At 68.3% G+C, this 229,679-nt stretch carries 195 protein-coding genes, 8 tRNA genes, 3 rRNA genes and 5 pseudogenes (1 of these 211 cut by a window edge); 95 read left to right on the top strand and 116 right to left on the bottom strand.

Annotated elements, in window-relative coordinates; translation table 11 throughout:
* Positions 1–162 carry the 5' portion of a sulfurtransferase TusA family protein gene (locus KI388_RS14510; RefSeq protein ID WP_215087281.1) on the bottom strand. Its footprint begins 84 nt before the window's first position, so only the first 162 of its 246 coding nucleotides appear in the window; it begins with the start codon at positions 160–162; the stop codon falls past the left edge of the window.
* A 238-nt stretch (positions 163–400) separates the two neighbouring features.
* Here KI388_RS14510 and KI388_RS14505 point away from each other — a divergent pair, with 238 nt between their 5' ends.
* The 4 genes from KI388_RS14505 to KI388_RS14490 are packed head-to-tail and all read left to right on the top strand — an operon-like array spanning position 401 to position 3,807.
* Positions 401–1,594, top strand: coding sequence for an MBL fold metallo-hydrolase (locus KI388_RS14505; protein WP_215087280.1), 1,194 nt, complete (start codon positions 401–403; stop codon positions 1,592–1,594).
* An 8-nt stretch (positions 1,595–1,602) separates the two neighbouring features.
* The gene (locus KI388_RS14500; RefSeq protein ID WP_215087279.1) at positions 1,603–2,160 is read left to right on the top strand and encodes a YeeE/YedE family protein; all 558 of its coding nucleotides are present in this window, start codon (positions 1,603–1,605) and stop codon (positions 2,158–2,160) included.
* Positions 2,161–2,619 (top strand): DUF6691 family protein, encoded by a 459-nt coding sequence (locus KI388_RS14495; protein ID WP_215087278.1) that lies wholly within the window; start codon positions 2,161–2,163, stop codon positions 2,617–2,619.
* Between the two features lie 12 nt (positions 2,620–2,631).
* Positions 2,632–3,807, top strand: a complete 1,176-nt coding sequence (locus KI388_RS14490) for an inorganic phosphate transporter (RefSeq protein WP_215087277.1) — start codon at positions 2,632–2,634, stop codon at positions 3,805–3,807.
* Positions 3,808–4,479: 672 nt separating this feature from the next.
* Here the strand turns inward: KI388_RS14490 and KI388_RS14485 are convergent.
* The gene (locus tag KI388_RS14485; protein WP_215087276.1) at positions 4,480–5,325 is read right to left on the bottom strand and encodes a universal stress protein; all 846 of its coding nucleotides are present in this window, start codon (positions 5,323–5,325) and stop codon (positions 4,480–4,482) included.
* Positions 5,326–5,615: 290 nt separating this feature from the next.
* On the opposite strand from KI388_RS14485, the gene KI388_RS14480 reads away from it, so the two are divergent.
* Both KI388_RS14480 and KI388_RS14475 read left to right on the top strand, forming a co-directional pair.
* Positions 5,616–5,780, top strand: coding sequence for a hypothetical protein (locus KI388_RS14480; protein ID WP_215087275.1), 165 nt, complete (start codon positions 5,616–5,618; stop codon positions 5,778–5,780).
* The gene (locus tag KI388_RS14475) at positions 5,770–6,828 is read left to right on the top strand and encodes a sulfite exporter TauE/SafE family protein (protein ID WP_215087274.1); all 1,059 of its coding nucleotides are present in this window, start codon (positions 5,770–5,772) and stop codon (positions 6,826–6,828) included. The genes KI388_RS14480 and KI388_RS14475 overlap by 11 nt, the downstream gene beginning before the upstream one ends.
* Positions 6,829–6,980: 152 nt before the next feature.
* Here the strand turns inward: KI388_RS14475 and KI388_RS14470 are convergent, their stop codons facing one another.
* Entirely contained in the window at positions 6,981–8,591 is a 1,611-nt protein-coding gene (locus tag KI388_RS14470; RefSeq protein ID WP_215087273.1) for an iron ABC transporter permease, read from the bottom strand.
* A gap of 149 nt (positions 8,592–8,740) precedes the next feature.
* Between KI388_RS14470 and KI388_RS14465 the strand changes: the two genes are divergently transcribed.
* The 3 genes from KI388_RS14465 to KI388_RS14455 all read left to right on the top strand — a co-directional run bounded on the left by KI388_RS14465 (position 8,741) and on the right by KI388_RS14455 (position 11,831).
* Complete coding sequence (locus KI388_RS14465) at positions 8,741–9,307, top strand: gluconate 2-dehydrogenase subunit 3 family protein (RefSeq protein ID WP_215087272.1); 567 nt, start codon at positions 8,741–8,743, stop codon at positions 9,305–9,307.
* Positions 9,304–10,959: a GMC family oxidoreductase gene (locus KI388_RS14460; protein ID WP_215087271.1), complete on the top strand. Its 1,656-nt coding sequence runs from the start codon at positions 9,304–9,306 to the stop codon at positions 10,957–10,959. The genes KI388_RS14465 and KI388_RS14460 overlap by 4 nt, the downstream gene beginning before the upstream one ends.
* 218 nt (positions 10,960–11,177) lie before the next feature.
* The gene (locus tag KI388_RS14455; RefSeq protein WP_251133268.1) at positions 11,178–11,831 is read left to right on the top strand and encodes a dolichyl-phosphate hexose transferase; all 654 of its coding nucleotides are present in this window, start codon (positions 11,178–11,180) and stop codon (positions 11,829–11,831) included.
* Positions 11,832–12,318: 487 nt separating this feature from the next.
* Here KI388_RS14455 and KI388_RS14450 read toward each other — a convergent pair whose 3' ends face one another.
* From KI388_RS14450 to KI388_RS14435, 4 genes are read right to left on the bottom strand one after another with little or no spacing between them, the layout of a single operon-like run.
* Positions 12,319–14,544: a glycosyltransferase family 39 protein gene (locus KI388_RS14450; RefSeq protein WP_251133166.1), complete on the bottom strand. Its 2,226-nt coding sequence runs from the start codon at positions 14,542–14,544 to the stop codon at positions 12,319–12,321.
* A gap of 43 nt (positions 14,545–14,587) precedes the next feature.
* Positions 14,588–15,715 (bottom strand): extracellular solute-binding protein, encoded by a 1,128-nt coding sequence (locus tag KI388_RS14445; protein WP_215087268.1) that lies wholly within the window; start codon positions 15,713–15,715, stop codon positions 14,588–14,590.
* 39 nt (positions 15,716–15,754) lie between these two features.
* Positions 15,755–16,990 (bottom strand): alpha-1 4-glucan-protein synthase, encoded by a 1,236-nt coding sequence (locus tag KI388_RS14440; protein ID WP_215087267.1) that lies wholly within the window; start codon positions 16,988–16,990, stop codon positions 15,755–15,757.
* Between the two features lie 30 nt (positions 16,991–17,020).
* A complete protein-coding gene (locus KI388_RS14435) occupies positions 17,021–18,154 on the bottom strand; it encodes a lysylphosphatidylglycerol synthase transmembrane domain-containing protein (RefSeq protein WP_215087266.1) in 1,134 nt (377 codons plus the stop codon).
* 110 nt (positions 18,155–18,264) lie between these two features.
* Here KI388_RS14435 and KI388_RS14430 point away from each other — a divergent pair, with 110 nt between their 5' ends.
* Positions 18,265–18,567, top strand: coding sequence for a hypothetical protein (locus KI388_RS14430; protein WP_215087265.1), 303 nt, complete (start codon positions 18,265–18,267; stop codon positions 18,565–18,567).
* Between the two features lie 74 nt (positions 18,568–18,641).
* The gene (locus KI388_RS14425) at positions 18,642–19,202 is read left to right on the top strand and encodes a rhomboid family intramembrane serine protease (protein WP_215087264.1); all 561 of its coding nucleotides are present in this window, start codon (positions 18,642–18,644) and stop codon (positions 19,200–19,202) included.
* Positions 19,203–19,297: 95 nt separating this feature from the next.
* On the opposite strand, the gene rpsJ is transcribed toward KI388_RS14425, so the two are convergent.
* From rpsJ to KI388_RS14400, 5 genes are all read right to left on the bottom strand, one after another.
* Positions 19,298–19,606 (bottom strand): 30S ribosomal protein S10, encoded by a 309-nt coding sequence (rpsJ, locus tag KI388_RS14420; protein WP_004048854.1) that lies wholly within the window; start codon positions 19,604–19,606, stop codon positions 19,298–19,300.
* Between the two features lie 3 nt (positions 19,607–19,609).
* Positions 19,610–20,875 carry a translation elongation factor EF-1 subunit alpha gene (gene tuf, locus KI388_RS14415; protein ID WP_215087263.1) on the bottom strand — a complete coding sequence of 422 codons (1,266 nt, stop codon included), beginning with the start codon at positions 20,873–20,875 and terminating at the stop codon, positions 19,610–19,612.
* Between the two features lie 185 nt (positions 20,876–21,060).
* A complete protein-coding gene (locus KI388_RS14410) occupies positions 21,061–22,047 on the bottom strand; it encodes a homoserine dehydrogenase (protein ID WP_215087262.1) in 987 nt (328 codons plus the stop codon).
* Positions 22,044–22,634 carry an amino acid-binding protein gene (locus KI388_RS14405; protein ID WP_215087261.1) on the bottom strand — a complete coding sequence of 197 codons (591 nt, stop codon included), beginning with the start codon at positions 22,632–22,634 and terminating at the stop codon, positions 22,044–22,046. The genes KI388_RS14410 and KI388_RS14405 overlap by 4 nt, the downstream gene beginning before the upstream one ends.
* A gap of 304 nt (positions 22,635–22,938) precedes the next feature.
* Positions 22,939–25,128 carry an elongation factor EF-2 gene (locus KI388_RS14400; RefSeq protein ID WP_215087260.1) on the bottom strand — a complete coding sequence of 730 codons (2,190 nt, stop codon included), beginning with the start codon at positions 25,126–25,128 and terminating at the stop codon, positions 22,939–22,941.
* 231 nt (positions 25,129–25,359) lie between these two features.
* Between KI388_RS14400 and eda the strand changes: the two genes are divergently transcribed.
* On the top strand, positions 25,360–26,004 hold the full coding sequence (gene eda, locus KI388_RS14395; RefSeq protein ID WP_215087259.1) for a bifunctional 4-hydroxy-2-oxoglutarate aldolase/2-dehydro-3-deoxy-phosphogluconate aldolase: 645 nt from the start codon (positions 25,360–25,362) through the stop codon (positions 26,002–26,004).
* Between the two features lie 254 nt (positions 26,005–26,258).
* Here the strand turns inward: eda and polC are convergent, their stop codons facing one another.
* The 8 genes from polC to arsD all read right to left on the bottom strand — a co-directional run bounded on the left by polC (position 26,259) and on the right by arsD (position 36,105).
* Positions 26,259–31,373, bottom strand: coding sequence for a DNA polymerase II large subunit (gene polC / locus KI388_RS14390; RefSeq protein ID WP_215087258.1), 5,115 nt, complete (start codon positions 31,371–31,373; stop codon positions 26,259–26,261).
* A 40-nt stretch (positions 31,374–31,413) separates the two neighbouring features.
* Entirely contained in the window at positions 31,414–31,833 is a 420-nt protein-coding gene (locus tag KI388_RS14385) for a PPC domain-containing DNA-binding protein (RefSeq protein ID WP_215087257.1), read from the bottom strand.
* A 233-nt stretch (positions 31,834–32,066) separates the two neighbouring features.
* Positions 32,067–32,456: a NifU family protein gene (locus tag KI388_RS14380; protein ID WP_215087256.1), complete on the bottom strand. Its 390-nt coding sequence runs from the start codon at positions 32,454–32,456 to the stop codon at positions 32,067–32,069.
* A gap of 79 nt (positions 32,457–32,535) precedes the next feature.
* Positions 32,536–32,865, bottom strand: a complete 330-nt coding sequence (locus KI388_RS14375; RefSeq protein WP_215087255.1) for a DUF5783 family protein — start codon at positions 32,863–32,865, stop codon at positions 32,536–32,538.
* 341 nt (positions 32,866–33,206) lie between these two features.
* Positions 33,207–33,428: a halo-CC-star protein HcsS gene (gene hcsS / locus KI388_RS14370; RefSeq protein ID WP_215087254.1), complete on the bottom strand. Its 222-nt coding sequence runs from the start codon at positions 33,426–33,428 to the stop codon at positions 33,207–33,209.
* Positions 33,419–33,835 (bottom strand): halo-CC-star protein HcsL, encoded by a 417-nt coding sequence (gene hcsL / locus KI388_RS14365; RefSeq protein ID WP_215087253.1) that lies wholly within the window; start codon positions 33,833–33,835, stop codon positions 33,419–33,421. Before hcsL ends, hcsS begins: the two co-directional genes overlap by 10 nt.
* On the bottom strand, positions 33,832–35,772 hold the full coding sequence (arsA, locus tag KI388_RS14360; RefSeq protein ID WP_215087252.1) for an arsenical pump-driving ATPase: 1,941 nt from the start codon (positions 35,770–35,772) through the stop codon (positions 33,832–33,834). The genes hcsL and arsA overlap by 4 nt, the downstream gene beginning before the upstream one ends.
* A 3-nt stretch (positions 35,773–35,775) precedes the next feature.
* Entirely contained in the window at positions 35,776–36,105 is a 330-nt protein-coding gene (arsD, locus tag KI388_RS14355) for an arsenite efflux transporter metallochaperone ArsD (protein ID WP_215087251.1), read from the bottom strand.
* Positions 36,106–36,422: 317 nt separating this feature from the next.
* Between arsD and KI388_RS14350 the strand changes: the two genes are divergently transcribed.
* On the top strand, positions 36,423–36,818 hold the full coding sequence (locus KI388_RS14350) for a metalloregulator ArsR/SmtB family transcription factor (protein WP_215087250.1): 396 nt from the start codon (positions 36,423–36,425) through the stop codon (positions 36,816–36,818).
* Positions 36,819–37,046: 228 nt separating this feature from the next.
* Here the strand turns inward: KI388_RS14350 and katG are convergent, their stop codons facing one another.
* The 9 genes from katG to rnz form a co-directional block, all read right to left on the bottom strand.
* Entirely contained in the window at positions 37,047–39,209 is a 2,163-nt protein-coding gene (katG, locus tag KI388_RS14345; RefSeq protein WP_215087249.1) for a catalase/peroxidase HPI, read from the bottom strand.
* A gap of 295 nt (positions 39,210–39,504) precedes the next feature.
* Positions 39,505–40,932: a dihydrolipoyl dehydrogenase gene (gene lpdA / locus KI388_RS14340; protein WP_215087248.1), complete on the bottom strand. Its 1,428-nt coding sequence runs from the start codon at positions 40,930–40,932 to the stop codon at positions 39,505–39,507.
* Positions 40,932–42,620, bottom strand: coding sequence for a dihydrolipoamide acetyltransferase family protein (locus KI388_RS14335; protein WP_215087247.1), 1,689 nt, complete (start codon positions 42,618–42,620; stop codon positions 40,932–40,934). The genes lpdA and KI388_RS14335 overlap by 1 nt, the downstream gene beginning before the upstream one ends.
* Before the next feature lie 87 nt (positions 42,621–42,707).
* Positions 42,708–43,694: an alpha-ketoacid dehydrogenase subunit beta gene (locus KI388_RS14330; RefSeq protein ID WP_215087246.1), complete on the bottom strand. Its 987-nt coding sequence runs from the start codon at positions 43,692–43,694 to the stop codon at positions 42,708–42,710.
* Entirely contained in the window at positions 43,695–44,798 is a 1,104-nt protein-coding gene (pdhA, locus tag KI388_RS14325; RefSeq protein WP_215088801.1) for a pyruvate dehydrogenase (acetyl-transferring) E1 component subunit alpha, read from the bottom strand.
* A 317-nt stretch (positions 44,799–45,115) separates the two neighbouring features.
* Positions 45,116–45,520, bottom strand: coding sequence for a CopG family transcriptional regulator (locus tag KI388_RS14320; protein WP_215087245.1), 405 nt, complete (start codon positions 45,518–45,520; stop codon positions 45,116–45,118).
* Positions 45,521–45,683: 163 nt separating this feature from the next.
* Positions 45,684–46,352, bottom strand: coding sequence for a DNA-binding protein (locus tag KI388_RS14315; protein WP_215087244.1), 669 nt, complete (start codon positions 46,350–46,352; stop codon positions 45,684–45,686).
* Position 46,353: 1 nt separating this feature from the next.
* Positions 46,354–47,280, bottom strand: coding sequence for a replication factor A (locus tag KI388_RS14310; RefSeq protein ID WP_215087243.1), 927 nt, complete (start codon positions 47,278–47,280; stop codon positions 46,354–46,356).
* Positions 47,281–48,233: 953 nt separating this feature from the next.
* The gene (gene rnz, locus KI388_RS14305) at positions 48,234–49,163 is read right to left on the bottom strand and encodes a ribonuclease Z (RefSeq protein ID WP_215087242.1); all 930 of its coding nucleotides are present in this window, start codon (positions 49,161–49,163) and stop codon (positions 48,234–48,236) included.
* A gap of 140 nt (positions 49,164–49,303) precedes the next feature.
* Here rnz and KI388_RS14300 point away from each other — a divergent pair, with 140 nt between their 5' ends.
* Together KI388_RS14300 and KI388_RS14295 are read left to right on the top strand one after the other, a co-directional pair.
* A complete protein-coding gene (locus tag KI388_RS14300) occupies positions 49,304–49,582 on the top strand; it encodes a hypothetical protein (protein ID WP_215087241.1) in 279 nt (92 codons plus the stop codon).
* A gap of 227 nt (positions 49,583–49,809) precedes the next feature.
* Positions 49,810–51,762 carry an ABC transporter ATP-binding protein gene (locus KI388_RS14295; protein WP_215087240.1) on the top strand — a complete coding sequence of 651 codons (1,953 nt, stop codon included), beginning with the start codon at positions 49,810–49,812 and terminating at the stop codon, positions 51,760–51,762.
* A gap of 63 nt (positions 51,763–51,825) precedes the next feature.
* On the opposite strand, the gene KI388_RS14290 is transcribed toward KI388_RS14295, so the two are convergent.
* Positions 51,826–52,134, bottom strand: a complete 309-nt coding sequence (locus KI388_RS14290) for a DUF5789 family protein (protein WP_251133165.1) — start codon at positions 52,132–52,134, stop codon at positions 51,826–51,828.
* 94 nt (positions 52,135–52,228) lie between these two features.
* Here KI388_RS14290 and KI388_RS14285 point away from each other — a divergent pair, with 94 nt between their 5' ends.
* The gene (locus tag KI388_RS14285; protein ID WP_215087238.1) at positions 52,229–53,047 is read left to right on the top strand and encodes a creatininase family protein; all 819 of its coding nucleotides are present in this window, start codon (positions 52,229–52,231) and stop codon (positions 53,045–53,047) included.
* Between the two features lie 18 nt (positions 53,048–53,065).
* Here KI388_RS14285 and KI388_RS14280 read toward each other — a convergent pair whose 3' ends face one another.
* Complete coding sequence (locus tag KI388_RS14280; protein WP_215087237.1) at positions 53,066–53,470, bottom strand: DUF5790 family protein; 405 nt, start codon at positions 53,468–53,470, stop codon at positions 53,066–53,068.
* Between the two features lie 207 nt (positions 53,471–53,677).
* On the opposite strand from KI388_RS14280, the gene KI388_RS14275 reads away from it, so the two are divergent.
* Entirely contained in the window at positions 53,678–54,142 is a 465-nt protein-coding gene (locus KI388_RS14275) for a hypothetical protein (RefSeq protein ID WP_215087236.1), read from the top strand.
* 54 nt (positions 54,143–54,196) lie between these two features.
* Here KI388_RS14275 and KI388_RS14270 read toward each other — a convergent pair whose 3' ends face one another.
* From KI388_RS14270 to KI388_RS14250, 5 genes are all read right to left on the bottom strand, one after another.
* Positions 54,197–54,352: a hypothetical protein gene (locus tag KI388_RS14270; protein WP_251133164.1), complete on the bottom strand. Its 156-nt coding sequence runs from the start codon at positions 54,350–54,352 to the stop codon at positions 54,197–54,199.
* 110 nt (positions 54,353–54,462) lie between these two features.
* Complete coding sequence (locus tag KI388_RS14265; RefSeq protein ID WP_215087235.1) at positions 54,463–55,713, bottom strand: RNA-guided endonuclease TnpB family protein; 1,251 nt, start codon at positions 55,711–55,713, stop codon at positions 54,463–54,465.
* Between the two features lie 191 nt (positions 55,714–55,904).
* Positions 55,905–56,711, bottom strand: a complete 807-nt coding sequence (locus tag KI388_RS14260) for an aldo/keto reductase (RefSeq protein ID WP_215087234.1) — start codon at positions 56,709–56,711, stop codon at positions 55,905–55,907.
* A 69-nt stretch (positions 56,712–56,780) separates the two neighbouring features.
* A complete protein-coding gene (locus tag KI388_RS14255; RefSeq protein ID WP_215087233.1) occupies positions 56,781–57,842 on the bottom strand; it encodes an Lrp/AsnC family transcriptional regulator in 1,062 nt (353 codons plus the stop codon).
* A gap of 146 nt (positions 57,843–57,988) precedes the next feature.
* A complete protein-coding gene (locus KI388_RS14250; RefSeq protein WP_199712321.1) occupies positions 57,989–58,147 on the bottom strand; it encodes a hypothetical protein in 159 nt (52 codons plus the stop codon).
* A 302-nt stretch (positions 58,148–58,449) separates the two neighbouring features.
* On the opposite strand from KI388_RS14250, the gene KI388_RS14245 reads away from it, so the two are divergent.
* Positions 58,450–59,550 (top strand): anthranilate phosphoribosyltransferase, encoded by a 1,101-nt coding sequence (locus KI388_RS14245; RefSeq protein ID WP_215087232.1) that lies wholly within the window; start codon positions 58,450–58,452, stop codon positions 59,548–59,550.
* Positions 59,551–60,095: 545 nt separating this feature from the next.
* Here KI388_RS14245 and KI388_RS14240 read toward each other — a convergent pair.
* The 3 genes from KI388_RS14240 to KI388_RS14230 form a co-directional block, all read right to left on the bottom strand.
* Positions 60,096–60,935, bottom strand: a complete 840-nt coding sequence (locus KI388_RS14240; protein ID WP_215087231.1) for an NAD+ synthase — start codon at positions 60,933–60,935, stop codon at positions 60,096–60,098.
* A 108-nt stretch (positions 60,936–61,043) separates the two neighbouring features.
* Complete coding sequence (locus KI388_RS14235; RefSeq protein ID WP_215087230.1) at positions 61,044–61,691, bottom strand: NUDIX hydrolase; 648 nt, start codon at positions 61,689–61,691, stop codon at positions 61,044–61,046.
* A complete protein-coding gene (locus KI388_RS14230; protein ID WP_215087229.1) occupies positions 61,688–62,071 on the bottom strand; it encodes a hypothetical protein in 384 nt (127 codons plus the stop codon). The genes KI388_RS14235 and KI388_RS14230 overlap by 4 nt, the downstream gene beginning before the upstream one ends.
* Positions 62,072–62,197: 126 nt before the next feature.
* Here KI388_RS14230 and KI388_RS14225 point away from each other — a divergent pair, with 126 nt between their 5' ends.
* The 3 genes from KI388_RS14225 to KI388_RS14215 all read left to right on the top strand — a co-directional run bounded on the left by KI388_RS14225 (position 62,198) and on the right by KI388_RS14215 (position 65,091).
* Positions 62,198–63,154, top strand: coding sequence for a DUF5787 family protein (locus KI388_RS14225; protein ID WP_215087228.1), 957 nt, complete (start codon positions 62,198–62,200; stop codon positions 63,152–63,154).
* Positions 63,155–63,188: 34 nt separating this feature from the next.
* Positions 63,189–63,599, top strand: coding sequence for a CBS domain-containing protein (locus KI388_RS14220; RefSeq protein WP_215087227.1), 411 nt, complete (start codon positions 63,189–63,191; stop codon positions 63,597–63,599).
* A 127-nt stretch (positions 63,600–63,726) separates the two neighbouring features.
* The gene (locus KI388_RS14215) at positions 63,727–65,091 is read left to right on the top strand and encodes an LLM class flavin-dependent oxidoreductase (protein ID WP_215087226.1); all 1,365 of its coding nucleotides are present in this window, start codon (positions 63,727–63,729) and stop codon (positions 65,089–65,091) included.
* A gap of 374 nt (positions 65,092–65,465) precedes the next feature.
* Here KI388_RS14215 and KI388_RS14210 read toward each other — a convergent pair whose 3' ends face one another.
* Positions 65,466–65,939, bottom strand: coding sequence for a deoxyuridine 5'-triphosphate nucleotidohydrolase (locus KI388_RS14210; protein WP_215087225.1), 474 nt, complete (start codon positions 65,937–65,939; stop codon positions 65,466–65,468).
* Positions 65,940–66,215: 276 nt separating this feature from the next.
* On the opposite strand from KI388_RS14210, the gene KI388_RS14205 reads away from it, so the two are divergent.
* Entirely contained in the window at positions 66,216–68,201 is a 1,986-nt protein-coding gene (locus KI388_RS14205) for an aconitate hydratase (protein WP_215087224.1), read from the top strand.
* A gap of 665 nt (positions 68,202–68,866) precedes the next feature.
* Here the strand turns inward: KI388_RS14205 and KI388_RS14200 are convergent.
* From KI388_RS14200 to KI388_RS14165, 8 genes are all read right to left on the bottom strand, one after another.
* Complete coding sequence (locus KI388_RS14200; protein ID WP_215087223.1) at positions 68,867–69,520, bottom strand: 30S ribosomal protein S7; 654 nt, start codon at positions 69,518–69,520, stop codon at positions 68,867–68,869.
* Entirely contained in the window at positions 69,517–69,945 is a 429-nt protein-coding gene (locus KI388_RS14195; RefSeq protein WP_004599087.1) for a 30S ribosomal protein S12, read from the bottom strand. Before KI388_RS14195 ends, KI388_RS14200 begins: the two co-directional genes overlap by 4 nt.
* A 209-nt stretch (positions 69,946–70,154) precedes the next feature.
* A complete protein-coding gene (locus tag KI388_RS14190) occupies positions 70,155–70,574 on the bottom strand; it encodes a NusA-like transcription termination signal-binding factor (protein WP_215087222.1) in 420 nt (139 codons plus the stop codon).
* Positions 70,574–71,788 (bottom strand): DNA-directed RNA polymerase subunit A'', encoded by a 1,215-nt coding sequence (gene rpoA2, locus KI388_RS14185; RefSeq protein ID WP_215087221.1) that lies wholly within the window; start codon positions 71,786–71,788, stop codon positions 70,574–70,576. Before rpoA2 ends, KI388_RS14190 begins: the two co-directional genes overlap by 1 nt.
* Positions 71,781–74,708, bottom strand: a complete 2,928-nt coding sequence (locus KI388_RS14180) for a DNA-directed RNA polymerase subunit A' (protein WP_215087220.1) — start codon at positions 74,706–74,708, stop codon at positions 71,781–71,783. The genes rpoA2 and KI388_RS14180 overlap by 8 nt, the downstream gene beginning before the upstream one ends.
* 6 nt (positions 74,709–74,714) lie before the next feature.
* Positions 74,715–76,544, bottom strand: a complete 1,830-nt coding sequence (gene rpoB / locus KI388_RS14175) for a DNA-directed RNA polymerase subunit B (RefSeq protein ID WP_006629284.1) — start codon at positions 76,542–76,544, stop codon at positions 74,715–74,717.
* Position 76,545: 1 nt separating this feature from the next.
* Entirely contained in the window at positions 76,546–78,111 is a 1,566-nt protein-coding gene (locus KI388_RS14170) for a DNA-directed RNA polymerase subunit B'' (protein WP_008444332.1), read from the bottom strand.
* Positions 78,108–78,338 (bottom strand): DNA-directed RNA polymerase subunit H, encoded by a 231-nt coding sequence (locus KI388_RS14165; protein ID WP_215087219.1) that lies wholly within the window; start codon positions 78,336–78,338, stop codon positions 78,108–78,110. Before KI388_RS14165 ends, KI388_RS14170 begins: the two co-directional genes overlap by 4 nt.
* A 276-nt stretch (positions 78,339–78,614) precedes the next feature.
* Between KI388_RS14165 and KI388_RS14160 the strand changes: the two genes are divergently transcribed.
* From KI388_RS14160 to KI388_RS14150, 3 genes are all read left to right on the top strand, one after another.
* Positions 78,615–78,687: transfer RNA gene (locus KI388_RS14160), tRNA-Asp, on the top strand.
* A gap of 29 nt (positions 78,688–78,716) precedes the next feature.
* Positions 78,717–78,789 (top strand) — tRNA-Asp (locus KI388_RS14155).
* 630 nt (positions 78,790–79,419) lie between these two features.
* Positions 79,420–80,700 carry an RNA-guided endonuclease TnpB family protein gene (locus KI388_RS14150; RefSeq protein WP_215087218.1) on the top strand — a complete coding sequence of 427 codons (1,281 nt, stop codon included), beginning with the start codon at positions 79,420–79,422 and terminating at the stop codon, positions 80,698–80,700.
* Positions 80,701–80,766: 66 nt separating this feature from the next.
* Here the strand turns inward: KI388_RS14150 and KI388_RS14145 are convergent, their stop codons facing one another.
* From KI388_RS14145 to KI388_RS14135, 3 genes are all read right to left on the bottom strand, one after another.
* A complete protein-coding gene (locus KI388_RS14145; RefSeq protein ID WP_215087217.1) occupies positions 80,767–81,771 on the bottom strand; it encodes a histone deacetylase in 1,005 nt (334 codons plus the stop codon).
* The gene (locus KI388_RS14140) at positions 81,772–82,203 is read right to left on the bottom strand and encodes a histone (RefSeq protein WP_215087216.1); all 432 of its coding nucleotides are present in this window, start codon (positions 82,201–82,203) and stop codon (positions 81,772–81,774) included.
* Positions 82,204–82,301: 98 nt separating this feature from the next.
* A complete protein-coding gene (locus KI388_RS14135; protein WP_215087215.1) occupies positions 82,302–83,798 on the bottom strand; it encodes a single-stranded DNA binding protein in 1,497 nt (498 codons plus the stop codon).
* A 247-nt stretch (positions 83,799–84,045) separates the two neighbouring features.
* Here KI388_RS14135 and KI388_RS14130 point away from each other — a divergent pair.
* A tRNA-Arg gene (locus KI388_RS14130) sits at positions 84,046–84,118 on the top strand.
* An 835-nt stretch (positions 84,119–84,953) separates the two neighbouring features.
* Here the strand turns inward: KI388_RS14130 and KI388_RS14125 are convergent.
* On the bottom strand, positions 84,954–86,789 hold the full coding sequence (locus KI388_RS14125; protein ID WP_215088799.1) for a cation:proton antiporter: 1,836 nt from the start codon (positions 86,787–86,789) through the stop codon (positions 84,954–84,956).
* Positions 86,790–87,248: 459 nt separating this feature from the next.
* On the opposite strand from KI388_RS14125, the gene KI388_RS14120 reads away from it, so the two are divergent.
* Positions 87,249–87,566 (top strand): hypothetical protein, encoded by a 318-nt coding sequence (locus tag KI388_RS14120; RefSeq protein WP_215088811.1) that lies wholly within the window; start codon positions 87,249–87,251, stop codon positions 87,564–87,566.
* 61 nt (positions 87,567–87,627) lie between these two features.
* Positions 87,628–88,293 (top strand): DUF309 domain-containing protein, encoded by a 666-nt coding sequence (locus tag KI388_RS14115; RefSeq protein ID WP_215087214.1) that lies wholly within the window; start codon positions 87,628–87,630, stop codon positions 88,291–88,293.
* A gap of 31 nt (positions 88,294–88,324) precedes the next feature.
* Here KI388_RS14115 and azf read toward each other — a convergent pair whose 3' ends face one another.
* From azf to mutS, 3 genes are all read right to left on the bottom strand, one after another.
* A complete protein-coding gene (gene azf / locus KI388_RS14110) occupies positions 88,325–89,239 on the bottom strand; it encodes an NAD-dependent glucose-6-phosphate dehydrogenase Azf (RefSeq protein ID WP_215087213.1) in 915 nt (304 codons plus the stop codon).
* Between the two features lie 121 nt (positions 89,240–89,360).
* Positions 89,361–89,711 (bottom strand): cell division protein SepF, encoded by a 351-nt coding sequence (sepF, locus tag KI388_RS14105; protein WP_215087212.1) that lies wholly within the window; start codon positions 89,709–89,711, stop codon positions 89,361–89,363.
* A 47-nt stretch (positions 89,712–89,758) separates the two neighbouring features.
* Positions 89,759–92,548, bottom strand: a complete 2,790-nt coding sequence (mutS, locus tag KI388_RS14100; protein ID WP_215087211.1) for a DNA mismatch repair protein MutS — start codon at positions 92,546–92,548, stop codon at positions 89,759–89,761.
* Between the two features lie 411 nt (positions 92,549–92,959).
* On the opposite strand from mutS, the gene KI388_RS14095 reads away from it, so the two are divergent.
* Positions 92,960–93,607, top strand: a complete 648-nt coding sequence (locus tag KI388_RS14095; protein WP_215087210.1) for a hypothetical protein — start codon at positions 92,960–92,962, stop codon at positions 93,605–93,607.
* Between the two features lie 252 nt (positions 93,608–93,859).
* Positions 93,860–94,657: a ZIP family metal transporter gene (locus KI388_RS14090; RefSeq protein WP_215087209.1), complete on the top strand. Its 798-nt coding sequence runs from the start codon at positions 93,860–93,862 to the stop codon at positions 94,655–94,657.
* 405 nt (positions 94,658–95,062) lie between these two features.
* Here the strand turns inward: KI388_RS14090 and thiD are convergent, their stop codons facing one another.
* Positions 95,063–95,911: a bifunctional hydroxymethylpyrimidine kinase/phosphomethylpyrimidine kinase gene (thiD, locus tag KI388_RS14085; RefSeq protein ID WP_215087208.1), complete on the bottom strand. Its 849-nt coding sequence runs from the start codon at positions 95,909–95,911 to the stop codon at positions 95,063–95,065.
* 129 nt (positions 95,912–96,040) lie between these two features.
* On the opposite strand from thiD, the gene KI388_RS14080 reads away from it, so the two are divergent.
* A complete protein-coding gene (locus KI388_RS14080) occupies positions 96,041–96,700 on the top strand; it encodes a DsbA family oxidoreductase (RefSeq protein WP_215087207.1) in 660 nt (219 codons plus the stop codon).
* 38 nt (positions 96,701–96,738) lie between these two features.
* On the opposite strand, the gene KI388_RS14075 is transcribed toward KI388_RS14080, so the two are convergent.
* From KI388_RS14075 to KI388_RS14060, 4 genes are all read right to left on the bottom strand, one after another.
* On the bottom strand, positions 96,739–97,605 hold the full coding sequence (locus tag KI388_RS14075) for a phosphatase PAP2 family protein (protein WP_215087206.1): 867 nt from the start codon (positions 97,603–97,605) through the stop codon (positions 96,739–96,741).
* A complete protein-coding gene (locus KI388_RS14070; protein ID WP_215087205.1) occupies positions 97,602–99,629 on the bottom strand; it encodes an ABC transporter substrate-binding protein in 2,028 nt (675 codons plus the stop codon). The genes KI388_RS14075 and KI388_RS14070 overlap by 4 nt, the downstream gene beginning before the upstream one ends.
* Positions 99,630–99,717: 88 nt before the next feature.
* On the bottom strand, positions 99,718–100,908 hold the full coding sequence (locus KI388_RS14065) for a hypothetical protein (RefSeq protein WP_215087204.1): 1,191 nt from the start codon (positions 100,906–100,908) through the stop codon (positions 99,718–99,720).
* A gap of 83 nt (positions 100,909–100,991) precedes the next feature.
* The gene (locus KI388_RS14060; protein ID WP_215087203.1) at positions 100,992–101,294 is read right to left on the bottom strand and encodes a hypothetical protein; all 303 of its coding nucleotides are present in this window, start codon (positions 101,292–101,294) and stop codon (positions 100,992–100,994) included.
* 146 nt (positions 101,295–101,440) lie between these two features.
* On the opposite strand from KI388_RS14060, the gene KI388_RS14055 reads away from it, so the two are divergent.
* Both KI388_RS14055 and KI388_RS14050 read left to right on the top strand, forming a co-directional pair.
* Positions 101,441–101,872 carry an HIT family protein gene (locus KI388_RS14055; RefSeq protein WP_215087202.1) on the top strand — a complete coding sequence of 144 codons (432 nt, stop codon included), beginning with the start codon at positions 101,441–101,443 and terminating at the stop codon, positions 101,870–101,872.
* Positions 101,873–101,948: 76 nt separating this feature from the next.
* The gene (locus tag KI388_RS14050) at positions 101,949–102,791 is read left to right on the top strand and encodes a ParA family protein (protein WP_215087201.1); all 843 of its coding nucleotides are present in this window, start codon (positions 101,949–101,951) and stop codon (positions 102,789–102,791) included.
* A 12-nt stretch (positions 102,792–102,803) separates the two neighbouring features.
* Here KI388_RS14050 and KI388_RS14045 read toward each other — a convergent pair whose 3' ends face one another.
* Positions 102,804–103,325: a hypothetical protein gene (locus KI388_RS14045; protein WP_215087200.1), complete on the bottom strand. Its 522-nt coding sequence runs from the start codon at positions 103,323–103,325 to the stop codon at positions 102,804–102,806.
* Between the two features lie 163 nt (positions 103,326–103,488).
* Between KI388_RS14045 and KI388_RS14040 the strand changes: the two genes are divergently transcribed.
* Positions 103,489–104,475: a transcription initiation factor IIB family protein gene (locus KI388_RS14040; protein WP_215087199.1), complete on the top strand. Its 987-nt coding sequence runs from the start codon at positions 103,489–103,491 to the stop codon at positions 104,473–104,475.
* Positions 104,476–104,744: 269 nt separating this feature from the next.
* Here the strand turns inward: KI388_RS14040 and KI388_RS14035 are convergent, their stop codons facing one another.
* Positions 104,745–105,593 (bottom strand): DUF6293 family protein, encoded by an 849-nt coding sequence (locus KI388_RS14035; RefSeq protein WP_215087198.1) that lies wholly within the window; start codon positions 105,591–105,593, stop codon positions 104,745–104,747.
* A gap of 118 nt (positions 105,594–105,711) precedes the next feature.
* Here KI388_RS14035 and KI388_RS14030 point away from each other — a divergent pair, with 118 nt between their 5' ends.
* Positions 105,712–107,340 (top strand): GTP-binding protein, encoded by a 1,629-nt coding sequence (locus KI388_RS14030; protein ID WP_215087197.1) that lies wholly within the window; start codon positions 105,712–105,714, stop codon positions 107,338–107,340.
* A 4-nt stretch (positions 107,341–107,344) separates the two neighbouring features.
* Here KI388_RS14030 and KI388_RS14025 read toward each other — a convergent pair whose 3' ends face one another.
* The 8 genes and pseudogenes from KI388_RS14025 to KI388_RS13990 form a co-directional block, all read right to left on the bottom strand.
* Positions 107,345–107,893 carry a hypothetical protein gene (locus KI388_RS14025; protein ID WP_215087196.1) on the bottom strand — a complete coding sequence of 183 codons (549 nt, stop codon included), beginning with the start codon at positions 107,891–107,893 and terminating at the stop codon, positions 107,345–107,347.
* A gap of 50 nt (positions 107,894–107,943) precedes the next feature.
* Entirely contained in the window at positions 107,944–108,351 is a 408-nt protein-coding gene (locus KI388_RS14020) for a hypothetical protein (RefSeq protein ID WP_215087195.1), read from the bottom strand.
* 6 nt (positions 108,352–108,357) lie between these two features.
* Positions 108,358–109,718, bottom strand: a pseudogene (locus KI388_RS14015) (ABC transporter ATP-binding protein).
* The gene (locus tag KI388_RS14010; RefSeq protein WP_215087194.1) at positions 109,715–111,088 is read right to left on the bottom strand and encodes an oligopeptide/dipeptide ABC transporter ATP-binding protein; all 1,374 of its coding nucleotides are present in this window, start codon (positions 111,086–111,088) and stop codon (positions 109,715–109,717) included. Before KI388_RS14010 ends, KI388_RS14015 begins: the two are co-directional and overlap by 4 nt.
* A complete protein-coding gene (locus KI388_RS14005) occupies positions 111,088–112,827 on the bottom strand; it encodes an ABC transporter permease (RefSeq protein ID WP_215087193.1) in 1,740 nt (579 codons plus the stop codon). The genes KI388_RS14010 and KI388_RS14005 overlap by 1 nt, the downstream gene beginning before the upstream one ends.
* Positions 112,824–113,894: an ABC transporter permease gene (locus KI388_RS14000; protein ID WP_215087192.1), complete on the bottom strand. Its 1,071-nt coding sequence runs from the start codon at positions 113,892–113,894 to the stop codon at positions 112,824–112,826. The genes KI388_RS14005 and KI388_RS14000 overlap by 4 nt, the downstream gene beginning before the upstream one ends.
* A gap of 106 nt (positions 113,895–114,000) precedes the next feature.
* Complete coding sequence (locus tag KI388_RS13995; RefSeq protein WP_215087191.1) at positions 114,001–115,878, bottom strand: ABC transporter substrate-binding protein; 1,878 nt, start codon at positions 115,876–115,878, stop codon at positions 114,001–114,003.
* 120 nt (positions 115,879–115,998) lie between these two features.
* On the bottom strand, positions 115,999–116,343 hold the full coding sequence (locus tag KI388_RS13990) for a dihydroneopterin aldolase family protein (protein WP_215087190.1): 345 nt from the start codon (positions 116,341–116,343) through the stop codon (positions 115,999–116,001).
* Positions 116,344–116,434: 91 nt separating this feature from the next.
* On the opposite strand from KI388_RS13990, the gene KI388_RS13985 reads away from it, so the two are divergent.
* The 10 genes from KI388_RS13985 (at position 116,435) to KI388_RS13940 (ending at position 126,070) form a co-directional block, all read left to right on the top strand.
* A complete protein-coding gene (locus KI388_RS13985) occupies positions 116,435–117,754 on the top strand; it encodes an amidohydrolase (protein WP_215087189.1) in 1,320 nt (439 codons plus the stop codon).
* Positions 117,755–118,590: 836 nt separating this feature from the next.
* Entirely contained in the window at positions 118,591–119,907 is a 1,317-nt protein-coding gene (locus KI388_RS13980; protein WP_215087188.1) for a DNA primase, read from the top strand.
* Positions 119,908–120,027: 120 nt separating this feature from the next.
* Positions 120,028–121,317 carry an adenosylhomocysteinase gene (locus KI388_RS13975; protein ID WP_215087187.1) on the top strand — a complete coding sequence of 430 codons (1,290 nt, stop codon included), beginning with the start codon at positions 120,028–120,030 and terminating at the stop codon, positions 121,315–121,317.
* Between the two features lie 57 nt (positions 121,318–121,374).
* A complete protein-coding gene (locus KI388_RS13970; protein WP_215087186.1) occupies positions 121,375–121,611 on the top strand; it encodes an antitoxin VapB family protein in 237 nt (78 codons plus the stop codon).
* Between the two features lies 1 nt (position 121,612).
* A complete protein-coding gene (locus tag KI388_RS13965; RefSeq protein ID WP_215087185.1) occupies positions 121,613–122,002 on the top strand; it encodes a type II toxin-antitoxin system VapC family toxin in 390 nt (129 codons plus the stop codon).
* Between the two features lie 146 nt (positions 122,003–122,148).
* Complete coding sequence (locus tag KI388_RS13960; protein WP_215087184.1) at positions 122,149–122,298, top strand: hypothetical protein; 150 nt, start codon at positions 122,149–122,151, stop codon at positions 122,296–122,298.
* Positions 122,299–122,352: 54 nt separating this feature from the next.
* The gene (gene nucS / locus KI388_RS13955; RefSeq protein ID WP_215087183.1) at positions 122,353–123,102 is read left to right on the top strand and encodes an endonuclease NucS; all 750 of its coding nucleotides are present in this window, start codon (positions 122,353–122,355) and stop codon (positions 123,100–123,102) included.
* A 128-nt stretch (positions 123,103–123,230) separates the two neighbouring features.
* A complete protein-coding gene (locus KI388_RS13950) occupies positions 123,231–123,761 on the top strand; it encodes a 50S ribosomal protein L16 (protein ID WP_215087182.1) in 531 nt (176 codons plus the stop codon).
* Between the two features lie 129 nt (positions 123,762–123,890).
* The gene (locus KI388_RS13945; RefSeq protein ID WP_215087181.1) at positions 123,891–125,945 is read left to right on the top strand and encodes a DEAD/DEAH box helicase; all 2,055 of its coding nucleotides are present in this window, start codon (positions 123,891–123,893) and stop codon (positions 125,943–125,945) included.
* 54 nt (positions 125,946–125,999) lie between these two features.
* Positions 126,000–126,070 (top strand) — tRNA-Pro (locus KI388_RS13940).
* A gap of 165 nt (positions 126,071–126,235) precedes the next feature.
* Here the strand turns inward: KI388_RS13940 and KI388_RS13935 are convergent.
* The 5 genes from KI388_RS13935 to KI388_RS13915 all read right to left on the bottom strand — a co-directional run bounded on the left by KI388_RS13935 (position 126,236) and on the right by KI388_RS13915 (position 131,951).
* Entirely contained in the window at positions 126,236–126,664 is a 429-nt protein-coding gene (locus KI388_RS13935; RefSeq protein WP_215087180.1) for a hypothetical protein, read from the bottom strand.
* The gene (locus KI388_RS13930) at positions 126,665–127,888 is read right to left on the bottom strand and encodes a hypothetical protein (RefSeq protein ID WP_215087179.1); all 1,224 of its coding nucleotides are present in this window, start codon (positions 127,886–127,888) and stop codon (positions 126,665–126,667) included. It abuts the gene before it with no gap.
* Between the two features lie 51 nt (positions 127,889–127,939).
* Entirely contained in the window at positions 127,940–129,775 is a 1,836-nt protein-coding gene (dcm, locus tag KI388_RS13925; RefSeq protein WP_215087178.1) for a DNA cytosine methyltransferase, read from the bottom strand.
* Positions 129,776–130,024: 249 nt separating this feature from the next.
* Complete coding sequence (locus tag KI388_RS13920; protein ID WP_215087177.1) at positions 130,025–131,206, bottom strand: DNA cytosine methyltransferase; 1,182 nt, start codon at positions 131,204–131,206, stop codon at positions 130,025–130,027.
* A 130-nt stretch (positions 131,207–131,336) separates the two neighbouring features.
* Entirely contained in the window at positions 131,337–131,951 is a 615-nt protein-coding gene (locus KI388_RS13915; RefSeq protein ID WP_215087176.1) for a carbonic anhydrase, read from the bottom strand.
* 207 nt (positions 131,952–132,158) lie between these two features.
* On the opposite strand from KI388_RS13915, the gene KI388_RS13910 reads away from it, so the two are divergent.
* Positions 132,159–132,232, top strand: a tRNA-Phe gene (locus tag KI388_RS13910).
* 429 nt (positions 132,233–132,661) lie between these two features.
* On the opposite strand, the gene KI388_RS13905 is transcribed toward KI388_RS13910, so the two are convergent.
* Together KI388_RS13905 and KI388_RS13900 are read right to left on the bottom strand one after the other, a co-directional pair.
* The gene (locus tag KI388_RS13905) at positions 132,662–132,955 is read right to left on the bottom strand and encodes a zinc-ribbon domain-containing protein (protein WP_215087175.1); all 294 of its coding nucleotides are present in this window, start codon (positions 132,953–132,955) and stop codon (positions 132,662–132,664) included.
* An 86-nt stretch (positions 132,956–133,041) separates the two neighbouring features.
* Positions 133,042–133,212, bottom strand: coding sequence for a hypothetical protein (locus KI388_RS13900; RefSeq protein WP_215087174.1), 171 nt, complete (start codon positions 133,210–133,212; stop codon positions 133,042–133,044).
* 60 nt (positions 133,213–133,272) lie between these two features.
* Between KI388_RS13900 and KI388_RS13895 the strand changes: the two are divergent.
* Together KI388_RS13895 and KI388_RS13890 are read left to right on the top strand one after the other, a co-directional pair.
* A pseudogene (locus KI388_RS13895) lies at positions 133,273–133,935 on the top strand (HAD family hydrolase); the annotation flags it as partial.
* Positions 133,930–134,997 carry a phosphotransferase gene (locus tag KI388_RS13890; protein ID WP_251133267.1) on the top strand — a complete coding sequence of 356 codons (1,068 nt, stop codon included), beginning with the start codon at positions 133,930–133,932 and terminating at the stop codon, positions 134,995–134,997. The pseudogene KI388_RS13895 and the gene KI388_RS13890, both read left to right, overlap by 6 nt.
* A gap of 38 nt (positions 134,998–135,035) precedes the next feature.
* Here the strand turns inward: KI388_RS13890 and KI388_RS13885 are convergent, their stop codons facing one another.
* Positions 135,036–135,626: a hypothetical protein gene (locus tag KI388_RS13885; RefSeq protein WP_215087173.1), complete on the bottom strand. Its 591-nt coding sequence runs from the start codon at positions 135,624–135,626 to the stop codon at positions 135,036–135,038.
* A 198-nt stretch (positions 135,627–135,824) separates the two neighbouring features.
* On the opposite strand from KI388_RS13885, the gene KI388_RS13880 reads away from it, so the two are divergent.
* Positions 135,825–136,019: a cold-shock protein gene (locus KI388_RS13880; protein WP_004599158.1), complete on the top strand. Its 195-nt coding sequence runs from the start codon at positions 135,825–135,827 to the stop codon at positions 136,017–136,019.
* Positions 136,020–136,243: 224 nt separating this feature from the next.
* Here the strand turns inward: KI388_RS13880 and KI388_RS13875 are convergent, their stop codons facing one another.
* A complete protein-coding gene (locus KI388_RS13875) occupies positions 136,244–136,558 on the bottom strand; it encodes a 2Fe-2S iron-sulfur cluster-binding protein (RefSeq protein ID WP_215087172.1) in 315 nt (104 codons plus the stop codon).
* A 202-nt stretch (positions 136,559–136,760) separates the two neighbouring features.
* Here KI388_RS13875 and KI388_RS13870 point away from each other — a divergent pair, with 202 nt between their 5' ends.
* The 4 genes from KI388_RS13870 (at position 136,761) to KI388_RS13855 (ending at position 140,196) form a co-directional block, all read left to right on the top strand.
* Complete coding sequence (locus tag KI388_RS13870) at positions 136,761–137,951, top strand: hypothetical protein (protein ID WP_215087171.1); 1,191 nt, start codon at positions 136,761–136,763, stop codon at positions 137,949–137,951.
* A gap of 137 nt (positions 137,952–138,088) precedes the next feature.
* Positions 138,089–138,472, top strand: a complete 384-nt coding sequence (locus KI388_RS13865; RefSeq protein ID WP_215087170.1) for a DUF5611 family protein — start codon at positions 138,089–138,091, stop codon at positions 138,470–138,472.
* Between the two features lie 197 nt (positions 138,473–138,669).
* On the top strand, positions 138,670–139,128 hold the full coding sequence (locus KI388_RS13860) for a universal stress protein (RefSeq protein WP_215087169.1): 459 nt from the start codon (positions 138,670–138,672) through the stop codon (positions 139,126–139,128).
* 90 nt (positions 139,129–139,218) lie between these two features.
* Positions 139,219–140,196 carry an ROK family protein gene (locus KI388_RS13855; protein ID WP_215087168.1) on the top strand — a complete coding sequence of 326 codons (978 nt, stop codon included), beginning with the start codon at positions 139,219–139,221 and terminating at the stop codon, positions 140,194–140,196.
* A 28-nt stretch (positions 140,197–140,224) separates the two neighbouring features.
* Here the strand turns inward: KI388_RS13855 and KI388_RS13850 are convergent, their stop codons facing one another.
* Complete coding sequence (locus tag KI388_RS13850) at positions 140,225–141,235, bottom strand: PrsW family intramembrane metalloprotease (protein ID WP_215087167.1); 1,011 nt, start codon at positions 141,233–141,235, stop codon at positions 140,225–140,227.
* Between the two features lie 127 nt (positions 141,236–141,362).
* Here KI388_RS13850 and KI388_RS13845 point away from each other — a divergent pair, with 127 nt between their 5' ends.
* The 4 genes from KI388_RS13845 (at position 141,363) to KI388_RS13830 (ending at position 148,227) form a co-directional block, all read left to right on the top strand.
* Positions 141,363–141,752: a hypothetical protein gene (locus KI388_RS13845; RefSeq protein ID WP_215087166.1), complete on the top strand. Its 390-nt coding sequence runs from the start codon at positions 141,363–141,365 to the stop codon at positions 141,750–141,752.
* Positions 141,753–143,240, top strand: a complete 1,488-nt coding sequence (locus tag KI388_RS13840; protein WP_215087165.1) for a DUF402 domain-containing protein — start codon at positions 141,753–141,755, stop codon at positions 143,238–143,240.
* A 114-nt stretch (positions 143,241–143,354) separates the two neighbouring features.
* A complete protein-coding gene (locus tag KI388_RS13835; protein ID WP_215087164.1) occupies positions 143,355–144,149 on the top strand; it encodes an aldolase/citrate lyase family protein in 795 nt (264 codons plus the stop codon).
* Between the two features lie 271 nt (positions 144,150–144,420).
* Entirely contained in the window at positions 144,421–148,227 is a 3,807-nt protein-coding gene (locus tag KI388_RS13830) for a glycoside hydrolase family 97 catalytic domain-containing protein (protein ID WP_215088797.1), read from the top strand.
* Between the two features lie 42 nt (positions 148,228–148,269).
* Here the strand turns inward: KI388_RS13830 and KI388_RS13825 are convergent, their stop codons facing one another.
* From KI388_RS13825 to KI388_RS13815, 3 genes are all read right to left on the bottom strand, one after another.
* Positions 148,270–148,605, bottom strand: a complete 336-nt coding sequence (locus KI388_RS13825; RefSeq protein WP_215087163.1) for a NifU family protein — start codon at positions 148,603–148,605, stop codon at positions 148,270–148,272.
* A 159-nt stretch (positions 148,606–148,764) separates the two neighbouring features.
* Entirely contained in the window at positions 148,765–149,103 is a 339-nt protein-coding gene (locus KI388_RS13820; protein ID WP_215087162.1) for a hypothetical protein, read from the bottom strand.
* Between the two features lie 69 nt (positions 149,104–149,172).
* Complete coding sequence (locus KI388_RS13815; protein WP_215087161.1) at positions 149,173–149,775, bottom strand: 2Fe-2S iron-sulfur cluster-binding protein; 603 nt, start codon at positions 149,773–149,775, stop codon at positions 149,173–149,175.
* A gap of 134 nt (positions 149,776–149,909) precedes the next feature.
* Between KI388_RS13815 and KI388_RS13810 the strand changes: the two genes are divergently transcribed.
* Positions 149,910–150,392 (top strand): RNA-binding protein, encoded by a 483-nt coding sequence (locus tag KI388_RS13810; RefSeq protein ID WP_215087160.1) that lies wholly within the window; start codon positions 149,910–149,912, stop codon positions 150,390–150,392.
* A gap of 680 nt (positions 150,393–151,072) precedes the next feature.
* Positions 151,073–151,984 carry an endonuclease/exonuclease/phosphatase family protein gene (locus tag KI388_RS13805; protein ID WP_215087159.1) on the top strand — a complete coding sequence of 304 codons (912 nt, stop codon included), beginning with the start codon at positions 151,073–151,075 and terminating at the stop codon, positions 151,982–151,984.
* A 21-nt stretch (positions 151,985–152,005) separates the two neighbouring features.
* Here KI388_RS13805 and KI388_RS13800 read toward each other — a convergent pair whose 3' ends face one another.
* Entirely contained in the window at positions 152,006–152,752 is a 747-nt protein-coding gene (locus KI388_RS13800; protein ID WP_215087158.1) for a DUF1028 domain-containing protein, read from the bottom strand.
* Positions 152,753–153,228: 476 nt separating this feature from the next.
* Here KI388_RS13800 and KI388_RS13795 point away from each other — a divergent pair, with 476 nt between their 5' ends.
* From KI388_RS13795 to KI388_RS13775, 5 genes are all read left to right on the top strand, one after another.
* The gene (locus tag KI388_RS13795) at positions 153,229–155,304 is read left to right on the top strand and encodes a serine protein kinase PrkA (RefSeq protein ID WP_215087157.1); all 2,076 of its coding nucleotides are present in this window, start codon (positions 153,229–153,231) and stop codon (positions 155,302–155,304) included.
* A 1-nt stretch (position 155,305) separates the two neighbouring features.
* Positions 155,306–157,726, top strand: a complete 2,421-nt coding sequence (locus KI388_RS13790) for a kinase anchor protein (protein WP_215087156.1) — start codon at positions 155,306–155,308, stop codon at positions 157,724–157,726.
* The gene (locus tag KI388_RS13785) at positions 157,717–159,096 is read left to right on the top strand and encodes a DUF444 family protein (RefSeq protein WP_215087155.1); all 1,380 of its coding nucleotides are present in this window, start codon (positions 157,717–157,719) and stop codon (positions 159,094–159,096) included. Before KI388_RS13790 ends, KI388_RS13785 begins: the two co-directional genes overlap by 10 nt.
* Positions 159,093–161,150: a SpoVR family protein gene (locus KI388_RS13780; protein WP_215087154.1), complete on the top strand. Its 2,058-nt coding sequence runs from the start codon at positions 159,093–159,095 to the stop codon at positions 161,148–161,150. The genes KI388_RS13785 and KI388_RS13780 overlap by 4 nt, the downstream gene beginning before the upstream one ends.
* An 82-nt stretch (positions 161,151–161,232) precedes the next feature.
* A complete protein-coding gene (locus KI388_RS13775; RefSeq protein WP_215087153.1) occupies positions 161,233–161,940 on the top strand; it encodes a hypothetical protein in 708 nt (235 codons plus the stop codon).
* 37 nt (positions 161,941–161,977) lie between these two features.
* On the opposite strand, the gene KI388_RS13770 is transcribed toward KI388_RS13775, so the two are convergent.
* The 7 genes from KI388_RS13770 to KI388_RS15455 all read right to left on the bottom strand — a co-directional run bounded on the left by KI388_RS13770 (position 161,978) and on the right by KI388_RS15455 (position 175,402).
* Positions 161,978–162,742: a phospholipase gene (locus tag KI388_RS13770; RefSeq protein WP_215087152.1), complete on the bottom strand. Its 765-nt coding sequence runs from the start codon at positions 162,740–162,742 to the stop codon at positions 161,978–161,980.
* Position 162,743: 1 nt separating this feature from the next.
* On the bottom strand, positions 162,744–163,358 hold the full coding sequence (locus KI388_RS13765) for a VOC family protein (protein ID WP_215087151.1): 615 nt from the start codon (positions 163,356–163,358) through the stop codon (positions 162,744–162,746).
* Positions 163,359–163,426: 68 nt separating this feature from the next.
* Positions 163,427–164,821 carry an HD domain-containing protein gene (locus KI388_RS13760; RefSeq protein ID WP_215087150.1) on the bottom strand — a complete coding sequence of 465 codons (1,395 nt, stop codon included), beginning with the start codon at positions 164,819–164,821 and terminating at the stop codon, positions 163,427–163,429.
* Positions 164,822–165,062: 241 nt separating this feature from the next.
* Positions 165,063–165,887, bottom strand: coding sequence for a hypothetical protein (locus KI388_RS13755; protein WP_215088796.1), 825 nt, complete (start codon positions 165,885–165,887; stop codon positions 165,063–165,065).
* Positions 165,888–167,158: 1,271 nt separating this feature from the next.
* Positions 167,159–171,661 carry a GLUG motif-containing protein gene (locus KI388_RS13750; RefSeq protein WP_215087149.1) on the bottom strand — a complete coding sequence of 1,501 codons (4,503 nt, stop codon included), beginning with the start codon at positions 171,659–171,661 and terminating at the stop codon, positions 167,159–167,161.
* Between the two features lie 212 nt (positions 171,662–171,873).
* Positions 171,874–174,459, bottom strand: a complete 2,586-nt coding sequence (locus KI388_RS13745; protein WP_215087148.1) for a histidine kinase N-terminal 7TM domain-containing protein — start codon at positions 174,457–174,459, stop codon at positions 171,874–171,876.
* Positions 174,460–175,147: 688 nt separating this feature from the next.
* The gene (locus KI388_RS15455) at positions 175,148–175,402 is read right to left on the bottom strand and encodes a hypothetical protein (protein WP_251133163.1); all 255 of its coding nucleotides are present in this window, start codon (positions 175,400–175,402) and stop codon (positions 175,148–175,150) included.
* A gap of 168 nt (positions 175,403–175,570) precedes the next feature.
* Between KI388_RS15455 and KI388_RS15450 the strand changes: the two genes are divergently transcribed.
* Complete coding sequence (locus KI388_RS15450) at positions 175,571–175,969, top strand: hypothetical protein (protein WP_251133162.1); 399 nt, start codon at positions 175,571–175,573, stop codon at positions 175,967–175,969.
* A gap of 40 nt (positions 175,970–176,009) precedes the next feature.
* Here the strand turns inward: KI388_RS15450 and KI388_RS13730 are convergent, their stop codons facing one another.
* Positions 176,010–176,207, bottom strand: coding sequence for a hypothetical protein (locus KI388_RS13730; protein WP_215087146.1), 198 nt, complete (start codon positions 176,205–176,207; stop codon positions 176,010–176,012).
* A 362-nt stretch (positions 176,208–176,569) separates the two neighbouring features.
* Between KI388_RS13730 and KI388_RS13725 the strand changes: the two genes are divergently transcribed.
* Positions 176,570–176,746, top strand: a complete 177-nt coding sequence (locus KI388_RS13725; RefSeq protein ID WP_215087145.1) for a hypothetical protein — start codon at positions 176,570–176,572, stop codon at positions 176,744–176,746.
* Positions 176,747–176,917: 171 nt separating this feature from the next.
* Here the strand turns inward: KI388_RS13725 and KI388_RS13720 are convergent.
* The 6 genes from KI388_RS13720 to KI388_RS13695 form a co-directional block, all read right to left on the bottom strand.
* Positions 176,918–176,993, bottom strand: a tRNA-Cys gene (locus KI388_RS13720).
* 133 nt (positions 176,994–177,126) lie between these two features.
* Positions 177,127–177,248, bottom strand: a 5S ribosomal RNA gene (gene rrf / locus KI388_RS13715).
* A 132-nt stretch (positions 177,249–177,380) separates the two neighbouring features.
* Positions 177,381–180,295: ribosomal RNA gene (locus tag KI388_RS13710) — 23S ribosomal RNA — on the bottom strand.
* A 271-nt stretch (positions 180,296–180,566) separates the two neighbouring features.
* A tRNA-Ala gene (locus KI388_RS13705) sits at positions 180,567–180,638 on the bottom strand.
* A 162-nt stretch (positions 180,639–180,800) separates the two neighbouring features.
* A 16S ribosomal RNA gene (locus tag KI388_RS13700) occupies positions 180,801–182,269 on the bottom strand.
* Together the 16S, 23S and 5S rRNA genes with 2 tRNA genes alongside form the textbook arrangement of a ribosomal RNA operon.
* Before the next feature lie 517 nt (positions 182,270–182,786).
* A complete protein-coding gene (locus tag KI388_RS13695) occupies positions 182,787–183,116 on the bottom strand; it encodes a non-histone chromosomal MC1 family protein (protein ID WP_215087144.1) in 330 nt (109 codons plus the stop codon).
* Positions 183,117–183,459: 343 nt separating this feature from the next.
* Between KI388_RS13695 and KI388_RS13690 the strand changes: the two genes are divergently transcribed.
* Together KI388_RS13690 and KI388_RS13685 are read left to right on the top strand one after the other, a co-directional pair.
* Positions 183,460–183,663, top strand: a complete 204-nt coding sequence (locus tag KI388_RS13690; protein ID WP_215087143.1) for a hypothetical protein — start codon at positions 183,460–183,462, stop codon at positions 183,661–183,663.
* 96 nt (positions 183,664–183,759) lie between these two features.
* On the top strand, positions 183,760–184,815 hold the full coding sequence (locus KI388_RS13685) for a quinone-dependent dihydroorotate dehydrogenase (protein ID WP_215087142.1): 1,056 nt from the start codon (positions 183,760–183,762) through the stop codon (positions 184,813–184,815).
* 36 nt (positions 184,816–184,851) lie between these two features.
* On the opposite strand, the gene KI388_RS13680 is transcribed toward KI388_RS13685, so the two are convergent.
* A complete protein-coding gene (locus tag KI388_RS13680; protein ID WP_215087141.1) occupies positions 184,852–187,536 on the bottom strand; it encodes a valine--tRNA ligase in 2,685 nt (894 codons plus the stop codon).
* A gap of 82 nt (positions 187,537–187,618) precedes the next feature.
* The gene (locus KI388_RS13675; protein WP_215087140.1) at positions 187,619–187,873 is read right to left on the bottom strand and encodes a hypothetical protein; all 255 of its coding nucleotides are present in this window, start codon (positions 187,871–187,873) and stop codon (positions 187,619–187,621) included.
* A 556-nt stretch (positions 187,874–188,429) separates the two neighbouring features.
* On the opposite strand from KI388_RS13675, the gene KI388_RS13670 reads away from it, so the two are divergent.
* Entirely contained in the window at positions 188,430–188,672 is a 243-nt protein-coding gene (locus KI388_RS13670; RefSeq protein ID WP_215087139.1) for a ferredoxin, read from the top strand.
* A 385-nt stretch (positions 188,673–189,057) separates the two neighbouring features.
* On the opposite strand, the gene hemB is transcribed toward KI388_RS13670, so the two are convergent.
* From hemB to KI388_RS13655, 3 genes are all read right to left on the bottom strand, one after another.
* Positions 189,058–190,038, bottom strand: a complete 981-nt coding sequence (gene hemB / locus KI388_RS13665) for a porphobilinogen synthase (RefSeq protein WP_215087138.1) — start codon at positions 190,036–190,038, stop codon at positions 189,058–189,060.
* 82 nt (positions 190,039–190,120) lie between these two features.
* Positions 190,121–190,285, bottom strand: coding sequence for a DUF6757 family protein (locus tag KI388_RS13660; protein ID WP_199233636.1), 165 nt, complete (start codon positions 190,283–190,285; stop codon positions 190,121–190,123).
* A 25-nt stretch (positions 190,286–190,310) separates the two neighbouring features.
* Positions 190,311–191,201, bottom strand: coding sequence for a PHP domain-containing protein (locus tag KI388_RS13655; protein ID WP_215087137.1), 891 nt, complete (start codon positions 191,199–191,201; stop codon positions 190,311–190,313).
* Between the two features lie 157 nt (positions 191,202–191,358).
* On the opposite strand from KI388_RS13655, the gene KI388_RS13650 reads away from it, so the two are divergent.
* Positions 191,359–191,643: a DUF2795 domain-containing protein gene (locus KI388_RS13650; RefSeq protein ID WP_215087136.1), complete on the top strand. Its 285-nt coding sequence runs from the start codon at positions 191,359–191,361 to the stop codon at positions 191,641–191,643.
* An 81-nt stretch (positions 191,644–191,724) separates the two neighbouring features.
* On the opposite strand, the gene KI388_RS13645 is transcribed toward KI388_RS13650, so the two are convergent.
* The gene (locus KI388_RS13645; protein ID WP_215087135.1) at positions 191,725–192,774 is read right to left on the bottom strand and encodes a DUF5784 family protein; all 1,050 of its coding nucleotides are present in this window, start codon (positions 192,772–192,774) and stop codon (positions 191,725–191,727) included.
* 124 nt (positions 192,775–192,898) lie between these two features.
* On the opposite strand from KI388_RS13645, the gene KI388_RS13640 reads away from it, so the two are divergent.
* Positions 192,899–193,066: a DUF5786 family protein gene (locus KI388_RS13640; RefSeq protein WP_004599209.1), complete on the top strand. Its 168-nt coding sequence runs from the start codon at positions 192,899–192,901 to the stop codon at positions 193,064–193,066.
* 76 nt (positions 193,067–193,142) lie between these two features.
* On the opposite strand, the gene KI388_RS13635 is transcribed toward KI388_RS13640, so the two are convergent.
* A complete protein-coding gene (locus tag KI388_RS13635; protein WP_215087134.1) occupies positions 193,143–193,823 on the bottom strand; it encodes a hypothetical protein in 681 nt (226 codons plus the stop codon).
* Complete coding sequence (locus KI388_RS13630; RefSeq protein ID WP_215087133.1) at positions 193,820–194,764, bottom strand: NAD(P)H-binding protein; 945 nt, start codon at positions 194,762–194,764, stop codon at positions 193,820–193,822. Before KI388_RS13630 ends, KI388_RS13635 begins: the two co-directional genes overlap by 4 nt.
* 136 nt (positions 194,765–194,900) lie before the next feature.
* Between KI388_RS13630 and KI388_RS13625 the strand changes: the two genes are divergently transcribed.
* The 4 genes from KI388_RS13625 (at position 194,901) to KI388_RS13610 (ending at position 197,656) form a co-directional block, all read left to right on the top strand.
* A complete protein-coding gene (locus KI388_RS13625) occupies positions 194,901–195,815 on the top strand; it encodes an MBL fold metallo-hydrolase (RefSeq protein WP_215087132.1) in 915 nt (304 codons plus the stop codon).
* Between the two features lie 97 nt (positions 195,816–195,912).
* On the top strand, positions 195,913–196,518 hold the full coding sequence (locus tag KI388_RS13620; RefSeq protein WP_215087131.1) for a hypothetical protein: 606 nt from the start codon (positions 195,913–195,915) through the stop codon (positions 196,516–196,518).
* The gene (locus tag KI388_RS13615; RefSeq protein WP_215087130.1) at positions 196,515–197,027 is read left to right on the top strand and encodes a hypothetical protein; all 513 of its coding nucleotides are present in this window, start codon (positions 196,515–196,517) and stop codon (positions 197,025–197,027) included. The genes KI388_RS13620 and KI388_RS13615 overlap by 4 nt, the downstream gene beginning before the upstream one ends.
* Positions 197,024–197,656, top strand: coding sequence for a YigZ family protein (locus KI388_RS13610; RefSeq protein ID WP_215087129.1), 633 nt, complete (start codon positions 197,024–197,026; stop codon positions 197,654–197,656). Before KI388_RS13615 ends, KI388_RS13610 begins: the two co-directional genes overlap by 4 nt.
* Before the next feature lie 18 nt (positions 197,657–197,674).
* Here KI388_RS13610 and KI388_RS13605 read toward each other — a convergent pair whose 3' ends face one another.
* Positions 197,675–199,342, bottom strand: coding sequence for a DNA-directed DNA polymerase II small subunit (locus tag KI388_RS13605; RefSeq protein WP_215087128.1), 1,668 nt, complete (start codon positions 199,340–199,342; stop codon positions 197,675–197,677).
* A gap of 146 nt (positions 199,343–199,488) precedes the next feature.
* On the opposite strand from KI388_RS13605, the gene KI388_RS13600 reads away from it, so the two are divergent.
* Positions 199,489–200,658: a S26 family signal peptidase gene (locus KI388_RS13600; protein WP_215087127.1), complete on the top strand. Its 1,170-nt coding sequence runs from the start codon at positions 199,489–199,491 to the stop codon at positions 200,656–200,658.
* Between the two features lie 21 nt (positions 200,659–200,679).
* Here the strand turns inward: KI388_RS13600 and KI388_RS13595 are convergent, their stop codons facing one another.
* On the bottom strand, positions 200,680–202,530 hold the full coding sequence (locus KI388_RS13595; protein ID WP_215087126.1) for an orc1/cdc6 family replication initiation protein: 1,851 nt from the start codon (positions 202,528–202,530) through the stop codon (positions 200,680–200,682).
* A 1,211-nt stretch (positions 202,531–203,741) separates the two neighbouring features.
* Here KI388_RS13595 and KI388_RS13590 point away from each other — a divergent pair.
* The 3 genes and pseudogenes from KI388_RS13590 to KI388_RS13580 all read left to right on the top strand — a co-directional run bounded on the left by KI388_RS13590 (position 203,742) and on the right by KI388_RS13580 (position 206,746).
* On the top strand, positions 203,742–205,181 hold the full coding sequence (locus KI388_RS13590) for a CaiB/BaiF CoA-transferase family protein (RefSeq protein ID WP_215087125.1): 1,440 nt from the start codon (positions 203,742–203,744) through the stop codon (positions 205,179–205,181).
* Positions 205,171–206,354, top strand: a pseudogene (locus tag KI388_RS13585) (thiolase family protein). Before KI388_RS13590 ends, KI388_RS13585 begins: the two are co-directional and overlap by 11 nt.
* Complete coding sequence (locus KI388_RS13580; protein ID WP_215087124.1) at positions 206,351–206,746, top strand: hypothetical protein; 396 nt, start codon at positions 206,351–206,353, stop codon at positions 206,744–206,746. The pseudogene KI388_RS13585 and the gene KI388_RS13580 overlap by 4 nt, the downstream one beginning before the upstream one ends.
* A gap of 54 nt (positions 206,747–206,800) precedes the next feature.
* On the opposite strand, the gene KI388_RS13575 is transcribed toward KI388_RS13580, so the two are convergent.
* Positions 206,801–207,502, bottom strand: a complete 702-nt coding sequence (locus KI388_RS13575) for a TetR/AcrR family transcriptional regulator (protein WP_215087123.1) — start codon at positions 207,500–207,502, stop codon at positions 206,801–206,803.
* 112 nt (positions 207,503–207,614) lie between these two features.
* Here KI388_RS13575 and KI388_RS15610 point away from each other — a divergent pair.
* Positions 207,615–208,969 (top strand): annotated as a pseudogene (locus KI388_RS15610) (amidohydrolase family protein).
* A 117-nt stretch (positions 208,970–209,086) separates the two neighbouring features.
* Positions 209,087–210,025 (top strand): fumarylacetoacetate hydrolase family protein, encoded by a 939-nt coding sequence (locus KI388_RS13565; RefSeq protein WP_215087122.1) that lies wholly within the window; start codon positions 209,087–209,089, stop codon positions 210,023–210,025.
* A gap of 555 nt (positions 210,026–210,580) precedes the next feature.
* Here the strand turns inward: KI388_RS13565 and KI388_RS13560 are convergent.
* Positions 210,581–211,584 (bottom strand): annotated as a pseudogene (locus tag KI388_RS13560) (TatD family hydrolase).
* Between the two features lie 79 nt (positions 211,585–211,663).
* On the opposite strand from KI388_RS13560, the gene KI388_RS13555 reads away from it, so the two are divergent.
* The 6 genes from KI388_RS13555 to KI388_RS13530 all read left to right on the top strand — a co-directional run bounded on the left by KI388_RS13555 (position 211,664) and on the right by KI388_RS13530 (position 216,606).
* The gene (locus KI388_RS13555) at positions 211,664–212,725 is read left to right on the top strand and encodes a sialidase family protein (protein ID WP_215087121.1); all 1,062 of its coding nucleotides are present in this window, start codon (positions 211,664–211,666) and stop codon (positions 212,723–212,725) included.
* Positions 212,726–213,214: a DoxX family membrane protein gene (locus tag KI388_RS13550; protein WP_215087120.1), complete on the top strand. Its 489-nt coding sequence runs from the start codon at positions 212,726–212,728 to the stop codon at positions 213,212–213,214.
* 202 nt (positions 213,215–213,416) lie between these two features.
* The gene (locus tag KI388_RS13545) at positions 213,417–214,058 is read left to right on the top strand and encodes an Era-like GTP-binding protein (RefSeq protein ID WP_048077596.1); all 642 of its coding nucleotides are present in this window, start codon (positions 213,417–213,419) and stop codon (positions 214,056–214,058) included.
* Positions 214,058–214,471: a DUF2073 domain-containing protein gene (locus KI388_RS13540; protein WP_004599232.1), complete on the top strand. Its 414-nt coding sequence runs from the start codon at positions 214,058–214,060 to the stop codon at positions 214,469–214,471. Before KI388_RS13545 ends, KI388_RS13540 begins: the two co-directional genes overlap by 1 nt.
* Positions 214,472–215,092 (top strand): Zn-ribbon containing protein, encoded by a 621-nt coding sequence (locus tag KI388_RS13535; protein WP_215087119.1) that lies wholly within the window; start codon positions 214,472–214,474, stop codon positions 215,090–215,092.
* Positions 215,093–215,424: 332 nt separating this feature from the next.
* Positions 215,425–216,606, top strand: coding sequence for an aspartate kinase (locus tag KI388_RS13530; protein WP_215087118.1), 1,182 nt, complete (start codon positions 215,425–215,427; stop codon positions 216,604–216,606).
* 793 nt (positions 216,607–217,399) lie between these two features.
* Here KI388_RS13530 and KI388_RS13525 read toward each other — a convergent pair.
* Positions 217,400–217,840, bottom strand: coding sequence for a hypothetical protein (locus tag KI388_RS13525; RefSeq protein ID WP_215087117.1), 441 nt, complete (start codon positions 217,838–217,840; stop codon positions 217,400–217,402).
* A gap of 178 nt (positions 217,841–218,018) precedes the next feature.
* Here KI388_RS13525 and KI388_RS13520 point away from each other — a divergent pair, with 178 nt between their 5' ends.
* Positions 218,019–218,885: a hypothetical protein gene (locus KI388_RS13520; protein WP_215087116.1), complete on the top strand. Its 867-nt coding sequence runs from the start codon at positions 218,019–218,021 to the stop codon at positions 218,883–218,885.
* Positions 218,886–218,912: 27 nt separating this feature from the next.
* Here the strand turns inward: KI388_RS13520 and KI388_RS13515 are convergent, their stop codons facing one another.
* Positions 218,913–219,491, bottom strand: coding sequence for a hypothetical protein (locus KI388_RS13515; protein WP_215087115.1), 579 nt, complete (start codon positions 219,489–219,491; stop codon positions 218,913–218,915).
* Between the two features lie 251 nt (positions 219,492–219,742).
* Here KI388_RS13515 and KI388_RS13510 point away from each other — a divergent pair, with 251 nt between their 5' ends.
* Together KI388_RS13510 and KI388_RS13505 are read left to right on the top strand one after the other, a co-directional pair.
* On the top strand, positions 219,743–220,315 hold the full coding sequence (locus KI388_RS13510; RefSeq protein ID WP_215087114.1) for a magnesium transporter: 573 nt from the start codon (positions 219,743–219,745) through the stop codon (positions 220,313–220,315).
* Positions 220,312–220,887: a magnesium transporter gene (locus KI388_RS13505; RefSeq protein ID WP_215087113.1), complete on the top strand. Its 576-nt coding sequence runs from the start codon at positions 220,312–220,314 to the stop codon at positions 220,885–220,887. The genes KI388_RS13510 and KI388_RS13505 overlap by 4 nt, the downstream gene beginning before the upstream one ends.
* A 32-nt stretch (positions 220,888–220,919) precedes the next feature.
* Here the strand turns inward: KI388_RS13505 and KI388_RS13500 are convergent, their stop codons facing one another.
* Complete coding sequence (locus KI388_RS13500; protein WP_215087112.1) at positions 220,920–221,363, bottom strand: DUF2391 family protein; 444 nt, start codon at positions 221,361–221,363, stop codon at positions 220,920–220,922.
* Positions 221,364–221,484: 121 nt separating this feature from the next.
* Between KI388_RS13500 and KI388_RS13495 the strand changes: the two genes are divergently transcribed.
* Complete coding sequence (locus KI388_RS13495) at positions 221,485–222,162, top strand: class I SAM-dependent methyltransferase (protein ID WP_215087111.1); 678 nt, start codon at positions 221,485–221,487, stop codon at positions 222,160–222,162.
* Positions 222,163–222,319: 157 nt separating this feature from the next.
* Here KI388_RS13495 and KI388_RS13490 read toward each other — a convergent pair whose 3' ends face one another.
* Positions 222,320–222,505: a hypothetical protein gene (locus KI388_RS13490; RefSeq protein WP_215087110.1), complete on the bottom strand. Its 186-nt coding sequence runs from the start codon at positions 222,503–222,505 to the stop codon at positions 222,320–222,322.
* A 573-nt stretch (positions 222,506–223,078) separates the two neighbouring features.
* On the opposite strand from KI388_RS13490, the gene KI388_RS13485 reads away from it, so the two are divergent.
* Complete coding sequence (locus tag KI388_RS13485) at positions 223,079–225,532, top strand: ATP-dependent DNA helicase (protein WP_215087109.1); 2,454 nt, start codon at positions 223,079–223,081, stop codon at positions 225,530–225,532.
* Positions 225,529–226,122: a KEOPS complex subunit Cgi121 gene (cgi121, locus tag KI388_RS13480; protein WP_215087108.1), complete on the top strand. Its 594-nt coding sequence runs from the start codon at positions 225,529–225,531 to the stop codon at positions 226,120–226,122. Before KI388_RS13485 ends, cgi121 begins: the two co-directional genes overlap by 4 nt.
* A 77-nt stretch (positions 226,123–226,199) precedes the next feature.
* On the opposite strand, the gene KI388_RS13475 is transcribed toward cgi121, so the two are convergent.
* A tRNA-Gln gene (locus KI388_RS13475) sits at positions 226,200–226,272 on the bottom strand.
* Between the two features lie 187 nt (positions 226,273–226,459).
* On the opposite strand from KI388_RS13475, the gene KI388_RS13470 reads away from it, so the two are divergent.
* Positions 226,460–227,059: an IMP cyclohydrolase gene (locus KI388_RS13470; RefSeq protein WP_215087107.1), complete on the top strand. Its 600-nt coding sequence runs from the start codon at positions 226,460–226,462 to the stop codon at positions 227,057–227,059.
* A 91-nt stretch (positions 227,060–227,150) separates the two neighbouring features.
* Positions 227,151–229,271: a S9 family peptidase gene (locus KI388_RS13465; protein ID WP_215087106.1), complete on the top strand. Its 2,121-nt coding sequence runs from the start codon at positions 227,151–227,153 to the stop codon at positions 229,269–229,271.
* Positions 229,272–229,293: 22 nt separating this feature from the next.
* On the opposite strand, the gene KI388_RS13460 is transcribed toward KI388_RS13465, so the two are convergent.
* A complete protein-coding gene (locus tag KI388_RS13460; protein ID WP_215087105.1) occupies positions 229,294–229,668 on the bottom strand; it encodes a helix-turn-helix domain-containing protein in 375 nt (124 codons plus the stop codon).
* Positions 229,669–229,679 lie beyond the last annotated feature (11 nt).

Here is a 229,679-nt window from a genome sequence, read left to right as displayed (position 1 = left end):
CCAGCCGTCGATGTCGCTCATGCTTCCGGGGTCGGTCGCCAGCACTTCGAGGACCTGCCCTTCCGCCAGGTCGTCGATCGCACCCTTCGTCTTCACGACCGGCATGGGACACGATGCGCCTTTCACGTCGAGCGTCTCCGCGATGTCGTATTCGGCACTCATATTGGATCTGCTCCGTTGACTCGTATTGGAGCTATCACACAATATTCCCGCGACGGTTAAAAGAATGTTGATTCTTGGGCCGGCTGTGAATAGCTGTTTTCGCGCAAAACCTCTAAAATCGGGTTCTACACGTATTTAGGCTATTAAACGCTCCTTTTCCGCCATCTTGTATTGTACAAATATTGAATTACTATCCGAACCCTTTTCTACACGCGACCGATACGATGGGGTGTACAACATGGACGCCGACGAGTTTCCGACGCCGGACGTCGAAGTGGAATCGACCGCGCCGAACGAACTGAAAGACCGGATCGACGCGGGCGAGGACGTGACGCTCCTCGACGCGCGCATGACGTCCGACTACGAGGAGTGGCGCATCGACGGCGAGAACGTCACGTCGATCAACGTCCCGTACTTCGAGTTCCTCGAAGACGAAATCGACGACGACGTCCTCGACCGGGTCCCCGACGACCGCGAGGTGACCGTCCTCTGCGCGAAGGGCGGCGCCAGCGAGTACGTCGCTGGCACGCTCGCGGAGCGCGGCTACGACGTCGACCACCTCGAAGACGGGATGAACGGCTGGGCGAGGGTCTACGAGGCCGTCGAGGTCGAGCGCTACGACGGCGCCGGCACGCTCCTCCAGTACCAGCGCCCCTCCTCGGGCTGTCTCGGCTACCTCCTCTACGACGACGGCGAGGCCGCTATCATCGACCCGCTTCGGGCGTTCACCGACCGCTACCTCGACGACGCCGCCGACCTCGGCGTCGAACTGAACTACGCCATCGACACCCACGTTCACGCCGACCACATCTCGGGCGTGCGCGACCTCGACGCGGCGGGCGTCGAGGGCGTCGTCCCCGCGGCCGCCGTCGACCGCGGCGTCACCTACGCCGACGAGCTGACCACGGCGGAGGACGGCGACGCCTTCGAGGTCGGCAACGCGGCGATCGAGACCGTCCACACGCCCGGCCACACGACCGGGATGACCTCCTACCTCGTCGACGGGAGCCTCCTCGCGACCGGCGACGGGCTGTTCGTCGAGAGCGTCGCCCGGCCCGACCTCGAAGAGGGCGACGAGGGCGCGCCCGACGCCGCGCGCACCCTGTACGAGTCGCTCCAAGAGCGCGTCCTCTCGCTGCCCGACGACACGCTCGTCGGCGGCGCGCACTTCAGCGACGCGGCCGTCGCGGCCGACGACGGCACCTACACGGCGCCGATCGGCGAACTCGTCGCGGAGATGGACGCGCTCACGATGGACGAGGACGGCTTCGTCGACCTGATCCTCTCGGACATGCCCCCGCGGCCGGCCAACTACGAGGACATCATCGCGACGAACCTCGGGCAGAACGCCGTCGGCGACGAGGAGGCGTTCACCTTAGAGCTCGGGCCGAACAACTGCGCCGCGAGCCAGGAGTCGCTCGCGGATGACTGACGACGCAAATGGTCGCTGACCCGGTGCTGTTTCAGGCGGCCGCCGACCTCTTCCCCAACGGGATCGGTCGCTACGCCGTCGGCGGGCTGCTCGTCGGCCTCGGAACCGTCGTTATCTACGTCGGGACCGGTATCCCAGCCGGAGCGAGCACGTTCCTCGAGTCGACGCTGTCGTACGTCTCCGGTCAGTCGCGGTTCGGGCGGTACGTCGGCTCGCGGGACTGGCGGCTCGTGTTCACGGCCGGGATCATCCTGGGCGGGCTCGCGTTCGCCGCGACGTTCCAGTCCGGCGTAGTCACCAGCTCGCTGTACGAGCCCGGGACGACCGGTCAGCTCTACGAGGTCGCCGGCGTGACGCTGTGGACGACGGACGTCCAGCCGTGGCGGCTGTTCCTCGGCGGCATCCTGGTCGGCATCGGGACCCGCGTCGGGAAGGGGTGTACGTCCGGGCACGGCGTCTGCGGCGTCGGCTCGGCGTCGAAGACGTCGCTGGTCGGCGTCGCGACGTTCCTGACCGTGGCGATCGGGACCGCACAGGTCGTCGCCGCGCTGGGGGTGAGCCCGTAGATGGCGGACCGTCATCCCCTGTTCAAGCCGCTGGTGTTCGTCGGCGGGCTGATCTTCGGGTTCGGGCTCGGCTTCAGCCACATGGCGCGGCCGGAGGTCGTGGTGAACTTCCTGCTGTTCGAGGACCTCGGCCTCCCGTTCGTGATGTTCGGGGCCGCGATCGTCTCCGGCGTCGCGTTCGCGCTGCTGCCCCGGATCCGCGACACCGCGCCCCTCACGGGCGACCCCTACGAGCGGCGGCTGAAGCCGTTCGACCGGAACGTCCTCGTCGGCGGCGCCGTCTTCGGCGTCGGCTGGGGGCTCTCCGGGATCTGCCCGGGCGCGGCGTACGCCAGCCTCGGGGTCGGTAACGTCACCATCCTCTGGGCGCTCGGCGGCATGTTCGTCGGGGCGTACGCGCAGGGCTACTGGCGGAGCCGGAGCGGGACCCGCGACGCCGCCGCGGCGGGCGCGGACTGACACACCCGCTCGATGGACCCCGCTCTCATCGCCCTCTTCGTCGGCGCGGCGCTCGCCAGCCTGTTCATGGCGTGGGTGATCGGCGCCGGGTCGAGCGGCGCGACGCCGTTCGCCCCCGCGGTCGGCGCGAACGCCATCGGGACGATGCGCGCCGCCCTCCTCGTCGGCGTCTTCGGCTTCGTCGGCGCCGTGACGCAGGGCGGCAACGTCTCGGAGGCCGTCGGCAGCGGCCTCGTCGGCGGGATCAGCCTGCCGGTCGCCGGCGTCATCCTCGTGCTCGTCCTCGGCGCCGGGCTGATGGCGGTCGGCATCACGACGGGGATCCCGATCGCGACCGCGTTCACCGTGACCGGCGCCGTCATCGGCGTCGGGCTCGCGCTCGGCGGGACGCCGGTCTGGGCGAAGTACCAGCAGATCGCCGCCGTCTGGGTTCTGACCCCGTTCGTCGGCGGCGGCGTCGCGTTCGGGATCGCCAGCGTCCTCCCGCGGTCCGACGCGCCGGAGCGGTGCTGTGTTCCGGCGCTTGCCGGCCTCGTGGGCGCCGTCCTCGCGAACGTCAGGTTCAGCTTCCTCGGCGCGGGGAGCGCGCCGGGCACCGTCCGCGGCCTCGCACAGCGGACCCTCTCGGTCGACGGCCTCGCGTCGGCGGCCGCGATCACCGGCCTCGCCGCGCTGGCGGTCGCGGCCGTCGTCCGGTGGGACGTGAGCCGCGACGAAGCGGGCGGGCTGCGGCGCGTGCTGCTGGCGCTCGGGTCGCTCGTCGCCTTCTCCGCGGGCGGGAGTCAGGTCGGACTGGCCGTCGGGCCCCTGCTCCCGCTGCTCGACGAGGTGGGAATGGTCTCGACGACGGCCGTCCTCGTGGGCGGCGGACTGGGGATGCTGGTCGGCTCGTGGACCGGCGCGCCCCGGATGATCAAGTCGCTCGCGCAGGACTACTCCTCGCTGGGGCCGCGGCGCTCCATCTCGGCGCTCGTCCCCTCGTTTTTGATCGCGCAACTGGCCGTCCTGCTCGGCGTGCCGGTCTCGTTCAACGAGATCGTCGTGAGCGCGATCATCGGGAGCGGCGCCGCGGTGGGCGGGCGAGACGCGGTGGACGCCCGGAAGATCCTCGTGACGGTGGGCGCGTGGGTGGGCTCGTTCGCCCTCTCGTTCGCGCTCGCGTACGCCGCCGCGATGCTCCTATTATAGGAGAGTCACGCCGCGGCGTCAGTTTCTTATAAATGTCAGAAGCGGTGGCGCGTGCCGATGAGCGCCCGAAGGGCACGAATCGCACGCGCGAGGTTGTCGGGCTTCGCCCGACTGCCAGAGGCGCGTCGCGCCTCGCTGTCACCGGACGAGTCCGGTTTCAAGCGAGAGCTTCGCTCTCGCCCTGTCGCCGGCGGCGAAGCCGCCGGCTGCCAGAGAATCTTCGATTCTCGCTGGAGTCGGCCGCCCGGAGCGAAGCGGAGGGCGGCCGACGAGGCTGGGGAGGCGTGAGGTGCGGTCGCTGTGCGGAGCGGGGCGGGACTCAAAGGGGCAGTCGCGAGGGCGCCGTAGGCGTTCACGAGAGCGGAGCTCTCGTGAGCCAATCAGAACGCTCCGCGTTCTGATGACGACGCAAGCACTGGAAGGAGCGAACGGAGTGAGCGACTGAAGCGCGCAGCGAGCGTACGGCGCCCTCGCGGCTGGGGCTTTGGAGGTGTTCGCTGCCGGTCGAGCGCCACTCACGTATAGCCGAGCGGCTGGGGCTTTGGAGGTGCTCCCCGTCGATTCTCCGGCGTCCATTTATAAACAAGCGGAAGGAGCTACTGAAGTAGCCGCCACGGCGGCGATCGCGTCACCGCGGCGCGAGGATCTACTCAGCAAGACACCTGGTTTCGGTTACACCGCGCGAGGCGGCGGGACGAGGAAGACGTTCCCGGTCGCCCGCGCGACGATCTCCTCGGAGACGCTGCCCAAGAGGAGCCGCCGGATGCGGCTCCGTCCCTTCGACCCGACGAGGACCGTCGACGGCGTGACCTCGGCCTCGGCGGCGAGGATCTCCTCGGCGGGGTCGCCGCGGCGGACCTCGGTCCGCGTCTCGATCCCCCACTCCTCCAGCGTGCGCGCCCGCTCGGCCAGCCGCTCCGCCGGGCCGACGCCGTCGTCGGCTCCCCCGTCTTTCGGTGACCGGACGTGGACGAGCGTCGCCTCCTCGGTCGCGCGACGGAGGTACGAGAAGGCGTCGAACGCCCGGTCGGCGTGCTCGGAGAAGTCCGTCGCGAAGAGGACGTGCCGGAAGAGGTGTTCGCGGAGGACGCCGGGGTCGTCGGCCGCCCGCTCGACGCGGTTGACTAAAAGGGGGACGACGGTGGTCCGGGCGAGGTTGCGGGCGGTCGAGCCGACGACCCGGTTCTCCAGCGGACTCTGTCCGCGCGAACCCACGATCGTCAGGTCGGCGTGAACGGTCTCCGCGATGCCGTTGAGGCGGCGGTACGGGGTCCCGCGAACGACGTGCGTCTCGACGTCGAACCCCGCGGCCTCGATCACCGCGCGGTACCTGTCGAGTCCGCGCTGCCGGCGCGCCTCGAAGTCGACGCCGGGGGTCCCGGTGTGGACGTTCGCCGGGACGACCGTGACGAGGTGGACCGTTCGGACGCCGATACGGCCCAAGCAGTCGAGGCAGGTCTCGTTCTCTATCGTCGCCTCGCTGGCGGCCGACAGGTCGGTCGCGCACAGGGCCCTCATGGCGACACTTACGGTGAGCGACGACAACACGGTTGCGCTCGGCGCGGGCGCTGTTCGCCGCGGAGAGGTCGCGTCGGACGCCGTCGGGCGACCGCGACGCTCACCGACGGTCTGTGGGCACCCTGCGAGTGAGAACTTCGCCGTAAGTTATCAGTACTCCGGCCGAGGTTACCGGAATATAGTATTGTACAGCCAGCCCAAAACCGTTATAGGCACGAGGCAGGTAGGAGAGAGTGAACAGAAATGTGCCAGAAGCGAATTTCCGCGTACGGAGGTCGGAGGGAGAGTCGATGGCGGGACTAGAGATCCCCGGCTGGGACCCGGAGACGGCCCTCCTTATCGGTGCGATCCTCCTCGAAGCGTTCGTGCTGTACGTGGGCTACGGCGGCCTCGAACGGCTCGTCGGCCCCTATCTCATGAGACTCATCGTCGGGGGTGACGCGAGTGCTCAGTAGCCTTCTCAGCGGCCTCGGCTTCCTGGGAACGAGCCCCGAGATGCTCGCGCTGTTCGCCGGGTTCGGCCTCGTCGTCGGGGTCCTGTTCGGGTTCTTCGGCATGGGCGGGTCGTTCCTCGTCACCCCCGCGCTCCTGATGTTGGACTACCCCGCGCCCGTCGCGGTCGGGAGCGGGATGGCGTTCGTCTTCGGGACGGCCGTCATCGCGACGCTGAAACACCACGACCTCGGGCAGGTCGACTACAAGCTCGGCGTGATCATGATCACGGGGACGACGATCGGCATCGAGGTCGGCCGCGCCAGCGTCTACTACCTCGAGTCGATGGGGCTCGCCGGCGGCGTCATCAGCGTCGCCTACGTCGTCCTGCTCGGCGGCGTCGGGGCGATGGTCACCCGCGACGCGCTGAAAGGCGACGGCGGCGGCGGGATCGACCACGAGGCGGCCGATAAGGACCTCGACGAGTACGAGATACCCGAGATCGCGAAGACGATCCAGCGGACGGTTCGGATCCCGCCGATGGTGACGCTCCGCGGCGACGTCCGCGTCTCCGCGTGGGTCATCACGGCCGTCGCCTTCGCGACCGGCGTCCTGTCCGGGTTCCTCGGCGTCGGCGGCGGCTTCATCCGGATGCCCGCGATGATCTACGCGATCGGCGTCCCGGTGCCCGTCGCGGTCGGGACGGACCTCTTCGAGATCGTCTTCTCCGGCGGACTCGGGAGCTACCTCTACGGTCAGGGCGGCGGCGTGAACCTCGGCATCGTCGTCCCGCTCCTGTTCGGGAGCGCCCTCGGCGCGCGCGTCGGCTCCGCGGCGACCGCCGTCGTCGACGCCGACGACATCAAGGTGTACTTCGGCGGAATGTTACTGATCGGCGCCGTCGCCGTCGGCATCGGCGAGGTCGGCTCCTACCTCGGGAACCCGACGCTGGAACTGATCGGACTGGTGCTCGTCATCGGGGCGGCGGTCGTCGTCGCGTTCGCGGTCCTGTACACGACGGTCACCTCGCTCCGCGTGACGCGGCAACGGCAGACGTCCGCCGCGGACTGACCCGCGTTCCGCCGTCGGTCCCGCGATCGCGATCTCGTGTGCGCCGTTCAGAACAGTTGACAGCCGAGAGTGGTCAGTCTGCCGCGGGCCGCCGACGCAGCGCGGTGGGGTGGCAGCGCGGGGTGGCGGCGCGGTGCCGCCGTCTCCGACCCTCACAGCCCCTCTTGCCCGCCCTCCTGCGCGAGGAGGACGACCATCGAGAGCCCGGAGATGAAAAGGAGGATGAGCGTCGGCACCACGGCGTACTGGTACAGGGCCGACTCCTGCGCGCGCCAGATCTGGGTGACGATCGTCTCGAACCCGGAGGGACGGAGGATCAGCGTGACGGGCAGTTCCTTCATCGTCGTGAGGAACACCAGCGCGGCGCCCGCGACGATACCGGAGCGCGTGAGCGGGAGCGTCACGCGCTTGAACGTCCCCATCGAGGACTCCCCGAGCGTCCGACCCGCCTCCACGAGCCGCGGGTCCACCTGAAGGATCGAGGTCCGGCTCGACCCGACCGCCTGCGGGAGGAACCGCACGACGTACGCGAACACAAGGAGGGGCAGCGTCTGGTAGAGCCACGGCGCGTAGCCGGAGCCGAAGTAGACGAGCGCCAAGGCGAGCACGATGCCGGGCACCGCGAAGCCGACGTACGTCGAGCGCTCGAACAGCGTCGCGAGCCGGGAGTCGTGGTTGGCCGCGAAGTACGCGATGGGGATGGCCGCCAGCGCGGCGACGAGCGCCGCGGCCGCGGAGACGGAGACGGAGTTGAGCACCTGAACGGGCTCGAAGGCCATCGAGGGCCGGCGGCCCGACTCCGACCGGACCAGCCACAGCCCGAGGATCCACAGCGGCACGAGCAGCGCGACGGCGGAGACGCCGGCGGGCAAAAGCGTCGCCGGCCACCGCAGCCGCCCCAGCGACACCCGGTCGTCGGTGCGGCCCGCGTCGTCGCCGTGCGAGGAGGCGTCCGAGCGGACGAGCCACTCCAAGGCGAGCACGAACAGGACGACGACGAGCAGCTGCAAGGAGAGCAGCGCCGCGTAGTCGCTCCCGAAGGAGTTGTACTCGACGTAGATCTGGCGGGTGAACACCGACAGCCGCATGATCGAGGGGGTCCCGAAGTCCGAGACCGCGTACAGCGCCGCGAGCAGCGAGCCGGCGGCGACGGCGGGTCGGATCGCGGGCAGCGTCACCCGGCGGAACGACGCCAGCCGCCCGTGGTTCAGCGTCCGCGCCGCCTCCAGCAGGGTGGTGTCGAACGACAGCAGCGCGGCCCGCGTCGTCAGGTAGACGTACGGGTACGTGTACAGCGTGATAACGAGTATCGACCCGGAGAGGCCGTATATCTCCGGGACCCGCTCGATCCCGAGGGGCGCGAGGACCTCGTGGAACTCGCCCTGCGGCCCGAACGCGGAGACGAACGAGAAGGCGCCGACGTAGCTCGGGACGACAAGCGGAAGCGCGGCCGCGACCGCCCAGAACCGACGGAAGGGGAGGTCCGTCCGGGCGGTGAGGTACGCGAGGGGGACGCCGATCGCGATCGACAGCGTCGTGACGCCGATCATCAACAGCAGGCTGTTGAGGACCGTCTCCGCGGTGCGGACGCTGAGCGTGAGGTCCGCGGCGCGCACGGGGTCGACGGTGACCGCCTCGATCAGGAGCCACGCGAGCGGGAAGACGAGCGTCGCCGCGATGGCGGCGCAAAGCAGCGTCAGCCCCAGCGGTAGTCGGTCCTCCCCGTCGGTCAGCCGGTCGCGGATCCGGGTTATCGGGCTCATGGTCCGGGAAGCGGTCGCTCGGTCGGAAGGTGGACGCAACCGCCGTTAGGGGTTCCGATCCGGTCGCGGCGGCGCGTCGTCGCCGCTCTCCCGTGCGCCCCCGACCGCGCTCCGACGGATATATTAGTTTAGGGTTGCCTAAAAAACGCATGGAACTGACGCGGCGCGACGCGGCGGCGGCGCTGGCCGCGCTCGGCGCGAGCGGCGGGGTCGCGCTCGGCGCGCGGTTCGCCGCGGACCGCGGCCGCGAGGGCGACGAGGAACTCGGGGCGGACGGGACCGCGGACGAGCCGTCGACCGGCGACGAGACGGTCCGCGAGACCCTGACCGCCGTCGCGTCGGTCGTCTACCCGTCCGACGTCACGGGCGTCGACGAGTTCGTCGAGGGGTTCCTCGCGGGACGGCTCGACGGCTCGGCGCACGCGACCGGGCTCCGCGAGGCGGTCGCGGAGCTGAACCACCTCGCGAACTCGTGGCACGGCGCGCCCGTCGTCGACCTCGACCCCGCCGACCGTGACCGGCTCCTCCGGGAGGTCGGCGCCGACGAGGCCGACGAGGACCCCGACGGGACGACCGCCGAGCGGGTCCGCTACTACGTCGTCAACGAACTGCTGCTGGCGCTGTACGCCTCCCCGACCGGCGGGGAGTTGGTGGGTATCGAGAACCCGCAGGGGCACCCGGGCGGCGCCGAGAGCTATCGGCGGGGGCCGCGATGAGCGGCGCCGAGAGCGTAGGCGACGGGCGCTCGGCCGCCGGCGACGGGACGCGCGGCGTCGACCGGACGCCGGTCCCCGACGTCGACGTCTGCGTCGTCGGCGCGGGTCCCGCGGGGGCGCTCGTCGCGGACCGGCTTGCCGGCGACCGCGACGTGGTGGTCCTCGACGCCGGGCCGCGGTTCGACCCCGCCGACCGGCTCGCCAGGCAGGAGCGGGCGATCCGGCCCGCCTACGACCGCCCGGACGTCTGGGACGTGGGCGGCGCGCGCGACGCCCACGAGAACGCCGGCGACCGCTCGTACCCCCTCAACCACGCCCGCGTGAAGGGCGTCGGCGGGTCGACGCTGCACTGGCAGGGGATGGTGATGCGGCTCCACGAGGACGACTTCGACTCCGCGAGCGAGCGCGGCGTCGGCGCCGACTGGCCCGTCGGCTACGCGGACCTCCGGCCCTACTACGCCGAGGCCGAGCGCGAGTTGGGCGTCGCCGGCGCCTCGGACAACCCCTACGCGCCGCCCCGCGAGGAGCCGCACCCGATGCCGGCGTTCGAGCCCTCCTACAGCGACTCGCTTTTCGCGGAGGCCTGCGAGTCGCTGGGGATCGACATGCACTCGGTGCCGAACGCGCGCAACTCCGAGCCGTACGACGACCGGTCGCCCTGCGTCGGCTACGGGACCTGCCAGCCCGTCTGCCCGAGCGGGGCGAAGTACGACGCGACGGTCCACGTCGAGCGCGCGGAGGCGGCGGGCGCGACGGTCATCGACCGCGCGCCGGTCGAGCGCCTCGAACACGACGGCGACGACCGGGTGACCGCGGCCGTCTACGCGACGCCGGACGGGGAGCGGCACCGGCAGGAGGCGGACGCGTTCGTCGTCGCCGCGGGGGGCGTGGAGACGCCGCGGCTCCTGCTCCTCTCGGCGTCGGACCGCTACCCGGACGGCCTCGCGAACGGGAGCGGCCACGTCGGGGAGTTCTTCATGGACCACCTGTTCGCGGGCGCGGGCGGCACGCTCGACGAGGAGACGAGACAGAACCACGTCGGCTTCTACACCAGCGCCTGCGACCAGTTCTACGACGAGGCCGACGAGGAGCAGGCCCCGTTCAAGCTGGAGTTCTTCAACTACGCCGGGCCCTCGCCGGTGGAGTCGGCCCTCACCGGCGACGACTGGGGCGACCCGCTCCGCGACCGACTGCGCGACGAGTACGGCAACCACGTCGCGATGGGCGGCCTCGTCGAGCAGCTCCCCGACGCCGACAGCCGCGTGACGCTCGCGGACGACCGCACCGACGACCGCGGGAACCCGGTCCCGCGGATCGAGTGGACCGTCGGAGACCGCGCGCTCGACACGATCGAACGCGCCAACGAGATTCAGGTCGAGGTCTTAGAGGAGCTCGGCGCCGACGTGGAGTGGGTCGCCGGCCCGGACGCCACCGGTCCCGCCTACCACCACATGGGGACGACGCGGATGAGCGACGACCCCGAGGCGGGCGTCGTCGACGCCGACTGCCGGACCCACGACCTCGGCAACTGCTGGATCGCCTCCAGCTCCGTCTTCCCGACGAGCGGCGCGATGAACCCGACGCTCACCATCGCCGCGCTCGCCCTGCGCGTCGGGGACGACGTGGCCGACTGGCTCGACGACGAGTCCTGACGGCCGGCCACCATTATTTTAGGTAAACCTAAAAACTCAAGTGGGTGCGAACGGAGATGCGGGTAATGAGCGACTCAGCGCACGCGACGAACGGCTCGGCGGCCGCGGTCGAGGACGGCAGCGAGGCGGCCGCAACGGACGAAATCGACGCGACGGACGAGGCGGACGCGACCGCCGACGGCTCGGCACCGTACACCTTCGACGACCTCAGCGTCGTGATGGGGACGTACAACGAGGCGGAGGCCATCGCGACGGTGCTTGAGGACATCGACGAGGTGACCGACGGGAGAGCCGAGGTCGTCTGCGTCGACGGCTCCTCGGACCGTACGCCGGAGATCGCCCGCGAGCACGGCGCGCGGGTCATCGAACAGGAGCCACAGGGGTACGGCGTCGCCGTCCGCGAGGCGATCCTGACGCCCGACCGCCCGGTCGTCGTCACGACCGACTGCGACGACACCTACCCGATGGAGGCGTTACCGGAGTTCCTCGAAGCGATCAACGACGGCGCGGACGTGGTGAGCGGCGACCGCCTCTACCACGGCGCCGAGGCGATGCCGGCGCTCAACCGGTTCGGCAACCACGCGTTCGCGGCGCTCGCCTCCCTCCTGATGGGCGAGCGCGTCCACGACACTACCACCGGGATGCGGGCGTACCGCCGCGACGTGGTCGAGGAGATCGGCTGGACGGAGAACACCGGTCTCTCCGCCGAACTCCTGATCCGCCCGCTGATGCGCGGCTACGACGTGCGCGAGCGCCCGATCCGGTACGCCGAGCGCCTCGGGGAGACGAAACTCGACCCGATCGGCGGCGGCGCCGCCATCGCGAAGTCGATCGTCACCGTCTGCCTCGAAGAGCGGCTGCGGCGCTTCTGAGGGCGCTTCCCCCTCGACACAGTCGTCGGACGGCGGTCCGGACAGATACTGTGGGCACAGTAGACCGCCGCCGGCGACGTTTGTACACTCGTGAGCGACGGCGCCGACTATTTATAAATAAACGCAGCGGTGGCGCGTGCCTGCGAGCGGCCGCCGGAGGCGGCCGCGAGGATCACGCGCGAGGGAGTCGGGCGCCCGGAGCGGAGCGACGGGCGGCCGACGAGGCTGGGGAGGCGTGAGGTGCGGTGCTGTGCGGTGCGGGGTGGGACTCAAAGGGGCAGCCGCGAGGCGGGCGCAGGTGATGTAAGCACCGCAGGAGCGAGTGAAACGAGCGACGAGGAGCGCAGCGAACGTGCGCCCGCCTCGCGGCTGGGGCTTTGGAGGTGTTGACCGCCGATCCACGGTCAGTTAGTTATAACCGAGCGGCTGGGGCTTTGGAGGTGTTGACCGCCGATCTACTGGCAGTCATTTATAAGCGGTCGTCGTATCAGTCGCTCGCCTCGGCCCGCGTTTCGAAGACGACCCACTCGGCGTGTTCGTCGGGTTGGTCGGAGAGGTACGTTCCCTCGCTCCCGCAGTCGGTGACGAGCCGACACACCGACCGCTCCGGGGGCCAGACGACCTCGACGTTCGCCGTACTCCCGTTCCCTACCGCCTCGCCTCCCACCGCCTCGTCGTCGTCGGTCCGAACCGTCGCCTCCTGCCGGTAGGTGAACGTCGAGCCGTCGGGCGCGAACAGCGTCACGGTGAGGACCGCCACGTCGCCCGCGGGGTCGACCGACGCCGACCCGTTCGGCGCGCCGGCCAGGCGAACCCCGTCGCTCCCGACCGACCACTCGACCGCGAGCGGCTCGCCGGCCTCGGGGTCGGTCACGGTGTACCCCGCGCGCCCCTCTCCGCGGCGCGTCTCGACGCGGACCCGCGCGCTGTCGACGCGCTCCGGGACCCCGACCGTCGTCTCGGCGTCCACCCGCGAGCCGTCGCGCACCTCGATCGGCTCCAGCTTCGGCGTGACGCGGTCCGCGGGGTCCGCGGTCCACGCGCCGCGGTAGCCGTACCGATAGAGCGTCCGGTTCGGGTAGGCGTCGAGGACCGCGAAGTCCTCCTCCGGGTCGCGGTCGAGCGCGTACACCGCGTCGCCGTCGAGTCCGGGCCCGTTCCGGAGCCCCTGGAACGGGTGCGCGATCCACTCGCCGTACGGGGTGGGGACGAACACCAGCGCGTCGGTGAACTCCGTCTCGTCGAACGGCGCGTACGCGGCCTCGTGTTTGGCGTCGACCGCCGCGTTGCGCTCGACCGGGTCGCTCGCGGCCGCGACCGCGGCGCCGGACGCGGCGACGAGGGCGACGGCGACGAGGACGGCGACCGCGACCCGCGCGCTCCGCTCGGAGCCGGTCCGCGCGGCGAGGGCGGCGCGAAGCCGCGGCAGCGCCCGGGCGGCGGCCGCGACGGCGATTCCCCCGAACACCGACAGCGGGACGAGCAGGTCGAAGTGGTAGAAGGGACCGAACAGCGACGCCAGCCCGTCGGTCGGGTCCGAGAGGTCGGCGAGCGCGTTGTGCGTCCCCCAGAAGAACAGGTTCCCGACGACGACCGCGACGACGACGCCGGCGAGGAGCAGCGCAGCGAGCCGCCGGAGCGACGGAGAACCGCCGGGAGCGGCCTCGGAAGACCCGCCCGCGAGGTCGGCGCGCGCGCGCCACCGCCGGACCGCGAGCGCGCCGCCGACGAGCGCGAGCAGCGTCCCGAGCGGCCCGCCCGCGACCCACCGCGTCGCCAGCTCCCGCAGCGCGTAACCGTTCGATTCCAGCGCCAGCGCGGGCGTGTACTCGACCGAGTGGCCGAGGATGCGGCGCTGACCGAAGCCCGGCCCGTCCATGGGCGCGAACGCCTGATACGGGAAGGTGAGCGGCGACCCCGTGATCCGGAGGTTGTACGCGAGCGTCACGCCGACGAAGAGGGTTCCGAAAAGCGCCGTCAGTCCGTGTCTCCGGACGGGACCGGGGAGCGACGAGCGCTTCAGGCTCCCCAGCCCCTCGGCCGCGACCGCCGACCCCACCCGCCACAGCGCGTGACAGATGAACGGGAGCGCGAACAGCACCGCGGTGAACGGGCGCGCGAAGAAGGCGACCCCGACGGCGACGCCCGCGACCCCGGCGGCCGCCGTCGACCCGTCGCGGACGCTCCGGAGGTACGCGACCGCGAACAGGAGGTTGAAGAACGTCGTGGGCGCGTACGGGAGGAACGCGGCGCCCGTCAGGATCGCCATCGGTGACGCCGCGAACAGGACGGCCGCCGCGAGACCCGCCCGCCGGCCGGCGGTCGTCGCGCCGAGCAGGTAGACGAGCGCGGCGTTGCCCGCGGCGATCGCCGCGAGCGTCACCCGCGGCTCGTCGAAGAGGGCCATCGATATCGCGTACGTCGCCGCCGGGACGGGGCTGTACTTCGGGTAGAGCCGGCCGCCGTCCTCGACGAAGAACCACGGGTGGACGGCGTCCGCGAGCGCGCCGGCGTGGAACTCCAGTTGGCCGCCTAAGAGGAGCGCGGCCTGCGTGAGGTAGACGCCCTCGTCGTGGTTCGCGGAGTGGTGCGAGAACAGCGTCGCGGCGACGGTAAACGTCAGGAGCCCGGCGGCCAGCGAGACGCAGACCGCGGCCGCGGTCACCCGATCGGCGCGGGCGAGTCGCTGCCGGGACCGGGCCGCGAGCCGCACGGGAAGCGACGAGTCGAAGCGGGACGACACGGGGCGAGAGGCGTCAGATGTCGACGCCGGCCTCGCGCATCAGGTCGACGGTCGCCTCCAGGTCGGACAGCTCCGTCAGGTCGAGGTCCGGCACGTCCAACTCGTCGATCGTCGGGAGGTCGCCTATCGGCTCCACGTCGGGGATGAGCGGGTACTCGAACGTCGAGCGCGCGAAGTAGTCCTGCGCCTCGGCCGACAGCAGGTGGCGGACGAAGTTCCCGGCGAGTTCGACGTCCGAGGCGGTGTCGACGATCGCGGCGCCCGCGACGTTGAACACCGCGCCTGCGTCCCCCTCGGTGAAGGCGGTGTCGATGGCCGCGTCCGGGCTCCCGTCGAGGACGCGCTGGATGTAGTAGTGGTTCGTGAAGCCGGCGTCGACGTTCCCGTCCGCGATCTCCTCGCAGACGCGGAACTCGTTGTTGTACGCGGTGGCCCCCGAGTCGACGACGGCCTCGAGCCACTCGCGGGTGGCCTCGTCGCCTTCGAGGTTCCGCATCGCGGTGACGAACGCCTGGCAGGAGCCGTAGGAGGGCGCCCACGCGAGGTCGCCGTCGAACTCCTCTGGGAACGCCATGATGTCGCTGGGCACGTCCGCGTCGTCGTACTCGTCGCTGTCGTACGGGACCGTCCGGGCGCGGCCAGAGGTGCCGATCCACTGGTCGGTCCGGAACTCCTCGCGGACCAGGTCGGCCACGTCGTCGGGGATCGCCTGCGTGCGCCCCTCGCTCGCGAGGGCACCGAGCGACCCCGCGTTCACCGAGTAGAACACGTCCGCCGGCGACCCGTTGCCCTCGTTGAGTATCGAGTTGACGTGGTCGGTGGAGCTGTTGTACCGAACCGTCAGGTCGAGGTCGGGGTACTGCTCGTCGATGTACTCGACGAGCGGTCCCACGAGGAACTCGTTGCGGCCGGAGTACACCGTCAGTTCGCCCGAGAGGTCGGGCATCTCGGAGACCGGCGTGCCGCCCGGCAGCCCGCGCCCCTCGCGGCCGGAGCCGATCTGTCCGATCGACGACTCCGCGCCGCCGCCGTCCGTTTCCCCGCCCGTACAGCCCGCGAGCCCGACCGCGCCGACCGCGGCGGCGCTCGCGATGAACCGTCTCCGGTCCACTCCCGTCTCCGTGTGATCGTGGTTCGTCATGTGTTTTAGGCTTGCCTAAATGGTTTTAGTCGTGTCGGTTCAGTCGTCCGCGACCGCCGGCGTCCGGCGGATCGCGTCGAGGCAGTCGAGCCAGTCGCGCATGTACTCGCCGCAGTAGTTGAGGAACGCGCCGTTGTTCCACTCCTCGAAGTCGCCTTCCGCGAGCGCGTCGGCCATCCCATCGAAGACCGCCGCGAACGAGTCGGCGTCGTCGCCCGCCTCGTCCTCAGACGGCTCCGCCGTCTGAGCGGCCCGTGGAACCGGAGATTCCACGCTGTCTATCACCTCCCAGACGTGCTCGTTCAGCTCCAGTCCCGCCACCTCGTTCGCGAGGTCGTCGAACGTCGAGCGCGGGGCCTTGTTGTGTTCACACAGCGGGTCGCCGTTGTAGATCCGCTTGCCCAGCACGTCGCAGGCGCGCTTTAAGAACAGGCCCGACCAAATGTCGTCGAACCGGCCCACGTCCCACTCGTTGTCGTCCATCGGCAGCTGGTAGAACGCGGGGATCACCTCGCGGCGGAACGCGAGGTTCATCGAGCAGACGGTGAGGTAGTTGCCGCGCGCGGCGACGAAGTCGTCCCCGAAGTCGTCCGCGCTCGTGCGGGTCTGCGCCTGCCCCTCTAAGTCGCCGTCCATTAAGATTCGGACCGCGTCGAGGTCGGGGACGTTCGTCCACAGCCCCTGCGAGGCGACCACCTCGCCGGACTCGATGTCGACGGAATCCGTCTCGACCGTCTCGTCCATCGCGGCGTAGGGGTAGCCGCGCGGGTAGAGACCGTGTTCGTCGGCGTTGTCGTAGAGGACGTTCACCCAGTCCTCGTCCGAACTGACCCGTTCGACCGAGCCCTCGAACGCGAGGTTCTCCATGTGGCGACCGAAGTAGTCGGCGCCGTCGTGGGGGAGCGTGTCGTCGTCGATGAAGAGGCCGCAGTCGAAGGAGTCGTCGGCCCACATGTACAGCAGCCCGAAGCTCGTCTCGGCGTGGCTCGCGGCCGGGACGACGTGGCCGTACTCCGCGACGCCGTTGGCCTCATACCACTCCTCGCGGCGGCCGCCGTCGAACACCTCGCCGGAGACGCCGAGGTCGTCGAGCATGGCGCGCATCTCCGAGACGTCACAGAAGTCCTCGGTGACTAAGAGGAAGTGAAGCCGCGAGACGTCGAAGCCGTGTTCGCGGGCGTTCTCGACGTACGCGCGGACGCAGTCGTACTCCCGTATCGTCGGGACGATCACGCAGACGTCCGGACCGTCGCGGTCCGAGTCGGTCGCGTTCATACCTCCTTGTTTTTAGGCCAACCTAAAAGATTAGCGGTCCGCCGTCGGCCGCGTCGCCCCCGTGTCTCGTTCCCGCTCCGACTCGTCGGGCACGCCCGTCACGGAGAGGTCGAAGGCGCCCGCGACGAGGCCGCCGCCCGCGAGCGTGACGGCGTTTTTCAGCGCGTGGTCGAGCGCCGCCGCGGCGAGCGCGGTCTCGGCGGGGATCGGGGTGGTCGCGACGACGATGCCGGTGAACGCCGCCTCGTACAGCCCGATCCCGCCCTGCGAGAGCGGCAACACCTTCGCGAGGTTCCCGGCCGAGACGGCGAGGGTGCCGACGACGAGGAGCGTCGGGGGGGCGACGCTCCCGCCGAACCCGCCCACGAGCGCCGCGAGGACGAGGACGGCGGTCAAAACGTCTACCCCCCACACGACGCCGCTCGCGAGGAACACCCGGGCGACGGCGCCCCCGTCCGCGGCGACGACGCGGACCGCGGCGCCGAAGCGGACCGCAGCGTCGACGACCCGCGAGAGCCGGGACCCCTCGGCGCGGTCGCGGAGGGCCGGGCCGAACCGACGGTCGCTCCGCGCGACCGCGACGACGCCCGCGGAGAACAGCGCGGCCGCGAGCGCGGTTCCCGTGGCGGCCACGACCGCCGGTCCCGACCCGTCCGGCGCCACGGCCCGCCCGTCGACGAGCAGGGCCGCGAGCGCGGCGCCGCCGAGCGCGCCCAGCGCGACCAGGTCGAAGGCGCGCTCGACCGCCAGCGACGCGACCCCCGTCGGGTACGGGACGCCGCGTCGGTCGTTCAGCAGGTACGCGCGCACCCCGTCGCCGGCCCGCGCGGGGACGATCAGGTTCGCGGTCTGGCTCGCGAACACCGCCGCCGTGAGGAACGCCGTGCGACACCGGTGGCCCATCGGCGCGAGCACGTCGCCGTACCGCCGGCCGCGGACCGGCCACGAGGCGACGTAGACGCCGACCGCCGCGATGATCGGGGCCGGGTCCGCGGCGGTCGCCGCCGAGACGACGGCCTCAACGTCGAGGGTACGCGCCAGCACCGCGCCGCCGACCGCGAGGACGAGGACCGTCCCCGCGACCGCGAGCGACCCCCGAGGGAGACGCTCGCAGAACCGGACGAGGCGCTCGCGGAGCCGAGCGGCGGCGACGCGGGGATTCATCTATCCGTTTAGGTCGGCCTAAAGAATAAAACGCTGGCGGTTCGCGGAGGCGAAACGAAGGGGCTCAGCCCGGGGCAACACGTTTGTTCGTGGGAACCGAAATACCGCACATGAACGCGAACGAGGCGTCCTCCGGCTCCGCGGCCGACGGCGTGCGGATGTGGCTCGTCGAGCGCACCTACTCTGACGACGAGCAGAACATGGTGATCCTCACGTACGCGACGCCGGACGGCGAGCGCTACTTCCGGAAGGAGCGCGCGCTCACCTCCTTTACGGACGTGCGCGACACCACGGCCGCCGTCGACGCGGCGCCGTCGAACGTCGGGACCGTCGACGACCCCGTCGACCGCGAGCGGTACGCCGCCGAGGCGACGCGGATGGCGGACGCGCACGACCCCGACGACGTGATCTGAGTCGCGAGCGGCGAGACCGCGAGCGGAGTCGGACCGACACAGCCTTTTCACCGCGCGGTCCCAACGCTCGCTCAATGCGTGCCACCCTCGAAACGCTCGGAATCACCCTCCTCGTCGGCGCCGCGCAGGCCGCGCTCGGCGTCGTCGGCCTCGCCGGCCTGTTCGCGCTGTCGACGCCCGTCGCCGTCGCCCCGTGGACGCTCGTCACGAGCGTGTACGCGCACGGCTCCGTCGGCCACCTGCTGGCGAACGCCCTCGCGCTGCTTTTCGTCGGCCCCCTCGTCGAGCGCCGGACGACCCGCGCCCGGTTCCACGCGTTCGTCGTGACCACCGGCGCGCTCGCCGGCGTCGCGCAGGTGACGCTCGGGGGCCTGCTCGGCCCCCCGGCCGCCGTGTTGGGGATCAGCGGCGCCGTCTTCGCGCTCGGCGGCTACCTGCTCGCGGGCAACGTCGTGAGCGAGACGCTGTTCGACCGCCTGCGCCTCTCGCCGCGGGTCCAACTCGCCTTGTTCGGCCTCGTCGCCGTCGTCCTCACCGCGACGACGGCCGCGCCCGGCGTCGCGCTGATCGCGCACGCGACCGGGGCGTTCTGCGGCCTCGTCGCGGGCCGCACGGGTCTGCTCGACGCGCGGTAAGCGGGCGGCTGACCGCACCGGACGAAGCGAGATGGACGACGCCGTCGCTGGACGGGTCAAAAAACGAAAGGGGTGAAAGAGAAACGCCCTAGCGCTCAGTCTTCGAGAACGATCTCGATGCTGACGTCGTTCGGCACTTGGACGCGCATGAGCTGGCGGAGCGCGCGTTCGTCGGCGTCGATGTCGATAAGCCGCTTGTGGACGCGCATCTCCCAGTGCTCCCACGTCGCCGTCCCCTCACCGTCCGGGGACTTTCGCGACGGGATCTCGAGCGTCTTCGTCGGCAGCGGGATCGGGCCCGACAGGGCGACCCCCGTCGAGTCCGCGATCTCGCGGACGTCGTCGCAGATGTCGTCGAGGTCCTCGGGGCTCGTGCCGGCGAGGCGGACGCGTGCCTGCTGCATCGATTATCGCTCGTTGACTTCGAGCACCTTGCCGGCCGCGATGGTCTGACCCATGTCGCGGATGGCGAAGCTGCCGAGTTCCGGAATCTCGCCGGACGGCTCGATGCTGAGCGGCTTCTGGGGGCGCACGGTGACGACCGCGGCGTCGCCGGACTTGATGAAGTCCGGGTTCTCCTCGGCGACCTCACCGGACGAGGGGTCGATCTTCTGATCGATGGACTCGATCGTACAGGCGACCTGCGCCGTGTGGGCGTGGAAGACCGGGGTGTAGCCGGCCGTGATGACCGACGGGTGCTGCATGACGACGACCTGCGCCTTGAACGTCTCCGCGACGCTCGGCGGGTCGTCGGCCGGGCCACAGACGTCGCCGCGGCGGATGTCGTCCTTGCCGATGCCGCGGACGTTGAACCCGACGTTGTCGCCGGGCTCGGCCTTGGGCACCTCTTCGTGGTGCATCTCGACCGTCTTCACCTCGCCGCCCACGTCGGACGGCTGGAAGGAGACGTTGTCGCCGGTGTTGAGAATCCCGGTCTCGACGCGTCCCACGGGGACGGTCCCGATGCCGGAGATGGTGTAAACGTCCTGGATCGGGAGTCGGAGCGGCGCGTCCGTCGGCGGCTCGGACTCCGGCAGGTCGTTGAGCGACTCCAGCAGGGTGTCGCCGTCGTACCACGGCGTGTTCTCGGACTCCTCGGAGACGTTGTCGCCCTCGAACGCCGAGATCGGCACGAACGTCGTGTCGTCGGTCGCGAAGCGGACCTGGTTGAGCAGGTCCTCGACCTCGCCGATGACCTCCTTGTAGGTGGACTCCTGGTAGTCGACCAGGTCCATCTTGTTGACGCCGATGATGAGCTCGTTGATACCCAGCGTGCGGGCCAGGAACACGTGCTCTCGGGTCTGGGGCGCGACGCCGTCGTCGGCCGCGACGACGAGCACCGCGTTGTCGGCCTGCGAGGCGCCCGTGATCATGTTCTTCACGAAGTCACGGTGGCCCGGGCAGTCGACGATGGTGAAGTAGTAGTTGTCCGTGTCGAACTCCTGGTGGGCGATATCGATCGTGACGCCGCGCTCGCGCTCCTCGGCGAGGTTGTCCATCACGTAGGCGAACTCGAAGCCGCCCTTGCCCTTCTCTTCGGCTTCCTCGCGGTGCTGCTCGATTACGTGCTCGGGGACGCTCCCCGTCTCGAAGAGGAGGCGACCCACGAGCGTACTCTTGCCGTGGTCGACGTGGCCGATGATGGCCAGATTCTGGTGCGGTTTGTCACTCATGGGGTAATCACGCGCTAAGGCGCTCTGTGAGTAAGTTTCGGGTGATTCCACTAAAACGGTTTCGATACGGGACACAGAGCGTCGCGCCGCGGTCCGGCGATTCTCGACAAGGCGGGGCACGTCACGCCCCCTCACGGGGCGGGTGAGGCAGGCAGTCACCGAGCGCGTGCGCCCCGCGACGCCGACTACTCCAACCGCCCCACGTCTCCGAGGACCGCACTCGCGGTCTCGGGACCGCCCGCGCCCCGGCCGGAGATGTTGAGCCGGCCGGCATGAGAGGTCTCGATCTGGACGATGTTCTGCGTGCCGGAGACCGCGAGCGTCCCGTTTTCGGGGACGAGCCGCGGCGCGACTCGGACGGTCTCGCCGGTCGCCTCCCCGATCAGCCGCACCGTCCGTCCGTCCTCGGCCGCGAGCCGCAGCGCGGAGCCGGGCACGTCACGGATGCCCGACACGTCGGCGTCGTCGAGCGTGAACTCCCGCGCGTCGGCCGGGTCGTCGGCCGCGCCGAAGGAGAGGACGTTCGCGAGGATGACGCACTTCAGCGCCGCGTCGGTGCCGTCCACGTCGAAGGAGGGGTCCGCCTCCGCGACCCCGAGGTCCTGCGCCTCCGCGAGCACGTGCTCGTAGTCGAGACCCTCGGCGGCCATCCGCGTCAGGATGAAGTTCGCCGTCCCGTTGAGCACGCCGCGGACCGCGGTGACGTGCCCGGGTTCGACATCCTCGACGGTCGATACCGCCGGGATCGCGCCGCCGACGGTCGCCTCGAACCGGATCTCGCCGTCGCTGTCGTCGACGGCGGCCCGCAGGTCACCGAACCGCTCCGCGACCGGTCCCTTGTTCGCGAGGACGGCGTGGCGGTCGCGCTCCAGGGCGGTCGTCACGTGCGAGAAGCCCGGCTCGGCGTCATCGAGCGTCGTCGGCGTCGCCTCCACGAGGGCGTCGTAGTCGGCCGCGAGGGCGTCGGCGGGATCGCCGTCCCCGACGATCCCCCGCTCCGCCTTCCGGGCGACGACCGCGTCCGGGTCGACGCCGACGGTCGCGCCGCCCGTCCCGTCCGCGACGGCCGCGCTCGACGAGTCCGCGACCGCGACGACCTCGTGGCCGTACTCCCGGGCCAACTCGACGACGGAGCGCCCGACCGCGCCCGCGCCCATCACGGCGAGCCTCACGCGTCCACCCCCGTGAGCGGCTCGACGACGCGGAGCTCCTTCTCGGCCGCGATGTCGCGGACCGCCGCCAGCGCCGCGCCCGTCTCGCCCGCGCGGGCTTCGAGGCGAAGCCGCGCGCTCGACACCTCCTCGGTGCCCTGCGGGGCCGCGAGCGACACGTCGGCCACCGAGGCCGACTCGCAGGACTCGATCCGCGAAAGCGTGTCGGAGAGGTCGGTGTCGACGAGGTGGCCGAACATGAGCAGCGTCACCTCCTCCGCGTACCGCTCCGTCCCCGCCTGCATCACGTTCACGCCCTCGCTGCGGAGCGCGTCGACTATCTCCTCGAACCGGTCGGGGGTCGCCTCGAAGTCCACCTCGACCGGGATCCGACCGCGCGGCGTCTTGTTCCCGCGCTCGTGGTAGATAGACAGGAGGTTCCCGCCGTTGTCCGCGATCGGGTGGAGCGCGGCGAGCAGCTGGCCCGGCTCGTCGACGAGCTCCAGCCGAACCGTGTGCGTCGAGGGGGCGGTCGCCGCGTGGCCGCCGTCGGCCGACCCGGGTCCGTCGACGACGCCCTCGGGCGCCCCGTCTCGACGGTCGCTCACGCCGCCACCTCCGCCCCGCGGTCGAGCGTCCGCGGACACGTCTCTGTCCCCGCCGTGGAGCGGTCGCTCGGTGGCTCCGTCGCGGTGCGTCGGGGGGGAGTCGTGCCCGTCTGCATACCCGAACGGAGTCGGACGATCCGGTATAAGCCTTCGGCGGGGGCAGGCGTTGCCTCGCTTTCCCGTCTGCCAACGCGGCACACGGTATCGATGCGACTCGAAAGCGGGCGAACACGCCTCTGTCGGGGAGAGAACGGCGAAGACGGAGAGACAGAGAAAGCCGCAGACCGCGGACCGCGCCGTCGACTTAGAAGTAGTCGATCGACTGCGGCAGTTCCAGCTTCATCCCCTTGCGCTCGCGGATCTCCATGATCTTCTCGCGCTGGAGGTTGTCGACGAGCACGCGGAAGCCCGCGTTCTCGGTGTTCCACGAGGCGCGGCCCTCGGTGGCCGAGCGGATATCGGAGGAGAACCCGATCATCTCCTCGACGGGCGCGATGCCCTCGACGACCATGAGGTCGCCTTCCTGGTACATGTCGTCGACGCGGCCGCGACGGCCCTGAATCTCGCCGGACGCGGCGCCCATGTGCTCCGAGGGGACGTCGATCCGGACGTCCTGAATCGGCTCCAGCAGGCGGACCTCGCCGTCGATCAGCGAGCGGTGGACCGCGTCGCGGACCGCCGGGATGACCTGCGCGGGCCCGCGGTGGATGGTGTCCTCGTGGAGCTTCGCGTCGTGGAGTCGGAACAGCGACCCCTGAACGGGCTCGGCGGCCAGCGGGCCGTCGTCGAGCGCCTCCTGAAGCCCTTCGAGGACCAGCTCCATCGTCTCGTTGAGGTGCTGGATACCCTTCGTGTCGTCGATGAGGATGTTGGTCCGGTGGATGTCCTCGACGTTCTGGGAGGTGTCTTTGTCCATGCCGGCCTCCTGCAGCGCCTCGCGGCGCTCCAGTTCGGGCATGTCCATCGAGACCTCGCCGAGCTGGATGGCGTCGACGATCTCCTGATCCATCGGCTCGACGGTGATGTAGAACTTGTTGTGCCGGTTGGGCGACTGCCCCTCGACCTCGCGGGACGACTCCTGAGGCTGCTCGCGGAACACGACGATCGGTTCGCCGGTGATGACCGGGATGCCCTGGTTGTCGCGGATCCGCTGGGTGATCACTTCGAGGTGAAGCTCGCCCTGCCCGCTGATGAGGTGCTCGCCGGTGTCCTCGTTGATCTCGATCTGGATCGTCGGGTCCTCCTTGGCGACCTGCTGGAGCGTCTCGATGAGCTTCGGCAGGTCGTCCATGTTCTGGGCCTCGACGGACTTCGTGATGACCGGCTCGGAGATGTGCTCGATCGACTCGAACGGCGTCATCTCCACGGAGGAGACGGTCGAGCCGGCGATGGCGTCACGCAGGCCGGTGACCGACGCGATGTTCCCCGCCGGGACGCGGTCCACCTCCTCGCGCTCGGACCCCATGAACAGCCCGACGCTCTGAATTCTGTTCTTGCCGGCGGTCCCGGAGACGTACAGCTCCTGCCCCTTCTCTAAGGTTCCGGAGAAGACGCGGCCCGTCGCGATCTCGCCCGCGTGCGGGTCCATGGAGATGTCGGTGACCATGAAGACGACCTCGCCGTCCTCGTCGACCAGCCGCATCGTGTCGGCCAGCTCGGACTCGGGGTCGCCGCGCCAGATGCGCGGAACGCGGCGGGGCTGGGCGTCGACCGGGTTCGGGAAGTGCTCGCAGACCATGTCGAGCACGACGTCCGAAAGCGGCGTCCGCTCGTGGAGCTCCTGCCGCTTGTCGTTCTGTTCCAGCTCCATGATGTCGCCGAAGTCCATGCCGGTCCGCTGCATCGACGGCATCGAGACGCCCCACTTGTACAGCGCGGAGCCGAACCCGACCGTGCCGTCCTCGACGGAGACGGTCCAGTCCTCGGGGATGTCGTCCATGTTCTCGGCCATCCCGCGGATGAGCTCGTTGACGTCCGCGATGACGGACATCAGCCGTTCCTGCATCTCCTGGGGCCCCTCCTGAAGCTCCGAGATGAGGCGGTCGACCTTGTTGATGAACAACGTCGGCTTCACGCCCTCGCGGAGCGCCTGCCGGAGCACCGTCTCCGTCTGGGGCATGGCGCCCTCGACGGCGTCGACGACCACCAGCGCGCCGTCGACCGCGCGCATCGCGCGGGTGACGTCGCCACCGAAGTCCACGTGGCCCGGGGTGTCGATGAGGTTGACGAGGTGGTTGGTGTCCTCGTACTCGTGGGTCATCGAGACGTTCGCCGCGTCGATGGTGATCCCGCGCTCCTGCTCGTCCTCCTTCGTGTCCATCGCGAGCTGCTCGCCCGCGGTGTCCTCGGAGATCATGCCGGCGCCCGCCAGTAGGTTGTCGGAGAGCGTCGTCTTCCCGTGGTCGACGTGGGCGGCGATGGCGATGTTCCGGATGTTCTCCGGGGAGTCCATCAGCCGTTCACATTCCTGAACGATCTTCTTGCGTCGGCCCATTATACCGAGTGTTACCGAAAGGAGGGTCAAAAGGGTAGTGTTTCGTCGCGGCCGTTTCGCCGAGGATCACCCCCGATCCCCGCCGGTTTCGTGTCGATCCGTGTCACGGAACGGCGGGCCGAGCGGTCGATGCCGCGGTCGCCGGTACCCGCGGCCGTCGACCCCGCCCGCGGTCTGCGGCACTCGCGAGCATCCGCGCGGTTTTAAGTTCGGACTCGGGAAACGGGAGGCATGAACGAGACGCTCTCACGGCTCGTCGACAGCGGCGTCGTCGCGGTGCTGCGCGGGGTGCCCGCCGACCGGCTCATCGAGATAGCGGAGGCGCTGCGCGAGGGCGGCGTCACCGCCGTCGAGATCACCGCCGACACCCCGAACGTCGCGGACCTCATCGACGAGGTCGCCGGCTCGTTCGACGACGAGGTCGTCGTCGGCACGGGGACGGTCCTCGACAGCGAGACGGCGCGGACCACGCTGATGGCGGGCGCGGAGTTCGTCGTTTCCCCGAGCCTCCACGAGGACGTCATCGAGACGTGCAACCGCTACGGCGCCGTCAGCGCGCCGGGCGTGATGACCCCGACCGAGGCGGTGCGCGGCTACGAGGCCGGCGCCGACTTCGTGAAGGTGTTCCCCGCCGAGACCGTTGGCGCGGACCACCTCGGGGCCATGAAGGGCCCGCTCGGGCAGATCCCGATGATGCCGACCGGCGGCGTCAGCCCCGACAACGCCGCTGACTACGTCGACGCGGGCGCGTTCGCGGTCGGCGCCGGCGGCGCGCTCGTCGACTACGACGCCGCCGAGCGCGGCGACTACGAGGTCATCACCGAGACCGCCCGCGAGTTCACGCGGGTCGTCGAGGAGGCGCGGGCGGACGGCTGAGCGCGGCGACCGAGACGGCGGCTGACGGCGCTGTGCCGGCTATGCTTTGTACTGGCTTGGTGAACCGTACCACACATACAAGAACGCGGAGACCCAACACGCAACCGGCTTCCAGTCCATCGACGAGAGGCACACTCTGGAAGTCACCGAACGCTATCGCACCCAACCACTGCTCGCCGTGACCTCCCCCGACCGGGAGGCCGACTCCGTCGCCGCGGGACAGGCCGCGGCGGCACGGGGTCGTCCCGCGACCCTCACATGAAGTCCGCGATGCCGGACTGCTTGTTCGTGTCGTCCTCGAAGATAGACTCCAGCGACTGTTCTAACACCTTCAACCGCTGTTTCGTGTAGGGCCGGCAGTCGAACCGCTCGGCCACCTCGATGGCGGTGTCGACGTACTTGCTCACCGACCCCTCGTGGACCGTGAGGTTCACGCGGCCGCCGCACTCGCGGCACTCGCCCGTTAGCGGCATCCGGCGGTACTTCTCGCCGCAGTCGAGACAGCGCGTCTCCTGTCGCGAGAACGCCCGGAGGTTCCCGATGATGTCCGGCAGGAAGTGGTATTCGATCACGCGCTCGGCCACGTCCGTCTCGTCGACCGCGCGGAGCTTCCGGGCCAGCTCCAGCTGTGCGTCCATCTTCTCCATCATGTCGCCCAGCGTCTTGTACGCCGACAGATCCGGCCCCATCGCGATGTCCGTCGTGTCGTGGGTGTGGTCGAACCCGTGGTACTCGCCGTCGGTCCCGAGGGTGTCCTCGCCGATCTGGATCAAGTCCTCGACTTCCTCCGGGTCGGCCAGCTCGCGCGACGCCTCGTACAGCTCCAGCGGGTACTCCCGCACGATGTCGACGTTGTGCGCCTCGTCGTCGATCTCCGAGGGGTCGATCCGCGAGGACATCACCAGCGGCGCGTCCATTCGCCCGCCGCGCTGGTCCGGCAGGAATTCTTTCGAGAAGTTGAGAAGTCCGTCCATGAGGAGCATCACACAGTCCTCGTCGCCGTCACATTGCTTAGATGATATATCATTTGAGATCAATGAATGGGTTCCCTCCACAGAAAGACAGTAGACATGCTGGCATTCAGATTCAATTAATTCGATTTGTGAGATTTCGTCAAGATGGAATACATCGGATCCACCATCGAACACACGGGATCCCTGAGTGTTATAATTTGAAATACTATTTTCGAGTTGTGTCTGCTTGCGAGTTAGATGGATGTCGACCTGTTCAGAAAATCGAACGGCGTCTACAGACGAAACAGTAATCTCGTAGGATTGAGCCATTAGCGTCTCATCGTCATCATCGTAGAACTCTGGGAATCTATCGCGTAGCAGCGTTCTGTCTGGTTCTCTCACCCTCGCTTTGATTCCGATTCGTGTTAGTAATGCTATTAGATCCGTTTTGAGTTCCGTACTAATTGTTGTCGCACGTACTCCAATACCGTTGGATTCAACAGATCCATCGCCACTGAAATACCCTGAGAGATATGCGGAGGTGATCTCGTCGGATGCGTCGAATATGGGGCTCGGAACTCGTTTTGTGTCGGCAGAGATCCCAGCGTCAAGTACCGTGTCAAAGAGGATCCGGATTAGTCGACCGGAAACGGTGACTTTGGCGTGATTTTCTTCGTAGGGATCCACACCGAACTCCTCAACAAGCGTATCGAGGAAGAACTGACGAGCTTCTGTCTCGGTTCCACAGATTGTCGTTTGGTGGATTATTCCCTTTGGAGTCTGTTGCTCACGGGTGAATCCCTCTGCCGCGTAGTACCCGAGTAGAGTGGCAACTGATTCGTTTATTTTGAGGAACCGATCAATCTCCGTTCGGTCGCGTTTGATTCCGAGAGAAGCATCGTCGGGTACGAACTCAAGGAGACCATCGACCGAGTCGAAGCACTGCTGAAGGTACGCAACCGGGAAGCTTTCCCGATAGAGATAATTGCTTAGCGTCTTCTTGTTCGTCTCAAATATTTTAGTCATACTCTGAAGCGGATAAAATGGGCCGTCCCACGCGTCAGCAAAGGTGCTCTCAAACAGATCGTAGAGGCGTTCTTTCTGTAAGCCTTTTACCATCAGGCGGTCGTTCGGCACTTCATCAACCGAAATGAACTCTTTAAGAAGATCAAACTGCTTCGTCTCGTATTGTACATTGGCCTCAATTGAATGAGGAGTTACAAGCCGATCCGTGTCAGACAACTCCCGCGCTGCTTTTGTAACTAGCTCGTCCTGTTCAGAATTATAGATGTGAACCTCGTGATCTGGGGTAATGGTGAGCGAGCGACCAGATCGAGTCTGGATCTCCACCATGTGATCGGGAGCAGGATGTTTGCTGACTGCCTCGATCGGCCGAGAAACCTGTTCCCCGTCCGCTGTCAACGATGGAACGGACAGCTCTCCGTCGACTCCCTCTAACTCGCCGATTGCGGTCCCGAAGTCGTCGAACTCGACGTCGGACTGATCGAGGTACGTCTCGACGAAGTCGTCGATCTCGTCGTATCGTAAACTGCCGGTCTCGTCCTCGTACCAGATCTTCGTCTCCGGATGGAAGCAGTTCCGCCGCTTGGCGGCGTGAAAGTACGGATGAGCGTATCCCACCGCGGCCGAGGTGAAACCTACTACTCTCCCGACAGTTGCCGCGCTCGTGTGCGGCGCCATCCCGAAGACGAGCTCGCCGACGAGGTCGTCGCGCTCGTTCACCTCGTAGAAGCGGTCCAACCCGTAGAACTGTTCGAGGAGGTCGTCGACGAAGTCCGCGGTCTTGAGCATGTGCTCGGCCGCCCCGTCCGAGAGGACGATGTCCTGAACGCGGAGTTCGATCACCTGATCGTCGTGGCGCAGCGGCTCGCCGTCGATATCGGTCTCGTACCCCAGCTCGCGGAAGTGGTCGGCGGTGACGTCGAGCTCCTCGGGTTTGACCGCGGTGACCGGGAGGTCGGTCATGTCGTACCGGACCGTCCCGTCCTTGAACGACGTGACGCCGTTCTTCGCGCGGAGGACGCCCTTCTCGATCGGTTCCGGGGTCTTATTCCGCGAGGTGAGCCCCTGGACCCCCTTGAGGATCTCGAAGGCGGACTCGCGCTCGCCGACCGCCTCCAGCGCGGAGCGGTACGCGTCGTTGACGTCGACCTCTTGGTAGCTCGCCGCGGTCACCTCCCACTCGCAGTTCGGGCACTCGACGCGGCCGGCCTCGTCCGGCTCGCAGACGGTGCCGCAGTCGTTACACTCGTAGTGCGGCTCCGTGTGCGTCTCGCAGTCGGGGCAGCGCGCGGCGTAGGTGTGCTCGCCGCAGTCGGGGCAGACCCGATCGGAGACCTCCAGTTCGTGTCGGCCCCGGTGCCCGGTGTCGTCCATCTCGTTCGCGGCCTCGGCCACGTCGCGCTGGGGGCCGCCCGCCTCGTTGATCGGGAAGAGGGTGTGGACCGCGGGGGAGAGATCGCGGCTCTCCGACTTCTCGGGGCGGCCCATCCGGTTGCCGATCCGGGTCGGCGCGCGCTCGCGCACCTCGAAGGGGGCGACCTCGTTGACCGCGCGGATCGCGTTCTCGCCGTCGGCGTACTCGCGGGCCGCCGTCGAGAGGTCGTCCGAGCCCCACCCCTTCCGGAGTCCGTCGTCGACGCCGACCGACCGCGCGAGCGGGCGCCACGTCGGGATCCGGAGCGCGTCCGGGGTCGCGGCGTGTTCGATCAAAAGCGACTCCAGCGCGTCCCGAACCGCGTCGGTGTGCTCAACCGCGAGGACGCCCTCGACGACCTCGCCCGCGGCGGCCGCGTCGGCCAGCGCCTCGAACGCCTCGACCGACACGTCGTGCCAGAGGTAGGTGTACTCGGGGTGGAGCGGGCAGTCGTACTCGCGCGCCCACGCAAGCGCCTCGTCGACGTCGGGGTGTTCGAGGTCAACGTGGGGATCGTCGCCCATGGCCTGAACGTCGGCGCCGGCCGCCTCGAACTCCTGAACCCACCACTCGGGGGCGTACGACGCGGGCGCGAGCGGGTGGTTGTTCTCGACGAACTCCCCGTAGTTGACGAGGTACTCGCCCAAGTCGAGCACCTTCTCGATCCCGTTGCGGACCTCCTTCGCCTCCTCGGGGTCGTCGATCCGCCGGACCTCCCCGTTCGCGAGCCGGACCGTCGGCCCCTCGATGGAGTCGACGGGGACGACGCCGTGCGCCTTCCCCGGCCGCTCCGTCTTGATCTGCGTCCCGGCCGCGAGGAAGTCGTCGACGATGTGCATCGTCGCGGGGTGGACGCCGCCGGTCGCGAAGCCGTGGTTGCGCGCGCGACCGTAGCGGAGCCGGAACCCGCCGGCTTCGCTCGGGTGGGTGAAGACGGGCCGGCCCGCAATGAGGTCTCGGAGGAACTTCTGGGAGGGGTCGGCGCGGAGCGGTCCGTCCGCGTCGTCGCCGGTCGGGCCGTCGTCGGCGGGGGCCTCGCCGTCCGCCGCGTCGGCGTCGCTCTTGTCTCCGTCGCCGCCCTCGGCGCCGTCGTCGGCGTCCCCGTCGTCCGCGGCGTCCCCGTCGCCCGCGCCGTCCTTGCCGATCGTCCCGTCGATCAGGTCCTGGAGCCACGGCCAGTCGACCTCGTCGAGGTCGCGGGTGTACCGCTGGATCTTCGGGGCCTTCAGCGCGATCCCCTCGGCGGCGACGAGGCACATCCCGCCGCGCGCGGAGTTCGTGTCGACGCGTTCCAGATCGCGGAACCCCGAGACCTCCTCGTCGCTCGTCGCCTCCCCGTCGAGCATGACGGGGATGTGCTTGGCGATGAACTTCGACTCCTTGTCCTTCGGGGTGTACTGGAGGCCGGTCTCCTTGTCGTAGAGGGCGATCTCCTCGGCGTAGCGCTCGACCTCGACGTCGCGTGGCTTGTACTCGTCGACGTCGAGCAGCGACCGGGCGTAGTCCGCGACGAGCACCGACAGCGCCTGCGCGGTCCCGCCCGCAGAGCGGATCGGGCCGGCGTAGTAGACGTTGACGAACTCGGTGCCGTCGTCGTTCTCTAACAGCTCCACGCGGTCGATCCCCTCGATCGGCGCGGCGACGACCCCCTCGGTCAGCAGCGCGACCGCGGTCCGGACCGCGCCCTCGATCTTCCCCTCACGGGAGTCGTAGTCCCCGACGTTGCCGTCGACGAAGTCGGTGACCAGTTCCAGGGCCGCCTCCTCGCGGGACATCTCTCCTTCTAGGTCGCGGACGCGCTCCGCGACGCCGTCGATGCCGAGGATGTTCTCGACGCGGTCGGCCATGTCGCGGGCGACCGGGATCTCGATCTCCGGCTCCGGGTCGTGGCCCTGCTTTTTGGCCGTCTCCGCGACGTCCCACGCCTCGTCGAGCCGCTCCTCGATCCGCGCGAAGTAGCGCTCGTCGTCCGGTCTCATCGGGCCTCGCCGGCGGGGACCGCGCGGCGCGTTCGGCGGGTCACAGCCACAGGTCGAGATCCGTCGCCTCGTCGTGCGAGCGCTCCAGCGGCTCCGCGAACGCGCGCAGGTGGCACTCGCCGGCCCAGACCGTCCCCGAGTCGAGGTGGCCCGCGAGCGCCTGCCCGCTCGGCCGCGAGAGCACGACGTGGGTGTGCGCGAACACGTCCCCTTCCAACAGCGAGACGTTGCCCACGCAGGCGGCTACTTCTAGCGGCTCGTCGAACGTGACCGAGCGGTACTCGGTCTCCTCTTGGTCGTAGAACCAGACGTCCGCGTCCTGGACCGCGCCGAGCGCCGTGAACCAACCGGCCTCGACGTCCTCCTCGCGGGCGAGACTCTCTATCTCCTCGCGCCAGTCGGCGCCCGTCTCGAACCGCGCGACGTACTCCGCCGTGGGTTCGACCTCGCGATGGTACATAGCGATGTCCCACGGCGGCCGGGGAGAAAAAGGCTTCAGTCGGACCGAACGATACCGTCAGAGTAGATTCGATATAGCGATATACGATTTAACTTGCGTCGGTGGAGAGACACAGAAGAAACGACGGAAGTGCCGTTACGATGCCGCAGCCCTACGAGAACGGTCGACTATCGGGAACGGCGATGCGACTCACGGAACGGAAAGAGAAGGAAGGGTTCGCGAGCCGGGGCGACTCAGAACGGCGCCTGCGGGCCTTCGTCGTCGCCGCCGTCGTCGGTCGTCTCGCCGGGGAAGGAGGGGGACATCCCGTCGCCGCTGCTGGTGCCGCCGAGGTCGCCGTCGGCGCCGGCCGACGCGCCGGTGTCGGCGTGGACCGTCTCGATCTCGGGGATCTCCTTGACCATCCGGGACTTGATCGCCTGGATCGTCATCGGGGAGATACCGCAGCCGGAGCAGGCGCCGCCGAGCTGGACCGTCACCTCGCCCTTCTCGCGGTCGAGGTGGGCGATGGCGGCGCTCCCGCCGTGCATCTGGATCTGCGGGAAGTTGCGCCGCAGGAAGTTCGTGATCCGCTCGCGGAGTTCGTTGTCCGCGTCAGCCGCGTCAGTCGTGTCCGTACTCATGCCCGCGAGTTGGCGGGCGGCGGGCTTATGCCTTTGGTTCGGACGGATCCGGGCGGCGTCGCCGCGCCCCCCCGCCTCGTCACTCCGGGCGATCGACGCCGAGGGTCCGGTACAGCTCGGACTCGATCCGCTCGACGTACTCCGCTAGCGTCTCCTCGAACGTCTCGTCGTCGACCGCGACGGCGCCGCTGATGCGCTCGCGGGGGTTCTCCGGGAGTTCGACGCGGAACTCGCCGTCCTCGTAGAACGGCTCCGACTCGTTGAGCACGGTCTGGTCGATGCCGTGGATCAGCTCCGAGTCGTACCGGTCGTTCATCTGGTTGAACGCGTTCTTGTACGCCCGCTGGAGCTCGTTGAAGTAGTTTGCGTACTTGTCCTCGAACTTCTCCGGGTCGAACTGGTCGGCCATGTCGCGAGTCAGGGCCCGGCGGGAAAAAAGCCGGTCGATCGCCGCCGAGACGCCGGAACGGACGGAAAGAACGCGGCGCGTGGTCGGACGAGCGATCCGAGCGTGGCCGTCCTATAAATTGAATACCGCGATATAGAATCTGTGGAGCTCGTAATACCCCGGAGCGAGAGGTCTGATGTCTCGTCAGTTCGAGAGGACCTGTGCTGTCTCGATACCCGTCTCGCGTGAGTTCGGAGGATTCGCGAGCTACTTGGCGGGAAGAAGTCGAGAGCGCTCGTCGGAGCGACGTCCGTGTGACGTAATTCGCGGGATCGGCGGCGACGAGGGCTCAACGACGGCGGCTAACAGCAGCCGTCGTCGTCGGCGCAGACGCTGCCGTAGTCGATTCCGGTCTCGTCGCCGATCGCTTCGTTACACTGCATCACCATAGTGGTGAACGCGAACTCCGAGGAGGACTCTTTCGCCGCCGCAAGCTCTTCGCCGAGCGACTCGGCGGCCGCGACGACCTCGTCGTCGGTGATTCCGTCGTCGCTGGCGTCCTGACCGGAAGCGCTCAACAGCACCCACCTCCGGTGGACCGCGCGAACTCCTCGCCGATTTCGTCGCTAATGGCGTCGTTCGTTCGCTTGAGCAGTTCTATCAGATCGGCCTGTGCGGCCTGCTGACGCTGGATCGTCTCGTTGTTCGACATTTCGGTCTGGAGCTGCTTCAGCTCGGCCATCACCGACTCGTCGAAACCGCCGCGTTGCATCTGCTGTTGCTTTCGCTGGTATTCGCGGAGCAGCGCCGTCGCCTCGTCGTCGTCCTGTAACGCCTCGTCGGCCGCGACGAACCGCTGATACGTCTCAGACTCGTCGAGCGTGTCGAGGAACTCGTGGAGCGCCGCCTCAACGTCGGCTTCCACGCTTTCTACATCGGGTCCGCCCGGGCTTCCTTCGGCCGCATCCTCCACCTCGCCTGCGTCGCTCACGAGGGCGTCACCTCTGGTGCGTCCGCTTCGACAACGTCTGCGAGTCCGGTAATCTCCTCACCGAAGGCGCTGAGTTCGTCGAGCCCGATCGGTTCGTCCTGCCGGAGCGGCGCCAACATCAACGGCGCGTCGAACCGGTCTCGAATCTCTTCGAGATACTGTGCCTGCTGGGCGCGCCGGTTCGCGAAGAAGGCGTTGTCGCCGTACTCCTCGGGGAGGAGGTAGTTGGCGACGACCAGCGAGGTCTCGATGCCGACCTGATCTTTGAGGTCGGCGGCAGCCCGGTACGCCTCCATCATCGGGGTGTACTCGGGGTACATCACGAACGCGAACGTGCTCCGTTCGGGGTCTTTCATCGTCTCGATGACTTCGTCGTACTGGTCACCCTTGGCGGGCGCAGCGCCCTTCGTCAGCGAGCCGAGGTCCATGAACCCCTTCCAGTCGGAGGGGAGTTCGAGCAGTCGGAGCGTGTGGCCCGTGGGGGCCGTGTCAAAGACGACGACGTCGTAGCCGTCCTCGTCGAAGTAGCTCACGAACTTCTCTAAGGCCGCCATCTCCTCGGCACAGGGCGACTCCAACTCCTCTTCGACGTTCGCGATCGCGGCGTCGACGTCGATCTGGGTGTCCTCTTTGTTCTCGTACATCTCGGTGACGTGGTCGAGGACCTGCTCGCGGTACTCCGCAAGCGCTTTTTCTTGGTCGATCCGCGCCGCGTCGAGGTTCTCCTGGCCGACCGAAGTGGGTTCGTGGCCCACGGGCTCACCGAAGATGTCCGCTAAGTGCGCGGCCGGGTCAGTTGTGACGACGAGCGTCTCGTGGCCCGCCTCAGCGAGTTTCGTCCCCGCCGTCGAGGCGATGGTACTCTTGCCGACACCGCCTTTCCCGGTGAAAAAGAGGTACTGCGTCTCGTCGCTCGGCGTCAGTTGATCGACGACCGCCTCGGCGTCCGCCATTGAATCGAACTCAGCCGCGTCGTCAGCGTCCACGTCGGTCGCGGTTCCGACGTCGACGGTCGCCTCCGTGCCGTCGTAGAGGACACCACCCACGTCCGCGAGCAGGTCGAGGCCGGCGATCTCGCCCGGCTGGAGCGGGTACGTCGCCGTCGCGTCGGCGTCGAACTCCTCGCGGGCGTGCTCGATGACGGCCTGCTCGTCCGCGCGCTTCCCCTCGAAGAAGGGGTCCTCGCACACCGACTCTGGGAGGTAGCCGTTGAGGATCAACAGCTGCGACTCGATCCCGAGGTCGCCGAGGTCGCTCGCGCTGCGTTCGATCTCGTCGATCGAGGAGTCCTCCGGCTTACCGACGAACGCGAACGAGGTACGCTCGTCGTCCTGGAGCGTGTCGATCGCGCGCTCGTAGTCCTGTTTTTTGTCCTCCATCGAGGCGGCCGGCCCGATACAGGTCGAGCCGCCCTTCTCGAGTTCGGCGTTCCAGTCGGAGGGGAGCTCCATCAGCCGGATGGTGTGGCCCGTCGGCGCCGTGTCGAAGACGACGACGTCGTACTCCGGGCTGTCCATGAAGTCGACGAAGTTGTCGAAGGCGGCTATCTCCTCGACGCAGGGACTGTTGAGCTGCTCTTCGACCGTCCGGATCTCCTCCTCCCCGAGCAGTTCGCGCATCGGCTCGATCGTCTCCTGTCGGTACTCCTCGGCGGCGGTGTCCGGGTCGATCTCGATCGCCGAGAGGTTCTCGATCCCGTCGATCGCGGTGACCTCGTGACCGATCGACTCCCCGAAGATGTCCGAGAGGTTCGGGGCAGGGTCGGTGGTCACCAGCAGCGTCTCGTAGTCGTTGTCGGCGAGCCACGTCGCGGTCGCACAGCTCACGGTGCTCTTGCCGACGCCGCCCTTCCCGCTGAAGAAAACGAACTCCGTTTCGTCGCCGCTCGGTTCGACGACGTCACGCGCGCTCGTCGCCGTCGGCTGTGATTGTGCCATTTATTAGGCCTCCTGTGGCGCGGCGTTGCCGTCGATGGCCGCGGTCAGTTCGTCGTACGAGAGGTACTCGCCCTCGGCGACGATCTCGTCGTCGACGACCGTGATCGGGAGGATCGACGGACCGTCCTCCTGGACGCGGTCGTATATCCGCTGCGTTTCGAGGAACTGGTCGATGTTGTGTTGCATGTTCGCTCGGGTGACTTCGAGGTCGTCGAACGCGGCTTCGAGCTGGTCGAGCGCCGCGCTGACCTCGACGAGTTCGTCGTCGGGGTCGGGACCGCAGACGCCGGTGGAGCAACACATCGCTTCTTCGTACAGGGTGAGTTCGGTCATAGGTGGGTCGGATCGCGGTCGTACGTTTGAGCTATCGTTCGCGACAGAGGCTACGTCGAGTCCTCCAGCGATCGATACATTTGAACGATTTCTCATATAATTATAAATCCTTCGATGGAGACAATCGGTGACCATATGTGAGGTAGAGGCTCGTGCGCGTTAGTCGGGGAAAAGCGCAGGTATCGGCTCGCTAACCACGCTTAGACGAGGAGATACGAGCGCACTCTGGTTGAATAGATAGTGAATTATTCGGCGCTTGCTGACGATGGAGACGCGCCGGCCATAACGCTTAATCACACATCGGTTCAATTGTCCGTATGTCATCGACCGAGCGGCTACAGCGGTACGTCGCCGACGAGTGCGGCTCCTGTACGGACGAAGCCCTCGCCGACCGGTTGGCGGAGCTGGAGGACCTGAACGAGAGCGTCGGCGGGTCGGACCTGGAGACCGATATCGAGCTACTGTCGGCGCTCGGCAGCGAGACGCGGTACAAGATCGTCCGGATGCTTCACGCGGCGGACGACGAGGAGCTGTGCGTCTGCGAGCTCTCACCGCTCTTAGACGTGAGCGACAGCGCGATCAGCCACGCCCTCTCGCAGCTCACCGACGCCGGCCTCGTCACGCGCCGGAAGGAGGGGAAGTGGCGGATGTATCGCGCCACGCCGCGCGCGAACGCCGTCCTCGTGGCGCTCGACGGGTCGCGGTCGCTATGAAACCGGGATGTCAGTTGCCGAGTCGCTGAGCGAGTAGGGGGACACGTCGACGCGACGGTATCGACGACGGCGCCACAGACACGCGAATCGACGCCTCGGATCGACCTTCTCTCAGCAAATCTCGGACGCGAACGGAGAGAGAAGTGAGACCGAGCCGGCCGTCGAGCGGGTCGAGGCGCGTTCAAATCGGCTCGAACGAGAGGGAACGCCGACCGCGACGGAACGGCGTTACTCGAGGTCGAAGCGGTCCGCCTGCATCACCTTCGTCCAGGTATCGACGAAGTCCTCGACGAGTTTCTTTTCGCCGTCTTCTGCCGCGTACACCTCGGCGAGCGAGCGGAGCCGGGAATGTGACCCGAATATTAGGTCCGCACGGGTCGCCTTCCACTTGAGATCGCCGGTGTCGCGGTCGTAGCCCTCGAACACCTGATCTTCGGTGGACGGCTTCCAGTTCGTTTCCATGCTCAGGAGGTTCACGAAGAAGTCGTTCGTTAGCGCCTCCGGTTGATCAGTAAGCACACCGTACTCCCAGTCGCCGTACGTCGCGCCGAGTGTCCGCATACCACCGACTAGCGCAGTCATCTCGTCGGGAGTCAGGTTCAGGAGGTCGGCCTTGTCAACCAACAGCTCCTCGGCCGGCCGGTCGGCGCCGTCCGGAACGTAGTTGCGGAACCCGTCGACCTCCGGCTTGAGCGCCTCGAACGAGTCGGCATCGGTCTGTTCGGCGGTCGCGTCGGTCCGACCGGGCTCGAACGGGACTTCGACGTCGTAGCCGGCGTCGGCCGCGGCCTCCTCGACGGCCGCGTTTCCACCGAGCACGATGAGGTCGGCCAGCGACACCTGTACCTCGTCACGCGACTCGTTGAACTCCGCCTGGACGCGTTCGTACGTCTCCAAGACCGTTTCCAGTTTCTCCGGTTCGTTGACCTCCCAGCCGCGCTGCGGGTCCAGGCGAATGCGAGCCCCGTTCGCACCACCGCGCTTGTCGCTGTCGCGGTACGTCGACGCGGAAGCCCAAGCGGTCTTGATCAGCTGTGCCCGCGTGAGATCCGTCTCAAGGACTGCTTCCTTGAGCTGAGCGACCGCTTCGTCGCCCACAAGTTCGTACTCCGCGTCGGGGAGCGGGTCCTGCCAGACCATCGTTTCCTCCGGGACCTCAGGACCGAGGAACCGCTCTGGCGGACCCATGTCGCGGTGAGTCAGTTTGTACCAGGCCTTGGCGAACGCCATCCCGAACTCCATCGGGTTCTCTTGGAACGTCTCCATGATCTCCCGGTAGTCCGGATCCTTTTTGAGCGCGATATCCGTCGTGAGCATCATCGGCGTGACCCGCTCACCGTCGTCGAGAGCGTCCGGCGCGGAGCCTTCGAGCTCGCCGTCCTTCGGCGTCCACTGCCAAGCACCGCCCGGTCCCTTCTCCGGCTCCCACTCGTAATCGAGAAGGTTGTTGACGTACCCCATGTCCCACTCGGTCGGAGACTGGGTCCAGGGACCTTCGATCCCGCTCGTGGTGACTTCGCCGTCCTCAACCGCAGCGTCGTTCTGCCAACCGAGCCCCATGTTCTCCATGGGCGCGGCCTCCGGCTCGGGTCCGAGCACTTCCTCAGGATCGTCCTTCCCGTGGACTTTCCCGAAGGTGTGGCCGCCGGCGATGAGTGCCGCCGTCTGCTTGTCGTTCATCGCCATGCGGGAGAACGTCTGCCGGATGTTTTTCGCCGACGCCTCTGGGTCGGGCTGTCCGTCAGGCCCCTCAGGATTGACGTAGATGAGCCCCATCACGGATGCGCCGAGCCCTTTCTGGATCTCACCGGGCCGTTCGAAGCGGTTCTGTGTCTCCAGTTCGTTCTCCGGGCCCCAGTTAACGGCCTTGTCGGTGTCGAAGTCGTCTTCGCGGCCGCCAGCGAAACCGTACGTCGGGAAGCCCATCGACTCGACGGCGACGTTCCCGGAGAGGACAATCAGGTCGGACCACGACAGGTTACGTCCGTACTTCCGCTTGACGGGCCAGAGCAGACGCCGAGCCTTGTCTAGGTTCGCGTTGTCCGGCCAGCTATTGAGTGGCGCGAACCGCTGCCGAGCGCCAGCGGCTCCGCCGCGTCCGTCGTAGGCGCGGTAGGTGCCGGCGCTGTGCCACGCCATCCGGATCATGAGCGGACCGTAGTGTTCGTAGTCTGCCGGCCACCAGTCTTGCGGCTCCGTGAGTACGGCTTCGATGTCCTCTTTAACTGCCTCGAGATCGAGTTCCTGAAACGCCTCCCCGTAGTCGAAGTCCGCTTCTAGTGGGTCGGACTTCTGTCCGTTCTGATCAAGTATCTCCAAACTCAGTCGTTCGGGCCACCAGTCTTGATTCGATTTTCCCGTAAAGGCTTCGTCTGAACTGCTGCTAGCCATCTACCCCTACATATCTGCTTCCGCCTAATAACAGTTGTTTGGCAGAGTTTCTCATTACAATAAAAAGTCACAGAGCCGAGACAAATATATCTCGATGAGTGGTAAATTTGCTACCACGGCCGAACATATACCACTCACCGGCGTCGACGATTGACGTAGTATCGCCCGTCTGCGAGTCTTTACTGTGTCGGGTACCGGCTATCGGTCGGAGAGACGGCTGTACGGACCCATGGAACGAGTCGGTAGTACCGGCCGGAGGGGTCCGTTCGGGACGCGCTCGACGGCCGGAACGCACTCAGCGGTTCAGCGTGTGGATCGCCTGTCCGCGCGCGTTCTCCGCGGCCTCCATCACCGCCTCCGCGAGCGTCGGGTGGGTGTGGACCGTGGCCGCCACGTCTTCGAGGGTCGCGCCCATCTCGATCGCGAGCGCGACCTCCGCGATCAGCTCCGACGCCTCGGGACCGACGATCTGCGCGCCGAGCACGAAGCCGGTCTCGTCGTCGGCGACGATCCGGACGAACCCCTCGGTGTGGCCGGTCGTCATCGCCCGCCCGGAGGCGTTGAACGGCATCTGGCCGACCGCGGGGTCGAACCCGGCCTCCTCGGCCGCCGCCTCCGTCATCCCGACCGTCCCGATCTCGGGGTCGGTGAAGACGGCCGCCGGGACTGCCTGCTGGTCCAGCGCGGCCGGCTCGCCCGCGATCACCTCCGCGGCGACGATCCCCTCCTTCGAGGCCGCGTGCGCGAGCATCGGATCGCCCGCCACGTCGCCCACCGCGTGAACGTGTTCGACCGCGGTGCGGGTGCGGTCGTCCGTCTCGATGAACCCGCGCTCGTCGGTCTCTATCCCGGCCTCGTCTAAGTCCAGCCCGTCCGTGACCGGCTGGCGACCGACCGCGACGAGGACCTTGTCGACGCCGTACGTCGACTCCTCGCCCTCCTCCGTCTCCGTGTGGAGCAGGTAGCCGCCGTCGGGCGCCTCCGACCACTCGCTTGCGCCCTCACCGAAGTGGAACTCGACGCCCAGCTCCTCGGCGCGCTTGCGGACGATCCGCTTCACGTCGTCCTCGTAGGGGTCGAGGATGTCGTCGAGCATCTCGACGACCGTCACGTCGGCGCCGAGCTTCGCGTACGTCGTCGCCAGCTCCATCCCGATGTAGCCGCCGCCGACGATCCCGAGCCGGTCGGGGACCGTGTCCGCGTCGAGCGCCTCGGCTGAGCTCCAGACGTGGTCCTCGGAAAAATCGAAGCCGGGGATCTGGATCGGGCGCGAACCGGTGGCGACGATCGCGTGCTCGAACGAGAGGGTCTCGGAGCCCTGTCCGTCGCCGCCGTGCGCGACGCGGACGGTGTTCTCGCCGGTGAACGAGGCGGTCCCTGCGACCAGATTCACGCCGTTGGCCTTGCAGAGCTTCTCGACGCCGCTCGTCAGCCGGTCGACCACGCCGTCTTTCCACTCGATCATCTTCCCCATGTCGACGGCGGGGTCCGCGTGGACGCCCATGAACTCCGCGTTGCCCGCCTCGTGGGCCAGCCCGCTGCCGGTGATCAGCGCCTTCGAGGGGATACAGCCGCGGTTGAGACAGGCGCCCCCGTAGGCGTCCTTCTCGACTAAGGTCGTGTCGAGCCCCTCCTGTGCGGCGCGGATGGCGGCGACGTAGCCGCCCGGTCCCGCGCCGATGACCAGTACCTCCGTTCCCGTGGTGACGTCTCCGACGACCATTATTCGTTGAGTAGCAGCAGCGGGTTTTCTAAGTGTTCCATGACGGTGTTCGCGAACTCGGCCGCGATCGCCCCGTCGACGACCCGGTGGTCGATCGACAGGGACAGCGGCAGCGTCGGCGCCGGGACGACCTCGCTTTCCCCGTCGCGCTCGCGCACGACCGGGCGCTCCTCGATGGCGCCGAGCCCCAAGATCGCGGTCTCGGGGTAGTTGATGATCGGCGTGGCGTACTCGCCGCCGATGGCGCCGAAGTTGGTGATCGTGAAGGTGCCGCCGTTCATCTCAGCGGGTTTGAGTTTGCGCTCGCGGGCGCGGGCGGCGAGGTCGTTCACCTCGTCGGCCAGCTCGAAGAGCCCCTTCTCGTCGACGTCCTCGACGACGGGGACCATGAGGCCCGCGTCGGTGGCGACCGCGATCCCGAGGTTGTACTCGCTTTTCAACACGATCTCCTCGTCGTCCTCGCGGAGCTCGCTGTTGAGGTACGGGTGCTCTTTCAGCCCCGCGACGATGGCCTTCATCACGAACGGCATGTAGGTGAGCTTCACCTCCGCCGCCTCGGCCTTCGGCTTCAGGTCCTCGCGGGCCTCGACGAGCGCGTCGACCGCGGCGGTGTCGTGGTGGGTGACGTGCGGGGCGGTGAACTTCGACCGCTCCATCTGCTTCCCGATGGTCCGCCTGACGCCGCGATAGGGGACGGTCTCGTCGCCGGCGGTCGAGCCCGCGGAGGCGGCGTCCGCGCCGGCCGGCTCCGCGCTCGCGTCGACGGGCGCCGGCTCCGGGTCGGGCGTCGTCTCGGCCGCCGCCGTCGACGCCGCCCCCGACTCCAGCGCGTCGGCGTACGCGTTCACGGCCAAAGCCGTGACGAACGCCTCGCCGTCGCGGGTCTCGTCCGTCGGCACGTCGTCGAGGTCGACGCCGCGCTCGCGCGCGACCTTCCGCGTCGCGGGCGTCGCGAGCGTCGTCTCGCGGCCCGCCGGTTCGGGACCCCCGCCGGACGCGCTCGCCGCCGGGGAGTCCGCGGAGCCGTCGGAGCCGCGCTTGCTGACCGCGGACTTCCGCCCCTCGGATCCGGTGTCGGTCGGCGTCGGGGAGGGTCGCGGCTCGGGACCGTCGTCCGCGTCGCCCGCACCGGTGGGTCCGGTATCGCCCTCGGCGTGTGCCCGCACGTCGGCCTCGGTGATCCGGCCGCCGGGACCGCTCCCGTCGACGGCCGCGACGTCGACGCCGAGTTCGCGGGCGAGCCGGCGGGCCGACGGCGGCGCAAAGGTGCGCCCGGAGGGCGTTTCCGGTTCGGTTTCGGACTCGGCGGGCGCCGAGTCAGGCGCGGCGGACTCCGCGTCGTGCTCGTCGGCGGCCGCGTCCGGTTCCGGTTCGTTGCCCGCGGCCGAGCCGGACGCCGGTTCGGCCTCGGTACCGGCGTCGTCGCCGGCGGCCGCCTCGTCGTCCTCGTCGACGCGGAACGAGATGATCACGTCCCCGACGGGGACCATCTCCCCCTCCTCGGCGAACAGCTCCTCGACGACGCCGTCGTAGCTCGACGGCACCTCGACGAGCGCCTTGTCCGTCTCGACCTCGGCCACCGGCTGGTCCTCCTCGACGCGGTCGCCGGGCGCGACCAGCCACGAGACCAGTTCGCCCTCCGCGACGCCCTCACCGACGTCCGGCAGCTTGAACTCCTCGACTGTCATGCGTCTGCCTCCTCGACGGCCGCGCGTCGACTCCCGTCGATCGCGCGTCGGTCCTGGTCGGTCATGGGTGTATCTCCGGCGGTCATCTTAAAATTCGACCGCCTCCAAGATCCCCTCCTCGACGCGCGCGGCGGACGGGAGGTAGTAGTCCTCCAGCGCGTAGAGCGGATACGGCACGTCGAACCCGGTGACGCGGCCGACCGGTGCCTCCTGATAGAGGAGCGCCTCCTCCTGGAGGATCGCCGTTATCTCGCCGCCGAGCCCGCCCGTCTTGGGCGCCTCGTGGACGACGACCGCGCGGCCGGTCTTCTCGAACGCCTCGACTATCGCCTCCCGGTCGAGCGGCGAGACCGTCCGGAGGTCGACCACCTCGCACTCGATCCCCTCCTCGCTCAGCGTCTCCGCCGCCTCCAGCGTGGGGCGGGTCATCGCGCCGTAGGTGAACACGGCGACGTCGTCGCCCTCGCGCCGGGTGGCCGCCTCCCCGATCGGGACGGTGTACGGCTCGTCGGGCACCTCCTCGCGGAACGCCCGGTAGATCAGCTTCGGTTCGAGGAAGACCACCGGGTCCGGGTCGCGGATCGACGCCGCGAGCAGCCCCTTCGCGTCGTAGGGCGTCGAGGGGATCACCACTTTCAGCCCGGCCTCGTGCGCGTAGAACGCCTCCTTCGACTCGGAGTGGTGTTCCGGGGCGCGGATGCCGCCGCCGTAGGGGGCCCGGAGCGTCATCGGCAGCGTGAACCGCCCGCGGCTCCGGGTCCGGAACCGCGACATGTGCGAGACGATCTGGTCGAAGCCGGGGTACATGAACCCGGAGAACTGAATCTCCGGGACCGGTCGCATCCCCATCGCGGCCATCCCGACCGCGGTGCCGACGATCCCCGACTCGGCCAGCGGCGTGTCGATCACCCGGTCGCCGCCGAACTCGTCGAAGAGGCCCTCCGTCGCGCGGAAGACGCCGCCGTTCTTCCCGACGTCTTGGCCCATCACGACGACGTCGTCGTCCTCGCGCAGTTCGGTGTGTAATCCGTCCCGTACCGCCTGTACCAGCGTGAGGTTCTGTGTCTCGGTCATTTACTCCTCCAGGAACGCCGCGTCGCCGCGCTCGTCGCGCAGCGCGGCGAGCGCCTCGTACTGCCGCTCCAGTTCGGGCGGGAGCTCCGCGTAGGCGTGTTCGAACAGCTCCCGCAGGTCGGGACGCGCCATCGACTCCGCCTCGTCGATGGCGTCCGCGACCCGCGCCTCGACCGCCGACTCGATCTCCGCGACGCGCTCGTCGTCGAGGACGCCCTCGTCGCGGAGGTACGACTCCAGCCGCGGGATCGGGTCCTTCGCCTTCCAGCTTTCGACCTCGTCGTCGTCGCGGTAGACGGTCGGGTCATCGGCGGTCGTGTGCGCGCCGAAGCGGTACTGGACCGCCTCGATGAGCGTCGGCCGCGGGCGGTCCGCGTCCGGGTCGCGCGCCTTCTCCAAGGCCGCCTTCGTGACGCTGTACACCGCGAGCGGGTCCATCCCGTCGACCTGAACGCCGTCGATGCCGTACGCCTCCGCCTTCTGCGCCAGCGTCGCGCTCCGGGTCTGCCGCTCGCGGGGCACGGATATCGCCCACTGGTTGTTGTTACAGAAGAAGACGGTCGGCGTGTCGAACACGCCGGCGAAGTTGACCCCCTCGTGGAAGTCGCCCTCGCTGGTCGCACCGTCTCCGAAGTAGCAGATGAACGCGTCGTCCTCGCCGCGGAGCTTCGAGGCCCACGCGGCGCCCGTCGCGTGGGGCACCTGCGACGCGATGGGGACGGCGACCGGGAAGACGTTGACGTCCGGCGGCGCGTTGTTGCCGTCCTCGTGGCCCATCCAGTACAGCAGCGTCTGCTTCAGCGGGAGCCCGTGGACCAAGGCGGCGCCGTGCTCGCGGTACGACGGGATCATCCAGTCGTCCGCGTCAAGCGCGTACGCCGACCCGATCTGGGCGCCCTCCTGCCCGGAGAGCGGGGGGTACGTCCCCATCCGGCCCTGCCGCTGGAGGCTCACCGCGCGGCCGTCGAAGTGACGCGCCAGCCGCATGTGCCTGTACATCTCGACGAGCGACTCGTCGTCGAGGTCGGGGACGTCCCCGACGACTTCGCCGTCCTCGTCGAGGACGCGAACCGTATCGTCGTACGCCCTGTCGAACACGGTCACGGTCGAACCCACCTTCGCATGCCCGATACGTCCACCGCCCGGGTAATATCGTTTTCGTAAATAATTTAGTATACTCAGAAATAGCGGCTTCGCGCTGAGAAACCGTCCATCAGACGGGGAGAGAATCGGACGTTTCTGAACAAAATACGAGTAGTTCGGCAATATTTTCGCCAACATGGGCGTTTCGCGGGTCAGTAACGGACGAACAGGAAGGTTTCGAGAGCGGTCACCCCCGAAAGCGGGTGCGCGATCCGCGGCGGCGCGGCTCACCGGTCGGAGACGGGGACAGTAGAATCGATGAGAGGCGATACGGGGCGCTACCCGAGTCGGAAGGAGGGTTCGTCCGGCTCGCCGTCGAGGTCCTCCAGCTGGATCACCTCGTCGTCGCCGTCGTCCAGCTGCTCGCGGAGGTGGTTAACGTAGCGCTTGTGTTCTTCCAGCTGCTCGCGGAGGTGTTCGGCCTCCAGCTCCAGCCGCTCGTGCTCGCGGACGAAGCTCTTCGGCACCTCGATCTTCGGGGGGAACGACTCCCCGCCCTCGCCCGCGCGTTCCAGTTCGTCCTCCGGGACGACCCGAACTTGGCCGTCGTGGGCAACGAGCGTGTCCACGTAGTCCCGGAAGACCGCCGACAGCGAGATGTCCCGCTCCTCGGCGATATCGCGGAGGGCATCGAACGCCCCCTCGTTGACGCGGAACGATATCGTCTTGTTCTTGTTGCCCATTACTGGATCGTTCGTCTCGCGTCTCACTTAAGCGTTTGTCAGACGGTGGCAAGAAAACCGCGTTCGACGGTCGAAGCGGCCGTCTCAGAGCCGTTGGGGCGCGCCGGCCACGCCGCGCCGCGACGCGCCGATCACTTCGGATCGCCGCGACGCGCCGACCGCCTCACGGCTCCGGCGCGTCCGCCGGATCCGTCTCGTCGGCTGCGGCGTCGTCGAGGGCGGCGTCGTCCCCGGCGGACTCGTCGCCCGCGAGTTCGTCGCCGCTCTCGTCGAGGTCTTCGAGCGCCGACAGCGCGGCGGCCTTGTACGTCTCGGGGTCGTAGTCGTACTCCTCGCGGGCCATCCGCGCGTACTCGTTGCCCTCGTCGTCGAACGCGGCGACGCGCTCGACGGTGCGGCGGGCGGTCTCCGCGACCCAGCGGTCGCGGGTGGCGGCGTCGACCTCGGTGATCGACTCGGGGCGGACCGAGACCCGGACCGTGCCGTCGTCGGTCTCGTAGGTCCGGGGCTTCCCCACGACTGCGACGTAGGCCGGGGGCTCTAAGTCCCGGAGTTTGGAAGCGGCTTCCGGCTGGTACTGACCGGCGTACACGAAGAACGTGCCCGTCGGGTCGACGATGCGGCCGCGCCAGTACTCGCTGTCCTCGCCGACGTCCTCCTTCTCGGTGAGGGTACCGACGAAGAACACGCGGTTCGAGGACTCGCCCGTCGGCAACAGCGCGTAGACGGGGGCGCGCTCGTCGTCGGACTCGGTGAACGTGAAGCCGGCGTCGTTGAACTCGCTCGCGAACACGCGCCGGGCGACCTCTCGGGTGGGGGCAGATTGGCTCATCTTAAATCGACCTCGCTTCGATCAGCGCACTTTCAACGTCGACGGTGCCGGGGTCCTCCATCTCGTCGACCAGGACGTACCGGCCGAAGGTGGGGCCGGTGACGCGGTAGTACCGCCCGAGCACGTCCTCGCCCATCTCCTCCGCGACGACGGTGGTGTCGAGCGCGTCCATCGCCATGTCCTTGGCTTCCTCGAGGCTCATGCCGGTGAGGTCCTCGGTGGCCTCGCGGTCGAAGATGACCTCGGTGACGGTCTCGCCGTCGTCCAAGACGCCCTTGATCCGGAGGTCGAACTCGCCTTCGACCTGCCCGTGTTCGGAGCAGCGCCCGTTCTGGAGGACGCGCGTACAGTCCTCCTCGGGGCAGCGCTTGATCAGTCCGGAACCGGACTGGATGTCGACCAGCGCGCCCGCGACGGTGTCGGCGTTGTCGCCGACCTCTATTGTCTCGTCTATCTCGGTGATACCGGTCGTCCGGTTGAGCTTCACCGAGTAGCTACCCTCGTACTCGTCGGTGACGACGTTCGAGAGCTCGTACGCCTGTCCCTCCGTCAGCTCGGGGAGGTCGGAGGTCTCGAAGGCGACGAACTTGATCGTGCCCGACTCGTCGCCGAGGAGGCCGACCTGCGAGATGGAGTCGCTGCGCGGCTCCCAGAGGTCGACCAGCTTCACGCGTAAGTCGACCCACTGCTCGTCCTCCTCGATGTCGTTGACGAGGACCTCCTCGCTGCCGCCGCGGCCGAGCTCGTCGCGCTCCATGCCGGCGTCTTCGAGGTAGCTGTTGGTGACGCTCCGGCTGGCCTCGTCGAGCGGCACGCGGTACTCGTCGACGAGGGTCTCTAGCCGCTCCTCGACGTCGTCGGGGTCGACGTCGGTGTGGTCCGAGAACTGTTCCGCTATCGCTTCCGCTTCCTGTCGCAGTTCGCTCATGGGGTGTCTCCGCCTCCGGTCTTGTTTCGGTGGGAGGCGTACGAGGGTTGGTTCCTCACCGTATTAAAACGACGGTGACCGCGGTGAAAGTGAACAGAAACGGGCGCCTGAGGGCGTCTAAACGGTCTTTTCTCTCGATCCGCGGAGATCCGACGACGCGGTGCCGTCGAGCGCGTCAGACGCTCGTCAGCCACGCGCGGGCTTCGTTTCGAGTGGAACGATCACACGGATCGCAGCCGCACGGAACGAGGGTCCGACGAGAGCGGCGGACCGAAGCGGTGGCGCGTGCCGACGAGCGGCCGCAGGCCGCGAGTCGCACGCGCGAGGTCGCCGGCGCGTAGCGCCGGCTGCCAGAGAATCTTCGATTCTCGGTGGAGTCAGTCGCCGGAGCGAAGCGACGGCGACTGACGAGGCTGGGGAGGCGTGAGGTGCTGTCCCGCGAGCGACCGGAGGGAGCAAGCGGGAGTACGGAAGTCGCAGCCCGCGCAGCGAACGGAGTGAGCGAGCAGGAACGTCTTCCGGTGGTGCGGAGCGGTGCGGGGTGGGACTTAAAGGGGCGGTCGCGAGGACGGCGCAGACGACATAAGCACCGCAGCGAGTGAGCGGAGCGAACGAGCGAGGAGCGTGGTTTGAGAGAGCAAAGCTCTCTCGTCATCCCGAAAATCGGAGATTTTCGGGCGACAACGAGTGTGCGCCGTCCTCGCGACTGGGGCTTTGGCGGTGTCGCCCGTCGGTTCGTGATCAACTATTTATAAGGGAGCGGCTGGGGCTTTGGCGGTGTCGCCCGTCGGTTCATGATCAACCACTTATAAGCGAGCGGCTGGGGCCTTGGCGGTGTGCGCCGCCGATCAGCAGTCGATTATTTATAAGCGAACGGATGAGAGTTTGGCGGCGGTCTCCGTGTCGGTCGCAAAGGCGTCCGCGTCGTACTGACCGGTCGAACCGTCAACGTCTCAGTCCGCGTCGGGGAACGGCACCTCGATCAGGTCGCCGTCGTCCGGGAGGAGACACTCGCCGTCGAACGCCTCGCGGGCGTCCCGGCGGATCGGGCGCGCGTCGGCCGCGTAGCGCGACGAGATGTGGACCAAGGCGAGCCGCTTCGCGTTCGCGCGGGCCGCGATCGACCCCGCCTCGCGGCCGGTGGAGTGCGCCGTGTCGCGGGCGCGGTCCGCCATGTCGTCCGCGAAGGTGGCGTCGTGGATCAGCAGGTCGGCGTCCGCGGCGGCCTCGACCGTCGCCTCTCGCGGGCGCGTGTCCGCGGTGTAGGCCAGTTTGCGACCCGGGCGCGGCGGGCCGACGACCTGCTCGGGCTCGACGACCGTGCCGTCCTCGGCCTCGACCGACTCGCCCTCGTGGAGGCGGCCGAACTTCGGCCCGACCGGGACGCCGAGTTCCTCCGCCTTCGGGCGGTCGAACCGGCCGGGGCGGTCGTCTTCCTCCAAGACGTACCCCTGCGACTTCGTCCGGTGTTCCGTCTCGAACGCGCGCACGACGTACTCGTCGGCCTCGTGGGCGACCTCGCCCGGCGCGACCGGTTCGATCCGGATCGGGAACGCCGGGTCGTGGCCGACGGCGTGGACCAGGTCGCGGAGGTGGTCGGCGGTCCCCGGGGGACAGTGGATCGTCAGCGGGTCGGTGCGGTCGTTGAAGCCGAGCGTCTGAACGAGGCCGGGGAGCCCGAGGACGTGGTCGCCGTGGAGGTGCGAGACGAACGCGCGGTCGACGGCGAACCCGGTGCCGGCGCGCATCATCTCGCGCTGGGTGCCCTCGCCGCAGTCGAAGAGGAAGCGGTCGCCCTCGCGGTTGACGAAGACGGCGCTCGCCGCGCGCTCGACGGTCGGAACGGCCCCGCCCGTCCCGAGGAACGTGACGCGAAGAGACATGGCGAGTCGTCGGGGCGGCGGTAGTAAACCGGTGTCGATACGGGGGAAGGAGGCGCCGGCGCGGCTCCGCTGAGGATCGGCAGACACCCACGCGGAGGATCGGTCGACACCCACATGAGTCCGGCCGCCCGAGGGCGACCATGCGAGACCCGATCGCCGCCTTGGTCCGACAGGAGGGGTGGCGCGCGGAGGGCGCGGCCGCCCGCGTCCACTACGAGGGCGGCCGCGACCGGTTCGCGATAGAGTTCTACGCCGGGACGGACCGCGTGCTCTACTGGTCGGTTCCGACCGACGACGACGAGGGCGGAACGGCCGCGCCGGTCCCGCGCGACGGCGTCCCGGATCCGCTCCGGCGTCGCGTCCGAGAGGACCTCGACGAGGCCGGGATCGACCCCGCGGTCGAGCGACGCGACCTCTGAGTCGGGAGTCGTCGGGTTCGGGGTCGGGCCGCTCGACCGCGCGACCGTCGGGTCCGCGGCCGACGTGCGCGCCGGTCGGCGGACCGGGCGAACGGGGGGAGGGTCGCCACTCAGCGGCGGAGCCGGAGCCGAGATACGCCGAGGGGACGCCTGTTACCGGCGTTTTCTGCCGACGCATTTCGGTTCGAAGGAAACCTATTTGCCCGCCTACCTGATAGGAACGCGTGATGAGTGGCGTCGACTGGGAGGAAGACGATCCCTTCGAGGAGCAGCGGGACAAGATCGAGAATCCAATGAAGCGGCTGTTCGTCGAGTACGGCCGCGACTACTTCCCGCAGGTGACGGTCGGGATCTTCGCGAGCGTCTTCGCTCGGCTCTTAGACCTCCTGCCGCCGCTAATGCTGGGGATCGCCATCGACACGGTGTTCTCTCCGGACGGGGACGCCCTGTTCAGCGAGCAGATCCCGCTCGTGGTCCTCCCCGACGCGTGGCTCCCCACGGGACAGATCGAACAGTTCTGGTTCACCATCGCCGTCATCGGCGGCGCGTTCGGGATCGGCGCCGGGTTCCACTGGATCCGAAACTGGGGGTTCAACGCCTTCGCACAGAACATCCAGCACGACGTCCGCACCGACACCTACGACAAGATGCAGCGACTCAACATGGAGTTCTTCTCCGACAAGCAGACCGGGGAGATGATGTCCATCCTCTCGAACGACGTGAACCGGCTCGAACGGTTCCTCAACGACGGCATGAACTCCCTGTTCCGCCTGTCGGTGATGGTCGTCGGCATCGGCGTCCTCCTCTTCTGGATCAACTGGCAGCTCGCCTTGGTCGCGCTGCTACCGGTCCCGATAATCGGCGGGTTCACCTACCTGTTCATCAGGATCATCCAGCCGAAGTACGCCGAGGTTCGCTCGTCCGTCGGGAAGATGAACTCCCGGCTGGAGAACAACCTCGGCGGCATTCAGGTGATCAAGTCGTCGAACACGGAGCCGTACGAGTCCGACCGGGTCGACGACGTCTCGATGGACTACTTCGACGCCAACTGGGACGCGATCACGACCCGGATCAAGTTCTTCCCGGCCCTCCGCGTGCTGGCCGGTATCGGCTTCGTCCTCACGTTCGTCGTCGGCGGTCTCTGGGTGTTCCAAGACACCCCGCCGGGACCGTTCACCGGCGAGCTCTCGGTCGGGATGTTCGTCGTCTTCATCCTCTACACCCAGCGGTTCATCTGGCCGATGGCGCAGTTCGGACAGATCATCAACATGTACCAGCGCGCGCGCGCCTCCTCCGCGCGGATCTTCGGCCTGATGGACGAGCCGTCGCGGCTCGCGGAGGAGCCGGACGCCGAGGACCTGATCGTCGACGACGGCGACGTGGTGTACGACGACGTCTCCTTCGGCTACGACGACGAGACGATCATCGAGGACGTCGACTTCTCCGTCGAGGGCGGAGAGACCCTCGCCCTCGTCGGCCCGACCGGCGCCGGGAAGTCGACGGTCCTCAAGCTGCTGCTCCGGATGTACGACGTCGACGAGGGGTCGATCGAGATCGACGGCCAAAACGTCCGCGACGTGACCCTCAAGTCGCTCCGCCGGTCGATCGGCTACGTCGGGCAGTCGTCGTACCTGTTCTACGGTACCGTCCGCGAGAACATCACCTACGGGACCTTCGACGCGACCGACGAGGAGGTCCGCGAGGCCGCGGAGGCCGCCGAGGCCCACGACTTCATCGAGAACCTCCCCGACGGCTACGACACGATGGTGGGCGAGCGCGGCGTGAAGCTCTCCGGCGGCCAGCGCCAGCGCGTCACTATCGCCCGGGCCGTTCTCAAAGACCCTGACATCCTCATCTTGGACGAGGCGACCTCCGACGTCGACACCGAGACGGAGATGCTGATCCAGCGCTCGCTCGACCGGCTCACCGAGGACCGGACGACCTTCGCCATCGCGCACCGGCTCTCGACGATCAAGGACGCGGACACCATCCTCGTGTTGGAGGGCGGGGAGATAGCCGAGCGCGGCACCCACGACGAACTGCTCGACAACGACGGGCTGTACGCGCACCTCTGGGGCGTTCAGGCGGGCGAGATCGACGAGCTCCCGCAGGAGTTCATCGACCGCGCGCAGGAGCGCACCGCCCGGATCGTCGAGGACGCCGAGGGCGACGACGACTGATTCGGACCGCGGCCGACCGAGCGACCCGCGTGCGGGTCGGCGTGGCGCCGGGCCAACGGAGCGTCACCGCGGGAGTTCGGTCCACTCGCCGGCGGCCGCCGCGGACGCGTCGGCGCGGCCCAGCGCGTCGAGGACCGCCTCGCGGACCTCCGACGGGTCGCGGAACTGCGTCTCTTCGCTCCCTTCGAGCAGACCGTCGAGCCGCGCCGTCCCCGTCGGGGTCTCCAGTTTCGCGGCGCCGTACTGCTCTATCAGCTCCGCCGCCGTCACCGGATAGCAGTGCTCGCGGAGCGCCCGCTTCAGCGGGCCGAACGTCACGGCGGGGGCCGGATCGTGCGCCGCAGTATCGTGATCCGCGTTGTCACTACTCATACGGCCGCGATCCGCGGGGAGGGACATAATACCTCGGGAGCGTTCGCTCGACGGTGACCGCCGCCTATACGACGCCGGCCGCCGACGAGTCGGTATGCGCCTCAGCGAAGTCGCCTGGACCGACGTCCGCGACGCCGAGGTCGACGTGGCGTTCGTCCCGGTCGGGAGTACGGAGCAACACGGGCCGCACGCACCGCTCGGCACCGACACCCTGAACGCCGTCGCGGTCGCGGCGGCGGGGGCTGACGCGTACGAGGGGTCGGCGGCGGAGGCCAGGTCGGCGGCGGAGGCCGGGTCGGCGGCGGAGGCCGGGTCGGCGGCGGAGGCCGAATCGGGAGCGGACCGCGGCGAGGTCGCGGTGGCACCGCCGATTCCGGTCGGCGTGGCCGAGGAGCACCGCGCGTTCGACGGGACGATGTGGGTCTCCCCGGAGACGTTCCGCGCCTACGTCCGAGAGTCCGCCGAGTCGCTCGCCACCCACGGGGTCGACCGCGTCGTGTTCGTCAACGGTCACGGAGGGAACGTCGAGGCGCTGGCGGAGGTCGCCCGTCGCTTCTCGCGCGACCCCGACCACGCGGGGTACGGCGTCGCGTTCACCTGGTTCGACGCGGTCGACGACCACGCGGGCGACATGGGGCACGCCGGGCCGCTGGAGACGGGGCTGCTGCGCGCGACGAACCCGGACCTGGTCCGCGAGGAGCGGGTCGACGAGGCGGGCGCGGGCGCCGCCGACCGATGGGGAGAGTGGGTCTCGGGCGTGAACCTCGCGCACGACTCGGACGAGTTCACGGACAACGGGGTCGTGGGCGACCCGCGGGAGGGCGACGCGGCGCGGGGCGAGGTCCTGCTCGACCTGGCGAGCGACGCACTAGCGGAGTTGGCCGCCGCGGTCGTCGAGCGGGAGGGGCGCTGAGCGGCGCGGGCGGGACGGCTACTCGTCCTCGCCGTCGGCCGCGTCCTGAAGCGCCCCGCGGATCGCCGGGACGGTGCCGGTGAGCGAGGCCACCTCCTCGGCGGCGTCCTCGATGTCCCCGACGAGCGATTCCATGTCCTCGATGTCAGCTTTCAGGTCCTCGGCGTCCTCGAACGCGTCGGCGCGCTCCCCGAGGACGTACGCCTTCTTGGCCGAGCGCACGCTGTCGACCGCGTCGCCGGCGTCGAGCGCGGACTTCAGCCCGTTGAGCGCGCCGAGGACGTTGTCCGCGTCCGTCTCCCACACCGCGTCCGGGTCCGGGAGCTGATCGCGCGCCGCCGCGAGGTGTTCCTCGACCTCCGCGCGGGTCTCCTCGGCCGCCTCCCCGAACAGGTCGTCGTCGTCGAACGTGGACTGGCTCATGGCTGGAGTGTCGTGCCCGCACCTTTTAAAAACGCGCCCGAAAGCGGAAGTGGAACCGCGGGGCACGCGGCGTGATCCCCTCGTCTGTTGCGAGCGGGCGTTCAGTTCCGCTCTGACGGCCGGCGGGATCCGGACGACCCCCGTGTCGGTCCGGCTCGCTCGGCCGCACCCCTTTTTACCAGTAGTCCGCCCGTTACCCCGCCTCGTATGCCCTCCGCTAACAGACGCACGCTCCTCGTCGGCGGGGTCGGCGGTCTCGCCGCGGCGGTCGGCGGCGGCGTCGCCGCCCAGCAGTACGCGACCCGAGACCACCTTCGATTTCGGCCGCTGGCGGCGGAAAACGAGTCGAGCGACCCGGTCGACGTGGCGGTCACGGTCGTCGACGAGTCCGGCGACCGCGACGAGGCGGTCCACGAGGCCGCGCTCGCGCCGGCCGGCGCCGAGGACGCGTCGGCCGTCCTCCGCGGCCCCTCCGTCAAGTACCCGTCGCCGTACGGAGTTCGAGCGCGACGGACGGACGGCGGCGGGAGTGCGACCGATGCGACCGACCTCACCCTCTCGAACGCCGCGATCGTCGGCCGGCTCCCCGAGAGCGGCTGGGGCTCGGAACGCGTCTCGCTGACGGTCATCGTCGAGACCGACGGGACCCTCTCGGCCCGGGTCGAGCCGTGATCGTCGAGGCGAGCCGGGTTTACGGGCCGCGCGGCTTCGTCGCCCTCGACCGAGTCACAGCCTGAGCAGTAGCTCCACGGTGAACAGGACGACGAGCAGCGTCAAGACCCCACCGAGCGCCGCGAGCGTCCACAGCCACTCGGTCACCCGGTCCGCGCTCGGCGTCGCGGCGAGCAGCGCCGGCCGGTCGCCGGAGTCGGATACGGTCACGTCCGGTCGATCCGCGCCGTGCGATGTAAAGTCGACTATGAGGCGGATGTGACATTCTCCCCGTGGTAAACGACGGGGCTTCCCGTACCGCAGGTGGGATATTTGCTGGTCTACGACACGACCTGTTCTCTCGTGTGAAACATCCCGCTCTCGCGGTCGAACAAGTGTGTCGATGGCTGTGCCACACAGCCGTTACTCCTATCCTTGCCGTGAGGACTCGGAGTTATCTTCTGGCGTATATTCTCCGCTCCGTTACAATCCGCGTTGGCTACCAACTCGCACGACGAGCAGACGTACAGTCCACGTTCGACGCGATTCGATTTCGTGTCGTCTCCACATCGTGAACATGTTTTCGAGGTGTTCCATTCGTTTTCTTTCAGTACCTCTACACCGCACATCTCGCCTTTGTATTCGAGGTACTGGTAGATGCGGTCGAACGCCCATGTGTGGAGTTTCTTGTTGCCCGTCTTGCCCCAATCTGATTCGCGCACGTCTTCAGGCCAACTCACCGCAAGCGTGCCAACACCGCGTTCGACACACTCCGTGATTATGGCGTCCGTCAGCGTGTGGTAGAAGTGTGTCTCACGTTCGGAGAGTTTCCGACGCGCCCACTTCGACTGCTCTGACGGGCCGTTCTCTCCCTCGGTGTCGTACTCAGCTCTGGTGAAGTAGTGTTTGTCTTCTTTGAGCGAGTTGCCGGGGTACAGGACGTATTCGTCCGGGAACGCGACCGTGCCGATATTCGTAATTCCGAGGTCGATCCCTGCCACGCCGTCGCCTGCTGGGTCGGCAGATTCGATCTCGACGTTACAGACGAAGTGGAGTTCCCATTCATCGCCGTTCCAGACTGCCCGAACGTTCTGTACGCTGTTGACTTCCGAGAGATCAACGTCCGGGCGAGTCTGGTATTCGCAAAGCAGGAAGTCTGAGAAGTGTTCTTTCAGATTCGAACCTTTCGAGAGTCGGACGCGGTTGTTCTCAGGGTCGTGTTTGAACCCGTCTTCTTTGAACGTGACCGTGGAACGTGGTCGAGTGTCTCCGCGCTTGCGGTAGCCGGGCGGATTCGCCTCACTGGAGTTGTGTCGCAGATCGAACCATGACTGGAAAGCGTCAGAAAGTTCTTCGATGACTTTCTGACTGGATTGTGCGTTCAAATCTTTCCAGCACGACTGGTTCTTCATATACGATTTCAGCACACTACCGTTCGGAATCTCGGCGGTTGCGTCCCAGATACGGTCGGCTGTCCATCGTGCGACGTTCCAAATTTTCGAGGCGGAGTCTCCGAGCGAATCAAGACCATCGCAGACCTGTTGGTGGTTCTTGATGGAACCAACGTAGGTGCGAGTGGCCTTAATTGCCATACATAGCCTATGTAGATAATCCTACTTAACGGTGTGGATGAGCGTGGAATATCCAGCCTGTAATCGGTGAGAGACTGTGTCACCGTTGTCGGATTCACTCCCGGCGTAAACGCCGGGATTCTCTCCTCGTAGAAAGATAGCCCCGCACGCGGCCCAGTAGGGCTATATATCTCCGTCGGGTCGGCGACGGTTCAGCCCTGATTCCACGGCGCCTCCTCGAAGTCGACGATCCGCTCGCCGCGGTCCAAGGCGTCGATCCGAGCGATCTCGTCGTCGGTCAGGTCGATCCCGCGGGCCGCCCAGTTCTCCTCGACGTGCCCGAAGTCGGCCGCCTTCGGGATCGGCGCGACGCGCTCCTTCGAGAGCAGCCACGCGAGGCTCACCTGCGCCGGGGTGGCGTCGTGGGTCGCGGCGATCTCTCGAAGTACGTCCACCTCCGCGACGCGGTTGCGGGCGATAGGCGAGTAGGCGACGAGCCAGTGGTCGTGCTCGACCGCGTGCTCGCGGAGCCGCTCCTGTTGAAGCAGGGGGTGACACTCCACTTGGTGGGCGAACACGTCGTGGTCGAGGCGGTCGATCGCCTCGTCCAGCTGGTCGGGGCGGAAGTTCGAGAGCCCGATCCGGTCTATTACGCCGTCATCGACGAGGTCGTCGAGCGCGGGCAGCGTCTCCGCCGGGTCGTAGCTGTTAATCGGCCAGTGGACGTACAACAGGTCAATCGAGTCGACGCCGAGCCGGTCGCGGCTCACCCGCGCGGTCGCGGTCGCGTCGTCGTACGAGAGGTTGTCCGTCGAGAGCTTCGTCGCGACGAACAGGTCCTCGCGGTCGACGTCGGTGTCGTCGATCCCCGCCGACACCGACGCCTCGTTGTCGTACCCCTGCGCGGTGTCGACGTGGCGGTAGTCGGTCTCGATCGCGTGTGCGACGCCCGAAACGCACTCCTCGCCGTCGGCCAGTTCGTACGTGCCGTAGCCGAGTCGGTCGAACGCGTCGGTCATGACCACCGGTTTCGGCGGCCGCGGGAAAAATCCGCCCGTTCGCGCGGGCGACCCGGCGGACCCCGGCGGTCAGTCGGCGTCGTCCGCGACGAGGTCCTCGTAGCGCGCGCCGGTCTGTTTCAGCGTCTCCGTCGAGTAGAGCCGCTCGTGGGCGAACGGGAGGTGGTCGGCGGCCAGTTCGTCGATCTTCGCGTCGACCGCGTCCGCCTCGCGGCCGTGGATCATGGTGAACATGTTGTACTCCCAGCCCTGCTCGGAGCGGCGCGGCCGGTGGTAACAGAGGGTGACGTACGGGAGGCTCCCGACCGCCTCGCCGCGCGCGTCGAGGTCGTCGTCAGGCACGTCCCAGACCACCATACAGTTGTTCGTGAACCCGGTGACGACGTGGTTGACGATGCAGCCGATCCGCTTGATACAGCCGTCCGCGAGCAGGCGCTCGACCGCCGCCAGCACGTCGTCGACGGGGGCGTCGACCTCGCGCGCCACGTCGGCGTAGGGGGTCGCGGACAGCGGGAAGCCGTCCTGAATCGCTAAGAGGAGGTCCGCTTCGAGGGGCGAGAGGTCGCCACGCGCGTTCTCCGAGATGCGGGTGGCGGAGACGTCGGTCGATTCCAGAGATTCCCGCGCGAACCGATCGCCGTTCACCACCGGGAACTCCAAGTCGATGTAGTAGTCCGTCAACATCGGGAGCGCCAGCACCTCGCGGCCGGTTCGCTCCTCGATCTCTTCGAGGATCTCGTCGCGCCGCTCCCGGGAGCCGGCGGTGACGACGAACCACTGGTTCCACTCGTGGTCGCGCCGGTAGTTGTGGTTCACCTGTCGGTAGCCGTTGATCACCTCCGCGACCTCGTCGAACCGGTCCTCTGGCGCGCGCACCGCCGCGAGCGTCGAGGAACCGATCACGGGCGGGTTGAGCACCGCCCCGAACCGACGGAACACGCCGCGCTCGCGGAGGTCCCGGACGCGGTCGAGGAGTCCGGCGGCGTCGACGTCGGCCCCCGTCTCGGCCGCTATCTCGCGGGCGACCCGTTCGAAGGGGCGCTCCTCGACGGGGAAGCCGCTCTGGTACTCGTCGATGAGGGCCGCGTCGACCGCGTCGACGTCGGCCCGCCAGTCGGCGTCCAAACTCATTACGCGGATTAGGAGGCGGGCGTACGTACCGGTTTCGGAGGCGGTCAGGTGGGATTGGGGATCCGGGCCGACCGGTCGTCAGCGGGGGTGGGCGCCGGACGCGTCGGTCGGCGGCGGCGGGGGGCGACCCGCGGGCGCCGGACGCGTCAGTCGTCCGCGGGGGCCTCGCCCGGCGTCGGCGCGAACGCCCGGGCGCTCTCCTCTAGTTGCGCCGTCGAGCAGCCGCCGACGGTCGCGGCCTGTTCGAGCGTCAGCGTGCGGGAACGGTACAGCGTGAGCGCGGTGGCGACGGATTTGGACGTCATCGGGAACAACCGTTCACTAGATGGACGAACATATAACTCTAACGCCTTCAGAGGCGTGTTACAGAATTTGAAAAGGACAGAACCATCTGTTCGTGGTATAGATATAGACATAACCAGACATCCGTGTTTTTATTATTTGCGAACAAGTACCACGGACGAGACGATAGCCGCCTCGTCGGCGGGAGCCGGCGCTCGCGCGCGTCGATGATTTGACGTCGCGCCGAGCGCGCGGGAGTCGGTCCCCTTCCCAGCGGGCGGGAGTCGAGCGGGGGACTTTTCGTCGGAGAACCCGAACGGAACGTATGGCTCAGGCGACCCAGGAGTTCGGCGAGTGGCCCCTCAAGCGGCTGATGACCGAGGTCTGCGGCTCCGGCCACAAGTCGGCCGACGACCTGACGCGCGCGCAGGCAACCGAGGCGTTCGAACGCATCCTCGCGGGCGAGCCGGACCCGACGACGCTCGGGGCGTTCTGGCTCGCGAACCGCTGGAAGCGGAACGTCCCCGAGGAGTTGGGCGCGTACGTCGACGTGATGTGCGAGCGCGTCGAGTACGCCGAACCGGACGTCGACCCCGTCGACTGCGGCGCCAACTACGACGGGAAGGGCCGGACCGCCATCCTCGGCGTCGCGGCGGGCGCCGTCGCGGCCGCGGCCGGGACCCCCGTCGTCGTCCACTCCGGCGACCGCGTCCCCACGCAGAAGCAGGACGCGTACAAGCACGTCCTCGACGAACTCGGCGTCCGCACCGAACTGACGCCCGCGGACTCGGCCGACATGGTCGACGAGACCGGGTTCGGCTTCTACTACCAGCCCGCGTTTAATCCCGCGATCGACGACCTGTTCGACCGGCGCGACCAGATGGGCGTCCGGTCGTTCGTCAACACCGTCGAGACGCTGGCGAACCCCGCCGGCGCCTCCGTCCACCTCGGCTCCTTCTACCACCTCGCGTTCGCGAAGAAGGTGGTCGACACGTTCGTGGAAAGCGAGTTCCACGACCTCGACCGCGTCCTGATGTTCCAAGGCATGGAGGGGTACGACGACGTGCGCCCCGGCTACACGAAGGTCGCGGAGTGGGACGCGGGCGGCGCGGACGGCGACGGCGACGCCGGCAGCGAGGGCGCCTCCTTCGACGACTTCGAGATCGAGACCGCGGAGTACGGGATGGACCTCGAGGAGGACGACCTCGCGGTCGACGACGTAGCGGTCGAGTCGGCGGAGATCACCGAGGAGGTGCTGGCCGGCGAGCGCGACGGCGCCTTCGCGGACGCGGTCGCGGTCAACGCCGCGCTCCGGATCTACGCGGGCGAGGACGTCGACTCGATCGAAGAGGGCCTCGACGCGGCCCGCGAGGTCATCGACGACGGCTCCGCGTACGAGGTGCTGGAAGCGATGCGGGCGTTCTGAGAGCGGTCGCGTCCTCGGGATTCAGTTTGCGATCGAGCAGTGTTGCTGTCGGGTGTTTATAAGTAATCGAAGGCTCTGCGACGAATTTCTCCAAAGTTCTCGGCCGCTCGCTTATAAATAGATAATAGCAGATCGGTGGCGAACACCTCCAAAGCCCCAGCCGCGAGGCGGTACATGATCGATGACTCTCCGGTGAACACCTCCAAAGCCCCAGCCGCGAGGCGGTACATGATCGATGACTCTCCGGTGAACACCTCCAAAGCCCCAGCCGCGAGGCGGACGCACGCTCGCTGCGGTCCTCGTCACTCACTTCGTTCGTTCCTGCGGTCCTTACGTCGCCTGCGTCCGCCTCGCGACTGCCCCTTTGAGTCCCACCCCGCACAGCAACCGCACCTCACGCCTCCCCAGCCTCGTCGGTCGCCCGTCGCTTCGCTCCGGGCGACCGACTCCCTCGCGCGTGCTGGCTCGCAGGCCGCTGGCCCGCTCGCAGGCACGCGCCACCGCATCAGTTCTTTATAAGTATTCGTCGAGGCGCGGTCGGCTATTTATAGGTCTCGCTCGGGCGCCGGCGGCATCGCCCGCTTGTGCGCGCTGCGCTCGTAGAGGTCAACCACGCGGTCGACGGCTTCCGCGGGCACGTCGAGTTCGCGGACCGTCGCGGCCCGCGAGAGGCCGCCGTCGACGTGGACGGCGAGAATCGCGTCGACGGTGTCGTAGTCCAGCCCCATCTCCTCCGCGTCGGTCTGGCCCTCCCACATGCCCGCGGTCGGCTCCTGCATCACCAGTTCGCGGGGGACGCCGACGTGCGCGGCCAGCTGGCGCACCTGCTGTTTGTAGAGGTTGCCGATGGGGTTGCAGTCGACCGCCTGGTCGCCGTACTTCGTGTAGTAGCCAGTCATCGCCTCGGCGCGGTTGCCGGTGCCGAGGACGACCCGGTTTTCGGCGTTGGCGACGAAGTAGTTCATGACAGCGCGGGTGCGGACGTAGACGTTGCCCGCGGCGGTGCGGTCGTCGGCCGCCTCGGGGAAGGCGTCGAAGAACGCCTCCGCGATCGGCTGGATCTCGACCACGTCGTACTCGACCCCGAGGTCGTGCGCGACCCGCTCCGCGTCGCTCATCACGTCCGCGTCGTTGACGGCCGAGGGCATCGTGAGCCCGTGAAGCCCCTCCTCGCCCAGCGCCTCGACCGCGAGGTGGGCGGTGAGCGTGGAGTCGATACCGCCCGAGAGGCCGAGCACCGCGCCCTCCGCGCCCGCGTCGTCGACCACGTCGCGGACGAACGAGACGATGCGCTCGCGGGTCGCCGCCAGCTCCTCGTCCGAGAGGCGGAGGTCGAGCGGGGGGTCGTCCGACAGCAACACCGACTGCTCCGAGGTCTGACTCATGATAACACGTAGGGGCCGAGGCGACTAATACCTCCCCGTCGGCGCGGAGAACTGGACGTACGTCGGGTTCTCCGGGGGCCTGAGAGGGGTCACGGGGACCGCGAGCGGCTACAACAGCCCTTCGCGCTCCGCGAGCAGGAGCCCTTCGAGCGTCGCGTCGTTCGTCGGCGGCTCGCGCGCGATTTCCAGCGCCTCGTCGACCGGGACCGCCCGCGGAGCAAGGAACTCGTTGCTGTCGTGGTCGACGTCGACCGGCTCCAGTCCCTCCGCGAACACGTAGCCGCGCGTGTGCCGCAACACGCCCGTCGAACACCACACCTCCTGGAGCAGCGACGTCGACGACGGCTCGAAGCCGGTCTCCTCCGCCAGTTCGCGCGCGCCCGCCTCGGTGTACGACTCGCCCGACTCGACGATCCCCGCGGGAAGCTCCAGCTGCGTGTTCCGCACGGTGGGACGGTACTGCTCGACGAACAGCACCTGCCCGTCCGCGACCGCGACGACAACGGTCGCGGGCGACAGCTCCGCCCAGTAGTACTGCTTCTCCGTCCCGTCGGGCTGCTCGACGCGGTCGTAGCCGCCGACGAACCACCCCTCGTCGTACTCGACGACGACCTCCTTCACCGGCCACTCCGGCTCGCCCGGCAGCGAGTGGTTGCGACCGTCCGAGAACGCGGGGAGGTCGCGGAGGTCGGCGCCCGGGGCGTCGGGGTCGGCCCCTTCGTCCGGCGCGTCACCGCCCTCGTGTTCGCCCGTCATGAGCGGACCACCTCCGCGTGGTACACCTCGCCGTCGCGACGCACCCGCACGCCGGTCTCCGTCGAGGCGTTCGGCACCTGCTGAGTGAGCGCGTCCACCTCGTCGAACGGGGTGTGCGTGAACCACTCCTTCATGCCGTAGGGGCCGGTCTGGTACCCCTCGGATCGCCCGTCGTCGCTCTCTATCGCGCCGATCAGGAACGGGTACCGCCGGTCGGAGACGTTGTTCACGTCGGCGGCGGTGCCGTTCGTCTCGATCGGTTCGACGGTGAGGTAGTAGGGATCGCCGCTCCCGAGGTAGCTCGGGAGCGCGCCGAGCGCGAGCAGCGCGACGACGACCAAGGCGATGGCGACGAAGAGGTTCCGGGTGACCCGGCGCATGGCCTTGATAGGGACCGGCGGGGAATACCGGTTTCGACAGGGGCGAGCGTCTCGCCGGGAGGGAGACGAGCGAGCGGCCGACCGCGGCGCCGACGCGCTTTAGCCCGCCGCGACCCATCCTCCCGCATGGAGTACCGATTCGAGCTGGCGCTTTGCGCCGCGCTCGAATCCCCCGATCGCGTCGTCGCCCGGCAGCTCGGCGCGGGCGTGGAGGCGCCCGGGGGCCGCATCGTCGACGTCTGTCTGCTCTCGCCCGGCCCCGGCTTCGACGCCCGCGCCGCGATCAGCGCCGAGCGCATTCCCGACCCCGCCGTCGAGGCCGCCGTCGGTCCGGGCGAGGCCGTGCCGGTCAGCGACGCGTTCGACCTCCGGCCGGACCGGGCCGCCGCGGTGGTCGAGCGCGCGGTCGAGGTCGGCTACCTCGAACGCGAGCGCCGGAACGGGCGGCCGGTCGTTCGCGCGACCGCGCGCTACCCGGACGACTGGGCCGGCGACCTCGTCGCCGTCGAGAACAAGCCCGACCTCGGGACGCCGGGCGACCTGCAGGCGCAGCTGCGCTACGACGCCGCGCTCGGGCTGTTCGACCGCGTCGTCCTCGCGACCGCCTCCTACGTCACCCGCGCGCACCTCAACCGGATCCCGGACGCGGTCGGCGTCTGGCGGTTCGACCCGGAGACCGGGGAACGCGAGGTGGTCCGCGAGCCGACGCCGCTCGACCCGGACGCGCCGGGGGTCGAGATCACGGAGGAGCGCCCGTCCCGCACCGACGTCGCCCTCGTCGGCCCCGAGGCGAAGGCCCGCAAGCGGCGCCGGATAGCCGAGCGGGCGTACGGGAAGGGGTGGCGGCCCGAGCCGCCGGCGTGCGTACACGGGGAGGTGACCGCGGACGGGCGGCCGCGGTGCGCGCAGTTCGACCGCGTGGTCGACCCCGGTCGCGAGTGCGGGAGCGGGTGTCCCGCCTTCGAGCCGGCGGACCCGCCGGACGCGGACCGGGACCGGCTCCGAGACGAGCGGACGGCGTGGGTTGCGGACCCGAACGGGGGCGGGCCGCGCCGGCAGTCCGGCCTCTCACGGTATCTGTGAGAACGCTTATACGGCGAGAGCGGGTGTCTCGGGTATGGACGAGATCGAAGACGTGTTCGTGGCGCGGCTGATGTCGACGGACCTCCACACGGTGACGCCGGACACGCTGGTCGAGGACGCGGCCGCGGTCCTGATGGACAACGACATCAGTTCGGTGCTGGTCGTGGACGGCGACGACGGCGGCCTCGTCGGAATCTTAACCTCGACTGACTTCGTCGACATCGTCGCGAAGAGCCGGCCGAAAGCCGAGACGACCGTCGAGCGGTACATGACCGCCGACCCGATCACGGCGGGCGCGCAAGACGACGTGGCTGCGGTCGCCGCGACGATGCTCGACCACGGGTTCCACCACGTCCCGGTCGTCGACGGCGGCGAACCGATCGGCATCATCACCACCTCCGACTTCGCGGCGTACGTCTCCTCGCCCGAGTCCGTCTCGGCGTAGCGCACGCTCTCGGACCGAGTCGGGAGCGCCCGCGGGGTCCGCCGCCGCGTCGCCACGACCGTCCGCGACCGCGACAAGTGCCGCCACTTTCTGTGTCCGTATTACCCCGGAACGCGTACGGGAGCGCGTGTCCGACCACCTGCATCTCAACCTCTTCACCATGTCCTCGGTCGAGCACGTCTCGCCCGGGTCGTGGCGGTACCCCGGCGACCGGTCGGCGGACTACGCCGACCGCGAGTACTGGACCGAGGTCGCGCGCACCGCCGAGCGGGGCGGCTTCGACGCCGTGTTCTTCGCGGACGTGCGCGGCATCTACGACGTGTACGGCGACGACCGGGAGACGGCAGTCGAGAAGGCGGTCCAGACCCCCGCGAACGACCCGCAGCTCGTCGTCCCCGCGATGGCGGAGGTCACCGACGACCTCGGCTTCGCGGTGACGCGGTCGACGACGTACACCCACCCCTACCAGCTCGCCCGGGAGTTCTCGACGCTCGATCACCTCACCGACGGTCGGATCGCGATCAACGTGGTCACCTCCTACCTGGAGTCGGCCGCGGCGAACCTCGGCCTCGACGAGCGGATGGACAAGGAGACCCGGTACGACCGCGCCGACGAGTTCCTCGACGTCTGTTACAAGCTGTGGGAGGAGTCGTGGGACGACGACGCGGTCGAGGTCGACCGGGAGGCCGGCCGCTACAGCGACCCGGAGAAGGTCCGCGCCATCGACCACGAGGGCGAACACTTCTCGGTGCCCGGCCCGCACGGCTGCGAGCCGTCGCCCCAGCGCACGCCGGTCGTCTATCAGGCCGGCTCCTCGGACTACGGGCGGTCGTTCGCCGCGCGCAACGCCGAGGCAGTCTTCGCCAGCCAGCCGACCGAGGCCGGCGTCGTCGAGTACATGGAGGACGTGAAGTCGCGCGCGGCCGACGCCGGCCGCGACCCGGAGAGCCTCAGGTTCTTCATCGGGGTGGTGCCGGTCGTCGGGGAGACGCAGGCGCTCGCGGAGGCGAAGTACGAGGAGTACAAGCGGCACGTCGACGTCGAGGCGACGCTCGCGCTTCTGTCCGGCTTCCTCGACATGGACCTCTCGGCGCTCGACCCCGACCAGAAGGTCGAGCACATCGAGACGGACGCGATCCAGGGGACGATGAACGCGTTCACGAAGGCCCAGCCCGACCGCGAGTGGACCGTCCGCGAGGTCGCGGAGTTCTGCGGGCTCGGCACCACCTCCCCGAAAATCGTCGGCACGCCGGAACACGTCGCCGGCGAGCTACAGCGCTGGCACGAGGAGGTCGGCGTCCACGGGTTCAACGTCAAGGAGGTCGTCCGCCCCGACTCGCTCGTCGACTTCGTCGACCTCGTCGTCCCCGAGCTTCGCGAGCGCGGGCTGGTCCCCGAGGCGGACGCCGAACCCCCGGGCGAGACGCTTCGCGAACGGCTCCTCGGCGAGGGGCAGTCCCGGCTCCGCGCCGACCACCCCGCTCGGCAGTAGGGGGAGTCGGATCCGATGGCCGTCAAGTCGGCGTCGGGCGGTTTTCGATCCTGTTATCGAGCTGTTGTGAACGGATTTCCGGTATCTAATACGACGGCGCTGCCGGCCCCGGCACGCTTAAGTGTCTACCACCGTTTATCTCAGGTGACGCTTCGCTTGGAGGGCCGAAGCGTCAGCGGGGACCTACAGAACGACACGCCCGTGCCATCTTTTCCCGGCACGGGCGTGCCGTTCGTTCCTTTACCTACTGAGCGACTCGCTCATACACTGGACGACTCGCCCGCGCAGCGTCGCGTCGCCGCGTCGCGCACGAAACGTGACCATTCGTCGATGAGCGACGGACGAGGAGAGACCGAGTAGCCGGAGATCCGCTTTCAGAGCCGCTCGCCCTGATACTCGCCCTCGTACGTCCCGTCGTGGTCGGCCTCGGCGAGCACCAGCTGGGCGATGCGGGCGCCCGGCTCGATCTCGATCGGGTGGCCCACGTCGAGCCGTCCCTCCCCGACGCCCTCGTAGCCGGCGTCCCAGACCGCGGTGTCGAGGGTACAGGCGTTCCGCAGCAGCGTCGACCGCGGGAGGACGAACCCGATCCGCCCCTCCGGGATCCGCACCGGCTCGCCGTATCGGACGACGTAGCTCCCGCGTTCGAGCCGATAGCAGTCGCCCCGCGGCTCCAGCTCCCGCCGCTCGCCCACGCGCTTCCCGTCGCGCCCGAGCCGGCCGGGTTCGGTCTGTGCGAACACCGCGTCGACGGTGAGGTCGACGCCGTTCGGCTGTCGCTGCGCGTCGTCGAGGTCGGCGCCGGCCGCCTCCAGCGCCGCCGCGACCGCGGCTCCCGAGTCGAACATGCCCGTCCGGAACCGCGGGCGAGCCTAAACGGTGTCGCCCGCGCCTCGCGCCGGTCGCGGGGAAAGCGGTCGGTCTCGCCGTAAACGCTGAATCGTCCGTTTACGGCCGTTTCAGGCCCTTAATATCCTAAAACACTCGGCACGACTACGTATTTCACGGCTCGTGGCACCACGGCGAGATTGCCGCGAAAGTTGCCGCGTTGTGGGATCTAACACGGTCGATGTTTCGGGAAACTCGCGGGTTTTATATCCACGGGAGAGCCATCTGCGGATGATATGGGACAAACGATTACGGAGAAGATCCTCGATGAGCATCTCGTCGAGGGCGAGCTGACGCCCGGCGAGGAGATCGGCATCGAGATCGACCAGGTGCTGACGCAGGACACGACGGGAACGATGGTGTGGCTCCAGTTCGAGGCGCTGGACTTAGACGAGGTCCAGACGGAGCTGGCCGCGCAGTACTGCGACCACCAGACGTACCAGTTCGACTTCAAGAACACCGACGACCACCGCTTCCTCCGCTCCGCGGCGGGCACCTACGGCGCGTACTTCTCCCGGCCCGGGAACGGCATCTGCCACCAGGTCCACAAGGAGAACTTCGCGGCGCCCGGCAAGACGCTGCTCGGCTCCGACTCGCACACGCCGACCCCCGGCGGGCTCGGTCAGCTCGCGATCGGCGCGGGCGGGCTCGACATCGCCGTCGCGATGGGCGGCGGCCCCTACTACGTCGAGATGCCGGAAGTCGTCAACGTCCACCTCGAAGGGGAGCTCCCCGAGTGGGCGACCGCCAAGGACATCGCGCTCCACCTCCTCGGCGAGCTGACCGTCAAGGGCGGTGTCGGGAAGATCTTCGAGTACACCGGCCCCGGCGCCGAGAACCTCTCGATCCCCGAGCGCACCACGATCACGAACCTCGGCACCGAGCTCGGCGCCACCTCCTCGATCTTCGCGACCGACGAGAAGACGAAAGACTGGCTCGCGCGCCAGGACCGCGAGGAGGAGTACGTCGACCTCCAGCCCGACGACGACGCGGAGTACGCGGAGACGATCGAGGTCGACCTCGGCGAGCTCGAGCCGCTCGTGGCCGCCCCGTCGATGCCCGACAACGTCGCTCCCGTCAGCGAGTACGAGGGCACCGACGTCGAGCAGGTAATCATCGGCTCCTGTACCAACGGCGCCTACGAGGACATCCTCCCCAGCGCGAAGATGCTGGAGGGCCGCGAGGTGTCGAAGGGCACCGAGATGATCGTCGCGCCCGGCTCCAAGCAGGCCTCCGAGATGCTGGCCCGCGAGGGCTGGACCGCGGAGATGATGGCGGCCGGCGTCAACTTCTCCGAGGCGACCTGCGGCGCGTGCATCGGTATCGGCCACGTGCCCGCCTCCGACTCCGTCTCGCTGCGCACCTTCAACCGCAACTTCGAGGGCCGCTCGGGCATCGAGGACGACTCCGTCTTCCTCTGCTCGCCCGAGGTCGCCACCGCGGCGGCCATCACCGGCGAGATTGTCGACCCGCGCGACCTCGCGGACGACCTCGGCGACCTCGAGGAGCCCGGCTTCGAGATGGGGACGAAGTACGGTCCCGGCATGGGTGAGGACGACTCCGACATCATCTCGCCCGACGAGGCGATCGACGACGGCCTCGTCAAGGGCCCGAACATCGGTGACGTGCCGCTCAAAGACGACATCGACGTGGACGGCGGTGAGGCCCTCCTCAAGATGGAGGACAACATCACCACCGACCATATCATCCCGGCGACGGCGGACATCCTGAAGTTCCGCTCGAACATCGAGAAGCTCTCCGAGTTCACGCTCTCGCGCGTCGACGACACGTTCGCCGAGCGCGCGCTCGCCGCCGACGGCGGCGTCCTCGTGGCCGGGGAGAACTACGGGCAGGGCTCCTCGCGCGAGCACGCCGCGCTCTGTCCGATGTACCTCGGCATCGAGGCCGTGTTCGCCCAGAGCTTCGCCCGCATCCACAAGGCGAACCTCTTCAACTTCGGGATCGTCCCGCTGGCGATCGACGAGGAGACGTACGAGGAGATCGACCAGGGCGACGACCTCGAGATCGTCGACGACGTGCCCGCGGGCGTCCGCTCCGGGCAGGAGGAGTTCACCGTGAGCGTCAACGGCGAGTGGGAGTTCACCGCCGACCTCGACGCCTCCGAGCGCGAGCGCGACATCCTCGCGGCCGGCGGCAAGCTCTCGTGGGTCAAACAGCAGCACGCCGACGACGGCTCCGGCGCGGCGCCGGCCGACGACTGAGCGCGCTGTTCCGCGAGACTCAGCGATTCGCTTCCCGAATTTTTCGACGTGTCCGCTCTTTCAGCGGCGGTTGTGTGGATCGGTGGAGTGTCGTCGATTCCGGTGTGAACGAGAGCGGGAGTGGGTGTTACAGACCGGTCGCAACGGTACAGTATTTAAACAGCCATGAGCGACGCCGACAATCGCTTATAAATGAATGAGGCGGTGGCGCGCCCCGGTGAGCGCCCGAAGGGCGCGAACCGCCGGTGCGAGGGAGTCGCGAGCGAAGCGAGCGACGAGGCTGGGGAGGCGTGAGGTGCTGTGCGGCTGTGGTCGGGTGGGACTCAAAGGGGCAGCCGCGAAGACGAAGCCCGGCGCAGTAAGCACCGCAGGGAGCGAGTGGAACGAGCGACTGAGGAGCGCAGCAAGCCGCGCGAGTCGTCGCGGCTGGGGCTTTGGAGATCCTCACCGCGTCGTTGATCACGTATAAACAGCCGACGGCGACACCACTCAATCAGTTATAAACTACCGATCAATCGCATTGATACACATACTCCCGGTATCGATCGAGGGTCCTCCAAGCCGATCCACACACCTCAACGCCAAACAGCGCCACCGCTGCGCGGGTGGAGTCAAAACGGAAAACCGCGAAAACGCGTCCGGTCGGTCCGGCGTCGGAACCGGCGTTAACGGGCCGCGGCGGCGACGCGCTCGCGCTCCTCCTTCTGCGAGATGGAGTACGAGCGCTCGGCGTCGTAGTCCGCGGCCGTGGTGAGCTCGTTCGCGAGCGCCTCGGCGGCCGAGGTCGTCGACTTGTACGTCGCGCTGGCGACGGCGTCGGAGATGAAAAGCAGCGCCTGATCGACGCGGCGCTGGGGCGCGACATCGACCGCCTTCGGGACGGAGATGCCGCCGTACTTCAGGCGGACCGTCTCCTCTCGGGGCGCGGCGTTCTCGACGGCCGTCACGAGGATCTGGGCCGGGTTCTCTTCGGTCCGCTCGTGGACGATGTCGAAGGCGTCGCGAACGATCCGCGTCGCCTGCTGTTTCTTGCCCGTGTTCTCGTCCGTCTGCATCAGACGGTTGATGAGGCGCTCGACCAGCGAGATTTCGGACTTCTTGAACTGCTTAGACGCGTGGCGACCCATCGTGTGCGCGATGGGCGTCACGGTCATGTAGCGCTTCGTCGAGGGGTCCTCGTAGGCGATCTCGGTGACGTCCCAGACGTCGAACAGCTTGGCGTTCTCGTTGGCGGCCTCGCTGGACGCGGGCGCGTCCGGATCCGGCTCTTCGGCGGCGACGTCCTCCTCGGACGGCGCCTCGGTCTCCTCGCCGCTCATCTGACCGGCTTCTCCGCGTTACCGCGAACCAGTTCGATCATCGACACGCCGTTGACCTTCTCGACCTTGTAGTTGACGCCGGAGAGGTCGCCCATCGCGCGACCCTTCGCGCCGCCGATCCCGGCGATCGTGACCTCGTCGTGCTCGTCGATGAACGAGATCGCGCCGTCGCCGGGACAGAACGCGGTGACCTGCTTCCCGTTTTTGATAAGCTGAACCCGAACGCACTTTCGGATCGCCGAGTTCGGCTGCTTTGCCTCGATGCCGACCTTTTCGAGGACGATGCCGCGCGCCTGCGGGGCACCCTCCAGGGGGTCGGACTTCTTTTTGAGCCCGCGCTCGCGCCGAGCGTACTCGGAGTCGGACCAGCGGCGCTTCTGCCGGTCCTTTTTGAGCTTACGGGCCGCGTACTTGCCGTTCGCCATCGTACGTCTACTTCCGAACGGAGCTACTTAAGCGTCGTCTTTCTCCGCCGTGAAACGCCCTCAGATCCGTCGAGAGGTACCGCTTGGGAGATCTGAGGGCGTTTCGGTGATGAAACGACGACCGCAAAAAGGCGCTGAGCCGATAAGCCGCCGCGAAACGTCGTCGTTTCCGCGGTTCACGCGGCCGGGTCGAAGCGACGCCCGCCTCGTCAGGTCAGCTGAACGTCGTCGACGTCGTAGTGCCGCTCCGCGAGCCGGCGCGCGGTCTCGATGTTCGCGCCGTCCGCGCCGATGGCGACGCCGCGGTCCGCCTCGGGCACCTCGACGTACGCCACCCGGTCGTTCTGCTCCGAGATGGTGACGGCGTTGACGGCCGCGGGCGCGAGCGCGCTCGCGACGAACGCCTCGGCGGTGTCGGCGTCCTCGACCAGTTCGATCGACTTCGCGAGCCTGCGTTCGGCCTCCGCGACCGTCTCGCCGCCCTGCCCGATCGCGGCCGCCATCTCGCCGGCCGGGACGACGAACACGAGCCGGTCGCTCTCCACGAGGCAGTCGGTCGGCGTGACCCCGGTCAGCTCGTCGAACCGACCGATGTAGCGCCGCGCCTCGTCGGAGAGCTCGACGCGCATCAGTCGTCGCTCACGACGCGCGACCCCATCCGGAGGTCGACGTCGCCGGTCCCCATCGAGATGGGCTTGCCGGCGATGACGTTCTCGATGACGCCGTCCAGCTCGTCGTACTCGCCGTGGATCGCGGCGTCGAGCAGGTGGTTGACCGTCACCTCGAACGCCGCGCGCGCGAGCACCGAGTCCTTGTTGCCGGAGATGCCGTGCCGGCCGATGGACTCGATCTCGCCGTTGTTCGTCATGATGTCGGCGACGAGCATGAGGTGGCGGACGTTCACGTCGTCGAGGCCCTGCTCTTCGAGCGTGTTCTTCGTCTCGTCGATGATCGTCTCGCGGGCCGCCTCGACGCCGAGGTTGCGGTAGATCTCGTGGATGTTGTTACACGTCGTCCGCGAGGCGTCGACGCCCTCGATCGCGAGGGTGTCGCCAAAGGCCGACCCCTCGGTGTAGAGGACGAACTCCTCGTCGCCGTCGATCTCCTCTTTGCGGATGACGACGCGCTCGATCTCTTCTATCCCCTTGAACACGATCTCCCGGAGCCGCTCGACGAGCTGGAGCAGCTCGCGGTAGCTCGGCTCGTTGGGACCGAACTCGATCACGGTACCGGCCTGCCGGGCGTCGACGCCCAGCGAATCCTCGATCGTCTCGGCGATGATCTCAGCGACCTCCGTGGGGTCGGAGTGGGTCGGCCACCGCTCCAACAGCGTGTCGTCGTTCAAGTCGATCCGGACCAGCATGTCCGCGACGTTCGTGGACACGTCTCCGAGCGCAAGGATGCGCGTCGCCTCGATCGACCAGACGACCTCGTGGGCCTTCTCGCGGTCGGTCGCGTACTCCCCGTCGAGGTGGACAGTCATCATCGGCGTGTCCGGCGTCTTCCGGGCGTCCACCAGCTCGATGAGCCGGGGGAGCCCCTGCGTGACGTCGATTTCTGCGACGCCGGCGTAGTGGAACGTGTTCATCGTCATCTGCGTCCCGGGCTCGCCGATCGACTGCGCCGAGACCGTCCCGACCGGATCGAGTGGGTCGACTCGCGTCTTCTCGTAGCGGTTCACGACGCCGTCGACGATGTCGGTCGCCTGCTCGATGGAGACCGCACCGGCCTCGTCGGCCTTGCGGTCTATCGCCTCATACACCTTCGTCTTGAGCCGGCGGGGGAGCTCCGTCGCCTCCACGACCGCCTCCATGTCCTCGGTGACGTGGTCGTACTCAGTCATCCGACTCCACCTCCAGTTCCGCGGCCTTGTTCAGGCCCGGCCCGGCGTGCTCCGAGAGGTTCGTCGGCGGCTCGCGCTCGCCGAGGAACCGCTCTTTCTCCTCGTCGGAGGCGAACTCGGCGTCGACGACGCGGTCGACGATACCGTCGACGTCGATGCCGTCCTCCTCGCCGGAGGAGACCTTCACCGGCGAGGTGCCGTCCTCGCCGAACTCGAACTGGACGATGCGGCCCGAGGTGTCCCGGACCGTGCCGTCGTACTGCGCTTCCAGCTCCGAGAGCGCGTTGATGAGCCGGCGCTGGAGGTAGCCGGACTTGGAGGTCCGGACCGCCGTGTCGACCAGCCCCTCGCGGCCGCCCATCGCGTGGAAGAAGAACTCCTCGGGCGTGAGCCCGCCGCGGTAGGAGTTCTCCACGAAGCCGTGCGCCTCCGAGGAGAGGTCGTTCGGTCGGTAGTGCGAGAGCGTCCGGTCCTCGTAGCCGCGGTTGATCCGCTCGCCGCGGACCGCCTGCTGGCCGACCGAGCCGGCCATCTGTGTCAGGTTCAGCATCGAGCCACGCGCGCCCGAGCGGGCCATCACGACCGCCGGGTTGTCGTCGCCGAAGTGCTGGTCGGCGATCTCCCCGGCCGAGTCGCGGGCCTTCCCGAGCGTCTGCATGATCTTCATCTCCAGCGTCTCGTCGACGCCGCGACCCGGCAGCGACTCCAGCTCGCCGGCCTCGTACGTCGCGATGAGCTCCTGAACGCGGTCGTAGGCGCTCTCGATCGCCTCGTCGACCTGCTCTTCGGCCTCCGGCGGGATCGACTCGTCGTCGATCCCGATCGAGAACCCGAAGTTCATGATCGCGCGCATGGCCAGCGACGCGATCTCGTTGATGAACACGCGCGAGCGCGTCTCGCCGTACTCCTTCGTGAGCGTGTCAACGACCTCGCCGCCGAACGCGCCGACCGCGTCCTCGTCGATGGTCCCCTCGATCAGCTGGCCGTGCTCGATGACGACGCTGTCGCCGGCAGAGGAGGTAAAGGAGAGGTCGAGGTCGTCCGGGAGCAGCTCGGAGAACAGGGTCCGACCGGTCCAGAACTCGCGGCCGTCGTCGTCGACGCCGTCGGCCTCGGGCAGCTCGTCCACGCGCGTCGCGCGCAGGAGGTCGAGCGCCTGCGTCTCGGTGAACTCGGGGTTCGAGTGGGTGAGCAGGTAGGTCCCGGAGATGTGGTCCTGAATCGCGCCGATGATGTTCCCGCCGAAGCGGGGCGAGAGGATCTGCTCTTGCACGCGCATGAGAACGCGGGCCTCGGCGCGGGCCTCCTCGTTCTGTAGCGCGTGCATGTTCATCTCGTCGCCGTCGAAGTCGGCGTTGTACGGCGGACAGACGACGGTGTTGAGCCGGAACGTCTTGTACGGCATCACCACGACCTCGTGGGCCATGATGGACATCCGGTGCAGCGAGGGCTGCCGGTTGAAGATCACGATGTCGCCGTCGACGAGGTGGCGGTTGACCTCCCAGTCGGCCTCGACCTTCTCGGCCAGCTCCTCGCAGTTCTTCTCGGTCACCTTCAGCCGGCGACCGTCGGGGCGGCGCACGTAGTTCGCGCCGGGGTGGGCCTCCGGCCCGTTCCGGACGTACTGACGCGCCTCCTCGACGTTGCGTTCGGTGACGTTGAGCGTCTGGGTCATCTCCCTGGCGACGCGGTCCGGGACGCCGACCTCGTTCAGCGAGAGGGTCGGGTCCGGCGAGATGACGGTCCGGGCGGAGAAGTTGACGCGCTTCCCCGACAGCGAGCCGCGGAAGCGGCCCTCCTTGCCCTTCAGCCGCTGGCTGAGGGTCTTGAGGGGGCGGCCGGAGCGGTGTCGCGCCGGCGGCGTCCCGCTGATCTCGTTGTCGACGAACGTGGTGACGTGGTACTGGAGCAGCTCCCAGAGGTCCTCGATGATAAGCTGCGGGGCGCCCGCCTCGCGGTTCTCCATGAACCGCTGGTTGATCCGGATGATGTCGACCAGCTTGTGCGTGAGGTCGTCCTCAGAGCGCTGGCCGTTGTCGAGCGTGATGGAGGGTCGGGTGGTGACCGGCGGGACCGGCAGCACCGTCAGGATCATCCACTCCGGACGGGAGTGCTCGGAGTCGATGCCGAGCACCTCGAGGTCCTCGTCCGGGATGTTCTCGAACCAGTCGCGGATGTCCGAGGGCATCAGCTTGTTCATGTCCTCCTCGGTGAGGTCGACGTCGAGCGCCGTCTCGATGGCGCGGCGGTCCTCCTTGCGCGGGCGGAACTCGCCGGCCATGATCTCGTTGATCCGGTCTACGGCGATGTCCGTCTTCTCCGCGAGCTCCTGCGGCGAGGTGCCCGGGTCGTCCTCCTCCTCGTCGGGCTGCATCGCGGCCGCGATGCGCTCGGAGTAGTCGCCCGAGAGCACGTCCTGGACCTCGTAGTAGGTGGTCGGCTTCTCGTGTTTGATGTCCGCCTGCGGCTCGCCGCAGAACGGGCAGGTGGACGCCTTGCGGGCCTGCCGGACGGCGGCTTTCAACACGTCGTGCTCGTCGTCGCCCAGCTCCTTCGCCCGCTCGTAGCGGTCGCGGAACTCGTCGCGCTGCGCGTCGTCCAAGGCGAGCCGGCCGCACTCGCGGCACGTCGAGCGGAGCAGCCGCCGGATGAGCTTCGTGAAGCCCACGTGGATGACGGGCGCCGCCAGCTCGATGTGGCCGAAGTGGCCGTTACAGGAGCCGGAGTGCGAGCCGCAGGTCCGGCACTCAAGTCCGGGGTCGATGACGCCCAGCCGCGGGTCCATCAGCCCCATGTCGATCGGATAGCCGTCGTCGTCGTACGTGTCGGCCGTGATCACCTTCGTCGCGGACATGTCCCGGTACGTCTCCGGGTCCATGAGTCCGAAGTCGATCCCGCCGAGCACTTTCGGTGTTTGCATTGACATCTAAATCGCGTCCTCCAGTTCGAGTTTCGGTCGGATGCCGAGAGCGATCATCTCGTCGAGCAGCAGCTTGAACGCGTAGCTGACCTCCAGCTCGTGGATGTCGTCCTCGTCGCCCGTGACCGGGTCGTACACGCGGCGCTGCTCGCGGTCCTCGACGGCGACCAGCCCGGTCTCCGCGGAGACGTGGACCGTCTCGGCGTCCGAGGACTCCAACAGCCGCTCGTTGAGCACCATCGACGCGCCGTGGCCGATGATCGTGTCGCGCTCCATCTCCCCGACGCGTAGCCCGCCCTCGCGGGCGCGCCCCTCGGTCGGCTGGCGCGTGAGCACCTGGACCGGCCCGCGCGAGCGAGCGTGGAGCTTGTTCGACACCATGTGGTACAGCTTGTGGTAGAAGATCGTCCCGACGAAGATCTCGGCGTCGATCTTCTCGCCGGTGACGCCGGAGTACATGACCTCCTTGCCGGAGGACTTGAACCCGTGGTCCTCTAACCCGTCGCGGAGCTCCTCCTCGTCTTCGCCCTGGAACGGCGTCCCGTCGACCCGGGAGCCGCGCAGGGAACCGACCTTCCCGCCGAGCATCTCCAGCACGTGGCCGACCGTCATCCGCGACGGCAGCGCGTGCGGGTTCATCACGAGGTCGGGGACGACCCCCTCCTCGGTGAACGGCATGTCCTCCTGTGGCGCGAGGTGGCCCACGACGCCCTTCTGGCCGTGGCGGGACGCGAACTTGTCTCCCAGCTCGGGGACGCGCTGGTCGCGCACCTTCACCTTCGAGAGCTTGGAGCCGTCCTCACCCTCCATCAGCGTCACCGTGTCGACGACGCCCGACTCGCCCGAGCGCATCGTGACCGAGGTCTCGCGCCGCTTCTGCGGGGAGAGCCCGCCCATGTCGTCCGGCTCCTCGAGGAAGCGCGGCGGGCTGGTCTTGCCGAGCAGCACCGAGGACTCGTCCACCTTCGTCTCGGGGTTGACGAGGCCGTCCTCGTCGAGGTGGGTGTACGCGTCCTCGCCGCGGGCACCGCGGACGTCTTGGTCGGGGATCTCGAAGCGGTCCTCCTGGCCGCCGGGGTAGCGGCGCTCCTCGCCCTCGTAGGTTCGGAAGAAGTGCGAGCGGGTGAGCGCGCGGTCGACGGAGCCCTGGTTCATCACCAGCGCGTCCTCGATGTTGAACCCCTCGTAGGACATCACGGCGACGACGAAGTTCTGCGCCGCCGGCCGCTTGTCGAAGCTGATCTGGTCGGACGTCTGCGTCTTCACCATCGCCAGCTGCGGGTAGTGTAGCAGGTGCTGACGCGTGTCCGGCCGGATCCGGTAGTTGGCCGAGGGGAGTCCGAGCGACTGTTTCATCATCCCCGCGCCCATCGTAATCCGGGGGCTCGCGTTGTGCTCGGGGTACGGGATCATCCCCGCGCCGATACCGAACACGAGCTGCGGGTCGATCTCGAGGTGCGTGTGGTCATCGCTCACGTCCTCCTCGTCGACGGCGACGAGGATGTCCTCTTCCTCCTCGGCGTCGATGAACTCGACGTAGCCGCGCTCGACGAGGTCCTCGAACTCGACGTCGCCGCGTTCGAGCGCCTCGATCTCCTCGTCGCCCAGCAGCGGCTCGCCGTTCTCGACGACGATGAGCGGGCGCCGAGCCCGCCCGGCGTCGGCGTTGACGATGACCTCGCGGGTCCGGTCTTTCACCGAGACGTTCACCATCTCGCTCACGTCGCCGCGGCGGCGCGCCTCGCGGATCTGTTCTGCGAGCTCGTCGGGGTTCTCGTGGGTGCCCACGAGGCTCCCGTTGACGTACACCTTCGCTTCGCGTTCTGCTTGTGCCATGTTAGTCGTCCGCCGTCTGTCGTTCGACGCCCTCGATGCCGGGGATCCCCTCGACACCCATCGACGCCAGTTCTCGTTTCAGCCCCTGTTCGTCCTCGACGGTCTGTGACAGCTCCATCGCCTGCGCGAAGTTCTTCACCAGCCCGCAGTTCGGTCCCTCCGGCGTCTCGGAGGGACAGATGCGACCCCACTGGGTCGCGTGGAGGTCCCGCGCCTCGAAGTGCGGCTGCGACCGCGACAGCGGCGAGCGCAGGCGCCGGAGGTGCGAGAGCACGCCCATGTAGTCCGTCCGGTCGACGAGCTGGGAGACGCCCGAGCGGCCGCCGACCCAGTTGCCCGTCGCGATCGGGTGTTCGAGCCGCTCGGTCAGCACGTCCGAGCGGACGACCGTGTTGACCGTGAGCTGCCGGTTCCGCATGTTGGCCCGTTCGAGCTGGTACTTCACGTCGCGCGCCAGCTTGTTGAGGGCGGTGCGGAACAGGTCGCGCATCAGGTCGCCGGAGACCTTCAGGCGCTTGTTCGCGTAGTGGTCCTTGTCGTCGGCCTCCCGGCGGTCCAAGGCGAGCTCGAAGCACGCCTCGGCCATCCGGCAGAGGTAGTACGCCTTGTTGATCCGCACGTCCTCCTCGTCGACGCCCTCCTCGTGGAGGTGCGGCAGGAGGTAGCGGTCGATGACGTAGTTCGCCCGCTTGAGCTGGTAGTTCTTCCCCTGCCCGGAGGCGACGCGCTCGCCGAGGGTCTCGATGGCCCCCTCGGTCGTCTGGACGTCCGCCTCCTCTAAGTTCTCCAGCATGAACTTCACTATCTCGGGGTCGTCCGAGACGCGGTGGACGATCTCCTCGTCCGACTCCAGCCCGAGCGCGCGGACCAGCGTCACGAAGTCGATCGAACCCGACACGGAGGGGAACGACACCTCGAGCAGCCCCTCGCGGTTGCGCTCGCAAAGCACCAGCGCGCGGTACCCGCGGCGCTGGGAGAACGTCTTCGCGACCTGAATCTCGTCGCCGTACTTCGAGTCGTACTCCGCGAGGATCTTGTTCGGCGCCAGGTCCTCCGAGGTCATCAGCACGCGCTCGGAGCCGTTGACGATGAAGTAGCCGCCGGGGTCGACGGGGTCCTCGCCGATGTCGATGAGCTCCTCGTCGGAGAAGCCCGCCATGTTACACTTGTTCGAGCCGACCATGATCGGCATCCGGCCGACCTTGGTCTCGGTCGTGTCGACGACCTGCTCCGGCTCGTCCTCGCCGCCGCGCACGATGGACATCTCCATGAACACGGGCGCCGAGTAGGTGATGTTGCGGAGCCGCGCCTCCTGCGGGTACAGCAGTTCCTCGGAGCCGTCGGCCTCGCGGACGCGCGGGGTGACCATCCGCACGTCACCGAGTTCGACGTACACCGGCTCTTGGCCCTCCTTGTCGCCGATGTCCGTCTCGATCGTCTCCTTCTCGTCGACGACCTCCTGCATGCCGCGGTCCAGGAAGTTGTTGAACGAGCGGAAGTGGTGTTCTGCGAGCCGTTCGTCGGAGAAGTATTCGCGTGAAACCACGCGTCGGTCTTGCCTGTTCATGAGACGACCAGTCGGTACACGACCGCCTCGTCGGTCGTGCGGGAGTTTCGAACGATCTTCACCACGTCACCGACTTCGGCCTCGTCGGGGAGCGCGGGATCCGTGCGTTTGATCTTCGGTAAGTCAGTCTTCTTCACGTCGTACTCCGCCAGGACCGACTCGACCTCCTCGGGGTCGTCGAGGAGCACGTGGTCCGGGACGAGTTCGTGTTGGCTTACGTCTACCATGGGTGCTGGTGGTGGGGAGAAGCTATCACGAGATACTACAGGTAGATACATGCGCCAGCGGCATAAGACTTACCAAGCGCCGCCGCGCGCGGCTCACGAGTCCGGGGCGTTCGACACTCTCACACACGCGAGGTTCCCACAAAAGGATACCGGACGAGGCCAGCGTCGTGAGTCGCCGTCGCCGCTCGGGGTCCGAAATTTCCTGTCACCGACCCGCATCCTCGTCGGGGATGACAAGCCTTATTTGCCAGACAGGGGTACGGACTGATGCGACAAGCCCGGATGGTGTAGTGGCCCATCATACGACCCTGTCACGGTCGTGACGCGGGTTCAAATCCCGCTCCGGGCGTCCCCTCTTTCGGGGCGCTGTCGCTGTTTGCCCGGATGGTGTAGTGGCCCATCATACGACCCTGTCACGGTCGTGACGCGGGTTCAAATCCCGCTCCGGGCGTTCCTGTCGACGCCGACTACGAGCGAGGAGCGGTAGCGACGAGCGAGTCCGGCGTCGACGAACCCAGACTGAAGGGATTTGAATCTGAGGACGAGCGAACGCAGTGAGCGAAGTCCTCCGGGTTCAAATCCCGCTCCGGGCGTCTTTCGCTGCCGCAACAACGAACGAGGAGCGACAGCGACGAGTGAGTGCTGCGGCAGCGAAGCGTCGAGGGATTTGAACCAGGGAGTGAAGCGAGTGAAACGAGCGGAACGACCGAGGTTCAAATCCCGCTCCGGACGTTCCTGTCGACGCCGACTACGAGTGAGGAGCGCCAGCGACGAGCGAGTCCGGCGTCGACGAACCCAGACGAAGGGATTTGAACCCTATCAGTCGCGCGCAGCGACCGACGGGAGCGAGCACGTCTGATTTCGGTTCAAATCCCGCTCCGGGCGTCTTTCGCTACCGCAACAAGGAGCGACAGCCAGCCGCAACGCCGCAACTTACCGAGAATCGAGGAGAAAGCCTCGCGCTTTAGCGCGGAGATGAATCCGACACTACCCTTCACGGTCCACTGTTCGGTGGCACGGCTGGATATTCCACGCTGCTCCAATACACACATTCAAGTAATATTATCTACATAGGTTACGTATGGCGAAACAGGTCGTTACCCGCACCTACGCTGCTTCCATACGGAACCAGTCGCGGGTACAAGATGACCTTGATTCGCTCGGGTTCGCCGCCTCGAAACTCTGGAACATCGGACGGTGGACGTGTAGTCGGATCTGGGACGAAATCGACCACATTCCCAACCATACCGAACTCACCGCGTACCTCAAAACCCACGAACGCTACGATGACCTACATTCTCAGTCAAGTCAGCGAGTCCTTCAAGAACTCGCTGAAGCGTTCAACAGCTGGTACGGTAAACGACAAAACGGGGATACGAAAGCGAACCCGCCCGGCTACCGCAAACACGGCGACGAGCATCCGCGTTCCACAGTCACATTCAAGCAGAAAGGCTTCAAACTCGACACGCAGTACGACCGAGTTCGACTCTCCAAAGGCTCGAACCTGAAAGAGTACTGGTCGGATTTCGTCCTGTGTAAGTACCAAACTCGCCCGGACGTTGACCTCTCCACCGTAGAGGACGTCCAACAAGTCAAGATTGTCTGGACAGGAGACGAATGGGAACTACACTTCGTCTGTAAGGTCGAAATCGACGTGGCTGAAACCCCCGGTGAGAAGACTGTGGGTGTTGATCTCGGGATCAACAACTTCGCCGCGCTCGCCTATGAAGACGGTCACAGCGAGTTGTACCCGCTGAACTGCTTGAAACAGGACGACTACTACTTCAGCAAGCGAATCGCTCGGTGTGACGATTCGGACTCCGAGCAGACCACTCGGCTGAATCAGAAGAAGTCGGCCCGCCGCACCCACTACTTGCACACCCTCTCGAAGCATATCGTCCAGCGGTGTGTTGACGAGGAAATTGGAACGATCGTGGTGGGCAATCTCTCCGGTATCCGTGAGGATGCGGAGAACGGCGAGTCGAAAGACTGGGGTAAACACGGCAATCTTGACCTACACTCGTGGGCGTTCGACCGGTTCACCGACCTCCTCGAATACAAAGCCGAGATGAAAGATATCACGGTTGAACAAGTGTCTGAGCGGGATACCTCGAAGTCGTGTTCGTGCTGTGGCCGGAAGCGTGACGCGAACCGTGTTGAACGTGGACTGTATGTCTGCGATGAGTGCGGTACAGTGGCGAACGCGGATGTGAATGGGGCTGAGAACATTCGGCAGAAAGTATCTCCGAGTTCACCGACTCTCTCGGTGAATAGGAGTAACGGCTGGTTGGCACAGCCATCGACGTTCTTGTTTGACAAAGAAACTGGTGCGTTCGCACCTCAAGAACGGGTCACGTCGTAAACCACAATATCCCAACCCAACGGTGCGGTGCCGTGGGAATCCTCGCGCTTCAGCGCGGGGAGGATGTCAAAGGTCCAGTTCCGCCAGCAGGTCGTCGACGAGCGTCTCGGTCTTCGCGTCCGGGTCCTCGTCGGCGTCGACGGGCGTCCGCCCGTCGTACGTCTCGTGGACCATGGAGACCCCCTCGGCGAGCGTGTCGAGGCCGTAGCCGCCTTCGAGGACGTACGCGTCGGCGGCGCCGACGTCGTCCGCGAGCGTCCGGATCCGGTCGGTCAACAGCGCGTACCCCTCAGAGGAGACGCGCATCCGAGAGATCGGGTCGTGGCGGTGCGCGTCGAAGCCCGCGGAGACTATCAGCAGGTCGGGGTCGAACCGGTCGACCGCGGGCGCAATCCCTTCATCGACCGCGTACAGGTAGTCGGCGTCGCCGGCGCCGGCCGCCAAGGGGAGGTTCGCGGTGGTCCCCTCGCCGTCTCCCTCGCCGGTCTCGTCGAGGGCGCCCGTGTCCGGGTACAGGCCGTCCTCGTGGATCGACGCGTAGAAGACGTCGCCGCGGTCGTAGAAGATGTCCTGCGTGCCGTTCCCGTGGTGGACGTCCCAGTCGAAGATCGCGACGCGGTCCGCGAGGTCCTCGTCGAGGACGGTCTGGGCCGCGACCGCGGCGTTGTTGAAAAAGCAGAACCCCATCGCGTCGTCGGTGACCGCGTGGTGGCCCGGGGGTCGGCCGATCGCGAACGGCGTCTGCCGGCCGGTCAGCCCGTCGAGCGCCTCGCGGGCCGCCCACTGGGCGAGTCCGGCCGAGGTGAGCGCGGCGTCCCACGTCCCCTCGCTGGCGACGGTGTCGGGGTCCCAGCTCCCGCCGCCGTCGGCCACGAACGACTCCAGTTCGTCGACGTAGTCAGCGTCGTGGACCGCCGCGACCGCGGCCTTCTCGGCCGGGTCCGCTTCGACGTACTCGACGCCGTGGCGCTTCGTGAGCCCGCGGCGGATCGCGCGCAGCCGGTCCGGATTCTCCGGGTGTCGCTCGCCGGTGTCGTGTTCGAGACACCGCTCGCTGTAGCCGAACCGCATCTACTCGAATAGCGCGAAGTACGTCTCGATGTCCTCGGCCTGTACCGTTCGCCGGTCCGCGTGGCGCGCCAGCGTCGCGGCCGCGCTCGCAACGTTGTCGGCGTAGTCCTCTAGGATGTCGGCCAGCGCGACCCGCGCGTCGACGCCGACCCGGTATCGGTCGTCGATCCGGAGCCGAGCGATCCGGTCGATCGGCGCGACCGGGAGCGTGAGGCCCTCCCGGCTGACGACCTGCTCGACGCCGAAGTCCGCCGCCATCAGGGTTTTCCGGCCGTCCGCGGTCGCCCGCTCGGCCGCGTCGACGGCCAGTTCGGCGCCGTGCGATTGGATCCGGCGGGCCAACTCCTCGGCGGCGTCCGCGCTGACGCGGAGTTCCCCCGCGTTCCGCCGGATTATGCCGTCGACCGGCGCGAACGGCAACTCGACACTCATACACACAGACGCGTCCGTGTATCGTATAACGCTTTCCGTTACCCGCATCGCCGCCGGATCCGGACGGAGACCGTCGGGGACAGAAGCTGTCGCCCGCGTCAGAAGACGTCGTCCGCGTCGATGGTGCCGTCGCGCTCCGGCCCTCGGACCGTGATCTCCTCCCCGAGCCGGAGGCTCGCGTCGGTGTCGACGGACTTCGTCTGCTGGCCGTCGTCGAGCACGACCGGGTCGCCCGTCTGGACCACCGTCCCGGTGAACTCGACGTCCTCGGCCGACCGTTCCGTCGTCGCGGCGGCGGCGCCGCCGCTCGCGCCGCTCTCGTCGTCCCCGCCGGACTCGCCCGCGACCGCCTCGGCGGCCGCCTTCTGTCCGTCCTCGGCGAAGGCGCCGAGCCCGGTCTCGTCCGCGCCGCGGTCGCCCCCGTCGCTACCGTCTCTCCCGGCGGCGGATCCCGACGCTCCGCTCGCGGCCCCGGCCGCCGCGTCGCTTCCCCCGTCGAGGACGGAAACGGTCGAGCGCCAGTTCGCGGACGCCTCCAGGTCGTCCTGCCAGCCGTCCTGAATCTCGACGTCGGTGAAGACGACGCGGTCGGCCAGCTCTATCTCGCGGTCGGCCTTGTCGCCCCACAGCGCGACGCGGATCTCGCCCGTCTCGTCTCTGATCCGAACGTTGCGCACCTGCCCCTCGCTGCCGTCGTCGCGGTCGAACGTCCGCTTCGGGTCGGTCTCGATGACGCCGCCGGCGATATCGACCGTCTGCCCGATCTCGAGGTCGTCGACATCGGTCGTCTCCGGGACGTACTCCACGTCCTCGTCGACGCGCTCGACGGTGCCGCGGTCGCCGACGTGCAGCTCCAGGTCGCCGTCGCGCTCGCGGACGTAGCCGTCCCCGACCTCGACGACCTCGCCGGCCTCGAACTCCCCGGCGAGGTCGGCCTTGCCGTCCCACAGCGTGACGCGCACGCGGCCGGTCTCGTCGCCCACGGTGAGATTGGCCACGCGGCCCTCGCTGCCGTCGTCGCGGTCGAACGTCCGGATCGAGTCCGTGTCGAGCACCTGTCCGACGAGGTCCACGTCGGACGCGCCGAGCGTGAGATCCTCGACCCGGTAGGTGTCGAGCACCTGGACGTCGACCTCGGCGTCCTCGTCGGGTTCGACCTTATCGGCGCTCACTTCGAGGCCGCTGTACCCCTCCTTGGGGCGGCCCATGACGCGGAGGACCTGCCCGACTTCGAGCTCCTCCTCGGCCGCCGCGGCCATGTCGTCCCACAGCGCGACCCGGACGGAGCCGGAGGCGTCCGCGACATCGACGTTACACACCCGGCCCTCCTCGGCCTCGTCGTCGTCGCGCTCGAAGGTCCGAACCTCGCCGATGGCGGTCACCTTCCCCAGGAACTTCACCTCGTTCATCCCCGGCTCGATGTCCGCGATGGTGTCGGCCTCCTCGTCGCGTAGCTCGTGCGCGATGAGCATCGCGGCGGTCTCCTCGTCCGCCAGTCCGCCCATCTGCTCGACTTTGTCCTCAACGGCGGCCTCGAACTCCTCGAACTCGACGTCCGTGTCGAGGTCCTCGTACACCTCCTCTATGGCTCCCATACGCGTACCTCCGTGGTCGACGAGTTCGCGGATAAGCGTTGCCGTTGTCCGGGGTTCGCGCCGGAGTCCGGCCGGTCGGGAGAGCGACCGGCTCGGGTCGCGGTCGCGGCTCGAAGGCGCCTCATAGCGGATCATGGGTCCCGTCGATACAAAAGGTGTTCATCCCGACCCGGGGAGCGTGGGGACCGCAGGCACGCGGCCGCCGGACCGTAACCGTCTTAAGTTCCACCGCGATACGTAGAGATGAGTCCTGGTAGGGTAGTGGACTATCCTCTTGGCTTGCGGAGCCAGGGACCGGAGTTCAAATCTCCGTCAGGACGTTTCTTTCAGCACAATACTGCGAGCGTAGCGAGCAGTACGTGTTGAAAGAAACTCCGCGGAGATTTGAGCAGAAAAGTCGCAGCGGCCGAGCGAAGCGAGGCCGACCGTCTTTCCGAGTTCAAATCTCCGTCAGGACGTTCACTTTGCGGCTGTCTCACTTCGTTCGACAGCCGCTGCGTTCACGTCCTGACGTGCCCTGCGCTCGCTTCGCTCGCGCAGGACTCCGTCAGGACGTTTTCGGACACACCAGACGGTAAGCACCGCGAGTCGTGTTTCGGTCCAGCGCGACACGCTCAGTCAGTTGTGGTTTTGAAGAGCGGTGGCGCGTGCCGACGAGCGCCCGGAGGGCGCGAGTCGCACGCGCGAGGGAGTCAGTCGCCGGAGCGAAGCGGAGGCGACTGACGAGGCTGGGGAGGCGTGAGACTGCGGGGCTGTGCGGGGCGGGACTCAAAGGGGCAGCCGCGAGGGCGCCGTAGGCGACGCAAGCACCGGAGGGAGCGAACGGAGTGAGCGACCGAGGAGCGCAGCGAGCGTACGGCGCCCTCCCGGCTGGGGCTTTGGCGGTGTTCGCCGCCGATCCGTAGTCGGTTGTTTATAACTGAGTGGCTGGGGCTTTGGCGGTGTTCGCCGCCGATTCGTGGTCAACTATTTATAAGTGTCCGGCTGGAGGTTAGGCGGCCGTCATCGCCGTTTCTCGGCTCGCTATTTATAAGCGAGGTGTCGGAGATTGAGCCGGAGTCACCGAATCAGCATCGTCCATTTATAAATGTCCGACCAACGATCCGACCTCTCATACCCTCGCTCACGAACGGCCCGAACCACCCGCTCTCCGTCTTAATCGTGCGGATGGAACCGGTCCATCGCCCGGCGGACCGCGTCGGTGTTGCCGATGAACGTGACGTGGTCTCCGATTTCGAGGACGGTATCCGCCGAGGGCACGTGGTTCTCGCCGTCGCGGCTGACGACGGCGACGAAGGTGCCGTCGGGGATCTGAGCGTTGAGGTCGCGGATGGTCTTCCCCGCGAGTTTCTCGGAGGTCACCTCCACCTCCTGAACGTCGTGGTTGTCACCGAGTTCATTCATCCAGTGGGTGAGCGCGGGCCGCTCGATCTCGTCGTCGATGGCGACTGCGGTCGCCGTCGAGGCGTCGATTCCGGTGACGCCGATGCTGTCGAAGGCGTCGACGTTGTTCGGGTCGTTCACCCGGGAGTACACCGATTCGACGTCGAACTTAGTGATCGCGAGCTGACACGCGAGGAGGTTGATGTCGTCGTCGCTCGTCGTGGCGATGAGCCGCTTGGCATCCCCGATGTTGACGCCGCGGAGCGCCTCCGTGTCGCTCCCGTCTCCCTCGTAGACCGTGAACCCCTCCGAGCGCGCCCGCTCGACGACTTCCGGGTCCGTCTCGACGATAACGACGTACTCGCCCCTGTTCTCCAGTCGCGTGGCGAGCGCCTGGCCGACCCGACCCCCGCCGATGATTATCGTGCGCATTGGTGACACTCCGAGGAACTCTCCGATCTGTCGCGCGAACCCCGCCTCGACGAGGACCGTCGCGAAGATGACCGCGAACACCGTGCCGACGAGCAGTTCGCCGGCCGCGACGCTGCCCGCGAGCTCCAACTCGATGGCGAACAGCGTCGCCACGCTCGCCGGGATGATCCCCCGCGGCCCGACGCTCGCGATGAATAGCCGCTCGGGCCGGGTGAACCGCTCGACGCCGAGGGTCGCGATGAACGCGCCCAGCGGTCGGAGGACGAGCATGATGACCGCGACGATCGCGATCACGCCGACGCCGAGCGCGGCGATCGCCTCGACGTCGATCAGCGCGGCGAGCGAGATGAACACGAACGAGAGGACGATCGTGGTGGTGTTCTCTGCGAAGCTCTCTATCTCCTCGCGGTTGTCCAGCCCGAGGTTGCCGAGGAGGATCCCGCTCGTCGCCGCCGCCGCGATGCCCGCCTCCGCGGCGACGGCTTCGGCGGCCGCGAAGGATCCGATCGCGGCCGACAACACGAGGAACTGCGACGCCTGTACGTCGCGTTCGGGGACGAGGTCGCTCTCCAGCAGCGCGTAGATGGCGACGGTGGCGAGCAGCCCCGCGGCGATCCCGACGCCGAACCGCTGGAGGAAGGACAGCACCGTCGCGGGGACGCCGAGGTCGTCGAGCAGCAGCGTCTCGAAGATCACGACCGCGACGATCGCGGCGGTCACGTCGTTGACGATCCCCTCGGTCTCTAACGCGGTCGCGACGTGGTCTCGCACCCGGACCACGTTGAGGATCGGCGTGATGACGGTCGGCCCGGTGGCCACCAGCAGCGCCCCGATCAGCAGCGCGACCTCCCACGTGCCGTCGGTGAAGGCGCGGACCGCCGCCGTGGTGCCGAGGAACATCACGACCGCGCTGACGGTCACCAGCCGGAGCGACACCGTCGACGCGCGCCGGATCCGGTCGACCCGGAGCGCGAACGCGCCCTCGAAGACGATGATCGCGACGCTCAGGCCGACGATGATCTCCAGCCCGTCACCGAACGTCTCCAGCGTGACGAGTCCCAACACCTCCGGACCCAACACCACCCCGATCGCGAGGTAGAAGATGACGCTCGGCACCCGCAGCCGGTGAGCGAGTAGCTGTACCGCCAGCCCCGACACGAGTATCGCCGCGATCACCGGCAGGAGGCTACTAGACACGTCTACCGTCGGTACGCGCTCCCCACTCGTTAGTGTACTGGTGGTCGCGGCGGTCGATCGGGTCGCCGCGGCGGTCGAACCGCGCTATTGAGTCGCACACGCGAGCAACTGTTAATTCGGTTGCGTCGCTCGGTGGACATACGCCCGGCCGGTCCCCCACCGCCGGGTCGGACCCATGACCGTCCGCGACCCCACTCCGACGTTCGCCCCCCGCCGGAGCGCCCGGAAACGGGCCCGCGGGCCGGTCGCCGCTCTCCTCGGCGCCGTCGCCGCGTGACCCCGACGCGGAGACGGGCGGCTCGCTCACCGAGACGAGCGACGCCTCCGCCGGACACGCTCCGGCCCCGCTCACCGCTCGGAGGCCGCGCCGCGCGGCCTCCGTCGGTCGAACCGACTCCGACACGGCGCGAGCGACTCGCGCCGCGATCCACATCCGATATGAGACCAGACCGACCCCCCTCCAGACGCACCGTTCGCCCCGATCTACACGCGAGCCGCCACCGGTCGGCGGCGCTCCCGTCGCTCGGCGTCGCGGTCGCCTTCGCGGCGCTGCCGGTGGCGACCGTCGCGGCCCTCTCGTTCCCGACCGCGGCCGCGGTCGCGCTGGCTGCCCTCTGCGGCGCGGTCGCCGGCGCGGCGCTTCACCGGCGACACCCGAACGCGGTCGACCGAACGCTCCGCCCCCGGACGACGGCGGCGCCGCCCGTGAGGCCTGACCCGTCCGCCGCGGGCGGCTCCCCGCCCTGTCCCCGCTGACGCTCCGGCCTCCCCGGTCGCGGAACTGTCATTTATCAGTCGTCGCCGCCGACCGCGAGGCGTGACCGACCGCGACTCCGGTCCGAGCCGAGACGCGCGCGACGCGCCGTCCGCGTCGGCCGCAATCGCCGCCGGCGCCGCGCTGTTCGACGAGGAGCGCTTCCTCGCGGCCCGCGACGTCTGGGAAGGGAAACGGCGACCGCCGGACGACGACGAGAGCGACGACGCCGAGCGGCTGCTTCGGGGACTGGCCGCGACCGCGGCGGCGACGCACCGGGCGGGCGACGGCGACCGGTCCGGGGCGGCGGAGCGCGCGGACGACGCCGTCGTGGCGCTGGCGAGCGTCTCCGATCCGCGCGGGGTCGCGCTGGGTCCCGTCCGGGAGTGGGCGGAGCGGCTCGCTGCGGCTCCAGAGGACGCGGGTTCGGCGGCCGCGCCGCGGGTTCGCGTCGACGACGGGACGTCGGGCTTCGACGGGCTGTCGCTCGCGGCGGCCGGACTCGCGGCGACGGCGCTCGCGGGAGCGGACGAACCGGGCGACCCGACGGTGTTCGCGACCGCGACCGACCTCGCCCGCGAGGAGCGCGGAACGGGTCGGACGGAGTTCGCGGAACTCCTGTTCGCGTACCTCCGGACGCCGGACGCGCGGCCGCAGGTGGCCGCGCGGCTGGGCGATCACGTGGAGCGAGAGGAGCGGAAGCGGCGCGACGTCGACGGCCTGTTTTAGCGGAGTCGGGAGGGAAGATCCGTCGGTCCGGTCAGGCGTCGTCGCTCGGCGCGTCGGGGTCGGCGGGGAAGTTGGGTTCGGCGGGAGACTCGTCTTCGGGCCGAGCGGCGTCCGACGCGGACGAGTCGGCGGCGTAGGGGTCCTCGTCCGCGTCGGTGTCGCGGTCCGGCTTGGGTTCGCCCTCGAAGGTGTAGTCGGCGGAGTTGTCGGCCGGGTCGTAGCCGAGCGCCTCGCGGGCGCGCTCGATCGAGTAGTAGCGGCGGTCGTTGTTCGAGATGCCGTACACGACCTCGTAGCCGTAGTCGGCGCGGAGACAGCGGTCGAACAGGTGCGCGCAGTCGCGGTGGGAGAGCCACATGGCCTGCCCGCGCTCGTACTCGCGGGGCGGGTGGTCCTTGGTGAGGTTCCCGATCCGGACGCAGACGACGCGCATGTCGAACTCGTCGTGATAGAAGCGTCCGAGCGACTCGCCGGCCGCCTTCGAGACGCCGTAGAGGTTGCCGGGGCGGGGGAGTTCGCTGCCGTCGAGCCGGTACTCGTCGTCGGTCCGGTAGAGGTCCGGCGTGCGTTCCTCGGTCTCGTAGCCGCCGACGGCGTGGTTCGAGGAGGCGAACGCGAACCGCTCGACGCCGGCCTCGGCGGCCGCGCGCATCACGACCTGCGTCCCGTCGATGTTGTTCCGGAGGACGGAGTCCCACGGCGCCGTCTTCCGCGGGTCGCCGGCGAGGTGGATCACCGCTCCGACGTCTTCGACCGCCTCGCGGACGGCGCGCTCGTCGGTGATGTCCGCGACGTACCGGTCGGCGTCGGTGACCCCGTCGGGCACCTTCGCGGCGGGGAGCGGCTCGCGGTCGAGGAGCCGCCACTCGTAGTCGTCCCCGATGCCGCGGAGGATGGCCTGTCCCACCCGTCCGCCGGCGCCAGTCAGCAGGACCGGCTCGTCCATTCGACTCTACGTGGGCGAGAGAACGGCATATATGACACGGTTCGACCGGTGGGACCGAATTCGGGGCGGAAAAGCGGGACGGCGGGCCGAGGGGCGGGACGAGGCCGCCGGAACGCGGCGCTTACAGCTTCTGTCGCGACACCTTGACGCCCGCCGGGGTGACTATTATCTGGTCGTCGCCCTTCTGGACGATGTCGCCGTCGACCTCCTGGACCACCTGGCGGAGTTCGTCGTAGACGTGTTCTATCGTCCGGTCCGAGGTGGAGTGGCGGGTGATGTCCGCGATGACGAAGTCGCCGTCGTACACCGCGTCTTTGATCGGGATGACGTCGCCCTGATCGGCTATCTCCGCGAAGTGTACCTGCGTGCCCGTCTCCGCGTGCGCGTCCGCGAAGTCGTCCGTGTCGAGTTCGACGTAGTCGTCGACGGAGCGGCTCCCACCCCCGCCGAGGATCTTGCTCATGATGCCCATACACACCACACGACGAGGTCGGACATTAGTTCTTACGTCAGACGCAGTCAGTCCAGCCGCTCTTGCCACTCCTGAACCCGCGAGAGCAACTCCACCGGCGGGGTCTCCGCGACGTCGACGTCGCTCAGCTCCTCGATCACGGCCCGGGTCTCGGGGTCGAGTCGGCCGGCCGCCGCGTCCTCCGCGGGCTCAGCGGAGGCGGCCGACGTCGACCGGGCGGCCGCTCCGTTTCGACCCGCCTCCGAGGCCGGAGCGTTCGCCGCCGTCCCCTCGTCGGCGCCGTCGCCCTCCGAGAACGACCCAGACGAGAGGTCGAAGACGACCTGCTGGGTGCCGCCGGAGCCCTCGCCGCCGGGGCCCTCGCCGCCGGTCCCCCCGCTCCGCGAGCCGCGGGCCTCGATGGCCTTCTCCTCGCGGAGCCGGTCGAGGACCTCGTCCGCGCGGGAGACGACGGGGTCGGGGACGCCCGCGAGGTCCGCGACGTGGACGCCGTACGACCGGTTCGTCGGGCCGTCGCGGACGGTGCGGAGGAACGTCACCTCGCCGTCGCGCTCGTCGACGGCGACGTGGACGTTCTCGACGCGCGGGAGGTGGTCCGCGAGCGTCGTCAGCTCGTGGTAGTGGGTGGCGAAGAGGGTGCGCGCGCGGACCTCGTTGTGGAGGTACTCGGTCGCCGCCCACGCGATGGAGATGCCGTCGTAGGTGGCGGTGCCGCGACCGACCTCGTCGAGGATGACCAGGGAGTCCTCGGTCGCGGAGTGGAGGATGTTCGACAGCTCCTGCATCTCGACCATGAACGTCGACCGGCCCTGCGCGAGCTCGTCGAGCGCGCCGACCCGGGTGTAGATGCCGTCGACGAGCCCCACCTCGGCCGCGCGGGCGGGGACGAACGAGCCGGCCTGCGCGAGCAGCTGGATCAGCGCGGCCTGCCGCATGTACGTCGACTTCCCGCTCATGTTCGGGCCGGTGACGATGAGGAAGCCGCGCTCCGCGTCGAGCCGCAGGTCGTTCGGGACGAAGTCGGTCGTCCCCTCGACGACGGGGTGGCGCCCGGCCTCGACGTCGAGCCGGCGCTCCCCGGTCAGCTCCGGGCGCGTCCAGTCTCGCCGGGCCGCGTGGGTCGCGAGCGAGGCGAGCGCGTCGAGCTCCGCGACCGCCCGCCCGGCGTCCTGGAGCAGTTCCGCGCGCTCGGCCACGCGCTCGCGGAGCGCCTCGAACAGCTCGTACTCCAAGTCACCGCGGGCCTCCTCGAGTCGGAGGACCTCCCGCTCCTTCTCCGCCAACTCGTCGGTGACGAACCGCTTCGAGTTCTTCAGCGTCTTGATCTCGCGGTAGTGCTCGGGCACCTGATCCGCCACCGACTTCCCGACCTGGATGTAGTAGCCGTCCGTCTTGTTGCGGTCGACGGTGACGTGGCTGAGCCCGTGCTTCCGCTTCTCGCGCTCCGCCAGCCCGTCGAGCCACGACTTGGCCGCCTCGTGGCGCTCGATCAGCTCGTCGAGTTCCTCGTCGTACCCCTCGTTCAACAGCCCGCCGCCCGTCTTCGCCTTCGGCGGGTCCTCCGCGAGCGCGTCCGCAAGTTCCTCCCGGAGTCCGGCCGCCCGCTCGCGGTCGACCCGGTCGAGGACGGCCGCCGCGGGCGAGTCCGCGAGGGCCGTGCCGTCGACCGCGTCCGCGAGGTCCGGGAGCAGCGCGAGCGTGTCGCGGACCGAGAGCAGTTCGCGCGCGCCCGCGCTCCCGCTCGTCGTCCGCGCCGCGAGGCGTTCGAGGTCGTAGGCGTCACCGAGGACCTCGCGGATCCGGTCGCGCGCGAGCGCCGCCGACGCCAGCGCCTCGACCGCGTCGAGGCGGGCCGCGAGCGTCTCGCGGTCGCGCCGCGGGCGGGTGAGCCACTCGCGGAGCAGCCGGCCGCCGGCGGCGGTGACGGTGTGGTCGACGGTGTCGAAAAGCGAGCCGTCGGCGTCGCCCCGCATCGTCTCGGTTATCTCGAGGTTGCGCTGCGTCGTCGCGTCCACGTCGACCCGGCCGTCGGCGCCGTACGCCGTCAGGCGGGTCATCGAGGCCAGCACGCCCGCGCCGGTCTCCTCGACGTACGAGAGGACCGCGCCCGCGGCCCGGACCGCCGGCGCCGAGTCCAGCCCGACGCTGTCGGTCGTCTCGCGGCCGAACTGCTCGCGGACGGCGTGTTTCGCGCGCCCCGTCGCGAACGCCTCCGCGTCGAAGGCGGTGACGCGCCCGGAGAGGTCCTCGCGGACCGCACCGAGCAGGCGGTCGTCGTTGCGCACCCGCGGGCCGGGGAGCACCTCCGCAGGGTCGAAGCGGTACAGTTCGGCGCGCAGGTCGCCCCCGTCGTCGACCGTCGTCGCGAGGAACCGCCCCGTGGTCACGTCGGCGAAGGCGAGCCCGTAGGGGCCGTCGGCGTCTCCGGTTCCGCCGGTCGCCCCGGCCCCGCCGGACCCGCCCTCCTCGCGGACCACCGCCGCGAGGTAGCGCGCGTCGTCGTCGCTCGTTTCGAGGACGGTGCCGGGCGTGACGACGCGGACGATCTCGCGGGCGTGGTCGCCCCCCTCGGTCTCGTACTGGTCCGCGACCGCGACCCGGTAGCCGCGCTCGACCAAGGCGTTCACGTACGGCGTCAGCTCCGAGAGCGGCACGCCCGCCATCGGGTACGACGAGCCGTGGGAGGACTTCTGTGAGATAGAGAGGTCGAGCTCGTCGGCCACTAGCTCGGCGTCGTCCGCGAAGAACTCGTAGAAGTCGCCGCACTGCATCGCAAGGACGTCCGCGTCCGTCTCCGCCTTAAGATCGAGGAACTCCCCGACGATCCCCGTTGCCATATGTCCGTACTCCCGCCGTGCGCGGCTAAAACCCTGCGGGTCCGCGGGCGGCGGAGCGTCGGGCGGCGCGCCGCTGCGAGTCGCGAGGCGGCTCGGCGCGCTCGCGGCGTGGATTCCGGCGAGCGGGGTCCTCGACCGAAGCGAACCGGCCGCGGAGCCGCCCGTCGACCGGGACGCATCCGGGGCGCCGGCGCGAGCCGCCGTCGACGGAGGGGCGCCGGAATCGGACGGAGAGCTGACCGAGAGCGACGGAGAGTCGAAAGAGACCGACGATCCGGGAGAGACCGCTGAGCGGAGAGATTCCGACGAGGGATCGGCCGAGCGCAGCGCGGCGGTCGAGGAGCCGGAGCGGGGTCTCCCGGCGCCGACGACGCCGCCCGCGAAGCCCGACGGCGTCGGGGAGGGGGGCCGATGACCGCGGACCGCGGAGTCGTCGCGCTCCTCGCGCTCACCGTGTTGGTGTGGGGAGTCGCGTTCTCCGGGGGGGTTACGCTCGCCCTCTTCACGTCGACGGCCGACGTGGCGACGACGTTCGAGACGCCCCACGAACTGGCCCAGATCGACGAGTCGAGCGGGGGCGGGTTCGCCGTGGCGACCGCCCCCGTCGAGAACGGGACGGCCGCCGGGGAGGAGAACGGGACCGCACCCGCGGCGAACGGCACGGAGACAGACGGGAACGCTTCCGTACCGTCGACAGACGGGAACGGCCCGGTGCCACCCACGGACGATACGGAAGCGGATGAGAACCGCTCGGAACCGCCCACGGGCGACGCGGAGACGGACGGCAACCACTCCGCACCCACGGGCGACGCGGAGACGGACGGCAACCACTCCGCACCCACGGGCGACGCGGAGACGGACGGCAACCACTCGACGCCGACCGATCCGGCGCGAGACCGGTCGGACCCCCCGGGTGACCCGACGGAACCGGTGACGAACGGGTCGGCATCGACCGGGAGCGCGACCGGGGAAGGCTCGGCCGCGCCCGATGCGAACGGCCTCAACGCGGTCGGGGTCTCTCGCCCGCCGGGTCCGTCGGGGTCCGGACGCGGGGCGTGAACGTGCCTCCGCCGAGCCGACCGCGGGGGCGTCTCTCGGAGCGCGACGGGCGGCCCTGCGTGCGTCGCTCCCCGCCGGGAGCGAAACTCGCCGCGCTGTTGCTCCTCGTCGCGCTGGTCCTCCTCGCGTTCGTCGCGGGCCTCGCTCGGACGCTCGGGTGAACTGGCCGACGGCGCGGCCGGGACGGGGTTCTCAGCCCGTGGATGCGCTCGCCGGAGTTATCACTCAGACCGGCGTAGTGTCGCCACGCAGATGGTCGCCCTCGACGCCTACGCGTTCGTCTTCGTCGCCGGCCTGATCACGGCGCTGGCGACGGGGATCGGCGCGCTCCCGTTCTTCTTCTTCGAGACGATCAGCGACCGCGGGAACGTGGCGCTGTGGGGGTTCGCGTCCGGGATCATGGTCTCCGCGTCGCTGTTCGGGCTGATTCAGGAGGGGCTCGCGGAGGGGACGCCGGTCGAGATCGGGGCCGGGATGCTCGCGGGCGTCGTCCTGGTCGTCCTCGCGCACGAGGTGCTGACCGACGCCGAGATCGACCCCCGGGAGTACGAGGAGGCGGACTTCAAGAAGCTGCTCCTGATCCTCGGCGTGTTAACGGTCCACAGCTTCCCCGAGGGGATCGCCGTCGGCGTCTCCTTCGCGGACCTCGGGCTGGAGGGCGGGACCGCGCTGTTCGGCTTCACGGTCCCGCTCTTGGCCGTGTTCATGACCGTCGCCATCTCGATCCACAACGTCCCCGAGGGGACCGCCATCTCGATCCCCCTCCGCGCGATGGGCGTCTCGAAGTGGAAGATGGTGTGGTGGTCGATCTTCTCCAGCCTCCCGCAGCCGATCGGCGCCGTGATCGCGTTCGCGTTCGTGCGGTACGCCCGCGAGTTCCTCCCGTACGGCTTCGGCTTCGCGGCGGGCGCGATGATCTACCTCGTCGTCTCGGAGTTCGTCCCCGAGGCGCTCGAAACGGGCGCCGACCTCCCGCACGGCGGCAAGCGGGTCCTTGCCGGCGGCGTCGCGCTCGGCGTCGCGCTAATGATCCCGTTGGCGTACTTATGAGGAGAGCATGATAGCAACGATCACTTATAAATGACAATGCGGTGGCGCGTGCCGACGAGCGCCCGCAGGGCGCGAGTCGCACGCGCGAGGGACGCCGCGAGCGACCGAAGGGAGCGAGCGGCGAGGCTGGGGAGGTGTGAGGCGCTGTGCGGTGCTGTGCGGGGCGGGGCTCAAAGGGGCAGTCGCGAGGACGACGTAGGCGTTCACGAGAGCAAAGCTCTCGTGAGCCAATCAGAACGCTTCGCGTTCTGATGACGACGTAAGCACCGGAACGCGGGAGCGAACGAAGTGAGCGACCGAGTGAGGAGCGCAGCGAGCGTACGGCGTCCTCGCGACTGGGGTTTTGGAACTGCTCACCGCCGATCCGAGATCAATCATTTATAAACTTCAACCCGATTCGACGGCTTACTCCCCGCCCAGCGCCGTCGGGTTGACCGCGCCCGGGCCCACGCCCACGTCGTAACCGCGCCGGACTGCCTCGGTCATCTCCTCGACCGCGACGCCGACCGCTTCACGAACCGACTCTCCTCTCGCCAGCCGCGCCGCGATCGCGCTCGACAACGCGCAGCCGGAGCCGTGGGTCGCGTCGGTGTCGATGCGCGGGGTCTCGAAGCGGTCGACAGTCAGCCCTGTCTCACCCCCGCCCGCCCCGTCGGACCGAACGAGCGTGTCGACGACGACGTCTCCCTCGACGGACTCGCCGTCGAGGTGGCCGCCCTTCACCAGCGCCGCGTCCGCGCCGAGCGCGACGAGCGCCCGTCCGGCCGCCTCGGCGTCGGCCGGGGTCTCGACCGGCTCGCCGGTCAACACCGCGGCCTCGTCGGCGTTCGGCGTGACGAGCGTCGCGGCCGCGATCAGGTCCTCGTAGGCCTCCTCGGCGGCGGGCGAGAGCAGCCGGTCGCCGGTGGCCGCGACCATCACCGGGTCGACGACGAGCGGGGCGTCCGCGTCCGCGACCGCCTCGGTCACCGCGTCGACGATCTCGGCGGTCGCCAGCATCCCCGTCTTGACCGCGCCGACGTCGAAGTTGCCGGCGACCGCCGCGTACTGGCTCGCGACGTGGTCCACCGGGACGGGGGTCACGTCCTCGACGCCCCGCGTGTTCTGGGCGGTCGTCGCCGTCACGACCGCCGTCCCGAAGACGCCGTGTGCGGTCATCGCGGTCAGGTCGGCCTGAATTCCGGCCCCGCCGCCGCTGTCGCTGCCGGCGATCGTCAGCGCGACGGGCGGGTCGACCGGGTCGTACTCGGGCATACCCGGTGGTACAACGTGGTAGTATTAATCGGTCGTGGTCTGGGGCGCTCGCGGCGACGGCCTCGCCGGCCCCGGCCGCCGGCTTCCGTCGTCGAACGACCTTTTCGGCTCCGCGGCGTAGGCGAGGGTATGGCAACCGACTCCGACACCGCGGCCGGCGCCGACGAGCCCGAGGCGATCACCGTCTACTCCGATTACGTCTGTCCGTTCTGCTTCCTCGGACGGCGGTCGCTCGCGAACTATCAGGAGACGCGCGAGGAGCCGCTCGACATCGACTGGCACCCGTTCGACCTCCGCGCGGGCCAGCGCGGGCCGGACGGCGAAATCGACCACGACGCCGACACCGGGAAAGACGAGGAGTACTACGAGCAGGCTCGCGAGAACGTGCGCCGGCTCCAGGAGGAGTACGGCGCCGACGAGATGAGCCTCGAACTCGCGACCGAGGTCGACTCGCTGCCCGCGCAGATCGTTTCGGTCCGGGTGCGCGAGACCGCGCCCGACGCGTGGCTCGCGTTCGACGAGGCCGTCTTCGACGCGCTCTGGCTGGAGGGACGCGACATCGGTGACCGCGACGTGCTGGCCGATATCGCGACGGAGATCGACGGGCTCGACCCGGCGGTCGTCGACGAGGCGCTGGGTGACGACGACCTCCGCGAGCGCGTGACCGACATGTTCGACGCCGCGCGGCGACAGGGCGTCACCGGCGTCCCGACGTTCGCGTACGAGGGCCACGCCGCTCGGGGCGCGGTCCCGCCGGAGCAGCTCGAACGGCTCGTCGAGGGCGTCTAGCCCGGTCCGGACGCGGCGCCGACCGGAGGCCCCGCGAGTTAGTCGTCCGCGCCGGCACCGGACCCGGGACGCTCTCCCTCCGCGTCGTCGCTCGCTCCGACGGCGTCGCCGTGGGCGTCCACGAGCCGGTACGCGAGCGCGACGCAGCCGAACGCGAGCGCGAACCCGGCGACGACGTCGGTGAGCCAGTGGATCCCGAGGTACATCGTCGCGACGACGACCGAAAGCGAGAGCGGGACCGCGACGAGCGTCCACCGCGGGTACGCCTCCCGGGTCAGCACCGCGAACGTCCCCACGGTGACCGAAAGCGAGGTGTGGAGCGACGGGAAGACGTTCGAGTTCACGTTCACCTCGCTCGTCAGCGCCATCACGTCGGGCCGGGTCGCGAACAGTAGCGGCGTCACCATGTCGGGCATCACGTTGCGCGGCCCGTGGGCGAACACCAGCGTGTACAGGGCCAGCCCGATCGCGTAGTTGAGCGCGTACGCGACGAGGACGCGCCTGAGCGTCACGGTGCGAGGTAACGCGAGGTACGCGATCACGGGGAACGAGAGCAGGAACGCGTAGCCGTACACGTACACCCACGAGAAGTACGCGGTCAGTTCCGGCGTGGCGAACGTCGCCTGAATCCACGCGACGAACCCGCCCTCCAGCCCGTAGATGAACGCCGTCGCCTGAAGCCCGAACAGCCGAGAGACGTCCAGTAGCCACGACCGACCGAGGGCGCTGGCGATCAGCACCACGCAGAGGACCGCGACGACCCGACGGGCGTCCCAGAGCCGGCCGCTGAGTTCGCTCCACGTCTCGCGGAGCCGGGCGGGACCGATGATCCCGACGCTCGCGGCGATCAGCATCACCGTGACCCACCCCACGACCGACGTGAGGACGGACAGGAGCGGCGTCATTGCCCCCGGGCGAGCAGCCGTCCCTCGTCGTCGTAGCGATACCCGATATCCCGCAGCGCCGCGCGGGCGCCCCCGACGTCGAGTTCCCCCCCGTCGTCGAAGAACGGGTGGACGGGGTCGGTGCCGTCGGTCCACGCCAGCGAGTCGGGGACCGCCTCCGGCGACGCCGCGAGCGGGGAGGCGGCCGCCTGCGCGTATCCCTCGAAGGCGTCGTCGACGACCGCGGACTTGTCGATCAGCCGCGCGATCACCGTCCGGAACCGGGGGTTCGACAGCGGGCTCCGCCGGGCGTTGTACCCGACGTGGTAGAACGCCGCCGACCGACCGCTCACGAGTCGGGCGTCGGTCGAGCGGCCGATCCGCGGGACCGCCGCCGGGCCGAGGTTCGAGGCGGTCGCGTCCGCGAGCCCCTCGGCGACCGACTCCACGGCGGAGATGTCCGAGGGCAACACGTCCACCTGGAGCCGGTCGAACGCCGGCTTCCCGTGGTACCGAGACGGGATCCCCGCTCGGGGGGCCGCCGTCTCGTCGGACGCGTCCGCGTCGCCCGCCGGTGCCGAGCGAACGAGGAAGTGGTCGGGGTTGCGTTCGAGGACGACCGACTCCCCCGCGGTCGCCTCGACGAAGCGCAGCGGCCCGCTGCCGACCGGCTCGGGGTTGTTCGAGACGATCGCCTCGGTCGTCTCGAAGTCGAACTCGAAGCCGGCGATCGTCGCCGGGTCGGTCCGGTCCGACCAGACGTGTTCCGGGAGGATCGGCACCTGAAGCGCCCGGAGGGCGACCGTCTCGTTGACGGCGGGCACGGTGAGCCGGACCGTCGCGTCGTCGAGGGCCCGCTCGTCCTCGACGAGGGAGCTACGCCCGCGGAACCGCGGGGCCGGCACCGCCGTCTCGACGCTCCCCAGCGACGTGTCTCGGAGGAACTCGTAGGTGAACGCGACGTCGGCCGCCGTCACGGGTTCGCCGTCGTGCCACCGGGCGTCGCGGAGCGAGACGTCGAGCGTCTCGTCGTCGACCCGCTCCCAGCCGGCCGCCAGCCACGGAACGGCGGAGTCGCCGTCCGCACGGACGAGCGGGTCGTACAGCAGCCCCGTAAACGTGCCGTGCTTCCGATACTCCGCGGCGATCGGGTTCCAGTTCTCGGTGATCCGGCCGTCGGTCGTCACGATCCGGAGGACGTCCGCGCCGTCGGCGCCCGCGTCCCCGCTGGTCACGTTGCCGTCCGTCGACCCAGTGCCGTCCGCCGAATCGTCGCCGTCCGTCGAGTCGTTCCCGTCCGTCTCGTTGTCGTACGCCGAATCGTCGCCGTCCGTCGAGTCGTTCCCGTCAGTCTCGTTGTCGTCCACCGACCCGTCGGTTCCGGAGCCGTCGCCTCCCGGGGCGCCGCTCCCCGACCCGCCGTCGGAGGCGACGCCGTCGAGTTCGAGCAGCCCGGTGACCGAGAGCGGCTGGCGGTCCTCTGTCCACCCCTCGAAGCGGCTCTTCCGGACGGCGGTGAGCGCGTCGGGGAACGCGACGACGGAGAAGGGCTGAAGCTCGCACACCGTCTCCTGTAACGCGTCGACGGCGTCGGAGCGCTCGGCGCCGGCGGCCCGACGCTGTCGGTCGAGGAGGTCGTCGACCGCAATCTCCGTGAGCCCGAAGGGGTTCTGCCACCCGGACTCAGCGACGAACTTCGAGTGGGTCAGGCCGTACAGGGCGTCGGGGTCGAACGGCTCCGTCTCCACGAACTGGCCGACGTAGACGTCGAAGTTCTGGTTGATGAGGACCTTCCGCCAGAGGTCCGTCTGTCCGACGGTGTTGAGTTGGACGTCGATGCCGACCGCGGTCAGGTGCTCTTCGAGCTGTCTCGCGATGCGGATCCCGTTCGGGTCGGCGTCTGCGGGGAGGGCGTTGATCTCGAGGGTCAGCTGCGTGTGGGGGTCCCGTCCGGCGATGTTCTCCGCTCGACCGAGACAGCCGGCGCTGCCGGCCGCGAGGCCGAGACCGGCGAGCGCCGTCCGTCGACTGATCGGTCGCGTCATCCGTTCGTTTCGCCTTGTTTTCAGCCGGACGGTATATCTCTTCTGTGCTGTCCCCGGGGTGAGACGGCGCGTCGCCGCGGCCGACCACTCAGATCACGTCCGCCAGCGGGAGCGCCAGTCCGACGGCCCACGCCGCGAGGCCGGCGACCGCGACCGGGCGGTCGGCGGCCGCCCGCCCGACGGCGACGAGGCCGAGCGCGGCGAGGAGCGCCATCCGGTGGACGATGAGGTCGGGGGGAACCGCCGCCCCGAGCGCGGCGAAGTCAGCGAGGAAGCCGGCGCCGAGACCGACGACGACGCTCACCGAGACGGCCGCCGGGTCCGACCGCGGGGCGCGCCGGACGACCAGCGCGGGCAGCCCGACGGCGAGGACGAGGTACAGCGGCGCCGCGATGGCCTTCGGGGGCACGCCCGGCAGCGCCGTCTCCAGCGTCACGCCCGCGAAGCGGACGCCGAGGGGGACGGCGCCGAGCGCGACGCCCAGCGTCGCGGCCGCGGCGTGTCGGCTCGCGTCGGCGCGGAGCCTGCGGACGAGGTCGACGGCCGCCTCGCGGGTGCGCCGCCGGAGCAGCGCTCCGGCGAGCGCCGCCGCCGTCGCCAGTTCGATCACGGAGAGCCAGCCGTCGCTGCGGCCGCCGTCGATGCCGCGGTACTCGCGGCGGACGTCGGTCGCGCGGTCGGACTCGACGAACTCGTCTTCCAACCGCGTCGCGGGCGCGTCGATGTCGGGGACGGTGTGGCGGAGCCGGAACCAGTCGTAGTACTCCTCGTGGGCCTGCACCGCGGTGTAGGCGCCGTCGGGCGACTCGTAGGCGCGGAGGTGGTCGCGGACGCCGAGGTACGCCCCGTCGTGGAGCTCGAACGTCTCGGTCAGCCACGCGCCGCCGTTCGGCCCCTCGACGTACGAGTAGCGGAGCGAGCTGTGCGCGTCCCGCCAGTCGCGACCGACGAACTCCCGGACTTGGTCGTCGCCGGCCGTCGCCGCGGCCTCGTCGGGGTCGGTCTCCTGCCAGTCCGCGGCCGGGTCGCCCTCGATGGCGGCCCGCGTCGCCTCGGCGTCGGCGCGGAAGGCGACGTTGATCGCGAGCGTCCGCCCGTCGACGGTCCTGCTTCGGCTCGTGTACGGCCAGAGCCGGTAGTCGCCGTCGACCGCGATGAGGTGGTCGTCGTCGACGTCGTCGACGGCCGGCTCATCGGCCGCCCCGGCGAAGAATCCGGAGAGAACGAGACCCGCCCCGACGACGGCGAGGAGGGCGACGACGACCCGAAGCCGGTTCATGCGGCCCACGAGAACCGCGGAGCACAAACCTGTTCGGGTGGCGTCGGCGCGCTACCGCGGGGAGAGTTCGACCGCCTCGGAGGTCACCACGTCTCGACGACGCCGTCGCGGACGTCCTCCGCACAGCCCTCGCAGTCGGGGTGGCCCGACTCGAAGCAGGCGGGGCGCCCCTCGCCGTCGACGGGCACGCTCCGGCGCTCCGCGTGGCGGCGGCAGACGATCCGCGCGCGGCCGTCCCCGTCGGTCGGGAGGTCGAACCGCGCCGCGGCGGCCGCGTCCCCCTCGGGGTCGTCGCGCCCCTCGGCGTAGGCGCGTCTAGCCTCCTCGAACTGCCTGCCCGCCTTCCGGAGCTTCTGGCGGATGAGCCGTTCGAACCGGTCGTCCATGCCCGCCCGTTTCGGCGCGGCGGATATATGTCCGTTGGCGGTCCGGAGCCGGAAGACCGCGCGAGGGCCGTCGCCCCCGGGAACCTCGGCGTGGCACCCGCCGCCCCCGGGAAACCTTGATGGGACGCCCGAGCGATCGGTCGCGTATGTCCGACGACTGCGTCTTCTGTTCGATCGTCGCCGGCGACATCCCGGCGCGAACGGTGTACGAGACCGACTCGGTGCTGGCGTTCCTGGACGCGAACCCCCTCGCTCGCGGGCACACGCTCGTGATCCCCAAGTCGCACGCGCAGCACGTCGGTGACCTCGACGCCGCCCTCGCGGGCGACCTGTTCGACGCGGTCGCGTCGCTGACGCCGAAGATCCAGGACGCGGTCGACGCCGACGGCGCGAACGTCGGCGTCAACGACGGCGAGGCGGCCGGCCAGGAGGTCCCGCACGTCCACGCCCACGTGGTGCCGCGGTTCGAGGGGGACGGCGGCGCGCCGATCCACGCGGTGGCAGGCGAGCGGCCCGACCTCTCGGACGACGAACTCGACGACGTCGCGGACGAGGTCGCGGCCGCGATCGACAGGTAGGAGACGCGACGGAGCCGCGACCGCGCCGCCGCTCGGCTTCGCTCTTTTTAACAATCGGCTCCGGCGAGACCGAGACATGCAGGCGACGACGCTCGCGCTCGTCGGGGCGACCGGGGGCGCGGGAACGACGCGGACCGCGGTCGAACTGGCGGCGATGGGCGCGCGCGACGGCGACGACGTCGCGGTCGTCGACGCCGCGTTCACGACCCAGGGCCTTTCAGAGTACGTGGCCGGCCGGATCGATCCGGACCTCACCGCGCTCCTCACGGACGACCCGGACGCGGCGCTGTCGGCGGCGGCGTACCCTCTCGCCGGGACCGGCGGGGACGCCGAGTGGTCCGGATCCGGCACCGCCGGGAGCAGAGGCGACGGGAGCGAGGGCGACGCGCCGGACCTCTCGGGACGCGTCGACGCGATACCCGCGAGGTCGCCGTTCGAGCGCGTCGCGCGGGCGAAGACCGCGGAGGCCGCCCGGAAGTTGGAGCGGCGGATCGACGAGGCGGCGACGACGTACGACGCGGTGGTCGTCGACGCCGCGCCGGTCGGCTCGAACGAGGCGGTCGCGGCCGCGACGAGCGTCGACCGCGCGGTCGCGGTCAGGCCGGCGACGGCCCACGGGCGCGATGCCGCCCAGCGACTCCGCGGGCGGATCGCCGATGTCGGCGGGAGCCTCGACGCGACGCTCGCGGTCGAGCGCCCCGGTTCCGGCGGCGACGGAGGCGACGACGACCCCGACGACGGCGACGCCGGCGTCGTCCGCGTGCCGGCGACGGACCCCGCGGTGGGGGCCGCGCCGACCGCGGCGGGCGAGGACGGCGCGTACGCGCGGGCGATGGCGGCCGCCTACGAGACCGCGTTCGACGCGTCTCTCGGCGTGGAGTTCCCGGAGAAAGGACTGATCGACCGGTTCACACCCTGAAGCGGGCGACCCTCAGCGGAGCCCGTCGGTGGAGCCGAGCGCGTCGCCGAGGGGGTCGTCGGCGCCGAGTCCGTCACCGAGCGGGGCCGACCCCGCGACCTGCGCGTCGACCGCCTCCGCGACCGCGTCGATCGGGTCGTGCGTCTCGACGTAGGTCGCCAGCGCGAAGTCCGCCTCGTCGCCGCCGGCGAGTTCGACGGCGTCGCTGCGGGCGGTCCGGCCCGCGAGCCAGTCCCGGACGACGTCGCGGCCGGTCGGGGAGACCGGACAGACGCCCGCGACGCCGCACCGGTGGAGCGTCTTCGCGGCCGTCATCGGTGAGACGCCCGCCTCGCGGGCCGCGTCTCCGACGCTCCGGCCGGCTGTGTAGGCGTCGACGAGCGTGGCGGTCGCCTCTGGCGTACACGGGAGCGACTCGGCGTGCTCAGACAGGCGGTCGACGAGCGGCGTCTCCGTGTCGTCCGCGAGGGCGACCCCCCGATCGCGCTGGCGGGACGTCACCTCGACCCCGGCCGCGATCTCCGACAGCGTCATGCGAGTCGATGGCTCGGGCGGAGGGTTAAAACCACCGTACTGCGTCGGGGTGAGCCGCCGAACCACCGACCGATAACCGGTCGGTTCGAGCGCCGCGATCGGTGCGATCGACCCCCGATTCGCCCGGGTTTAAGTAAGGCATCGGGCCGGAGTTCGACGTGTGATGAGTGAGGCACGCTCGACTCGAACCCGCACGCCCCGCACCGAGACCGACGACGTCGCGACCGCCGACCGCGCCGCGGCCGCGGAGCAGGTCCCGGCAGATGACGAGACCGAAACGACCGAAGAGACCGGCGACCACGAGACCTGCCCGGAGTGCGGCGGTCGCACGCGCGTCGAGAGCGCGGAGCGCGTCTGTGCCGACTGCGGGCTGGTCGTCGAGGCCGATCGGATCGACCACGGGCCGGAGTGGCGGTCGTTCGACGACGACGACACGGACCCCAAACGCACCGGCGCGCCGCTGACGCGCTCCCGCCACGACCGCGGCCTCTCGACGGAGATCGGGCGGTCGACGAAGGTGAAGGGCCGCAAGCGCCGGCGGCTCGCCCGGATGCGGACCCAGCACAACCGCGCGCAGATCTCGACGAAGCGCGACCGCAACAAGGTGTACGCCTACACCGAGATCCGGCGGCTCACCGGCGTCATGGGGCTGCCGGACAGCGTGCGCGACGCCGCCTGCGCGCTGTTCGACTCCGCGCAGGACGAGAGCCTGCTGCGCGGGCGCTCGCTGGAGGGCTTCGCGGCCGCCTGCGTCTACGTCGCCTGCCGGACCGCCGACGTCGCCCGCACCGTCGGGGAGGTGTGCGCCGAGGCGAAGGCGACGGAAGACGAGCATCAGGCCGCCTTCGACGCGATGAACCGCGAACTCGGCCTCCCGATCGCGCCGAGCGGCCCGGCGGAGTACCTCCCGCGGTTCGCCAGCGACCTCGGCTGCGACCCCGCCGTCGAGCGCCGCGCGGGAGAGCTGGCCGAGCGCGCCGTCGAGGAGGGGATCGCCAACGGCCGCAACCCGGTCGGCGTCGCCGCCGCCTGCCTCTACACCGCGGCCCGCGAACTGGACGCGGAGTACACCCAGCAGGAGGCCGCCGACGTGGCCGACGTGACGCCGGTGACCGTCCGGCGGACGTACGTCGACCTGACCGAGGAGTAAGTCGGAGAAACACCGACGGGAGACCCGTCGGCCGTGACGGTCCGCCGGGCGGGCCGGGCGGCGTCAGCGGGGGCCGACCGCCGCGGGAGGGAGCCGGCGGCTGATAGCGGACAGGCGGAGCGGAGGGCAGGGAGGGCGCCCCGACCGCCCGGCAGGCGTCACGCATCTCAATCGAGGTGCGGGGGATAATTCTACGTTAGCCGTCGATAGTACGGACAGACCGAACAATGTGGGCCGGTCGGACGAGTCGCGGCGTGCGTGCCGACCGGTCACGACTCGTCTATCTTGTGTTTGAACGCGAAGAAGACGCGGCGACCGGTCTCCGTGATCCGGACGGTGTCGGAGCGCCCGATGTCCTCCAGTTCGACGTAGCCGCGCTCGCGCAGCGGCGAGAGCACGTGCGTCTCTAGGGCGCGGTACTTCGCCGTCCGGCTCTCGCCCGCCTCGCGGAGGAACGTGAGGTCGCGCTCGCGCGCCCACTCGATCAGGTTCCACTTGTCCGTGGTCAGGTTCCCCTCGGCGCGCTCGTGGAGCCGACCGAGCACCGCGACTTGGTCGGTCGTCGGGGCGTCCATCGGGTAGATCGGGAGGTCGACGGTGCGCTGGACGCCCTCGGTGAGCGGCTCCTCGCGCGGGTCGTGGCGGTGGCGCTCCGGCTCGACGCTGTAGGGCCGCGCGCCGACGATCATACAGGCCATCGCGACGCCGACCGCGGCGATCCGCGGCCCCGTCGAGACGTTCCCGAAGAGCCGGTCGCCGTCCTCCGCACCGGACTGGTGGCGGGCCGCGACGGTCGTCGTCACACCGAGCACGTCGTACACGTCCGCGAGCGAGACGGGGATCGGACGGACCGCGGCGAACTCCGCGATGGCCGTCCACGCGTCGCGCTGGTAGTCGGTGAGTTCATCGGGTTCGACCCGGGTGTAACCGGGGTCCGAGGCGCTCGCCGCCTCGAAGTCCACGTCGCCGCGGGCCCCGTCGCGGTCGGGGGCGTCGACGAGCAGGTACGCGACGTCGGCGCCGTGGCGGCGGAGGGGTTCGACGATCCGGTCGCGCTCGTAGCCGAGCGGGACCACGTGGACGCGGCGTTCGGCGACGCTGGGGACCGAGGTGTCCATACGGTCGTTGTCCGCGGCAACCGGTTAAATAGCCTGCCGGAGCGCTCGGCACCGATCACGTGACGTGGGGACTCATAGCACGAAAACCGTTAAGCCCGGCTGTCGCCTACGAGCGGACATGAGCGCTGATAGGTCCGCCCTCCGGCGGGCCATCGAGCGCGGCGAGCGGGACGGCGGCGCCATCGAGTTCAAGGAGCGACTGACGCGCGAGGTCCACCTGGCCGACGGGCGCATGGAGTCGCTCGTGGCGCAGCTCCGCCACCGCGTCCTCTCCGGCGACGGCGAGGCGACCTACGTCCTCGGTGTCACCGACGACGGGGGGCTCGCCGGCGTCGACCCCGAGGCCTTCTCGGAGACGATGGACGTGCTGTCGCTTTTAGCCGACGAGGCGGACGCCCACATCGCCGACGTCGAGACGTGGAGCGCCGGCTCCGGCGGCGACGCCGACGACGCGGGGCTCGTCGGGCTCGCGACGCTGCGGGACGGTGGCGTTTTCGAGGCCGACGAGGACCACCTCGTCGTCGGCACCGCCGGCCACGTCGACCACGGGAAGTCAACGCTCGTCGGCACGCTCGTCACCGGACGCGCCGACGACGGGCAGGGCGGCACGCGCGGCTTCCTCGACGTCCAACCGCACGAGGTCGAGCGCGGCCTCTCGGCGGACCTCTCGTACGCGGTGTACGGCTTCGTCGACGACGCCGACGAGCCGGTCCGCATGGACAACCCCCACCGCAAGGCCGACCGCGCCGGGGTCGTCGAGGAGGCGGACCGGCTCGTCTCATTCGTCGACACCGTCGGCCACGAGCCGTGGCTCCGGACGACGATCCGCGGGCTGGTCGGCCAGAAGCTCGACTACGGACTCCTCGTCGTCGCCGCCGACGACGGCCCGACGAAGACGACCCGCGAGCACCTCGGGATCCTCCTCGCCACCGAGCTCCCGACCGTCGTCGCGATCACGAAGGCGGACGCCGTGAGCGACGACCGGCTCGCCGACGTCGAGCGCGAGGTCGAGTCGATGCTCCGGGACGCTGGCCAGACGCCGCTCCTCATCGACCGCCACGGGGTCGACACCGCGGTCGCGGAGGTCGGCGACGGGGTCGTCCCCCTGCTGCGAACCAGCGCGGTGACGAAAGAGGGGATCGAGACGCTCGACCGCCTGTTCGAGCGCCTCCCGAAGCGCGCGACGCCCGACCGCGAGACGTTCCGGCTGTACGTCGACCGCAGCTACAAGGTGACGGGCGTGGGCGCCGTTGCCTCCGGGACGGTGAACTCGGGGACCGTCGAGAGCGGCGACGAACTCCTGCTCGGGCCCATGCCAGACGGCTCCTTCCGCGAGGTGGAGGTGCGGTCGATTGAGATGCACTACCACCGGGTTGATAAGGCGACCGCGGGCCGGATCGTCGGCATCGCGCTGAAAGGCGTCGACGAGTCGGAGATCCAGCGCGGGATGGCGCTGGTTCCCCGCGGGAGCGAACCGGAGCCGGTCCGCGAGTTCGACGCCGAGGTGATGGTGTTGAACCACCCGACCCGGATTCAGGAGGGGTACGAGCCGGTGGTCCACCTCGAAACCCTGTCCGAGGCGGCCGCGTTCTTCCCGGAGAACGGGCGACTGCTCCCGGGCGACACGGGCCGGGCGCGCGTTCGGTTCAAGTTCCGACCGTACCTGATCGAGGAGGGACAGCGGTTCGTCTTCCGCGAGGGGTCGAGCAAGGGCGTCGGCACCGTGGTCTCGACGGGCGAACGGTGAGCGGTCAGGTGTCGGTCGGACCCGCCGCGCCGGATGCCGCCGCCCCGTCCGGCGGCGTGACGAGGGGCTCGAACTCCTCGTACCGGAACCGGCCGAGAATCTCGCCCGAGATCAGCTTGAAGTAGCTGTAGAGCGCGCCCTCGTCGAGTGCCGACTTGGTCATCCCCTCCGCCATCGTCATGTCGTACTTACAGGGGACCAGGATCGACCGCTCCGCCTCGGGATCGATCAGTTCGATGGCGACGTACATCACTCCCTCGATGGCGCTGCCGTACACGAGGTACTCGGTGAACGCCTCGTCGTCGAACGCCTCCCGGAAGTCGTCGGCGTAGTTGTTCGGGAGCACGTGCATCAGCCCGAACCGGTCGTGGGCGTTCATGTCCCTGCTCACCGTGTCGGTGTGCGGCGCCATGACGGTCGTCGTCTCCCAGCCGTCTTCGCGGCGCTCGTCGGCGAGGAGCTTCGTCTCCTCGATTGTCTGTTCCCACGCCTGAATGTGCTCGTCGCCGAGCCGCTCGCGGTTCTGAACGAACGGGTCCGTCTCGGGGGCCATGTCGTCTACGTCTGATCAGGGCAGAGAGATAACTCTTTTCGAGCCCGGTCTCACGCGACGCCGAGACCGACCTCCATGAATAACGACGCCGCGAGGGCGCCGATCCCGGCGAGGAACAGCTTGGTCGCGACTCGTACGCGGTTCGGCGGCCGCGGGAGCCGGATCCAGCGGACCGGCGGGAGCGACCGGACGACTCCCTCGAAGCGGGTCCCGCGCGCGCTTATCGTCGGCCCGTCGAGGTCCTCGACCGAGGTGGGCCACAGCCGGACCGTCGCGTATCCGATCACCACCAGCCCGGCGACGAACGCGAGCACCTTTCCCCGGACGAAGCCGCCGCCGGTCGCGATTCCGAGCGCGACCGCGGTGAACACGACGGCGACCGCGTGGAACACGGCGTACGCGACCGCGTCGGTCCACGCGCGGACGAGCGTCGAAAGCCGGCGCCGGGACGGGCTCATCGCGTCTCAGGCCCGGTCGTCGAGGACGGCGCTCGTCTCTCGGTGCGCGTCGTCGTGCCGGTGACAGTAGCTCAGGCGGCCGCTCTCGCTGACGGTGAAGTAGTCGGGCTCGACCGAGTCGGAGCCGCCCTCCGGGTCGACCCCGTCACAGACGCTCCCGAACTCCGCGTTGAGCTCGTCGATCGCGGCCTGTTCGTCGTGATCCCGCGCGGTGTCCGCGACCGCCGTGAGCACTTCCTCGACGCCGGGGGGAACGTCGAGGTCACCGAACAGCTCCTCGTACGTCTCTCCGATCGTCGCGAACCGGGTCTCCCAGCCGAGCCGCTCGCGGACCCGTTCGCGTATCGAGCGGCTCGCTCGCATTCGCTCGCGGAGGATCTCGCGGAACGAGTTGATCCCGTCCCAGATCTCGTCGTCGAGGTCCTCGTGGTCCGACGGTCGGATACGCGCCGGACAGCGCGTGCTGAACGGACAGCCGCTCGGGGGTACCGCGGGTTCGGCGGCGTCCCGTGGAGCGTGATTCGATCGCGGCGCTCGGTCGGGTCCGGCTTCGGGATCGCCGACAGTAGAGCGTGGGTGTACGGGTTCGCCGGGTCGGTGAACAGCTCCTCGGTGGGGCCGATCTCCATGATGTTACCGAGATACATCACGGCGACCCGGTCGCAGATGTGACGCACCACGGAGAGGTCGTGCGCGATGAACAGGTACGTGAGATCGAACTCCGCTTGGAGCTCTTCGAGCAGGTTGATGATCTCGGCTTGGACGGAGACGTCGAGCGCCGACACCGGCTCGTCGAGCACGATGAACTCGGGGTTGAGCGCGAGCGTGCGGGCGATCCCGACCCGCTGACGCTGTCCGCCGGAGAACTGGTGCGGGTACCGGTAGTAGTGCTCGGCCTCGAGACCGACCTGATCGAGCAGGTTCTTCACGCGCTCTCGCCGCTCGGCCGGCGTCTTCCACTCGTGGACGTCGAGCGGCTCCCGAACGATCTCGCCGATCGTCATCCGGTCGTTGAGGCTGGAGTCGGGGTCCTGGAACACCATCTGGGCGTTCTGGCGCCACTCGTACAGCTGGTCGCCTCGGAGCGTCGTGATGTCGGTGTCGTCGAAGAGGATCTGCCCGTCCGTGGCGTCTTCGAGCTGGATCAGCGTCCGGCCGAGCGTCGTCTTCCCGCAGCCGGACTCGCCGACGAGACCCAGCGTCTCGCCGCGGTGGATGTCGAAGCTGACGCCGTCGACCGCCTTCACCGGACGGTCGTCGAAGAGGCCGCCGCTGTCGTAGTACGTTTTCAGATCCCGCACCTTCACCATCGGCTCTGGTTCCGGCTCGGTCGTCTCAGTCGCCGTCGAAACCGTGTTCGAACTCATTTACTGTCACCTCGCTCCGTTCGCCCGCGATGACGGGCGATCGCCGCCTCGGTCGATTCGTCCTCCGGATAGAGGAGGCACGCCGCCGTGTGGTCGTCGGTGTCGCCGTCGATCGGCACCGGTTCGGGGTGTACCGCCTCGCACTCGTCGAACGCCTTGGGACACCGCGGCGCGAACCGGCAGTACGTCGGCTCCTCGTTCGGGGTCGGCACGCTGCCCTCGATCGTCGTGAGCTTTTCGCCGACCTGTCCGCCCGGAATGGACTCGAGCAGCCCGTTGGTGTACGGGTGTTTCGGGTCCGCGAACAGCGGTTCGACGGGGGCGGACTCGACGATTTCACCGGCGTACATCACGTTCACCCGGTCGGAGACGTCGGCTATCACGCCCATGTCGTGGGTGATGAACATCACCGCGACGTCGCGGGTCTCCTGAATGTCAGCTATCAGGTCGAGGATCTGCGCCTGTATCGTCACGTCGAGCGCGGTCGTCGGCTCGTCGCAGATCAGCATGTCCGGCTCGCAGGCGAGCGCCATCGCGATCACGGCGCGCTGGCGCATCCCGCCGGAGAACTGGTGGGGGTACTCGTTGACCCGACGCCGGGCGTCGGGGATCCCCACCGCTTCGAGGAGGTCGGCCGCCTCCTGGGTGGCCTCCTGACCCGTGATACCCTGATGGAGCCGGAGCGCCTCCTTGATCTGGTTGCCGACCGTGTACACCGGATTGAGGCTCGTGAGCGGGTCCTGAAACACCATCGAGATGCGGCCGCCCCGCATCTTCCGTTGGACCTCGCCCGAGACGCGCGTGAGCTCGACGAAGCCGCGGCGGATGGCACTCGGGTCGTCCGGATCGCCCTCCAGAACGAACACGCAGTCGTCGCCGTCCGTGAGGCCGACCTCGTCGCCGTAGCCGGCGGCGAGGACGTCGACCAATGGGACGTCCTCGGGAGCGGCGTACCCGAACTCCCGCGGCGTCGCGTCCGTCCGGTCGAACACCGCGTCCGGGTCGTACCTCGCCGCGAGGTCGTCGACGGCGACCGTCCGCCCCGGGTACTCGCCGGCGAACTCCCGGACGGTCGCGACGTCGCGGTACCGGACGCTGCTCCCCTCCAGCACGCGGCCGGGCGACTCGATCAGCCCCATCAGCGACCGCGCGGTGACGCTTTTACCGCTGCCGGACTCGCCGACGATACCGACCGTCTCGCCGGGGTTGATCGTGAAGCTGATCTCGTCGACCGCGCGGATCGTCTCCTTGTCGGTGAAGAAGGTCGTCTGGAGGTTTCGGACGTCGATGAGCGGATCGCCGTCTCCCTCCGCACCCGCGGCGGTCGACCCGGACGTGCCGGTCGGGCCGGAGCGCTCGTCGGTCGGCATCAGGCACCACCTCCGGTGGTCGCCGCCTCGCTCTCGTCGACGTCGGCCTCCGGATCGATCGCGTCACGGAGGGCGTCACCGAGGGCGTTGAACGCGACGACGACGAGGACGATCGCGATCCCGGGCACGGTGGCGACGTGCCACGAGGAGGTCGCGACGTACGACTGCCCGCCGTTGATGAGGCGTCCCCACTCCGGCGTCGGCGGGTTGATCCCCAGCCCGAGGAACGTCAGGGCGGCCGTCGAGATGATCACCCCGCCGATGAGCAGCGACGCGTAGATCAGGATGTAGCCGGCGATGTACGGAGCCATGTGCTTCCGCATCGTCCGCAGGGGCGTCTGTCCGTAGCTCTTGGCGGCGTCGACCCACTCCTGTTCCGAGACCTGAAGCGACGGGCCGCGGATCGCGCGCCACATGCCGGGCCAGTACGCGAACGCGAAGATCAACGCCAGCAGTAGTCCGCCGTCTAGCGGCTGTGCGATCGGGTGATTGGCGTCTTGGAAGATGACCGAGACGAGCATGACTAAGAGCAGCGCCGGGATCGCCTGTATGGTGTCGCTCGCCACGACCGACGCGATGTCGGTGATCCCCTTGTAATACGCGGAGAGGAGGGAGAGCACGACCGCGATCAGCGCGCCGATGCCGATCGCCGTGGCCCCGATTGTCAGCGACGTTCGGGCCCCGTACGAGAGGTGTGTCATCATGTCTTGCCCCCGGTTGGTGGTGCCGAGCGGCGCCCACCTCCCGTAGTCGTCGTAGCTCAGCGGACCGACGGTGGTCTGCCCGTCCGAGCGGCTTTCGAGGTTCGCGAACACGTGGTTAACCTCCGTCACCTCGCCGTCTTCGCTCAGGTACTCGAAGGTGTTCGCGTTCGGCTCGTAGATGTTGTGCTCCGCCTCGACCGGGCTGACCGCGGGCGCCCACAGCGCCAGCACGACGAAGAGGAACACGATGGCGAACCCGAACAGCCCCCAGTAGTTGTTCCGGAAGCGCCGGATCGTGTCGTCCGTCGGCGTCCAGTCCGCGCTGCGGTAGTGAGTTCGGTACGTCTCGAAGCCGCGCCACAGCCACGCGAGGACCGTCAGCGCGTACGCGAAGACGAGACCGGTGCGAATCGCCCACGCGACCGCGGGCGAGAGACCGAGGAACGTGTCGTCCCAGCCGCCGCCGGGGAGGCGATGACCCGTGTTCGGGATCAGCTCACGGCTCGTGAGAGACGGCAGGGTCGTCGAGAGCGTCTCGACGCCGCCGGTGACCGCAGCGACGAACGCTGAGAACGCACCGCCGACCGGGGTGTACGCGATCAGCGCGCCGACCGCGACGAGCGCGAACGTCAGCTCCGCCCGCTTCGCCCAGCGGTGGCCGCGGCGCGTCAGGTCCAGTCCGAGGACGTCGACCGCCCTGTCCGGCACGTACTCGGAGAACGGGACCACGAGCGCGAAGGCGAGCGCGACCGCGACGAGCGCCGTCACGACCCCGCCGGCGATCGGGCCCAGCGTTCCGGAGACGTTGCCGCCGATCGATGCGGGGGTCATCGCCACCACGTTGACGACGAAGCCGACGACGCCGAACAGCGTGCTCACGCCGGCGAACACGCGGCCGATCTCGAGCAAGAGCAACAGTCCGAAAACGCCGAACCACACCAGCGCCGGCCGCGGATTCCGACGGAGCCGATCGCTGAACGGTCTGTTCTCGCGGTCCGGGTCGTCGAGGCCGTCGTCGATCTGTGTCGTGCTCATTGGTCGTACCCCACACGCGGGTCAATAATCGTGTACAGGAAGTCCTGAAGGATGTTCAAAAACAGGATGATCAGAGTGAAGATGAAAAGCAGCGCCCCCGCCATCGGGATGTCGCCGCTCGTCAGCGACTGGAAGAAGATCCGACCGAGTCCGTTGATGTTGAAGATCTGCTCGACGATCACGGAGCCGCCGATGAGGAGGAACGCCTCGCTCGTGATGACCGGGAGGAGCGGAATCAGGGCGTTCCGGAAGATGTGTTTCCAGACGATCACGCGTTCGCTCAACCCCTTCGCACGCGCCGTCTCGACGAAGTTCGCGTTGACCGTCTCGAGCATCGCCGTCCGACCGATCCGGAGCTCTGCGGCCATCGACGCCGACCCGAGGATGAGCGCGGGGGGTAAGATTAGCTTGATGTCGATCGCGAGCGCCGTCCAGTCGGAGATGTACGGCACCGGGAAAAACAGTATGTCGGTCGTCGAGAACCACGTGAGATTCGGTGTCCCGGTGATGCTGAGGTTCCGCGTCAGGAAGTCGGGACCGAGCGAGTACCAGTCGAACCCGAACGGACCGCCCCCGTTTCGGGTCTGGCGGAGCGTCGCCAGCGCGATGACGGACAGCCAGAAGTTCGGGAGCGCCTGCCAGAGGATCCCGCCGAGCGAGGCGGTGTAGTCGCCCAGCGAGTTCGGGTTGAGCCCGGCGTAGAAGCCGAGTGGGATCCCGATGAAGAGCGGCAACAGGATCGCCCAGAACCCGAGCCAGAGGGTCGCCGGGGCCGCGTTGAGCACGATCTCGGTTATCGGACGGCCGGCCTGGACGACCCACGACTGGCCGAGATCGAACGTCAGGAAGCTAGTGATGAAGTCCACGTACTGCTCCCAGAGCGGGTCGTCGAGACCCAGGCGCTCGCGGATCGCCTGTCTGTCGCCGCCGGTCGCCTGTGGGCCGAGCCGGGCCGCGACCGGGTCGATCGGTCCCAGCCGGAGCATGACGAACAGGAAGCTCAACACCAGAAACAGCACAGGGACCGTGAGCAGCAGTCGTTTGACGAAGTACTCCCAGCGACTCATGGGGTGAAACGTATTCGGTGGGGTATGGTGGGCATACGTCGAGTCAGTATCGGAGGGGAAGCCGGTTGTCTAACTAAATCCTTCGATAAGGGGACGGGACCGACCGTTACTCGGCTTCTTCCTCGAGGTTCGTCTGCCAGTCGAGGTAGAACCCGTTGGTCTCGCCCGGCATCGTCGAGGTGTCGGTGTTGCGCGGCTCGAGCTGGAACATGCCGTACGGGACGGCGGGCCAGCTCCAGATCCATCCGAGCGAGTACATCTGTAGGTCACCGTCCTCGCCGCGGCTCTGGAGCGTCGAGAACTGCGACGTCTCCAGCGACAGGTCGAGTCCGGTGCCGGACAGCAGGTCGCGGACGAGCTCCCCTGCGGTCTGGAACACCTCGCTCTCGTAGGTGGTGAGCGTCATCTCGAACGGGCTGTCCTGCGTGTAGTCCGCCTCGCTGAGAACCGTCTGCGCGCCCTGCGAGTCGTTCTCGCCGAGGCTGTACGGGTAGTCGTCGAGGAACGACTGGTACCCGTCCTGCCCGGTGGGCCAGATCGCCGGCGGGAGGAAGCTGTACGCCGGCGTACCGCGGCCCGCGAACACCTGCTGGACGATCTGTTCCTTGTTGAGGGCGTACGCGACCGCCTGTCGGGCCGCCCGCGGCGTGTTCGAGATGTTGAACCCGAAGTAGTACGTACTGATCTCCGAGACCCCGAGGTAGTTCACCTCCTCTTCGAGGTCGCCGGCCGGACCGTACGTCCCGACCTCGCGGCCGCGGTCGTCGGTCTCGGCGCTGATCGCGTCCTGCTCGTAGGCGAACGTCGGGATCTCGAACCGGTCGGCGTTCTGTTCGAGCGCGTACGTCCACCGGGCCTGGTCGTCCTCGATGATCTCCCAGTTGACGGCCTCGACGCTCGCGGTCTCGCCCCAGTAGTCGTCGTTGCGGACGACGCTGACGTCCTCGTCGACGTTGAACTCGTCGAGCTCGAACGGACCGGTCCCGTTCGCCACGTTAGTGATGAACTCGTCGTGCGAGACCTCGCCGTCGTACCCCTCGATATCTCCGACGTACCCCTCGGGAAGCACCGCGAAGCTGCTGTACGCGATGATGTCGAGCACGTCCGGGTTCGGGCCGGAGAGCTGGATCTCTAGGGTCTGATCGTCGACGACCTCGATCGCGAGCGAGTCGGGCACCGGGTCGCCCTCGTCGTCCGTCTCGACCTCGATCCCGAGCCCGGTGGGCTGGTTGAGGGTGAAGGTCGCGCGCTCGGAGTTACCCGACTCGACGGTGCGCCGCCAGGAGTACTTCACGTCCTGTGCGGTCACGGTCTCTCCCCCGTGGAACTGGACGTCCTCTTTGAGCGTGAACGTCCACGTGGTCCCGTCCTCGGAGACCTCGTACTCCTCCAGCAGCTGGTTTTCGATTTCGGGAACCCCGTTCGGGAACGCGGTGAGGTTCTCGTAGATCTGGGTGATGACGATCGACGACGCCGTGTCGGTCGACATGATCGGGTCCAGCTCGTCGAAGGTGCTGTTGATGAGGTTGAGGCTGTCCTTCCCCTCGACCTCCGTCGTGTTGAGCTGCTGCCAGTGTTTACCGAGCGCGCCGGTCAGCGGGACGTCGACGTAGTCGTACCAGAACAGCTCGGTGAGGCCGTGGTACAGCGGGAGGAGGGCCATGTCGTCGCGGACCGCCTCCTCCATCTCGACGTACGCCTCCTGACGGAGCTCCTCGTCTTCCGGAAGCGGGTTGTTCACCGCACGCCCCCACGCGGCCTGTGCCTGGTCGGCGAAGGTAGGGCCGCTGTCGCCACCGTCCTCGCCGTCGCCGCCATCCTCGCCGTCACCGCCGTCTTCGCCGTCCTCGCCGTCACCGCCGTCGGAGGACCCTTGATCGCCAGAACAGCCGGCGAGAGTCACCGCGGCGCCGCCGCCGAGGAGACTGAGCAGCTTGCGTCGCTTCGTACTTCCGACCGATTCGTCGTTTGCTGGATCGGACATGTAGTGTCAATTCAGATAGCCAATACTAAAATCTTCCTCCATGTTCCCGGCCACTTGCGGAATAATTTGACACGAAGCGGGCGTCCAAAATGGGCGAAGCCCGGTGGGGCCGCGGGTAGCTCAGCCGTCGAGCACCTCGACCAACTCCATCAGGGGGTAGCCGTCCGCCATCGCCATCCGGGTACGGACGGTGACGCCCTCGTGCTCGATCCGCATCTCGACGTCCATCAGCGAGCCGGTGAGTTCGGTGTAGCCGTTCTCGTGGTCGATGTCGTCCGCGACGCGGTCGTTGTGGATCGTCACGTCGACCGCCTCGCAGTGCGGCTGGTTCTCTATCGCCTCCGCCATCGCGGTCTCCAGGCTCCGCGTGCTCGACGGGCTGACCGGCGTGCCGGCGAACTGATGATACAGCGAGCCGAACTTGATCCCCGCCTCGAAGCACGCCTGCTGGGCGTCGGTTGCCATGCCGGAACGCGGCCGCCGGCGGGCAAGAAGCTTCTGGCGCGGGCGAGCCGGGAACCGAAGGCGTTTGGTGCGGCGGCCGGAACGGACCGGTATGAACCAGCTCCGCGTCAGCGGCGGGCGAGTGCTCCGACCCGACGGTCGGGTCGAGCGGGCGGACGTCGCGGCCGACCGAGACGAGGGGACGATCCGGGCCGTCGGGGCACCGAGCGACGTCGACGACGCGGTCGGCGGGGCGGCCGACGAGACGCTCGACGCGACGGGGTCGCTCGTGATCCCCGGGCTCGTCAACGCGCACACGCACGTCGCGATGACGCTCCTCCGCGGCTACGCCGACGACAAGCCGCTCGACCCGTGGCTCCGAGAGGACATCTGGCCGGCGGAGGCCGAACTGACGCCCGATGATATCGAGGCGGGCGCCGAGCTCGGCGTCTTGGAGATGATCCGGTCGGGGACGACCGCGTTCGCGGACATGTACTTCGCGATGGACCGAGTGGCCGAGGCCGTCGACCGCGCGGGGCTGCGCGCTCGGCTCGGCCACGGCGCCGTGACCGTGGGCAAAGGCGACGCGGACGCCCGCGCGGACGTCGAGGAGAGCGTCGCGGTCGCCCGCGAACTCGACGGCGCCGCTGACGGCCGGATCCGCACCGCGTTCATGCCGCACTCGCTGACGACGGTCGGGGAGGAGTACCTCCGCGAAGGGGTCGCGCAGGCGCGAGAGGCGGGCGTTCCGGTCCACCTCCACGCGAACGAGACGACCGACGAGGTCGGCCCGATCGTCGACGAGCGCGGGGAGCGACCGATCGCGTACGCCGAGGACCTCGACGCGCTCGGCCCGGACGACTTCTTCGCGCACGGCGTCCACGTCGACGGCTCCGAGGTCGACCGCCTCGCGGAGGCGGGGACCGCGATCGTTCACTGCCCGGCCTCGAACATGAAGCTCGCGAGCGGGATGGCCCCGGTCCGGCGCCTCCGCGAGGCGGGCGTGACCGTCGCGCTCGGCACCGACGGCGCGGCCTCGAACAACGACCTCGACGTGTTCGACGAGATGCGCGACGCCGCGATGCTCGGGAAGCTGGCCGCGGACGACGCGAGCGCGGTCCCCGCGGCGGCCGTCGTGGAGATGGCGACGGCCGGCGGCGCGGACGCCCTGAACCTCCCCGGCGGTCGGATCGAGGAAGGCGCGGCCGCCGACCTCGCCGTCGTCGACCTCGACGCGCCGCACCTCACCCCGGTCCACGACCCCGTTTCCCATCTCGCGTACGCGGCCCGCGGGAGCGACGTGCGCCACACGGTCTGTGACGGCGAAGTCCTCATGCGCGACTGCGAGGTCCTGACGCTCGACGCGGAGGCGGTCAAGGAGCGCGCCGCGGGCGCCGCGAGCGACCTCGTCGAGCGGGTCGAATCGGCGTAGCGCGCAGCGCGACCGCGACCGAACGCGACGCGCAAAGCCGACCCACGTGGCAGTATTTAAATAGAGCAGCTGAGTTTGACGTACTTCTTATGAATGAACCGCGGTGGCGCGTGCCGGTGAGCGGCCGCAGGCCGCGAACCGCACGCGCGAGGGACGCGGCGAACGCGAGCGGCGAAGCCGCGAGCCGTGAGCCGCGAGGCTGGGGAGGCGTGAGGTGCGGTCCCGCGAGCGACCGGCGGGAGCGAGCGGGAGCACGGAAGTCGCAGCCCGCGCAGCGAACGGAGTGAGCGAGCAGGAACGTCTTCCGACGGTTGCTGTGCGGGGCGGGGTGGGACTGAAAGGGGCAGTCGCCGGCGGCGAAGCCGCCGGCTGTCACCGGGCGAAGCCCGGTTGCCAGAGGGACGGAGTCCCTCGCTGCCCGTGGCGCGTAGCGCCACGCTGCCGCGAGGGCGACGTAGGCGACGTAAGCACTGGAACGAGGGAGCGAACGCAGTGAGCGACTGAGTGAAGCGCGCAGCGAGAGTACGTCGCCCTCGCGGCTGGGGCTTTGGAGGTGTTCTCCGTCGATCCGTCATCGTCTATTTATAAATGAGCGACTGGAGCTTCGGTAGTGGGTGCTTCGCCAGCGACCCGAACGTACACCACGTATCGCGCGCGAGTGAGGTTCGACCCGAAACCGGGGGCGAATCGGGGGCCGATAACCGGCGAAACCCCCACCGAACCTCCGATCTCCCAAAAGAAACGCCTCAGCGCCGTTAACCCGATAACAAACCGAATTAAACCGCCTTAACCGAGTCGCCTTTTTATACGGTAACGGGGATTGGACCCGAGTGGACATGAGCGAACGCACGACAGCCATCCTACTGATCGCGGTCGTCGCGCTCGGCGCGATGACCGGCGTCGCGGCCGCCGACGGCCACCTCGAAGTGGCCGTCGACGAGGACGCGGACGGGACATCGACGGTCACGGTGACCGATAACGGAACCGCGGTCGAGAACGCCACGGTCGACGTGAGCGTGGTCGACGCGGAGAACGAGTCGTACGCGGGAGCGGGCGAGTACGAGACGGACGCCAACGGCACCGTCGACCTCGAAGCGCCCGAGGAGGACGTGACCGTCGAGGTCGCGGCCGCCGGTAACGACACCGCCGCGACGACGGTCGACCTCGAAGCGCCCGACGGGCTCGAACTCGACGTCGACGACACCGACGGCGAGCCGGTCGTCACGGTGACGAACGACGACGAGCCGGTCGAGAACGCGTCGGTGAACGTGACGACCGCCGACGAGAACGCCACCTACGCCGGCGAGGGCGAGTACGAGACCGACGCGAACGGCACCGTCGGCCTCCCCGCCGCCGAGGAGGACGTGACCGTCGAGGTCACCGCGGAGTACGAGAACGAGAGCGTCTCCGAGACGGCCGAGTTCGAAGCGCCCGACGGGCTCGAACTCGACGTCGACGACACCGACGAGGAACCAACGGTGACGGTGACCGACGACGACGAGCCGCTCGGGAACGCGACCGTCGACGTCGCCCTCGCGGACGACGCCGACGAGAACGCGTCGTACGCGGGGACGGGCGAGTACGAGACGGACGAGAACGGCACCGTCGACCTGCCCGCCGCCGAGGAGGACGTCTCGGTCGACGTGACCGCGAGCGACGGCGACCGGAGCGCCTCGACGACCGTCGAGCTGACGGCCGACGGGGAGGAGGAGGCGGTCGAGGAGACGCCGTTCGGCCAGCTGATGCGCGACTTCATCGAGGACATCAGCGACCGCGAGGGCGGCATCGGCGCGGCCGTCTCCGACTTCGCGACGGAGAACAACCCCGGTAACGCCCCCGACCACGCGGGCGGTCCCGGCGACGCGGACGGCAACGAGACCGACGAGAACGAGAGCGCGCCGGGGAACGCCCCCGACCACGCGGGCCCCGATAGCGACAACGAGAGCGGCGAGGGCGGCCCGCCGGCCCACGCCGGCCCGGGCGGCGACGACGCGGACGAGGAAGACGACGCAGACGAGGATGACGCCGAAGAAGACGACGCGGAGGAGAGCGAATCCGAGGAAGACGAAGAGGATGAGGAAGACGACGAGGATGACGAGGACGACGGCGAGAGCGGCCCGCCGGACCACGCGGGCGGTCCCGGCGGTAACTGACGGTCCGGTCCGCAGTTCGGTTCGGTGACGCGAGCGACGGTCGCTGACGACCGAATTTCCCTTTTCGGTGCGCACTCCGGTGTCGGCAGGGTTTAGTGCGCCGTGAGCGAACCAAGTGGTATGAGCGAAACCGCGTACCCGCCGGTGTCACAGCACCTCTCGGACGTCGAGGCGGCCCGAGAGGAGGGGCGCCGGAAGATGGACTGGGCGCTCCAGCACATGCCGATACTGAACGCGCTCCGCGAGGAGTTCGCCGAGGAGCAGCCGCTCGAAGGCGAGACGATCGCGATGGCGATGCACGTCGAGGCGAAGACGGCGAACCTCGTCGAGCTGCTCGCGGAGGGCGGCGCCGAGGTCGCGATCACCGGCTGTAACCCGCTCTCGACGCACGACGACGTGTCGGCCGCGCTCGACGCGCACGAGTCGATCACCTCCTACGCCGTCCGCGGCGTCGACGACGAGGAGTACTACGACGCGATGCACGCCTGTATCGCCCACGAGCCGACCATCACCGTCGACGACGGGATGGACATGGTGAAGCTCGTCCACGAGGAGTACCCCGACCTGATCGACTCCGTCGTCGGCGGCGCCGAGGAGACGACCACGGGCGTCGACCGCCTGCGCGCGATGGACGCCGACGGCGAGCTCGACTACCCCGTCTTCGCCGTGAACGACACGCCGATGAAACAGCTGTTCGACAACGTCCACGGGACGGGCGAGTCGTCGCTCGCGACCATCGCGATGACGACGAACCTCTCGTGGGCCGGCAAGAACGTCGTCGTCGGCGGGTACGGCCAGTGCGGGAAGGGCGTCGCCAAGAAGGCGTCCGGGCAGAACGCGAACGTCATCGTCTGCGAGGTCGACCCCCGCAAGGCGCTCGAAGCGCACATGGAGGGGTACGAGGTGCTCCCCATGACAGAGGCAGCGAAGAAGGGCGACGTGTTCATCACGACGACGGGTAACCGCGACGTGATCACCCGCGAGCACTTCGAGGAGATGGACGACGGCGTCCTCCTCGCGAACGCCGGCCACTTCGACGTGGAGGTGAACCTCGACCACCTCGACGATCTCGCCGTGGACCGCTACGAGGTCCGCGACGGCGTCGAGGGGTTCGAGATGCCCGACGGCCGGGTCCTGAACGTGATCGCCGAAGGGCGGCTCGTCAACCTCGCCGCCCCCATCGCCCTCGGCCACCCGGTCGAGGTGATGGACCAGAGCTTCGGCGTTCAGGCGGTCGTCGTCCGCGAACTGGCCGCCAACGGCGACGCGTACGACGCCGGCGTCCACGACGTGCCCGACGAGCTCGACCGCGAGGTCGCGGACATCAAGCTGGCCGCCGAGGGCGTCGAGTACGACGACCTCACCGACGAGCAGCGCAAGTACATGGGTAGCTGGGAACACGGGACGTAGACGGGCAGCGTCGGTTCCTGAAAAAAGCCTTTGTGAGCAGCATACGACCGTATACACATGTCGAAGAGCATCCGTCTCTCCGAGGAGGCCTACGAGCGGCTCGCCGCTCACAAGCGAGACGACGAGACGTTCTCCGACGTCGTTCTCCGGCTCGCCGGCGAGCGATCGCTGCTGGAACTCGCGGGGGTCCTGAGCGACGAGGAGGCCGATGCGCTCCGAGAAGCCGTCGAGGAACGACGTGATCGACGCGCCGCCGAGCTAGAGGACACCGCCGACCGGCTTCGGGAGGCGTAGCGTGCTGCTGGACACGTCGTTTCTCATCGACCTGATGAACGGAGACGGGGACGCCGTCGAGAAAGCTCGGGAGTTGGAAACGGAACTGGTCCGGCAGCGCATCTCCTCGGTGACGCTGTTCGAACTGTACTGCGGTATCGCCCGAGCGACCGAGTCAGAGAGCGAGCGTCAAAAGGTCGAAGACATCCTCGCCTCGAAGCCGATCCACCCGGCCGACACCGCTGTCATGCGGAAGGCCGGTCGACTCGCGGGTGAGCTACAGAACGAAGGAACACCGGTTGGCGACGGCAACGTGATCATCGCCGCAACCGCCGAGGTCGTCGAGGAACCGGTCCTGACCCGAAACGTCGACGACTTCGAGCGACTGGACGTCGAGATCGAAAGCTACTGAGGACGGATTTTCGACGCTAAACGCGCTTCACGGAACGACGCGGAGTCGTGAGCGACTGTGACAGCATGAACGATCCGCGCGAGGCGATCGGACCGTCGCGGTAACGGGTCCGACCGGCTTTTGTGCGACGCGACCGTACTGGTCGTATGAACCTCACAGCGGTGTTACACTCCGGATTCGGCGTCTCGGTCCTGGCCGGATTCCTCGTCTCGGACACGACGCTTCGTATCGCCGCCTTCGCGCTCGGGGCGGTCCTCTTCGTCGCCGGCATCGTCGTGTCGCGGCGGGGGGACTGAGACCGGACTCCTCGGCTCGCGTCCTTTTTGAGCCGCCGGCGCTTACGACGGTTAGTGACAGTCACGAGCGTCCACGACCCGAGCCACCGCGAGGCCCTCTGGGAGCTGGAGGACGCCTTCGAGCGCGGCGACCTCGTCAGCGCCTTCGGCCGCTGTACGGTCACCTACGAGGGACGGGCCGCCTCGGACCTCGGCGCGGGCGACCGCCTGCTGGTGTTGAAGCCCGACGGCGCCGCCCTCGTCCACACCGACGAGGGGCGCCAGCCGGTCAACTGGCAGCCGCCGGGGTCGCAACACCGCGCCGCGGTCCGCGAGGGGCGGCTCCGCGTGGTCTCGACCCGGGATAACCCCGACGAGACGCTGACGGTCCGCTTTTCCGACGTTCACCAGCTCTCAGCGATGGCCGTGACGGGCGGCCGAGACCTCGAACTCCACGGCAGCGAGGAGGACCTCCGAACCCGAATCTTGGAACGTCCCGACCTCGTCGAACCCGGGTTCGAGCCGAGAGAGACCGAGCGCTCCTCCAGCGCCGGTCCGATGGACGTCTTCGGCGTCGACGACGAGGGGACGCCGGTCGTCGTCGAGCTGAAACGCCGCCGGGTCGGCCCGGACGCGGTCGGGCAGCTCGCCCGGTACGTGCGGGCGCTCGGAGAGGAACTGGGGGTCGACGGCGGGAGCGACTCCGGCGACCCGCCGGCCGTCCGCGGGATACTCGTCGCGCCCTCGGTCACCGACCGGGCCGCGGAGCGGCTCGCTGACCGCGGGTTCGACCACGTCGCGCTCGACCCGACGCCGACGGAGTGAGCCGAGCGGCGTGTCAACGCGGGCCGCGATCCGGCGGAGCGCCGGCGCTGGCGCCGAACGAGCCGCCGAAGGCGCCTCGCTATCGAAGGCTTTATCGCCGCAGCGGGGGCTACATCGGACAAGTAGCCATGTCTGACAAACCCGCCTCTATGTATCGGACGATCGACAAGCCGTCGTACACCCGCCGCGAGTACATCACGGGCATCCCCGGCTCGAAGATCGCCCAGCACAACATGGGCGACCTCTCCGCGGAGCCGGACGACTACCCCGTCCAGATCAGCCTCCGCGTCGAGGAGGAGCTTCAGGTGCGACACGGCTCCCTAGAGAGCGCGCGCCTCTCCGCGAACCGCCACCTGATCAAGGAGCTGGGCGAGGGCAACTACAAGATGACCCTCCGCAAGTTCCCCCATCAGGTCATCCGGGAGAACAAGCAGGCGACCGGCGCCGGCGCGGACCGCGTCTCCGACGGGATGCGCCAGGCGTTCGGCAAGCCGGTCGGTACCGCCGCGCGGCTCAGCAAGGACGACGTCGTCTTCACGGCGTACTGCGACGTCGAGCAGGCGTCCGTCGTGAAGGAGGCGTTCCGCCGCGCGTACAACAAGCTCTCCCCGCCGTGCCGGATCACGGTCGACCGCGGCGAGAAGCTGCTCGTCTCGTAACGACCGACCGCGTCCCCGTCCGCGAGGCGGGTTCTTCTCCGTGCGACCGTCCCGTCGAGCCGCAGCGCCGCGCACGCGGCGACTCCCGAGCCGAACTCCTGAAATACCTACCTCGCGTACCGACGGCTAGTGTCACAGCAGTTGGCCGAGGTCGAGACGCTGTTCCTCCACGAGGCGCGGAGCGACTACACCGTCGTCGCGAACCGCGACGGCAACCGCGTGCTCCGCGGGCGGCTCGAACTCAAGGAGACGTCCGCCGGCCCGCGCCCGGGGAAGTTCCGGGTGATCCGCGACGGCGAGGACCACCCCCGCCAGCCGGACGAGTTCGTCGACCTCGCCCGCGCAGCCGGCCGGATTCGCATCTCCGAGCAGACCACCCCCGAGAACCGGACGCGGCTGAAGGAGATGCTCGACGGCTACCAGCTGGAGGCGACGGCGGTCCGGACCTGCCGGCGCTGCGCGAGCGACGGCCGGTACGGCCCGATCACGAGCGAGGACGCCGTCGAGCACAACGGCGAGCTGATCTGCCGGGACTGCGCCCGCCGAGAGCTAGAGCGGGAGCTGTCGTACAAAGGCGAGTTCACGGGCGCGGCCGAGGAGCGCCTCGAAGAGCTGCTGTACGAGTCGGGCGACTTAGACCGGATCGTGAGCCTGCTCCAAGGCGGACTCGACCCGGACCTCACGAAGTACGACGAGGTGTCCGCCAACGTCGACGATGTCTCGCCGGTCGAGACCGCGGACCTCGATTTACACCCGGACCTGTCTTCGCATCTTCAGGGGCGGTTCGAGGAGCTGCTGCCGGTTCAGAGCCTCTCCGTGCGGAACGGGCTGCTCGACGGCGACGACCAGCTCGTGGTGAGCGCGACCGCGACGGGGAAGACGCTCGTGGGCGAGCTGACCGGGATCGACCGCGCGCTGAAGGGGGACGGGAAGCTGCTCTTCTTGGTCCCGCTCGTCGCGCTCGCCAACCAGAAACACGAGGACTTCGAGGACCGCTACGGCGACCTGCTCGACGTCTCCATCCGGGTCGGCTCCTCGCGGGTGAACGACGACGGCAACCGCTTCGATCCGAACGCCGACGTGATCGTCGGCACCTACGAGGGGATAGACCACGCGCTCCGGACCGGCAAGGATCTGGGCGACGTTGGGACGGTCGTCATCGACGAGGTCCACACGCTGAAGGAGGGCGAGCGCGGCCACCGGCTCGACGGGCTCATCTCGCGGCTGAAATACTACAGCGAGGATCGGATGGAGACCCACGCGGGCTACGACGGCACGCAGTTCGTCTACCTCTCCGCGACGGTCGGGAACCCCGAGTGGCTCGCGGAGCGGCTCCGGGCGACGCTCATCGAGTACGAGGAGCGTCCCGTCCCCATCGAGCGCCACGTCACGTTCGCTGACGGCCGCGAGAAGGCCCAGATCGCCGACAAGCTCGTGAAACGCGAGTTCGACACGAAATCGTCGAAGGGGTACCGCGGGCAGACGATCATCTTCACGAACTCGCGGCGGCGATGCCACGAGATCAGCCGCAAGCTCCGGTACGACTCGGCGCCGTACCACGCCGGGCTCGACTACGGGCGCCGGAAGAAGGTCGAGCGCATGTTCGGGAACCAGGACCTCTCGGCGGTCGTCACCACCGCGGCGCTGGCGGCCGGGGTCGACTTCCCCGCCTCGCAGGTGATCTTCGACTCGCTGGCGATGGGGATCGAGTGGCTCTCCGTCCAGGAGTTCTCGCAGATGCTCGGGCGCGCCGGGCGACCGGACTACCACGACCGCGGCCGCGTCTACCTCCTCGTCGAGCCCGACGGCGTCTACCACGGCTCGATGGACCGCACGGAGGACGAGGTGGCGTTCACCCTCCTGAAAGGCGAGATGGAGGACGTGGCGACCCACTACGACGAGACCGCGGCCGCCGAGGAGACGCTCGCGAACGTCGTCGTGGCCGGCAAGAAGGCCAAGCGCCTCAACGACCGCATGATCGGCGAGGTCCCCACCAAGCACGCGCTCGGGAAGCTACTGGAGTGGAACTTCATCGACGGCTTCGAGCCCACGCCGCTCGGCCGCGGCGTCACCAGACACTTCCTCGCGCCCGACGAGGCGTTCTTCATCCTCGATTCGGTCCGGAAGGGGACTGACCCGTTCGACATCGTCGCCGACCTCGAACGGCGCGACGACGAGGAATGACGGCGCGGAGCGCAACGAAACCCTTTAGCGGCTCTTCGGGGTAGGTACGGACGCGGGACCGTGGGTTAGTGGTATACTCCGGGCCTTGGGTGCCCGTGACCCCGGTTCGAATCCGGGCGGTCCCATTTCTGCGGCGCAAGCAACTCCGCGAGCGCCGCAGCCGTGGAGCGGATTCGAAGCAGGGAGCGGAGCGAGCGACGCGAGCGGAGCGACTGGGGTTCGAATCCGGGCGGTCCCATCACGATTTCGGTTCGATAGCTGTTGAACCCCGGTCGTCGCTTACAGAGTCCCTACGCCTCTTTCTCGAAAACCAGAGAGTCGTCGCCCACGAGAAGGAGAGAGTCGATCTGACTGAGTAGCTCCGGTTCGACGGAGGACTCGTCGCTCTTCGGAAACGCAAGCGCGGTGGCGACCTCGCGTACGTCCGTCGAATAGACGCGTCGTTCGAGGCTGTCGGAGTATCTGCCCTCAGCGACCTCGTCGAGTTTCCGTGCGTCGTGTCGATCGAAGTGGGGCTTACACTCGACGATGAGGACAGTTCCGTCTCGGTGAGCGACGATGTCGGGGACGATGGAACCGGAGTGTTTGGTACCGGCTTCCCTGTCATTGGGATGGAGGCGTAACCCGGAGCCGCTTGTCGGGTAGTCGACCGCGAACATCGTCCATCCCTCTCTTTCGAGGTACTCCTCGACCGCTTCGGTGACCTGCTCTTCGTTCATTTACCCTTCCCGCCAGAGGGCACCGTCGTGAAAGAGGATTGCGTCCGCGAAGTACGCGTAGCAGCGGACGAGTTTTCGCTGTGTGAACCGTGTGCCGTGTCGGACCTGCATATAGTACCGAGGGATCTCGCTGTCTTTCAGTTCCGAGTAGTCCTTTCCGAGGAGCAGGCGCCTGTTGACGTTTGCGACTTTGTTGGCCTCCTCGACAAACGCCTCGACGGATGACCCGGACTCATTCCGCGCTGTTACGTCGAGTTCACCACTCTCGGTCTGCGAGACTTCTCCCCAACAGAAAACGAGATTCCGATCGCGGTCACGGTACGATTCACCGATACGAGCCTTCAGATAGTCGATCGCCGCCAGCGCACCGGGGTAGGGGTCTCCGCGAATTTTCGCGTTGGCCGAGTAGATGACGGTCTCGTCCCTTCGCGTCAGCAGTTCGGGCCGGCAAGTGGGATTGGCCTCCTCCAGGTAGTCAACCACTTTCTCGGTCGGGACCGTCTTCACGCTCGTCAAGGGAGACCACGTTTTGCCCGGGCCCTCTTTGTCGGCAAACTGGTTTTGCATCCAGTTCCGACGCTCTCTGACGGCCCGGTTCTTTATGAAGTCCAACTCCGTCGACCCGGTCGCCCGTTCGATGAACGTGTCCACGACGTCGAACATGGACTGCATCTCGGCGTCGTCGCGATCCGGTTGCCCGTTGATTTCGTCGTCGTACCGGAGTCCGTTTTGAGACGAGCGGTGACCCGGCGGATCGCTCGTTCCATCGAAGTCAGACGGATAGTAGTATAGAAGCGCGGGCACCTCGTGAATCTGCATCGCGCTTTCCAACGCTCGGAAGATAAGAGGGTTCAGTTCGTCCCAGTCTTGACTGTTTTTCCTCGTGATGAACGTCGCTTCGGGGTAGATGTAAAGCGCTGGAACGGAGGCCTCCACGGACGCGGCGATCCGGGGAAACCGCTGGAACGCGTTATGTCCGGTCCCTGCTTCCTCCGAAATTTCGACGGTGAACAGAGGCTCTCCGTTGGCCTCGACGATGAGATCCGGCGAGTCTAGATAGAGGATCTCCTTGATGTGATCCGGAACCCGATGGAACTCCTTTGGGTCACCAGCATCACTTTTTGGAAGGTGTTGGGTACTGACGTCAGGTTTGTGATTCGAGAGGGCGGTGTTCTCGATCATATATCTCGCAAAGCGCTCGCTGTCGTTCCAGATCCGGAACATTGGGTTCTAAGAATCGCATCTCAGGGGTAATTAAAAAAGCTAGCGTGAACGTCAGCCGAGGAGGTGTGATAGTGAGGAGACCCGACCGCCGGTAGAGTCGAGGGAATCGTCTACGCAGTAGTCCGACGCGAACTCGATGACCGCCCGGTTGTATCGCAGATAGTCGTCTTCCGGAAGTATCGCTCTCGCGAAGTCCCAGAGATGGTCGTCTTCTTGGAAGGGATCGCTAACGGAAATGTCAAAGAACCGCTCGTAGATGCGTGTGACGTTCTCGTCAACGGCTGGACAGCGCTTCCCGTGACCGAAACAGAGGATCGTATAGGCGATAGCTCGGTCGATATGGGGTAATTTAGTGAGTTCTCCTTCGCTTTCGGGAACCCCCGAGAACATCACTTGGCTCATGATATCTCGGAGATTCCGGGCGACCGTTCCGTCGACGCCGAACTCCGCTAGAAGGTCCGTGACTTGACTGACATCCGCCTCCGTGAGCGACCTTTCGTCCGGATATTTTTCGATGAACTTCGAGAACACGGCTTCTACCGTTTCAGACGGAGTGTCCCTCTCGAGTATCTCTCCGACGAGAACCTCGTATGGGGTCGAATCCGTGCTCCTCCACGGGCGGGAAGCGGTCTTGTCCCCGTACTCATCGAGGACGGTGCGAACGAACAGTTCGGCATCCTGAGACGTTCGGATCGCTTCACCGATATGCTTCGCGAGGAGTGGGGGGACGGCCATCCCTGTCTGAACCCGTCCTTGGACGGTTCCGCCCTCGAATTTAAACTGGTCGGGGAACGACTGTAGCCGAGCCCGCTCTCGGACGGACAGTCCACGAGATTGAGAAAAGTGTCCGTATTGGAACTGCGGGCGAATTCCACCTGCGATGATTGTGGGCCCGGGCTCATCCGGGTGGAGCCGTATTCGCTGTCTAAAGCGATCGTACATTGGCTCTCCCGGGTCCGTCTCTTTGACCCTATCGATAGTCGTCTGACGGTGGTTCGGCGCTTTGTGGTTCCAGAGGTCGTCCTCGGATTTCACTCCCTCCCGCATGAGGCGCTGGAACTCCGTGGGATTGCCCTCCCGATCGTAAGTGGCGGACTCCTCGTCGGCGTCGAGCGGCGGAAGGTCCGCAAGCGCGTCCTCGGTCGACCGCGGGGTACCCTCGTGTGTCGGTTCGGGCCATATAAGAGGCGCATCTGTTCGTGTCCCGAGGAAAAAGAGACGGCGACGCTTCTGTGGAACCCCGAAATCAGCGGCGTTGAGAATTCGATGGTCGACGCTGTATCCGAGTATATCGAGACACTCCTCGATAGCGTCGACAAATCCACCGTCGTCGGCGGATTTCATCGTTGAGACGTTTTCGATGAGGATATGCTTCGGATTTAGCAGTCGGACACCGCGGATGAATTCCTCAAAGAGATAGTTCCTCTCGTCCTCGTCGTGCTGCTTTCGGTTGGCGATCGAGAACCCTTGACAGGGGATTCCCGCCGTGAGTAGGCTGAGCTCGTCGCCGGCGAGCGCCTCTTCTGCGACTTCCGCGAGCAGCGTTGACTCAACCGAACTATTGCTTTCGATGACCTCGAAGATATCCCGATCGTCATCGTTCCGCTTGTTGATCCGCCGGATATCTCCGAGAATAGCGTGTGCGCCGGGGTGGTTCCGCCGGTATGTCTCGACTGAAGGCTCGTGAATGTCCACACCGAGAACGGGTTCAAAACCCGCCCACTCCAGTCCGGCAGAGATCCCGCCGGGACCGCAAAAGAGGTCGATAGCTTTAGGCTCGCTTTCGTCTCGTTGTGCGGCGTCTACGGGTTCGAAGTGCTTCGGCTCACCCGACCAGTTATGACGGTTTTCCTCGATCTCGGATTCGGGATCCCAAACGTCAGACATACGTTAGATCGTGTGCGTCCTGATTGTTCAAAGGAGACATCATCATACTTGTGTAAGCGAGTGGGGTTGCTTGACAGTTTCGCTCACACAGCAGTACCGCAAGTGGTTATTCCATATGTGGATAGCTGAGGATGAGAATTTTTCGGCGTAGATGGGGAGGCGGGTGTTTGGGTCGGCAGACAAGCAGTACAGCGACGCCCAGAGACTGCGAAAAGAGCAGTATGTGTGTGATTCAAAACGATATCGCGCTCAGGCCAGATCCGTAAGCGACTGCTGTTCGTACACGTCGGGGTCGGCGGGGGGCGCGTCCCGGATCTCGGGGAAGTACTCCCGGAGTTGGTTCGCCAATTCCTCGCCGAGTCGGACCGGGACCGCGTTGCCGATCTGTTTCATCACGTCGGTCTTCGTCCCCTCGAACGCGAACTCGTCCGGGAACGTCTGGAGCCGTGCCATCTCGCGGGGGGTGAGGTAGCGGTCCTCGGTCGGGTGGATGAAGACGTTCGTGCTCACCGTTAGCGAGGGCTCGTCGGGGTCAAGCCGGCGGAGGTACGTCCCGTACCGCTTGACTATTTCCGGCTCGTGGGGGCAGGTGTCGGTGTCCTCGCAGTCGCACTGGTACTTTTTCGTCTTCAGGCGGTCCGGGAGGTCTCGGTAGTAGCCGCCAGGCGGGACGTGCCGGATGCGTTCGAGCGTCTTCTCTCCGGTGTTCGCGTACCTCATGTTCGGGAGGTCGTCGCTCGCGTCCGCGAGCGCCTCGCCCGCGGTTCGCCAGTTCCCCTCCGGGGTCGTCGGCTCGGGGAAGCGGATCGGCACGTCGCGGTCGGTCCCCACGAAGAAGATCCGGCGGCGCTTCTGGGGAACGCCGTACTGCTCGGCCTCCAGCACGCGGTACTCGCACTTGTAGCCGTGGGCCGCGAACTCGTCGACGATGAGGTCTTTCACGTACCGGTCGTCGCTGGTCTGCCGGTTGATCAGGTCGCGGACGTTCTCCATCAACACCAGCTGCGGTTCGAGGACGGAGACGACCCGGAGGAACTCCTCGAAGAGGGTGTTCCGCCGGTCCTTCTCCATCTCGTCCAGCTCGATCTGCTCGTTGTTGAGCCGGCTGAACCCCTGACACGGCGGGCCGCCGATCACCACGTCGATCCCGTCGGGTTCGTAGCCGGCGCGCTCGACGGTCTCGCGGATCGCCGGGGCGTCGAGCCCGCGGACATCCTCCTCGATGAACTCCACGTCCGAGAAGTTGCGGCGGTACGTCTCCGCGGCCGGCTCCCACTGGTCGCTCCCGAGGGCCACGTCGAAGCCGGCCCGCTCGAAGCCCAAGTCGAGGCCGCCGCAGCCGGAGAAGAAGCCGGCGACGACCGGCGCGTCGGCGTCGTCGCTCGTGGCGTCCGACTCGGGGGCGGAGCCGCCGTCAGCGCCCACCGACACCACCTCGCGCCGGGGCGGGCGTGCGTGCTCGGTCCATCTGTCGCTCGGTTCGCCGCGGGCGCATAAAAACGTCACACCTCGGGCGGCGGGAGGCGGCGCCGGGCGGCGAGTCGAGCTCTCGCGGCCGTGGTCAGGCCCGGCGCTCGCTGATCTCCTCGGCGATGCGCTCGTCGGGACGGCGGAGTTCGCCGGACTCGACCTCGTAGACGTAGCCGGAGACGGTCGTGTCGTCCGGGATGAACTCCGACTCGCGGAGGTACTCGACCTGCGCGGCGCAGGCGGCGTCGATGTCGTCGGTCATCTTCACCCAGTCGAGGAGGTCGGCGTCCCCGACGGTCAGCTCCGGCAGCGAGGGGTCGAGGTCGGCGGCGTCGAGGTCGCCGGCCTGCGCTTCGAGGCCCTCGCGGACCGCCTCGTCGGGGGCGCTCATCATCCCGCAGTCGGTGTGGTTGATCACGACGATCTCGTCGGTGTCGAAGAAGTTCGTCGTGAGCGCGGCCGAGCGGATCACGTCGTCGGTCACCTTCCCGCCCGCGTTGCGGAACACCTGCGCGTCGCCCAAGTCGATGCCGAGCGCCTCCTCGATCGGGATTCGCTCGTCCATACAGGCGACGACGAGGAGGTTCTCGTCGGTCGGGATCCCCTCGCGGCGGCGGCGCGCCCAGTCGCTTCGCTCGTCGACGGCGGCGTCGAGTTTCTCGCGGTGCGTGTCGTGATCGTCGTGGTCGTGGTCGTGCGACGGCATCGAGAGGACGAAGGGTCGCGACGGACGGAGCCGTTGCGAAAACGACGATCCGCGCCGTCGCCCCGGATCGCCGGCGATATCGTCCGATACCTGACGGTCCTCGCGGACCGCGCGAGCCGGATTCACGCGACGCGAGCGGGACGAGGGAGATCCGCCCGCGACCTTTCGAAATCCTTTTGTCTCGAATCGGCGTTGATGCGAGTGCGAGCCGCCTTAGCTCAGACTGGGAGAGCACTCGACTGAAGATCGAGCTGTCCCCCGTTCAAATCGGGGAGGCGGCATTTTCCTGCGAACCGACGAGGGAGCGCAGCGACCGAGCTGTGAGCAGCGAAAATGCTCCCGACCGATTTGAGCACGGAAGTCGCGCGCAGCGAAGCGAGCACGTCTTCCGGAGTTCAAATCGGGGAGGCGGTATGGCTTTTCAGCGGGATCCGCGTTCGTTAGCCTTGATTGAAGATCGAGCTGTCCCCCGTCCCCGCGAGCGTAGCGAGCGGGGAACAGTGAGACGACCGAAGGGAGTCTCACGCGTTTCAAATCGGGGAGGCGGCATTTTCCTGCGAACCGACGAGGGAGCGCAGCGACCGAGCTGTGAGCAGCGAAAATGCTCCCGACCGATTTGAGCAGACGAGTCGCGAGTTCGAGCGTCTCGACGAGTTCAAATCGGGGAGGCGGCACGTTCTAAGCCCGCGAGCGACGACCGAAGGAGCCAGTCACCCGTTCGGACCCAGCGGCCCCGCGCACTCGCGGCAGAACGTGAACCCCGACGCGTTCTCCGCACCGCAGTGCGGACAGGTCGAGGGGCGGGAGCCGTCGGCGTCCGGGTCCGGCGGGTCGCGGTCGTAAACGGGGTCCTCGGTGAACCGGTCGATCTCCCCCTCGCGCCGCTTGCGGCTGCGCTCGCGGCCCTCACGGAAGATGGCGAGGAGGACCCGAGCCCCGACGCCCAGCGCGACCAACAGCAGCGCGCCGGAGGCGACGAGGTAGACCGTACCGGCGTCGACCATGGGGCGACTACGGGCCGGACACGTAGATAGTGTGGGGTGTCACCACGACTCGTGAGCGGCGTCGGTTCCGCGGGGACGATCCCCTCTCACTCGCCGCCGACGAAGACGGTCGCGAGCCGGTCGCCGCAATGCGGGCAGTTCAGCGTCTGCCACGTGTCGGAATCGAGGTCGCCGAAGGGCTCGGAGCGACGGGCGTCCGCGGCGGCGACGCTCGCGCCGCACGTCTCGCAGTCGTGGGTGTCCTCGGAGTCGGTCATCGTCGGGGGTACGGGCCCGCCGCCGAAACCGACTTCGCCGCTCGGCGCCACTAGTTTCCCATGAGCCGGTTTTCGGCGGTCGCGTTCGACCTCGACGACACGCTGTGCCGTCACGACGGCGACGTGGACGCCCTGTACCGCCGGGCGTTCGAGCGCGCGGGCGTCGAGCCGTTCGGCGAGCCGGACGAGCTGTGGGACCTCCTCGACGGCGCGCCGGACCCCGACGATCGGGTAGGCTACCTCGGGGCTGGATTCGCGCGGCTGGCGGCCCGACACGGGCGGGATGTCGACCCCGTCGCCCTCGCGGCGGCGTTCGAGGCGGTCGCGGACGACTCGCGGGTCACGTACCTGCCGGGCGCGACCGACGCGCTGGCGGCCGCCGCCGCGGCGGGACCGGTCGGCGTCCTCACGAACGGCCCCGAGGACCGGCAGCGGGCGAAGGTGGAAGCGCTCGGGATCGACGACCGCGTCGACGCGGTCGTGTACGCCGGCGACCTGCCGCGTCGGAAGCCGCACGCGGAGCCGTTCGAGCGGATGGCCGCCGCGCTGTCGGTCGAGCCGAGCGGCATGCTGTACGTCGGGAACTCGCTGGGGCACGACGTCGCCGGCGCGCACAACGCCGGCCTCCGGTCCGCGTGGCTGCGGGCCGACCCCGACGACGCGGCGGCCCCGTACCGCCCCGACTACGTCCTCGACTCGCTCGACGAGGTCGCGGCGGTGCTGCGAGCGGGATCCGAGGCCGAGACGGGGGAAGGCGGGGTCGAGACGGAGAAGGAGGCCGTCGAACCGGATGGGGGACCGGTGAGCGACGGGGTCCGCGACCGGGCCCTCGCGGAGGCGCGCCCCGGGGCGGCGCCGGCGAGCGTCGAGTCGCTCGGGCGGGGGAACCGCAAGCGGACGGAGGTGGTGCGGTTCGAGACCGCGGCCCCGGTGGTCGTCCAGTACTCCTCGACGCCGGCCGCGACCCGGACCGAGGCGGCGCTGTTGCGGGCGGTGGGCGAGCGGACCGACGTTCCCGTCCCGCGCCCCGTCGGGGAGGGGGCCGTCGACGGGACGGGGTGGCTGGTCACGCCGCTGGTCGAGGGGCGCGACCTCCACGAGGCGTTCGTCGACCTCGACCCGGCGGACCGGCGGGGGGTCGTCCGGGCGTTCGGGCGGTTCCTCGCGTCGCTCCACGAGGCGTTCCGGTTCTCGGGGTGCGGGCGACTCGCGGTCGGGGGATCGGAGGAGGACGCGGAGTCCGCCCTCGGGCACGACGCCGTCCTGTCCGTGCGAGACCCGGCCGAGGCCGAAAGCTGGCTCCGGGAGTTCGGCGGGCGACACGCGGCGCGGCTCCCGGCCGACCTCGACGACCTCCGCGACCGGCTCCGAGACGCGCTCCGGGAGCCGGTCGAGACCGACGCCGAGCCGCGGCTGTTCCCGTGGGACTTCCGACCGGGGAACGCCCTCGTCGCGGGCGGCGCCGTGACGGCCGTCCTCGACTGGGAGGCGCCGCTGGCCGCGCCGCCGGGCGTGTCGGTCGCGAAGGCGGAGCACCTGGTCGTCGACTGGTACGTGCCGACGGACGAGGCCGAGCCGCTCCGGCGGGCGTTCCGCGACGGCTACGAGTCGGTCGCCCCGCTCCCGAGCGGCGGACGCGCGGCCCGCGCGGCGGCCGTCGCGAGCGCGGTCGTGGACGGCGACGGCGTGGTGACGAACCCGCGGTACCCGCCGGTCGACCGCGAGGCGGCGGTCGAGTTCCACCGGCGGGCGCTCCGGCGGGCGCTCGACGGGACGACCGGGTGAACGGGCAGGAGCGGAAGTACGAGCGTCGCGGCGGGCGCTCAGTACAGCGCGGTGGCGGCGAGGATCCCCGCGGTCTGGCCGACGCCGACGAGCGCGATTCCGGCGACGGTCCCGACGGCGGAGCCGGCGAGCGCGGCGACGGCGGCGCCGGCGACCGAACACGCGGCGGCGGCGCCGTGGACCGTCGAGCGCGGGACTGCCGGGTCGCGCAGGGCCGTGTAGACGAACGCGGGCGCGGGCAGCAGCAGCCAGCCGTAAAAGGCGACCGCGAGGAGCGCGTCGGCCGGGACCGCGGCCGCGAGGCCCGGTGCGGTGCCGTTACGCGCGAGGAACCCGACCACGCCCGCGAGCGTGACCGGGGTCCCCGCGAGGATCACTAGCTTCCACGCGCGGAGGACCCCCGTCGCCATGTCGCGCCACGAGGCGGCGACGAACGCGACGAGGAGGACGCTCATGACGACGTGGGCGACGAACAGCGCGTGCGCGGAGACGAGACCGAGGACGGCTCCCGCGGCGACGCCCCACGCCGCCGGGACCAGCAGCGCGGGGCCGTTCTCCCGGAGGGTCAGGGCGGGACCGTCCGCGTGACGCGTGCGTGACACGGACGCCGCTTTCGCGGCCGGAAGCATAAACGTCGGCGTCGGGAGGCGCAGTCGGAGAGTCCCCCAAGACACTCCAGAGACCGATCGCTTTCGGCGCGAGAACGCGGCAAGCGGTCAGTAACCGTCCGCAGAACAGCGGTATTTCGAAAGCGAACGTCAACAGAGCGTCGTGGTAACTGTACACTCGCAATCCTTATCACCGGTCGGGGCTTCCCTCTATTCGCAATGGCGACCGGAAAGGTTGATTTCTTCAACGACACTGGCGGCTACGGATTTATTGAGACTGACGACGCGGACGACGACGTGTTCTTCCACATGGAAGACGTCGGCGGCCCGGACCTCGAAGAGGGCCAGGAGCTCGAGTTCGACATCGAGTCCTCCGAGAAGGGCCCCCGCGCGACCAACGTCGTTCGGCAGTAAGCCGATCCGAGAAGGTGGGTCGGTCCGGCTGACGCCGAACGCGACTCTGACACACGGTACCAAACGTTTTCGTCCGCGCCGCGGGCTCACGCTCGCCGCGGCCGTATTTTATCCTCGACTAGCGCCTCGCTCGCCGAGCGGTGTCGCTCGTCGCGTGCGCGTCGCTCGACGGGTGAAAGCGCGTCGCTCAGCGGGTGAAAAACAGACGAGAGCGCCGCGTCCTCTCAGATGTGCTGCCCGAAGAGCCCGCGGCCCTTCGTCACCTCGACGTCCCCCTCGACTTTCGTCTGGCAGGCGAGGCGGACGTCGTGGCTCGGGTGGTGCGGCGGGAGCCAGAGGCGAGCCTTCTCCTTTTTGCCCGGCTCGCTGACCTCGCCGTCGACCTGGACCGCACAGGAGCCGCACGACCCGGCGCCGCGGCAGTTGAGCTGCTCCATCTTGCCGTTGTAGACGGAGAGACCGGCCTCCTTGAGCACGTCGCGCAAGACGGCGCCCTTCTCGCACTCGATCTCCTCGCCCTGATAGGATACGGTGGGCATGTCGATGAACGGTACAGCGGCGATCCACAAAGAGCCTGTGTCCGCGGGGCGCGACGGGCGACTCCGGAAACGGCGGCCGGATCCTCCCGAAACGACGACCCGGTCGGCCCGGAGCGGCGGCCGGATCCTCCCGAAACGGTCGTACGCCGAGCGTCGGACGCCGACGGGGCGTTTTTTACCCTCGGCACCGCAGGGTGGCACAATGGGACTCAGGTGTCTGCTCGGACACGACTTCGGGGAACCCGAACTCCAGCGGGAACGCGAGGAGGACGGCGACGAAGTCGTCACGACCGTCAAGGAGGTGAAGAGCTGCGCTCGCTGCGGCGAGACGCAGATCGTCAGCGAGAACACCGAGGTGACGACGATGGAACAGCTGGCCGACGAGGCCGCCGCGAACGCGGCCGGCAAGACCGGTGCGGCGGCCGGACCCGACCGCGGGACCGCGGGGGAGTCGGCGGCGACGCCGGGCGAGAGCGGACCGCCGGGCGACGCCGAGAGAACGGCCGGCGCCGCGCCGGGGGGCGTCGACGCCGAGGACGGCGCGGCCGCCGGAGGCGGCGTGACGCTCGACGAGGAGCCGGGGGCCGGGACCGACGACGCGGTGATCATCGACGACGGCCCCTCGGGCGACGAGGGGCCCGGAACGGCCGACGCCGAACCGGGTCCGAACGGGGTCGACGCGCCGGCGGGTCCGACCGACGGCCCGAACGCCGCGAACGGGGCGGGGTCCGCCGAGGCAGCGAGCCGAGCGGACGAGGACGCGGAGCTTCTGGACGCGGACGACGGGGGAGCGTCGGCCGGGACGTCCACGGACGACGGGGAAGCGTCGGCCGGAACGTCCACGGACGACGGGGGAGCGTCGGCCGGAACGTCCACGGACGACGGGGGAGCGTCGGGCGGCGAGTCGGCGGCGGAGAGCGACGACGGCGTGATTCTCGACGAGGACGGGGAGTCGGCCGACGACCGGGAGCGGGGGGCGTGGCCGTCGGTGGACGAGGCGGACGCCGACGCCGACGAGCGGACCGCCTGGCCCGACCACGGCGGCGAGGACGAGGGGTTCAGCGCGGAGGCCGGGCAGGGCGGCGAGGCCGACGTCGAGTTCGGTGGCGGACTCACCCCGGAGGCTACGGAGGAGCGAGAGGGCGAGTCGGCGGGGACGGAGTACGTCGAGGCGCCCGACGACGCGGAGGCCGTCGCGTTCGACGCCGGCGAGGGCGGGACGGGGATCACCCGCGGCGAGAGCCCCGACTTGGAGACGATGGGAGACGACGAGCCGACGGAGTACTACTGCCCCGAGTGCGGGATGGTCCGGGCCGCGGACGGTAGCTCCATGCGCGCGGGCGACATCTGTCCGGAGTGTAAGCGCGGGTACGTCGACGAGCGGCCCCAGTAGTCGAGCGGGGGTACGGAGGTTGGACGAGCGACCTCGGGGGCCGGACGAGCGAACTTGGGAGCAGGTAAAAAGGCCGCGTCGGCGGTCGAGCGGCCGTGACGAAACTGGTTTACGCCGGCCTTTCGAACGGTCGCGGCATGAAGCAGTACAAGATGCGCCGCGGCGAGCATCTGGACGACCGGATGCCGGACCTGAAGGGATCCATCGAGGAGTACTTCGGCGAAGTCACGGGCACCGAGGAGTACGACGGCCACGAGCTGTACGTCGTCGAGGACCCCGAAAACCCGGTGTTCAAGCGGATCGTCGCGGGCGCGGCCGAGTACGGGAGCAAGAAGGACAAGCTCGCGGTCCACTTCGAGGAGCGGCCCGCCGAGGACGTCATCGCCGAGGGCAACGCCGACGCCGCCGCGGACGCCGTCGACGCGAAAAACGAGTTCCTCCTGGAGGCGACCGGTCGCGACGCGAAGTCCCGCCGCGACTCGCTGAAGCGCGAAGTCGAGGACGACGCGCCCGACTACTGAGCGTTCTCCGGCGGTCGCGCCCGCCCTTCTGGTCGAGACCGATCCGTCGCCCGACAGCGTCCCGCTCGGTCGGCGGACTCGGCCGGGGAGTGCCGCCTCGACACCGGAGGGACTGTCAGGATCGATCGCCTAAATATTTATTCGAATTTGAGTTAAAACTCCGCCAATATTAAGACGGACCGAGGCGAAAGACGTGTATGAGCATCGAGACGGTGGTCCTGGCGGTCGGTACCGAAGACGAGAAGCGCGCGGAACGGCTCGCTCGCGAGATCATCGCGGTCGCGGAGCCGTCGGACGCCGAGGTCGTGTTGACCCACGTGTTCGACCAGGAGGAGTTCGACGGGATCCGGAGTAAGCTCGGCGTCGACCCGGGCACCGAGGGATCGACGCCCGACGCGGTCGCGGAGCGGCACGCAACGACGCGGGCGCTCTCGGAGGCGCTCTCGGAGGCCGGCGTGCGGCACTCGGTCCGGGGCGCGGTCGGGGACCTCGCGGACGAGGTCGTCCAGACCGCCGAGGGGCTCGGGGCCGACCGAGTCGTCGTCGGCGGCCGACGGCGCTCGCCGGCCGGGAAGGCAGTCTTCGGCAGCGTCGCGCAGGAGGTTATGCTGTCGGCGCCGTGCCCGGTGACGTTCGTCCGCGAGACCGCCTCGTAACGCGGTTTCGTCGGATCCGACCCGTTTTTTATTCCCGCTCGACCGCGTGAAGCGTCCCGCTTAAGTGAGACGGGTCCGCGGTTACACCCGATGTACTACGTGGGCGTCGATCTCGGAGCGACGAACGTCCGGGCGGTCGTCGGCGACGAGACCGCGGCGATCCTCGGCTCCGCGCTGCGAGGCACCCCGCGGGGACCGAACGGTATCGCCGTCACGGAGGCCGTCTTGGAGGTGATCCGAGACGCCTGCACGGACGCGGGGGTCGCGCCGAGCGAGGCCGTCGCGGCCGGCATCGGCTCGATCGGGCCGCTGGACCTGGCCGAGGGGGTAGTTCAGGGGCCCGCCAACCTCCCGGACACCGTCGAGCGCATCCCGCTCGTCGGGCCGGTCGGGCAGCTGCTCGACACCGAGGAGGTACACCTCCACAACGACACCATCGCGGGCGTCATCGGGGAGCGGTTCCACTCCGAGCGCAACCCCGACGACATGGTGTATCTCACCATCTCCTCGGGGATCGGGGCGGGCGTCGCGGTCGACGGCAACGTGCTCTCGGGGTGGGACGGCAACGCCGGCGAGGTCGGTCACATGACCGTCGACCCGCACGGGTTCATGACCTGCGGCTGCGGGCTGGACGGCCACTGGGAGGGGTACTGCTCGGGCAACAACATCCCGAAGTACGCCCGCGAGCTGTACGAAGAGGACCCGATAGAGACGAGCCTCCCGGTGGAGGACCCGGACTTCTCCGCGGTCGACGTGTTCGAGGCGGCCGGCGAGGACACGTTCGCGGACCACGTGATAGACCAGGTCGCCCACTGGAACGCGATGGGGATCGCCAACGTGATCCACGCGTACGCCCCGCTGGTCGTGAGCGTCGGCGGCGCGGTCGCGCTCAACAACCCCGACCGCGTGCTCGACCCGATCCGCGAGAAGCTCCCGGAGATGGTGTTCATCAACGTGCCGGAGGTTCGGCTCACCGACCTCGGGGACGAAGTGGTGGTGAAAGGCGCCCTCGCGAGCGCGCTGACGGGCGGGACGGGGGACCGCTCGCGGGTCGAGAGCCCGCCCTGACGGCGGGAGCGAGAGGGGACGCGGCGGGTTACTGTTCGAACTCGTCGAGCTCCGGCTCGACGTTCGGACTCACCGCGTCGCGCGTGTCCAGGAACGCGTCGCGGTACCGCCGGATCTTCCGGAGCAGGACGTACCCGAACGCCCCCTGAAAGACGGCGACGAACCCGAACAGCGCGAGGATCTGCGGGAGACCGAACAGCGCCGAGGCGATCCCGGTCACCGGACCGACGAGCGTGTTGTACAGCGCGTGGATCGCGGCCGCGAGGACGAGCCCCTTGACGACGATCGGGCCGCGGTTCTCCGGGTTGAACTTCGCTAACCCGAGGTAGTAGCCCGCGAACGCCGAGTAGACGACGTGGCCCGGCCCCGCGAGCGCCCGGAGCGCGGCGATGCCGTCGCCGGCGCCCAGCGCCGCGATTCCGACCGTCAGCTCCGCCATGTCGACGTTCTGGGCGATGTAGACGAAGTTCTCGATGACGACGAAGCCGAGCCCCGCGATGGCGCCGTAGACCGCGCCGTCGATGACGGCGTCGAACCGGGCGTCCGTGTAGGCGTACAGCCGCACCGCGAGCAGCTTCACCGACTCCTCGATAGGACCGACGACGACGAAGAAGAAGAGAACGAGCCCGGGGAAGCCGAACGGCTGGAAGAAGGGCTGGAGCTCGCTGTTCAGTATCGCCGCGAACGTCGCGGTGAGGATCGAAAGCAGGAACGTCGCCACTAACAGCGACAGCGGCTCGGCGGTCGTGACGTCCGAGACGTACACGTACGCCGCGAGGCCGAGCGCGGGGACCACGGAGAGACCGAGGAGGATGGCGATGGCGGGGTCGAACAGCAGCCCCAGCCCGAACGAGCCGAGGATGGCGAGGAGCCCCACGAGCGCGACGAGGATTACCCCGAGCTTCGCGGACCGCGTGAGCAGCCAGTACAGCGCGACCGACAGCCCGTCGAGAGAGGTTCGCTCCTCCCAGGTCGCGACGTCGTAGAGGTCGCGGTCGTCGTCGGCCCGGGACGCGATCGGGTCCTCGTCGGATGGCATGGCTCCCGTTTGCCATCCCGGTGACTTAATTAGTGGGCGGCATCCGGAACGCGGACGAAAAGAAGCGGGCGGAAGCGGCGCGGCGCCCGGGCGACAGGATTGAAACGGCGGCGACCGAAGGCGGGGTATGCACTTCGACCAACGGCTCCAGCGCGCCCTCCGAGAGGCCGGACTGGACGCGGACGCGATCGCCGACGCCTCGGACCGCGTCGCGGAACTCGTCGCCCGCGACGCCGACCGACTCGGGGAGTTCTTCGGCGGGGACGGTCCCTGCTACTCGGACATGGAGATGGCCCACAGCGCGGACGCGGTCCAAGAGCACGCGACCGCCGACGTCGACCTGTTCACCCACGGGAGCGACCTCCGCGGCTACCTCTCGTTGGACGGGTGGGGCGTCCCGGTCGAGGGCGGGCGGATCCTGCGGGAGGACGACGGCGGCCCGGTCGTCGTCGAACTCTCTCTCGGGGACACCGTGAACGACCGGGTGCGGTTCGCGCGTGAGCGCGAGGAACTGTAGATGCCCAGAGCCCGCGTCCGCGGCATCTACGCGACGGCGCTCACCGCGCGCCTGCTCGGTTCGGGGCACGAGGTCGTCGACGCCTCGCCGCCGATCCGCCGGCGCTTCGACGCCGAGTTCGGGACGGACCCGCCTGACGTCCGGATCGAGACGAGCGCGGACAGACAGGGGGTCGGCGCGAGCGGCGCCCCCGACGCGGTCGACGCGGTCCGGGAGGTCCTGACCGACGCGGGCCGCGACGCGCTCGCGTGGCCGGACCCGACCCCGCCGGGCGCTGTCCTCGACGGGGAGGTGACGGAGACGCTGGGCGGCGGCGCGGTGGTCGACCTCCGCACCGGCGACGGCGCCGCCGAGGGGTACCTCCCGTACGGCGACGTCGACGCGCGGGTGGAGACGGGCGACGCGGTCCGGGTCCAGGTGCGCGAGTCGGCGGCGCCGTGGACCGACCGGCGCCCCGAACTCGCCGGGGAACTGCGCGTGGGGGGCGACCTCGTCGCGCTCGAACCGGGGTCGGGGACGCGGGTCGACGTCCGGAACGACGAGGCGGCCCGCGAGCTGTCGGGGATGCTCGACCTGCTCGACCTCGACCCGCCGGACGGCTGGCGGGCGGTGTGGCGGCCGCCGGCCGTGGACGCCGACACGGAGGCGCTGGCCGCCGGACTCGACGCCGCGGTCGACGCCGCGGAGGGGCTTCGCGCGGCGGTCGAGTCTGACGACGGGAACGGCGCGGCCGGGCACGACGGTGACGACAGAGGCGGCGACGGACTCGGCGTCCTCGACGGCCGGAGCCGCCTCCGCGACGACCCGGTCGCGGCGCCGAACGCGGGCGTCTGGGTCTGGTTCGGCCGCGAGAGCCGGTCGGGACTCGACGACGCGCGCCGGACCGCGACCGCGACGATGCCGGGCCACCACCGCGTGAAGGCGGGGTCGTCGGACGCCTCGGCCGGGGTCGACCTCGCGGAGGCGCTCTGCGACCCCGACCCCGACGCCGGGTTCCCGTTCGCGGTCGTGACCGACGCGTTCGGCCCGCGGGAGGGGGACGCGCTCCGGATCGACCACGGGAAGCCGGACGGGCGGCTGATCGCCTTAGGCGAGGGGACGGTGACGGGGGTCGACCCCGACGGCACCGTCAGCGTCGAGCGCGAGATGACCGGCGGCGGCACCTACGACGGTCTCGGCGTCGACCGCGTGGCGGGCGACGTGGCCGAGACGAGCCTGAAGGAGGGGCGCTGGTGGTACCCGACGACGTACCGCGGCCGCGACGGGACCGTCCGCGGGACGTACGTCAACGTCTGCACGCCCGTGGAGGTGTTCCCGGACGCCGCCCGCTACGTCGACCTCCACGTCGACGTGGTGAAGCGGCCGGACGGCGCCGTCGAGCGCGTCGACGACGACGAGCTGGACGAGGCGGTCGCGGCCGGGACGGTCCCCGAGCCGCTGGCCGAGAAGGCGCGGAGCGTCGCGTCCGCGCTGGAGAACGCGCTGTAGGAGTCGCTTGTTCTTCGGTTAATCACAAACACGGAGCGCGTGAAGATACGCCGTGTTTTACTCGCCGCTCGCGAACGTCGGAGCCGAGATGAACGACGAACGGGGCGGTCGCTCGTGAACGCGGCACAGCCGACGAACGACCTCGCGGCGACCGTCGGGGAGGGCGGGGTCGCGTTCGGAGTGCTCGACGACGCGTACAGCCCGACGCTCGTGGAGTTCTACGGCGAACTCGGCGCGGACTTCGTCTGGGTCGACCTCGAACACGGCGGGCCGAGCGCGCGGGACGCGGGGCGGGTCGAGGACCTGCTGCGCGCGGCCGAGCGGACGGGCGTGGAGCTGCTCGTCCGGCTCCCCGACTCGGACCCGACGCTCGTCCGGAAGGCGCTGGACCTCGGCGTGCGGAACGCCTTCCTCCCCCGCGTGAAGACCGCCGACGAGGTCCGAGAGGCCGTCCGGTCCGCCCGGTTCCGCTACGAGGACGGTCCCGGCGACCGGGGGCTGGCGTCGCCGCGCGCGAGCCGCTGGGGGCTGGCCGACGACTACGTCGCCGCCGAGGACGAGGAGACGCTCGTCGGCGCGACGATAGAGACCGCGGAGTCGGTCGAGAACGTCGACGAGATACTGGCCGTCCCGGAGTTGGGGTTCGTCTTCATCGGCCCGTTCGACCTCTCCGTGGCGCTCGGCCACCCCGGCGAACTCGACCACCCGGACGTTCGAGACGCCGTGGAGACGGTCCGCTCGGCGGCCGTCGAGGCCGGCGTCCCCGTCGGCGGGCTCGGGTTCGGACCGGACGACGCAGCCGAGAAGGCGGCGAACGGCTACCAGATCGTGAACCTCGGGAGCACGACCGGGGCGCTCGAGGGGGCCGTCACCGGCTGGCTCGACGACGTCGAGCGAACCGACGACTGAGCCGGACCGCCGCGGCGCGTCGTGCGGTCGGGGTGGCTCGCGCGCGCGAGACGGCGTTTCAACTTCGAAAGACGAAGCGCCGCTCGCCGCGCGACGCCGAACCAAAGCGGCTCGTCCCCACGTAGTTTTAACTCGAATACGAACGGAGGAAACACCTCTCGTTCGTTACAATAACATTATCAATCATCGTATTCATGGGAGACGCACAATGGGTGAAAAACAATCACAGCGCAGATTCGACGAGACGAGTCGCCGCGGCTTCCTCGGGAGCGTGGGGGCGCTGGTGGCGGCGGCCGCCTATTCGGGGAGCGTCGCGGCCGACGACGCCGCTCGGGTGGCCAACGACGCGGACGACCCGGTCCAGACGGTGGCGTCGCCCGACGGGTCGATCGCCGTCACCGTCGACGTCAGCGACGGAGTGCCGACCTACGAGGTCGCGCGCGACGGGACGACGTACGTCGGGCCGTCGACGCTCGGGTTCGACTTCCGGAACCAGTCGGCGTTCGGCGCGAGCGCCGGCGGGTCGGACGGGCCGGTAACCGTCACGGGCACCGAGCGCGAGGCGGCGACCGAGGAGTGGGAGCCGGTGTGGGGTGCCTACGACGCGGTGTCCGCCGACTACAACGCGCTCGGCGTCGGCCTCGCGGACGCCGCGGCGGACGGCTCGGGCGGTTCCGGGGAGACCGCCGACAGTCCCCGGAGCGCGACCCTTCAGGTCCGCGTCTTCGACGACGGGGTCGGGTTCCGAGTCGTCCTCGGTGAGGGGTTCGCGGCCAACTCGGAGCGGGCGGTGGTCGCCTCGGAGAACACCGGGGTCGACTTCGCGGACGACTACGGCGCGTGGTGGATCCGCAACGAGGTGACGAACCCGCGGTTCGAACAGGAGTACGCGGAGACGCCGCTCTCGGAGATCCCGGGCGGGGAGCGGCCCACGCGGCCGACGGGCACCCCGGTTCGGACCGGCGCGCACACCCCGCTCACCGTCGACGCGGGCGACGCGTACCTGAGCGTCCACGAGGCGAACCTCGACGACTACGCGGCGGCGACGCTCGCCCCCCGAGCTTCGGACGGCGGAACGGCGTTCGCGAGCGAACTCACGCCGCTGCCCGACGGGACGAAGGCCTCGCTCGAACTGCCGGCGGCGACGCCGTGGCGGACGATTCAGGTCGTCGACCGGCCCGGCGAACTGATCGAGTCGCAGCTGGTCCCGCTGCTCTCCGACCCGCTCGACGAGTCGGCGCTGCCGACGGTCGGCGGCGAGCCCGACACCGACTGGATCGAGCCGCGCAAGTACGTCGGCATCTGGTGGACGATGATCGCTGGGCAGGCCAACTGGGAGTACAGGACCGACGACGAGATAGCGGGCGAGGGGAACAATCCCGCGGCCTACGTCCACGGCGCCCGGACAGAGCGGATGAAGCGGTACATGCGCTTCGCGAGCGAGAACGGGATCGACAGCGTCCTCGTCGAGGGGTGGAACGAGGGGTGGGACACCTACCCCGGCGACGGCACCGGGTTCGGCTTCGGCGTCGACGACTCCTATCCCGACTTCGACGTGCCCGAGGTGACCGACTTCGGGGCGTCGCTGCCCGAGCCGGTCGAGATGACGATCCACAACGAGACGGCGGGGAACCTCCCCCAGTACGAGACCGCGATCCTCGACGAGGACGTGTTCGCGGGCTACGAGGCCGAGGGGATCGGCTCGATCAAGAACGGCTACGTCTCGGACCCGGGCCTCGGCATCGACGGCGACGGGTCGGCGCCGACCCACAACCAGCACAATCAGCTCGCGGTGAACCACCACCGACTGGTGATCCGCGAGGCGGCCGCGAACCGCCAGCTGCTGGAGATCCACGAGGGGATCAAGCCGACCGGCGAGATCCGGACCTACCCGAACGTGGCGAACCGCGAGGTGGTGAAGGCCCAAGAGTACGACGGGTTCACCCAGCTGGGGTCGAACGTCGGCCGCGACCACCACGTCATGCTGCCGTTCACGCGGAACCTCGCCGGCCCGGTGAGCTACCAGCCGGGCATCTTCGATATCAGCTTCAACGACGAGCGCGGCGACCAGATCCAGACGACGCGGGCGAAACAGCTCGCGATGTACCCGACGTACCTCAGCGGCCTCCAGATGGCGGCCGACCGGATCGAGGGGTACGTCGACGAGACGTTCGCGGTCGGCGAGGCGCTCCACGCCGCCGCCGGCGAACTCGACGGCCTCGTCACCGACGACTCGTGGCGGGACGCGTTCGGCACCAACTTCGTCGCGGTCGACCCCAACCGCGCGCCGAGCGGCTCGTCGGTGTCGTTCGCGGTCGAGGAGGTGCCGAGCGCCGGGAGCTACGACCTCCACCTGCGCTACGCGAGCGACGCCGAGGAGAACGCCGGTCGGGTGATAGACGCCGGCACGCCCCGGGCGACGCTGCGCGTCAACGGCGACCGCGAGACGATCGAGCCGCCCTTCACCGACTACTGGGACGACTGGCAGGTGTTCACGACCGAGGTCGAACTCGACGCGGGCGACAACGAGGTCGCGGTCGAACTCGACTACGAGAGCGGCGACGACGGCTTCGCCGGCGACGTCGGCGGGTTCAACCTCAACGCGGTCGCGGTCACCGAGTCCGGCGAGTCGTCTCCGGTCCCGGCCGAGTACGAGGGGTACACGCCCGAAAACGAGAACTTCGACGCCGAGCCGGAGTTCGGGTTCATCGAGTCGGTCCCGGCCGCCGGCTGGGACGAGACGCGCGTCGTCGGCGCCGCGATCGGCGACTACCTCGCGATCGCCCGCCGGCACGGCGACGAGTGGTACGTCGGCGTCATGACCGACGGCGACGGCCGCGGGGTCGACGTGCCGCTCGACTTCCTCGCGCCCGGCAATTCGGGCGGAAAGGGGAACGGTAACGGTCGCGGCAACGGCAACGGCCGAAACGGCCCGAAGTACGTCGCGGAGATCTACTCGGACGCGGTCGGCGCGGGCGTCGACCTCGACCCGACCGGCGTCCGCATCGACGAGGCGGTCGTCACGCCGAGCACGACCCTGCTGGCGTCGCTGGCGCCCAGCGGCGGGACCGCGGTCAGGCTCCGCCCGGCGCGGGGCCGCGAGATCAACCGGCTCCCCGAGTACGAGCGCCCGGAGCAGACGGTGTCGGTGTCGATCGCCGACGAGGCCGACCTCGGGGAAGGGTTCATCACGGCGACCGGCACCAACGACGCCGGCTTCGTCGGTTCGACCGCGGTCGAGGTCCTCGTCGACGGCGACCTCGCCGCGCGCGATACCGTTCGGCTCCCGCCGAACGCGACGGACGAGGCGGTCGAGGTCGGCTTCGACATCTCACAGATCGGGACGTTCGACGTCGTCGTCCGCCTCGCGGACGGCGGCGACGAACTGGCGTCGGGGAGCGTCACGGTCGCGCCCGGCGACGTCGTGGCCGAGTTCACCGACCCGCAGGGGGACGATGACGGGCCGGGGAGGTACACCTACCCGACGAGCGGCGACTTCGAGCCGGGCGCGTTCGACCTGCGCTCGGTCCGCGTGCTTGAGACCGAGGAGAAGTACCGGTTCGCGTTCGAGGTCGAGAACCTGTACGACACGTTCGGCGGCGACTTCTCGCCGCACTACTTCCTCGTGTACCTGCGCGACCCCGAGGCGGACGGCGGGCGGACGAGCGCGCTCGACGACCTCGGACTCACCGCCGAGTTCGCGCGGCCGTGGCAGTACCGGATCGACGCGAGCGGCTTCGGGAGGGGCGTCACCGACGCCGACGGAACGACCCTCGTCACGCCGGAGGTGTTCGTCAGCTTCGAGGCGGACACCGCGGTCGTCTCGATACCGAAGTCGACGGTCGGCGGCGACCTCTCGGGCTGGGAGGTGTTGCCGGCCGTCGGATCGGAGGACCGCGGCAGCCTGCGGTCGGTGGCGGTCGACGCCGGCGACTTCGTCTTCGGCGGCGCGCGGGAGGGCGCGGCCGGAAACGCGCCGCGGGTGATCGACGTGGTCACGCCGGAGGGCGTCTCGCAGGCGGACGCGCTCGACTACGACGCCGACTCGCTCGCGTCGCTACCGTTCACGACGCTGTAAGAGAGGGAGCGAGAGTCGCGCGGCGGGACGCGCCCGCCGCGTTCAGAAGTGGTTCGCGGACTCGGTCTCGTGTTTGAGTTCGCCGCCGCGGCCGCCCTCGACGGTGGAGGCCCCGTTGTCGCCGGAGGAGGCGGTCCGCACGGTCACGTTGTCGACCTCCTCGAAGTCCATGATGAGGTCGCGGCGGATGTTGTCGGCGGTGATGTTCGAGATGCCGCAGCCGGAGCAGGTGCCGCCGAGCTCGACGACGACCTCGCCGGTCTCGGGGTCCGCCTCGCGCACGACGCTCGTGCCGCCGTGCATCTGGATGATCGGCATCTGTCCGACCATCCACTGTTCGACCCGGTCCGCGAGGCTCTCGTCGCTCTCGTCTCTCATTACCTCCAGTACAGCGCCGACGGTATGGAAAGTTGCGGTTTAGGAGCTGAAGACGGGAGCGAAAGGAACTGTGTCATCGTCGATGAGACGGAACGGCGCCGAGAGGACCCGTGAGCGTCGGCGTCGCTGGGGCACCCGTCGGTTCCGTGCGCCGGGTCGCTATCGGTCGGCGTCGTCGCTCCGCTCCGCCGACTCCCCGGACTGGCTCGGGAGGCGCGTGGGGTCGGCCGCGTCGTCGCCGTTCATCGAGTCGTCGCGTTCGAGCACGTAGAGGAGCGGGCCGAGCGCAGTCAACACGAGGACGCCGGGCAGGGGGGCGTCGGGGACGAGGATCAGGGTGACGAGGCTCGCCCCGCCGGTGAGGACGACGAGCGCGGCCCACGCCGCCGGCGAGCCGAGGTCGACGCCGACGCGGGCGGCGTCGCGGTAGACGGCCGCGGCGATCAGCGCGACGGCGACGCCCCCGCCGCCGGCGACGAGCGCCGTGGTGACGGACATACGAGCGGTTGGGGCGAGACGCGAAAAAGGGTGTCGCGAACGGACGAGGAGGAAAGAGCGGAAGGGGGGCTACGGCGCCTCGCCCGTCTCGATGCTGAAGGAGTCGCGCGGGTAGGCGACGCAGGTGAGCGTGTAGCCGTCGTCGATCTCGGCCTCTTCGAGCATCTGCTGGTTGTCATGCTCGACGAAGTCCTCGCTCGGTCCGTCCGTGATCTGCCCGGCACAGGAGACGCACTGGCCCTGGCGGCAGGCGTACGGGAGGTCCCACCCCTCGTCTTCGCCCTGTTCGAGGATGGGCTGGTCGTTCGAGAGTTCGACCGTTTCGCCCTGCTTGACGAACTCGACCTCGAAGTACTCCACCTCGTCTTCGGGGATGTCGCCGGGGCCGGAGCTAACGGTGCCGCCCTCTTCGAGTTCGCCCTCCTCGCCGTCGGCGCCGGCCGGGATGGCGCCGCCGCCACCGCCACCGCCGACCGCGCGGTTGCCCGGTTCCGGGAACTCGGTCTCCGGGACCGTGGACGCGCGGCGTTCGAGCACTTCCTCGGAGATGTCGGTGGTGGGCTCCCAGCCCGTCCCCTTCAGGCTGGTGACGAAGACGACGAGGAGCGTCGCAATCGCCCCGAGAACGAGCGCGGGCGGGTTCGCGACGTTCGCGATGAGCGGATTCAGCATACGAACTGATATGGAGAGGTAGCATAAGGCCGTTTTGATCGATCCAACCGCGTGAGACCCCCGACGGCGGGAGCCGGCGGGCGCGCACGCCGCGGAGCGGTCCATTTATCGGCCGAGCGGCCGACGGGACCCCCATGGAAGTGAAATCCCGGCACCACCTCCGGAGCGACGACATCACGGCGATCCGCGAGGCGGTGGCCGACCACCTCGGGGTCGACATCGACGGCGAGACGTTCGAGTTCGTGGAGTTCGTCGACGCCGGCTACGAACTCGTCTTGGTCGACGGCGACCCCGCCGTCTTCTACGTCGACGACGACGAGCCGTTCCTCACCGTCCGGGGCGCGAACGACTTCGACCCCGAGACTGGCGTCGTCACGGTCGACGCTGGCGCGGTCTCGTTCGTCTCCGACGGCGCCGACGTGATGCGCCCCGGCATCGTCGAGGCCGACCCGGAGATCCGGGAGGGCGATCTGGTCGTCGTCGCGGAGGAGTCCCACGGGAAGGTGCTCGCCGTGGGCCGCGCGCTGGTCGACGGCGACGAGATGGTCGGTGACAGCGGGAAGGTTGTCGAGTCGATCCACCACGTCGGCGACGACCTCTACGAGTTCTCGGTGTAGCGCGCGACGGCGACGGCAGCAGCGGGCGGCTATTTATAAATAGGAATGCGGTGGCGCGTGCCTCCGAGCGCCCTTCGGGCGCGAGGAGCACGCGCGAGGGACGCGGCGAACGCGAGCGGCGAAGCCGCGAAGCGTGAGCCGCGAGGCTGGGGAGGCGTGAGGCGCGGTCGCGGTGCTGTCCGGGGCGGGACTCAAAGGGGCAGCCGCGAGGACAGCACAGGCGACGTAAGCACCGCAGGAACGAGCGAAGCGAGTGACGAGGAGCGCAGCGAGCGTGTGCTGTCCTCGCGGCTGGGGCTTTGGAGGTGTTCTCCGCGGTGGCAGCCACGTAGTACCGAGCGGCTGGGGCTTTGGAGGTGTTCTCCGCGGTGGCAGCCACGTAGTACCGAGCGGCTGGGGCTTTGGAGGTGTTCTCCGCGGTGGCAGCCACGTAGTACCGAGCGGCTGGGGCTTTGGAGGTGTTCGGCGCCGATCCGCAGTCGACTATTTATAAGTAAGGCTGGGGCTTTGGCGGTGTTCGCCGTCGACCTGTGGGTTACTACGTATCGCCGAGCGGCTGAGACTTTGGCGGTGTTTGCCGTCGGGCAGTCGACCACCAGTTATAAGCAAACGCCGGAAACACCGCTGCCGTCCCGATCGCTCCGCGCATTTTAATCGCCTCGCCCGCGAGTCCCGACGTGATGACCGCGATCCGGGTGTTAAGCTACAACGTCCGCTACGCCAACCGCGGCGACCACCACGACGCCTGGCACGACCGCCGCGACGCGGTCGGGCGACTCGTCCGGTTCCACCGGCCCGACGTGGCCGCCTTTCAGGAGCCGCTGCCGGAGCAGCGCGAGGACCTCCGGGAGCGGCTCCCCGGGTACGAGTTCGTCGGGCGCGGCCGCGGGACCGACGGCGAGGGCGAGGGGTGCCCCATCGCGGTGCGGAGCGACCGCTTCGATGTCGTCGACAGCGACACGTTCTGGCTCTCCGAGACGCCCGAGGAGCCCTCGACCGGCTGGGACGCTTCGCACCCGCGGATCGCGACGTGGGCCCGGGTGCGCGCGGTCGACGGCGGGTACGACGCCGACGACCACGGCGGCGCGACGCTCCGCGTCGTCAACACGCACTTCGACCACGTCAGCGCGCGGGCGCGCCGCGAGGCCGCGCGGCTGCTCCGCGAGCGGATACCGGAGACGAGAACGGGGAACACCGGCGACCGCGACGGGGCGGCCCCGGTCGTCCTCGTCGGGGACCTCAACTGCACGCCCGGCTCCGACCCGCACCGGATCCTCGTGGGTGATGAGCGCGAAAGCGACGGCGAAGCCGCCGAAGGCGACGGCGAAGCCGCCGAAAGCGACGGGGACGCCGCCGGGGCGACGACCGGTGACCGCGCCGCGCTCCGGGACGCGGCGGCCGCCGCCGACCTGCGGCACGGTCCGGCGACGAGCCTCACCGACTTCGCTCGCCTCATCGACGGGCGCCGGATCGACCACGCGCTCGTCTCGCCGGGAGTCTCCGTCGAGGCGTTCGCGACGCTCGCGGACCGGGACGACCGGGGAAGATACCCCTCCGACCACCTGCCGGTCCTCGCGCGGCTGTCGGTGTAGGGGCACCGGGGTCTGCGGCCGTTACTCCCCGCCCCCTCCGTCCGCTTCCGTTTCGTCTTCGGCGGCGTCCGCCGCTCCGTCGTCCGCCTCCTCCTCGGCGTACTTCTCTACAATCGTCTCGTAGCCGCGCTTGGCGGTCTCGTACGTCTCGCGGAGGTCGGCCACCGGCGTCTCGCTCGCGTCGATCCGGAGGTCGTTGTAGTAGGGGTCGTCGGTCTCTTCCTCGGTGTTACACACGAGCAGCGCGGCGGACTGGACCTCGAGGTCCTCGCGCTTATCGCCGCCGGCGGCGTGGCCCGCCGCGAGCGCGTCGATCAGCCGCTCGGCCAGCGGCGCGTCGCCGTGCGCGTCCGACTCGTAGGCGGCCGCGGTGTCCTCGATCACGTCCTCGCCGGTCAGGAGGTTGCCCGCGACGGTGTAGTTCTGTCCCTCGCGGTGGCCGTACCAGTCGTTACACTCGTCGCCGGAGAACGCGAACGTCCCGTCGGCGTCGACGCCGTGGAGCTGGCGCTCGGCGCTCCCCTCGTCGGCGTTCAGGAGGGCCTGTAAGGCGTCGTCGACCGCCAGCCCGTCGTCGAGGTACTCGATCCCCTTCCGCCCCAGCTCGACGTTGACGAGCGACTGGGTCGCCACCGCGCCGTCCGAGGAGGCGAACGGACAGAGCGTGCCCACGCCCGGCAGCCGGGTGGTCACCGCCACGCCGAACCGGGTCTGGTCGTCGCCGTCCTCGTCGGTGTACCGCTCGCGAACGCAGATGCTGAACGTCACACCGGTGCTGCGGCGGCGACGCGCAAAAGGCTGCGTTCCGGGGCCGATGGATCCGGTTCTCGGCCGCGCGGTTGCCGGTCAGATAGTTCCGGTCCCCGGCCCGCGCGCGAGCGACTCGGGAGTCTCCGAACCGCGCGCGAGCGATTCGGGGGGTCCCCGGACCGACCCCGACCGTCGATCCCACGAGGCGTTGATAAGACCGGCCGACGGACCGTCAGCAAACCGGGCGGATTCAGCGACGGCGACGCCCTCGACGCTTCGTGTCGAGTGTCAACGGGCGACATGCTTATCCGTGCCAATCCCTCCCACATATATAGCCTCGGATACGGGCGAGGCGACCACCGGCACCGACGCGCACCCCGACGACGCGCCGCTCGCGGCTCGACGAGCTGTTGACACGCGCACGGAGAGCGGCGGCTCCGTCCGTCGCGCCGGGTGCCGCCGGCACCGCCTGCCCCCCGAGCGAACGTGATACGATGGCAAACCGACACACGCTCGAACGGCTCAGCGAGGAGTACCGGACTGAGGTGCCGGACGACCTGCGAGCGGCGCGCTCGTTCGACTGGTACCTCGACGCGCTGTACGACGACCCGGAGATCGCGCGGAACGCCCACCAGCGCGTCGCGGACATGTTCGACCACTACGGCACCCACTACGACGAGGAGCGCGGCGTCGTCGAGTACGCGCTCGCGGCCGAGGACCCGCTCCACGACGGCGAGAACGTCTTCTACGGCCGCGAGGTCCACGAGGCGATTCACGAGTTCGTCAACAAGGTGAAGTCGGGCGCCCGAGGGCTGGGTCCCGAAAAGCGGATCAAGCTCCTGCTCGGCCCGGTCGGCTCCGGCAAGTCGCACTTCGACTGGCTGGTGCGCCGCTACTTCGAGGCGTACACCCGCGAGGACGCCGGCCGGATGTACACCTTCCGGTGGGTCGACCTCTGTTCGGTGATCGACGACCAGGACCCGGACGACGACGTCGTCCGCTCCCCGATGAGCCAGGACCCGCTCGTCCTCCTCCCGAAGCCGCAGCGGGAGGCGGTGATCGACGACCTCAACGAGCGGCTCGACGCGCCCTACACGCTGCGAAACGACCAGCACCCGGACCCGGCCTCGGAGTTCTACCTGAACGAACTGCTCGCGCACTACGACGACGATCTTGAACGCGTCCTCGACGAGCACGTCGAGGTCGTCCGGCTCGTCGCGGACGAGAACCGTCGGGAGTGCATCGAGACGTTCGAGCCGAAAGACAAGAAGAACCAAGATGAGACGGAGCTGACCGGCGACGTCAACTACGCGAAACTCGCCGTCTACGGCGAGTCCGACCCGCGGGCGTTCGACTACGCCGGCGCGTTCTGCAACGCGAACCGCGGCCTCTTCTCCGGCGAGGAGCTGTTGAAGCTCCAGCGGGAGTTCCTCTACGACTTCCTCCACGCCTCCCAGGAGTCGACGATCAAGCCGAAGAACAACCCGCGGATCGACATCGATCAGGTGATCGTCGGCCGGACGAACATGCCGGAGTACCGCGAGAAGACCGGCGACGAGAAGATGGAGGCGTTCAACGACCGCACCAAGCGGATCGACTACCCGTACGTGTTAGAGTACGACAGCGAGGCGGAGATCTACGAGAAGATGCTCGCCAACGCGGACGTGCCCAACGTCCACGTCGAGCCGCACGCCTTAGAGATGGCGGGCCTGTTCGGCGTGCTCACCCGCTTGGAGGAGCCGACCGACGAGACGGTGACGCTCCTAGAGAAGGCGAAGGCGTACAACGGCGAGTTGGAAGACGAGGAGATCGACCGGCGGAAGCTCCGGGAGGACGCCGCCGAGTCAGCCGACGTCGGCGAGGGGATGGACGGCATCTCCGCGCGGTTCGTCGGCGACGAGATCGCCGAGGCGATCATGGACGCCACCCACCGCGACCGGAGCCACCTCTCGCCGCTGTCCGTCTTCGACCACTTCGAGGCGAACCTCGGGGGCCACGGCTCCATCGCGGCCGAGGACCTCGACCGCTACGAGCGACTCTTAGAGACCGTCCGCGAGGAGTACCGCGAGCGCGCCATCGAAGACGTGCGCCACGCGCTGGCGTACGACGTGGACGAGCTGCGGCGGCAGGGCGAGAAGTACATGGACCACGTGATGGCGTACATCGACGACGACACCGTCGACGACGAGCTGACGGGCCGCGAGACGGAGCCGGACGAGACGTTCCTGCGCGCGGTCGAGGAACAGCTCGACGTCCCCTCCGACCGGAAAGACGACTTCAGACAGGAGGTGTCGAACTGGATCTCGCGGCGCGCCCGCGAGGGGCGCGGGTTCGACCCGCAGGAGAACGACCGGCTCCGCCGCGCCCTAGAGCGCAAGCTGTGGGAGGACAAGAAGCACAACATCAACTTCTCGGCGCTGGTGTCCGCGACCGACCTCGACGACGAGGACCGGAGCGCGTGGGTGTCGGCCCTGGTCGACCGCGGCTACTCGGAGGCGGGCGCGGCCGAGGTGCTTGAGTACGCGGGCGCGGCGGTCGCGCGCTCGGAGATGGAGGACGGCGGGGGCTGAGATGAGCGACCGCACCCGACCCGACGGCGAGGGGTTCCTCGACGCCGCCGACGAGGCGCTTCGAGGGGCGTACGACCCGCCGATGAGCCTCGCGTCCTACGTCGACCGCGTGCTGGAGCGTCCGACCGCGGCCGCCTCCGGCGCGGGGTACGTCCTCGCGGCCATCGAGTCGCGGGGCACCCGGGAGGTCCGCGAGCGCGGCGAGACGCTCGACCGGTACCGCTTCTTCGACGACCCGGCGAACGGCGGCGAACACGCCGTGCTGGGCAACACCCGCGCGCTCAACGCGTTCGTCGACGACCTCCGCGCGGCCGCGACCGGGCGCGGCAGCGACGAGACAATCGTCTGGATCGACGGCCCGACCGCGACGGGGAAGTCGGAGTTCAAGCGGTGTCTGATCAACGGGCTCCGCGCGTTCTCGAAGACCGACGCCGGCAGGCGGTACACCGTCGAGTGGAACGTGAGCGGGGCCGGGACCGGCGGGGGCGGCGGCGCGGGCGCGGCGTCGCTCTCGTACGGCGACGGCGGCGACGCCGGGGAGTGGTACCGCAGCCCGGTCCAGTCGCACCCGCTGTCGGTGTTCCCCGAGGGGGTCCGGGAGTCGGTCGCGGACGCGGTCGACGACGCGTACCCGATCGCCGCCGACGTGGAGCTGGACCCGTTCAGCCGCGAGGCGTACGACCACTTGGAGTCGGCCTACCGCGAGCGGGGGCGCCGGGACCTGTTCTCGTCGATCACCGACCGCGACCACCTGCGCGTGACGAGCTACGTCGTCGACGTGGGCCGGGGGATCGGCGTCCTCCACGCCGAGGACGACGGGACGCCGAAAGAGCGGCTCGTCGGCTCGTGGATGGGCGGAATGTTACGCGAGCTCGACTCGCGCGGCCGGAAGAACCCGCAGGCGTTCAGCTACGACGGCGTGCTCTCGCAGGGGAACGGCGTCGCCACCGTCGTCGAGGACGCGAGCCAGCACGCCGACCTGCTCCGGCGACTGCTCAACGTCCCCGACGAGCGGCGCGTGAAGCTGGACAAGGGGATCGGGATGGATTTGGACACCCAGCTGATCGTCATCTCGAATCCCGACCTCGACGCGGAGCTAGACCGCCACGCCGAGCGGGGGGACGCCGACCCGCTGAAGGCGCTGAAGCGGCGGCTCTCGAAACACGAGTTCCGCTACCTCACGAACCGCCGGCTGGAGGCGCGGCTGCTCCGCCGGGAGGTGGCGGGCGCGACCGCGGTCGAGGGGGCGAGCGCCGGCACCGACGACCCCGGCGCGACCGACGCGACTGCCGCCGCCGGCGCGGACGGCGGGGACGTCGCCGCGGGCGATCCCGGTGCGGCGCCGCTGTCGGTCGAGGTCCGGGAGTCGGACGGGACGGTCGTCGAGCGCGAGGTCGCGCCTCACGCGGTCGGGGCCGCGGCGCTGTACGCGGTCGTCACGCGGCTCGACGCCGACGACCTGCCGGGCGACCTCGACCTGATCGAGACCGCGGAGCTGTACGAGACCGGGGAGACGCGGCGCGGCGACGACGCGGTCACCGTCGACGACGTCGACCTCGCGGCGGGGGACGGGCGCAACGGGATCCCGGTCACCTACGCCCGGGACGCGCTCGCGGACCTGCTCGCGACGACCGCCGACCGCAGCCACCCCGACCTCCCCGTCGAGCGCGTCGTCACCCCGACGGACGTGCTCGACGCGATGGCCGACGGGCTTGAGGACGCCCCCGTCTTCTCGCGGGCCGAGGCCGCGGAGTTCGCCGGGCGCCGCGACCCGGTCGCGGCGCGGATCCGCGAGCGACAGCGGGAAGACGTGGTCGACGCGGTCCTCGCGGAGGAGACCGTCTCGACCGAGACGGTCGCGGAGTACGTCGAGCACGTGTACGCGTGGGACGAGGGCGAGCCGACGAGGCGCGACCGCGAGGACGAAGCGCCGGACCCGCTCGCGATGAAGGTGTTCGAGACGGAGACGCTCGGGCGGTTCGAGGAGGGCGACTACCGCGGGACCGAGCCGAGCCGCGACGTCGAGCGCTTCCGTCGCGAGCGCGTGATACGGGGGCTCACGCGGTACGCGTGGCGCAACCGCGGCGACGCGTTCAGCGTCGACGACGTCGACCTCCGGGAAGTGCCCGACCTGAAGGCGGTGATCGACGCGAACGACCTCGCAGACGTGAAGCGGCGGTTCCCGGACCTCGACCCCGCGGCGTGGCCCGACCCGCCCGCCGACACCGAGACCGCGCGGGTGAAGGAGGCGACGGTGGCTCGCCTGTGCGAGCGGGGGTACAGCCCCGCCTCCGCGGAGCTGACGACCCGCGCCGTGATGGAGGACGTGCGGGAGGAGTGGCCGGACGTCGACGGGGGGCGCGCCGCCGACGGCGATCCGAACGGCGGCGACCCGAACGGGGGTGAGAGCCCGTGGGACTGACCGAGGACCGCGAGCGGTTCCGGGAGGTGGGCGAGACGCGCCGGGAGGACCTCGCGGAGTTCATCAGCCACGGCAACCTCGGCGGCTCCGGTCCGGACCGGATTCGGATCCCCGTCAAGGTGGTCGACCTCCCCGCCTTCGAGTACGATCAGCGGTCCGCGGGCGGGGTCGGACAGGGCGGCGACGGGCAGCCGCAGCCCGGCCAGCCGGTCGACCCCGAGCCGGGCGACGGCGACGAGGCGGGCGAGCCGGGCGAGGAGGGCGGCGATCACGAGTACTACGAGATGGACCCGGAGGAGTTCGCCCGCGAACTGGACGAGGCGCTCGGCCTCGACCTCGAACCGAAGGGGAAGCGGGTTATCGAGGAGGTGGAGGGCGACTTCACCGACACCGCGCGCGCCGGTCCGCGAGGCACACTCGACGTCGACGAGTTCTTCAAGCGCGGGCTGAAGCGCCACCTCGCGACGGACTTCGACGGCGAGTACGTCCGCGAGGGGCTGTTCGTCGCCGGCGCCGACGTGGACGACGTGTTCGCGTGGGCGCGCGACGGGGGGATCCCCGTCTCGCGGGCGTGGATCGCGGACGCGGCCGCGACGCTCGCGGACGAGGCGGGCGAGCCGGTGGAAGCGCTCGACCGGTGGGAGAGCTTCGACGCGCTCGACGACGCGGTCGACCGCGAGCCGGTCACCCAGCGGATCCGCCGCGAGGGGCTCGACAGCGTCCCCTTCCGCCGGGAGGACGAGCGGTTCCGGCACCCGGAGGTGATCGAGGAGCGCGAGCGCAACGTCGTCGTCGTCAACGTCCGCGACGCCTCGGGCTCGATGCGGGAGACGAAACGCGAACTCGTCGAGCGCGTGTTCACGCCGATGGACTGGTACCTGACCGGAAAGTACGACGCCGCCGAGTTCCGGTACGTCGTCCACGACGCGGAGGCGTGGGAGGTCGACCGCGAGGAGTTCTTCGGGGTCCAGTCGGGCGGCGGGACCCGGATCTCCAGCGCCTACGAACTCGTCGAGGATCTCCTCGAGGAGTACCCGTACAGCGAGTGGAACCGGTACGTGTTCGCCGCCGGCGACTCCGAGAACGCCGGCAGCGACACCAGAGAGCGGGTGGTCCCGCTGATGGAGTCGATCGACGCGAACCTCCACGCGTACGTGGAGACCCAGCCCGGCGACGGCGCGGCCAACGCCCGCCACGCCGACGAGGTCGAGTCCGCGTTCACGGACGCCGACGACGTCGCGGTGGCGCGCGTCTCGGAGCCGGACGACGTGACGGACGCCATCTACGAGATACTCAGCACGGAGGCGTCCGGCGACGGCGACGCGGCTCCCGGCGGGTCCGCGGCCGCCGACGGAGGTGAACGGCGATGAGGGACGAACGCGTCGAGGCGAAACGCGAGGCCGAGACGCTGGACGAGCCGGCCCGCGAGGCGCGAGCGCTGGCCGAGCGGCTGGGACTGGATCCGTACCCGGTGCGGTACTGGGTGGTCGACCACGACCAGATGAACGAGCTGATCGCCTACGGCGGCTTCCAGCGCCGGTACCCCCACTGGCGGTGGGGGATGAACTACGAGCGACAGAAGAAGAAGGACCGCCACGGGCTGGGGAAGGCGTTCGAGATAGTCAACAACGACGACCCGGCCCACGCGTTCCTCCAGGAGTCGAACTCGGTGGCCGACCAGAAGGCCGTGATCACCCACGTGGAGGCGCACGCGGACTTCTTCTCGAACAACGACTGGTTCGGCCTCTACGCCGACCGGGGAGAGGACGGCCCGAACGCCGCGGCGCGGCTGGAGCGCAACGCCGACCGGATCGCGGCGATCGCGAGGCGGGCCGACGTCGACCGCGACGAGGTGGAGCGGCTGATCGACGCCGTGACCGCCTTGGAGGACACGATCGACCAGCACAGCCCGGTCGACGCCGCCCGCTCCGTGGAGGAGCCGGGCGTCGCGGCGGACGTGAGCGACGACGACGCGGACCCGCTCGCGGCGATCGAAGACCGGATCGACGACCTCGACCTCTCCGCGGAGGTGCGCCGCGACGTGTTCGACGACGAGTGGCTCGAAGAGCGCGGGGAGGGAGTCGAACCCGAGGAGCCGCGTCCGGACGTGCTCGCGTTCCTGCGCGACCACGGGAAGCGGTACGACTCCGAGAGCGGGAAGGCGGTCGACCGCGAGCCGTGGGAGACGACCGTCATCGACGCGATCCGCGAGGAGGCGTACTACTTCGCGGGACAGAAGCAGACGAAGGTCATGAACGAGGGGTGGGCGACGTACTGGGAGTCGGTGATGATGGGCGGCGAGGGGTTCGCCGGTCCCGACGAGTTCCTCACGTACGCGGATCACATGTCGCGGGTGCTCGGCTCGCCCGGGCTCAACCCCTACAAGCTCGGGTTCGAGCTGTGGACGCACGTGGAGCTGCGGGCCGCCCGCCGAGAGGTGATCGACAAGCTGCTCCGCGTCGAAGGGGTGACCCCCGAGAACTTCCACTCGCGGATCGACTTAGACGAGGTCGCGGCCCTGCTCGAACCACACCCGGCGATCGCGGGCGCCGGCCCGGCGACGCTGGACGAGCTGGCCGACCTCGCCACCGACGGCGACCCGCGCGTCGACGCCGAGGCGGTCGACCGGGCGCTGTCCGAGAGAAGCGACGACGAAGAGGGGTCCGGCGACGTCGACGTCGAACGGTACCCGTGGAAGCTGCTCACGCGCGAGGGGCTCGCGGAGCGGCACTTCGTCCTCTCGCGGTCGGACCACCGCGGCGCGCTCCGGAACGTCTCCCGGGAAGCGCTCGAAGAGCAGGCGCGGTACCTGTTCGACGTCGACCGGTACGAGACGGTCGGGGCCGCGATCGACGACGTCGACCGCGCGGCCGGCTGGGAGCGCATGTTCGAGGTGCGCGAGAGCCACAACGACGTGACGTTCATCGACGCGTTCCTCACGGACGAGTTCGTCCGCGAGGGGAACTACTTCACCTACGAGTACAGCCGGGCCGCCGAGGAGCACCGCGTCGCCAGCGTCGACGCCGACGACGTGCGCCGGAAGCTGCTCCTCCGGTTCACGAACTTCGGCAAGCCGACGGTCGTCGTGCTGGACGGCAACTTCCGGAACCGGGGCGAGCTCCTCTTGGGCCACCGCTACAACGGGGTCGCGCTCGACGAGGAGCGCGCGAAGGAGACGCTGAAGCGCGTCTTCGAGCTGTGGGGCCGCCCGGTGAACCTCGCGACGGTCCGCGTCGAGTACGACGAGGGCGCCGCCCGGCGCGCCAAGCGCCGGGGCGAGGAGCCGGAGGGCACCGAGGTCGGCGTTCGCTTCCAGTACGACGGGGGCGAGGTGACCGAACACGACCTCGACGACGCGGTCGAAGCGCGCATCGTCGCGGACGAGGTCGACTACGACACGAAGCCCGACGACTGGCTGGCGTGAGGCCGGGGCGCCACCGACCGCGGTCCCGGGGCTCCTGACCGTTCGGATCGACACTTATCAGCGTCGAGCGACAACGATATCCATGGACGCTCCGGAGACGGAGGCGAGCAGTCCCGAGGTCGGGCGGTCGGAACCGACCGCCGAGGAGCCGTCGCTCGCCTTCGCGGAGCGCGACCCGGCGGCCCTCGACGACGCGACCGAACTGTACCTGCTGGACCGCCACGCCGCCGAGGACGGCACCGTCCGGGTCCAGCTGCTCGGGTGGGAGCGGGACGGTGACGTCGTCCGCGTCGCGTACGCGCTCCCGACCGGCGAGCGTCTGCGCGACCGCTACCGCTGGCCGACCGCGGGCCGGTACGACGAGAGCGACTTCCTCGCGCTGGTCCGCGGACTCGGCTACTCCCCGGCCGCCGCCGACCTCGTCGGCGGGGAGTTCGCCAGGGCGCGAAACGAGAACGGCCGCTGGCGGATCGTGACCGGGCGACAGACGAGAGAGGCCGGCGGTGCGCCCGGGAACGGTGGCCCCGCCGAGCGAGCGGGCGACGGCGACGGAGCCGACCGCGACGCCGCCCCGTCGAAGGAGTGTTCCGGACTCCGGCGTCGCGTCCGAGCCGCCGACCCGATGGCGACGGGAAGCATCGCGGTGGCGCTTTTCGCCGCCGCCGTCGGGGTCCCGGCGTCGGTCGCGACGCTGACGGGCGGGCTGTCAGCGGGGGCGACGGCGCTCGGCGGCGCGCTGTTCGTCGCCGCGCTGGCGGCGCTGGGGTTATCGATCGCCGCGGCTCCGTAGAGTAGGGCGACAAGGGCTCGGAAGCCGAGAGGCGGACCTACGAAAGCGACGCGACCAGCTCCGAGGCCGCCTCGACCTCGTCGTCGTTGATCCCGTGCCCCATCCCTTCGTAGATCCGCTCGTCGACGTCCGCGCCGAGCGCCTCCAGCACCGCCGTCGTCTCGTGGACCCGCTCCTCGGGGATGTGCGGATCGACGTCGCTACAGCCGACGAACGCCGGCGTCCCGAAGAGAGGACCCCCGTCGGCGCCCGTGGACCCCTCCGGGCCGGCCGCGGTCGCGTCCGCGAGGTAGTCGTCGACGTCGATCGACTCACCGATCAACCCGCCGCTGAAGACGGCGATACCGCCGTACCGCGTCGGGTTCCGGGCGACGAACTCGCTCGCGAGACAGGCGCCCTGCGAGAAGCCGCCGACGAGGAGGCGATCGCGGTCGATTCCGGACTCGACCGCGCGGTCGACCGCGGCGCCGACCGCTCGAAGCCCGGAGGTGCGGCCCGGCTCGTTGTCCGCGACCGGCGAGAGGAACGAGTTCGGGTACCAGGTGTTGCCGGCGGCCGCCGGCGCGAGTAGTGAGAGACCGGAGGCCTCTCTGGCAGCCGGCGACTCCGCCGGCGAGACTGCGACGTCGCGGTCGCCGGCGAGCTGTTCGCCCAGGTCGACGACGCTCCGCGCGGTCGCGCCGCGCCCGTGAACGAGCACGAGCGCCGCGTCGGCGTCGTCGAGCGGCGTCCCGGCGGTGACGAGCGGCTCGTCGCCGTGCGGGTCGTCGCCGGCGTGCGGGTCCGGGGATCGTCCGGCCATCTCAGACTCCGACCCCGGCGTCGGCGTCCGGCAGGTCGTGTTTGTTCACCGGGAGGCCAAGCTCTTCGAGGGCGCCCTCCATGTGGCGGTCCTGCGCGAAATCCGCGCCGTCCTCCTCGCGGAGGCGCTGCGCGGTCGCGAGCACCTCGCCCTTCCGGTCGGCGGGGATCTCGTACTTGTCGGCCGACAGCTCGATGACCAGCCCGTTGTTGTCCTGCGTGTAAATCGAGTGGAAGATGCCGCGGTCGAACACGTTGTATCCCTTGCCCGCCTCTTCGAGGGCGGCCATGATCTCCTCGTACTCGTCCGGCTCGACGCTGAAACACAGGTGGTGGACGGCGCCCGTGTTGACGCGCTGGCCGCGCGCGGACGCTCGCTCGTCGCTCACAAACACCGTGAGGATCCGGCCGTCACCGGTATCGAAGAAGAGGTGCGTCTGCGAGGGGTCGTCGAGGTTCGGCTGCCGCAACACGAGCGGCATCCCGAGCAGGTCGCGGTAGAAGGCGAGGGTGTCCTCCTCGTTGCTCCCCCAGACCGTGATGTGGTCGGTGCCGCTGGTGTGGAACGGTGCGTCCGGACGCTCCGACGTGACCGGAGCCGGGCTCTCGTCGCTCATACCCGAACGGAGGCGGCCGAGACGTATAAAAACGAGAGGGACGGCACGGTGACCGGCTGACACCGGTGTTATCGGTTGGGCTCCCGTCCAGCGCCGTACTCGGCCCGGAACCGCTCCACGAGCCACCGGGTCGCGCGCTTCCGGTTCCCGTCCGGCACGTAGACGAACGGAATGGGGCTGTCGAACGCGCGGTCGCCGTACAGTCCCCAGTCGCCGGCCGACCGCGTCGTCCCCCCGTAGGCGATCGGGATGTCGGCCAGCTCCGAAGGCTCGTACTCGGGGACGTACGACCGCTCGATCCACACGTCGTGGGCCGCGACGCCTAGTTCGCCGGCGAGTTCGCGTTCGAGACGGTCGTCGCTCGAAACGAGCCACTCCCCGAACGCCTCGCGGTCGACGTCGATCCGGTCCGCGTACGCGATCCGGTGTTTCCAGCAGGTCGTCGGGAACCGGCGTGAGCGATACCGGTCGTACAGCGTCGCAAACGTGGTTTCAGGCCGGTCGCGCGCGAGTCGTCGCAGCCGCTCCGCGACGGTGTTGTCGTCGATCTCGCCGTCGAGGACGCCGTCGATCGTCACCGGCGGCTCGCCGGTCAGCGCGGCCGCCCGCTCGGTGAGGTCGCGAAGGAGCGCGTTCGCGAACACCAACTTGTGGTGCTGGGTCACCCACATGTACAGCGCGATCCGCCCTTCGAGGTAGTTACCGAGCGTCGAAAGCGCCTTCTCCGAGAGCGCCAGCCCCTCGTCGGGGTGCGCGGTGTAGGCGTCGACCATGCGGTCGGTGTCGAAGTTCAACACGTTCGCGCCCGTCATCCAGTTGTCCCGAGAGATGTAATCGAGCCGGTCGACGTCGACCGGCGAATGGAGCAGCTGCGCGCCCAGCCCGTGCTGCCACGGTCCGCCGCGTTCGTACACCAGGCTGTACCCCAAGACGTACGCGCACACCTCCTCCGGGTCGACCGACAACGACCGAAGCGCGTCGTCGAAGCGGTCTAAGATTAGCAAACAGCTCATGAGCTCGTGCGGGCTCGCCTCGCGGAGCGGAGCGTCCCCGACCCCGGCCTCGCGAAGCGACGCAGCGAACCCGCGCTGCGCGAGCCGATCCCGCAGCGCCGCCGGGTCGAGGAAGCGCTCGCAGACGTGCGAGAACGGCGGATGGCCGACGTCGTGGAGCAGGCACGCGCACTCCAGCGTCGACTGGATCTCGTCTAGCGTCTCCGACGACGTCTCCCGGGTGAAGTACGGCTCCTCGCGGAGGTTCTCGAAGACGCGACGCCCGAGGTGGTAGACGCCGAGACTGTGTTCGAACCGCGTGTGGTTGGCCGCCGGATAGACGAGATGCGTCGCAGAGAGCTGTTTGACGTACCTGAGCCGCTGGAACGCCGAGGTGTCGATCACGCGATCGACGACCGGGTCCGAGAGTTCGATGTATCCGTGGACGGGGTCTTTGATCTGTGTGGTCATTAGTTGGTAGCCGAGATCACCGCCAGCCGAACGGGACGACGCCTCCGAAGGCCGAACGAGCGATCGGAAGCGGCACCAATACGGCCGTCACCGACACCGGCGGCGACCGTCACGCGGCGGGCGGCGCTCGCTGAAGAGGGCGCGTCCGCCGCGCGCTCTCCGGTGTCGAAGTCATACCTAGAGTCACGGTCGCGGGAAGTAGTGGCTGTCGGTAGAAGTCCGGGGGGTACCCGATGAGAGGTCAGTACCGCGACGGGATGAACGCCATCCCGGCCAGCATGATCGACGACAGGACCGAGAGGATGAACACGCGCGAGAGACCGCTGTTGTACTGGTTGAACCGGTCTATCTCGGCGGTCTGCGTCTCGTACGCCTCGATGTCCGTCGACATCCGAAGCGTCGAAGTGTCGGGGAAGTGCGCGACGTAGTCCGTACCCTCAATCGTCACTATCGACTCCTGAGCGACTTCGACCGTCTCCGTCTCGGTGGTCTCCCACACGAGGACGGCACCGTCGGCCGTCACCTCGTCGACCGTGACCGTCTGCCCGTCGTACTCAAGCGTCTCACCCGTCGCGTGCGACCGCTCCTCGGGCGCAGGGAAGTACTCGTCGACGGGCACTAACGTCCGCTCACCCGAGTCGTCCGTCACCGCGACGTACTCACCGTCGTCGAGCGTGACCGTCTCGTTTTCCGCGTTCTCGTCGCCTTCGAGGATCGCCTGCCGATCGAGCACCTCAACGAGCGTGAACTCGGTGGCGTTCTCGCCGGTAACCTCGACGCGCCACTCGCGATCGTCAAGCGAAACCGTCGAGTCGTTCGCCCACGTCTCGGAGGTCTCCGCCGTGAACTCGCGTTCGAGCACGCCCGAGATGATCATCTGCCCCTCATCGTTCTCGGTCTCCGAGATGTCGGCCACCACGTACGACTCCCCGTCAACGTCGATCGACTCGCTTTCAGAGACATCGACTTCCGGGTTCTCCAGCGCTATCTCCGGACTATCGGCCGTCGCGGTCAGCGCGCCCGCCACGCCCGCAATGGCGAGGAACAGCGCGACGAACACGGCCACAGCGCGTCGTTGCATGGTTGACGCATTGGTCACCCGGTGTTTAACGGTTACTAAGCGGGGCAGTCTGCGGGCCCGGTGACAGGCCGCTCTCGGGAGAAAGAACGAAAAGCCAAGAGACAGCTTAGGAGTGTCAACTTTAGCTCGTGGATTTACGGTAGATTCACCGTAATTATGTTCAGTCTGCGAGTTTTCGATGGAGGAGGCGCGCTAATTCAGCCTCTGAGAGGTTTTCTGGATCTCGGGCAGCATCGGCTGTGTGACCTCCTCCCCGTGGTAACCGACGGGGCTTCCCACGGTACCGCACCGCTGGGTTGGGATATTTGCTGGTTGACGACTCGTCGGCATGACGAGCCGATGGCGTTCACGAGAACGCTGTTCTCGTGCAGCCCATCAGAAATCTTCGATTTCTGAGGACGGGGCCACACCGCCGTTACTCCTATCCCCCGGCAGGGGGGACTCGGAGTTATCTTGACCGAGACACCACAGCGGTTCGAGAGGGTGTCTCGAACGTTCTGATTCTCGGAGTCCCGATATTGTGCAGTTAGGTGGCGGTGAAACCGCCTCGATGTACGTCATGCTCCGACGTGACACTACATAAATATCCGCATCAGCGTCAGAACGTGGTCTGTAGAGGACTTGTCGGATTCACTCCCGCCGTTTACCGCGGGATTCTCTCCTCGAAGAAAGATAGGTTGGCGGGCTCGCAGACGCACTCGAAAGTCGAGACGCAGCCGAAGAGGTCGTCGTGTGGATCAACCGTGAACACGGCGTCCTCGAGTACAGCGAAGAAACTAATCAGGATTATCGAGTCGCCATTCGAATCTTCGGGAAACGAACCCTCAAGATAGCTGACGATGAGGTGCCGGACTCGCTCGCGTGGGTTCCAACAGACACAAGCAACTCCTACGATCCCTCGCCCACCCGGACGGGTTCGAGGCGGAGTTCACGGACAAGCCCCATCACCAGAAGTCACAGATTTCTGGTTAGCAGCCAGAACTCTTCGAGTTCTGGCGACACCCTCTACGAGCGAAGTCGGTAGACTGAGCGAAGTAGGGTGGGGTTGTTGACGCCGTTTGTTCTATCCTTCGACGTGCCCACGTCGACGAGCGAGGGCTGGGTAGAGGCGTCGACGGACGCCCCTGAGTCGACGCGGGTGGACGACCGGCTCGTGTGATCGGGGTAACTCTTAACATACCAACCTCGTGAGCGCGTCAGTCGCCCTCGATCGCTGCCGACCGCGTGTCACCTGTGGCTCGCGTTGATCTCTCCGATCACGGTTGGTTCCGGCTGCGCTCGACCGCGGCAAGCGCGAGCATTACGAGTGCGACGAGCGCGACTAGCGGCCCAAATCCGGGGACCGCAACGTTGTCTGCCTCGATCGTCGCTGGACTATCCTCCGTCGTGGGCTCGGGTTCACCGTGTGGTTCCTTGGTGGGCGATCCGTCGGTCATCTCGGTCGCCGATTCACTCTGCGACGCTTCCAATTCGGTTTCGGCCTCCAACTGTGCGGTAGCCAGCACGAACGTCGAAAACCCGGGTGTCTCTACAGCGACGGTGACCGTGTCGTTCGTCTCCGCTGTGACACTAACTGTGATCGGGTCGTGGACCGTGCCAGCTGTATCGACGCGGTAGACGACGATGTCTCCGGGAACTATCTCGCTCGCCTCCAAGCCGGTCGCGTTGAGCGTAAACGCCAGCGTTGCGTTCGTCTCGGTCGACTCCCTCGGCGGGGTGATCGAAACGGCGCCGACAACGGTAGCCGACGACTCGATCGTGGGCCGGTCAGGCGCTTCGACGACCGTGACCTGAACCAGCCCATCGACAGGTTCAGCGAAGTCGATCGCGATTTCGTTCAGGGCTGTGTGCTCGAGCGTCTGCGTGTGGACCGTCTCCGCGAGAGGGGAGGTGGCACTGTCACTCCTGCTGCCGCCTCCGTCGCCACCGCCGCTGGAGCCACTCGCATCGCTGGAGCCGCTTTCGTCGTTGGAGTCGTTCTCACCGCCACCGCTTTCGGGATCCGGCTCAGTCGCGCTCGGGTCGTCTGCGCTGGTCTCACGCGTCGGAACGAGGATCTGTGGGTCCAACGGAAGCGCCGCAAGCACAGGATACCCGTCACCGCTCGAGCCCGCCGTCGATTCGTCAACGGTCGCCCACACGCCGTCGCTGAGCGCGTCCATGTTGCCATCGTCGAGTGCGTCATCGCCGGTCATCTGGACCGTAGCGAGTGGGATGCCACCGTCTGAGGACGACTGGTTCGTCGTCTCGACGTTCCAGTAGCTGTCGCTGACGACTCCCGGTGAGCTGAATCTAATACCACCAGACTTGCTCCCGGTGGCGTTGACGAGACCTGTCGCGAACGACCGGTTGACCTGTCCAGTGTCGTCGATGTAGCCAACGAGGCCGCCGACGCGCTCATCGCCACGGATCCCTGCCGTCGGTGCCGCATAGGTGTCCTCGACGGTACCGCCAACAATGCCGATGAGCCCCCCGACCCGCTCGACTCCGGTGACGCCTCCGGTTGCGTACGACGTATTGACCGCCCCCCTGTTCCATCCAACCAGTCCACCGACACTGTTCTCACCGGAGACTGTCCCGGTCGAATTCGAGCGAGCTATCGAAGATTCCGGGCTAGCGAGCCCAACGAGCCCACCGACATTGGTTTCGGTTGCCTCGATATCACCCGAGGCGGTCGACCGCTCGACGGCACTATTCAGGTATCCGACGAGGCCGCCAGCAGAGCTCTCGCGTGCTGAGACGTTTCCTGACGCGCTCGAGCGGCTGATCATAGAGGATTGGCCGGCGAATCCGACGAGTCCACCGACGCTTCTATCCCCTGAGACAGCTCCCGACGCGCTCGACGCTGTGACCGTGCTGTTGGTGAACCCGACGAGGCCGCCGACGCTCTTGGCCGCGTCGACAGCTTTGTTCCTTCCAGAGACAGCTCCCGACGCATTCGAGGAATTGATTACAGAGTCTTGACCAGCGAACCCAACGAGTCCGCCGGCAACCTCAGACGACGTGGCCGAGGTGTCTCCCGACGCACTCGACGCTGTGACCTCGCCATACAGGTACCCGACGAGGCCGCCGACGTAGCCTCCCCCCGAGACGGCTCCCGACGCGTTCGAGTGGTTGATCGCCGAAGGTTTGAACGCATATCCGACGACTCCTCCTGCGATCTCTCCATCCGCGGTGACGTCCACGGAGGCGTGAGCGCGAGTGACAGTTCCCCGACTGACACCCACGAGTCCACCAACATTTCCGTGCCCGGTGACGCTCCCACTCGCATTCACATCCACGAGTTCCCCAGCGGCGTCGTGTCGTCCGACGATAGCGCCAACGTTCGTATATTGATTCGGCTTCGTTCCGGTAATATTCCCCGTCATAGTGACGTTGTGGACCGTGCCGGCGTTGCGGCCAACCAACCCGCCAACTACACGGTTTCCTGTGATGTTCGCGTCGTCGATCACCACTTTTTCGACAGTTGCAGCGTGGTCGAGTTTGCTGAACAGCCCGACGGAATTCTCTGCCGGTCGGTCGATAGTCAGGTTCGAGATGACGTGACCCGCGCCGTCAAACGAGCCGGTGAACGGAGCACTCCTGTCGCCAATGGGTTCGAAGCCATTAGCTCCTGTCACTACTGTATCATATCCTCGCGTCGACTGACTGAGATCCGCCGCAAGTGTGAAATTTGCCCCGAGATTCTCCCGTGTCGCACTAACGTGGTTCCACGTTTCGATCTCGTACGGAGTCGTTTCAGTGCCGTTCCCACCGGCATACAGTGGTTCATTCGGTGCTGGCGTCTGTAGGTTCACAATGAGTGTCGGATAAAACCGGGCGCTGTCGGTATTCGAGGTTGTCGCCCACACGCTGTTGTCGAGTACGTCCATGTTGCCATCGTCGAGTGCGTCATCGCCGGTCATCTGGACCGTAGTGAGTGGGATTCCACCGCCTGAGGACGACTGGTTCGTCGTCTCGGCGTTCCAGTAGCTGTCGCTGACGGCTCCCGGTGAGGGGGGTGTAATACCACCAGACTTGCTCCCGGTGGCGTTGACGAGACCTGTCGCGAACGACCGGTTGACCTGTCCAGTGTCGTCGATGTAGCCAACGAGGCCGCCGACGCGCTCATCGCCACGGATCGCCGCTGTCGGTGCCGCATAGGTGTCCTCGACGGTACCGTCGACAAAGCCGATGAGCCCCCCGACGTACTGGCCTCCGGTGACGCCCCCGGTTGCGTACGACGTACTGACCGCCCCTCTGTTCCGTCCGACCAGTCCCCCGACTCTCTCCTCACCGGAGACTGTCCCGGTCGCATTCGAGCGATTTATGATAGAGTCTTGCTCAGCGTACCCGACGAGTCCACCGACACGGGATGCGGTTGCCTCGATATCACCCGAGGCGGTCGACCGCTCGACGGTACCTTCTAGATATCCGACGAGGCCGCCAGCAAAGCCCAGGGGTGCTGAGACGTTTCCCGACGCACTCGAGCGATTTATCATCGCGGGGGAGCCCGCACTCCCAACGAGTCCACCGACGTACACACGCCCCGAGACAGTTCCCGACGCGGTCGACGCTGTGACCGTGCCGTTAGTGTACCCGACGAGGCCACCGACGCTGTCGTCCGCGCTGACAACTCCCGACGCATTCGAGGAATTGACTACAGAGTCTTGGCCGGCGAATCCGACGAGTCCACCGACGCTGTCGTCCGCGCTGACAACTCCCGACGCACTCGAGGAATTGACTACAGAGTCTTGGCCGGCGAATCCGACGAGCCCCCCGACGTTCTTGACTCCGGTGACGCCTCCGGTTGCGTACGACGTACTGACCGCCTCTCTGTTCCATCCGACCAGTCCACCGACTTTCTCCTCACCGGAGACTGTCCCTGTCGCATTCGAGCGATTTATATTAGAGTCTTGGCCGGCGAATCCGACGAGCCCCCCGACGTTCTTGACTCCGGTGACGCCTCCGGTTGCGTACGACGTACTGACCGCCCCTCTGTTCCATCCGACCACCCCTCCGACATTCTTCATCCCGGTAATCGTACCATTCACTGAACTATCCCTGATAGCTCCAACTGTGGTTCCAGCGATTCCACCGACTTGGTTGTCCGCAGTTATCTCGACACTTGCGTTGCTGTTCTGGATCCTCCCCCGGTTTATTCCGGCGAGTCCTCCGACTCGGACACTGCCGTTTATCGATCCCGATACAGAACTTGCTTCGATCGTGCCACTACCGCGATTATTCCCCACGAGGAGCGCAACTTTGGCCCCACCGTCTTGGTTGCCTTCGACTTCGCCAGTCACAGCCACTGTGCGTACCATTCCTTTGTTATTGCCAACGAGTGCGCCGACGGTGTTATTCGCCGAAATGGTGCTCTCCTCAAGCGTGAGGTTGCTCACCGTCCCAGTACTTTTCACACCGCTGAACAGCCCGACCGGGTTCGAACTGCTGGGTCGGTCGATCGTCAGGGTCGTGATGGTGTGGCCAGCGCCGTCAAACGAGCCGGTGAACGTCGACCCGTTCGCGATCGGCTCGAATCCAGCCCCACCGTTCCACTGGTTTGTCCCACTGGCGTCGATGTCGCCGATCAAGACGTAGTCTTCGCCGAGCCCATTCGCGTCAATACACTGTAGTTGGCTCACATTTTCGACTTCGTTCCATCCGGACCCGTTTTGTGTGTAGCCCACGGTCGAACACTGTGGTGCGGTCTCGGTGGCGACCGCCACACCGACGAACCCACCGCTGACTGCGAGGAGTCCGCCGACCACCGCCACCATTACCAGCAGACCGACGCGACGACGCAGACTCACTGTGCGCCCCACATCGTTCGCTGTCCACGCCGCTCACTCTCGACTGCACCGCGTTCGTACATGTACGAGCGTGAGCGCATGGAGGCATACTTTGGGGGGTTACATATGTCACCACCCGATGCTCACCGATACATTTCAAACATCGAGTATGGCAGTTTCAGCCACAAGAAACCGCGTATTCACGTTTTGTCGTCACCTGCAAACAGGGCTGTGAACAACTCGTGTTCGGCGGCCCGCAGGTGCTTCATGACGGTGGTCCGCGAGACGTTGACCACCTCGGCGACGTCCGCGCCCGTCGCCCGCTGTGGTCGTTCGAAGAAGCCCATCTTCGTCGCCACCGCGAGCACCTCGGCCTGCCGATCGGTGAGTCCAGCGACCGACACCGGGTCCGTTGTGTCTCGTGACCGGGAGCGCTTGGTCCGCAGTATCGCCCCTGGCCACGCCTCCCGGAGGTCCGCGAGGACGGTCGCCGCCAGCGTTCGCCGTGGGAATTCCGCCTCGACCACGAGTCGTGATCCGTACACCGTGTACCCCGTGATGAACCCCGCGTGCGTCCGAATCGTCTCGCCTATGGTCGGCGCCGTCGTCCGTACCTGCACCAGCGACCGCCCATCGGCTCCTTTTCTCGTCTCCGCGGAGACGACCGCGTCGACCGCGTCCCCGGCGGCGGCGAACGACACCGCTGTCGTGGCGTCCGATGCCTCGACGAGCAGCGATGCGACGCCACCCTCGCCTCTCGCCGGTCGCGTGGTCGTTACGGCGAGTGGATCGAACGGCGTCCCGCGCAGGTCGACACACATGGCGAGCAGCGGGTGACTCGAGTCGGTTACCTCGATCGCGAGCTGGAGTACCGTCGGCGCGGTCAACACCGACCGAACCTGCTTGCGGTGCTGGACGAATCCAACAGTCTCCGCGAATTCCGCCAGCGGCTCTCGCGGGTCGCCATCCGACTCGCTGGCGACGATGGCCCCATAGCACACGCCCTCGTACGTCGCCGGGACCGCGAGCAGGGTCACTGGCGTCGACTCGTCGCCGCCATCCGTTTCCACACGAGGGGTTCGGGCACTGATCGCCGACTGCGCCACTCCGGCGATCGTTCGTCGGCGTGCGACACTCTCGTCTGTGGTCGCATCCCCCGACCCACCGACTGCCTCGTCCGCGGTCGCAAGCACCGTCTCGCCGTCGGCCTCGACCACCCAGACGGCCGCCGCGCCGATCCGTTCGCGCGCCTGCTCTGCGATCGTCGCTGCGATCGCCGGGACCGCAGCTGTCTCCATGAGGAGCTGCCGAAGCGTCTCCGTGCTGTCGCGCTCCCGGCGTAGCTCGTCGCGTGCCTCGACGGCGGCTAGTTCGGCCTCCTTCAGCTCTGTCACGTCGAGCATTGACCCTTCGATGAACCTGCCGTCGTCTCCGTCGACAACCACGTCGGTCGCGTGCCCCCAGAACTGCGTGCCATCGAGCCGGGCACATCGCAGCGTTTCGTCTCGGAGGCTCGACGACCTCAACTCCGGCTGCGCACCGCCATCGGCTACCTCACCGCTACTGGTGGATACGCCCCCAGCGTCCGCGTCACCCAAGGTCCGAACCCACGGGATCGATGTAGCTTGGAGTTCCGCAAGCGACGCCGCGCCGAGCATCTCGACTAACGCCGGGTTCGCATAGCGGAGGCTCGGATCGGCGCTCTCGTCGACGCGGTACACGCCGACTGGCAGTTGCTCGATGAGCGCGGCGTATTGGGTGAGTTCGCGCTCGCGCTCGGCGAGCTCCGTGATATCGGTCAACAACAGCGCGTAGCCACCCGTCCCTCCGGCACCGGCGATCGCGGTTCGCTCGACGAACACCGTCTGATCGCCTATCACCACCCGGCGGTCAGCGGACGACAGCACCGCCTCGGGGAGATGCGCGCGGACGTCACTCGCGATCAACGCCTCGCGGTCAGGTGACCCGACGAGATCGGCCGCAGCCGCGTTGGCGTCGACGATGTGGCCGCTGTCGTGGACGAGCAGATAGCCGGTGGCGTGTGCCTCGAGCGCTTGGCTCCGTCCCGTGTGGACCCGATCGAACACCCGGTGTCTGTAGATCATCACCATGTCGATGGCCATCGTCGCGCCGATAGCCGCTGGGGTGACATCGAACCCCGACCCGCCTGGCGGATATATTTCGAGCGCGCGAAGCGTGAATACGACGACGGGGATGAGTGGGGCGATCCCGAAGATGATCCCGATGAATCGCGGCACCCGTCGGCGAACAACAGCCCACAGGATCGCGGTCGTCATCACCAGTGTCACGCCGACGGACCACAAGATTTGCACGCCGAACAACGGGGTAACCTGTTGTTCGATCGTGACGTAGCCGTCGCCCGCGTCGACGAGGAGGGTGTCGATAAACACCCCGTCCGGCGTCCCCACCGCCAGCGCAATCGTCGCCACCGGAATCACGAGTAGAATGCTCCACAGCCGACGCGTGATTCGCTCGGGCGCGACGTAATCTAACACGAGCACGACGAACAGCGACGGCAGCCAGGCGTGTCCGACGAACTCGAGGCGATACCAGAGTGTCTTCATCGCCGGGTCAGTGCTCGCTAGTTTAATTGCCGCCGTCCCGACCCAGACTGCGATCGAGATAGTAATTGCGGCGACCACGACAACCCGCCGGCGCCGCTCTCGATACAGCGTGTACCAGACGGCGTACAGACCGATGAGAAACGAGCTCAGGCTGGCGACCACAAACAGCCAGAGCACGGGAGGATACTGCCAGCTACTCATACACTACCTGACACCTCCCCAGAACACTGCCAGTTGCACACACATATCCCGCATGGGTTGCTATTAACGATGTTGCTCGGTGACGCTCTAGGGTCACCTGTACCGGTTTTGAGCCGTCTGTGCGTCTCTACTTCGATACGTAGGGCACATATCAAAGACTACGCTCCCGCACCCGACGTGTGCCCCATGGGCACTCACGCCTCTCCGAACGTGTTGCTCGTCGTGCTCGACTCCGTGCGGGCGGCGAACTGTTCACTGTACGGTGCGACACGCGAAACGATGCCGTACCTCTCACGCTCACCGACGAGTCGACCATCTACACCCAGGCTCAGACCCCCTCGAACTGGTCGCTGCCGAGTCACGTGAGCCTCTTCACCGGATCCGACGCACACATCCACCGAGTGACCGTCCACAACCGACTCCAACCCGGACATACGGTCTTCGAGTCACTCGCTGACAATGGCTATGCGACGAGGCTCTCCAGCGAGAACGGCTTCCTAACCGGTCGTGACGCGGGCTTCGCCGATCCCTTCGAGACGACGGTCGGGATACCCGACGACTACGATGACCACTATGACACGACTACGCTCTATCCCGGTCCCGACAGCTTCTATTACGCCGACCAATTCCTGGCGTTGAGTGCCGAGGTCGACGGTCCGTGGGCTGCGTGTCTAAACCTAATGGGCGCTCACCGGACCTTCGAGCCCGTGAGGCGCACGACTGCTGGGGCGACGGCCGTGTACGGACACTTCAAGCCGACCTCCCGATCCGCTATGAGTGGGCGTTCTACGGCGGCGATCGTCCGTACTGGCAGCTCGGCGCGCTCGAATCGCTGTACGACGGGGGTATCCGGCAGGCCGACGCGGTCCTCGAACACGCGCTCAAGTCGCTCCGGTCTCGAGGCGAGCTCGGCGAGACGCTCGTGGTCGTCTGTGGGGACCACGGCGACGGCTTCGGTGAACCCGGGCGCGTCCCCAATGAGCCCCCTGCCGTGTCACACGTCCTGCCGAGACACGAGGAGCCGTTACACGTCCACCTCGTCGTCCGGCCACCCGGCGGGGCGACCGGTGAACGAGTCGATGAGCTCGCCGCACTCACCCGATTCCCGGCCGTGGCTCGTGCACACGCCCGTGGTGATTCGCCATTATGCGGCTTCATCATCAACCGCGCACTCGCGCTCAAGCAACCCGTCACCGCCGACCTTCGCAAGCGGTTCGAACGGCGCTGTGACCCGGTCGAGGCGTATCTCGAACCGAGCCGTGCCAGCTACGAGAACGCGCCGAACACCTCTGGCGCCGTCCGAAAGCACTCCTACTGGGGCGACAGGAGAGTAACGACGCTCGTCCACGCTCCCGGTGTCGTCGAACACCACGAGCCGGTCAAGCCGGAGACGGTCGACCGATCCTTCCGTGACGGCGACGACGGCCGCGACTCCGTCCGCGAGCCGCTCGCGAGTCGACAACCCGACGCCGACGTTGAGGCACAGCTCGCCGCTCTCGGGTACTACTAACCGACGGACCGGGTGAAAATCCCCTTGTTGTGGGACGTCACTACTTCGCGCGGTGACCGCGCGAGGCGATCCGGTCGGCGACGACGACGCCGATTGCGAGTACGCCGCCGGCGGCGAGATCGGTGACCCAGTAGACACCGAGGTACAGCATCGAGAGCAGGATACTCGCGACGAGAACGCCGACGACACCCGTCCACCGGGGGAACTCGTCGTGCGTCGACACTGCGACGAGGAACACGGTGATCGACAACGCGGCCTACATCGACGGGAAAATGTTCGTTTCGACTTGATTCGGAGTAGACGGATGTCTACAGTACCATCCGAATAGTGGACTTACATGACATGGGTGCTCTCTTATGCACCTACGTATGTACGTGAATACGTACACAAGCACGTACCCGAAGCAGGAGTAGATATTAGCAGGGATACTACTTTATTGACGGCGTGTTTTAACGGGCGTTCCTCAGAACTCTCTCAGCAGTGTCGACACTCCTACTGATCCCTGACCGACTTCTTCTGGAACAGCGGCCACCTGTTCCATCCGAGGATAGTCTTATGTTTTGGTTCCATTTCTACGGGGCAGTTCAGCGCGACCGGCCGATGAGTACCGAACGAGCGCGCAAGAAGACTGTGGAGGAGTTGGATCTTCAGAACCTCGACGACGACGAAGTCGTCCAGCTCCTGAAGTTGGCGAACGAAGGAGTGTACGACACCGATGATATGCCTGAGCGGTGGCAGAGCGTCTTCGGAAAGATGGGCGAAAACCACCACCTGTAACGCTGCGCCCGGATGAAGAATCGAGAGGATGGACAAGAATCAGTCATCAGAGGTCAATCAAACACCGATCGCCGGACGCTATTTGGTTCTATCAGTATTTATAGATGTGACTGTGGAAAAGCGGGTAGGCCCAAGACAAAGTCGTCTCGGGATATATAATAAACGTGTGAGAGCCAAGGGCCGGATTTGAACCGGCGTTGGGCGGCTCTGCAGGCCGCTGCGTCTGACCAGACTCTGCCACCTTGGCGCCAGTCGAAGGTACCGCTGTCGAGCGTTTAAGCCTAGCGGTCGCGTGTGAGCGCGTACAGTCCGTTATATATGGAAAAAGCCCACGGACACGTTGTCCGTGGGCTAGATGGGAGTTGGCTCCCGTATGAGTGGGCAGGCGGCGACTCGTGGTTCCCAGAGGATCGCTCACTCCAGTACTTCACGATACGCTGGTGGGCTTAACTTCCGTGTTCGGAATGGGTACGGGTGTTCCCCCACCGCTTTGGCCGCCTTTACGCCGACTCTCGGACTCGAACCGAGACTCTCTACTGAGAGACTCCTGTGTCGGTCTGGTTCGATACCAACCGTGTATGTCGTGCGATCCAGTTACCGCCTGAACTCATGCGAGTCGTGACGCGTCAGCGCCAATGAATGTGGCTCGGTCTGTTAGTTCTCGTGGGCTTAACACCTCGTTGCCTCGGTGCGTACACCCCGAGTCTATCGAACTCGTCTTCTACGAGTGACCTCTGTGGTACCTCTTTTCCATGTGGGTTTCGAGCTTAGATGCGTTCAGCTCTTACCCCGTGTCGCGTGGCTACTCGGCATCTGCCCTTCCGGACAACCGATACACCAGTGGCGACCAAACGTAGTTCCTCTCGTACTATACGTTCGTTCACGTCAGGTACCTCACACCCCCAATAGATAGCAGCCGACCTGTCTCACGACGGTCTAAACCCAGCTCACGACCTCCTTTAATAGGCGAACAACCTCACCCTTGCCCGCGTCTGCACGGGCAGGATGGAGGGAACCGACATCGAGGTAGCAAGCCACTCGGTCGATATGTGCTCTTGCGAGTGACGACTCTGTTATCCCTAAGGTAGCTTTTCTGTCATCTACGGGTCCCATTCCGGAACCTCGTAGGTTCGCTAGACCACGCTTTCGCGTCAGCGTTCCTCGTTGGGAAGAACACTGTCAGACCATCTTTTGCTCTTGCGCTCTTCGCCGGATTCCCGACCCGGCTGAGATGATCTTCGGGCGCGCTCGATATCTTTTCGAGCGCGTACCGCCCCAGTCAAACTGCCCGGCTACCGGTGTACTCCTCCCGGAGTGAGAGTCGCAGTCACCGACGGGTAGTATTTCAATGCTGTCTCGGTGGCGTGCTGGCGCACGTACCTGTGTAACGACTCCTACCTATGCTGCACATCGGCGACCACGTCTCAGCGACAGCCTGCAGTAAAGCTCTATAGGGTCTTCGCTTCCCCTTGGGGGTCTCCAGACTCCGCACTGGAACGTACAGTTCACCGGGTCCAACGTTGGGACAGTGGCGCTCTCGTTTATCCATTCATGCAAGCCGCTACTGAAGCGGCAAGGTACTACGCTACCTTAAGAGGGTCATAGTTACCCCCGCCGTTGACGGGTCCTTCGTCCTCTTGTACGAGGTGTTCAGATACCCGCACTGGGCAGGATTCAGTGACCGTACGAGTCCTTGCGGATTTGCGGTCACCTGTGTTGTTACTAGACAGTCGGAGCGCCCGAGTCACTGCGACCTGCTCCTCAGAGAGCAGGCATCCCTTCTTCCGAAGGTACGGGACTAACTTGCCGAATTCCCTAACGTCGGTTCTCCCGACAGGCCTTGCCTTGCGCTGGCAGAGCACCTGTGTCGGATCTCGGTACGGACATCGTGCTTGCCTTTTCACGGGCCCTATGTACGGCTGACTTTCGCTATCTCGCGTTTCGCTCGCTTCGTGCCGTGACGGCGTTCACGAGTTTCCACGATTTGACCGGGCGAGTGCCCGGCTCAGCGTTCCACACGGCGTCGGCGTTTACTGCACGATGGCGCTGGAATATTAACCAGCTTCCCGTCGGTGTAGTCAAGTTGTGGTACACCTTAGGACCGGCTAACCCTCGGCTGAACGGCAGTGCCGAGGAACCCTTGCTCTTCAGGCCGTCGAGGTTCTCACCCGACTATCGCTGCTACTGTGACCAGGATTGTCGTTACTGGACGGTCCACACGAGCTCTCGCCCGGGCTTCCGTCCGACCAGTACGCCAACCTACGCGGTTGCCCCTGTCAAGGGCACGGCCAGGTCTCGGTGGTAGATTTGAGCCCCGATCATTTTGGGCGCCTCAAACCTCGGCCGGTAAGCTGTTACGCTTTTCTTAGCGGGTAGCTGCTTCTAAGCTCACCTCCCGGCTGTTTAGGGCTTGAGACCACCTTCGAATCGCACTTAATCTACACTTTGGGACCTTAACCCGGCTCTGGGTTGTTCCCCTCACGGTACACAGGCTTACCCCGCGCACCGGACTCCCTTCGTCTGCGGCGCCTGCGGGTTTGGAGTTCGACAGGATGGCCGACTCCTCTCGGAGGCGGGTCATCCAATCGGTAGCTCTACCCCGCGGGCTACCTCGGAAGAGGTCATGCTTCGACATGTTTCGGTTGGAACCAGCTGTTGCCAGGCTCGATGGGCCTTTCACCCCTACACACGAGTCACGAGAGGATATTGTAGAATACCAACTCTAACAGGCCTCCACGTGGCTTTCGCCACGCTTCACCTTGCTCGCGCGTAGATCGCCTGGTTTCGGGTCGCACCCGATTGACTCCCCGCGCTTGAACACGGTGGCCCTCGCAATGCTGCGGCCGTATCGGTTTCCCTGCGCCTTCCCCGGTTCACGGGTTAGACTCGCCAATCAAGTGCACTCCCTGGGTCGTTTTTCAAAACGCACGACACGACGCCGGCTCGACTCTCTTCCTACTGGAGGATCGCTCCTCTGTCGTTTTGAGAATCGCCTTGTACGCCCTGTCGCTCGATCGCCAGCTGATTTCAGGCCCTATTGCACCGCCCTTTTCGGGGTGCTTTTCAGCGTTCGCTCACGCTACTTGTTCGCTATCGGTCTCGAGGAGTGTTTAGCCTTCTCAGGGGATGCCTGAGCTGTTCACAGAGGATATCCGACCCCTGCTACTCTGGTATTGACGCCATCTGTACTGTTCTCTCGTACGGGGTTGTCACCCTGTTTCACGCTCCGTTCCAGGAGACTTCTGAGAGAGTGTCGAGATTTGGTTGTCAACCCGAACACCACATTGGTCCGAAGACCTTCGGTTTGGGCTGTGTCGCGTTTACTCGCGGTTACTGACGACATCGCTGTTGCGTTCTTTTCCTTCCCTTACTGAGATGTTTCAATTCAGGGAGTTCCCTATTGCGCGTGGCAATTGTAAAACGGATTCCGATTCGGAAATCTCATGTTCTTTCCCTCCATGCGGGTCCCATGAGCTTTTCGCAGCTTGGCACGTCCTTCGTCGGCTCTCGAGCCGAGCCATTCACCAGCTGGCACAGTAGCCAGTAGTGTGTCAGTCAACTCTCCAGAGGAGAGTGCTGACGGTGTCAAGTGACATAGTGTCACCCGACTGTATATGGTTCACTGACGTTCCACGAACTCGGATGAGTTCAGTGGACGTCTGGATCGCACGTATACACGGTTGTCATTGAATCGCCCCGGGTGTGACGGGGCGTTCGTCGAACCCTTCCCATCCGCGGTTTCCCGGGATGGTGCATCGGTCGTCGTGTTCGAACCGAGTCGCGTCTCCCACTTAAGGGACGGATTCGCTTCGAACGGACATGGACTCACTGGGATTCGAACCCAGGGCATCCTCCTTGCAAGGGAGGCACTCTACCGCTGAGCTATGAGCCCACCTTCCCCAAGGGGAAGGTCTGGTGTGTTGTGTGGGCCGTGGTCGTTCTAAGGTGTCCAAGCCGGTGGGTGGGCGGACGATACAGTCCAATGCGAATGAGTAGTGACCGTCGTGGTGACGGTCGTAAGGTGAGCTCGCCCAGAGGGCGAGTCTCGGGTCGGTGGAGGTGATCCAGCCGCAGATTCCCCTACGGCTACCTTGTTACGACTTAAGCCCCCTTGCGAAGCCCAGATTCGACGTACGTGGTACGCCTCATCCGGACCTCACTCGGGTGCTTTGACGGGCGGTGTGTGCAAGGAGCAGGGACGTATTCACCGCGCGCTTATGACACGCGATTACTACCGAATCCAGCTTCATGTGGGCGAGTTGCAGCCCACAATCCGAACTACGATCGAGTTTCTGAGATTACCGTCTCCTTTCGGAGTTGGAACCCTTTGTCTCGACCATTGTAGCCCGCGTGTTGCCCAGCACATTCGGGGCATACTGACCTACCGTTGCCCGTTCCTTCCTCCGTGTTAGCCACGGCGGTCTCCTACTGTCCCCAGCTACCTCGCGGTACTGCTGGCAAGTAAGGATGCGGGTCTCGCTCGTTGCCTGACTTAACAGGACGCCTCACGGTACGAGCTGACGGCGGCCATGCACCTCCTCTCTGAAACTCGGACAAGGTCATCAACCTGGTCGTCATTATTACAGTCGATGCTGGTGAGATGTCCGGCGTTGAGTCCAATTAAACCGCAGGCTCCTCCGGTTGTAGTGCTCCCCCGCCAATTCCTTTAAGTTTCATCCTTGCGGACGTACTTCCCAGGCGGTCTGCTTAGCGGCTTCCCTACGGCACAGCACCCACTCGTAGTGGGAGCCACACCTAGCAGACATTGTTTACGGCCAGGACTACCCGGGTATCTAATCCGGTTCGAGACCCTGGCTTTCGTCCCTCACTGTCGGATCCGTTCTCGCGACGTGCTTTCGCCATCGGCGGTCCGTCCAGGATTACGGGATTTCACTCCTACCCCGGACGTACCCGTCGCGCCTTCCGGTCCCAAGCCACGCAGTTTCTACCGGGCGCCCACCTGTTGAGCAGGTGGATTTCCCGATGGACTTGCGCGGCCAGCTACGGACGCTTTAGGCCCAATAAGATCGGCCATCACTTGGGCTGCCGGTATTACCGCGGCGGCTGGCACCGGTCTTGCCCAGCCCTTATTCTGGTACCGCCTTAGGGTACCGAAAAGCACAGGCGCTATGCCTGTGCACTTGGGATCCCCCTATCGCACTATCGTGCAGTGTAAAGGTTTCGCGCCTGCTGCGCCCCGTAGGGCCCGGAATCTTGTCTCAGATTCCGTCTCTGGGTTCTCACTCTCATGACCCATACCGATTATTGGCACGGTGGGCCGTTACCCCACCGTCTACCTAATCGGCCGCAGCCACATCCTTCGGCGCCGGAGCGTTTGGCATACCACTCATTCCAGTGGTGGTATGGTATACACTATTAGCCTCAGTTTCCCGAGGGTATTGTGTTCCGAAGGGTAGTTTGGCCACGTGTTACTGAGCTATTCGCCACGAGTCTGAACTCGTGCGACTAGCATGGCTAAATCGGATCCCAATAGCAATGGCCTCCGGCAGGATCAACCGGAATGAGTATCCTTCGAGCCTGATTCCCGGCTCGAAGGGGGTGTTGGCGGGTGTCAACGATGATGTTGACACACCATTGCATTGGTCTGTGTGGTGTCCGGTTCACCCAATGGCTTGGATGGCACCGAACAACCACGGCTCACATCAGATCACCGCTTACGCCGGAGCGCAGGGGGCGTGATCCTCATCTCTCGCGGACCTGAACGTACCGGACGACGGGACATAAACCCATCGAATCGGTACGGGTCCAGCGAAACCGGGCCGAGTTGAACGGCCCGAGTCCGCGATGCGTTCTTCGCATTTCTTCAAATGCCGGGGTTATACTTAACCCCGTCGAACTACCTCCGCCACGTCATGCGGTTTCATGCCGAGAAGAACGGGACAACTTGCCGGATCGTGCCGGAGCAGGTAGATAGCTGTCCAGGATGGCACCTCTGCCTCAAGGCGGTGATCAAGCCCGGAAGGCTCGGGGCGTATCGCAGCTAAAAGGGGAGATCGGAACCAGAGCGTTCGGAGGGGGTCTACTCCTCTTCGAGGTACTCGATACCCTGCTTTGAGACGTTGGCTTTCGTGATGTCGCTGAGATCGTTGAGCCAGAAGTCGTCGTCCGCTTCGTCGACCTCGGGAGCGCTGTCCTTCCAAGCCCATCCCTTGTACTCGTGGACCTTCTGGGTGCCTTTTTCGCGGAGCCGGAGCGTCGTCCGCTCCGCCTCCTCTTCAGAGGGTGCCGGGTCGAGCGTTCGGGCCGCTTTGAGCGCCGCCTGACGCGGCATGTTTCCCGAGAACTCGCTCGGTTCCGATCCGTCTTCCTCCCGAAGGGCAAAGTTTCGCTTACCGTCTTCACGTACCATGGTTTTGCCTCCGTGTGACACCAGCACACAGTCTGTAATAAATATATCGGGGAAATGAAAGCTGTACGGCACAATTTTTATATACTACCTCGGCGGCTGCTGGCGGTTTGCGACCTCAACGCGGGGGCGAGGCGATTGGTCGCGGACGATTTGCGGAGCGTTCGGCGCGCGCGACGCGTCGATCCGGGATCCGCGAGGCGGTCCGGTTCGTCCGTCACCGCGCGATTGAGGTACCGCATTCACCGGGCTTCGACGTCCGGTGATGAAGGCGCGGTCCGGCGTCGAGTGCGCGTAAACAACACTTATGTGTCTGCTATGGCGAAGTGCGACAAGCACACCCGCGATGGTCCGCAAAAAGAAGCTCAGCCCTAGTGGCGCCAAGGACGACGAGGGGGAATACCACAACGTCCACGTGAACCTCCACGAGGACGAACTCGCCGTCGCCGGCATGGAGATCGGCGACGAGGTGTTCGTTCGTGTCCGAGACGGGAAGATAATCATCCAGAAGGCGGACGCGAATCCGGACCAACTGGAACACGACTTCTGACGCGGACCGCGGAGTTCGTTACGCGTCCGTTGTCCGTCGACCGCGAGACGGACCGCGGTCGGCGGATTGATTGTCGCTCGTGACGAGACCCAGACGATGGGCGCGTACGATCTGTTGAAGCCGGCGCTGTTCCGGCTTCCGCCGGAGACCGCACACGGACTGATTCATCGACTGCTCGGCGGCGTCCAAGGGACCCCGGTCGCCGCCGCGCTCGCGGAGCGGTACGCGGTCGACGACGAGCGGCTCGCGGTCGACGCGTTCGGGTCGACGTTCCCGAACCCCGTGGGCGTCGCCGCTGGATTCGACAAGAACGCTCACGTCCCGCGGGCGCTGGCGTCGCTCGGGTTCGGTCACGTCGAAATCGGCGGGGTCACCGCCGAGCGTCAGCCCGGGAATCCGCGGCCGCGGCTGTTTCGACTCCCGGAGGACGAGGCGCTCGTCAACCGGATGGGGTTCAACAACGAGGGCGCCGACAGGGTGGGCGAGCGCCTCGACCGCGACCCGCTCCCGGACGTGCCGGTCGGGATCAACATCGGGAAGTCGAAGTCGACGCCGCTGGCCGAGGCCCCGGACGACTACCTGTACACGTACGAGCGCGTCGCGGACGCGGGCGACTACTTCGTCGTCAACGTCTCCAGTCCCAACACGCCGGGACTCCGGGAACTCCAGAACCGCGCCGCCTTGGAGCGCATCCTCGGGACGCTGGACGACGCCGGCGCCGACCCGCTGCTCGTGAAGCTCTCGCCGGACCTCCCGGAGCCGGCGGTCGCGGACGCGCTGGGCGTCGTCGACGACCTCGACCTCGACGGCGTCATCGCGACCAACACGACCACGTCGCGCCCGGACTCGCTGCGGAATCATAATCGGGCCGAGCGAGGCGGGCTCTCCGGGAAGCCGATCGAATCGCTCGCGACCGAGCGGGTGCGGTTCGTCGCGGAGCGCACCGACGTCCCGGTGATCGGCGTCGGCGGGGTCTCCGACGCCGCGGGCGCCTACGAGAAGATACGGGCGGGCGCCTCGCTGGTCCAACTGTACACCGGGCTCGTCTACGAGGGGCCGGGACTCGCGCGCGACGTCAACAAGGGACTCGTCGAACTGCTCGAGCGGGACGGCTTCGACTCGGTCGAGGACGCCGTCGGCGCCGACCTGTGAGTCGAGAGATAGAGAGAGACAGCGGACGAGACCGGCTTACGCGTCGTTTCGGACGATGACGACGACGCCGTCCGCCTGAAGCAGTTCGCCCTCGCCCCGGTACTGTCGCTCCTCTTCGACCGCGAACTCGTCGTCGACGAGCGTGACGCCCGCGACGCGGAGTTCGTCGCCGTCGAGTTCGTACTCCTCCTGCGCGAGCGCCGCCTCGATGTCGCCCACCTGGTCGCCGTACTTGGGACCCACCGTGGCGTAATCGAGGTCGATCCCCGTGATCACCGTCTCGACGGGCGCGTCGCCGTCGGGGTGGACCGAGAGGTCGTCGACGTGCATCACGCCGGTGATGTCGTCCTCGAGGCCGCGCACGTCGGCGTACACCTCGACCGCATCGAGCGCGGCGGTGAGCGGGAGTTGGTTCTCGCTTTTGTACTTCCGGAGCGCGCCGACGACGGCGGTCGCGGCGGTGCCGGCGTCGCGGTCAGCCTCGACCCCCAGCGGTTCGGGCCAGTCCGCGAGGTGGATCGAGTCGCTCGCGCCGTCGGCAAGCGCGACCGCTCCGCCGTCGGTCGCGTCCGCCGCGGCGTCCGCGTACATGTCGTGCCACAGCTCCTCGGTGACGTGCGCGAGGAGGGGCGCGAACAGCTTCAGGAATCGGCGGTGCGCAGTTCGGAGGGTGTACGCGGCCGCGTCGTCCTCGCGCTGTTTGGCGATCTCGAGGTAGTCGTCGCAGAACGTGTTCCAGAAGAAGCTCCGGAGCTCGTCCCGCGCCTTCGAGAACGCTCGGTCTTCGAGGAGGTCGGTGAGCCGCTCGACCTCGGCGTCGAGTTCGGCGAGCAGCCACCGGTCGAGTTCGCGGAGCCCGTCCTCGGGCTCGGCCGGGAACGGCTCCGGCGCGAGCGACTCGACGAGCTTCGAGGCGTTCCACAGCTTGCGGATCAGCTTCTCGCCCGCGCGGAGGTCCTTCTCCTTGAACGGGAAGTCGTCGCCGACCGCGGTACCGGCGGCCCAGTAGCGCGTGGCGTCGACGGGGAACTCCTCTAACACGGTCTCTGGCTCGACGACGTTGCCGACGGACTTCGACATCTTCTCGCGGTTCTCGTCGAGGACGTGCCCGTTGATCATCGTCTCCTCGAACGGGACCTCACCCGTGTGCTCGTAGCACTTGACGAGCGTGTGGAACAGCCAGAAGCTGATGATGTCGTGGCCCTGCGGGCGCAGGTCGAACCGGTACAGCTCCGGGTGCTCCATGGTGAACTCCTGGGCCTCCTCGTCCCAGTCCCAGCCGGCGTTAATCAGGGGCGTGAGACTGGAGGTGGCCCACGTGTCGAGCACGTCCTCCTCCGGTTCGAACTCGTCGCCCCCGCACTCGGGGCAGGCGTCGACGGGCGGGTCGTCGGAGAGCGGGTCGACGGGAAGGTCGGCCTTCTCCGCGACGACGACCTCGCCGCAGTCGTCGCAGTACCACACGGGGAACGGGATGCCCGAGGAGCGCTGCCGGGAGATGAGCCAGTCCCACTGGAGCCCCTCGACCCAGTGTTCGTACCGGGTGAACATCTTCTCCGGGGACCAGTCCATCTCCCGGCCGACCTCGAGGTACTCGTCCGTCTTGTCGAGCATCTCGACGTACCACTGCTCGGTGACGAGGAACTCGACGCTCGTCCCGCAGCGCTCGTGGACGTTGACGGTGTGGGTGATGTCGCGGCGGTCGAGCAGGGCGCCCGCCTCGTCGAGGTCCTCGACGATGGCCTCGCCCGCCTCCGAGGAGTGCAGCCCCTCGTACGACTCCGCGACCTCGGTCATGTGGCCGGACTCGTCGATGGCGACCCGGAGGTCTAAGTCGTGGACCTGGTACCACTCGATGTCGTTCTGGTCGCCGAACGTACAGCACATCACGATGCCGGAACCGGTCTCCCTGTCGACGCGCTCGTCCGCGATGATCGGCACCTCGTGGCCGAACAGCGGGACCTCGGCGGACTCCCCGACGAGGTGCTGGTTCTCGTCGTCGTCCGGGTGGACGAAGACGGCGACGCAGGCCGGGAGGAGTTCGGGGCGGGTCGTCGAGATGACGAACTCGTCGGCGTCGCCCTCGCCGTCACCGTCGTCGCTTCCGGCGACCGAGAACGCGATGTCGTTGAAGTGGCTCGCCTGCTCGTCGTCCTCGGTCTCGACCTGCGAGATGGCGGTCTCGCACTCGGGACACCAGATCGCGGGCGCCTTCTCGCGGTACTCGCGGCCCTGATCATACAGGTCGACGAAGGATAGCTGCGAGACGCGCTGGACGCGCGGCTCGATAGTCTGATAGGTGTGGTTCCAGTCGACGGAGACGCCGAGCGACTGGACGTTCTCGGTGAACTGCTCCTCGTAGTTCGCGCAGACCTCCCGGCACTTCGCCTGGAACTCCCGGCGCTCGAAGTCCTGATGGCGGATGTCGAGTTCGTCCTCCGTCAGGCGCTCGGAGGCGATGCCGTTGTCGTCGTAGCCGAACGGGAAGAACGTCTCGCCGCCGTTCATGCGCTCGAAGCGCGCGACGAAGTCCTGAAGGGTGAACCCGTACAGGTGGCCCATGTGGAGGCTCCCCGATACCGTCGGCGGGGGCGTATCGATGGAGAAGACGGTGTTCGGATCGACCGGGTCGTCGTCGGGGTAGGCGTACGTCTCCTCGTCGACCCACCGCCGCTGCCACCGCGGCTCGACGGCGTCGGGGTCGTACTCACCACTGGGCATTTCACGCACACGTTCCGCCGGTTCCCCCTTAACGGCCTCGGTTGTGTGGGGAAGGAGTACGCGGCAGCGCGGGTGGAGCCCCTTACACCACGTCGTCGAGGTCGTGTTCGGCCGCCATCTTCGACGCCTCGGACGCGAACCGCTCGACCTCGTCCGCCGGGCTCTCTCCGAGCGCGGTCTCCTCGACCTCGCGGCCGGCGGTGATCCCGTCGCCCGTGACGAGCCGCTGTTCGGCCAGCTCTTTCGTGTGCATCCGCTCGCCGTCCTCCGTGGCGTAGGTGAGCCGCACGAGTCCCTTCGAGTCGAACTGTCGGTCGACGAGCCAGACCGTGGTCATACGCGGCGATGAGTCCCTGCGAGGCTTAAAAAGGACGGTCGAGATCCGAGAGAACGCATGGTAGCAAGGAGCGATTTGGATGCCGATGCGGTTGGCGCGTGCCGACGAACGCCCGACAGGGCGTGAGTCGCACGCGCGAGGTCGCCGGCGGCGAAGCCGCCGGCTGCCAGAGGGACCTTCGGTCCCTCGCTGGAGTCGCTGACTCCCGGAGCGAAGCGGAGGGTGCCAGCGACGAGGCTGGGGAGGTGTGAGGTGCGGTTGCGGCGCGGGACTCAAAGGGGCGGTCGCGAGGACGAAGCACGGCGTTCACGAGAGCGGAGCTCTCGTGAGCCAACCAGAACGCGAAGCGTTCTGGTGACGACACAAGCACCGCAACGAGCCGCGCGAGTCCTCGCGACTGGGGCTTTGGAGGTGGTCGCCGTCGATCCGCGAGACACTGTTTATAAGCGAACGGCTGAGCATTTGGCGGAGGTCATCGCCGATCTGTTCTCGGAGTCTCCGGAGCTTTCCGGGTCTCGTCGTCACCGCTTTGTATCGGCTCACCGAACCAAGAGCCATGTACGTCGAGTTCGACCGCGACACCTGCGTCGGGATGTACCAGTGCGTTGCCGAGTGGGACGCCTTCGAGAAGAACCTGAACGACGGGAAGGCCGATTTAGAAGGAAGCGAGGAGGAAGGGGAGGACCTGTTCGTCGTCGAGGTGCCCGACGGCGAGGAGTTCGACGCGAAGTTCGCGGCGCGCTCGTGCCCGGTCGACGCCATCGAAGTGTACGACGACGACGGCGAACAGGTGGTGTAGACGGGTCTGGGCGATTGATGAATCATTTATAAATAGATACTGCCGAAGCGATTTGCACAGCGTCCTCCAAAGCCCCAGCCGGCGAGGACGACGCGCGACTCGCTGCGCTCCTCACTCGGTCGCTCACTACGTTCGCCCCCTCGTTGCGGTGCTTGCGTCGTCGAGCGTCGTCCTCGCCGGCTGCCCCTTTGAGTCCCGCCCCGACCGCACAGCACCGCAACCTCACGCCTCCCCAGCCTCGCGGTTCGCTCGGGGCTCCCTTCGGTCGCCCCTCACTCACCGCGTCCCTCGCACGCGCTGCTTCGCGGCCGCCGGGGGCGGCCGCTCGCAGGCGCGCGCCGAGGTGGATGGTCGAAGAAACGTGTCGATTCCCGCCCGATTCTATTTATAAGTGTTCGGCCACGTCCTCGGCGAAGTACGTGACGATCAGGTCCGCGCCCGCGCGCTTGAGCGCGGTGAGCGACTCCAGCGCGGTCGCTTCGAGGTCGAGCCACCCCTTCTCCGCGGCGGCGTGGAGCATCGCGTACTCGCCGGAGACGTTGTACGCGGCGATCGGCCGGTCGAACTCCCGCCGGAGGTCCCCGACGACGTCGAGGTACGGCAGGCCGGGCTTCACCATCAACACGTCGGCGCCCTGCTCGGCGTCGAGCCGTGCCTCCCGGAGCGCCTCGCGGCGGTTCGCCGGGTCCATCTGGTAGTGCCGGCGGTCGCCGAAGGCGGGCGCGCCGTCGGCCGCGTCGCGGAACGGGCCGTAGAAGGCCGACTCGTACTTCGCGGCGTAGCTCAAGATTGCCACGTCCTCGTGGCCCGCGGCGTCGAGCGCCTCGCGGATCGCTCCCACCTGTCCGTCGGTCATCGCGGAAGGGGCGACCACGTCGGCGCCCGCGTCGGCCTGCGACACCGCGGTGCGCGCGAGCAGGTCGAGGGTCTCGTCGTTTTTCACGGTGAGCGTCGGGTCCGACTCGGCGGTCTCCTCGATCACGCCGCAGTGGCCGTGGTCGGTGTACTCACAGAGGCAGACGTCGCCGATCACGGTGACGTCGGTCTCGGCGGATATCCGGCCGATCGCGCGCTGGACGACGCCGTCGTCGGCGTACGCCCGGCTCCCGGACGCGTCCTTCGACTCGGGGACGCCGAAGAGGATCACGGTCTCGACGCCCGTCTCGCGGATCTCCGCGACGCGGTCGACCGCCTCGTCGACCGGGACGCGCTCGTGGCCGGGCATCGTCTCGATGGGCACGCGCTCGTCGGTCGTCGCGTCGACGAAGACGGGCGCGACGAGGTCGGACGCCGAGAGGTCGGTCTCGGTGACGAGCGGGCGAACGGCGTCGGTCCGGAGGCGCCGGGGCCGGTCCGTGAGGTCCATGCCGACCGGTTGGTCCCGCGCGGACTTTTACCGTTCGTCTCGGTTGAGGGTCGCTCGACGCGGCGGAGACCGGTGACCGCGGCTACTCGGAGGACTCGATGTCGATCCGGTCGCGGAGCGCCGCGAGCTCGTCCGACTCCGCGAGCTCCTCGACCCGCTGTTTGAAGTGGGACTCGCAGAGCCCGACGACCACGCCGCGCTGCTCCGCCTCGTACGTGGCCTCCCGGTCGCAGTAGTGACACCGCATACGCCGTACTCCGTTCGGCGCGGGCTTAATCCTGTTCGTCGGTCCCCGCGCCGGGGGCGTCCCGGGCCGCGAACTCCTCGACCGGGACCGGCTCGGGCAGCCGCTCGCGGACCGGCTCGAACGCCGACGCCGTCAGTCCCGCGACGCCCAGCGTCCGTTCGTGCGCGTCCGTGCCGCCCGTTCTGAGCAGGTCGGCTTCGGCGGCGAGGCGGTCGATCCGCGCGTCGTCGACGGCGCGACCGTACGGGTAGAAGCGCTCGACCGCGTCGAGCGCGTCGCGGTCGCGAGCGATCCCGAGCGCGTCGTCGACGCGCTCGTACCGGAACGGGTGGGCGAGCCCGACGAGCGCGCAGGCGTCTGCGAGCAGGTCGAGCCCCTCGTCGAGCGGCGTCACGTCGCGCGCGACGTAGCAGGGACCGTCGTTCCCGATCAGCTCGTCGAACGCCCCCGCGTAGTCGTAGGGCGCGTCGGACTCGTCGATGGCCCGCGCGATGTGGGGTCGCCCGAGGCCGGCGCGGGGTTCGACGTCGAGGTCGACGCCGAGCCGTTCCTCGACCGCGTCGAGGATGGCGGCGCCGCGCTCCCGGCGGTCGCGCTGGAGGCGGTCGGTCTCCGCGTCGAGCGCGTCGGTGTGCTCGACGCCGTACCCGAGGAGGTCGAGGCGCTCGAACCCGGCGTCGACCCGGAGTTCGATCCCGCGGACGACCCGGACGCCGTCGCGCTCGACGACCGGCGCGTCGAGGCCCGGGTGGATCCGGTCGTGGTCGGTGACCGCGACCCAGTCGACGCCGGCCTCGCGCGCAGTCGCGGGCACCTCGTCGAGGGTCAGCGTGCCGTCCGAGACGACCGTGTGCGCGTGGAGGTCAGCGACGACGGGATCGGTGGAATCGGCGGAACGGGCGGATTCAGGGGGCATAGACGTGAAAAGGCGCGCGCAGCACTAAGCCACGACGGTTCGGAGCGAGTCGGCTGATCCCCCGGTCCGACCCGATATAAGGCGATATAAGGTATGCCCTCCGACTAAGGTCGTACATGGACAATCATTAAGAACCATCGGCGGTTTCCATTTGTTGATGCGCTTGAACGGCGTCGACGACCGACTCGAACGGCACCAGTACCCGACCACCTCTGAAGAGATCATCGCGGCTCACGGAAACGCGACCGTAGAGCTCGCGAACGGGTCCGAGCGGCTCGGCGACGTCTTAGAGCGGTTCGGCGACCAGACGTTCGAGGACGCGGAGGACGTGTTCACCGCGATCCGCGCCGGCGTCTGTCACCGCGGGGTCGGCCGTCGGTTCTACTCGGACCGCGACCCGACCACCGACGCGGAGGACGGACCCTCGCCGGTCTCGTTCTGACGCGGCGAACCGCGCGGAATCCGCACTCGTTTTTTCGAACCTCAATCGCGGAGCTTCGCTGAACCCCGCGGAGCAGCGAAGTTACGAACCGAGGTCGACGACCCCGGAGATGTCGAGCGGGACCGACCCCTTCCGGTACCCCCCTATCGACCCGTCCGGCTCGGCGCGGTACACGACGGCGGGCTTGTGACGGACCGCGGGTTCGGCCGCGCGCACCGCGTCCCACTCGTCGGCCGGGAACGACGAGCAGTCGACGAACAGCGTGACGCCGCCGGCGTGGGCGGCGAGCTGCCCGCTGGTCTTCGTCTCGACGGTGTCGCGGACCGCCGCGACGGGGTCGTTCGCGGAGCGCCCGGCGGTCGGCTGCGGGCGCGTTACCTCGACGAGCCGGCCGGCGCCCGTCTCCGGGTCCGTCGCGCGGTAGTCCAGCGAGTGCCCCGTCGTCACCTCGATTTCGGGAGTGACCTCGTACCCGGCCTCCGCGAGGATCCGGGCGGCGGTGAACTCGGCGATGGCCGCGCTCATGCGGACGAGATCGGTCGAGGCGGAGGTCCCGAGCTTCCCGGCCATCGTCTCGCGGTAGCCGTCGAGCGTCCCCGGCCTGAGCGTCTCCTCGACGAACCCGGTCCCGGCGTCGCGGGTCGCGTCCGGGAACCCGGCGGCGTGGTCGCGGAAGAACGCCCGGCTCGTCTCCGCGCCGTCCTTCGAGCAGAACACCGGGAGGAAGTACCACGAGACGTGCGGGTAGTCGGCCAGCCACGGCTCGTCGTCGTGGAGTCCGGCGAGCAGCTCCCGCTGCGCCCACCGCGAGACCGGGTACGGGACCTCGTCGAACCCGTACTTGTCCGTCCGCCAGAGCTCGCTCGGCGTCTCCGTGTTCCCGAGCCAGTACCCGACTGGGCCGCCGTCGGCGCCCGCCGGCGGGTCGGCGTCGTCGTCGGTCCAGCAGAACAGCGCGAACGACCCGTCGTCCATGTCGAACCGGCGCGCCTCGTAGTCCGGCGGCGGCGCGAACCACGGGTCGCCGGCGGTCGCTCCGAGGTTCTCGTCGAGCGAGCGGCCGATCTGCGACCGGACTCGGTCCGCGGTCCACCGGCCGGGCGAGCGCCTGAAACGGAGCGGTTGTGCCACGTGCGTGTGGTATCACACCGCGGGGTTAATCGATTCCGGTGGAGGGGAGGGTCGATCACGGTTTATGATACTTTTGGCGACAGGTATATTACAGGAAACGGCCAAGTGTGGGTGTACCATGTCAATGGGTGCCTATGACGAGGCCGAACACGAGCGTCGCGAGAAGAAGACCAGCGAAGTCGACGCCGACTTCGACGCGGAGCGGCCCGAGTACTCCGGTTCCCTGACCTACGACTCGGGCGACTCGACGGAGGCACTCCTCGACAAGTTCGAAGAGCTTCAGGGGAAGTGACGCGGCCGCGGCGACGCCGCGCCTTCTGACTCCGTTCTCGAAACCCGGATAGCGACGTGCTAACGACTGACGGCGCTCAGGAGAGCCAGATCGCCGCGGAGCAGACGACCGCGACCGCGACGACGTGACCGACCACCGCGCCGAGCAGCACCGGTTCGGTGAGCAGGAACGGCACGAGGGCGAGCTGGACGACCGAGAACCCGATGTTCTCGGCGTCGAGCCGCCGGACGGTTTTCCGCTCCTCGGGCGAGAGGTCGACGTGGACCGCGCGCCACAGCGCGACGACGGCGCTCCACCACGAGGTGCCGATCCGGTACGTCAGGTCCCAGAGGACGAGCAGCGTGAGGTAGACGACCGGGAGCGGCGGGTCCGACCCGAACAGCCGGTCGATGAGCGTCGGTCCCGCGGCCCCGTCCCACGCGAACAGGTAGGTCACCAGCGCGATGAACGCCAGCACGCCCAACACGATCTCGATGCTCGACCCGAACAGCAGCCGCTTGTGTTCGGGCGGCGTCCCGAGCAGCCGGTTCTTCGCGCCCAGCCGGTGCATCTCGACGCTGCCGACCGCCGCGACGACGACGGCGACCGTCCCGGCCGCCACGGCGTCCCAGGTCCCGTAGTACCAGCCGAGCCCCACCACGCCGACCTCGAAGATGACGAACTGGAGCGCGACCGCCAGGGTCCGCGAGATGCCGAGTCCGGGGATCCCCCCGACGAGGCTCTCGTACACCCACGTCTCCCCGTACTCGCGGCTCACGGCGAGACCCCGGGGAGCGCGCTCAGTCGCGACGCCTCCGCGTTCCGCGACTCGGTCAGCGCCCGCGCGACCCCCAGTTCGAAGGACGTGCGCTCCACGGGCACGAACTCTCGGATCCGGTCGTCCTCGACGATCACGGTGTTGCGGAGTCCCTCGACAAGCGACCGGGCGAGGTAGGGGTTCACGTCGGTGACGAGCCGGAGCCACCGGGCCGACAGCTCCGGGCTCAACACCGGGACCCTGACGATCCGGAGGCCGCCGCCGAGCTGTCGCCGGGTTCTGCGGAGGATCTCGGCGTAGGTCAACACCTCTGGGCCGCCGATCTCGAACGTCTCGCCCGCGGTCTCGGGCGCGTCGAGGACCCCCGCGAGGTACGCGACCACGTCGGCTATCGCGATCGGCTGGCACAGCGTGTCGACCCACTTCGGGGTGATCATCACCGGGAGCCGCCGCGCCAGCCCGGCGATCACCTCGAAGCTGGCGCTGCCGGCGCCGATGATGATCGCGGCCCGGAGCGTCGTGAGCGCCGGGCCCCCCTCCCCGAGGATCCGCTCCACCTCGCGCCGCGACCGGAGGTGTTCGGAGAGGTCGTCCCGGTCCTCACCGAGCCCGCCGAGGTAGACGATCCGGTCGATCCCCGCCTCCGACGCGGCCGCGGCGAAGTTGGTCGCGCAGTTCCGGTCCCGCTCCTCGTAGCCCGGGCCGCCGTCCATCGAGTGGACGAGGTAGTAGGCGGCGTCGACGGTCTCGCCGTCGAGTTCGAACGCCGGGGGGAGCGTCTCCGGTTCCAAGAGGTCGCCCTCGACGACGGCGACGCCGTCGGGGGCCGCGTAGCCGTCGGCGTCGCGGACGAGCGCGACCACGTCGTGGCCGCGCGCGAGGAGCGTCGGGACCAGTCGGTTCCCGACGAATCCGGTCGCGCCGGTGACGAGCACTCGCATACCGTTCCCTCGGGCGGAGCGACCATAAGCCTCGGCCCGGACGGACCTCGCTCGGGGGCGCGGTCGTCGCGAGCGCCCCCGAGCGAGTCGGCTCGCGGACCGATCGCTAGAAGTGCCCCCGGGTTCCTCGTCCGGTATGCGCGCTGGCGAGTTCGAACCGGTCCGCGGCGTCGAGGACCTGTACGTCCACGACACCGGCATGTTCGACACCGACGAGTACGGCGCCGTCTACGTGTACGACGCCGAGCGACCGATCGTGATAGACACCGGCACGGGGGCGAACCGGGAGGCCCTCTTCGAAAGTATCGAGCAGATCGGAGTCTCCCGCGAGGAACTCGCGTGGATCCTCCCCACCCACGCCCACCTCGACCACGCCGGGGGCGCGGGCCACCTCGCGGAGCGCTACCCGAACGCCGAGGTCCGGGTCCCCGAGGAGGGCGTCCGCCACCTCGTCGACCCCGAGGCCCTCGTCGCCGGCACCAAGTCGGCGGTCGAAGAGCAGTGGGAGTACTACGCGGAGCCGAGGCCGGTCCCCGACGACCGGATCGAGGGGGTGAGCGAGGGCGACCGGATCGACCTGGGCGACCGCGAGTTAGTCGTCCACGACGCGCCCGGGCACGCGCCCCACCACGCGGTCTACCACGACCCCGACGCGGCGGTCGTGTTCTCGGCCGACGCCGCCGGCATCTACGTCCCGGAAATCGACGCGGTGACCCCGACGTCGCCGCCGCCGCAGTTCGACTTCGAGCGGTGTCTCGACGACATCCGGCTGATCGAGGATCTGGACCCGGAGACGGTCTGTTTCGGCCACTTCGGACCGCGGAGCTGCGACGCCGACCTGCTCGGGGAGGCGAAGCGCGCGTTCGTCGAGTGGGTCGAGCGGGTCAGGGAGAAGCGCGCCGAACTCGACGACGACGAGGCGGTCGTCGACCACTTCGAGGCGGCGAGCCGCGACATCGACTACTGGAACCCGGAGCGGGCGCGCGCGAACACGAGCCTGAACACGCGAGGCGTGTTGACGTACCTCGACCGCGTCGACGACGGGGAGTGACTCGCCGGCCGCGACGCGGTAGCCGGGCGAGACCCGGCCGCGTCGCGGCCCCGCCGAGAGAAACGCCCTAAACCCCGCCGCCCGTAGCCCCGCCCAGATGGGCATCTTCGACACGATACGGGCCGTGCTCGGGACGAGCGCGGAGACCGACGCGACCCGCGACGCGGACCCCGAGGACCTCTTCGGGATGTCGACCGCGTACATGACGATGGAGGCCGACCTCGGCTACGACCACTGCGGGGAGGCCGCGCTCTGCTTCTCCGGCGTCGACAGCACCCGCTTCGACGACGCGGTCGAGACGGTCGAGGCCATCCTCGAGGCCGGCGAGATAGAGACCGGCACGGGGTTCCACCGCCACGAGGACGACCACGGCTACCACTGGTTCGTCTTGGAGGACGACGACCCGGAGGACCTCGTGACGAGCGTCCACTTCGCCGCCGACCAGTTCATCGAGGAAGGGTTCGGCTCGCGGCTGCTCGCGGCCGTCTTCGGCTTCGAGAGCGGCGACGGGCCGGCCTACTGGATCTACTCGTTCCGGCGCGGCGCGTACTACCCGTTCGCGCCGCGGGGGACGGACGACCGGAACCAGCGGATCGAGTTCAAGCTCCAGTCGGTCCTCGACGGCGAACTCGGCTTAGAGGACGACGAGTCCTACTGGTACCCCCTGTGGCCCGACGCGCGCGGGAAGCATCCGTGGGAATGAGCGGCGACCCGACCGCGGAGCCGTCGGGCGGGCGGAACGCTCCGAGAAAGCGGGTCCTCCGGGGCGTCGCGGTCCAGACCGCGGCCGTCGCCGCGGCGGTCCACCTGCTGTGGGCGTGGCCGCGGCTCGGGTCCCCGCCGGACGCGCGACCCTACCTCTTCCTCGCGGGGAGCGCGCTCGCGGTGGCGGTCGCCGTCGCGACGCTTCGCGCGGGCGAGTACCGCCGGCTGTACGCGCTCGGCGCGGGGACGCTCGCGACGTTCCTCGGCGGGTTCGTCGCGTGGCACGGGACCGGAGCAGTCGCCGCGCTGGCGGCGGAGCCGCTGGCGGTCGCCGCGGCGGCCGTCGAGGCCGTCGGGGTCGCCGCCTACCTCGCGCTGTACCGGCTCGCGCCGCCGACGAGCGTCGTCGTCGAGCGCCGACGGGGAGGCGAGGCCGGGACGGAGGAGGCCGAGACGGCGGAACGGGAAGGGAGCGAGGAGGAGCGGACCGCGGGAGAGCCGTCGTGACCGACGCGTACCGAACGGTGGCCGAGCGCGCCACCGCCCGGTTCGAGGTCCAGGGGTCGGAGTTCCTCGGCCACGTCGCGCCCGCCGACACGGTTGAGGCGGCGGAGTCGTTCGTCGAGGCGGTCCGGGACGAGTACGCCGACGCGACGCACAACGTGCCCGCCTACCGGGTTCCCGCGGGCGAACCCTCCGAGCGCGCGCCGGGGTCGGAGCCGATGTTACGGGAGTACTCGTCCGACGACGGCGAGCCGACCGGGTCGGCGGGGAAGCCGGCGCTGAACGTCCTCCAGCAGCGCGAGGTCCGGAACGTCGCCGCGGTGGTGACGCGGTACTACGGCGGGACGAACCTCGGGGTCGGCGGCCTCGCGCGAGCTTACTCGCGCGCGGCGAAGGACGGCGTCGACGCGGCCGGGGTGATCGAGGAGCGACCGCACCGGAGTCTGGTCGTCGAGACGGAGTACGACGACTCGGGGACCGTTCGAGGCGTGATCGAGTCGACGGGCTTCGAGTTCGACGCGGACTACGGCGAGCGGGTCCGGTTCGACCTTCGCGTGCCGGTCGCGGAGGTCGAGGAACTCCGCGAGCGGCTCAACGACGCGACGAGCGGTCGGGTGGAGATCGGTCGCTGACGTCCGCTGACGGGGGAGCTACGAGAACTTCCGGACCGTCATGTCGAGGGTGTCCAGGTCGAGGATGGGGGCGTAGCCGGCGTCGGGGTCGATGTTGACGGACTTCTGGAAGTCGGTCTGGGCCTGCCAGCAGCCGGAGTTGACCGCGAGTACGTTGTGGTACTTCCCCCACCCGAGCTTGTGGACGTGGCCGGTGTGGAACACGTCGGGCACGTCCTCCATGACGAGGTAGTCGCGCTCCTCGGGCGCGACGCGGGTGTGGCCGCCGAACTGCGGCGCGACGTGGCGCTTCTTCAACAGCTGGTACATCGCCTTGTGCGGCTCGTCGTAGCTCGCCTTCTCCTCGGGTAGCTCCGCGATCACCTCGTCGAGCGAGACGCCGTGGTACATCAGCACCTCGACGCCCTCGACCGAGACCGTGGCCGGGTTCGAGACGATCCGCGCGTCGTGTACGTCCATGATGGACCGGATCTCGTCGTTGAACCCGGGCTGCGGCTCGGCCAGCCGGACCGCGTCGTGGTTCCCGGGGATCATCACGACCTCGGTGTCCGCGGGCACTTCCTTGAGGTGTTCCGCGAAGACCTCGTACTGCTCGTAGATGTCGACGATGTCCAGCTCCTCGTCCTGGTCGGGGTAGACGCCGACGCCCTCGACCATGTCGCCCGCGAGCAGGAGGTACTCCACGGGGTCGGCCTCTGGCGTGTGGAGCCAGTCGGTGAAGCTGTGCCACGCGTCGGCCATGAACTCGTCGCTGCCGACGTGGACGTCGGAGATCAGCGCGGCCTGGACGTGGCGGTCGGCCCCGCCCGGGTTGTGGGTTCGGGGAACGTCGGGGAAGTGGAGCGAGTCCGCGAAGAGGATGCCGGCGTCGTCAGCGAGCGTCCCCTCGACGGCGACGCACTCGTCTAAGAGGATCTCGTCGACGAGGTCCGCGAGGCCCTTGTCCTTCATCACGAGGGCGGGGAAGGTCCCGGTGGTGTCCTCCAGCTCGACGAGCCAGTGGCCGGACTTGGTGGAGCGGACGTCGTTGACGAGGCCGATCATCGCGGCGTCGCTGCCCCCGGGCATGTTCGCGATCGCCTCGGCGGGCCGGTGGTTGACGCGGCCGCGGAGGATCTTCGAGAGCCGCTCGTAGCGGTCGCGGAACGTCGTCACGAAGTCGGCGTACTCGCCGGTCCCCGTGCTGCGGCCGGTCATGTCGTTGCCGACTTCCAGGTCGCGCAGGTCGGGGTCCCGAGAGCGTTCGGAATCCGGAGAGCGTTCGGAGTCGCGAGACCGGTCGGAATCGCTCGTCGGAGCGGTCCGTTCGGAGTCGCTGGTCGGGGAGTCGACGGGCTCGGAACCGACGCTCGCCGCGGCTCCGGAACCGGCGGTCGCGGCGTCCGGGGCCACGCGCTCGGATCCCGTCGCGGACCGTCCGTGGTCTTGGTTGCCAGACCCCTTCGTTTCAACTGGAGATTGTCCGGTCTCCTCGGGCGAGGCCGTCGATCTCTCGCCGTCGGCGGTGGCCTCGCGGACGTGGTCGGCGGTGATCCGGAGGGCCTCGTCGGGGGCGTGGTCGACCGCGGCCGCGACGGCGGCGGCGGGGTCGGTCGCGCCCGCGAGCAGGGTGACCGCCTCGCGCTCGGCGTTGTAGCCGCGCTCGGCGAGGGCTTTCGCGATCCGGGCGTTCGACTCCAGCGGCACGCTACTCGAAAGGTGGGTCTCGGTCAAAACCGTTCCGGAGGCGTCGGGCCGGCCGTCGGGCTGAGCCGTCGGTCGGGTCGGGCGCAAAGCCGGAGGCGACGTCCGCACCCGGAAGCTTATGAACGAAACCCGCCAATGCCGTCGTAATGGACGAAGGGGATCGGCCGACGGACGCCGACGGGTCGGCCGGTCGAGACGAGTCGAGAAGCGAAGAGTCGGAGGACCGCCTCGACAGGTCGGACGGCGAAATCGCCGGCGAGCCGAGCGGCGACGCCCCCGATGACCCGGCCGAGGGCGATCCCACAGTCGACGACGGACCGGACGAGCAGACCGGTGGTTCTCGCGCGGGCGAGCCTGCCGACGATTCCGAGACGAGCGAGCCGAGCGGCGACTCCGAGGTACCGGACGGAGATCGAACCGGACCCGACTCCGAGGTACCGGACGGGGAGCGAACCCCGTCCGGATCCGGTGCCGTGTCCGCGTCTGGGACTGCGTTCGGATCCGGGTCCGCGTCCGACGCGGGGAAGACCGGGGACGGGGACGAGTCAGTCGGTGTCGGGGGGGAAGTCGCCGGCGAGGATCGCGCCGAGGCGTCCGAGCCGTCGGAGCCGGACGGGAACGACTCCCTGTGGTATCGGTTCCGTCACGACCGCGACGGCGCGCTGATGTGGCTCCGAGAGATGCTGTCGAGCGTCGGCGTCGTCCTGCTGGTCGGGCTGCTGCTGTTCGGCGTCAGCGGCATCTGGCCGCCGATGGTCGCCGTCGAGTCGGGCAGCATGGAGCCGAACATGCGGGTGGGCGATCTGGTGTTCGTGACGGAGCCGGGGCGGCTCGCGCCGGACGCGGCCGACAACGGCGTCGGCGTCGTGACCCACGAGGCGGGAGCGGAAGCCGACTACCGGACGTTCGGCTCCTACGGCTCGGTCGTGATATACACGCCCCCCGAGCGGACCGGATCGCCGATCATCCACCGGGCAATGTTCCGGGTTACCGAGGGCGAGAACTGGTACGACCGCGCCGACGGGCAGTATCACAACGCCGTCGACTGCGGGTCGCTCGCCAACTGCCCGGCGCCGCACGACGGGTACATCACGCTCGGGGACAATAACGGGGCCTACGACCAGGCCAGCGGCCTCTCGCCGCCGGTCAAGGCCGAGTGGGTCGACGGGGTCGCCCGCCTCCGGGTCCCGTACCTCGGGTACATCCGCCTGCTCGCGACGGGGCAGGTGGAGCTGAACGAGGCGATAGCGGGGACGGTGGGGAGCGGCCTTCCGTCGGCGGGTCCGGCCCTCGCTTCGTCCGCTCCGGCGGCGTAGCGGGCGTCTCGACGGCGCGAGTCAGTTGTCGAACCGGGCCTGGACGAACGGCTGCGCGTTCTCGATGTCTCCGAGTCGCGAGTCCGACAGGAGGACCGCCTCGGTCTCCTCGACGGGCACGGAGAGGCCCATCTCCTTCGTCCGGCCGTAGCGGCCCTTCGAGACGACGACGGCGTTGACGATCCCGAGCATGTCGAGTTCGCTGATGAGGTCGGTGACGCGCCGCTGGGTCAGCACGTCGGCGTCGATCTCCTCGCAGAGTCGCTTGTAGATGTTGAACACCTCGCCGGTGTTGATGTTGTGGACGCCGTTCTTCTCTAAGAGTATCACGGCGAATAAGACGATCTTGCTCTGGGTGGGGAGAGTCCGGACGACCTCGACGACACGGTCGAGTTCGATCTTGTCCTGCGCCTGCCGGACGTGTTTCTCCGCGACGATCTCGGCTTGCGAGCGCTCGGCCAGTTCGCCCGCGGTGCGGAGGAGGTCGAGCGCGCGGCGCGCGTCACCGTGTTCCTGCGCCGCGAACGCCGCGCACAGCGGGATCACGTCGTCGGTGAGCGCGTCGGGCTTAAAGGCGGTGTCGGCGCGGTGCTGGAGGATGTCGCGGAGCTGGTTGGCGTCGTACGGCGGGAAGACGATCTCCTCTTCGCCCAGGCTCGACTTGACGCGGGGGTCGAGGAAGTCGGTGAACTTCAGGTCGTTCGAGATCCCCATGATCGAGATGCGTGAGCGGTCGAGTTCGGAGTTCATCCGCGAGAGGTTATACAGGGTGTCGTCGCCGCTCTTCTCGACGAGCTTGTCGATCTCGTCGAGCATGATCACGACCACGCGCTCGTGGTAGTCGACCGCCTCGAAAAACGTCGAGTAGACGCGGTCGGTGGGCCACCCCGTCATCGGGACCTCCTCCATCTCGTCGGCGTCGTCCTCCAACGTCTCGACTCGGTCGTCGAGCTCCGCGACCGAGTCGAACTCGGTGCCGGCGAGCGCGGCGCTCGCGTCGCGGCCGGCGGCCTCCTCGGCGTCGGTCGCCTCGGCCCGGAGCGCTTCGAGGCGGTCGAGGCGGTCGGAGATGACCTCCTGATTCTCCTCGATGAACGTGTTCGCGAGCTGGGCGAGGACGCGGTACTGGGTGTCGGTCACCTCGCAGTTGATGTACTCGACCTCGCAGGGAACGTCGTACTTCTGTGAGGTGGACTCGAGCTCCTGAGAGACGAACTTGGCGGAGGCGGTCTTCCCGGTCCCCGTCTTCCCGTAGATGAGGATGTTCGACGGGGTCTCGCCGCGGAGCGCGGAGACGAGGATGGTCGCCATCCGGTTGATCTGGTCGTTCCGGTGCGGGAGTTCGTGCGGGGTGTACGAGGGGCGGAGGACCTCCTTGTTCTCGAATATCGGCTCGCCGGAGAGGAGGTCGTCGAACAGCCCCTGGTTCTCGTCTTCGTCGTCGAGGACGACACCGTCGAGGTCGACGTCCGGGGACGAGCGGTCGCGCCCCCCGTTACCGATCCCCGCGGTTTCAGGTGCGGCGCCGGTCGGAGGGTCGGACGGGGAGGTCGACCCCGACGCCGGATCGGCGTCGACGTCTGACCGACCGAGATCCGAACTTCCGTTGAGGTCGGAATCGACGTCGAGGTCAGAATCGGGGTCGGAATCGACGTCGAGACTGGAACCGAGGTCGGTCCCATCGGCAGGGTCGGTCCCGTTACCGGGGCTGGTCCCGTCGGCGGAGTCGGGGTCGGTTCCGGTCGGATTGTCGGAGTCGGAACTTCCGACCTCGGCTTCGTCGGCGTCGGAGTCGTTGCTACGTTCCGGACCGTCGCCGTCGTCCGGGTCGGTGCCGTCGTCAGCCCGCGGTGTGTGATCGCCTTCGTCCATGTGAACCCCTCCGTTTCAGGTGGAGACGGTCGGGCGAGTCGGTTCTCACGCCGTCTCCCGTCGGAAATACGGACCTGTGGTCGAATTGGAGGCCGACCACGTCCAGTTGATACACTCGAACCAGATGAAGAGACGGTACAAAAGTGTTCCTCTCTGGAGTTGAAACGGTCCTCCCGTACGGGACGCCGCGTCGACTCGAAGCGATTCGAGTCGATCGAGAGGTTCTTACGCCCGTTTGCGACGGATTCAGATCGACAAAGGCTGGATCCGACCGGGAGTATTTCCGGTGGAACGCGGGAGCTTGGTGTGTGCGATCCGGCTAGTACGTTCCCCTGCGTTCGGCGTCCAGATCCCGTCGCACTTCGGATCCCGTCGCACCGTCGGTCCGCTCGTTAGGCCGTTGACCGGTCCCGATGTCGGTGTTTCATTCCCGGGGTTGCCGAGGTCTCTCTCGAGTGTCGGCTGCCGGCTCCGTTGAACCCGTCCGGTTTTCCGTGTCGTAGTTAGTTATATCACACTTGCTTGTGCCATGGTTCCTTGTGTCGGCGGTTCTTCTGCCGTGAGTCTTTCTGCCGTGAGTCTTTCTGCCGTGAGTTCTTTTACCGTGAGTTCGTCTGCCGTGGGTTCCCGTGGTGTAATGTCACATATATCACGTCACGGTGATGGTCCCGATTCGGTGGACCCCCCCACCCCTTCGTTTCGGGTGGAACGGGAAACTGGGGTGGGGAGGGGCGGGGAGGGGTGTTTACACACCGGTAGTTTTAATATAATATCTGTACAACAGTACCCTCGACAATCCTCTCAAAATTATATTAGTAGAGCTGTAGTTGTTTTATCTAAATATAGTTCGATAATTACGATCGCCGCACCGACCCCCACCGCATCACCGCCCACCACCCGACCCATCCACACCGTTCCACCCGAAACGAAGGGGTGGGGGGGAAGGTATCGAACTCGACACCCAGTTACCGACTCCGTTGTCCGAGACCGATGGGCGGCCGATGGCGCTCGACCTGAAACGTCCGGCCGGGGAGGTTTGACGAGCAACGCCCAGCCGGCGACGCTCGACCGACGGCGTTCGACGAGGGACGTCCGACCGAAATCTTCGACGAGCGACGAATATCACGGTCGACGCCGATAGTTTTACCAACCGGTAAACAAACTGTACGGACACCTATGACACGAACGGCCACGTCAGACGGGGTGGTTCGGTGACTGATACCGACAGAGCCGGAACCAGCGATACCGACAGAGCCGGAACCAGCGATACCGACAGAGCCGGGACTGAGACCGAGACCGGGGGTTCTCCGTCCGGGGCGACAGGCGACGGCCCGGTCGGCGGGAAAATTCTGGAGGGCGTTACCGTCATCGACCTCTCGACGTTCGTCACCGGCGGGTTCTGCTCCGCGATGCTGGCGAACCAGGGCGCCGAGGTCGTGAAGATCGAACAGCCCGGCTACGGCGACGCGGTCCGGCACTCCGGTCCGCCGTTCATCGAGGGCGAGTCGCCGTACTACTGGACGCTGAGCTACGGGAAGAAGAGCCTCGAACTCGACCTGAAAAACGACGACGCCAAGGAGGCGTTATACGAGCTGGTCGAGGAGGCGGACATCTTCATCCAGAACTTCCGCCCCGGCACCGCCGAGCGGCTCGACGTCGACTACGAGACGCTCACCGACCACAACGAGGACCTGATCTACCTCGCGATATCGGCGTTCGGACAGACCGGCCCGTGGCGCGAGCGGTCCGGGTACGATCTGCTCATTCAGGGGATGAGCGGGATCATGAGCGTCACCGGCGAGGCGGACCGGCAGCCGGTGAAGGTCGGCCTGCCGATGACGGACCTGATCACCGCGATGTGGGCCGCGTTCGGCGCGACCACGGCCCTCTACCGCAGGGGGCAGACCGGCGAGGGCGAGTACATCGACCTCGGGATGCTCGAAGCCACCCTCCCGTGGCTCACCAAGCAGGCCGGCATAGTGTTCGCGGGCGAGGAGACGAAGCGCATGGGGACGAAAGACCCCGTGCTGGCCCCCTACCAGACGTTCGAGACGAAAGACGGGTTCATCAACATCTGTATCCTCAACGAGAAGCTCTGGGGCGAGCTCTGCGAGGCGCTCGACCGGCCCGATCTCCCGGATGACGAGCGCTTCGAGCAGAACGCGGACCGCGTGGAGCACCTCGACGAACTCGAAGCCGAAATCGAGGCCACCCTCGCGGACAAGACCACGGACGAGTGGATCGAGGTCATCGCTGAGGACGCGGGCGTCCCCGCCGGCCCGGTGTACAGCGTCGAGGAGGCGCTCGACAGCCCGCAGATCGAGGCCCGAGGGACCGTCACCGAGATCGAACACCCCGAACTCGGTGAGGTCCCCGTGATCGAGCACCCGCTCAAGTTCCGCAACGCGGAGAGCGGCTTCGAACTTCCGCCCCCGCTCTTGGGCGAACACAACCGCGAGGTGTTCCGCGAACGCGGCTACTCCGAGGCGGAGATCGACCGCCTCGCGGAACTCGGCGTGTTCGGGGACGAAGACGACGAGAGCGACGCCGGCGACGCGGACGACGCCGGCAACCCGGACGACGCCGGCGACGCGGACGACGCCGGCAACCCGGACGACGCCGGCGACGCGGACGACGTGAATGACGACTGAGGTGCGCGTCGCCGGCGTCGGGATGACCCCGTTCGAGAGCGACTCCGGGCGCTCGCCCACCGATCTCGCCGCCACGGCCGCCGAAGCGGCCCTCGCGGACGCCGCGGTCGACCCCGCGGCCGTCGACGCGCTCCACTTCGGCAACGCCCTCGCGGAGGCGCTAGACGAGAGCGCGGGCCTCGCGAACGCGCTCGCGGCCGCCCTCGGGCTCGACGGCGCCTCCGCGGACCGGGTCGAGAACACGAGCGCGACCGGCGCGAGCGCGTTCCACCGCGGGGTCGAGGGCGTCGAGAGCGGCGCCACGGGGAGCGCCGAGGACGACGGCACCGACGTCGCCCTCGTCGTCGGCGCCGAGAAGATGTCCGCGGGCGACACGCGGAGCGTCACCGAGGCGATCAGCCGGCTCGTCCACCGGCGGGAGTACGCGCAGGGGATCACCCTCCCCTCCTTCGGCGGACTCGCCGCGGGCGCCTACCTCGACCGCCACGACGCGCCCCGCGAGTCGCTCGCCGCGGTCGCGAGCAAGAACCACGGGAACGCGGTCGACAACCCTGTCGCCCAGTTCCGCAAGCCGATCGACGTGGCGGACGCGCTCGACTCGCCCGTCGTCGCCGCCCCCCTTCGCCTGTACGACTGCTGTCCGATGTCCGACGGCGCCGCCGCGGCGGTCCTGGCGCGGACTGCGGGTGACGATCCCGGCCCCCGAGACGCCCCCCGCGTCGCCGGTATCGCGAGCGAGACGGGCACCCACGCCGTGGCCGAGCGTCCCGACCCCCTCTCGATCGACTCCGTCCGGACCGCGGGCGAGCGCGTCTTCGACCGCGCCGGAGTCGGTCCCGACGACGTCGACGTCGCCTGTATCCACGACGCGTTCACCGTCCTCGAACTGATCGAACTCGAAGAGCTGGGGTTCTACGAGACGGGGACCGCGTGGGAGGCGACGCTCGACGGCGACACCGCGCTCGACGGCGACCTGCCGGTCAACCCCGGCGGTGGGCTGAAGGCGCGGGGCCACCCGCTCGGCGCGACCGGGCTCTCACAGATCGTCGAACTCGTGTGGCAACTGCGCGGCGACCCCCCGAGACCCGGCGCGTCGACGGCGCGGAAACCGGGTTCGCGATCAACGTCGCCGGCTTCGGAAACAACAGCGTCTGTACGGTGTTGCGCGCGTGACCGAGTCCAACGACGACTCTCCCCCGACGCCCGCTTCGCCTGCGGACCGGGACCTCCGCGCGGACCGCGCCTTCGTCTGGGACGACTGCGGGCGCCGTTGGTACTACGACCGCCGCCGATGCCCGGGCTGCGGCCGCTCCTCGGTCGAGGCCTCGACGGTTCGACTCGAAACGGGGGCGGTCGTCGCGACGACGACGGTCGAGACCACGCCGCCGGACGTCCGCGCGCCGAACCACCTCGCGCTGGTCCGGTTCGACGAGGTCCGGCTGATCGCGCAGGCCGCCGACGGCGACCTGTCTCCCGGCGACGCCGTGCGGTTCGACGGCTCCCACCGGCTTCGCGACGGGCGCGATGAGACCGACCCGCGGCTCGTCGCGGTCGACGACTCGTAGAATCGAAAGCGCGCCGCCGCGAATCTCGGTTCGACCGCCTCTGCCGTTACCCTCCTACTCGGTCCGTTCCAGCGACTCGAAGATGAACTCGTCCATCGCCTTCCGCGCCTCTGCGGGCGCGTCGTCGTGGCCGAGCGATATCCGGCGCCCGCGGGCGGCGTGGATGACGTCGGTCACCAGCTGGCCCATCCGTTCGGCGTCGACGTCGCGGAAGACGCCGTCCTCTATCCCCTCCTCGACCACCTCGACGATGCTGCCGCGGAGCCGCTCGTAGTGCTCGTTGAACACCTCCCGGTGTTCGCCGTCGTTTTGCGCCTGCGTGTACAGCTCGTGGTACACCTTCATCCGGTCCCAGTGACTGAACTCCTCGAACTCGGGCCCGAACAGACACTGGTCGACGCGCGCGCGCAGTTCGGTCCGGGGGTCGGCGTCCCCCTCGACGACCACGCTCCCCTCGTACTGGTCGATGATGTGTTCGAGGAACGAGGACATGAGGTCGTACTTCCCGTCGAAGTGGTAGTGGATCACCTGTCGGGTGAGGTCCATCTCCTCGCCGATGTCGCGCATCCGGAGGTCCTTGTACCCGTGCTTGCTCAGCGCGCGGAACGTCGCCTCCATGATCACCTCCTTCGTGTCTTTGGAGGACACCGTCTCGTCGCCGGTGTCGGCGTCGCCGGCGTCGGCGTCGCCGGCGTCGGCGTCGTCGGCCGGGGACTCGGCGGGTTCGCTCGCCGATCCGCCGTGTGATTCGCTCATACCCACACTCTACGTGTGAGGTACATAATACGATTGCTCCTCCTCTTTCTCCGATCGCCGCGTTTACCGCCCGGTAAACTTTTAACCTCTTGGTCAAACCCTATTATCGAACATGACACAAACGATCGTGCGAAACGGGACCGTGGTCTCGCTCGACCCGGACGTGGGGGAGTTCGACGAGGCCGACGTCCTGATCGAGGACGGGGAGATAATCGAGGTCGGGACCGGGCTGTCGGCGTCGAACGCCGAGGAGATCGACGCCTCCGGAAAGATCGTCGTCCCCGGGTTCGTCGACTCGCACATCCACCTCGCGCAGACGCAGGTACGCGGGATCGCCGGCGACTGGTCGCTCATGGGCGAGTACTTCGACCACATGCTCGGCAACATCACCGGGCTCTACCGGCCCGAGGACATGTACCTCGGCGGGCTCTTCGGCGCGTTCGAGAAGCTCTACACCGGGACGACGACGGCGCTCGACTGGTCGTACCCCAACACGCTCGAACACGGCGAGCGCGCCGTCGACGCGCTACAGGACGCCGGCCTGCGCGCGGTGTACACCTACGGCCCGCCCGGCGACGACGCGGCGAAGTGGTGGTACGAGAGCGACGTCGGCCTCCCCGAGGAGAACATCCGCAGCCTCCACGAGGAGAAGATCCGCGACGACGACCTGCTCAGCCTCGCGCTCGGGCTCCGCGGCCCGGACTTCTGTACCGACGAGACCGCCCGCGCGGACCTCGAACTGGCTCGCGATCTGGGCGCGCTCTCGACGATCCACATGGGCGCCGCGCTGTGGCCGTCCTCGGTGTACGGCGACGACTACCAGGGGTTCGGCGCCATCGAGGACATGCTCGGCCCGGACGTCAACGTCGCCCACGGGAACCACTTCTCGCAGGAGGACGTCGACCACGCCGTCGAGCAGGGCGTCTCCTTCTCGTCGACCCCGAGGTCGAGATGCAGATGGGCCACGGCATCCCCGTCACCGGCAAGGTGCTCGAAGCCGGCGGCCGCCCGGCGTGGGGCGTCGACGTCTGCTCGAACATTAGCGGCGACATGGGGACCCAGATGCGGATCGGGATGCAGCTCCAGCGCATGTTCGACAATCAGGCGGTCTTGGAGGGTCACGAGGAGGTCACGGAAGTCAGTATCTCCGCGCGCGACACCTTGGAGATGGCCACCATCGAGGGCGCGAAGGCGCTCGGCCTCGACGACGAAATCGGGACGATCACGCCCGGCAAGCGCGCGGACCTCGTCTTGTTCGACGCCGATGACTTCCTGACCGCGCCCTGCCACAACCCGGTCCAGACGGTCGTGTTCCAGTCCGACCCCTCGCACGTCGACACCGTCCTCGTCGACGGCGAGGTCGTCAAGCGCGACGGCGACCTGACGAACCCGAAGGTCCGCGAGGAGTTCGACCGGTTCGTCGCCTCCGGCGAACGCCTGCTCGACGAGGCCGGCATCGACGCGTAACTCGCACCGGCCGTTCCCCGCCGTTTCGGGTCCGCCGTAATCGCCCGCTGACGAACCTTCCGAGGCGCCGACGAACCTTCCGAGGCGCCGACGCGACAACGACTCACACCACACCCAATGCGAATCGGACAATACACCGACAGCGATACGACGCGAACCGACAGCACAGCCGCGACCGACAGGACGTCCTCGGCCGCCGCCGGAACCGACCCTTGGGTCGGCGTCGCCACCGACGAGGGCGTCGTCGACCTCTCGACCGCCGGCGCCGCGGCCGGCGTCGACATCGGCCCCAAGACCAGCGACCTGCTGGCCGACTGGGAGTGGCGCCGCAAGGCCGACCTCGCGGTCGAGTACGCCGAGTCGACCGGCGTCGGCCTCCGCGACCCCGCCGACCTCGACCGCGCCGCCCCCGTCGACGACCCGCAGAAGGTCGTCTGCGTCGGGCTGAACTACCGCGACCACGCCGAGGAGGGCGACAACGAGATTCCGGACGAGCCGGTCCTCTTCTCGAAGTTCCCGACCTCCGTCGTCGGTCCCGAGGACGCGGTCCGCTGGGACCCCGACTACACCGAGAAGGTGGACTACGAGGCCGAACTCGTCGCCGTCATCGGGGAGCGCGCCCGCCGTGTCGACCCCGACGAGGCGATGGACCACGTCGCCGGCTTCACCGTCGGCAACGACGTCTCCGCGCGCGACCTCCAGCACGGCGACGGCCAGTGGGTCCGCGGGAAGAGCCTCGACACGTTCGCCCCGACCGGTCCCGACCTCGTCACGACCGACGAGGCCGGCGACCCCCACGACCTCGACATCTTCGCGGAGATCAACGGTGAGCGCCTGCAGGAGTCGTCGACCGAGAACCTGATCTTCGGCGTCGACGACCTGATCTCGTTCTGTAGTCAGGCGTTCACGCTCGAACCCGGCGATCTGGTGTTCACCGGCACGCCCCCGGGAGTGGGGGTCTACCGCGAGCCGCCGGTGCTGCTCGGGGACGGCGATTCAGTTACGGTCGGCGTCGAGGGCGTTGGCGAACTGACGAACGAGTTCGAGACGGAATAGGACCGCGGCTCCGTCGGGATCTTATAAATGATTACCGACGTCCTGACGCGATTCAAAGCCTCCGTCGATCGCTTATATAACGTTGCCTGCGGATCGGCGGTGAACGCCTCTGGAGTCCCAGTTGGTCGCTTATAAGTCGTTACTGGCGGAGTGACGACCTCCAAATCCCCAGCCGCGAGGCGGCCGTACGCTCGCTGTCGTTCGAAAGGCGCTTCGCGCCTTTCGTGATGACGAGACGCCTTCGGCGTCTCGAACCACGCTCCTCGCTCAGTCACTACGTTCCTTCGCTGCGGTGCTTGCGTCGTCATCAGAACGCGAAGCGTTCTGATTGGCTCACGAGAGCTTTGCTCTCGTGAACGCCTACGGTCGCCTCGCGACTGCCCCTTTGAGTCCCACCCCACCCGCACAGCGGCCGCACCTCACGCCTCCCTAGCCTCGCGGCTCACGCTTCGCGGCTTCGCCGCTCGCGTTCGCCGCGTCCCTCGCGCGTGCGGTTCGCGGCCTGTCGGCCGCTCACCGGCACGCGCCACCGCACCGCGGGCTCATTTAAATAGTCTACTCCGCCAGCCCGAACACGTCCCGCGGGTTCTCGTACACGACGGTCCGGATGTCGTCGACGTCGATGCCGTAGCGGTACAGCTCGAAGATTGCGCGCTTCACCGCGTACGGGTCCGTGCGCAGCACGTTCGCGGTGTCGGTGTCGATCATGATCCGCTCGGGACCGTACTCGTCGATGGCGTTCGCCACGTCGGCGGCGTCGACGCCGACGAGCCACGAGTGGCCGATGGTGTAGCTCAGGTAACAGTCCGTCCTCCATCAGGTACGCGGTGTTGTTCGCGTCCGCGTGCGAGGCCACGACGCGCTCCTCGTCCAGCCGGCGTCGCGCGCGGCCTCCACGTCGCGTTTCACGGCTTCGAGCGCGGGGTTCTCGCCGTCGAGGACCGGCTCCGTGCCGAGTCCCGCGTTCTTTCGTAGCCGGGCGTGACGCCGAGGTCGTCGCGGTACTCGCGTTTCGCCTCGGGGGTGGTGTTCGGCGTGTGGAGCAGGACGGGGAGGCCGTGGTCCTCGGCCAGTTCCATCTGCGCCCCAACGACCGCCTGCTGTTCGTCGACGTCCCAGCGCTCGACGTGCTGGATCGGGGTCACGCCCGTCTCGCCCACCGCGACGACCTCGTCGAGCGCGCAGTAGTCGTCCATCGCCGCCAGCAGCTCGTCGGGGTTCTCGATCCGGACGCCGGTGTGGACGCCCAGCCCCAGCTTCGCCTCGAAGAAGTGGTTGCGCTCGATCGCTTGCCGGCGGTTGATCGCGTCGTCCCACAGGAAGCGGATGTCGCTGGCTTGGACGGGCTTGTACGGGGTCCAGTGATACCCCGACGACACCATCACCATCGACCGGCAGCCGGAGAGCGCGTAGCGCTCGCGGTCCTCCCACGAGAGCGTGTGCGCGTGGTTGTGCGGGTCGATCCACGGGACGTTCAGCAACTCCGAGGGGAGCTCGGGGTCCGATTCGTCGAGGGACGCGGCGTCGGTCGGACGGACTGTGGGGTGCGGCTCGGACATGACTGCCCCGTCGCGGCCCGGCCACTTAGCGTTTTACAGATTGGTAAAACTTTATTATGCGCCCGCTTGACTCTCAGCTATGACACTGTTGATCGGGACAGACTCAGGCCTGTACCGAGCCGGCGACGTCCCCTTCGAGCGCGACGACCTTGACCCAGTCCTCGACTGCGGGGTCGTCACCGCCGTGAAGTCGTGGGACCACACCGAGGGCGTCTTCGTCGCCTCCTCGACGGGCGCGTACCGCTCGGTCGACGGCGGCGAGACGTGGACCGACCTGGGGGTCCCGCTCGGAGACCGCTTCTGGCACGCGGGGCAGAGCGAGGTGTGGTCGATCCTCGCGACCGCCGACGGCGCGCTGTACGCCGGCACCAACGACCCGTACGTGTTCCGCTCGGTCGACGGCGGCGAGACGTGGACCGAGCAGAAGGGGTTCCGGGAACTCCCCTCGCGCGGCCACTGGGAGTCGCCCATCGACCCCCACTACGCCCGCCTCCGCGCGCTGGAGGCGGTCCCCGGTCGCCCCGAGCACCTGATCGCGGGCGTCGAGGCCGGCGGGATCCACGTCAGCCGCGACGGCGGCCGCACGTGGTCCGACCACCGGGACGCCATCGTCGACGACGTCCATCAGGTCCTCCCGATTTCGGAGGACGTCTGGCTGGCGGCGACCGGCTACCTCGACCACGACTTGGAGAACCTCGGTCTCGGCCACGCGGTCGGGGAAGGCGGCCTGTGGCGGACCACCGACGCCGGCGAGTCGTGGGACCGGCTCGACGTCGGCAGCGACTTCTCGTACATCCGTCGGGTGTTCGTCCACGACGGCCGGGTGGTCTTCTGCGGCGGCGAGGAGGCGCCCCCGGCGTGGGTGAACGACGACCACGAGGTCGCCTTATTCGAGTCGACGAACTTCGGCCGCGACTTCGAGCGCGTCTCCTTCCCCGGCGAGCCCCACGAGATAATCGAGACGTGGGCGGTCCACGACGGCGACGTGGTCTGCGGCTCCGGCCTCTTCGACGTGCCCGACGAGCGCGACGACGTGGCGGGGCGGATCATGCGGCGTCTCGACGGCGAGGGCGACGAGGGACCGACCTACGAGACGGTCGGGCGCGTCGACGCGAACGTCAGCCGGATCGAGGTGGTCTGAATGGCGGACGAATCCGCGTCAGAAGATGCGGACCGGAGCAACGACGCACCCTCCCTGCTCGGACGGTCGCTGTACGGCGGCGTCCTCGCGTACATGGCCGTCGACGGGTTCAAGAACAACGACAAGCGCGTCGCCGTTGCCGAGGAGAAGGGCGTCCCGATGCCCGACGCGCTCGTCCCGTTCGTCACCGGGATGTTGCTCGTCGCCAACCTCGGGATCGTCCTCTGGCGGCTCCCGCGGGCGGCCGCGGGCGCGCTCGTCGTCTTCTTCCTCGGGACGACGCCCGCGATCCACGACTTCTGGACGATGGAGGGGAAAGAGCGGCAGGGGAACAAGATCAACTTCCTGAAGAACCTCGCGCTGCTCGGCGGCGCGCTCGTCTTCCTCGACGCCGCGAGCGGGGGCGACGAAGGGAGCGAGAGCGATGCGGAGGCCGAGAGCGACGAGGAGCGCGGGCGCGATGTGGACGGCGGGAGCGACGGGGAGTAATCCCGGATTCGGATCCCCTTTCTCCCCCGAATTTCGGGTTCGTCCGCCGCCGACGCTCCGGATCGGCGGTGTCTGACGCAGTTCTTAAGTGACCCCGGCGAGGATCCTACCGTAATCCCCCGAACGGGCGTCAAGCGTCGGATCGAACGGCGTCGCGGAACGAACGCGGAGTTCGGGAAAACCACACGGACTGGAGGTCAGGATGGGACTGCTCACGAATCTCAGAGACAGCATATCGCGGGTCACAGACGGCCTGTTCGCGGCCGACGAGCCCAAGCGGATCGGGATCTACGGACCGCCGAACGCCGGTAAAACGACCCTCGCAAACCGGATCGCACGCGACTGGACGGGTGACGCCGTCGGCCCAGAGAGCCACATCCCCCACGAGACTCGCCGGGCCCGCCGGAAGGAGGGCGTGGAGATCGAACGCAACGGGCGGACGGTCACCATCGACATCGTCGACACTCCCGGGGTGACGACGAAGGTCGATTACAAGGAGTTCCTCGACCACGACATGGAGAAGGACGACGCCGTCCGCCGGTCGCGCGAGGCGACCGAGGGCGTCGCGGAGGCGATGCACTGGCTCCGCGAGGACGTCGACGGCGTCATCTACGTGCTCGACTCCACGACGGACCCGTTCACGCAGGTGAACACGATGCTGATCGGGATCATCGAGTCGCAGGACCTGCCAGCGCTCATCCTCGCGAACAAGACGGACCTGCCGGGGTCGGACGTCCAGCAGATCGCGAACGCCTTCCCGCAACACGAGACCATCCCGCTGTCCGCGCTGGAGGGCGACAACATGGACGAAGTGTACACCAAGATAGCGGAGTACTTCGGCTGATGCCCGGCCCGAAAGCCAACGTCGACGCCGCGGACGACCCCGACGACGGCGACGACGGCGTCCGCATCGACATGATAAGCGGCGCGCGGATGGAGGGGCTCACGAGCATGGAGAAGATCCGGCTCATCCTCGACGGCGTCCGCGAGGGCAACATCGTCATCCTCGAAGAGGGGCTCTCCCCGGACGAGGAGTCGAAGCTCATCGAGGTGACGATGACCGAGATCAGCCCCGACGACTTCACCGGCATCGAGATAGAGACGTACCCGAAGGCCGAGGCGGGCGACCAGAGCTTCCTCGACAAGCTGATGGGCCGCGAGTCGACCCAGAAGCTCACGGTGATCGGCCCGGCGAACCGCATCGAGACCCTTCACAAAGACGAGAACCTCATCAGCACCCTCGTCTCCCGCAAGTAGATGCCCCACCAGTGCACCTCCTGCGGGCGGACGTTCCCCGACGGCTCCAAGGAGATGCTGTCGGGCTGTCCCGACTGCGGCGGGAACAAGTTCCAGTTCAAGCCCGCGGGCGCGACGGAGGAGGCCGGCTCCGGCGGCGAGGGGGCCGACCCCTCCCCCCCGACCCCGGAGGACCGGGCGGCGCCGACGCCGGACGAGGGCGCTGCCGATACGACGCCGAGCGACCCCGCGGACGCGACGCCGACCGACGCCGCCGCGAACGCCGACCCGTCGCCCGAAACTGACGGCACGGAGCAGATCGCGGACCGGAGCGACGAGGACACCGCGCAGGCGAGCGCTCGCTCCGAGGTGGTCTCCCCGGACGAACTCGACCGCGCGAGCCGCGAGGTCGACGCGGCCGACGCCGCGGAGCCGCCGGCCGACGACGAGGCCCAGCCGGGTATCGACGCGCTCCGCGACGAACTCAACGACCAGTTCGAGAGCATCCGCATCGTCAGCCCCGGGCAGTACGAGCTGAACCTGATGGAGCTGTACGACCGACAGGAGTACATCATCTCCCTCCAGGAGGACGGCCGGTACGTCATCGAGATGCCCGACGCGTGGGGCATTCAGGACGAGTAGCGTCGACTCACTCGCCCTCCGCGCGTCCCACAGCGATCCCGACCCCCGATCCCGTCCCTGATCTAAAGCTCCGGTGATCGTTCGTTCCGTTTTCGCCGCTTCGCGGCCGTCTCTTCGGTCGATTCGGTGCTTCGGGCGACCCTTGTCGAAGAAGATACTGTTATCCGGCTTCCTCCGCTACGGAGTCGCATGTTAGCCGATCGCTTCCGCCGACCGGGCCGGGTCTCCGGCCTCGGTCCGGACCGCGCCGTCGCGCTCGAACCGCGTCGACCGTCCCTCGGAGACCGACCGGAACGGACCCGCGACGTACGCGAGGCCAACGAGGTACCCGCATGCGCGTAGTCGCGAAGTTCGGCGGCACGAGCCTCGGCAGCGGCGACCGGATCGAGCGCGCGGCCGACTCCGTCGCGAGCGCGGTCGCGGCCGGCCACGAGATCGCGGTCGTCGCCAGCGCGATGGGGTCGACCACGGACGACCTGCTCGACGACATCACCTTCGAGACGGACGACGCCGACCGCGCGGAGATCATCTCGATGGGCGAGCGCACCAGCGTCCGGATGCTGAAGGCCGCGCTGTCCGTCCGGGACGTCGACGCCGTCTTCCTCGAACCCGGCCACCCCGACTGGCCGGTGATCACGGACGAGCGCGGCGAGGTCGACATCGCGGAGACGAAGAAGCGCGCGCGAGAGATCGCCGCCGACATGGACGGGGTCGTCCCGATCATCACCGGGTTCCTCGCGGAGGACCACGACGGCAACGTCACCACGCTCGGCCGCGGCGGGTCGGACACGACCGCGGTCATGCTCGGCAACTACATCGACGCCGACGAGGTCGTCATCGTCACCGACGTGGAGGGCGTGATGACCGGCGACCCGCGGGTGGTCGAGGGCGCGCGCAACGTCGGGGAGATCACGGTCGACGAGCTGCGGAACCTCTCGTTCCGCGGCGCCGAGGTGGTCGCGCCCTCCGCGCTCTCGTACAAGCACGAGGGGTTGGCGGTCCGGGTCGTCCACTACCAGCACGGCGACCTGCTCCGGGGCGGCACCCGGATCGAAGGCGAGTTCGAGAGCCTGATCGACATGCGCGAGGAGCCGCTCGCGTGTCTCACCATCGCGGGCCGGGCGATCCGGAATCGCCCCGGGATCCTCTCAGAGCTGGCGAACGCGCTCCGCGCCGAGGAGATCAACATCGACGCGGTCGCCTCCGGGATGGACTCGGTCACCTTCTACGTCGACGTCGACGTGGCCGAGACGGCGGAGGCGCTGTTGCACGAGGCGGTCGTCACCGACGAGGCGCTCTCCTCCGTCACCGTCGCTAACCCCATCGCCGTGATCCGCGTCACGGGCGGCGAACTCCCCAACCAGTCGGGCGTCATCCAGGACATCATCGCGCCCATCGCGGAGGCCGGGATCAACATCATCGACCTGATCACGAGCGCCACCTCCGTCGCGGTGTTCGTCGACTGGGACGACCGCGAGGAGGCGCTCGAAATCGTTCAGGACCGCTTCGACTGAGTCAAACGTCTTTGTTCGACGCTTAGACGGCCGAGTTCGACTCTGCCGAAATCCCTTATACCAGATAGGAAACGGCTGCCGAATACAGCGGGTGTAGTCATCGCGGGAACTACGTTATTTACTCTGTTTTGATCTTGAATCAGCCGATAGAATACGCGTGCTTCTTGATCGGTTGCGGGAGCAGACGCGTCGGATCGCTGTGTGATTGTTTATAAGTAATTCGCGACTTCGTGGTGAAGATTTCCAAATTCCCAGCCGCTCGTTTATAAATGGCAGACTGCGGATCGACGACGACCATCTCCAAAGCCCCAGCCGTGAGGCCGCAGTACGCTCGTTGCGCGCTTCAGTCGCTCGCGTTGCTCGCTCCTTCCAGTGCTTACGTCGTCATCAGAACGCGGAGCGTTCTGATTGGCTCACGAGAGCTTCGCTCTCGTGAACGCCTACTGCGGCCTCACGACTGCCCATTTGAACCCCGCCCGACCGCACAGCAACCGCGCCTCACGCCTCCCCAGCCTCGTCAGTCGCCTCCGCTCGGCTCCGGCGACTGACTCCCTCGCGCGTGCTGCTCGGCCGCGAGGCGGCCTCGCAGGCACGCGCCGACCGCATCGCGTTTTATAAACAATTGTCGCCGTCGCTCACAGATGTTTAAATATCCCATCGCGGCTGCCGATCTGATTCATTCCCTCCCGGTGTTGGCCGATCCTGAACACTTGAATCCTTACGCGGCTCCGTGCGAGATTCACACGCTCTATTCAGCAGACCCGCGAATCAGGATTTCAGCCGCCTCCGACCCTCAGTCGCTCTCGTCCGGGTCGAACCGATACCGCGTCGTCGGCGCGCCGTCGATCCGCGGCCCAGAGCCGAGCGCCTCGAACCCGACCGTCTCGGCCGCCTCGGCCGCGGTTCCGTCGGCCGGGATGACGGCCTCGACGGTCATCCCCTCGCGGGTCGCGAACCGCACCGGCTCCTCGAACAGCCGCTCGACCGCGTCGGGGTCACCCTCGACGTTCGTCACGTGGACGACGCCGTCGCGCGCGTCGAACGCGACGAACCCGCCGACCGCGTCGACCGGGGTGTCCGCCCCGTCGTCGGCGTCCCCCGCCGACGCGACAGCGTCGGTCGTCGCGACGCGCACCGATCGGTCGTGGATCATGTCGCGGACGACGCCCTCGGGCCGGCCCGTCATCGACGCCAAGGCCGCGGCGTCCGTCTCGACCGCGTCACGAACTCGCATACATTCGCACTCTCGCCCGTCGACATAAAATCGCCGCACGGTCGGCGCGGACCGGTTGATTTTAACGACCGGCGGACGCAAGAACGGCCATGTCCAAGTCAACCAAGATCGTGGCCGGCACGGTCGGCGTCTCGGCCGTCCTCTCTGTGCTCATCGTCCTCTCGTACGTCTTCGCCTGATGTTCTCGACCCGGCCGCTCGACGACGACCTCGCGACGATCCGCGACCGGCACGCGCCGGATTCGCCCGTCCTCGACGTCGACTCCGACTTCGAGACGCTCCCGCCGGCCGCCGCGGAGGACCTCGGCCTCTTCGTCGACGCGCTCGACCCCGCGTCGTACCCCGCCGAGTGGCTCCCCGAGTCGGTGCCCGACCTGCTCCGGCGGTACGCCGGGCCGTCGTTCACCGTCGGGCTTCCCGGCGACGGGACGGCCGTTCGGACCGCGCAGACCGACCCGCCGGCGGTCCTCGTCAAGCAGCGCGCGGAGGGGACCCCCGACGACTTCCTCGCGTTCCTCGTCGCCGAGCGACTGGTCCAGATCGGCTGCGAGCCGGTTCCGGGAGCCGTCGCCGGCGGTAGTCCCCCCGGCCTCCCGGAGTCGTTCCTCCCCTTCTTCGGAGAGCGCTACCGCGACCTCGACGCCGCGATCCGGCGCCCGGACCCGGAGACGGGGGCGTCGACGACGGGTTTCGGCCCGACCGACGTCTTTCAGGTTGCGAACGCGCTGTTCGACGCGTGGGTGGGGCTTCACACCCGCGAGGAGTTCGCGTCGTGGGAGGGTGAACACCCGCGCCTGTTCGACGCGTGGGCCGACGCCGGCGACCGGCTCTCCGGTCGGCTCGGCGGCCTCTCCGGCGAGGTGGCGCGCGGCGACACGGACTTCCCGAGCGCGACGGAGTACGCCTGCTCGGCGGTCAGACACGACCTCGACCTGCCGGCGCCGTACGGCGCGCTCGACACGGGCGCCTACCGGGACCGCGGTGCGGCCTACGCAGTGGCGTGGGCTGAAAAGACGTTCGCGGCGCTCGTCGACGACGAGGAGTGAAAAACGGTCGCGGCGAAGGCCGGTCGATCAGAGGTCGACGGTGACGTTGCCGTCGCCGTCGAGGTCGATGACGCCGTCGAACAGCTCCCGAAACCGGTCGAGCGTCGCGACCTCGTGGACCTCCTCGGAGAGGTGGAAGATGCCGACCGCGTCGTGCTCGTCGAGGAGCTCGAGGATCTCGGCGGCGGCCTCGTACACCGCGTCGTCGTCGGCGTAGTACGCCATCTCGGTGAGCGAGTCGACCGAGACGCGTCGCTTCCCCTCGTTCTCGGTGAGGAACCGCTCGACGCGGTCGACGACGCCGTCGAGGTCGTCGGGCGCGGAGACGTAGTAGACGTCGTCGGCGGTGCGCCGGGAGTAGCCGCGCTCGACGGAGAGCGTGTCGAGGATGGTCGCCTTCGTCTCGTCGACGTCGTAGTACTCCAGTTTCTGCTCGACCTCGCGGGCGGTGGTCCGCGTGGAGACAACGAGGAAGGCGTCGGTGTCGGTCTTGAGGAAGTCCGTGTCGATCCGGTCCGTCTCGCCGATGCTCGGGTGGACGAGCAGGAGTCCGGTCCCGCCCGGTATCGTTTCCGGCCCGTTCTCGACGGCGAGGGAGTAGTCCATGGGATCGGCACTCGCCGGACCGACTTAACGGTGCGGGCCGGGGCGGCCCGAGACCGTCGGACGCGGCGGGGTCGCTCGCTCCGCGCTCGGTCGGTTTCGCGCCCGTTCGCGCCCGCCTCCCCTCCGTTTCGTCTGGAGATACTGATACGTGTGCGGCCGGCGACCACGTCGACGCGCGGACCGCGGAGTCGGTCCCCCGTCGCCGGCCGCGGCGGTCGGTTTTTTTGCCCCGCCCGCCGTCGGTGCGCTCGATGCCCGGGCACGACTCCGCGCGCGACATCTACCGGCAGGCGCTCCCGGTGATCGCGGTCAGCCTGATCGCCGGGCTGTTCGCGGGGACGATACTCGCCTCCGAGACGATGCGCGCGAACATCGCGGAGGTCCCCGGACTCCTGCTGCTGCTGCCGGCCTTTTTGGCCACCCGCGGCGGGGTGTACGGCTCGCTCGGCGCCCGGCTCTCCACCGGGCTTCACCAGGGGATCATCGAGCCGCGGTTCCGGCTCGACCGCCGGCTCACGAACGCGGTCGTCGCCTCCTTCCTCAACGGGATGACCGTCTCGGCGTTCATCGCGGTCGTCACCTACCTCACGCTGGTCCTGTTCGGTGACGGCGGGAGCCTGTTCCAACTGGTCGGGGTGATGGTTGTCGCCGGCTTCCTCTCGGCGGTGCTCATGATCACGGTGCTCATCGTCGTCATCTTTGTCGGCTACCGCCGCGGGCTGGACCCCGACAACGTCATCGGCCCGGTCGTCACGACGCTGGGCGACGTGTTCGGCGTGTTCTTCCTCCTCGTCGGCGTCGCCGTCGTGGGGGCGGTGTCGTGACCGACCCGCAGTCGACCCCCGTCGACGAGTGGTCGGTGTGGCGGATCGTCCGCACGATGATCCCGCTTTTGGCCGCGCTGTCGGTGTTACAGCTCGTCTCCGGGACCGTCTTAGAGACCTACGAGGCGGTCCTCCTGCGCTACCCGGCGCTCCTCGTCTTAGTGCCGGTCCAGATCGGGACGGCCGGCAACCTCGCGTCGATCACCTGCTCGCGGCTCACGACCCAACTGTATCTGGGGACCTACGAGTTCAGCCCCTCGAACCCGGCGCTCCGGGCGAACGCGGGCGCGGTGTTCGCCCTCGCCGCGACCGTCTTCGGCGCCGTGGGAGTCGCCGCGTGGGCGATCGGACTCGCGCTCGGCGGGTCGCTCGCGCTCGGCCGCGTGCTGCTGATATCTTTGGTCTCCGGGCTGTGTCTCGCGGTCCTCGTCGTCGTCGCCAGCGTCGCCGCCGTCGAGGTCTCCTACCGCGTCGGACTCAACCCCGACGACACGACGATCCCCGTGGTGACGAACCTCTGTGACATCGCCGGCGTGTTGATCCTCTTCGCGGTCGTCTCGGTCGTCGTGTGAGGTCGGTCGGGGGAACTCCGACCCCGACGCGCTCAGAACACGCTGTCGGCCGTCGCGGCGCCGACGACGCTGAACACCGCGCCGACGGAGACCGCCTTGAGCGTCGTCGCCCACAGCTCCCGCCCGGCGACGCCCCGCTCGATGAGGAACGTGTCGGGGGCGTCGAAGAGGACGGCGAGCAGGAGCACGGAGCCGAACGCGACGATCATCAGCGAGAGGAACCGCGCGGGGATCCCGGCTATCTCCTGTTCGCCGTCCGGGTCGCGGTCGGTGTCGGCGCGGTAGAGCGCGGCGTAGCCGATCAGGGCGACGATTCCCGCGGTCGCCACCCCTTGAGTCCAGTGCATGCCGGCCGCCAGCACCCACACCTCCTCGGTGACGACGAACGGCCCCGCGAGGAGGAACCCGCCGACGGCCTGCTGGGCGGAGTCCGCCAGCCGGTAGGTCGGTCGGCGGAGCGCATTCGGCCGCTTCATACCTCCTCGACGCGCCGGGAGCGAATAAAACGTCCCCGCTTCGCGGCCGGTGACGGCGGGTTCGGAGCCCGAGGCCGCCTCGCTCCGAACTCGTTTTCACCCGTCCGCCCGTCGCCCCGGTATGAGCGTTCGCGAGGAGTTCGACGAGTGGGCGGCGACGGGGAAGGACCGCGGCATGGAGGACCGCCACTGGCACACCGCGAAACACGTCCTCGCGCGGATGCCGGTCGAGGAGGGCGACGCCGTCCTCGATCTGGGCACCGGCTCCGGCTACGCGCTCCGCGCGCTCCGCGAGCGGGGCATCGGCCGCGGGTACGGGCTCGACGGCGCCCCGGAGATGGCCCGCAACGCCCGCGGGTACACCGACGACGACGCGGTCGGCTTCCTCGTCGGCGACTTCGACGAACTGCCCTTCGCCGACGACTCGCTTGACCACGTCTTCTCGATGGAGGCGTTCTACTACGCGGCCGACCCGGTCCACACGCTCGAAGAGGTCCGCCGCGTGCTGAAGCCGGGCGGCACCTTCTACTGCGCGGTCAACTACTTCGAAGAGAGCGAGACGACCCACGCGTGGCAGGAGAACATCTCCGTCGACATGACGCTGTGGTCGCGTGCGGAGTACCGCGAGGCGTTCCGCGAGGCCGGCCTGTACGTCGCCGAGCAGGACGCGATTCCGGATAACGAGGTCGATATCCCCGAGGCCTCGGCGTTCCCGACCGAGGGGTACGAGACGCGCGAGGCGATGGTCGACCGCTACCGGACGTGGGGGACGCTGTTGACGGTCGGCGTGGCACCTTAATCTGCGTTTATAAATAACAGTCGTTACTTATTCGCGGCCGACGCCGTGCCTCGGTCCCGTTCGATGCGTGGCGCGGGGTCGTCGCGCGAACGCTTCACGACTCTCGCCGACCGGCGACGGCCCCGAGAACGCCCGTCGCGACGAGCGCGATGATCAATCAGAGCACGGCGGTGGCGACGTCCTCCGGCACCGGGGGGACCGATGACACCTCGGGACGGTTCTCCGATCTGAAGGCGTTGTTCGCGTTCCATCCCCGAATGAACCCGACGCCGACCCCGATACAGACCGTCAAAATCCAGCAAATCCAGAGCGAATACTCGCGGAATGCCTGTACTACTTCCATGTGTCTGAAAAACCTTATTTAAATGAATATTTTGTGGTGGCAACTGACGGGCGGGTTCGATTCTCCGTTGGCTTCCCCGGACGAACCACCCGCGAGGCTGCGTCTTACGCACCGCTCGCCGACCGGAACCGCTGATGTACCGATGAATACGTGACGATGACGATCACTTCCACAGCCACAGCCGCTTGCTTATAAATAAGTGACCGCGGAGCGGTGTCGAACACCTCCAAAGCCCCAGCCGCGAGGACGTCGTACGCTCGCTGCGGTCCTCGGTCGTTCGCTTCGCTCACTCCCTGTGGTCCTTACGTCGCCTGCGCCGTCCTCGCGGCTGCCCCTTTGAGTCCCGCCCCGCACAGCACCGCAACCGCACCTCACACCTCCCCAGCCTCGTCGCTCGCTCCGCTCGCGACTCCCTCGCGCGTGCTGCTCGGCCGCAAGGCGGCCTCGCAGGCACGCGCCACCGCGGATCTATTTATAAGAGTACGTCATCGCGGTTGGTCGCGGCCGTGCCTGTTCGCTCTCGCACCGCCCCGTTCCGACGATTTAAATCGCGTGGGGGCCCACGCTCCGGTAATGGAACCGAGTTCGCTCTCCGGGCTCCCCGCGGGCGTCGGCGAGGCGCTCGAAGCGGAGGGCGTCGCGGAGCTGTACCCGCCCCAGCAGGCGGCCGTCGAGGCGGGCGTCACCGACGGCGAGAGCCTCGTCGCGGCGGTCCCGACCGCGTCGGGGAAGACCCTGATCGCCGAGCTGGCGATGCTGTCGTCCGTCGAGCGCGGCGGGAAGGCCCTCTACATCGTCCCGCTGCGCGCGCTCGCCAGCGAGAAGAAGGCCGAGTTCGAGCGCTGGGAGGAGTTCGGCGTCACGGTCGGCGTCTCCACGGGCAACTACGACTCCGACGGCGAGTGGCTCGCGAGCCGGGACATCATCGTCGCCACCTCGGAGAAGGTGGACTCGCTCATCCGCAACGGCGCGCCGTGGATCGACGACCTCACCTGCGTCGTCAGCGACGAGGTCCACCTCGTCGACGACTCGCACCGCGGCCCCACCCTCGAAGTGACCCTCGCGAAGCTCCGCAAGGTGAACCCCGGCCTCCAGACGGTCGCGCTCTCCGCGACCGTCGGCAACGCGGACGTCATCGCCGACTGGCTCGACGCCGAGCTCGTCGAGTCCGACTGGCGCCCCATCGAGCTCCGAACTGGCGTCCACTTCGGCAACGCGGTCAACTTCGACGACGGGAGCCAGCGCGAGGTGCCCGTCGAGCGCGGCGAGGACCAGACCGCGAGGCTCGTCGCGGACGCCTTAGACACCGAGGAAGACGGGCAGGGCGGCTCCTCGCTCGTCTTCGTCAACTCCCGGCGTAACGCGGAGTCGTCGGCCCGCAAGCTGGGCGAGGTCACCGCGCCGCGGCTCACCGGCGAGGAGCGGGACCGCCTGCGCGAGCTGGCCGAAGAGATCCGCGGCGTCTCCGACACCGACACCTCCGAGGACCTCGCGGACGCGGTCGAGCAGGGGTCGGCGTTCCACCACGCCGGCCTCGCGAGCGAGCACCGGAGCCTGATCGAGGACGCCTTCCGCGACCGCCTGATCAAGTGCGTCTCCGCGACGCCGACGCTCGCCGCCGGCGTCAACACCCCAGCCCGCCGGGTGATCGTGCGCGACTGGCGCCGCTACGACGGGGAGTTCGGCGGGATGCAGCCCCTCGACGTCCTCGAAGTCCACCAGATGTGCGGCCGCGCGGGCCGCCCGGGGCTCGACCCCTACGGTGAGGCGGTGCTACTCGCGAACGACGCGGACACCCGCGAGGAGCTGTTCGACCGCTACGTCTGGGCCGAGGCGGAGCCGGTCCGCTCGAAGCTGGCGGCCGAGCCCGCGCTCCGGACCCACGTCCTCGCGACGGTCGCGTCCGGCTTCGCCGCCACCCGCGAGGGGCTGCTCTCCTTCCTCGATAACACCCTCTACGCGGCCCAGACCGACGACGAGGGGCGCCTCGCTGCGGTCACCGACACGGTCCTCGACTACCTGACGGTCAACGGCTTCGTCGAGCGCGACCGCGACGGCGGAAGCGAGGGCATCGCGGCGACCGGGATCGGCCACACCGTCTCGCGGCTCTACCTCGACCCGATGAGCGCGGCCGAGATACTCGACGGACTCCGGACCGTGGCGGACGGTGACGTCGAGAGCGACGCCGGCGACTTCGTCCCCGCCGACGGCGCCGCCCCGGAGCCCGACGCCGACGCAGACGACTCCGGATTCACGACGTACACGCGGGCGGACGAGGAAGGGAGCGACTCCGTCGACGAGGCGGACGAGGCCACCGAACCCGAGTCCGCTTCGGTCACCCCCCTCGGCCTCTACCACCTCGTCAGCCGGACCCCGGACACCTACGAGCTGTACCTCAAGTCCGGCGACCGCGAGGAGTACACCGAGGTCTGCTACGAGCGCGAGACGGAGCTTCTGGGCGACGTGCCCTCGGAGTACGAGGACGTACGCTTCGAGGACTGGCTCGCCGCGCTGAAGACCGCCCGGCTCCTCGAAGACTGGGCGAACGAGGTTGACGAGGACCGGATCGCGGAGCGGTACGGCGTCGGCCCGGGCGACATCCGCGGGAAGGTCGACACCGCCGAGTGGCTCCTCCGCGCGGCGGAGACGCTCGCGCGCGACGTGGAGGGCATCGACGGCGACGCCGTCGTTCAGGTCCGCGAGGCCCGCAAGCGGCTGGAGTACGGGGTCCGCGAGGAGCTGCTCGACCTCGCCGGCGTCCACAACGTCGGCCGCAAGCGCGCCCGCCGCCTCTACGAGGCCGGCATCGAGAGCCGCGCCGACCTCCGGGAGGCCGACAAGGCGGTCGTCCTCGGCGCGCTCCGCGGCCGCGAGCGCACCGCCGAGCGGATCCTGGAGAACGCCGGCCGCGAGGACCCGTCGCTCGACGGCGTCGACCCCGACAGTTCGGCCTCCGCGGCGGCCACCGCGGGCGCTGACGCCGACGGCGACGGCGACGGGCAGGCGAGCCTGGGTGACTTCGGATGACCGCCCCCGCGGTCGACCCCGACGGAAATCCGGCCCCGGACCCCGCGGTCCGCCTCGTCCGCGGGACGTTCGCGATCGACGACCTCGACGCGTTCCTCGCGGCCCTCGACGAAATCGCCGCGGAGACCGGCGCGGTCGTTCAGGCGTTCGACGCCGACCTCGTCGTCTCCGCGACGCAACTCCGCGAGGCCGCGCGGCTCGCGGCGCGGTCGATCGCCCGCGGCGAGGCGGTCGCGCGCGACCCCGGCGTCGAGGTCATGCTGTACGCGGCCGGACGCCGACAGATCGACCGCGCCCTCGAACTCGGCGTCTCGGATGGCGAACGCCCGGCGGTCGTCCTCCTCGCGGACTTCGGCGGCGTCTCCGGTGCGGACCGCCCCGACGGAGACCTCGCGGCCGCGACCGAGGCGGTCCGCGCGCTCGCCGTCCGTCCGCCGGAGGAATCCGACGGCGACGCGGTCGGCGCCGGATTCGACGAACCCCGCGTCCGCGAGTTCTACGGGATCACCGACCGCGAACTCGCCGTGACGAACGGGGACCTCGCCGATCTGGTCCGCGAGCGCGTCGCGCTGCTGGACGTCGAGAAGTGACGTACCCCTTTGTTTCGTCTGGAAACCGCAAGACGGAGGCGCCGCTCGGTTCCAGTCGAAACGAGGTGTGGCAGAAGTAGTCCATCCTGGATTCGAACCAGGGTCGTTGCCCCCAGAAGGCAACAGGATTGGCCACTACCCCAATGGACTGCGTACTCACCGATAGCCCGCACGTGTTTGTAAGCGTTGCGCGTTGCCGCCGCCGTGCGATCGGTTGACGAACGAGCCGCCGCCGGTGGCGCCGGCCGCCGGTGTCGCGACGAGAGACGCCCCGCCGACGGATCGCGTTCGTGCGTATATCGGTGCGTTTTAATCGGCTCAATCCGCACGAAGTTGTATGTATGTCGGACGATTCGTCGTCGTCGCGCCCGGTGTCGGCGGCTACCGCGTCTCCTCGCGCTCGTTCCCGAACCGCCGCGTCCGCGACCGCGACCGCGACGGGACGCTCACCGTCGGCCCGACGCCGGACGCCCCGGACACCGACAACCCCTACGTCTCGTACAACTGCGCGCGAGCGGTCGAGGCCCCGACCGGTGAGCCGCTGGCGGCCCTCGGCAACGGCTCGCACGTCGATCCCATCGCGGAGAAGTTAGAGCGCGGGTACCCCGCCCGCGACGCGCTCGCCGCCGCGCTGCTCGCGCTCGACTACGAGAAGGACGACTACGACACGCCCCGCGTCGCCGGCGTCGTCGGCGCCGACGCGGCGACGATCGGTACCGTCCGCCGCGACGCGCTGCTCGTCGAGGCCGTCGAGGAGCCGACGGTCGTCGCGACCTACGAGACGGACTCGCCGGAGCCGTACGACCTGACAGCGACCGACGCCGGGTCGGTCGCGACCGAACTGCTCGGCGCCGACCTCGAACACCCGGTCTGCGCCGCGGGCGCGACCGTCGACGCCGACGGCGTCGCGCTCGCGTTCGACAACGGCGGCGACTGACGGACGCCGCGGTTCCGCGGGCGACGCCCGTCGCCCCGACCCGCCTTTCCGGCTCCCGACGCCTTTTGTCGCCCCCGCCCGACCGACGCGCATGGAGCGCGTCACCGCCGCCGACTACCGCGACCTCGCGGTCCCGTCCGACCCCCGTATCTCGCCGGACGGCGACCGCGTCGCCTTCGTGCGCCGACAGCCGAACGACGACGACGGCTACGAGACGACGGTGTACCTCGTCGACGCCGCGGGCGAGGACGAGCCGCGCCGGCTCACCCTCCCCGAGGGCTCGGACGCCGAGCCGCGCTGGAGCCCCTCCGGCGACCGGATCGCCTTCACCTCCACCCGGGGCGCGGCCGACGACCGCCAGCAGCTGTGGGTCCTCCCGCTCGACGGCGGCGAGGCGCGCCGCGTCACCGACGTGGTCGGCGGCGTCTCCGCCGTCGCGTGGTCGCCCGACGGCGAGCGGATCGCGTTCGTCCAGTCGGTGACGGCCGACGACCGAGAAGCGGACCGCGACCTCGCGGTCCCGGACGACTACGAGCCGGAGGACCACCCGGACCCGCGGGTCATCGACCGGACCGTCTACCGGGCCGCCGAGCGCTACTTCGACGGCCGCCGCCCCGGCGTGTACGCCGTCGACGCGGACGCGACTGTCGGCGGCGTCACCGACCCCGACCCGGCCGAGTCCGGGGCGGTCAGGCGGGTCACCGACCGCGACGCCGACTTCGCCGCGCCCTCGTGGGGCGACGCCGACACGCTGTATTACACCGAGGCGGTCGGGGACGACCCGGACGACTCGGTCGAGATCGCCATCCACGCCCGCGACCTCGCGGCCGGCGAGGACGAGCGCGTCCACACCACGACCGGCTGGGGCGCCGACCTCGCGGCGACGCCCGACGGCCGCGTCGCGTTCACCCACGCCGAGCCGGACCAGGTGTCGATGCGGCCGACGGACCTCCGCGTCCTCGACGCCGACTCCGGGGCCGTCACCGACCTCACCGGCGACCTCGACCGCGGCCTCGGCCGGGGGACGACCCCGCAGTGGGGACCGGCCGACGAGACGCTGTACTTCGCGACGCCCGACGAGGGGAAGACGGCGCTGTGGCACGTCCCCGCCGACGGGAGCGCCGACCCCGAGCGCCTGCTTCGGCCGGGCACCGTCTCGGGCGCGACCGTCGGCGGCGAGGCGGACGCCGGACCCGAGTCGGTGACGGTCGCGTACGCCGCCAGCGAGTGGGACCACCCGGGCGACGCGTTCGCCTACGACGCCGCGGCCGACGAGACGGCGCGCCTGACGGAGCTGAACGCCGACTACCTCGACGAGCGGGCGATCGGGGAGCCGGAGGCGCTCCGCTTCGAGTCCGACGGCGTCGAGATTCAGGGGTGGCTGCTGACGCCGCCGGAATCGGCTACCGACGCCGACGAGCCGTACCCGCTCGCGGTCGAGATCCACGGCGGCCCGCACGCGATGTGGTCGACGGCCGGGACGATGTGGCACGAGTTCCAGACGCTCGCCGCGCGCGGCTACGCCGTCTTCTGGTCGAACCCCCGCGGCTCCACCGGCTACGGCGAGGAGTTCATGCAGGCCATCGAGCGCGACTGGGGCGCGGTCACCACCCGCGACGTGATGGCCGGCGTCGAGACGGTCGCCGACCGTCCGGAGGTAGACGCGTCGAACGCGTTCGTCACCGGCGGCTCCTTCGGCGGGTTCATGACCGCGTGGATCGTCGGCCAGACGGACTACTTCCGCGGGGCTGTCTCCCAGCGCGGCGTCTACGACCTCACCGGCTTCTACGGCTCGACCGACGCGGCGTACAAGCTCGTCGAGGGCGACTTCGACACGGTCCCCTCCGAGGAGCCGGAGTGGCTCTGGGAGCGGTCCCCGACCGGCCACGCCGACGCGGTCGACACGCCGACGCTCCTGATCCACTCGGAGGACGACACGCGGACCCCGATCTGTACGGCGGAGCTGTACCACCGGATCCTCCGCAAGAACGGCGTCGACACGCGGTTCGTCAGGTACCCCCGCGAGGGCCACGAGCTCTCTCGGTCCGGCGAGCCGGCGCACGTCGTCGACCGCATCGAGCGGATCGCCCGCTGGTTCGACGGCTACTCCGAGCACCACGACGCCGAGCGCGCGCTCGACCGCCCCGGGGACGACGGGCTGACCGCGGGCGCGGAGTCGGACGCGGACGCGGGGGACGAGGCGGAGAAATAGGCGTCCGTCCCCCGAAACGGACTCAGGCCTCGTCCGGGTCGAAGCCGTCGATGGCGTCGTGGACGTCCGCGACCCACTCGTCGAGGGCGTCGTGGAGGCGGCGCTTGGCCTCCGGGACCGGAATCGCGGTGTACTGGTAGACGTAGCCGCCGGAGTCGAGCAGCCGCCGGCGGCGCTCGACGAGTCCCTTCTCCCGTAACGTCGACAGCGACCGGTTCACGTTCGACCGGTCCCGGTCGAGCGCGTCGGCCAGCTCCGCGACGGTGCTGCCCGGGTGCTCCAACAGCGCGAGGTACGCGCGGCTCTCGTGGTCGCGCACGCCGAAGACGCAGGAGAGGACGTGTTCGAACGAGGGAGACCGGTCGCCGACGAGGTCCTCGATTTCGGGGTCGCTCATGCCGGTCGGTT

This window comes from Halorubrum sp. 2020YC2, assembly GCF_018623055.1.
In the GTDB taxonomy this organism is placed as follows: domain Archaea; phylum Halobacteriota; class Halobacteria; order Halobacteriales; family Haloferacaceae; genus Halorubrum.
The sequence above is the reverse complement of the archived record's forward strand: the minus strand, read 5'-3'. Positions and strand labels throughout refer to the sequence as shown.

Excerpts from the sequence above, each read along its gene's own strand:
- KI388_RS14500 (WP_215087279.1), top strand. The coding sequence starts at position 1,603 with ATGGTCGCTGACCCGGTGCTGTTTCAGGCGGCCGCCGACCTCTTCCCC.
- KI388_RS13915 (WP_215087176.1), bottom strand. The coding sequence starts at position 131,951 with ATGCCGTCGCACGACCACGACCACGACGATCACGACACGCACCGCGAG.
- KI388_RS14375 (WP_215087255.1), bottom strand. The coding sequence starts at position 32,865 with ATGGCCGACCAGTTCGACCCGGAGAAGTTCGAGGACAAGTACGCAAAC.
- KI388_RS13600 (WP_215087127.1), top strand. The coding sequence starts at position 199,489 with ATGGACGAAGGGGATCGGCCGACGGACGCCGACGGGTCGGCCGGTCGA.
- KI388_RS13855 (WP_215087168.1), top strand. The coding sequence starts at position 139,219 with ATGTACTACGTGGGCGTCGATCTCGGAGCGACGAACGTCCGGGCGGTC.
- KI388_RS14460 (WP_215087271.1), top strand. The coding sequence starts at position 9,304 with ATGAGCGGCGCCGAGAGCGTAGGCGACGGGCGCTCGGCCGCCGGCGAC.
- KI388_RS13680 (WP_215087141.1), bottom strand. The coding sequence starts at position 187,536 with ATGCCCAGTGGTGAGTACGACCCCGACGCCGTCGAGCCGCGGTGGCAG.
- KI388_RS13510 (WP_215087114.1), top strand. The coding sequence starts at position 219,743 with ATGCCCGGGCACGACTCCGCGCGCGACATCTACCGGCAGGCGCTCCCG.
- KI388_RS13555 (WP_215087121.1), top strand. The coding sequence starts at position 211,664 with ATGACACTGTTGATCGGGACAGACTCAGGCCTGTACCGAGCCGGCGAC.
- KI388_RS14280 (WP_215087237.1), bottom strand. The coding sequence starts at position 53,470 with ATGAGCCAGTCCACGTTCGACGACGACGACCTGTTCGGGGAGGCGGCC.
- KI388_RS13500 (WP_215087112.1), bottom strand. The coding sequence starts at position 221,363 with ATGAAGCGGCCGAATGCGCTCCGCCGACCGACCTACCGGCTGGCGGAC.
- KI388_RS13595 (WP_215087126.1), bottom strand. The coding sequence starts at position 202,530 with ATGGACGAAGGCGATCACACACCGCGGGCTGACGACGGCACCGACCCG.
- KI388_RS14040 (WP_215087199.1), top strand. The coding sequence starts at position 103,489 with ATGAGTGAGGCACGCTCGACTCGAACCCGCACGCCCCGCACCGAGACC.
- KI388_RS13630 (WP_215087133.1), bottom strand. The coding sequence starts at position 194,764 with ATGCGAGTGCTCGTCACCGGCGCGACCGGATTCGTCGGGAACCGACTG.
- dcm (WP_215087178.1), bottom strand. The coding sequence starts at position 129,775 with ATGTCTGACGTTTGGGATCCCGAATCCGAGATCGAGGAAAACCGTCAT.
- KI388_RS14190 (WP_215087222.1), bottom strand. The coding sequence starts at position 70,574 with ATGCGCGTCGAGCTCTCCGACGAGGCGCGGCGCTACATCGGTCGGTTC.
- mutS (WP_215087211.1), bottom strand. The coding sequence starts at position 92,548 with ATGGCAACGGGGATCGTCGGGGAGTTCCTCGATCTTAAGGCGGAGACG.
- KI388_RS14425 (WP_215087264.1), top strand. The coding sequence starts at position 18,642 with ATGCGTGCCACCCTCGAAACGCTCGGAATCACCCTCCTCGTCGGCGCC.
- KI388_RS14455 (WP_251133268.1), top strand. The coding sequence starts at position 11,178 with ATGGGGACGTACAACGAGGCGGAGGCCATCGCGACGGTGCTTGAGGAC.
- KI388_RS14025 (WP_215087196.1), bottom strand. The coding sequence starts at position 107,893 with ATGGCCCCCGAGACGGACCCGTTCGTTCAGAACCGCGAGCGGCTCGGC.
- KI388_RS14135 (WP_215087215.1), bottom strand. The coding sequence starts at position 83,798 with ATGGGAGCCATAGAGGAGGTGTACGAGGACCTCGACACGGACGTCGAG.
- KI388_RS14255 (WP_215087233.1), bottom strand. The coding sequence starts at position 57,842 with ATGAGTTTGGACGCCGACTGGCGGGCCGACGTCGACGCGGTCGACGCG.
- KI388_RS14245 (WP_215087232.1), top strand. The coding sequence starts at position 58,450 with ATGGCTCAGGCGACCCAGGAGTTCGGCGAGTGGCCCCTCAAGCGGCTG.
- KI388_RS13770 (WP_215087152.1), bottom strand. The coding sequence starts at position 162,742 with ATGGCCGGACGATCCCCGGACCCGCACGCCGGCGACGACCCGCACGGC.
- KI388_RS14235 (WP_215087230.1), bottom strand. The coding sequence starts at position 61,691 with ATGACGGGCGAACACGAGGGCGGTGACGCGCCGGACGAAGGGGCCGAC.
- KI388_RS14240 (WP_215087231.1), bottom strand. The coding sequence starts at position 60,935 with ATGAGTCAGACCTCGGAGCAGTCGGTGTTGCTGTCGGACGACCCCCCG.
- eda (WP_215087259.1), top strand. The coding sequence starts at position 25,360 with ATGAACGAGACGCTCTCACGGCTCGTCGACAGCGGCGTCGTCGCGGTG.
- KI388_RS14140 (WP_215087216.1), bottom strand. The coding sequence starts at position 82,203 with ATGAGTGTCGAGTTGCCGTTCGCGCCGGTCGACGGCATAATCCGGCGG.
- KI388_RS13745 (WP_215087148.1), bottom strand. The coding sequence starts at position 174,459 with ATGAGTAGCTGGCAGTATCCTCCCGTGCTCTGGCTGTTTGTGGTCGCC.
- KI388_RS13485 (WP_215087109.1), top strand. The coding sequence starts at position 223,079 with ATGGAACCGAGTTCGCTCTCCGGGCTCCCCGCGGGCGTCGGCGAGGCG.
- KI388_RS14060 (WP_215087203.1), bottom strand. The coding sequence starts at position 101,294 with ATGGACGACCGGTTCGAACGGCTCATCCGCCAGAAGCTCCGGAAGGCG.
- KI388_RS14300 (WP_215087241.1), top strand. The coding sequence starts at position 49,304 with ATGCGAGACCCGATCGCCGCCTTGGTCCGACAGGAGGGGTGGCGCGCG.
- KI388_RS14210 (WP_215087225.1), bottom strand. The coding sequence starts at position 65,939 with ATGTTCGACTCGGGAGCCGCGGTCGCGGCGGCGCTGGAGGCGGCCGGC.
- KI388_RS14480 (WP_215087275.1), top strand. The coding sequence starts at position 5,616 with ATGGCGGGACTAGAGATCCCCGGCTGGGACCCGGAGACGGCCCTCCTT.
- KI388_RS14275 (WP_215087236.1), top strand. The coding sequence starts at position 53,678 with ATGCCCTCCGCTAACAGACGCACGCTCCTCGTCGGCGGGGTCGGCGGT.
- thiD (WP_215087208.1), bottom strand. The coding sequence starts at position 95,911 with ATGCCCGAGTACGACCCGGTCGACCCGCCCGTCGCGCTGACGATCGCC.
- KI388_RS14000 (WP_215087192.1), bottom strand. The coding sequence starts at position 113,894 with ATGAGTCGCTGGGAGTACTTCGTCAAACGACTGCTGCTCACGGTCCCT.
- cgi121 (WP_215087108.1), top strand. The coding sequence starts at position 225,529 with ATGACCGCCCCCGCGGTCGACCCCGACGGAAATCCGGCCCCGGACCCC.
- KI388_RS13930 (WP_215087179.1), bottom strand. The coding sequence starts at position 127,888 with ATGTTCCGGATCTGGAACGACAGCGAGCGCTTTGCGAGATATATGATC.
- KI388_RS13625 (WP_215087132.1), top strand. The coding sequence starts at position 194,901 with ATGCGCGCTGGCGAGTTCGAACCGGTCCGCGGCGTCGAGGACCTGTAC.
- KI388_RS13795 (WP_215087157.1), top strand. The coding sequence starts at position 153,229 with ATGGCAAACCGACACACGCTCGAACGGCTCAGCGAGGAGTACCGGACT.
- KI388_RS13990 (WP_215087190.1), bottom strand. The coding sequence starts at position 116,343 with ATGGCAACCGACGCCCAGCAGGCGTGCTTCGAGGCGGGGATCAAGTTC.
- KI388_RS14400 (WP_215087260.1), bottom strand. The coding sequence starts at position 25,128 with ATGGGCCGACGCAAGAAGATCGTTCAGGAATGTGAACGGCTGATGGAC.
- KI388_RS14320 (WP_215087245.1), bottom strand. The coding sequence starts at position 45,520 with ATGGGCAACAAGAACAAGACGATATCGTTCCGCGTCAACGAGGGGGCG.
- KI388_RS13725 (WP_215087145.1), top strand. The coding sequence starts at position 176,570 with ATGAGTACCGAACGAGCGCGCAAGAAGACTGTGGAGGAGTTGGATCTT.
- KI388_RS14005 (WP_215087193.1), bottom strand. The coding sequence starts at position 112,827 with ATGAGCACGACACAGATCGACGACGGCCTCGACGACCCGGACCGCGAG.
- KI388_RS14075 (WP_215087206.1), bottom strand. The coding sequence starts at position 97,605 with ATGACGCCGCTCCTGTCCGTCCTCACGTCGGTCGTGGGGTGGGTCACG.
- KI388_RS14310 (WP_215087243.1), bottom strand. The coding sequence starts at position 47,280 with ATGAGCGAACTGCGACAGGAAGCGGAAGCGATAGCGGAACAGTTCTCG.
- KI388_RS13675 (WP_215087140.1), bottom strand. The coding sequence starts at position 187,873 with ATGACCACGGTCTGGCTCGTCGACCGACAGTTCGACTCGAAGGGACTC.
- KI388_RS14030 (WP_215087197.1), top strand. The coding sequence starts at position 105,712 with ATGAGCGCTGATAGGTCCGCCCTCCGGCGGGCCATCGAGCGCGGCGAG.
- KI388_RS14200 (WP_215087223.1), bottom strand. The coding sequence starts at position 69,520 with ATGAGCGGCGAGGAGACCGAGGCGCCGTCCGAGGAGGACGTCGCCGCC.
- KI388_RS13470 (WP_215087107.1), top strand. The coding sequence starts at position 226,460 with ATGTATGTCGGACGATTCGTCGTCGTCGCGCCCGGTGTCGGCGGCTAC.
- KI388_RS13660 (WP_199233636.1), bottom strand. The coding sequence starts at position 190,285 with ATGCGGTGTCACTACTGCGACCGGGAGGCCACGTACGAGGCGGAGCAG.
- KI388_RS14230 (WP_215087229.1), bottom strand. The coding sequence starts at position 62,071 with ATGCGCCGGGTCACCCGGAACCTCTTCGTCGCCATCGCCTTGGTCGTC.
- KI388_RS13815 (WP_215087161.1), bottom strand. The coding sequence starts at position 149,775 with ATGCTGAATCCGCTCATCGCGAACGTCGCGAACCCGCCCGCGCTCGTT.
- KI388_RS13970 (WP_215087186.1), top strand. The coding sequence starts at position 121,375 with ATGTCGAAGAGCATCCGTCTCTCCGAGGAGGCCTACGAGCGGCTCGCC.
- KI388_RS13805 (WP_215087159.1), top strand. The coding sequence starts at position 151,073 with ATGACCGCGATCCGGGTGTTAAGCTACAACGTCCGCTACGCCAACCGC.
- KI388_RS14065 (WP_215087204.1), bottom strand. The coding sequence starts at position 100,908 with ATGAACCGGCTTCGGGTCGTCGTCGCCCTCCTCGCCGTCGTCGGGGCG.
- KI388_RS13650 (WP_215087136.1), top strand. The coding sequence starts at position 191,359 with ATGCGCTTGAACGGCGTCGACGACCGACTCGAACGGCACCAGTACCCG.
- KI388_RS14195 (WP_004599087.1), bottom strand. The coding sequence starts at position 69,945 with ATGGCGAACGGCAAGTACGCGGCCCGTAAGCTCAAAAAGGACCGGCAG.
- KI388_RS13885 (WP_215087173.1), bottom strand. The coding sequence starts at position 135,626 with ATGCTTCCGGCCGCGAAAGCGGCGTCCGTGTCACGCACGCGTCACGCG.
- KI388_RS13530 (WP_215087118.1), top strand. The coding sequence starts at position 215,425 with ATGCGCGTAGTCGCGAAGTTCGGCGGCACGAGCCTCGGCAGCGGCGAC.
- KI388_RS14385 (WP_215087257.1), bottom strand. The coding sequence starts at position 31,833 with ATGTACCATCGCGAGGTCGAACCCACGGCGGAGTACGTCGCGCGGTTC.
- KI388_RS13540 (WP_004599232.1), top strand. The coding sequence starts at position 214,058 with ATGCCCGGCCCGAAAGCCAACGTCGACGCCGCGGACGACCCCGACGAC.
- KI388_RS13995 (WP_215087191.1), bottom strand. The coding sequence starts at position 115,878 with ATGTCCGATCCAGCAAACGACGAATCGGTCGGAAGTACGAAGCGACGC.
- KI388_RS13565 (WP_215087122.1), top strand. The coding sequence starts at position 209,087 with ATGCGAATCGGACAATACACCGACAGCGATACGACGCGAACCGACAGC.
- KI388_RS14435 (WP_215087266.1), bottom strand. The coding sequence starts at position 18,154 with ATGAATCCCCGCGTCGCCGCCGCTCGGCTCCGCGAGCGCCTCGTCCGG.
- rnz (WP_215087242.1), bottom strand. The coding sequence starts at position 49,163 with ATGTCTCTTCGCGTCACGTTCCTCGGGACGGGCGGGGCCGTTCCGACC.
- KI388_RS14440 (WP_215087267.1), bottom strand. The coding sequence starts at position 16,990 with ATGAACGCGACCGACTCGGACCGCGACGGTCCGGACGTCTGCGTGATC.
- KI388_RS13875 (WP_215087172.1), bottom strand. The coding sequence starts at position 136,558 with ATGCCCACCGTATCCTATCAGGGCGAGGAGATCGAGTGCGAGAAGGGC.
- KI388_RS14165 (WP_215087219.1), bottom strand. The coding sequence starts at position 78,338 with ATGGTAGACGTAAGCCAACACGAACTCGTCCCGGACCACGTGCTCCTC.
- KI388_RS13845 (WP_215087166.1), top strand. The coding sequence starts at position 141,363 with ATGCACTTCGACCAACGGCTCCAGCGCGCCCTCCGAGAGGCCGGACTG.
- arsD (WP_215087251.1), bottom strand. The coding sequence starts at position 36,105 with ATGACCGAACTCACCCTGTACGAAGAAGCGATGTGTTGCTCCACCGGC.
- KI388_RS13960 (WP_215087184.1), top strand. The coding sequence starts at position 122,149 with ATGAACCTCACAGCGGTGTTACACTCCGGATTCGGCGTCTCGGTCCTG.
- KI388_RS14220 (WP_215087227.1), top strand. The coding sequence starts at position 63,189 with ATGGACGAGATCGAAGACGTGTTCGTGGCGCGGCTGATGTCGACGGAC.
- KI388_RS14035 (WP_215087198.1), bottom strand. The coding sequence starts at position 105,593 with ATGGACACCTCGGTCCCCAGCGTCGCCGAACGCCGCGTCCACGTGGTC.
- KI388_RS13825 (WP_215087163.1), bottom strand. The coding sequence starts at position 148,605 with ATGAGAGACGAGAGCGACGAGAGCCTCGCGGACCGGGTCGAACAGTGG.
- KI388_RS13980 (WP_215087188.1), top strand. The coding sequence starts at position 118,591 with ATGAGCGAACGCACGACAGCCATCCTACTGATCGCGGTCGTCGCGCTC.
- KI388_RS13535 (WP_215087119.1), top strand. The coding sequence starts at position 214,472 with ATGCCCCACCAGTGCACCTCCTGCGGGCGGACGTTCCCCGACGGCTCC.
- KI388_RS13950 (WP_215087182.1), top strand. The coding sequence starts at position 123,231 with ATGTCTGACAAACCCGCCTCTATGTATCGGACGATCGACAAGCCGTCG.
- KI388_RS13465 (WP_215087106.1), top strand. The coding sequence starts at position 227,151 with ATGGAGCGCGTCACCGCCGCCGACTACCGCGACCTCGCGGTCCCGTCC.
- KI388_RS13760 (WP_215087150.1), bottom strand. The coding sequence starts at position 164,821 with ATGACCACACAGATCAAAGACCCCGTCCACGGATACATCGAACTCTCG.
- KI388_RS13670 (WP_215087139.1), top strand. The coding sequence starts at position 188,430 with ATGTACGTCGAGTTCGACCGCGACACCTGCGTCGGGATGTACCAGTGC.
- KI388_RS13905 (WP_215087175.1), bottom strand. The coding sequence starts at position 132,955 with ATGGTCGACGCCGGTACGGTCTACCTCGTCGCCTCCGGCGCGCTGCTG.
- KI388_RS13690 (WP_215087143.1), top strand. The coding sequence starts at position 183,460 with ATGGTCCGCAAAAAGAAGCTCAGCCCTAGTGGCGCCAAGGACGACGAG.
- lpdA (WP_215087248.1), bottom strand. The coding sequence starts at position 40,932 with ATGGTCGTCGGAGACGTCACCACGGGAACGGAGGTACTGGTCATCGGC.
- KI388_RS13935 (WP_215087180.1), bottom strand. The coding sequence starts at position 126,664 with ATGAACGAAGAGCAGGTCACCGAAGCGGTCGAGGAGTACCTCGAAAGA.
- KI388_RS14465 (WP_215087272.1), top strand. The coding sequence starts at position 8,741 with ATGGAACTGACGCGGCGCGACGCGGCGGCGGCGCTGGCCGCGCTCGGC.
- KI388_RS14430 (WP_215087265.1), top strand. The coding sequence starts at position 18,265 with ATGAACGCGAACGAGGCGTCCTCCGGCTCCGCGGCCGACGGCGTGCGG.
- KI388_RS13750 (WP_215087149.1), bottom strand. The coding sequence starts at position 171,661 with ATGGTGGCGGTGGTCGGCGGACTCCTCGCAGTCAGCGGTGGGTTCGTC.
- KI388_RS14010 (WP_215087194.1), bottom strand. The coding sequence starts at position 111,088 with ATGCCGACCGACGAGCGCTCCGGCCCGACCGGCACGTCCGGGTCGACC.
- KI388_RS13550 (WP_215087120.1), top strand. The coding sequence starts at position 212,726 with ATGGCGGACGAATCCGCGTCAGAAGATGCGGACCGGAGCAACGACGCA.
- KI388_RS13695 (WP_215087144.1), bottom strand. The coding sequence starts at position 183,116 with ATGGTACGTGAAGACGGTAAGCGAAACTTTGCCCTTCGGGAGGAAGAC.
- polC (WP_215087258.1), bottom strand. The coding sequence starts at position 31,373 with ATGAGACCGGACGACGAGCGCTACTTCGCGCGGATCGAGGAGCGGCTC.
- KI388_RS13850 (WP_215087167.1), bottom strand. The coding sequence starts at position 141,235 with ATGCCATCCGACGAGGACCCGATCGCGTCCCGGGCCGACGACGACCGC.
- KI388_RS13460 (WP_215087105.1), bottom strand. The coding sequence starts at position 229,668 with ATGAGCGACCCCGAAATCGAGGACCTCGTCGGCGACCGGTCTCCCTCG.
- rpsJ (WP_004048854.1), bottom strand. The coding sequence starts at position 19,606 with ATGCAGCAGGCACGCGTCCGCCTCGCCGGCACGAGCCCCGAGGACCTC.
- KI388_RS13490 (WP_215087110.1), bottom strand. The coding sequence starts at position 222,505 with ATGGAAGTAGTACAGGCATTCCGCGAGTATTCGCTCTGGATTTGCTGG.
- KI388_RS13515 (WP_215087115.1), bottom strand. The coding sequence starts at position 219,491 with ATGGACTACTCCCTCGCCGTCGAGAACGGGCCGGAAACGATACCGGGC.
- KI388_RS14095 (WP_215087210.1), top strand. The coding sequence starts at position 92,960 with ATGACCGCGGACCGCGGAGTCGTCGCGCTCCTCGCGCTCACCGTGTTG.
- KI388_RS14380 (WP_215087256.1), bottom strand. The coding sequence starts at position 32,456 with ATGAGTACGGACACGACTGACGCGGCTGACGCGGACAACGAACTCCGC.
- KI388_RS14070 (WP_215087205.1), bottom strand. The coding sequence starts at position 99,629 with ATGACGCGACCGATCAGTCGACGGACGGCGCTCGCCGGTCTCGGCCTC.
- KI388_RS13870 (WP_215087171.1), top strand. The coding sequence starts at position 136,761 with ATGGGACTCAGGTGTCTGCTCGGACACGACTTCGGGGAACCCGAACTC.
- KI388_RS13520 (WP_215087116.1), top strand. The coding sequence starts at position 218,019 with ATGTTCTCGACCCGGCCGCTCGACGACGACCTCGCGACGATCCGCGAC.
- rpoA2 (WP_215087221.1), bottom strand. The coding sequence starts at position 71,788 with ATGACTGAGTACGACCACGTCACCGAGGACATGGAGGCGGTCGTGGAG.
- KI388_RS14485 (WP_215087276.1), bottom strand. The coding sequence starts at position 5,325 with ATGAGGGCCCTGTGCGCGACCGACCTGTCGGCCGCCAGCGAGGCGACG.
- KI388_RS13975 (WP_215087187.1), top strand. The coding sequence starts at position 120,028 with ATGAGCGAAACCGCGTACCCGCCGGTGTCACAGCACCTCTCGGACGTC.
- KI388_RS13820 (WP_215087162.1), bottom strand. The coding sequence starts at position 149,103 with ATGTCCGTCACCACGGCGCTCGTCGCCGGCGGCGGGGGCGTCGCCGTC.
- azf (WP_215087213.1), bottom strand. The coding sequence starts at position 89,239 with ATGGACGAGCCGGTCCTGCTGACTGGCGCCGGCGGACGGGTGGGACAG.
- hemB (WP_215087138.1), bottom strand. The coding sequence starts at position 190,038 with ATGGACCTCACGGACCGGCCCCGGCGCCTCCGGACCGACGCCGTTCGC.
- KI388_RS13775 (WP_215087153.1), top strand. The coding sequence starts at position 161,233 with ATGGACGCTCCGGAGACGGAGGCGAGCAGTCCCGAGGTCGGGCGGTCG.
- KI388_RS14205 (WP_215087224.1), top strand. The coding sequence starts at position 66,216 with ATGGGACAAACGATTACGGAGAAGATCCTCGATGAGCATCTCGTCGAG.
- KI388_RS14120 (WP_215088811.1), top strand. The coding sequence starts at position 87,249 with ATGAGACCAGACCGACCCCCCTCCAGACGCACCGTTCGCCCCGATCTA.
- KI388_RS14470 (WP_215087273.1), bottom strand. The coding sequence starts at position 8,591 with ATGAGCCCGATAACCCGGATCCGCGACCGGCTGACCGACGGGGAGGAC.
- rpoB (WP_006629284.1), bottom strand. The coding sequence starts at position 76,544 with ATGGCACAAGCAGAACGCGAAGCGAAGGTGTACGTCAACGGGAGCCTC.
- KI388_RS14295 (WP_215087240.1), top strand. The coding sequence starts at position 49,810 with ATGAGTGGCGTCGACTGGGAGGAAGACGATCCCTTCGAGGAGCAGCGG.
- KI388_RS13840 (WP_215087165.1), top strand. The coding sequence starts at position 141,753 with ATGCCCAGAGCCCGCGTCCGCGGCATCTACGCGACGGCGCTCACCGCG.
- KI388_RS13860 (WP_215087169.1), top strand. The coding sequence starts at position 138,670 with ATGAGCATCGAGACGGTGGTCCTGGCGGTCGGTACCGAAGACGAGAAG.
- KI388_RS14020 (WP_215087195.1), bottom strand. The coding sequence starts at position 108,351 with ATGAGCCCGTCCCGGCGCCGGCTTTCGACGCTCGTCCGCGCGTGGACC.
- KI388_RS14090 (WP_215087209.1), top strand. The coding sequence starts at position 93,860 with ATGGTCGCCCTCGACGCCTACGCGTTCGTCTTCGTCGCCGGCCTGATC.
- KI388_RS14350 (WP_215087250.1), top strand. The coding sequence starts at position 36,423 with ATGTCATCGACCGAGCGGCTACAGCGGTACGTCGCCGACGAGTGCGGC.
- KI388_RS13575 (WP_215087123.1), bottom strand. The coding sequence starts at position 207,502 with ATGAGCGAATCACACGGCGGATCGGCGAGCGAACCCGCCGAGTCCCCG.
- KI388_RS13810 (WP_215087160.1), top strand. The coding sequence starts at position 149,910 with ATGGAAGTGAAATCCCGGCACCACCTCCGGAGCGACGACATCACGGCG.
- KI388_RS14285 (WP_215087238.1), top strand. The coding sequence starts at position 52,229 with ATGCGCCTCAGCGAAGTCGCCTGGACCGACGTCCGCGACGCCGAGGTC.
- KI388_RS14080 (WP_215087207.1), top strand. The coding sequence starts at position 96,041 with ATGGCAACCGACTCCGACACCGCGGCCGGCGCCGACGAGCCCGAGGCG.
- KI388_RS13620 (WP_215087131.1), top strand. The coding sequence starts at position 195,913 with ATGGGCATCTTCGACACGATACGGGCCGTGCTCGGGACGAGCGCGGAG.
- KI388_RS13900 (WP_215087174.1), bottom strand. The coding sequence starts at position 133,212 with ATGACCGACTCCGAGGACACCCACGACTGCGAGACGTGCGGCGCGAGC.
- KI388_RS14250 (WP_199712321.1), bottom strand. The coding sequence starts at position 58,147 with ATGACGTCCAAATCCGTCGCCACCGCGCTCACGCTGTACCGTTCCCGC.
- KI388_RS14145 (WP_215087217.1), bottom strand. The coding sequence starts at position 81,771 with ATGCGGTTCGGCTACAGCGAGCGGTGTCTCGAACACGACACCGGCGAG.
- KI388_RS14445 (WP_215087268.1), bottom strand. The coding sequence starts at position 15,715 with ATGACGAACCACGATCACACGGAGACGGGAGTGGACCGGAGACGGTTC.
- tuf (WP_215087263.1), bottom strand. The coding sequence starts at position 20,875 with ATGAGTGACAAACCGCACCAGAATCTGGCCATCATCGGCCACGTCGAC.
- KI388_RS14225 (WP_215087228.1), top strand. The coding sequence starts at position 62,198 with ATGGAGTACCGATTCGAGCTGGCGCTTTGCGCCGCGCTCGAATCCCCC.
- KI388_RS14180 (WP_215087220.1), bottom strand. The coding sequence starts at position 74,708 with ATGCAAACACCGAAAGTGCTCGGCGGGATCGACTTCGGACTCATGGAC.
- KI388_RS14265 (WP_215087235.1), bottom strand. The coding sequence starts at position 55,713 with ATGGCAATTAAGGCCACTCGCACCTACGTTGGTTCCATCAAGAACCAC.
- KI388_RS14260 (WP_215087234.1), bottom strand. The coding sequence starts at position 56,711 with ATGACCGACGCGTTCGACCGACTCGGCTACGGCACGTACGAACTGGCC.
- KI388_RS13545 (WP_048077596.1), top strand. The coding sequence starts at position 213,417 with ATGGGACTGCTCACGAATCTCAGAGACAGCATATCGCGGGTCACAGAC.
- sepF (WP_215087212.1), bottom strand. The coding sequence starts at position 89,711 with ATGGGCATCATGAGCAAGATCCTCGGCGGGGGTGGGAGCCGCTCCGTC.
- KI388_RS13640 (WP_004599209.1), top strand. The coding sequence starts at position 192,899 with ATGGGTGCCTATGACGAGGCCGAACACGAGCGTCGCGAGAAGAAGACC.
- katG (WP_215087249.1), bottom strand. The coding sequence starts at position 39,209 with ATGGCTAGCAGCAGTTCAGACGAAGCCTTTACGGGAAAATCGAATCAA.
- KI388_RS14045 (WP_215087200.1), bottom strand. The coding sequence starts at position 103,325 with ATGACGCTGTCGGAGATCGCGGCCGGGGTCGAGGTGACGTCCCGCCAG.
- KI388_RS14330 (WP_215087246.1), bottom strand. The coding sequence starts at position 43,694 with ATGACCGAGACACAGAACCTCACGCTGGTACAGGCGGTACGGGACGGA.
- KI388_RS13525 (WP_215087117.1), bottom strand. The coding sequence starts at position 217,840 with ATGCGAGTTCGTGACGCGGTCGAGACGGACGCCGCGGCCTTGGCGTCG.
- KI388_RS14335 (WP_215087247.1), bottom strand. The coding sequence starts at position 42,620 with ATGACAGTCGAGGAGTTCAAGCTGCCGGACGTCGGTGAGGGCGTCGCG.
- KI388_RS14170 (WP_008444332.1), bottom strand. The coding sequence starts at position 78,111 with ATGAACAGGCAAGACCGACGCGTGGTTTCACGCGAATACTTCTCCGAC.
- KI388_RS13985 (WP_215087189.1), top strand. The coding sequence starts at position 116,435 with ATGAACCAGCTCCGCGTCAGCGGCGGGCGAGTGCTCCGACCCGACGGT.
- KI388_RS13780 (WP_215087154.1), top strand. The coding sequence starts at position 159,093 with ATGAGGGACGAACGCGTCGAGGCGAAACGCGAGGCCGAGACGCTGGAC.
- KI388_RS14495 (WP_215087278.1), top strand. The coding sequence starts at position 2,161 with ATGGCGGACCGTCATCCCCTGTTCAAGCCGCTGGTGTTCGTCGGCGGG.
- arsA (WP_215087252.1), bottom strand. The coding sequence starts at position 35,772 with ATGGCACAATCACAGCCGACGGCGACGAGCGCGCGTGACGTCGTCGAA.
- KI388_RS13615 (WP_215087130.1), top strand. The coding sequence starts at position 196,515 with ATGAGCGGCGACCCGACCGCGGAGCCGTCGGGCGGGCGGAACGCTCCG.
- KI388_RS13765 (WP_215087151.1), bottom strand. The coding sequence starts at position 163,358 with ATGAGCGACGAGAGCCCGGCTCCGGTCACGTCGGAGCGTCCGGACGCA.
- KI388_RS14050 (WP_215087201.1), top strand. The coding sequence starts at position 101,949 with ATGCAGGCGACGACGCTCGCGCTCGTCGGGGCGACCGGGGGCGCGGGA.
- KI388_RS14290 (WP_251133165.1), bottom strand. The coding sequence starts at position 52,134 with ATGAGTAGTGACAACGCGGATCACGATACTGCGGCGCACGATCCGGCC.
- KI388_RS14055 (WP_215087202.1), top strand. The coding sequence starts at position 101,441 with ATGTCCGACGACTGCGTCTTCTGTTCGATCGTCGCCGGCGACATCCCG.
- KI388_RS13655 (WP_215087137.1), bottom strand. The coding sequence starts at position 191,201 with ATGCCCCCTGAATCCGCCCGTTCCGCCGATTCCACCGATCCCGTCGTC.
- KI388_RS14315 (WP_215087244.1), bottom strand. The coding sequence starts at position 46,352 with ATGAGCCAATCTGCCCCCACCCGAGAGGTCGCCCGGCGCGTGTTCGCG.
- KI388_RS14490 (WP_215087277.1), top strand. The coding sequence starts at position 2,632 with ATGGACCCCGCTCTCATCGCCCTCTTCGTCGGCGCGGCGCTCGCCAGC.
- KI388_RS13880 (WP_004599158.1), top strand. The coding sequence starts at position 135,825 with ATGGCGACCGGAAAGGTTGATTTCTTCAACGACACTGGCGGCTACGGA.
- KI388_RS14150 (WP_215087218.1), top strand. The coding sequence starts at position 79,420 with ATGGCGAAACAGGTCGTTACCCGCACCTACGCTGCTTCCATACGGAAC.
- KI388_RS13685 (WP_215087142.1), top strand. The coding sequence starts at position 183,760 with ATGGGCGCGTACGATCTGTTGAAGCCGGCGCTGTTCCGGCTTCCGCCG.
- KI388_RS14505 (WP_215087280.1), top strand. The coding sequence starts at position 401 with ATGGACGCCGACGAGTTTCCGACGCCGGACGTCGAAGTGGAATCGACC.
- KI388_RS13790 (WP_215087156.1), top strand. The coding sequence starts at position 155,306 with ATGAGCGACCGCACCCGACCCGACGGCGAGGGGTTCCTCGACGCCGCC.
- KI388_RS13495 (WP_215087111.1), top strand. The coding sequence starts at position 221,485 with ATGAGCGTTCGCGAGGAGTTCGACGAGTGGGCGGCGACGGGGAAGGAC.
- KI388_RS13865 (WP_215087170.1), top strand. The coding sequence starts at position 138,089 with ATGAAGCAGTACAAGATGCGCCGCGGCGAGCATCTGGACGACCGGATG.